213 protein-coding genes and 7 tRNA genes (2 of these 220 cut by a window edge) are annotated in these 227548 nt (G+C 71.4%); 140 read left to right on the top strand and 80 right to left on the bottom strand.

The window, feature by feature from the left end; all coding sequences use genetic code 11:
• A protein-coding gene (locus tag N8K70_RS14990) for an Rv2578c family radical SAM protein (protein ID WP_317139152.1) crosses the window boundary here: on the bottom strand, positions 1 to 892 show its 5' portion. It extends 170 nt beyond the left edge of the window; 892 of the gene's 1062 nt are visible here — the first part of the coding sequence; the start codon lies at positions 890 to 892; its stop codon lies beyond the left edge, outside the window.
• A gap of 106 nt (positions 893 to 998) precedes the next feature.
• On the opposite strand from N8K70_RS14990, the gene N8K70_RS14985 reads away from it, so the two are divergent.
• Positions 999 to 1991, top strand: coding sequence for a M15 family metallopeptidase (locus N8K70_RS14985; RefSeq protein ID WP_317139151.1), 993 nt, complete (start codon positions 999 to 1001; stop codon positions 1989 to 1991).
• A 16-nt stretch (positions 1992 to 2007) separates the two neighbouring features.
• Here the strand turns inward: N8K70_RS14985 and N8K70_RS14980 are convergent, their stop codons facing one another.
• From N8K70_RS14980 to N8K70_RS14960, 5 genes are all read right to left on the bottom strand, one after another.
• Entirely contained in the window at positions 2008 to 2841 is an 834-nt protein-coding gene (locus tag N8K70_RS14980) for a siderophore-interacting protein (protein WP_317139150.1), read from the bottom strand.
• Positions 2842 to 2913: 72 nt separating this feature from the next.
• Positions 2914 to 3723, bottom strand: a complete 810-nt coding sequence (locus N8K70_RS14975) for an energy-coupling factor transporter transmembrane component T (protein WP_394357844.1) — start codon at positions 3721 to 3723, stop codon at positions 2914 to 2916.
• A 23-nt stretch (positions 3724 to 3746) separates the two neighbouring features.
• Complete coding sequence (locus N8K70_RS14970) at positions 3747 to 5513, bottom strand: ABC transporter ATP-binding protein (RefSeq protein WP_317139149.1); 1767 nt, start codon at positions 5511 to 5513, stop codon at positions 3747 to 3749.
• Between the two features lie 56 nt (positions 5514 to 5569).
• The gene (locus N8K70_RS14965; RefSeq protein ID WP_317139148.1) at positions 5570 to 6136 is read right to left on the bottom strand and encodes an ECF transporter S component; all 567 of its coding nucleotides are present in this window, start codon (positions 6134 to 6136) and stop codon (positions 5570 to 5572) included.
• 63 nt (positions 6137 to 6199) lie between these two features.
• Positions 6200 to 6538 (bottom strand): GNAT family N-acetyltransferase, encoded by a 339-nt coding sequence (locus tag N8K70_RS14960; protein ID WP_317139147.1) that lies wholly within the window; start codon positions 6536 to 6538, stop codon positions 6200 to 6202.
• Between the two features lie 106 nt (positions 6539 to 6644).
• On the opposite strand from N8K70_RS14960, the gene recQ reads away from it, so the two are divergent.
• The 6 genes from recQ to N8K70_RS14930 all read left to right on the top strand — a co-directional run bounded on the left by recQ (position 6645) and on the right by N8K70_RS14930 (position 16643).
• On the top strand, positions 6645 to 8660 hold the full coding sequence (gene recQ, locus N8K70_RS14955; RefSeq protein WP_317139146.1) for a DNA helicase RecQ: 2016 nt from the start codon (positions 6645 to 6647) through the stop codon (positions 8658 to 8660).
• A gap of 278 nt (positions 8661 to 8938) precedes the next feature.
• Positions 8939 to 11914 carry a choice-of-anchor G family protein gene (locus N8K70_RS14950; RefSeq protein WP_317139145.1) on the top strand — a complete coding sequence of 992 codons (2976 nt, stop codon included), beginning with the start codon at positions 8939 to 8941 and terminating at the stop codon, positions 11912 to 11914.
• A 135-nt stretch (positions 11915 to 12049) separates the two neighbouring features.
• The gene (locus N8K70_RS14945; RefSeq protein WP_317139144.1) at positions 12050 to 12799 is read left to right on the top strand and encodes a DUF5819 family protein; all 750 of its coding nucleotides are present in this window, start codon (positions 12050 to 12052) and stop codon (positions 12797 to 12799) included.
• A complete protein-coding gene (locus N8K70_RS14940; protein ID WP_394357784.1) occupies positions 12796 to 13998 on the top strand; it encodes an HTTM domain-containing protein in 1203 nt (400 codons plus the stop codon). Before N8K70_RS14945 ends, N8K70_RS14940 begins: the two co-directional genes overlap by 4 nt.
• 94 nt (positions 13999 to 14092) lie before the next feature.
• Positions 14093 to 16153, top strand: coding sequence for an acyl-CoA dehydrogenase family protein (locus N8K70_RS14935; RefSeq protein ID WP_317139143.1), 2061 nt, complete (start codon positions 14093 to 14095; stop codon positions 16151 to 16153).
• A 52-nt stretch (positions 16154 to 16205) separates the two neighbouring features.
• Positions 16206 to 16643, top strand: coding sequence for a pyridoxamine 5'-phosphate oxidase family protein (locus N8K70_RS14930; RefSeq protein ID WP_317139142.1), 438 nt, complete (start codon positions 16206 to 16208; stop codon positions 16641 to 16643).
• Positions 16644 to 16682: 39 nt separating this feature from the next.
• Here the strand turns inward: N8K70_RS14930 and N8K70_RS14925 are convergent, their stop codons facing one another.
• The gene (locus tag N8K70_RS14925; RefSeq protein WP_317139141.1) at positions 16683 to 17255 is read right to left on the bottom strand and encodes a MarR family winged helix-turn-helix transcriptional regulator; all 573 of its coding nucleotides are present in this window, start codon (positions 17253 to 17255) and stop codon (positions 16683 to 16685) included.
• A 73-nt stretch (positions 17256 to 17328) separates the two neighbouring features.
• Here N8K70_RS14925 and idi point away from each other — a divergent pair, with 73 nt between their 5' ends.
• From idi to N8K70_RS14870, 11 genes are all read left to right on the top strand, one after another.
• Positions 17329 to 17898 (top strand): isopentenyl-diphosphate Delta-isomerase, encoded by a 570-nt coding sequence (gene idi, locus N8K70_RS14920; protein WP_317139140.1) that lies wholly within the window; start codon positions 17329 to 17331, stop codon positions 17896 to 17898.
• The gene (locus N8K70_RS14915) at positions 17895 to 18944 is read left to right on the top strand and encodes a polyprenyl synthetase family protein (RefSeq protein WP_317139139.1); all 1050 of its coding nucleotides are present in this window, start codon (positions 17895 to 17897) and stop codon (positions 18942 to 18944) included. Before idi ends, N8K70_RS14915 begins: the two co-directional genes overlap by 4 nt.
• A complete protein-coding gene (locus tag N8K70_RS14910) occupies positions 18941 to 19816 on the top strand; it encodes a phytoene/squalene synthase family protein (protein WP_317139138.1) in 876 nt (291 codons plus the stop codon). The genes N8K70_RS14915 and N8K70_RS14910 overlap by 4 nt, the downstream gene beginning before the upstream one ends.
• Positions 19813 to 21360, top strand: coding sequence for a phytoene desaturase family protein (gene crtI / locus N8K70_RS14905; protein ID WP_317139137.1), 1548 nt, complete (start codon positions 19813 to 19815; stop codon positions 21358 to 21360). Before N8K70_RS14910 ends, crtI begins: the two co-directional genes overlap by 4 nt.
• A complete protein-coding gene (locus N8K70_RS14900; protein ID WP_317139136.1) occupies positions 21357 to 21686 on the top strand; it encodes a lycopene cyclase domain-containing protein in 330 nt (109 codons plus the stop codon). The genes crtI and N8K70_RS14900 overlap by 4 nt, the downstream gene beginning before the upstream one ends.
• A complete protein-coding gene (locus N8K70_RS14895) occupies positions 21683 to 21997 on the top strand; it encodes a lycopene cyclase domain-containing protein (RefSeq protein ID WP_317139135.1) in 315 nt (104 codons plus the stop codon). The genes N8K70_RS14900 and N8K70_RS14895 overlap by 4 nt, the downstream gene beginning before the upstream one ends.
• Positions 21987 to 22847 (top strand): prenyltransferase, encoded by an 861-nt coding sequence (locus N8K70_RS14890; protein WP_317139134.1) that lies wholly within the window; start codon positions 21987 to 21989, stop codon positions 22845 to 22847. Before N8K70_RS14895 ends, N8K70_RS14890 begins: the two co-directional genes overlap by 11 nt.
• Positions 22848 to 22885: 38 nt before the next feature.
• Positions 22886 to 24070 carry a ferrochelatase gene (locus N8K70_RS14885; RefSeq protein ID WP_317139133.1) on the top strand — a complete coding sequence of 395 codons (1185 nt, stop codon included), beginning with the start codon at positions 22886 to 22888 and terminating at the stop codon, positions 24068 to 24070.
• A gap of 203 nt (positions 24071 to 24273) precedes the next feature.
• Positions 24274 to 24792 (top strand): FHA domain-containing protein, encoded by a 519-nt coding sequence (locus N8K70_RS14880; protein ID WP_317139132.1) that lies wholly within the window; start codon positions 24274 to 24276, stop codon positions 24790 to 24792.
• Positions 24789 to 26225, top strand: a complete 1437-nt coding sequence (locus N8K70_RS14875; protein ID WP_317139131.1) for a serine/threonine-protein kinase — start codon at positions 24789 to 24791, stop codon at positions 26223 to 26225. The genes N8K70_RS14880 and N8K70_RS14875 overlap by 4 nt, the downstream gene beginning before the upstream one ends.
• Positions 26226 to 26292: 67 nt before the next feature.
• Positions 26293 to 26715, top strand: coding sequence for a recombinase family protein (locus tag N8K70_RS14870; RefSeq protein ID WP_317139130.1), 423 nt, complete (start codon positions 26293 to 26295; stop codon positions 26713 to 26715).
• Position 26716: 1 nt separating this feature from the next.
• Here the strand turns inward: N8K70_RS14870 and N8K70_RS14865 are convergent, their stop codons facing one another.
• From N8K70_RS14865 to N8K70_RS14845, 5 genes are all read right to left on the bottom strand, one after another.
• Entirely contained in the window at positions 26717 to 26980 is a 264-nt protein-coding gene (locus N8K70_RS14865) for a glutaredoxin domain-containing protein (RefSeq protein WP_317139129.1), read from the bottom strand.
• 75 nt (positions 26981 to 27055) lie between these two features.
• Positions 27056 to 28597 carry an arabinosylfuranosidase ArfA gene (arfA, locus tag N8K70_RS14860; RefSeq protein WP_317139128.1) on the bottom strand — a complete coding sequence of 514 codons (1542 nt, stop codon included), beginning with the start codon at positions 28595 to 28597 and terminating at the stop codon, positions 27056 to 27058.
• Between the two features lie 28 nt (positions 28598 to 28625).
• Positions 28626 to 29438 carry a carbohydrate ABC transporter permease gene (locus tag N8K70_RS14855; RefSeq protein WP_317139127.1) on the bottom strand — a complete coding sequence of 271 codons (813 nt, stop codon included), beginning with the start codon at positions 29436 to 29438 and terminating at the stop codon, positions 28626 to 28628.
• Positions 29439 to 29526: 88 nt separating this feature from the next.
• On the bottom strand, positions 29527 to 29727 hold the full coding sequence (locus N8K70_RS14850; protein WP_317139126.1) for a hypothetical protein: 201 nt from the start codon (positions 29725 to 29727) through the stop codon (positions 29527 to 29529).
• 530 nt (positions 29728 to 30257) lie between these two features.
• A complete protein-coding gene (locus tag N8K70_RS14845; protein ID WP_317139125.1) occupies positions 30258 to 31121 on the bottom strand; it encodes a LysR family transcriptional regulator in 864 nt (287 codons plus the stop codon).
• Positions 31122 to 31189: 68 nt separating this feature from the next.
• Here N8K70_RS14845 and N8K70_RS14840 point away from each other — a divergent pair, with 68 nt between their 5' ends.
• Positions 31190 to 32218 (top strand): EamA family transporter, encoded by a 1029-nt coding sequence (locus N8K70_RS14840; protein ID WP_317139124.1) that lies wholly within the window; start codon positions 31190 to 31192, stop codon positions 32216 to 32218.
• A 72-nt stretch (positions 32219 to 32290) separates the two neighbouring features.
• On the opposite strand, the gene N8K70_RS14835 is transcribed toward N8K70_RS14840, so the two are convergent.
• From N8K70_RS14835 to trhO, 4 genes are all read right to left on the bottom strand, one after another.
• Positions 32291 to 33316 (bottom strand): LacI family DNA-binding transcriptional regulator, encoded by a 1026-nt coding sequence (locus N8K70_RS14835; protein ID WP_317139123.1) that lies wholly within the window; start codon positions 33314 to 33316, stop codon positions 32291 to 32293.
• A gap of 111 nt (positions 33317 to 33427) precedes the next feature.
• Positions 33428 to 36091 (bottom strand): phosphoenolpyruvate carboxylase, encoded by a 2664-nt coding sequence (locus N8K70_RS14830; protein ID WP_317139122.1) that lies wholly within the window; start codon positions 36089 to 36091, stop codon positions 33428 to 33430.
• 114 nt (positions 36092 to 36205) lie between these two features.
• A complete protein-coding gene (locus N8K70_RS14825; protein WP_317139121.1) occupies positions 36206 to 37162 on the bottom strand; it encodes a hypothetical protein in 957 nt (318 codons plus the stop codon).
• A gap of 153 nt (positions 37163 to 37315) precedes the next feature.
• On the bottom strand, positions 37316 to 38215 hold the full coding sequence (gene trhO / locus N8K70_RS14820; RefSeq protein WP_317139120.1) for an oxygen-dependent tRNA uridine(34) hydroxylase TrhO: 900 nt from the start codon (positions 38213 to 38215) through the stop codon (positions 37316 to 37318).
• 93 nt (positions 38216 to 38308) lie between these two features.
• Between trhO and N8K70_RS14815 the strand changes: the two genes are divergently transcribed.
• The 3 genes from N8K70_RS14815 to N8K70_RS14805 all read left to right on the top strand — a co-directional run bounded on the left by N8K70_RS14815 (position 38309) and on the right by N8K70_RS14805 (position 41991).
• Positions 38309 to 39190, top strand: coding sequence for an RNA polymerase sigma factor (locus tag N8K70_RS14815; protein ID WP_317139119.1), 882 nt, complete (start codon positions 38309 to 38311; stop codon positions 39188 to 39190).
• On the top strand, positions 39183 to 39656 hold the full coding sequence (locus tag N8K70_RS14810) for a hypothetical protein (protein WP_317139118.1): 474 nt from the start codon (positions 39183 to 39185) through the stop codon (positions 39654 to 39656). Before N8K70_RS14815 ends, N8K70_RS14810 begins: the two co-directional genes overlap by 8 nt.
• Before the next feature lie 712 nt (positions 39657 to 40368).
• Complete coding sequence (locus N8K70_RS14805) at positions 40369 to 41991, top strand: S8 family serine peptidase (RefSeq protein ID WP_317139117.1); 1623 nt, start codon at positions 40369 to 40371, stop codon at positions 41989 to 41991.
• Between the two features lie 922 nt (positions 41992 to 42913).
• Here the strand turns inward: N8K70_RS14805 and N8K70_RS14800 are convergent.
• Positions 42914 to 43387 (bottom strand): hypothetical protein, encoded by a 474-nt coding sequence (locus N8K70_RS14800; protein WP_317139116.1) that lies wholly within the window; start codon positions 43385 to 43387, stop codon positions 42914 to 42916.
• A gap of 57 nt (positions 43388 to 43444) precedes the next feature.
• On the opposite strand from N8K70_RS14800, the gene N8K70_RS14795 reads away from it, so the two are divergent.
• A complete protein-coding gene (locus N8K70_RS14795) occupies positions 43445 to 45292 on the top strand; it encodes a CHAT domain-containing protein (RefSeq protein WP_317139115.1) in 1848 nt (615 codons plus the stop codon).
• 126 nt (positions 45293 to 45418) lie between these two features.
• On the opposite strand, the gene N8K70_RS14790 is transcribed toward N8K70_RS14795, so the two are convergent.
• From N8K70_RS14790 to N8K70_RS14725, 14 genes are all read right to left on the bottom strand, one after another.
• Positions 45419 to 45853, bottom strand: coding sequence for an aromatic ring-opening dioxygenase LigA (locus N8K70_RS14790; protein ID WP_317139114.1), 435 nt, complete (start codon positions 45851 to 45853; stop codon positions 45419 to 45421).
• Between the two features lie 158 nt (positions 45854 to 46011).
• Positions 46012 to 47208 carry an acyltransferase family protein gene (locus N8K70_RS14785; RefSeq protein ID WP_317139113.1) on the bottom strand — a complete coding sequence of 399 codons (1197 nt, stop codon included), beginning with the start codon at positions 47206 to 47208 and terminating at the stop codon, positions 46012 to 46014.
• A complete protein-coding gene (locus N8K70_RS14780; protein WP_317139112.1) occupies positions 47205 to 47654 on the bottom strand; it encodes an adenylyltransferase/cytidyltransferase family protein in 450 nt (149 codons plus the stop codon). Before N8K70_RS14780 ends, N8K70_RS14785 begins: the two co-directional genes overlap by 4 nt.
• The gene (locus tag N8K70_RS14775; RefSeq protein ID WP_317139111.1) at positions 47651 to 48220 is read right to left on the bottom strand and encodes a serine acetyltransferase; all 570 of its coding nucleotides are present in this window, start codon (positions 48218 to 48220) and stop codon (positions 47651 to 47653) included. Before N8K70_RS14775 ends, N8K70_RS14780 begins: the two co-directional genes overlap by 4 nt.
• Complete coding sequence (locus N8K70_RS14770) at positions 48217 to 49149, bottom strand: glycosyltransferase family 2 protein (RefSeq protein ID WP_317139110.1); 933 nt, start codon at positions 49147 to 49149, stop codon at positions 48217 to 48219. Before N8K70_RS14770 ends, N8K70_RS14775 begins: the two co-directional genes overlap by 4 nt.
• Position 49150: 1 nt before the next feature.
• Complete coding sequence (locus N8K70_RS14765; RefSeq protein WP_317139109.1) at positions 49151 to 50056, bottom strand: glycosyltransferase family 2 protein; 906 nt, start codon at positions 50054 to 50056, stop codon at positions 49151 to 49153.
• On the bottom strand, positions 50053 to 51429 hold the full coding sequence (locus N8K70_RS14760; RefSeq protein WP_317139108.1) for an O-antigen ligase family protein: 1377 nt from the start codon (positions 51427 to 51429) through the stop codon (positions 50053 to 50055). Before N8K70_RS14760 ends, N8K70_RS14765 begins: the two co-directional genes overlap by 4 nt.
• Positions 51419 to 53020 (bottom strand): Wzz/FepE/Etk N-terminal domain-containing protein, encoded by a 1602-nt coding sequence (locus N8K70_RS14755; RefSeq protein WP_317139107.1) that lies wholly within the window; start codon positions 53018 to 53020, stop codon positions 51419 to 51421. Before N8K70_RS14755 ends, N8K70_RS14760 begins: the two co-directional genes overlap by 11 nt.
• A gap of 24 nt (positions 53021 to 53044) precedes the next feature.
• Positions 53045 to 53848 (bottom strand): CDP-alcohol phosphatidyltransferase family protein, encoded by an 804-nt coding sequence (locus N8K70_RS14750; protein ID WP_317139106.1) that lies wholly within the window; start codon positions 53846 to 53848, stop codon positions 53045 to 53047.
• Positions 53845 to 56688, bottom strand: coding sequence for a fibrinogen-like YCDxxxxGGGW domain-containing protein (locus N8K70_RS14745; protein WP_317139105.1), 2844 nt, complete (start codon positions 56686 to 56688; stop codon positions 53845 to 53847). Before N8K70_RS14745 ends, N8K70_RS14750 begins: the two co-directional genes overlap by 4 nt.
• Positions 56689 to 56714: 26 nt before the next feature.
• Complete coding sequence (locus N8K70_RS14740; RefSeq protein ID WP_317139104.1) at positions 56715 to 57434, bottom strand: hypothetical protein; 720 nt, start codon at positions 57432 to 57434, stop codon at positions 56715 to 56717.
• Positions 57431 to 58957 carry a lipopolysaccharide biosynthesis protein gene (locus N8K70_RS14735; RefSeq protein WP_317139103.1) on the bottom strand — a complete coding sequence of 509 codons (1527 nt, stop codon included), beginning with the start codon at positions 58955 to 58957 and terminating at the stop codon, positions 57431 to 57433. Before N8K70_RS14735 ends, N8K70_RS14740 begins: the two co-directional genes overlap by 4 nt.
• The gene (locus N8K70_RS14730) at positions 58954 to 59826 is read right to left on the bottom strand and encodes a WecB/TagA/CpsF family glycosyltransferase (protein WP_317139102.1); all 873 of its coding nucleotides are present in this window, start codon (positions 59824 to 59826) and stop codon (positions 58954 to 58956) included. Before N8K70_RS14730 ends, N8K70_RS14735 begins: the two co-directional genes overlap by 4 nt.
• Positions 59826 to 61367, bottom strand: coding sequence for a sugar transferase (locus tag N8K70_RS14725; protein WP_317139101.1), 1542 nt, complete (start codon positions 61365 to 61367; stop codon positions 59826 to 59828). Before N8K70_RS14725 ends, N8K70_RS14730 begins: the two co-directional genes overlap by 1 nt.
• A gap of 273 nt (positions 61368 to 61640) precedes the next feature.
• Here N8K70_RS14725 and N8K70_RS14720 point away from each other — a divergent pair, with 273 nt between their 5' ends.
• A complete protein-coding gene (locus N8K70_RS14720) occupies positions 61641 to 61880 on the top strand; it encodes a hypothetical protein (protein ID WP_317139100.1) in 240 nt (79 codons plus the stop codon).
• Between the two features lie 3 nt (positions 61881 to 61883).
• Here N8K70_RS14720 and N8K70_RS14715 read toward each other — a convergent pair whose 3' ends face one another.
• Complete coding sequence (locus tag N8K70_RS14715) at positions 61884 to 62159, bottom strand: acylphosphatase (RefSeq protein ID WP_317139099.1); 276 nt, start codon at positions 62157 to 62159, stop codon at positions 61884 to 61886.
• Between the two features lie 171 nt (positions 62160 to 62330).
• On the opposite strand from N8K70_RS14715, the gene N8K70_RS14710 reads away from it, so the two are divergent.
• From N8K70_RS14710 to N8K70_RS14680, 7 genes are all read left to right on the top strand, one after another.
• Positions 62331 to 63512: a peptidoglycan DD-metalloendopeptidase family protein gene (locus N8K70_RS14710; protein ID WP_317139098.1), complete on the top strand. Its 1182-nt coding sequence runs from the start codon at positions 62331 to 62333 to the stop codon at positions 63510 to 63512.
• A gap of 140 nt (positions 63513 to 63652) precedes the next feature.
• On the top strand, positions 63653 to 64657 hold the full coding sequence (locus tag N8K70_RS14705; protein ID WP_317139097.1) for a hypothetical protein: 1005 nt from the start codon (positions 63653 to 63655) through the stop codon (positions 64655 to 64657).
• Between the two features lie 76 nt (positions 64658 to 64733).
• The gene (locus N8K70_RS14700) at positions 64734 to 65582 is read left to right on the top strand and encodes a formate/nitrite transporter family protein (RefSeq protein WP_317139096.1); all 849 of its coding nucleotides are present in this window, start codon (positions 64734 to 64736) and stop codon (positions 65580 to 65582) included.
• Positions 65583 to 65850: 268 nt separating this feature from the next.
• Complete coding sequence (locus N8K70_RS14695) at positions 65851 to 66429, top strand: alternate-type signal peptide domain-containing protein (protein ID WP_317139095.1); 579 nt, start codon at positions 65851 to 65853, stop codon at positions 66427 to 66429.
• Positions 66430 to 66486: 57 nt separating this feature from the next.
• Positions 66487 to 67086: a hypothetical protein gene (locus N8K70_RS14690; RefSeq protein ID WP_317139094.1), complete on the top strand. Its 600-nt coding sequence runs from the start codon at positions 66487 to 66489 to the stop codon at positions 67084 to 67086.
• Positions 67083 to 67991, top strand: coding sequence for a hypothetical protein (locus N8K70_RS14685; RefSeq protein WP_317139093.1), 909 nt, complete (start codon positions 67083 to 67085; stop codon positions 67989 to 67991). The genes N8K70_RS14690 and N8K70_RS14685 overlap by 4 nt, the downstream gene beginning before the upstream one ends.
• On the top strand, positions 67988 to 68623 hold the full coding sequence (locus N8K70_RS14680) for a signal peptidase I (protein ID WP_317139092.1): 636 nt from the start codon (positions 67988 to 67990) through the stop codon (positions 68621 to 68623). The genes N8K70_RS14685 and N8K70_RS14680 overlap by 4 nt, the downstream gene beginning before the upstream one ends.
• Positions 68624 to 68704: 81 nt before the next feature.
• Here the strand turns inward: N8K70_RS14680 and N8K70_RS14675 are convergent, their stop codons facing one another.
• The gene (locus N8K70_RS14675; protein ID WP_317139091.1) at positions 68705 to 68836 is read right to left on the bottom strand and encodes a hypothetical protein; all 132 of its coding nucleotides are present in this window, start codon (positions 68834 to 68836) and stop codon (positions 68705 to 68707) included.
• A gap of 315 nt (positions 68837 to 69151) precedes the next feature.
• On the opposite strand from N8K70_RS14675, the gene N8K70_RS14670 reads away from it, so the two are divergent.
• Entirely contained in the window at positions 69152 to 70027 is an 876-nt protein-coding gene (locus tag N8K70_RS14670; protein WP_317139090.1) for a hypothetical protein, read from the top strand.
• Positions 70028 to 70268: 241 nt separating this feature from the next.
• Here N8K70_RS14670 and N8K70_RS14665 read toward each other — a convergent pair whose 3' ends face one another.
• From N8K70_RS14665 to N8K70_RS14650, 4 genes are all read right to left on the bottom strand, one after another.
• Complete coding sequence (locus N8K70_RS14665; protein ID WP_317139089.1) at positions 70269 to 71441, bottom strand: Fic family protein; 1173 nt, start codon at positions 71439 to 71441, stop codon at positions 70269 to 70271.
• A 446-nt stretch (positions 71442 to 71887) separates the two neighbouring features.
• Positions 71888 to 71960: transfer RNA gene (locus N8K70_RS14660), tRNA-Phe, on the bottom strand.
• A 77-nt stretch (positions 71961 to 72037) separates the two neighbouring features.
• Positions 72038 to 72111: transfer RNA gene (locus N8K70_RS14655), tRNA-Asp, on the bottom strand.
• A gap of 44 nt (positions 72112 to 72155) precedes the next feature.
• Positions 72156 to 72228 (bottom strand) — tRNA-Glu (locus tag N8K70_RS14650).
• 210 nt (positions 72229 to 72438) lie between these two features.
• Between N8K70_RS14650 and N8K70_RS14645 the strand changes: the two genes are divergently transcribed.
• A complete protein-coding gene (locus N8K70_RS14645) occupies positions 72439 to 73923 on the top strand; it encodes a peptidoglycan DD-metalloendopeptidase family protein (RefSeq protein WP_317139088.1) in 1485 nt (494 codons plus the stop codon).
• A gap of 62 nt (positions 73924 to 73985) precedes the next feature.
• Here N8K70_RS14645 and N8K70_RS14640 read toward each other — a convergent pair whose 3' ends face one another.
• Positions 73986 to 74522 (bottom strand): inorganic diphosphatase, encoded by a 537-nt coding sequence (locus N8K70_RS14640; RefSeq protein ID WP_317139087.1) that lies wholly within the window; start codon positions 74520 to 74522, stop codon positions 73986 to 73988.
• Between the two features lie 99 nt (positions 74523 to 74621).
• On the opposite strand from N8K70_RS14640, the gene tilS reads away from it, so the two are divergent.
• From tilS to lysS, 15 genes are all read left to right on the top strand, one after another.
• Positions 74622 to 75611, top strand: coding sequence for a tRNA lysidine(34) synthetase TilS (gene tilS, locus N8K70_RS14635; RefSeq protein ID WP_317139086.1), 990 nt, complete (start codon positions 74622 to 74624; stop codon positions 75609 to 75611).
• A 100-nt stretch (positions 75612 to 75711) separates the two neighbouring features.
• Positions 75712 to 76734: a 3-oxoacyl-ACP synthase III gene (locus N8K70_RS14630; protein WP_317139085.1), complete on the top strand. Its 1023-nt coding sequence runs from the start codon at positions 75712 to 75714 to the stop codon at positions 76732 to 76734.
• Positions 76728 to 79403: an alpha/beta fold hydrolase gene (locus N8K70_RS14625; RefSeq protein WP_394357843.1), complete on the top strand. Its 2676-nt coding sequence runs from the start codon at positions 76728 to 76730 to the stop codon at positions 79401 to 79403. Before N8K70_RS14630 ends, N8K70_RS14625 begins: the two co-directional genes overlap by 7 nt.
• On the top strand, positions 79400 to 80380 hold the full coding sequence (locus N8K70_RS14620) for an NAD-dependent epimerase/dehydratase family protein (RefSeq protein ID WP_317139083.1): 981 nt from the start codon (positions 79400 to 79402) through the stop codon (positions 80378 to 80380). The genes N8K70_RS14625 and N8K70_RS14620 overlap by 4 nt, the downstream gene beginning before the upstream one ends.
• Positions 80381 to 80438: 58 nt before the next feature.
• The gene (gene hpt / locus N8K70_RS14615; RefSeq protein ID WP_317139082.1) at positions 80439 to 80990 is read left to right on the top strand and encodes a hypoxanthine phosphoribosyltransferase; all 552 of its coding nucleotides are present in this window, start codon (positions 80439 to 80441) and stop codon (positions 80988 to 80990) included.
• Positions 80991 to 81101: 111 nt separating this feature from the next.
• Positions 81102 to 83108 carry an ATP-dependent zinc metalloprotease FtsH gene (ftsH, locus tag N8K70_RS14610; RefSeq protein WP_317139081.1) on the top strand — a complete coding sequence of 669 codons (2007 nt, stop codon included), beginning with the start codon at positions 81102 to 81104 and terminating at the stop codon, positions 83106 to 83108.
• Positions 83109 to 83118: 10 nt separating this feature from the next.
• Positions 83119 to 83730 (top strand): GTP cyclohydrolase I, encoded by a 612-nt coding sequence (gene folE, locus N8K70_RS14605; protein ID WP_317139080.1) that lies wholly within the window; start codon positions 83119 to 83121, stop codon positions 83728 to 83730.
• The gene (gene folP, locus N8K70_RS14600; protein WP_317139079.1) at positions 83727 to 84518 is read left to right on the top strand and encodes a dihydropteroate synthase; all 792 of its coding nucleotides are present in this window, start codon (positions 83727 to 83729) and stop codon (positions 84516 to 84518) included. The genes folE and folP overlap by 4 nt, the downstream gene beginning before the upstream one ends.
• A gap of 4 nt (positions 84519 to 84522) precedes the next feature.
• Positions 84523 to 84924, top strand: a complete 402-nt coding sequence (folB, locus tag N8K70_RS14595; protein WP_317139078.1) for a dihydroneopterin aldolase — start codon at positions 84523 to 84525, stop codon at positions 84922 to 84924.
• A complete protein-coding gene (folK, locus tag N8K70_RS14590) occupies positions 84921 to 85457 on the top strand; it encodes a 2-amino-4-hydroxy-6-hydroxymethyldihydropteridine diphosphokinase (RefSeq protein ID WP_317139077.1) in 537 nt (178 codons plus the stop codon). Before folB ends, folK begins: the two co-directional genes overlap by 4 nt.
• Positions 85454 to 85939, top strand: a complete 486-nt coding sequence (locus N8K70_RS14585) for a DUF3180 domain-containing protein (RefSeq protein WP_317139076.1) — start codon at positions 85454 to 85456, stop codon at positions 85937 to 85939. Before folK ends, N8K70_RS14585 begins: the two co-directional genes overlap by 4 nt.
• A complete protein-coding gene (locus N8K70_RS14580; RefSeq protein ID WP_317139075.1) occupies positions 85893 to 86600 on the top strand; it encodes a PH domain-containing protein in 708 nt (235 codons plus the stop codon). The genes N8K70_RS14585 and N8K70_RS14580 overlap by 47 nt, the downstream gene beginning before the upstream one ends.
• On the top strand, positions 86597 to 88285 hold the full coding sequence (locus tag N8K70_RS14575; RefSeq protein ID WP_317139074.1) for a PH domain-containing protein: 1689 nt from the start codon (positions 86597 to 86599) through the stop codon (positions 88283 to 88285). The genes N8K70_RS14580 and N8K70_RS14575 overlap by 4 nt, the downstream gene beginning before the upstream one ends.
• Positions 88286 to 88526: 241 nt before the next feature.
• Positions 88527 to 89234, top strand: coding sequence for a DUF2520 domain-containing protein (locus N8K70_RS14570; protein ID WP_317139073.1), 708 nt, complete (start codon positions 88527 to 88529; stop codon positions 89232 to 89234).
• Positions 89235 to 89330: 96 nt separating this feature from the next.
• On the top strand, positions 89331 to 90851 hold the full coding sequence (gene lysS / locus N8K70_RS14565) for a lysine--tRNA ligase (protein ID WP_317139072.1): 1521 nt from the start codon (positions 89331 to 89333) through the stop codon (positions 90849 to 90851).
• A 39-nt stretch (positions 90852 to 90890) separates the two neighbouring features.
• Here lysS and N8K70_RS14560 read toward each other — a convergent pair whose 3' ends face one another.
• A complete protein-coding gene (locus N8K70_RS14560; protein ID WP_317139071.1) occupies positions 90891 to 92075 on the bottom strand; it encodes a DUF4192 family protein in 1185 nt (394 codons plus the stop codon).
• A 137-nt stretch (positions 92076 to 92212) separates the two neighbouring features.
• Between N8K70_RS14560 and N8K70_RS14555 the strand changes: the two genes are divergently transcribed.
• The 6 genes from N8K70_RS14555 (at position 92213) to cls (ending at position 97541) form a co-directional block, all read left to right on the top strand.
• The gene (locus tag N8K70_RS14555; protein ID WP_317139070.1) at positions 92213 to 92389 is read left to right on the top strand and encodes a hypothetical protein; all 177 of its coding nucleotides are present in this window, start codon (positions 92213 to 92215) and stop codon (positions 92387 to 92389) included.
• Positions 92390 to 92454: 65 nt separating this feature from the next.
• Complete coding sequence (locus tag N8K70_RS14550; protein ID WP_317139069.1) at positions 92455 to 93606, top strand: type III polyketide synthase; 1152 nt, start codon at positions 92455 to 92457, stop codon at positions 93604 to 93606.
• On the top strand, positions 93606 to 94313 hold the full coding sequence (locus N8K70_RS14545) for a methyltransferase domain-containing protein (RefSeq protein ID WP_317139068.1): 708 nt from the start codon (positions 93606 to 93608) through the stop codon (positions 94311 to 94313). Before N8K70_RS14550 ends, N8K70_RS14545 begins: the two co-directional genes overlap by 1 nt.
• Entirely contained in the window at positions 94310 to 95416 is a 1107-nt protein-coding gene (locus N8K70_RS14540) for an FAD-dependent oxidoreductase (protein WP_317139067.1), read from the top strand. The genes N8K70_RS14545 and N8K70_RS14540 overlap by 4 nt, the downstream gene beginning before the upstream one ends.
• Before the next feature lie 131 nt (positions 95417 to 95547).
• Positions 95548 to 96000, top strand: coding sequence for a DUF4383 domain-containing protein (locus N8K70_RS14535; RefSeq protein WP_317139066.1), 453 nt, complete (start codon positions 95548 to 95550; stop codon positions 95998 to 96000).
• 80 nt (positions 96001 to 96080) lie between these two features.
• Positions 96081 to 97541 (top strand): cardiolipin synthase, encoded by a 1461-nt coding sequence (cls, locus tag N8K70_RS14530; RefSeq protein ID WP_317139065.1) that lies wholly within the window; start codon positions 96081 to 96083, stop codon positions 97539 to 97541.
• 17 nt (positions 97542 to 97558) lie between these two features.
• Here the strand turns inward: cls and N8K70_RS14525 are convergent, their stop codons facing one another.
• A complete protein-coding gene (locus N8K70_RS14525; protein WP_317139064.1) occupies positions 97559 to 98557 on the bottom strand; it encodes a diacylglycerol/lipid kinase family protein in 999 nt (332 codons plus the stop codon).
• A gap of 91 nt (positions 98558 to 98648) precedes the next feature.
• On the opposite strand from N8K70_RS14525, the gene serS reads away from it, so the two are divergent.
• From serS to N8K70_RS14500, 5 genes are all read left to right on the top strand, one after another.
• On the top strand, positions 98649 to 99929 hold the full coding sequence (serS, locus tag N8K70_RS14520) for a serine--tRNA ligase (protein ID WP_317139063.1): 1281 nt from the start codon (positions 98649 to 98651) through the stop codon (positions 99927 to 99929).
• A complete protein-coding gene (locus tag N8K70_RS14515) occupies positions 99926 to 100774 on the top strand; it encodes an HAD family hydrolase (RefSeq protein WP_317139062.1) in 849 nt (282 codons plus the stop codon). Before serS ends, N8K70_RS14515 begins: the two co-directional genes overlap by 4 nt.
• A 97-nt stretch (positions 100775 to 100871) precedes the next feature.
• Positions 100872 to 100956 (top strand) — tRNA-Ser (locus N8K70_RS14510).
• A 68-nt stretch (positions 100957 to 101024) separates the two neighbouring features.
• Complete coding sequence (locus N8K70_RS14505) at positions 101025 to 102311, top strand: LCP family protein (RefSeq protein ID WP_317139061.1); 1287 nt, start codon at positions 101025 to 101027, stop codon at positions 102309 to 102311.
• A 106-nt stretch (positions 102312 to 102417) separates the two neighbouring features.
• Positions 102418 to 102509 (top strand) — tRNA-Ser (locus N8K70_RS14500).
• On the opposite strand, the gene N8K70_RS14495 is transcribed toward N8K70_RS14500, so the two are convergent.
• From N8K70_RS14495 to N8K70_RS14465, 7 genes are all read right to left on the bottom strand, one after another.
• Complete coding sequence (locus N8K70_RS14495; RefSeq protein ID WP_317139060.1) at positions 102488 to 103588, bottom strand: tyrosine-type recombinase/integrase; 1101 nt, start codon at positions 103586 to 103588, stop codon at positions 102488 to 102490. The two genes, N8K70_RS14500 and N8K70_RS14495, sit on opposite strands and share 22 nt — an antisense overlap.
• Positions 103589 to 103649: 61 nt before the next feature.
• A complete protein-coding gene (locus tag N8K70_RS14490; RefSeq protein WP_317139059.1) occupies positions 103650 to 103844 on the bottom strand; it encodes a helix-turn-helix transcriptional regulator in 195 nt (64 codons plus the stop codon).
• A 152-nt stretch (positions 103845 to 103996) separates the two neighbouring features.
• Complete coding sequence (locus N8K70_RS14485; RefSeq protein ID WP_317139058.1) at positions 103997 to 104821, bottom strand: FtsK/SpoIIIE domain-containing protein; 825 nt, start codon at positions 104819 to 104821, stop codon at positions 103997 to 103999.
• On the bottom strand, positions 104818 to 105057 hold the full coding sequence (locus N8K70_RS14480; RefSeq protein WP_317139057.1) for a hypothetical protein: 240 nt from the start codon (positions 105055 to 105057) through the stop codon (positions 104818 to 104820). The genes N8K70_RS14485 and N8K70_RS14480 overlap by 4 nt, the downstream gene beginning before the upstream one ends.
• A gap of 94 nt (positions 105058 to 105151) precedes the next feature.
• Positions 105152 to 105808 (bottom strand): hypothetical protein, encoded by a 657-nt coding sequence (locus tag N8K70_RS14475; protein ID WP_317139056.1) that lies wholly within the window; start codon positions 105806 to 105808, stop codon positions 105152 to 105154.
• Positions 105805 to 106341, bottom strand: coding sequence for a hypothetical protein (locus tag N8K70_RS14470; RefSeq protein WP_317139055.1), 537 nt, complete (start codon positions 106339 to 106341; stop codon positions 105805 to 105807). Before N8K70_RS14470 ends, N8K70_RS14475 begins: the two co-directional genes overlap by 4 nt.
• 1 nt (position 106342) lies before the next feature.
• Complete coding sequence (locus N8K70_RS14465) at positions 106343 to 106741, bottom strand: hypothetical protein (protein ID WP_317139054.1); 399 nt, start codon at positions 106739 to 106741, stop codon at positions 106343 to 106345.
• A 114-nt stretch (positions 106742 to 106855) separates the two neighbouring features.
• Between N8K70_RS14465 and N8K70_RS14460 the strand changes: the two genes are divergently transcribed.
• Positions 106856 to 107248: a hypothetical protein gene (locus tag N8K70_RS14460; protein WP_317139053.1), complete on the top strand. Its 393-nt coding sequence runs from the start codon at positions 106856 to 106858 to the stop codon at positions 107246 to 107248.
• Between the two features lie 56 nt (positions 107249 to 107304).
• On the opposite strand, the gene N8K70_RS14455 is transcribed toward N8K70_RS14460, so the two are convergent.
• The 4 genes from N8K70_RS14455 to N8K70_RS14440 all read right to left on the bottom strand — a co-directional run bounded on the left by N8K70_RS14455 (position 107305) and on the right by N8K70_RS14440 (position 110965).
• Positions 107305 to 107805: a hypothetical protein gene (locus tag N8K70_RS14455; protein ID WP_317139052.1), complete on the bottom strand. Its 501-nt coding sequence runs from the start codon at positions 107803 to 107805 to the stop codon at positions 107305 to 107307.
• An 8-nt stretch (positions 107806 to 107813) separates the two neighbouring features.
• Positions 107814 to 108806 (bottom strand): hypothetical protein, encoded by a 993-nt coding sequence (locus tag N8K70_RS14450; RefSeq protein ID WP_317139051.1) that lies wholly within the window; start codon positions 108804 to 108806, stop codon positions 107814 to 107816.
• A 79-nt stretch (positions 108807 to 108885) separates the two neighbouring features.
• Positions 108886 to 109887, bottom strand: a complete 1002-nt coding sequence (locus tag N8K70_RS14445; protein WP_317139050.1) for a protein rep — start codon at positions 109885 to 109887, stop codon at positions 108886 to 108888.
• A gap of 475 nt (positions 109888 to 110362) precedes the next feature.
• Entirely contained in the window at positions 110363 to 110965 is a 603-nt protein-coding gene (locus tag N8K70_RS14440) for a tyrosine-type recombinase/integrase (RefSeq protein WP_317139049.1), read from the bottom strand.
• A 131-nt stretch (positions 110966 to 111096) separates the two neighbouring features.
• Between N8K70_RS14440 and N8K70_RS14435 the strand changes: the two genes are divergently transcribed.
• Complete coding sequence (locus N8K70_RS14435; RefSeq protein WP_317139048.1) at positions 111097 to 111588, top strand: hypothetical protein; 492 nt, start codon at positions 111097 to 111099, stop codon at positions 111586 to 111588.
• Here N8K70_RS14435 and N8K70_RS17150 read toward each other — a convergent pair.
• Positions 111537 to 111746 (bottom strand): helix-turn-helix domain-containing protein, encoded by a 210-nt coding sequence (locus N8K70_RS17150; protein ID WP_394357783.1) that lies wholly within the window; start codon positions 111744 to 111746, stop codon positions 111537 to 111539. The genes N8K70_RS14435 and N8K70_RS17150 overlap by 52 nt on opposite strands.
• Between N8K70_RS17150 and N8K70_RS14430 the strand changes: the two genes are divergently transcribed.
• From N8K70_RS14430 to N8K70_RS14420, 3 genes are all read left to right on the top strand, one after another.
• Complete coding sequence (locus N8K70_RS14430) at positions 111745 to 112311, top strand: hypothetical protein (RefSeq protein WP_317139047.1); 567 nt, start codon at positions 111745 to 111747, stop codon at positions 112309 to 112311. The genes N8K70_RS17150 and N8K70_RS14430 overlap by 2 nt on opposite strands.
• 115 nt (positions 112312 to 112426) lie before the next feature.
• Entirely contained in the window at positions 112427 to 112603 is a 177-nt protein-coding gene (locus N8K70_RS14425; protein ID WP_317139046.1) for a hypothetical protein, read from the top strand.
• A 19-nt stretch (positions 112604 to 112622) separates the two neighbouring features.
• Complete coding sequence (locus N8K70_RS14420) at positions 112623 to 113414, top strand: GNAT family N-acetyltransferase (protein WP_317139045.1); 792 nt, start codon at positions 112623 to 112625, stop codon at positions 113412 to 113414.
• Here N8K70_RS14420 and N8K70_RS14415 read toward each other — a convergent pair.
• Complete coding sequence (locus tag N8K70_RS14415; RefSeq protein ID WP_317139044.1) at positions 113301 to 113894, bottom strand: TetR family transcriptional regulator C-terminal domain-containing protein; 594 nt, start codon at positions 113892 to 113894, stop codon at positions 113301 to 113303. The genes N8K70_RS14420 and N8K70_RS14415 overlap by 114 nt on opposite strands.
• Positions 113895 to 113899: 5 nt before the next feature.
• Positions 113900 to 114454: a hypothetical protein gene (locus tag N8K70_RS14410; protein ID WP_317139043.1), complete on the bottom strand. Its 555-nt coding sequence runs from the start codon at positions 114452 to 114454 to the stop codon at positions 113900 to 113902.
• Positions 114455 to 114704: 250 nt separating this feature from the next.
• Between N8K70_RS14410 and N8K70_RS14405 the strand changes: the two genes are divergently transcribed.
• From N8K70_RS14405 to N8K70_RS14395, 3 genes are all read left to right on the top strand, one after another.
• A complete protein-coding gene (locus N8K70_RS14405) occupies positions 114705 to 115271 on the top strand; it encodes an AAA family ATPase (protein WP_317139042.1) in 567 nt (188 codons plus the stop codon).
• Positions 115272 to 115352: 81 nt separating this feature from the next.
• Entirely contained in the window at positions 115353 to 115661 is a 309-nt protein-coding gene (locus N8K70_RS14400; RefSeq protein ID WP_317139041.1) for a helix-turn-helix transcriptional regulator, read from the top strand.
• A 413-nt stretch (positions 115662 to 116074) separates the two neighbouring features.
• Positions 116075 to 117478: a hypothetical protein gene (locus N8K70_RS14395; RefSeq protein ID WP_317139040.1), complete on the top strand. Its 1404-nt coding sequence runs from the start codon at positions 116075 to 116077 to the stop codon at positions 117476 to 117478.
• A 520-nt stretch (positions 117479 to 117998) separates the two neighbouring features.
• Here the strand turns inward: N8K70_RS14395 and N8K70_RS14390 are convergent.
• A complete protein-coding gene (locus tag N8K70_RS14390; RefSeq protein WP_317139039.1) occupies positions 117999 to 118235 on the bottom strand; it encodes a hypothetical protein in 237 nt (78 codons plus the stop codon).
• 431 nt (positions 118236 to 118666) lie between these two features.
• On the opposite strand from N8K70_RS14390, the gene N8K70_RS14385 reads away from it, so the two are divergent.
• The 13 genes from N8K70_RS14385 to N8K70_RS14325 all read left to right on the top strand — a co-directional run bounded on the left by N8K70_RS14385 (position 118667) and on the right by N8K70_RS14325 (position 131063).
• Positions 118667 to 119200, top strand: a complete 534-nt coding sequence (locus N8K70_RS14385) for a hypothetical protein (RefSeq protein WP_317139038.1) — start codon at positions 118667 to 118669, stop codon at positions 119198 to 119200.
• Positions 119197 to 119721: a type II toxin-antitoxin system RelE/ParE family toxin gene (locus tag N8K70_RS14380; RefSeq protein WP_317139037.1), complete on the top strand. Its 525-nt coding sequence runs from the start codon at positions 119197 to 119199 to the stop codon at positions 119719 to 119721. The genes N8K70_RS14385 and N8K70_RS14380 overlap by 4 nt, the downstream gene beginning before the upstream one ends.
• 84 nt (positions 119722 to 119805) lie before the next feature.
• The gene (locus N8K70_RS14375; RefSeq protein ID WP_317139036.1) at positions 119806 to 120699 is read left to right on the top strand and encodes a LysR family transcriptional regulator; all 894 of its coding nucleotides are present in this window, start codon (positions 119806 to 119808) and stop codon (positions 120697 to 120699) included.
• Between the two features lie 269 nt (positions 120700 to 120968).
• Positions 120969 to 122195, top strand: coding sequence for an ABC transporter substrate-binding protein (locus tag N8K70_RS14370; RefSeq protein ID WP_317139035.1), 1227 nt, complete (start codon positions 120969 to 120971; stop codon positions 122193 to 122195).
• Entirely contained in the window at positions 122192 to 123472 is a 1281-nt protein-coding gene (locus N8K70_RS14365) for a M24 family metallopeptidase (RefSeq protein ID WP_317139034.1), read from the top strand. Before N8K70_RS14370 ends, N8K70_RS14365 begins: the two co-directional genes overlap by 4 nt.
• Before the next feature lie 11 nt (positions 123473 to 123483).
• Positions 123484 to 124365 carry a branched-chain amino acid ABC transporter permease gene (locus N8K70_RS14360; protein ID WP_317139033.1) on the top strand — a complete coding sequence of 294 codons (882 nt, stop codon included), beginning with the start codon at positions 123484 to 123486 and terminating at the stop codon, positions 124363 to 124365.
• Positions 124362 to 125480: a branched-chain amino acid ABC transporter permease gene (locus tag N8K70_RS14355; RefSeq protein WP_317139032.1), complete on the top strand. Its 1119-nt coding sequence runs from the start codon at positions 124362 to 124364 to the stop codon at positions 125478 to 125480. Before N8K70_RS14360 ends, N8K70_RS14355 begins: the two co-directional genes overlap by 4 nt.
• Positions 125477 to 126253, top strand: a complete 777-nt coding sequence (locus N8K70_RS14350) for an ABC transporter ATP-binding protein (protein ID WP_317139031.1) — start codon at positions 125477 to 125479, stop codon at positions 126251 to 126253. The genes N8K70_RS14355 and N8K70_RS14350 overlap by 4 nt, the downstream gene beginning before the upstream one ends.
• Complete coding sequence (locus N8K70_RS14345) at positions 126253 to 126984, top strand: ABC transporter ATP-binding protein (protein WP_317139030.1); 732 nt, start codon at positions 126253 to 126255, stop codon at positions 126982 to 126984. Before N8K70_RS14350 ends, N8K70_RS14345 begins: the two co-directional genes overlap by 1 nt.
• The gene (locus tag N8K70_RS14340; protein ID WP_317139029.1) at positions 126977 to 128224 is read left to right on the top strand and encodes a CaiB/BaiF CoA transferase family protein; all 1248 of its coding nucleotides are present in this window, start codon (positions 126977 to 126979) and stop codon (positions 128222 to 128224) included. The genes N8K70_RS14345 and N8K70_RS14340 overlap by 8 nt, the downstream gene beginning before the upstream one ends.
• Entirely contained in the window at positions 128221 to 129252 is a 1032-nt protein-coding gene (locus N8K70_RS14335; RefSeq protein ID WP_317139028.1) for an acrylyl-CoA reductase family protein, read from the top strand. The genes N8K70_RS14340 and N8K70_RS14335 overlap by 4 nt, the downstream gene beginning before the upstream one ends.
• The gene (locus N8K70_RS14330) at positions 129249 to 130277 is read left to right on the top strand and encodes an ornithine cyclodeaminase (protein ID WP_317139027.1); all 1029 of its coding nucleotides are present in this window, start codon (positions 129249 to 129251) and stop codon (positions 130275 to 130277) included. The genes N8K70_RS14335 and N8K70_RS14330 overlap by 4 nt, the downstream gene beginning before the upstream one ends.
• Before the next feature lie 39 nt (positions 130278 to 130316).
• A complete protein-coding gene (locus tag N8K70_RS14325) occupies positions 130317 to 131063 on the top strand; it encodes a GntR family transcriptional regulator (RefSeq protein WP_317139026.1) in 747 nt (248 codons plus the stop codon).
• Here the strand turns inward: N8K70_RS14325 and N8K70_RS14320 are convergent.
• The 3 genes from N8K70_RS14320 to N8K70_RS14310 all read right to left on the bottom strand — a co-directional run bounded on the left by N8K70_RS14320 (position 131014) and on the right by N8K70_RS14310 (position 134203).
• Positions 131014 to 131715, bottom strand: coding sequence for a sugar isomerase domain-containing protein (locus tag N8K70_RS14320; protein ID WP_317139025.1), 702 nt, complete (start codon positions 131713 to 131715; stop codon positions 131014 to 131016). The genes N8K70_RS14325 and N8K70_RS14320 overlap by 50 nt on opposite strands.
• Entirely contained in the window at positions 131706 to 133538 is a 1833-nt protein-coding gene (locus N8K70_RS14315; RefSeq protein ID WP_317139024.1) for a PTS transporter subunit IIC, read from the bottom strand. The genes N8K70_RS14320 and N8K70_RS14315 overlap by 10 nt, the downstream gene beginning before the upstream one ends.
• Before the next feature lie 203 nt (positions 133539 to 133741).
• Positions 133742 to 134203: an aromatic ring-opening dioxygenase LigA gene (locus N8K70_RS14310; RefSeq protein WP_317139023.1), complete on the bottom strand. Its 462-nt coding sequence runs from the start codon at positions 134201 to 134203 to the stop codon at positions 133742 to 133744.
• 113 nt (positions 134204 to 134316) lie between these two features.
• Here N8K70_RS14310 and corA point away from each other — a divergent pair, with 113 nt between their 5' ends.
• Positions 134317 to 135315, top strand: a complete 999-nt coding sequence (gene corA / locus N8K70_RS14305) for a magnesium/cobalt transporter CorA (protein ID WP_317139022.1) — start codon at positions 134317 to 134319, stop codon at positions 135313 to 135315.
• Positions 135316 to 135380: 65 nt separating this feature from the next.
• Here corA and N8K70_RS14300 read toward each other — a convergent pair whose 3' ends face one another.
• Positions 135381 to 135971 carry a DoxX family protein gene (locus N8K70_RS14300; RefSeq protein ID WP_317139021.1) on the bottom strand — a complete coding sequence of 197 codons (591 nt, stop codon included), beginning with the start codon at positions 135969 to 135971 and terminating at the stop codon, positions 135381 to 135383.
• A gap of 169 nt (positions 135972 to 136140) precedes the next feature.
• On the opposite strand from N8K70_RS14300, the gene pflB reads away from it, so the two are divergent.
• Both pflB and pflA read left to right on the top strand, forming a co-directional pair.
• Positions 136141 to 138417 (top strand): formate C-acetyltransferase, encoded by a 2277-nt coding sequence (pflB, locus tag N8K70_RS14295; RefSeq protein WP_317139020.1) that lies wholly within the window; start codon positions 136141 to 136143, stop codon positions 138415 to 138417.
• A 7-nt stretch (positions 138418 to 138424) separates the two neighbouring features.
• A complete protein-coding gene (gene pflA, locus N8K70_RS14290) occupies positions 138425 to 139213 on the top strand; it encodes a pyruvate formate-lyase-activating protein (protein ID WP_317139019.1) in 789 nt (262 codons plus the stop codon).
• On the opposite strand, the gene N8K70_RS14285 is transcribed toward pflA, so the two are convergent.
• The 3 genes from N8K70_RS14285 to N8K70_RS14275 all read right to left on the bottom strand — a co-directional run bounded on the left by N8K70_RS14285 (position 139207) and on the right by N8K70_RS14275 (position 142299).
• Positions 139207 to 139857: a response regulator transcription factor gene (locus N8K70_RS14285; protein WP_317139018.1), complete on the bottom strand. Its 651-nt coding sequence runs from the start codon at positions 139855 to 139857 to the stop codon at positions 139207 to 139209. The two genes, pflA and N8K70_RS14285, sit on opposite strands and share 7 nt — an antisense overlap.
• Positions 139854 to 141557, bottom strand: coding sequence for a GAF domain-containing sensor histidine kinase (locus N8K70_RS14280; protein ID WP_317139017.1), 1704 nt, complete (start codon positions 141555 to 141557; stop codon positions 139854 to 139856). The genes N8K70_RS14285 and N8K70_RS14280 overlap by 4 nt, the downstream gene beginning before the upstream one ends.
• 94 nt (positions 141558 to 141651) lie before the next feature.
• On the bottom strand, positions 141652 to 142299 hold the full coding sequence (locus N8K70_RS14275) for a YigZ family protein (protein ID WP_317139016.1): 648 nt from the start codon (positions 142297 to 142299) through the stop codon (positions 141652 to 141654).
• A gap of 169 nt (positions 142300 to 142468) precedes the next feature.
• Here N8K70_RS14275 and N8K70_RS14270 point away from each other — a divergent pair, with 169 nt between their 5' ends.
• The 6 genes from N8K70_RS14270 to N8K70_RS14245 all read left to right on the top strand — a co-directional run bounded on the left by N8K70_RS14270 (position 142469) and on the right by N8K70_RS14245 (position 150760).
• A complete protein-coding gene (locus tag N8K70_RS14270; RefSeq protein ID WP_317139015.1) occupies positions 142469 to 143542 on the top strand; it encodes a threonine aldolase family protein in 1074 nt (357 codons plus the stop codon).
• Positions 143543 to 143678: 136 nt separating this feature from the next.
• The gene (locus N8K70_RS14265; protein WP_317139014.1) at positions 143679 to 146183 is read left to right on the top strand and encodes a DEAD/DEAH box helicase; all 2505 of its coding nucleotides are present in this window, start codon (positions 143679 to 143681) and stop codon (positions 146181 to 146183) included.
• Between the two features lie 475 nt (positions 146184 to 146658).
• Positions 146659 to 147627 carry a carbohydrate ABC transporter permease gene (locus N8K70_RS14260; protein ID WP_317139013.1) on the top strand — a complete coding sequence of 323 codons (969 nt, stop codon included), beginning with the start codon at positions 146659 to 146661 and terminating at the stop codon, positions 147625 to 147627.
• Entirely contained in the window at positions 147627 to 148460 is an 834-nt protein-coding gene (locus N8K70_RS14255) for a carbohydrate ABC transporter permease (protein WP_317139012.1), read from the top strand. Before N8K70_RS14260 ends, N8K70_RS14255 begins: the two co-directional genes overlap by 1 nt.
• A gap of 84 nt (positions 148461 to 148544) precedes the next feature.
• Entirely contained in the window at positions 148545 to 149906 is a 1362-nt protein-coding gene (locus tag N8K70_RS14250; protein ID WP_317139011.1) for an ABC transporter substrate-binding protein, read from the top strand.
• Positions 149903 to 150760 (top strand): glycerophosphodiester phosphodiesterase, encoded by an 858-nt coding sequence (locus N8K70_RS14245; RefSeq protein ID WP_317139010.1) that lies wholly within the window; start codon positions 149903 to 149905, stop codon positions 150758 to 150760. The genes N8K70_RS14250 and N8K70_RS14245 overlap by 4 nt, the downstream gene beginning before the upstream one ends.
• Before the next feature lie 62 nt (positions 150761 to 150822).
• Here the strand turns inward: N8K70_RS14245 and N8K70_RS14240 are convergent, their stop codons facing one another.
• From N8K70_RS14240 to N8K70_RS14230, 3 genes are all read right to left on the bottom strand, one after another.
• Complete coding sequence (locus N8K70_RS14240; RefSeq protein WP_317139009.1) at positions 150823 to 151659, bottom strand: glycerophosphodiester phosphodiesterase; 837 nt, start codon at positions 151657 to 151659, stop codon at positions 150823 to 150825.
• A gap of 183 nt (positions 151660 to 151842) precedes the next feature.
• Positions 151843 to 152595, bottom strand: coding sequence for a GntR family transcriptional regulator (locus N8K70_RS14235; protein WP_317139008.1), 753 nt, complete (start codon positions 152593 to 152595; stop codon positions 151843 to 151845).
• A gap of 130 nt (positions 152596 to 152725) precedes the next feature.
• Positions 152726 to 154390, bottom strand: a complete 1665-nt coding sequence (locus N8K70_RS14230; RefSeq protein WP_317139007.1) for an ATPase — start codon at positions 154388 to 154390, stop codon at positions 152726 to 152728.
• Between the two features lie 385 nt (positions 154391 to 154775).
• Here N8K70_RS14230 and N8K70_RS14225 point away from each other — a divergent pair, with 385 nt between their 5' ends.
• The gene (locus N8K70_RS14225; RefSeq protein WP_394357842.1) at positions 154776 to 156215 is read left to right on the top strand and encodes a glyceraldehyde-3-phosphate dehydrogenase; all 1440 of its coding nucleotides are present in this window, start codon (positions 154776 to 154778) and stop codon (positions 156213 to 156215) included.
• Between the two features lie 368 nt (positions 156216 to 156583).
• On the opposite strand, the gene N8K70_RS14220 is transcribed toward N8K70_RS14225, so the two are convergent.
• Together N8K70_RS14220 and N8K70_RS14215 are read right to left on the bottom strand one after the other, a co-directional pair.
• Positions 156584 to 157750 (bottom strand): Gfo/Idh/MocA family protein, encoded by a 1167-nt coding sequence (locus N8K70_RS14220; RefSeq protein ID WP_317139005.1) that lies wholly within the window; start codon positions 157748 to 157750, stop codon positions 156584 to 156586.
• A gap of 125 nt (positions 157751 to 157875) precedes the next feature.
• Entirely contained in the window at positions 157876 to 158637 is a 762-nt protein-coding gene (locus N8K70_RS14215) for a GntR family transcriptional regulator (RefSeq protein ID WP_317139004.1), read from the bottom strand.
• A 173-nt stretch (positions 158638 to 158810) separates the two neighbouring features.
• Here N8K70_RS14215 and iolC point away from each other — a divergent pair, with 173 nt between their 5' ends.
• From iolC to N8K70_RS14170, 9 genes are all read left to right on the top strand, one after another.
• Positions 158811 to 159755 (top strand): 5-dehydro-2-deoxygluconokinase, encoded by a 945-nt coding sequence (gene iolC, locus N8K70_RS14210; RefSeq protein ID WP_317139003.1) that lies wholly within the window; start codon positions 158811 to 158813, stop codon positions 159753 to 159755.
• 1 nt (position 159756) lies between these two features.
• On the top strand, positions 159757 to 160698 hold the full coding sequence (locus N8K70_RS14205) for a class I fructose-bisphosphate aldolase (RefSeq protein WP_317139002.1): 942 nt from the start codon (positions 159757 to 159759) through the stop codon (positions 160696 to 160698).
• Positions 160695 to 162218, top strand: coding sequence for a CoA-acylating methylmalonate-semialdehyde dehydrogenase (locus N8K70_RS14200; protein ID WP_317139001.1), 1524 nt, complete (start codon positions 160695 to 160697; stop codon positions 162216 to 162218). The genes N8K70_RS14205 and N8K70_RS14200 overlap by 4 nt, the downstream gene beginning before the upstream one ends.
• Positions 162219 to 162278: 60 nt before the next feature.
• Positions 162279 to 163181 carry a 5-deoxy-glucuronate isomerase gene (gene iolB / locus N8K70_RS14195; protein ID WP_317139000.1) on the top strand — a complete coding sequence of 301 codons (903 nt, stop codon included), beginning with the start codon at positions 162279 to 162281 and terminating at the stop codon, positions 163179 to 163181.
• 4 nt (positions 163182 to 163185) lie between these two features.
• Complete coding sequence (gene iolD / locus N8K70_RS14190; protein ID WP_317138999.1) at positions 163186 to 165120, top strand: 3D-(3,5/4)-trihydroxycyclohexane-1,2-dione acylhydrolase (decyclizing); 1935 nt, start codon at positions 163186 to 163188, stop codon at positions 165118 to 165120.
• A complete protein-coding gene (locus N8K70_RS14185; protein WP_317138998.1) occupies positions 165117 to 166034 on the top strand; it encodes a sugar phosphate isomerase/epimerase family protein in 918 nt (305 codons plus the stop codon). Before iolD ends, N8K70_RS14185 begins: the two co-directional genes overlap by 4 nt.
• Before the next feature lie 30 nt (positions 166035 to 166064).
• Positions 166065 to 167075 (top strand): inositol 2-dehydrogenase, encoded by a 1011-nt coding sequence (gene iolG, locus N8K70_RS14180; protein ID WP_317138997.1) that lies wholly within the window; start codon positions 166065 to 166067, stop codon positions 167073 to 167075.
• 114 nt (positions 167076 to 167189) lie between these two features.
• Positions 167190 to 168656, top strand: a complete 1467-nt coding sequence (locus tag N8K70_RS14175; RefSeq protein WP_317138996.1) for a sugar porter family MFS transporter — start codon at positions 167190 to 167192, stop codon at positions 168654 to 168656.
• A 77-nt stretch (positions 168657 to 168733) separates the two neighbouring features.
• Entirely contained in the window at positions 168734 to 169300 is a 567-nt protein-coding gene (locus tag N8K70_RS14170; RefSeq protein ID WP_317138995.1) for an asparagine synthase, read from the top strand.
• A gap of 49 nt (positions 169301 to 169349) precedes the next feature.
• Here N8K70_RS14170 and N8K70_RS14165 read toward each other — a convergent pair whose 3' ends face one another.
• Entirely contained in the window at positions 169350 to 169550 is a 201-nt protein-coding gene (locus N8K70_RS14165; RefSeq protein ID WP_317138994.1) for a hypothetical protein, read from the bottom strand.
• A 158-nt stretch (positions 169551 to 169708) separates the two neighbouring features.
• On the opposite strand from N8K70_RS14165, the gene N8K70_RS14160 reads away from it, so the two are divergent.
• Both N8K70_RS14160 and N8K70_RS14155 read left to right on the top strand, forming a co-directional pair.
• Positions 169709 to 169781: transfer RNA gene (locus tag N8K70_RS14160), tRNA-Arg, on the top strand.
• 111 nt (positions 169782 to 169892) lie between these two features.
• Complete coding sequence (locus N8K70_RS14155) at positions 169893 to 170390, top strand: YbaK/EbsC family protein (RefSeq protein WP_317138993.1); 498 nt, start codon at positions 169893 to 169895, stop codon at positions 170388 to 170390.
• 168 nt (positions 170391 to 170558) lie between these two features.
• Here the strand turns inward: N8K70_RS14155 and N8K70_RS14150 are convergent, their stop codons facing one another.
• On the bottom strand, positions 170559 to 171356 hold the full coding sequence (locus tag N8K70_RS14150; protein ID WP_317138992.1) for an SDR family NAD(P)-dependent oxidoreductase: 798 nt from the start codon (positions 171354 to 171356) through the stop codon (positions 170559 to 170561).
• 76 nt (positions 171357 to 171432) lie between these two features.
• On the opposite strand from N8K70_RS14150, the gene N8K70_RS14145 reads away from it, so the two are divergent.
• The 5 genes from N8K70_RS14145 (at position 171433) to N8K70_RS14125 (ending at position 176274) form a co-directional block, all read left to right on the top strand.
• Positions 171433 to 172005, top strand: coding sequence for a TetR/AcrR family transcriptional regulator (locus N8K70_RS14145; protein WP_317138991.1), 573 nt, complete (start codon positions 171433 to 171435; stop codon positions 172003 to 172005).
• An 83-nt stretch (positions 172006 to 172088) separates the two neighbouring features.
• A complete protein-coding gene (locus N8K70_RS14140; RefSeq protein ID WP_317138990.1) occupies positions 172089 to 173267 on the top strand; it encodes a Gfo/Idh/MocA family protein in 1179 nt (392 codons plus the stop codon).
• Positions 173264 to 173965, top strand: a complete 702-nt coding sequence (locus tag N8K70_RS14135; RefSeq protein ID WP_317138989.1) for a ThuA domain-containing protein — start codon at positions 173264 to 173266, stop codon at positions 173963 to 173965. The genes N8K70_RS14140 and N8K70_RS14135 overlap by 4 nt, the downstream gene beginning before the upstream one ends.
• Complete coding sequence (locus N8K70_RS14130) at positions 173944 to 175038, top strand: Gfo/Idh/MocA family protein (protein ID WP_317138988.1); 1095 nt, start codon at positions 173944 to 173946, stop codon at positions 175036 to 175038. Before N8K70_RS14135 ends, N8K70_RS14130 begins: the two co-directional genes overlap by 22 nt.
• Before the next feature lie 84 nt (positions 175039 to 175122).
• Positions 175123 to 176274 (top strand): AI-2E family transporter, encoded by a 1152-nt coding sequence (locus N8K70_RS14125; protein WP_317138987.1) that lies wholly within the window; start codon positions 175123 to 175125, stop codon positions 176272 to 176274.
• A 7-nt stretch (positions 176275 to 176281) separates the two neighbouring features.
• Here the strand turns inward: N8K70_RS14125 and pgm are convergent, their stop codons facing one another.
• Positions 176282 to 177925: a phosphoglucomutase (alpha-D-glucose-1,6-bisphosphate-dependent) gene (gene pgm / locus N8K70_RS14120; RefSeq protein ID WP_317138986.1), complete on the bottom strand. Its 1644-nt coding sequence runs from the start codon at positions 177923 to 177925 to the stop codon at positions 176282 to 176284.
• A gap of 79 nt (positions 177926 to 178004) precedes the next feature.
• Between pgm and pheA the strand changes: the two genes are divergently transcribed.
• Positions 178005 to 178973: a prephenate dehydratase gene (pheA, locus tag N8K70_RS14115; RefSeq protein ID WP_317138985.1), complete on the top strand. Its 969-nt coding sequence runs from the start codon at positions 178005 to 178007 to the stop codon at positions 178971 to 178973.
• Positions 178974 to 179103: 130 nt separating this feature from the next.
• Here pheA and N8K70_RS14110 read toward each other — a convergent pair whose 3' ends face one another.
• Positions 179104 to 180156 carry an LLM class flavin-dependent oxidoreductase gene (locus tag N8K70_RS14110; protein ID WP_317138984.1) on the bottom strand — a complete coding sequence of 351 codons (1053 nt, stop codon included), beginning with the start codon at positions 180154 to 180156 and terminating at the stop codon, positions 179104 to 179106.
• 76 nt (positions 180157 to 180232) lie between these two features.
• Here N8K70_RS14110 and N8K70_RS14105 point away from each other — a divergent pair, with 76 nt between their 5' ends.
• From N8K70_RS14105 to N8K70_RS14080, 6 genes are all read left to right on the top strand, one after another.
• Positions 180233 to 182023, top strand: coding sequence for a cation:proton antiporter (locus N8K70_RS14105; protein WP_317138983.1), 1791 nt, complete (start codon positions 180233 to 180235; stop codon positions 182021 to 182023).
• A 238-nt stretch (positions 182024 to 182261) separates the two neighbouring features.
• Positions 182262 to 184787 (top strand): ATP-dependent Clp protease ATP-binding subunit, encoded by a 2526-nt coding sequence (locus N8K70_RS14100; protein WP_317138982.1) that lies wholly within the window; start codon positions 182262 to 182264, stop codon positions 184785 to 184787.
• A gap of 104 nt (positions 184788 to 184891) precedes the next feature.
• Positions 184892 to 185395, top strand: a complete 504-nt coding sequence (locus N8K70_RS14095; protein WP_317138981.1) for an amino-acid N-acetyltransferase — start codon at positions 184892 to 184894, stop codon at positions 185393 to 185395.
• Between the two features lie 13 nt (positions 185396 to 185408).
• Entirely contained in the window at positions 185409 to 186086 is a 678-nt protein-coding gene (locus N8K70_RS14090) for a hypothetical protein (protein WP_317138980.1), read from the top strand.
• A 112-nt stretch (positions 186087 to 186198) separates the two neighbouring features.
• Positions 186199 to 186870 (top strand): HNH endonuclease family protein, encoded by a 672-nt coding sequence (locus N8K70_RS14085; protein WP_317138979.1) that lies wholly within the window; start codon positions 186199 to 186201, stop codon positions 186868 to 186870.
• 70 nt (positions 186871 to 186940) lie between these two features.
• Complete coding sequence (locus N8K70_RS14080) at positions 186941 to 187354, top strand: dehydrogenase (protein ID WP_317138978.1); 414 nt, start codon at positions 186941 to 186943, stop codon at positions 187352 to 187354.
• A gap of 7 nt (positions 187355 to 187361) precedes the next feature.
• On the opposite strand, the gene radA is transcribed toward N8K70_RS14080, so the two are convergent.
• Positions 187362 to 188720, bottom strand: coding sequence for a DNA repair protein RadA (radA, locus tag N8K70_RS14075; RefSeq protein WP_317138977.1), 1359 nt, complete (start codon positions 188718 to 188720; stop codon positions 187362 to 187364).
• Between the two features lie 164 nt (positions 188721 to 188884).
• On the opposite strand from radA, the gene N8K70_RS14070 reads away from it, so the two are divergent.
• The 5 genes from N8K70_RS14070 to N8K70_RS14050 all read left to right on the top strand — a co-directional run bounded on the left by N8K70_RS14070 (position 188885) and on the right by N8K70_RS14050 (position 195450).
• Positions 188885 to 190105: a glycerate kinase family protein gene (locus N8K70_RS14070; RefSeq protein ID WP_317138976.1), complete on the top strand. Its 1221-nt coding sequence runs from the start codon at positions 188885 to 188887 to the stop codon at positions 190103 to 190105.
• Entirely contained in the window at positions 190102 to 191592 is a 1491-nt protein-coding gene (locus N8K70_RS14065) for an SLC13 family permease (RefSeq protein WP_317138975.1), read from the top strand. The genes N8K70_RS14070 and N8K70_RS14065 overlap by 4 nt, the downstream gene beginning before the upstream one ends.
• A gap of 115 nt (positions 191593 to 191707) precedes the next feature.
• A complete protein-coding gene (gene nrdD / locus N8K70_RS14060; protein WP_317138974.1) occupies positions 191708 to 193927 on the top strand; it encodes an anaerobic ribonucleoside-triphosphate reductase in 2220 nt (739 codons plus the stop codon).
• A complete protein-coding gene (nrdG, locus tag N8K70_RS14055; protein ID WP_317138973.1) occupies positions 193924 to 194499 on the top strand; it encodes an anaerobic ribonucleoside-triphosphate reductase activating protein in 576 nt (191 codons plus the stop codon). Before nrdD ends, nrdG begins: the two co-directional genes overlap by 4 nt.
• Positions 194500 to 194616: 117 nt before the next feature.
• Positions 194617 to 195450, top strand: coding sequence for a siderophore-interacting protein (locus N8K70_RS14050; protein WP_317138972.1), 834 nt, complete (start codon positions 194617 to 194619; stop codon positions 195448 to 195450).
• Positions 195451 to 195466: 16 nt separating this feature from the next.
• Here the strand turns inward: N8K70_RS14050 and N8K70_RS14045 are convergent, their stop codons facing one another.
• Positions 195467 to 196420, bottom strand: coding sequence for an L-lactate dehydrogenase (locus N8K70_RS14045; RefSeq protein WP_317138971.1), 954 nt, complete (start codon positions 196418 to 196420; stop codon positions 195467 to 195469).
• A gap of 202 nt (positions 196421 to 196622) precedes the next feature.
• On the opposite strand from N8K70_RS14045, the gene N8K70_RS14040 reads away from it, so the two are divergent.
• The 19 genes from N8K70_RS14040 (at position 196623) to N8K70_RS13950 (ending at position 218354) form a co-directional block, all read left to right on the top strand.
• On the top strand, positions 196623 to 198272 hold the full coding sequence (locus N8K70_RS14040; protein ID WP_317138970.1) for a TIGR04028 family ABC transporter substrate-binding protein: 1650 nt from the start codon (positions 196623 to 196625) through the stop codon (positions 198270 to 198272).
• A gap of 90 nt (positions 198273 to 198362) precedes the next feature.
• Positions 198363 to 199325 carry an ABC transporter permease gene (locus N8K70_RS14035; protein WP_317141227.1) on the top strand — a complete coding sequence of 321 codons (963 nt, stop codon included), beginning with the start codon at positions 198363 to 198365 and terminating at the stop codon, positions 199323 to 199325.
• Positions 199322 to 200161, top strand: coding sequence for an ABC transporter permease (locus N8K70_RS14030; RefSeq protein WP_317138969.1), 840 nt, complete (start codon positions 199322 to 199324; stop codon positions 200159 to 200161). Before N8K70_RS14035 ends, N8K70_RS14030 begins: the two co-directional genes overlap by 4 nt.
• A complete protein-coding gene (locus N8K70_RS14025; protein WP_317138968.1) occupies positions 200158 to 201822 on the top strand; it encodes an ABC transporter ATP-binding protein in 1665 nt (554 codons plus the stop codon). Before N8K70_RS14030 ends, N8K70_RS14025 begins: the two co-directional genes overlap by 4 nt.
• Positions 201819 to 202880, top strand: coding sequence for a putative FMN-dependent luciferase-like monooxygenase (locus N8K70_RS14020; RefSeq protein ID WP_317138967.1), 1062 nt, complete (start codon positions 201819 to 201821; stop codon positions 202878 to 202880). Before N8K70_RS14025 ends, N8K70_RS14020 begins: the two co-directional genes overlap by 4 nt.
• Entirely contained in the window at positions 202877 to 203491 is a 615-nt protein-coding gene (locus N8K70_RS14015; RefSeq protein WP_317138966.1) for a CMD domain protein, read from the top strand. Before N8K70_RS14020 ends, N8K70_RS14015 begins: the two co-directional genes overlap by 4 nt.
• Positions 203488 to 204111 carry an alkylhydroperoxidase domain protein gene (locus N8K70_RS14010; protein WP_317138965.1) on the top strand — a complete coding sequence of 208 codons (624 nt, stop codon included), beginning with the start codon at positions 203488 to 203490 and terminating at the stop codon, positions 204109 to 204111. Before N8K70_RS14015 ends, N8K70_RS14010 begins: the two co-directional genes overlap by 4 nt.
• Positions 204108 to 204755 (top strand): VOC family protein, encoded by a 648-nt coding sequence (locus N8K70_RS14005; RefSeq protein ID WP_317138964.1) that lies wholly within the window; start codon positions 204108 to 204110, stop codon positions 204753 to 204755. The genes N8K70_RS14010 and N8K70_RS14005 overlap by 4 nt, the downstream gene beginning before the upstream one ends.
• A gap of 221 nt (positions 204756 to 204976) precedes the next feature.
• Positions 204977 to 207424 (top strand): glycoside hydrolase family 2 protein, encoded by a 2448-nt coding sequence (locus N8K70_RS14000; protein ID WP_317138963.1) that lies wholly within the window; start codon positions 204977 to 204979, stop codon positions 207422 to 207424.
• 158 nt (positions 207425 to 207582) lie between these two features.
• A complete protein-coding gene (locus tag N8K70_RS13995; protein ID WP_317138962.1) occupies positions 207583 to 209283 on the top strand; it encodes an ABC transporter substrate-binding protein in 1701 nt (566 codons plus the stop codon).
• Positions 209284 to 209326: 43 nt separating this feature from the next.
• Positions 209327 to 210316 (top strand): ABC transporter permease, encoded by a 990-nt coding sequence (locus tag N8K70_RS13990; protein WP_317138961.1) that lies wholly within the window; start codon positions 209327 to 209329, stop codon positions 210314 to 210316.
• Positions 210317 to 210321: 5 nt separating this feature from the next.
• Positions 210322 to 211335 (top strand): ABC transporter permease, encoded by a 1014-nt coding sequence (locus N8K70_RS13985; RefSeq protein ID WP_317138960.1) that lies wholly within the window; start codon positions 210322 to 210324, stop codon positions 211333 to 211335.
• Positions 211332 to 212213 carry an ABC transporter ATP-binding protein gene (locus N8K70_RS13980; protein ID WP_317138959.1) on the top strand — a complete coding sequence of 294 codons (882 nt, stop codon included), beginning with the start codon at positions 211332 to 211334 and terminating at the stop codon, positions 212211 to 212213. The genes N8K70_RS13985 and N8K70_RS13980 overlap by 4 nt, the downstream gene beginning before the upstream one ends.
• The gene (locus N8K70_RS13975; RefSeq protein WP_317138958.1) at positions 212210 to 213085 is read left to right on the top strand and encodes an ABC transporter ATP-binding protein; all 876 of its coding nucleotides are present in this window, start codon (positions 212210 to 212212) and stop codon (positions 213083 to 213085) included. Before N8K70_RS13980 ends, N8K70_RS13975 begins: the two co-directional genes overlap by 4 nt.
• An 86-nt stretch (positions 213086 to 213171) precedes the next feature.
• Complete coding sequence (locus N8K70_RS13970; RefSeq protein ID WP_317138957.1) at positions 213172 to 214341, top strand: ROK family transcriptional regulator; 1170 nt, start codon at positions 213172 to 213174, stop codon at positions 214339 to 214341.
• Between the two features lie 175 nt (positions 214342 to 214516).
• Complete coding sequence (locus N8K70_RS13965) at positions 214517 to 216631, top strand: alpha-galactosidase (RefSeq protein ID WP_317138956.1); 2115 nt, start codon at positions 214517 to 214519, stop codon at positions 216629 to 216631.
• Complete coding sequence (locus tag N8K70_RS13960) at positions 216628 to 217689, top strand: alpha-hydroxy acid oxidase (RefSeq protein WP_317138955.1); 1062 nt, start codon at positions 216628 to 216630, stop codon at positions 217687 to 217689. The genes N8K70_RS13965 and N8K70_RS13960 overlap by 4 nt, the downstream gene beginning before the upstream one ends.
• Before the next feature lie 10 nt (positions 217690 to 217699).
• A tRNA-Ser gene (locus N8K70_RS13955) sits at positions 217700 to 217790 on the top strand.
• A 393-nt stretch (positions 217791 to 218183) separates the two neighbouring features.
• Positions 218184 to 218354 carry a hypothetical protein gene (locus N8K70_RS13950; RefSeq protein ID WP_317138954.1) on the top strand — a complete coding sequence of 57 codons (171 nt, stop codon included), beginning with the start codon at positions 218184 to 218186 and terminating at the stop codon, positions 218352 to 218354.
• Between the two features lie 25 nt (positions 218355 to 218379).
• Here N8K70_RS13950 and N8K70_RS13945 read toward each other — a convergent pair whose 3' ends face one another.
• Positions 218380 to 218631: a DUF4287 domain-containing protein gene (locus N8K70_RS13945; protein ID WP_317138953.1), complete on the bottom strand. Its 252-nt coding sequence runs from the start codon at positions 218629 to 218631 to the stop codon at positions 218380 to 218382.
• Between the two features lie 82 nt (positions 218632 to 218713).
• Between N8K70_RS13945 and N8K70_RS13940 the strand changes: the two genes are divergently transcribed.
• Positions 218714 to 219175: a DUF4186 domain-containing protein gene (locus N8K70_RS13940; RefSeq protein ID WP_317138952.1), complete on the top strand. Its 462-nt coding sequence runs from the start codon at positions 218714 to 218716 to the stop codon at positions 219173 to 219175.
• Between the two features lie 9 nt (positions 219176 to 219184).
• Here N8K70_RS13940 and N8K70_RS13935 read toward each other — a convergent pair whose 3' ends face one another.
• On the bottom strand, positions 219185 to 220105 hold the full coding sequence (locus N8K70_RS13935; RefSeq protein ID WP_317138951.1) for an alpha/beta hydrolase: 921 nt from the start codon (positions 220103 to 220105) through the stop codon (positions 219185 to 219187).
• A 111-nt stretch (positions 220106 to 220216) separates the two neighbouring features.
• Positions 220217 to 221272 carry a phosphotransferase enzyme family protein gene (locus tag N8K70_RS13930; protein ID WP_317138950.1) on the bottom strand — a complete coding sequence of 352 codons (1056 nt, stop codon included), beginning with the start codon at positions 221270 to 221272 and terminating at the stop codon, positions 220217 to 220219.
• 166 nt (positions 221273 to 221438) lie between these two features.
• Here N8K70_RS13930 and N8K70_RS13925 point away from each other — a divergent pair, with 166 nt between their 5' ends.
• The gene (locus N8K70_RS13925) at positions 221439 to 222785 is read left to right on the top strand and encodes an aspartate aminotransferase family protein (protein ID WP_317138949.1); all 1347 of its coding nucleotides are present in this window, start codon (positions 221439 to 221441) and stop codon (positions 222783 to 222785) included.
• 39 nt (positions 222786 to 222824) lie between these two features.
• On the opposite strand, the gene N8K70_RS13920 is transcribed toward N8K70_RS13925, so the two are convergent.
• Positions 222825 to 222983, bottom strand: coding sequence for a hypothetical protein (locus N8K70_RS13920; protein ID WP_317138948.1), 159 nt, complete (start codon positions 222981 to 222983; stop codon positions 222825 to 222827).
• Between the two features lie 147 nt (positions 222984 to 223130).
• On the opposite strand from N8K70_RS13920, the gene N8K70_RS13915 reads away from it, so the two are divergent.
• The gene (locus tag N8K70_RS13915; protein ID WP_317138947.1) at positions 223131 to 224333 is read left to right on the top strand and encodes an MFS transporter; all 1203 of its coding nucleotides are present in this window, start codon (positions 223131 to 223133) and stop codon (positions 224331 to 224333) included.
• Positions 224334 to 224483: 150 nt separating this feature from the next.
• On the opposite strand, the gene N8K70_RS13910 is transcribed toward N8K70_RS13915, so the two are convergent.
• The 3 genes in view from N8K70_RS13910 to N8K70_RS13900 are tightly spaced (each overlapping or abutting the next) and all read right to left on the bottom strand, a layout consistent with a single transcriptional unit that may run on beyond the window.
• The gene (locus N8K70_RS13910; RefSeq protein ID WP_317138946.1) at positions 224484 to 226073 is read right to left on the bottom strand and encodes an ABC transporter ATP-binding protein; all 1590 of its coding nucleotides are present in this window, start codon (positions 226071 to 226073) and stop codon (positions 224484 to 224486) included.
• On the bottom strand, positions 226070 to 226897 hold the full coding sequence (locus tag N8K70_RS13905) for an ABC transporter permease (protein WP_317138945.1): 828 nt from the start codon (positions 226895 to 226897) through the stop codon (positions 226070 to 226072). Before N8K70_RS13905 ends, N8K70_RS13910 begins: the two co-directional genes overlap by 4 nt.
• Positions 226894 to 227548 carry the 3' portion of an ABC transporter permease gene (locus tag N8K70_RS13900; protein WP_317138944.1) on the bottom strand. It continues 317 nt past the right edge of the window, so only the last 655 of its 972 coding nucleotides appear in the window; the start codon falls outside the window, past its right edge; the stop codon is at positions 226894 to 226896. Before N8K70_RS13900 ends, N8K70_RS13905 begins: the two co-directional genes overlap by 4 nt.

The raw sequence follows: 227548 nt of genomic DNA, 5'->3' as shown, positions 1-227548 counted from the left end.
AGCCGCCCGGGGCCTCGACCGAGGCGCCGGGATAGAGCCCCCGGTACGCCGCGACGAGCTCCGGATGCTCGCGCTGCAGCCACTGCTGGAACCACGGCTTGACGCCGGGCCGCAGATGCAGCGCGCCATAGACCACGCGTGAGGCGCCGGCTGCCCGGATGCGCCCGAGCGCGTCGTCGAGCGCTTCGACGGAATCCGTGAGGCGAGGGACGATCGGCATCATGAACACCTGCACCGGGAAGCCGAGATCCGCTGCGGCCCGGACGGTGTCGAGGCGGGCGCGGGCGGTCGGGGTCCCGGGCTCGATCGCCTGCTGCAGGCCGTCGTCGAAGACGGCGATCGACATCGCGATCGAGACGTCGACCTCCGAACGCAGCTCGGCGAGCAGCGGCAGATCGCGTCGCAGCAGCGTGCCCTTCGTGAGGATCGAGAACGGCGTGCCCGATTCCGCGAGCGCGGTCGCGATCCCCGGCATGAGCGCGTAGCGCCCCTCGGCGCGCTGGTAGGGGTCGGTGTTGGTGCCGAGGGCGACGTGCTCGCGCTGCCAACTCGGCCGGGCGAGCTCGCGCCGCAGCACCTCGGCGATGTTGACCTTCACGACGATCTGCGAGTCGAAGTCGCGCCCCGCGTCCATCTCGAGGTACTCGTGCGTCCCGCGGGCGAAGCAGTAGACGCAGGCATGGCTGCAGCCCCGGTAGGGGTTGATCGTCCAGTCGAACGGCATGGAGCTGGGGCCGGGGACGCGGTTGAGCGCCGACTTGGCGGCGACCTCGTGGAACGTCATGCCGGCGAACTCCGGCGTCGTGACGGCCCGCACGAGCCCGTCGAGGCGATCGAGCCCCGGCAGGGCGTCGTCGTCGACCTCGCCGATCCGCTGCCCCTGCCATCTCATCCGTCCATAGAACAGAGATACGAATCTTGTGTCAAGTCTGATGCGTATCTATCTTCGATGCGGAGCGTCGGCCGAGCGTCGGGATCGCATCCGGGACAATGGGGGGATGACGAGCGGGCGCCATGCATCGCGCCGGGGCGCCGTCGCGAGGCACGCGGCGGGATGGCCGCGGACGGGTCGGGCGCTCGTCGTGCTCGCGGGCGTCGCCGGCGTGGCGGCCGCGTGCGTGCTGGCCGGAGCGTGGACGGTGGGCCACGATGCGCCCTCGAGTCACGCGGCTCAGCGTTCGCAGGAGACCGAGGCGCCGTCCGGGGACGCCGACCGGCCGGGCGGGATCGATGCGCTCCCCGTGCCGCGGTTCGAGGCCGTCGCCGCGGAGGACCCGTGTGCGTCCGACGAGGTCGCGTCCGCGCAGGAGGCCGGCGACCCCGCTGCCGTCATCGCCGCGTTCGGCGGCGCCGAGGGCTTCCGGCTGGCCGCGTCCCAGGGGGCGGAGTGCGTCCGGCTCGACGACCCGGGCTGGGCGTGGGTCGTGGTCAACAAGCAGCGGCCGCTGGACCCCATCGACCACGCGCCCGCCGTCGTCGTGCCCGAGCGCACGCGCAGCCTCGTCGGCGGCGGGCTCCGGCAGGACGCGGCCGCGGCGCTCGACGCGCTCGTCGCGGACGCCGCCGAGGCGGGCGCGGGCGTCGTCGCGCTGCAGAGCGGATACCGCTCGTACGCCACGCAGGTCAGCACCTTCGACGGCCAGCTCGGCGCGCTGGGCGAGGCCGGCGCGGAGGCGATCTCGGCGCGGCCGGGGTTCAGCGAGCATCAGCTCGGCCTCGCCGCGGACGTGGTCGCCTGCTCGACGGGAGGATGCGGCACGATCTACGAGACCGCCGGAACCGCGCAGGGCGACTGGCTCGTCGAGAACGCCTGGCGCCACGGCTGGATCGTCCGCTACGAGGAGGGCCGTACGCCGGTCACGGGCTACGCCCCCGAGCCCTGGCATCTGCGCTACATCGGCGTCGAGCTCGCCGAGGCATATCACGCGGGCGGCTTCCACACGCTCGAGGAGTTCTTCGGGCTGCCGGACGCCCCCGACTACGCCGGCTGAGCGCCGCGCCGCGCCGTCATCCCGTCGCGCCGAGGCGCCAGTAGCCGCAGAAGTCGACATCCGTCTTGGCGACGCCGCGCTCGTTCACGAGGAGGCGCCGGGCGCCCGTGGCCAGCTGCTGCTCGCCGGCGGCGAACGCGTGGAATCCGCCGTCCGGCAGCGCGGCGGCGTCGAGCGCCGCGAGCGCGGCGGCTCCCGGTCGTGCGCGCGCGTCGTCGCGGACGACCCATCGCACCTCGACGCCGTCCGGACGGGCGAACTCCAGGGCGTCCTCCGCGGAGGGAACCTCCACGATCGCGATCCCCGCGGCATCCGAGGGGAGCGACGCGCAGATCCCGGCCACGGCGGGGAGACCCGTCTCGTCGGAGACGAGCACGACGCGACGCGTTCCGCGCCCGGGGTCGAAGAAGAGACCCTCGTCGATGATCGCGACGTCCTCGCCGGCCTCGACCTCGAGGGCCCAGGTCGGCGCAGGCCCCATTGTCCCGTCGGGAGCGGAGTGGACGACGAAGTCGACGTCGATCTCGGCGCCGCGGGAGCCGTCGGCGGGCCGGTGGGCGCGCACGGTGTAGTTGCGCATCGCGGGGCGCATGCCCTCGGGGATGCGCAGGAACTTCAGATAGCCGAGCATCCTGTTCGCCTTGGGCGGCACGCGTTCGAGCCCGGCCTCTCCGCGGACGGGGAGGAAGAGGCGGAACCACTGGTCGAAGCCCATCGGACGGAAGCGGTCGACGTCGCCCCCGCCGAGCGTCACGCGCAGCCAGTGCGGGGAGAGCCGCTCCGTGCGCTGGACGGTGAGCCGCAGGAGGTCCTGCGTCTCGGACTTCACGCGGCGGTGTGCACCGGCCATGGTCGGGCCCTTCTCTCGGAACGGGGATGGCTCTCGGAACGGGGTTGGCTCTCGGAACGGGGTTGGCGGAGGTCACCCGAAGGGGCGGGTGGCCGTGAACAGCAGGGCGGTGACCGCCCAGAGCAGCAGGAGGAAGACGGTGTCGCGCGGGCGCCACGGGACGACGTGGCGCTCCGTGCGGGTGGGATGCGCGCCGAACGCGCGGGCGTCCATCGCGAGGGCGACGCGCTCGGCATGGCGGATGGCGCCCGCGAGCAGCGGGACGATGTAGCCGAAGCCGCGCCGGAGGGCGGAGACGGGCCCCCGGCCGCCGTGATGCCCGCGCACGCGGTGAGCGGCTCGGATGACGTCGAGCTCGTGGCGGAATCGGGGCACGAAGCGATAGGCGGCCAGTGCGCTGTAGCCGACGCGATAGGGCAGGTGCAGGGTGCGGATGGCCGAGCGCACGAGGGCGGGCCCCTCGGTCGTCGCGCCGCCGACGAGAGCCAGCGCGAGCAGCGCACCGAGCCGGAGCCCCGTCGCGAGCCCCGTCTCGAGGGCGCCTGCGTGCAGCCGCCAGCCGCCGAGCTCGAGCAGCACGGGAGTGTCGGCGACGCGGGACGCATCGGCCCACAGGGTGAAGCCCGCGCCGATGGCGACGACCGTCACGGGGAGCGCGACGCCGAGCATCGTCGCGGTGGCGCGGGTGAGGCGGGCTCCTGCGAGGACGACGGCGTACGACAGCAGCAGGAAGACGAGCGGGGTCGCGATGTCGCGGGTGAAGAGGACGAGCACCATCGCGGGAAGGGGCGCGGCGACCTTCGCGAGGGGGTTGATGCCGTGCAGGAACGCGCGGGGCGGGGCGGCCGGTGCCGCCGTGGCGCGCGCCGCCTTCTGGGGCACGGGGGACGCGCCGCCTCCCGCGCTCACGCGGCGACCTCCGTCTGCGCTGCGGCGATGGCGGCGGAGGCCGCGGGATGGGCCGCGAGGACCCGCTGCAGCGCGGGCAGCCGCAGGCCGGAGCGCTCGAGGAGGGGCGCGTCGGAGAACACCTCTCCCGCCGGAGCGAAGCGTGCGAGCGCGCCGTCGGCCATGACCGCGACGTGCGTGGCGTGACGGGCGGCGAGCGAGAGGTCGTGCGTGACGATCACGATCGTCGTGCCTTCGGCGTGCAGCTCGCGGAGCAGGGCCAGCAGCTCCTCGGCGCGGGCCCTGTCCTGCCCGAAGACGGGTTCGTCGAGCACGAGCACGCGCGGGCCCGTGATGAGGGCGGTGCCCACGGACAGCCGTCGCTTCTGCCCGCCGGAGAGCCGGAACGGATGCGTCTCGGCGTGGTGGGCGAGGCCGAACCGGTCGAGCATCGCGTCGACCCGCTCACGGACCTCCCCCTCGGGCGTGCGCCGGATGCGCAGGCCGTGCGCGAGCTCGTCGAAGACGGTGTGCGCCACGAACTGATGCTCGGGGTTCTGGAAGACGAAGCCGACGTGCGCGGCGATCTCGCGCGGAGAGGCGCGGCCGATGTCGATGCCGTCGATGACGACGCTCCCCCTCGGCGGGGCGACGACGCCCGCGACGGCCTGGACGAGCGTCGTCTTCCCCGCTCCGTTCGTGCCGACGACGGCCGTGAACGAGCCGCCGGGCAGGTCCAGGTCGATGTCGTGCACGAGCGCCCGCCGGAGCCGGCGGACGGTGAGTCCCCGCACCCGGATGCCGTGCTGCCCGGCGGGGGCCTCCCCCTCGCCGGAGCCGGAGCCGGAGCCGGATGCCGGGGGCGTGCCGGGCGACGGCGCCGCGTCGTCCGCGGCGTCGTCCGCGCCGCGGCCCGCGGCGGTCGGCTGCGCGCCGAGAGCCGAGGCGAGCTCGTCGGGGGTGAGGGGAAGGGGGTCCATCCGCCAGCCCGCCGCGCGCAGCCGCCGGGCGGCGAGCAGCGTCGACGGCAGCCAGACGCCGAGCCGTTCGAGCGTGTCCACCTCGTCGCGCAGCACCGCGCGCGCGGGGCCGTCGAACGCGAGCCGGCCGTCCCCGTCGATCACGACGACGCGCGTCGCGAGCGCGACCGCCGTGTCGAGGTTGTGCTCGACGAGCACGACGGCGCGGTCGCCTCCGGCGACGACGTCGCGCAGCGCGGCGTAGACGTCGTCGATCCCGACGGGGTCGAGGTTCGCCGTCGGCTCGTCGAGCACGAGGACGGGCGAGCCGGTCGCCAGCGCGCACGCGATCGCGAGCCGCTGGCGTCCGCCGCCGGAGAGCGCGTCCGGATCGTCGTCGCGGCGCTCCCACAGCCCCATCCGCCGCAGCGCCGCCTCGCCGCGCGACAGGACCTCGTCGACGGGCAGGAGGAGGTTCTCGAGTGCGAAGGCGACCTCGTCGAGCACGGATCCCGTGACGATCTGGGCATCCGGGTCCTGGAAGACCATGCCGACGCGCGTGCTGAGCTCTGCGGGCGTGCTCGCGCGGGTGTCGATGCCGCCGACCTCGACGGTCCCGTCGAGGTCGGCGTCGACCGCGTGCGGGATGAGGCCGTCGAGCGTGAGCGTGAGGGTCGACTTGCCCGAGCCGCTCGGGCCGAGCACGAGGACGACCTCGCCGGCGTGGACGTCGAACGAGACGTCCGCGGGTGCCGGACGGTCGGAGCCGACGTGGGTGACGCCGACGCCGCTCACGCGCAGGAGCAGCGTCTTGTCAGAGGTCATCCCTCTAACTTAGCTTCGCCTTACCCGCGTGGGATCACGGTGCGGACGAGAGGCGCTCACCGAGTGCGGGAGGGGTGTCGCCTCGGCGCGGCGACGCCGGCACGTCGCAGGCCGGCTCCCACGGCCAGTCCGACGAGGGTCCATGCGACGGGTCCGAGCAGGGAGAGGACGATGTAGCTGATCTGAGCCCACAGCGGCAGCGCGGCGATGTCGGCGGCGACCGCGACGACGAGGGCGATGAACGCGCCGATGACGACGCCGGAGATGAGGAACCGCCACCAGCTCCACGTGCGGTACCGGAAGAGGGCCGCGATGCCCTCCTGGAGACCCCCGAACAGCAGCGCCGTCCCGAGGAACTGCGGCGTGTACGGAGGGGCCACGGCGCAGCTGACGAGCGCGGCGAGCAGGTGCGCCAGGAGGGCGACCCAGGGGCGGCGCAGCAGCTCCTGCGCGATCACCCCCGGCAGCACGTGCACGCCGAGGATGAAGCCGTAGATGATGGGCGCCCCGGCGAGCACGGGGACGACGAGCCAGCCCTCGATGCCGCCCAGGATGCCGGTCGCGACCCCGATCGCGGCGCAGACGAGCAGGACGCGTGTGGGGATGGCGGGCGCGCGGGTCACAGAGGACAGCCTAAGTCGTGCGGGCGCCGTGGCTGCCGGAGCGCTGCCCGGCGCCGGCTCGCGTCAGCTGGACTGCTCTCCCGGGGTCGCCGCGTCGTGGGGCGTGCCGTGGGGCCACTGCACGATCGCGCCGGCGACCTCGTTCTGCTTGAGGTAGGAGGCGACGAACGGGCACAGCGGGACGATCACGTCGCCGCGGCGGGCGACGTCCGACAGTGCCTCCGATGTGAGCACGTCGCCGTAGCCGCGGTCGCGGAACGCGGGGTCGACGACCGTGTGCGTGAAGCGGACCCGTCCCTCTCCCTGCTCGAACTCCGCGAAGCCGGCCAGGGCGTCCGCCTCGGCGTCGTGCAGCTCGTACCGGCTCAGCTCGTCGTTCCGGGTCACCGTGAGGTTGCTCATGGGGAGCTCCTTCCGTCCCGTCCCACGGTAGGTCAGTTGACGCCGCCGTGGGCCGCCCCTCTCCACAGGACGGCGTCGTGTCGGCGCGGTTCCGTAGAATCGACGCATGCCCGCGACTCCCCGGAACGACCCCCAGGGCGATCCGTGGATCGTCGCGCGCATCCCGGACGACGACAGCTGGGGCCCCACGGACGATCCGTATGGCGACGTGCCGCCCGACGACGGAGCGGCTCCGGACGGAGGCTGGGAGCCGCCGGTCGAGCGGCCGCGCACGGCCCCCGCCCCGGTCGAGCGTCCGGTGTCCGCGCCGTCCCGTTTCCCGTCGGCGCTCGACGCGCTGCGCACCGTCTACGGCTTCGAGGCGTTCCGCGGCGATCAGGCGGCGATCGTCGATCAGGTGATCTCCGGCGGGGACGCCGTCGTGCTGATGCCCACGGGCGGCGGCAAGAGCGTCTGCTACCAGGTCCCGGCGCTCGTGCGCGAGGGGACCGGGCTCGTCGTGTCGCCGCTCATCGCGCTCATGCACGACCAGGTCGACGCGCTCGTGGCGAACGGCGTGCGTGCGGCGTACCTGAACTCCACGCAGACGGCCGCGGAGCGTGCGGGCGTCGAGCGCGCGTACCTCGCGGGCGAGCTCGACCTGCTGTACGTCGCCCCCGAGCGACTGAACGGCGAGCAGACGCTGCGCCTGCTCGAACGGGGCGCGCTCAGCGTGATCGCGATCGACGAGGCGCACTGCGTCAGCCAGTGGGGCCACGACTTCCGTCCCGACTACCTCGCGCTCGGCGGCCTCGCCGAGCGCTTCCCCGGCGTGCCGCGGCTGGCGCTCACCGCCACGGCGACCCGCGAGACGCACCGCGAGATCACCGAGCGCCTGCGGCTTCCCGAGGCGAGGCACTTCGTCGCGAGCTTCGACCGCCCGAACATCCGCTACCGCATCGAGCCGAAGGCGGAGCCGCGCAAGCAGCTGCTGCAGTTCATCCGCGCGCAGCCCGAGGGGTCGGCGGGCATCGTGTATGCGCTCAGCCGCAAGTCGGTCGAGCAGACCGCCGCGTACCTCGCGCAGCAGGGCATCGACGCGATCCCGTACCACGCGGGTCTCGAGGCCGGCGTGCGCGCGGCGCACCAGTCGCGCTTCCTCCGCGAGGACGGCGTCGTCGTCGTCGCCACCATCGCGTTCGGGATGGGCATCGACAAGCCCGACGTGCGCTTCGTCGCCCACATCGACCTGCCGAAGTCCGTCGAGGGGTACTACCAGGAGACGGGGCGCGCGGGGAGGGACGGGGCGCCCGCGGTCGCCTGGATGGCCTACGGTCTCGGCGACGTCGTGCAGCAGCGGCGCATGATCCAGCAGAGCGACGGCGATCGTGCGATCCAGCAGCGGCAGTCGCAGCACCTCGACGCCATGCTCGCGCTGTGCGAGACGGTCGCCTGCCGTCGCCAGAACCTGCTCGACTACTTCGGCCAGGAGTCGGGCCCGTGCGGCAACTGCGACACGTGCCTCGAGCCTCCGGAGACGTGGGACGGCCTCGTCGCGGCGCAGAAGCTGCTGTCGACGATCGTGCGGCTCCAGCGCGAGCGCGGGCAGTCCTTCGGCGCCGGGCATCTGATCGACATCCTGCGCGGCGCGTCGACCGACCGCATCCGCAAGCTGGGGCACGACCGGCTCTCGACGTACGGCATCGGCGAGGACCTCTCCGAGCAGGACTGGCGCAGCGTCATCCGCCAGCTCCTCGCTCGCGGCCTCCTCGCGTCGCAGGGCGAGTACGGCACGCTCGCGCTGAGCGAGGCGTCGGCGGGGGTGCTGCGCGGAGAGTCTCCCGTGCCGCTGCGGAAGGACGTCATCGGGCGCACGACCCAGGCGGCCGTGCGCAAGGTGACGGCGGCCGACACGCTCGCCCCCGATGACCGCGATCTCTTCGAGGCCCTGCGCGCATGGCGCGCGGAGCAGGCCCGCGAGCAGGGCGTCCCCGCCTACATCGTCTTCGGCGACGCGACCCTGCGCGCCCTCGCGGAGCATCGTCCCACGACGCTCCCGCAGCTCGACGGCATCACCGGCATCGGCGCGAAGAAGCGCGACGCCTACGGCGACTCGGTGCTCGCCGTCATCGCGCGTCACTGAGCGCAACACGGCGACGCGGAGCTGGGTCTCTGTTTCGAGTCGCCTGAATACTTGCTGGACAGATAGACCGATATAACGCAATACTCGCATTCAGTGCGTGCGCGGTTCGTCCGAGTTCCGTGCAGGCCGCTGTTCCACCACTCATCGATCACGGGGGTCACATGAGCAAGACAGAAGCGGCTCGCGCGCCGGGGGCGCGCCGGTCCAAGAATCGAAGGCTCGCGCCCATCGCGAGCCTTGCGGCGGCGGGACTCGTCGCCGCGGGTGCAGGAGTCGGGGTGACCGCTGCGAACGCGCTCGAGAGCGACGACTCGGAGGCGCTCGGACAGGTGATCGCGTCGGACGTGCTGGGAGCCGATCTTCTCGCGGCCGCCAGCTCGGCGAGCGGCAATCCGAGTGACCCGGGTCCGAACGCGACGCCGATCAACCTCGAGCTCCTCGGCGGCCTGACCGTCGACCTCGGCGGCGGTCTTGCGCTCCCGCTCATCACCAGCGGAGCCACACCCGGCCTCCTCGATCTCGGAGAGGTCGGCGCGCTCAGCTCGTACGCATCGTCGGAGACGGGGACGACCTCCACCGCGAGCGCGGGTGCTATCGGCGCTGACGGCGCGCTCGCGATCGATGCCGACAACACCGGCGAGTTCGGCCCGGCGACCGTGAACCTGACGGACGTCCTGGATCAGGTGGGTGTCGCCGGTCTGACGGACGAGATCGTCGACAACCTCGCTCTCGAGATCGGAGCAGTGGCGTCGACGGCGACGTCCGAGGAGGGCGTCCTGCCCGCTTCGTCGGAGTACGTCGTCGCCGGGGCGGACCTGTATCTCTCCAGTCCGCTCGTGGCGACGTTGCAGACCTCGATCACCGACGCGGTGAGCCTCGTGGGGACGACCGTCGACACGGCGGTCGGTGAGGGCGGCGTCCTCGACACGGCGCTCGGCGGACTCGAGACGACGATCAACAGCACGCTCGGAGCGCTCGGCCTCGTGACCGTCGAGGGGCCCACCCTGCAGGTCAACGACTTCGACAGCGCGTTGGACACGGCCGTCGCGACGATCATCACCGAGCCGCTCTTCGACGGCGAGACGGCGGACGACAGCATCGTCGTGATCGATCTGGAGAGCGGTCTCGTGACCGTTCAGCTCGAGAACCTCGTCGACGGCGGGCTCAACGGCCAGGATCCCAACACGGAGGTGCTCTCCAGCGAGGCCGTCTCGGCGGTCACGACGGCGGTGTCCGATGCGCTCGGGTCCGTGACCGGCAAGGTCACGGAGGCCGTCACCGAGGTGCTCGACCTCACCGGCGTGCTCATTAGCCTCGATGTCGACGTCTCGGCGGACCTCGGGATCCTCATCGGAACGATCCCCGTGGCGAGCGGAGCGGTCACGATCGACACCACGCTGGGCCAGCTGGCGGGCACGGACACCACCGATCCGGTCATCGACGCGGACCTGAGCGTCCTCGACGGGCTGTCGGACGTCCCCGGCATCGGCGCCCTGATCGACACGATCGTGAATCCGCTGATCTCCACCGTGCTGAGCGCGTTGACGGACACGGTCGTGCCGCTCGTCCTCGACACCCTCGAGCCCGTGGTGCAGACGCTCTTCGCGACCATCGGGGACGGGCTCTCCGAGGCCATCGGGGACGTCCTCGAACCGGTCATCACCGTGCTCGATCCCGTGTTCGACGCGCTCAACCTCGTCGTCGCGATCACGATCAACGAACAGCCGACCGAGCGGGATCCCGCGGAGGAGGGCTACCTCGGCGCGGAGTCCTTCACGGTGAACGCCCTGAGCCTGGAGTTCTTGCCGACGCTGGGCGCGGTCAACCTCGATCTCGGGTCGTCGACCGTCCGCTCCGCGGCCGTCGTCTACGACACCGCGATCACGCTCACCCCGAGCGAGGTCGAGGCCGGCGGCACGACGACGATCGAGGGATCGGGCTTCGCGCCGAACGAGACCGTGACGATCACGATCGGCGACGAGACCATCACCGCGGAGACGGATGAGAACGGCGACTTCTCCACGGACTACACGGTTCCGGAGGGCACCGACCCGGGCACGCTCGACGTGGTCGCGGAGGGCGAGGTCTCGCAGACGCCGGCCGAGGCCGAGCTCACCGTGATCGACGGCGACGACAACGGCAACGTGAACGCGTCGTCGTCGGCGGCGGCGTCGGCGAACGCGGACGACGACAGCAATGCGGCGGCTCAGGCGGCTGCGCAGGCTGCGGCGGACGCGGACGCGAACACGACGGCCTCGGCCGCCGCGGACGCGGATGCGACGGCTGCTGCGCAGGTCGCGGCGAACGCGGATGCGTCGAGCGACGCGTCGGCGGATGTCTCGAGCGAGGCGAACGCCTCGGCTCAGGCGGCGGCTCAGGCGGCGTCGGATGCCAACGCGGACTCGGCGTCCAACGCGGATGCGTCGGCTGCGGCCGAGGGCAACGCGTCGGCGGCCTCGGCTGCGGCGGCGAACGCCGACTCGTCCTCCGACGCCTCCTCGGGGGCGGCTGCGGACGCCTCGGCGGACGCGGACGACTCGTCGGCGGCGGATGCGTCGGCCTCCGCGGATGCGGACGACTCGTCGTCGACCGACACGGACGCCTCGGCGTCGAGCGACAGCGACAGCTCGGCCTCGACGGACTCGGATGCGTCGGCCTCGGCGGACGCGGACGACTCGTCGTCGGCGGATGCGGACAGCTCGGCTTCGGTGGACTCGGATGCGTCGGCTTCGGCGGACGCGGACGACTCGTCGGCGGCGGACGCGGACGCCTCGGCGTCGAGCGACAGCGACAGCTCGGCCTCGGCTTCTGCCGACGCGGACAGCAGTGCCTCCGCGGATTCGGACTCCGACGCGGACGGCGCCGGCATCCGGGCCGAGATCGAGCACGAGACGCGGTTCCGCGGTGAGGAGCAGCTCGCCTACGGCTACGGGTTCGAGCCCGGCGAGGAGGTCGAGGCGACCGTGTACTCGACGCCGACGAGCGCCGGCGTCGAGGTCGCGGACGCGAACGGCGAGGTCACGTTCGTGTGGACCGTCGCCCAGGAGGAGGAGATCGGCCAGCACCACGTCGAGCTCGTGGGCGAGACCTCCGGAACGGCCGACGCGGTATACTTCCGCGTCCTCGAGCGCCAGTCCGACCTCGCTCCGACCGGCGGGGACCCCGGTCTCCCGATCGCGGGACTGGCGGCTCTCATGGTGCTCGGCGGAGCGGGGGTGTGGGTGATCTCCCGCCGTCGCGGAGCCAGCGCCTGAGAGGGATACTGATCCCGGGTGCTCCGGGCGCACATCCCGTCCGGAGCACCCGATGATCCACGAATGAACCGCTGTGCCCCGGTGACCAGCTCACCGGGGCACAGCGGATTCGCCGGTCGGCTGAGGAGAGGTGCCGTGTCCGAGATTCCCGTCACGCGTCGTCGGGTGCTCACCCGCGTCGTCATGTACGTGGCCGTCGCCGTCACGGCATGGCACGTCTTCGCGTCGTTCCTCTGGATCGCGCCCACGTCGCCGTTGCGCGAGGTGGTGCCGCAGAAGCTGCTCTCCGGCTACATGCTGCCGATGTTCGGGCAGTCGTGGAGCGTCTTCGCCCCGGAGCCGATCAACGGCGACTACCGGTTCGACGTCCGGGCGCTCGTCGACGGTGAGGAGACCGAGTGGGTCAGCGCCAGCGACGTCGAGATCTCGATGATCCGGTACAACCTCTTCCCCCCGCGCGGCGGCATCCAGGCCGTGGACGTCTCGAGCCAGTTCAAGGGCGCGTGGGACGAGCTCGACGCCGACCAGCAGGCCGTCGCCGAGCTGAACTACTTCAAGGACGACGGCGAGGGCCGGATGACCGAGGCGATGGCCTCCTACGGCGGCGAGGCCGCCGTGCAGGGGTACGTCGAGCAGGAGCATCGCGCCACCGCGTACGCGACCCAGGTCGCCTACGCCATCTGGGGCGACGACGTGGAGCGCGTGCAGTTCCAGGCGACGCGCCAGAACGTGGTCCCGTTCGCCGATCGCCATGACCCCGACGCCGAACGACCCGGCGTCCAGTACTCCCCGACGGGGTGGCGTGCGCCGGTCGTCGAGGACGGGCAGTCGCAGGAGAGCTTCGCCGCGGTGTTCCGCAGCGCCTACGAGCGGATGTCGCGGTGAGCGGCGAGCAGAGCGCCGTCGCGCGCCGCGCGGGCTCGCTCGCCGCCGTCCCCCGCGCCGTCGCGACGCTCGTCGCCCGCGTGGCCCGCACGTTCCTCGGCTTCCTGCGGAGGGCGAACCTCGCCGGGGAGGCGTGGCTCCTGGACTCGAAGAAGTCGCTCTACGGTCTCGCCGTCACGCGCATCCTCTTCGGGCTCACGGGCGTCGGTCTCCTCCTGTCCAACTTCTCCAGCCGTCTCTACACGTTCGGCTCGGGCTCGGCCTGGAACGGCGAGGCCGCGGAGCCCGTCAGCGCGTTCACCCGGATCTGGCTCTTCAGCCTGTTCGACAGCGTCCGTCTCGACGACACCGCCTTCACCGTCCTGTACCTGCTTCTCCTCGCGCTCGCGGTGGCGTTCACGATCGGATGGCGCTTCAAGGTCGTCCTGCCGGTCTATCTCGTGCTGTGGATCAGCTTCATCGAGATGAACGACGCCGTCGGCGACCAGGGCGACAACATGTACCGCATCGCGCTGCTGCTCATGCTCTTCGCCGATCCCGCGGCACGATGGTCTCTCGACGCACGTCGTCGCCGGCTCGGCGGCGACCGCACCCTTCTCCCGCGCGAGATCGGCAGCCTCCTCCACAACCTCGCGCTCGTGGCCCTCACCGCCCAGGTGTCGTTCGTCTACGTCTCCGGAGCGCTGTACAAGGCCGGGGGAGCACCGTGGTCGGAGGGCTATGCCGTCTACAACCCCCTCATGACGGAGCGCTTCGGGACCTGGCCCGTCCTGAGCGAGCTCGTCACGGCATGGGGGCCGGCCGTCACCCTGCTGTCCTGGGGGTCGATCATCATCCAGCTCGCCTTCCCCTTCATGCTCCTCACGCGGCCGACGCGGATCGTCGCGCTCATGGGGATCATGTCCTTCCACATCGGCATCGCCGTGCTCATGGGCCTGCCGTGGTTCTCCCTCGCGATGATCGGCATCGACTTCATCTTCGTGCGGGACCGCACGTGGCGCGCCGTCGCCGACGCGGTCGCGGACGCCCTCGCGTCCGCCCGTCGCGCCGGGCCCGGGCCGGCTCCCCGCGCGGCGCCCGCGTCCGCCGGGGAGCGGGCGCCCGCGCCTGCCGCGGAGGAGAAGCCGGTCGGCCACGCGGAGGACGAACTGTCGGCGAGGGACAAGGAGGAGACGCCCCGGAGCCCGGCCGTGCTGTGAGCGGCCGACAAACTCTGACGCTCGGCGTTGTCGGCGACCTAACGTGGAGCGTCATACCGCAGGACCTTCACCACCCCGCAGGAGAGGTGTGCTCATGGCCGACACCGTCGTTCGCCCCGTCCCGTCCGTCTCGGACGCATCCGCCGTCGCAGAGGACATCCGCATCGACATCCCCGCCGTCACCCGGCTGCTGCTCGGCACCTGGGGCGACGTGCGCCTCGAGGCGCGGGACATGATCAAGGATCCCGCGTTCTGGCGCATCGACGGCCTGAGCCACCATGCGCACCGCGAGCGCGTGCTCGATCAGACCCGCCTGCTCGCCGAGGCCGGTGCGGGAGGGCGTGGGTACCCGGTGGAATACGGCGGCAAGGGCACCAGCGGCGGCAACCTGGCCGGCTTCGAGGAGCTCGTGCTCGCCGATCCGAGCCTGCAGATCAAGTCGGGCGTCCAGTGGGGGCTGTTCGGCAGCGCCGTGCTGCAGCTGGGCACGAAGACGCATCACGACCGGTGGCTGCGCGACATCATGGACATGAGGATCCCCGGCGCGTTCGCGATGACGGAGACCGGTCACGGGTCGGACGTCCAGGCGATCGGCACGACGGCGACGTACGACGCCGAGACGGAGGAGTTCGTCATCCACACGCCGTTCCGCGGCGCCTGGAAGGACTACCTCGGCAACGCAGCCGTGCACGCGACGGCCGCGACGGTGTTCGCGCAGCTCGTCTCGAACGGCGTGAACTACGGCGTGCACTGCTTCTTCGTGCCGGTCCGAGACGAGAACGGCCTGTTCCTGCCGGGGGTGGGCGGAGAGGACGACGGCATCAAGGGCGGCCTCAACGGCGTCGACAACGGCCGTCTGCACTTCGACCATGTGCGGGTCCCGCGCGAGAACCTCCTCAACCGCTACGGCGACATCGCCCCCGACGGCGCCTACACGAGCCCGATCGCGAGCCCCGGCCGCCGCTTCTTCACGATGCTGGGGGCCCTCGTGCAGGGCCGTGTCTCGCTCGACGGCGCGGCCACCTGGGCATCCGGCCTCGCGCTGAAGATCGCCGTCACCTACGGCAATCAGCGCCGGCAGTTCGGAGGAGCCGGCGCCGGCGAGACCGTCCTGCTCGACTACGGCAAGCACAGGCGCCGCCTGCTGCCCCTGCTGGCCACGACGTACGCGCAGGCATTCGCCCACGACGAGCTGCTCGTGAAGTTCGACGGCGTCTTCGGCGGCACCGCCGACACCGACGAGAGCCGGCAGGATCTCGAGACGCTCGCCGCGGCCCTGAAGCCGCTGTCCACCTGGCACGCGCTCCGGACCGTCCAGGAGAGCCGGGAGGCGTGCGGCGGGGCGGGCTACCTCGCAGAGAACCGTCTCGTCACGCTGCACCAGGATCTCGACGTGTACGTCACCTTCGAGGGCGACAACAACGTCCTCCTGCAGCTGGTCGGCAAGCGCCTCCTCGGCGACTACGCCGCGCAGTTCAAGGGCAAGGACGCCCGTGCGCTCGCGGCCTTCGCCGTGGGCGAGACGGCGGGCAAGCTCTTCCACGGAGCGGGCCTGCGCCGTCTCGGGCAGACGGTCGCCGACCTCGGCTCCACGGCGCGCTCGGTCGAGCACGGTCTGCGCGCCGACGACCAGCACCAGCTGCTGACCGATCGCGTGCAGCGGATGGTCGCCGACGTCGCCGCACGTCTGCGGCCCGCGGCGAAGCTCTCGCCCGAGGAGGCCGACGGGCTCTTCAACGAGAACCAGGTCGAGCTGCTCGAGGCCGCGCGCGCCCACGGCGAGCTGCTGCAGTGGGAGGCGTTCACGGATGCGCTCGCGCGCGTGGACGACGCCGGCACGAGGCGGGTGCTCACGTGGCTGCGCGACCTGTTCGGCCTCGGCCTCGTCGAGGAGCACCTCGCGTGGTACCTGCTGAACGGGCGTCTCTCCACGCAGCGAGCCGCCGCCGTCTCACGCTACATCGATCGCCTCTGCGTGCGGCTGCGTCCGCATGCGCAGGACCTCGTCGACGCCTTCGGCTTCGCGCCCGAGCACGTGCGCGCGCCCGTGGCCTCCGGCGACGAGCAGGAGCGGCAGGACGAGGCGGCTGCATACCACGCGGCCCTCGCGGCCAGCGGCCGGGCTCCGAAGAGGGAGCCTCGGCCGCGTCGCTGACCCGGATCGTCGCCCCCTGTCGGCGGGGCGGGCATTCCGACAGGATGGGAGGATGGGAGAGGTGGACGATCAGGTGGTCGATCTGAGCGACCGGGAGTGCTTCCGCCGGCTGGGCGGGCAGGAGCTCGGCCGGATCGTGACGCGTGTGCGGGACACCGTCGACGTCTTCCCCGTGAACTACGTCCTCGACGGGGACGAGATCGTGTTCCGGACGGCGGAGGGCAGCAAGCTCGTCGAGCTCACCGTCGACGACGAGGTGCTGTTCGAGGTCGACGACCACACCGGTGTCGACGCGTGGAGCGTGGTCGTCCGCGGCCGTGCGCGGGCGCTCTCGAGCTCCGCCGAGATCGAGGCGGCGGACGCCTTGCCGCTGCGGCCGTGGATCCCGACGATGAAGCGCACCTACGTGAGGATCGAGCCGACGACGGTGTCGGGACGCTCCTTCCTTCGCGGCCCGGAGCCCGACCGCCACGGCGTGCAGCAGTACTGACGGGAGCCGGCCACGCGGATGTCGACGACCCGGTGCCGGTCAGAGGGCCGACGGCTCCTCATCGAGCGGCCGGGGAGCCGTGGCGACGAGGGTCTCGAAGAACCGGATGACGGTCTCGCGCTCCACGGCGCTCAGACCTGCGGCGACGTCGAATCGGCGGGCGTGGGTCCGGCCCACGCTCGCGCGAGCCGAGACGCGCGTCTCCTCCGTGACCTCGATCGCGAGGCTGCGCCGATCCGTCGGGTGCGGGAGCCGGCGGATGTGGCGACCCGCCGCGAGACGGTCGAGCAGCTTCGTCGTGGAGGCCGTCGAGATGCCGAGGTGCGCCGCGATCGAGCTGGGGGTGACGATCGCGCCATGGCTTCGCGCCGCGATGAGGTATCGCAGGGCGCGCATGTCCGTGTCGCCGAGCTTCATGTACCGCCGCGACGCCTCGCTCATGGTGCGCTCCGTCTCGCGCCAGCGGCGCATCGACTCCAGCACCTGCACCACCTGCGCGAGCTCGTCGTCGGACAGGTGGGCGCGCCGGACGAGGTCCCCGTCGGGGTCGAGGATCCGAGGGTCGAGCATCGAGAACTGCTCCTCCGCAAGCACCGGTTTCTCCTGTCCCACAGCGTGAGCATACTCTCTCACTGGAAATCAACTATGTTGGTAGCTAGTTTAGTTAACTATTCGGGGGGAAGAGATGGACCGGACTGCGGAGCGCGTCGTGCTCCTCGACGAGCGGGGCGCGCCGACGGGCGCCGCTCCCAAGGCGGATGTGCACCACGCGGCGACGCCGCTCCACCTCGCGTTCTCCTGTCATGTGCTCGATGACCGGGGCCGCGTCCTCCTCACCCGTCGTGCGCTCTCGAAGCGCGCGTGGCCGGGAACCTGGACGAACGCCTTCTGCGGCCATCCCCAGCCGTTCGAGCCCGTCCCCGACGCCGTGCGGCGCCGCGCCGTCCAGGAGCTCGGCCTCTCCCTTCGCGATCTGCGGCTCGTCCTCCCCGACTTCCGCTATCGCGAGGTCGACGCCTCGGGAGTCGTCGAGAACGAGATCTGCCCCGTCTACGTCGCGGTCGCCGAGCGCGAGCCGGTGCTCGATCCGGACGAGGCGATGGACGCGCGGTGGCTGGAGCCCGCGGAGCTCGCGGCGGCGCTGACGGCCGCGCCGTGGGCGTTCAGCCCCTGGCTCGTGCTGCAGGCGCGGGAGCTCTCCCGGGCCGAGGACGGCGGCATCTCGGCGGCGGCATGGCGGGCGGCGGCGACATGACGATGAACGAGACGACGGCGCCCGGGGCCGTCGACGACGTGATCGACGCGTTCTTCGCCGAGCGGATCGCGCGTGCGGACCGGCTCGCCCCGTCGTACGCGGCGCTCTGGCGGCGGGCCGCGGAGGCATCCCTCGGCGGGAAGCGGCTCCGTCCGAGGCTTCTGCTCGCCGCACACGACGCGCTCGGCGGCGGAGATCGCGTCTCGGCGCTGACGGCGGCGGCGGCCTTCGAGCTGCTGCACACGGCTCTGCTCCTCCACGACGACGTGCTCGACGGCGACCTCGTCCGGCGCGGCCGGCCGAACCTCGCGGGAGGGTTCGCCGCCGATGCGCTCGACGACGGGCTGGGAGGCGCTGCGGCGAGCGCATGGGGCGAGGCCTCGGGCCTTCTCGCCGGCGACGTCCTCATCAGCGCCGTCCACGCGCTCGTCGCGCGACTGGAGACGCCGGCGCGCCGCGCGGTCCACGAGATCGTCGACGACAGCCTCTTCGTCACGGCGGCCGGCGAGCACGCCGACGTGGGCTTCGGGCTCGGCGCGATCCCCGCATCCGCGGCCGACATCGTGCGCATGATGGAGCAGAAGACGGCGAGCTACTCCTTCGCCGCGCCGTTGCGCGCAGCCGCGGCGATCGCGGAGGCGGGGCCGGACGTCGACGGGGCCCTGCACCGCGTCGGGACGCAGCTCGGCTTCCTCTACCAGCTGCGCGACGACGTCCTGGGCGTCTTCGGCGCGGAGGAGCGCACCGGGAAGAGCGTCCTCGGCGACCTGCGCGAGGGCAAGCGGACGCTTCTCATCGCCTTCGCGGAGGAGCAGCCGGCCTGGAGGCGCGTACGGCACCTCTTCGGGCGCCGCTCGCTCGAGGCCGACGACGCCGCCCGGCTGCGTGACGCGCTCCTCGCGTGCGGAGCGGCCGAGGAGATCGAGCGTCTCATCGACGAGCACCGCGGGCAGGCCTGCCGCGACATCGAGGACGCGTCGCTTCCCGCTCCCCTCCGACGAGAGCTCGTCGCGCTCGCCCATCGCATCGCGGAGCGCGACGGATGACCTCCGGTCTCGATCTCTACACGCGCACGGCGAGGCTCGCGTCGGCTCGCGTCATCCGCGCCTACTCGACATCCTTCGGGCTCGCCAGCCGCCTCCTGCCCCGCCGTGTGCGCGGGCACATCGCCGACGTCTACGCCCTCGTCCGCGTCGCGGACGAGATCGTCGACGGGCCGGCCGCGGAGGCCGGCGTCGCCGGCGCCGAGAGGCGCTCCCTCCTCGACGCGCTGGAGGCCGAGACGCTGGCCGCGATGGCACGCGGCTTCAGCGCGAACCTCGTCGTCCACGCGTTCGCGGCGACGTCGAGGCAGACGGGCATCGCGGCGGACCTCCTGCGGCCGTTCTTCTCGTCCATGCGGATGGACGCCGACGGCTTCGTCGCGCTCGACGAGGCCGCGTACCGCGCCTACGTCCACGGGTCGGCGGAGGTCGTCGGGTCGATGTGCCTCCGCGCCTTCGCGCAGGAGGGCCGGGGCATGGCGATCGACGACGGCTTGGAGGAGGGCGCCCGCCGGCTGGGCGCGGCGTTCCAGAAGGTCAACTTCCTCCGCGACCTCGCGGACGACCACCGGCGTCTCGGCCGCTCGTACTTCCCCGGCATCGATCCGCTGGCGTTCTCGGAGGACGACAAGCTCGGGATCGTCGCGGAGGTCGACGACGATCTCGCCGTCGCGCGTTCGGCCCTCACGAGGCTGCCACCCGCCTCGCGGCGGGCGACCGCGGCCGCCGCGGGCCTGTTCGGGCGGCTGAACGAGGAACTGCGCGTGACGCCGGCGGCGGAGCTGACGAGGCGCCGCGTCTCGGTTCCGCGTGCGGTCAAGCTCCGGGTGCTCGCGGCCGCCGTGGCGGGGCGGCCGGCGGCGGGGCGCGCATGACCGGCGGGCGGCGCGTCGTCGTGGTCGGCGGGGGCATCTCGGGGCTCGCGACCGCCGCGCTCCTGGCGGGCGACGGCGCCGACGTCACGCTCTTCGAGGCGCGCGACGAGCTCGGAGGACGTGCGGGACGCTGGCGGAAGGACGGTTTCGTCTTCGACACGGGCCCGTCGTGGTACCTGATGCCCGAGGTCTTCGACCACTTCTTCCGGCTGCTCGGGACGTCGGCGGCGGAGCAGCTGGACCTCGTGCGCCTCGACCCGGCCTACCGCGTGTACTTCGAGGGCGGCGAGGCGCCGTTCGACCTCCCCGACGAGAACGCCCGGGACGCGCTCGTCACGCTCGACCCCGCGTCCGCTCCGCGGCTCGACGCGTATCTCGCCTCGGCCGAGGAGACGTACGGCCTCGCGACCGACAGGTTCCTCTACAGCACCTTCGCGTCGTTCCGCCCTCTGCTCGGCGCCGACACCCTGCGCCGGCTGCCCCGGCTCGCACGACTGCTGGGCGAGCCGCTCGACCGCTTCATCCGCAGGCACTCCGACGACCCCCGCCTGCAGCAGATCCTCGGCTACCCGGCCGTGTTCCTCGGAACGTCGCCCGCCGCGGCGCCCAGCATGTACCACCTCATGAGCCACCTCGACGTGGGTCAGGGCGTCCTCTACCCGCGCGGGGGATTCGGCGCCGTGATCGACGCGATCGCCGCGCTCGCGGAGCGCCGCGGCGCCCGGCTGCGGACGGGGCGCCGCGTTCGTCGGATCACCGTGGCGGACGGAGCGGCGACGGGCGTGGACGTGGAGATCCCCGGCGGCGGCACGGAGCACGTCGAGGCGGACGTCGTCGTGTCGAGCGCAGACCTGGACGTCACGGAGAACCGCCTGCTCGCGTCGGCGCACCGCAGTCACGGCGCGACGTGGTGGGACAGGCGCGACCCGGGGCCCGGCGCCGTGCTCGCTCTGCTCGGCGTGCGCGGCGAGCTGCCCGAGCTCGCGCACCACACGCTCTTCTTCGCGCGCGACTGGGAGCGCGGCTTCGACGCGATCTACGGCGCCGACAAGCGCATCCCCGATCCCGCCTCCCTGTACGTCTGCCGGCCGAGCGCGACCGACGACGTCGCCCCCGAGGGTCACGAGAACCTCTTCGTGCTGGTGCCCGTCCCGGCGGATCCCGGCATCGGGGCCGGAGGCGTCGACGGTGCGGGGGATCCGGCCGTGGAGAGCACGGTGGACGCCGCGATCCACCAGATCGCGGGGTGGGCGGGGATCCCCGATCTCCGCGAGCGCGTCGTCGTGCGCCGCAGCATCGGGCCGGCCGACTTCGAGCGGGACTACGGCGCGTGGCGCGGCGGCGCGCTGGGGCCTGCGCACACGCTGAGGCAGAGCGCCTTCCTGCGCGGCTCCAACGCCTCCTCGCGTGTGAGGGGGCTGCTGTACGCGGGAGCGACGACCGTCCCCGGGATCGGCCTGCCGATGTGTCTCATCAGCGCCGAGCTCGTCGTCAAGCGACTGCGCGGCGACGTGTCGGCCGGGCCCCTCGCGGAGCCGCTGTGAGCGTCGTCTACCTCGCCGCGCTCGTCGTGTCGCTCGGCTGCGTGCTGCTCGTCGACCGCCGGTACCGTCTCTTCCTGTGGCACGCGCCCAAGGACGCCGCCGTCGTGCTCGCCGTGGGACTCGCGTTCCTCCTCGCGTGGGATCTCGCCGGCATCGGCCTCGGCATCTTCTTCCGTGCCGAGACGGAGCTGATGACCGGCGTCCTGCTCGCGCCGGAGCTCCCGCTCGAGGAGCCGGTGTTCCTGCTCTTCCTGTGCGAGCTCGCGATGGTCCTCGTCTGCGGCGCGAGCCGGCTCCTCGACCGGCGGAAGGACGGGGGCGCATGACCTACGCGCTGCTGTGCGCGCTCTTCCTGGGGCTCGCCGTCGTCGCGGCGCTCGCGCTGTCGGCGTCGCGTCCCGGCGGCGCGCGCCGCCCGGCCCCCGTCCCGCTCGCGCTCGCCGCGGGAGCCCTCGTCCTCCTCACGGCGGCGTTCGACAACCTCATGATCGCGGCGGGGCTCTTCGCCTACGCGGACGAGCACGTCTCGGGTCTGCGGATCGGGCTGGCGCCCGTGGAGGACTTCGCCTACCCGCTCGCCGTCGTCGTCCTGCTGCCGGCGCTGTGGTCGTTCCTCGGGAGGCGCCGTGATCGCTGACCTGCTCGCGGCCTCGCGCCCGCTCAGCTGGGTCAACACGGCCTATCCGTTCGCGGCGGCCTATCTGCTCGTCGCGCGCGAGGTCGACGCCGCCCTCCTCGTCGGCGCGCTGTTCTTCCTCGTCCCGTACAACCTCGCGATGTACGGCGTCAACGACGTCTTCGACTACGCCTCCGATCTCGCCAACCCGCGGAAGGGCGGCGTGGAGGGCGCGCTCCTCGACCCCCGCAGCCATCGCGCCGTGCTCATCGCGGCCGCGGCCGCGTGCCTGCCCTTCGTCGTCGTCCTCGTCCTCCTCGGGAGGCCGGCGTCCTGGGCCGTGCTCGCCGCGAGCCTGTTCGCGGTCGTCGCGTACTCCGCCCCGCCCTTCCGGTTCAAGGAGGTGCCGGTGCTCGACTCGCTCACGTCGAGCACGCACTTCGTGAGCCCCGCCGTCTACGGCATCGTGCTCGCCGGCGGCGTCCCGGATGCCGGCGCGATCGCGGTGCTCGCCGCCTTCTTCCTCTGGGGCGCGGCGAGCCACGCCTTCGGCGCGGTCCAGGACGTCGTGCCCGACCGGGAGGCGGGCATCGCGTCGATCGCGACCGTGCTGGGCGCGGCGCGGACGGTGCGCCTCGCGCTCGCCGCCTGGATCGCGGCGGGACTCCTCATGCTCGCCACGGGGCTCCCCGGGGCATGGGCGGCGCTTCTCGCGCTGCCGTACCTCGCCGCGGCGCTGCCGTATGCGCGCGTGTCCGACGCGGAGTCGGCGCGCGCGAACCGCGGCTGGCGCCGCTTCCTCTGGATCAACTACGTCTCGGGCTTCGTCGTCACGATGATCCTCATCGTCTTCGCGGCCGGGACCGCGTGATCCGCCATCCACCCTCCAGAGACACAGGAGCAGACCTCATGACCGCCTCGACCGCACCCGCCGTGCCCTTCGCCTCGCCCGCCTCCCGCGACGGGGCCCCGTTCGCCCGCGAGGCGCAGCGCTACGACGCCCTCCTCCTCGCCGGGTTCGGCGGACCGGAGGGGCAGGACGACGTCATCCCGTTCCTGCGGAACGTGACGCGCGGCCGCGGGATCCCCGACGAGCGGCTCGAGGAGGTCGCGCACCACTACCGCCACTTCGGCGGGGTGAGCCCCATCAACGCGCAGAACCGTGCGCTGAAGGCGGCGCTCGAGGCCGAGATCGCCCGTCGCGGCATCGATCTCCCCGTGTACTGGGGCAACCGCAACTGGGCGCCGTACCTGTCCGACGCCGTGACGGACGCGGCGCGGAACGGCCATGCGCGTCTCCTCGCCTTCGCGACGAGCGCCTACAGCTCGTTCTCCAGCTGCCGCCAGTATCGCGAGGACTTCGCGCGCGTGCTCGACGAGACGGCGCTCGGCGACGTCGTGACGATCGACAAGATCCGGCAGTTCTTCGACCACCCCGGCTTCGTCGACGCGTTCGTCGACGGCGTCGTCCAGGCCCTTCGCGGCTTCTTCGACGAGGGGACGTCCGTCGAGGGCATCCGTGTCCTCTTCACGACGCACAGCATCCCCACCGAGGACGCGCGCCGTTCCGGGCCGAGGGACGTCGACTTCGGCGACGAGGGGGCCTACGGCGCCCAGCACCGGGCCGTGGCGTCCGCCGTCATGGACAGGGTGCGGGCGGACGAGCCCCGTGCCGCCGAGGTCGCGTGGGAGCTCGTGTTCCAGTCGCGCTCGGGCCCCGCGTCGCAGCCGTGGCTCGAGCCCGACATCTGCGATCGCATCGCCGAGCTGCCGGCTGAGGGCGTCCGGGCCGTCGCGATCGTGCCGGTCGGCTTCGTGAGCGACCACATGGAGGTCATGTGGGACCTCGACAACGAGGCGCTCGAGGCGGCGTCCGAGGCGGGCTTGAGCGCCGTGCGGACGCCGACCCCCGGGATCGACCCCGCGTTCGTCTCCGGCATCGTCGACCTCGTGGAGGAGCGGATGGCGGCGACCCCGCCGGAGGAGCGCGCGAGCGCTGTGGGCCTCGGACCCTGGTACGACGTGTGCCGCCCCGGCTGCTGCGAGAACGTGCGAGCGGGGTTCAAGCCCGCCGCGGCGGGCCTCGCCCCGTGATCGCGACGGGGTCGAGACCCTGAGGCGACCGTCGAGAGGATCGGGGATCCCGTCGCCCGGGGGTGCACGGGTACCCTGGAGATCCACGACCGCGCGCCGAGGAGTCCACGCAGCCGCGCGGGGAGGCAGGCATCGGGAGGCGGATCGCGAATGAGGATCCCGTCGCGGGTGCGCGTCCGTCCCATACGATCCGGAGACCGGCGATGACGGCGCACGGCGAGCAGCCGGATCCCCTCGTCGGCGACACCCTCGTCCCCTTCGACGAGGCCTCCGGCGACGGCGTCGTCACGCCCTCCGCCCCCGCGCGCGGCGTCGTCGGACGGGCGGGCGCCCCGGTCGCCGCGCCGCGACCCGGGCGGCTCGTCCCGTTCGGGACGCGTGCCGTCTTCGGGCGCATCCGGCTCTCCGGGGGAGACGTCGTCGAGCTCGACCGGCCGGTCGTGGTGGGCCGTCGCCCTCGCGGCGTGCGCGCGACGGACGAGGCGCCGCGCCTCGTGACGGTCGAGAGCCCGTCGTCGGACATCTCCCGCAGCCACGTCGAGGTCCGCCCCGACGCCGACGGGGTCGTCGTGGTCGACCTGCACTCGACGAACGGCACGACCCTCCTGCGCGGCGGCGCGGCGCCCGTGCAGCTGTACCCCGGGGAGCACACGCTCGTCGTCTCGGGCGACGTCGTCGACCTGGGCGACGGCGTGACGATCGCGTTCGAGGACCTGCCGTGAGCCCGAGTCGTCCCGCGGCCCCGCCGCCGCGCATCCCCGGGTTCCGCCACGTCGACCTGCTCGGGTCCGGCGGCTTCGCCGACGTCTACCGCTACGAGCAGGAGCTGCCGCGCAGGCAGGTCGCGATCAAGGTGCTGCCGGCCGATCGCGAAGGGGCCTCGACGGCGCGGTTCACGGCGGAGGCCAACGTCATGGCGATGCTGTCGACCCATCCGGCGATCGTCACGATCCTGCAGGCGGGCGTCTCCGACGACGGGCGGCCCTACCTCGTGATGGAGTACTGCCCCGGGTCGAACCTGCAGGCGCGCTGCCGCCGCGAGCCGTTCTCCGTCGCCGAGGCGCTGCGCGTGGGGATCCCCATCGCATCGGCCGTCGAGACGGCGCACCGGGCGGGCGTGCTGCACCGCGACATCAAGCCCGCGAACATCCTCGTCACGGAGTACCGGCGTCCCGCCCTGACCGACTTCGGCATCGCGGCCACATCGCTGGGCTCGCCGGAGACGACGTGCGTGTCGATCCCGTGGTCGCCGCCGGAGTCGTTCGGCGACGTCGCGCGCAGCGGCCCGCGCTCCGACGTGTATCAGCTCGGGGCGACCCTGTACACGCTCCTCGCGGGGCGTTCGCCGTTCGAGCTCGCCGGCGGCGGGAACACGACCGGAGAGCTCATCGAGCGGATCGAGCGGATGGAGCTGCCCCGGATCGACCGGCCGGACGTGCCGCCGTCGCTGCAGGCCGTGCTCGCCACGGCGACGGCGAAGGACCCCGCCGATCGCCACAGGAGCGCGCTCGCGTTCGCCCGTGCGCTGCAGAAGGTCCAGATCGAGCTCGCGCACGCGGTGACCCCCATCGACATCGTGGAGGATGTGTCGTCGGTCGAGCCCGCGGAGGACGAGGAGGCGGGGCTCACCCGCGTGCGCGTCGTCGCGGGCGCCGCGCCCGCGGGCACGGATGCCGAGCCTGCTCGTCCGGCGCGCCGCGCGCCGGCGCCCCGCGTCGCCGAGAGGGTCTGGCGGGGGCGCGGCGGGGTGCGCGGCCGCCGGTCGCGGGCCGTCGCAGGAGGCGTCGTCGCGGCCGTCGTGCTCGGGGTCGTCGGATCCCTCCTGCCCGCGCTCGTCGACCGCAGCTCGGCGCGGGCGCTGGACGCGAGCACCGTCAGCGCGCGGACGGCCGTCCCCGCCGTGCCCGGGGTGGAGGATCTCGCGGGCTGGCGGCAGGGGGACGAGGCCGTCTTCACCTGGACGAACCCCGAGCCGCTCGACGGCGACAGCTACCTGTGGGCGGTCGCGAGCGTCGGCTCCGAGCCCGGTTTCGACCGCACGGCGGAGCCCACGGTGACCGTTCCGGCCGTCGAGGGGGAGACCTGCGTCGAGGTGATCCTGCGTCGCGACGACGGATGGAGCTCCGAGGCGGTCGTCGGGTGCGTGGACGGCTGAATCGCGTGTGGCGAAAGGGGGGAATCCTCCGCTCCGACACGGCAGAATGGAGGTGGAGGCCGACCACATGACGCACGCAGAGACGACCGGTACGGAGACGCATCAGGCAGCGGAGTGCCCGACGTGCTTCGTCGAGCTCCAGCGGGACCGGGGCTGGTGGCAGGCACGGCCGGCGGGCTCGCGGCTCGTCGGGCTCGTCGTGCAGCGCGACGACATGCCCTCGATCATCCAGCAGCGCGACGACCTCACCCGGTTCGGCGTGCCGATCGAGGGGTTCCGCCATCCCGCTCCCGACATCCTCGAGTCGTGGGAGCAGCGTCTGCAGCGTCTCTTCTCGCGGCTGAAGACCGGCGACGTGCTCGTCGTCGCGAGCGTGCACGCGCTCGGGCGCGACGCCGCCGAGGAGGTGCGCACGATCGCCGAGCTCTCACGCCGCGGCGTGGTCGTGAAGGTGCTCGATCACGGGCAGAAGCACCTTCACGACGCCTGACTCAGATGAGGCTGAGGTCTTTCAGCTTCGACTCGACGTCGGCGTTCGACGGCTCGACGTGGAACGACGCGTCGGGGTAGACGACGACGGGGATGTTCGTCCGGCCCGAGATGTCCTTCGCGACGTCGGCCGCGGCGGGTTCCGCCTCGAGGTCGACGTACGTGTAGGCGACGCCCAGCCCGTCGAGCTGCGCCTTGGTGCGGCGGCAGTCGCGGCACCACTCGGCGCCGAACATCGTGATCTCGTTGCTCGCAGGAGTCGTCATGCCTTCCAGGGTACGCGCGCCGGGACGGTGTGGCGCGGGCGGGGCGTGCGTCGGGCACGGCGTCGGCCGCGCCGCTCAGGCGCGGCGGACGTCGAGCACGACGGCCGCCCACGACAGCGGCGGCAGCGTCGCGCGGAGCGTGCCGTCGTCGAGGCCCACGTCGCGCAACGGCACGAGGCCGACGCGCTCCTGATCGGTCTCGACGTTTGCCGACAGGCGGTCGCCGTCGCCCGGCACCGTGAGGACCTCCGCCGACCGGACGCCCGTGGCCGCGAGCCCGCGCAGGTCCACGGCGACGTCTCCTGCCTCCGCGAGCGAGCGGTTCGCGAGGAAGAGCGAGATCGTGCCCGCCTCCTCGTCCCACGTCGCGGCCGCATCCACCGCGTCGACGTCGCCGAACCGCGCCGTCGGCACCTGCGACGACTCGACCGCGAGGCGGAGGATCCGGCCCTGTGCGAGCTTCGCGATGCGCGCGAAGGGCCAGAAGATCGACTGGCGCCACGCCGGCCCGCCCTCCTCGGAGCGGATGGGCGCGATGACGTTGACGAGCTGCGCCTGGTTCGCGATCCGCACGCGGTCGCCGTGACGGAGCAGGCTGTGCAGGAACGTCCCCACGACCACGGCGTCCGTGACGTTGTAGGCGTCCTCGATGAGACGCGGATGCTCGCGCCATTGCTTCGAGGCCGAGACGATGTGCGGCTGGTCGTCCGTGTCGAGCCCGCGCTGGTACCAGACGTTCCACTCGTCGAACGAGATGTCGACCTGCTTCCGGTGCTTGCCCGCGGCCTTCACCGCGTCGATGGTCGCGACGACGCCGTCGATGAAGGCGTCCATGTCGACGGCCTCGGCGAGGAACGACGCCGCATCCCCGTCGTGCTCCTGGTAGTAGGCGTGCATCGAGATGTAGTCGACCTCGTCGTAGGCGTGCGTGAGGACGGTGTGCTCCCACGTGCCGAAGGTCGGCATCTGCCGGTTCGACGACCCCACGGCGACGAGCTCGATCGACGGGTCGACCAGGCGCATGGCCTTGGCCGTCTCCTGCGCAAGGCGCCCGTACTCGTGCGCCGTCTTGTGCCCGATCTGCCACGGGCCGTCGAGCTCGTTGCCGAGGCACCACAGCGTGATGCCGAACGGGTCTGCGGCGCCGTTGCGGCGGCGCAGGTCCGACCAGGCCGTGCCGCCCGGATGGTTCGCGTACTCCACGAGCGCGCGCGCCTCCTCGACGCCGCGCGTGCCGAGGTTCACGGCCTCCATGACCTCGACGCCCGCCTCACCCGCCCAGTCGACGAACTCGTGCAGGCCGAAGGCGTTCGTCTCGATCGTGTGCCAGGCGCCGTCGAGCCTCCGCGGCCGCTCGCCGACCGGGCCGACGCCGTCCTCCCAGCGATACCCCGAGACGAAGTTGCCGCCGGGATAGCGCACGACCGTCGGGCCGAGCTCGCGCACGAGCTCCAGGACGTCCGTGCGGAATCCCCGCTCGTCGGCCTGCGGGTGCCCCGGCTCGTAGATGCCGGTGTAGACGCAACGGCCCATGTGCTCGACGAACGAGCCGAAGAGCCTCCGCGGCACGTCGGCGATCGTGAAGTCGCGGTCGATGGCGATGCGGGCGTGGGTCATGGTTCTCCTGTTCGTGGGTGGCGGACGCTCACTGACCGCCGAAGCCGGTGGTCGCGACGCCCTTGACGATCTGCTTCTGGAAGACGAGGAACACGACGATGAGCGGCAGCGCGGCGAGCACGGCCTGCGCCATCACCTGCGCGTACTGCACGCCGTCGGCGCTGATGACGGTCTGGAGGCCCATGGGGAGCGTCATGAGCTGCGTGTCGCCTATGACGAGGAACGGCCAGAGGAAGTTGTTCCACGCGCCGATGAACACGAAGATCGCCACCGCCCCGAGGATGGGGCGCGACAGCGGCAGCACGATCGACCAGAGCACGCGCAGCCGGGTCGCCCCGTCCATCCGTACGGCCTCCTCCAGCTCGATGGGCACCTGATCGAAGAACCGCTTGAGCACGAACACCATCGTCGGCGCGACGACCTGCGGCAGGATGAGCCCCCCGTGCGTGTCGACCAGGTCGAACGCCAGCATCTCGGAGAACAGCGGGATGATGAGCACCTGCGGCGGCACGACGATCGAGGCGACGACGAGCACGAAGAGCCACCGGCGCCCGCTGAAGTCGAGGCGCGAGAAGGCGTAGGCCGCGAGCGCCGAGATGGCGAGCGTGATGGCCGTGATCGCCGTCGACGTCCAGAGGCTGTTGAGCGCCCAGACGGAGACGTTGCCCTGCGAGAGGATGGCCGTGAACGCCTCGGCCGTCGGGCCGCTCCGGCCGATCCACGTCGTCGTCGAGGCGGCGTCCGTCTCGGACGTGAACGCCGTCGCGACCGCCCAGAGGAACGGCAGCAGCCATCCGGCAGCGGGAGCCGCGAGCACGAGGAACGCGAGCACGCTCAGCACGCCGAACGGCGCGCGCCGGGTGCGCGGTGGGGTCGTCGGGGTCTGCGGATCGCGCTCCCGGGCGCGACGATCGTGCGGGTGGCCGTGGTCATGGCCTGTCCTTCCTGCGTCGGGTGACGGCCGCCTGCGTGAACCCGACGACGACGATGAGCGCGAAGAACACGTACGAGACGGCGGCGGAGTGGCCGAAGCGGTAGTCGACGATTCCGGCCTCGTAGATGTACTGGACGATCGACCGGGTCGTGTCGCTCGAGACGCCCTCGAGCATCGGAGGCCGCCGGGCGCCCATCCGTTGACGCGCGTGGCGTGCATGATCGCGACGTCGGGCGCGCGTCCGCCGGCGCCGGCCATCGCGAGCTTCGTGTAGTACGGCTCACGCCACGCGAGCACCGTGGGGCGGGCGCGATAGGCCGACTGCGCGGCGTTGGCCGCGTCGAGCAGGCCCGACATCGTCACACCGTCGCCGCCGCTCAGCAGGTGCCAGAACTGCAGCTCCTGAGCGGAGGGGGAGCCGCCCGCGGGTGCGCACCCCGCGAGGTGGGCGGCGCCCGCGAACAGCTGACGCCGTGTGAGGGAGACAGGGGGTGCCATCGTCACTCCTTCGTGACCGTCCGACGGAGACGCACACATAATTACATCGATGTAATGATGTGTGCAAGGGGTCCCTCGCTCGGTCTGTCCCATCCGCCCCGTCCAGCCCGACGCCTGCTGCTTCGAATGACGAATTCGACCCGGTTTGCGCCCTCGAGTGGGACGTTTTCGTCATTCGAACCGCGTCGGTCGATCAGGGCTGCCCGCTCATCCGCGCCCTGCGGGCCGTCAAGCAGGGGCGCGGTAGAGCGCGGTGAGGGCGGTGACGAGGCCGGAGAGGCCCGGAGGCGGGTCGTCCCTCCGCCATGCGAGGCGCACCGAGATGGCCGGCCCGTCGCTGACGGGGCGGTACGCCACGCCGGGGCGGGGATTGTGCGCCGCCGTCGCCTCGGACGTCGTTCCGATGCCGGCGCCCGCGGCGATCGCGTCGAGCCATTCCTCCACGTCGGACGTCCGCGACAGGACGGTCGGACGGGCGCCCTCCGGCCAGAGCTCCGGGACGGTCGTGCCCGTGCGGGTGTCGACGAGGACGGGTCGCGCGGCGATCTCCGCCATCCGGATGGTCCGGCGCCGCGCCCAGTCCGCGTCGTCGGCGGCGAATGCGACCATCCGGCGTTCCAGGCCGACGGAGACCGCCTCGAAGCGGCGCTCGTCCAGCGGGGTGCGGACGATGGCCGCGTCGCAGAGACCCTCGTCCAGCCCGGCCGTGACCGTGTTGTGGCGGACGAGCCGCAGCGTGACCGCAGGATGATCCCGCGCCCATCCGCGCAGGAGCGGCGTCGTGTGGCGCCCGGCTGCCGCCCAGGCGTAGCCGAGGCGCAGCGTGGACTCCTCGCTGCGGATCATCTCGTCGAAGCGTGCCGCCTCGGCGAGGACGCGGCGAGCCTGCGGAAGCACGCGTCGCCCCAGCGCGGTGGGCTCGCAGCCGCGACGCGTCCGCAGCATCAGGCGTGCCCCGACGCTCTCCTCCAGGCCCGCGATGGTGCGGGAGACGGCGGCCTGGGAGACGCCCAGCTCGATAGCCGCATCCGTGAAGGTGCCCGTCTCGGCTGCCGCGACGAGATGCCGCAGCGCCCGCAGATCCCATTCCATGAACAAATCGTATGACACATCCGTCAGATGCATTTTGGGAATACCTCGATCTCTGGTGATCTCGTCTCATGGACACCGCCCTCAGCCGTCAGGCTCCCGCGCCCGGCACGCCGCTGTCGCCCGACACCGCCACGCCTCGTCAGCGGACGGGCGGTGTCGCGGTCATGCTCGCGTCCGGTGCGAGCAACCAGTTCGGGGCCGCCGCCGGTGCCCTGGCGTTCCCCGCGATCGGCGCGTTCGGCGTCGTCGCGATACGCCAGATCGTGGCGGCCGTCGCCCTCAGCGCGCTTGCCCGCCCGCGGTTCCGTGCGCTCGACAGGGCGGCCTGGGCTCTCGTCGCCGGGCTCGCCGTCACGTTCGGCGCCATGAACATCACGCTGTACTCCGCCGTGGACCGTCTCGGCCTCGGGACGGCCGTCACGCTGGAGTTCCTCGGGCCGCTCGCCGTCGCCGTCGTGACATCGCGCCGCGCCAGGGATGTCGCCGGTGCGGCCGTCGCGGCTCTCGGCGTGCTCGTGCTGACCCAGCCGCAGCCCACGAGCGACATCGCCGGGCTGGGCCTCGGGCTGGCGTCGGCCTTCGCGTGGGCGGCGTACATCCTCCTCAACCGCGCGCTCGGGAGCAGGCTCTCGGGACTCCGGGCCGCCTCCGCCGCCAGCGTCCTCTCCGCGATCGCGTGGGCCGTTCCCGCCGTCGTGTGGTTCAGCGTGCACCCGCCGAGCCTGCGGGCGGTGGGCCTCGCCGTCGTGTGCGGGCTCCTCTCGTCGGCCGTGCCCTACGCGGCCGACCTCGTCACGCTGCGCCGCGTGCCGACGTCGTTGTTCGGCACGTTCATGAGCATCAATCCGGTCTGGGCGGCGACGGCAGGCTGGCTCGTGCTCGGGCAGGCGCTCGCCGTGAACGAGTGGATCGGGATGGGGCTCGTCGTGATCGCGAACGTCGTCGTCACCGCGGCAGGGCTCGGGCGCCCTGGGGCGCCCCCGCGTGCGACGGCGGCGCCTCCGTCGGATGCCGGTCCGGCGTCCGACGAACACAACGCAGGAGAATCGCGGCGGTCTGGCAGAGGCCGCCGCGGAATGACGGGGCTTCTTCCGTGACGGGAGCCCGGGATTCCTGCGTTGTGCACGATACGGCGGACGCACGGAGCCGGCCGCTGCACCGAACCCGGCTCAGACTCCTCCCGTGCTCGCCCGCACGACGACCTCGTACGGCACGGTCACGGCGCGGGGCGGAGTGGTGCGCGCGTCGATGCGCGACTCCAGCAGCGTGAGGGCCTCGCTCGCGAACGCACGGCGGTCGAAGCGGACGGTCGTGAGAGCAGGGGTCGCGAACCGGGCGATCTCGACGTCGTCGAAGCCCGTGACGAGCACGTCCTCGGGAACGCGGACGCCCTGCGCGTGGAGGGCGTGCAGCGCGCCGACGGCGATGGAGTCGGTGAAGGCGACGACCGCGTCGAAGGGCGTCGCTCGCGCGATCAGCTCGTCGACGGCGGACGCGCCGGCGGCCGCGCTCCACGGGAAGTGGTTCACCTCGAGCGCGGGGACGACGTCCAGCCCGGCCTCGCGAAGGGCGTCGCGGTAGCCCGCGAGCCTCAGCCTGCTCGTCGCGGTCGCGATATCGGCGCGGCCGTCTCCGCCCACCGCGGCGACCCGGCGGGCGCCGCGTTCGATGACGTGCCGTGTGATCGAGGCCGCAGCGGCGCGGCTGTCGACGAGGACGCGGTCGGTGACGTGCTGCTCGACCTCGCCGATGAGCACGACGGGCGGAAGGCGGTCGGCGTGCTCCACGGCGCTGTCCTCGAGCCGGATGGGATTGAGGATGACGCCGTCGACGAGGTGCGCACGGGCGCGCGACAGCAGCTCGTACTCGCGTCCGGGCTCGGCCCCCGTCTCCTCGATCTGCACCGCGAACCCCCGTTCGTGCGCGACCTCGACGATGCTGTGCAGCAGGTCGGCCGAGAACGCCGTCGCGAGATCGGGGAGGGCGACCGCGATCGTCCCGGAGCGCCCGTTGCGCAGGCCTCGCGCGCTGAGGTTCGGCACGAAGTCGAGCTCGCGCATGGCGGCCTCGACGCGCTCGACCGTCTCCGGCCGCACGAAGGTCGTGCCCGTCACGACGTTCGACACGGTCTTCGCCGAGACGCCCGCCAGCGCGGCCACGTCCTTCATCGTGGCCCGTGTTCCCCTCCCCGCCATCCGCCCAGGATAGGGCCCGCACGACCGGTGCGCCCGCTCAGAGGACGATCCGGCACCCGTCTGCGCGCGGCGAGAGGGGGCCGGATCGTCATCCGGGCGATGCGAGGGGAGTCAGCCGGTGTTCTGCAGGCCGGCCGCGACGCCCGACACCGACAGGAGCAGCAGGTGCTGCTGCTCGGGATCGGCCGGCGCATCGACGGGGGCGTCGCGCAGCGCGCGGAGGGCGCGCAGCTGCAGCAGCGACAGCGCGTCGACGTAGGGGCTGCGCAGCTTCACGGCGCGCTGCAGCACGGGCTTGTTCGCGAGCAGCTCCCCGCCGCCGGAGATGCGCACGACCCCGTCGCGCGTGAGCGCCATCTCGTCCATGACGAGCGCGGCGAGGTCGTCCCGGTCGCCGAGCGCGAGGTACTGCCGCGCGATGCGGTCGTCGGCCTTCGCGAGGCTCATCGCGACGTTGTCGATCATCGTGCGGAAGAGGGGCCACTCGGCGTAGGCCTCCACCAGCTGCGCCTCGTCGCCGACCGCCTCGAGCGCCGTGCCCAGGCCGAACCATCCGGCGAGGTTGATGCGCGCCTGCGTCCATGCGAACACCCACGGGATCGCGCGGAGGTCCTCCAGCGACTCGACCGACAGGCCGCGTCGTGCGGGCCGTGACCCGAGCGCGAGGAGGCCGACCTCCTCCATGGGCGTCACGGTGGCGAACCACGGTGCGAAGCCGGGGGCCTTCACGAGCTCGAAGAACCGCGCGCGCGACGTCGTCTCCAGAGCCTGCGCGATGCCGGCGTACCGCTCGGCGGCGGCGCGGTTGCGCTCCTCGTTCGAGGGGGCGGACGCGGTGAGGATGGCCGCGGCGACCTGGTCGATGTGCCGCATCGCGATGTCGGCGTCGCCGTAGCGGGCGAAGATGACCTCGCCCTGCTCCGTGAGCTTGAAGCGTCCGTCCACCGAGTGCGGCGGCTGCGCGAGGATGGCGCTGTTCGCCGGCCCGCCGCCGCGGCCGAGGGCGCCGCCCCGGCCGTGGAAGAGCGTCAGCTCGATGCGCTGCTCCTGCGCCCACGCGGCGATCGCGGCCTGCGCCTCGTAGAGGGCGAGGTTCGCGGCGACGGGGCCGACGTCCTTGGAGGAGTCGGAGTAGCCGAGCATCACCTCGAGGCGCCGGCCTGTGGCATCCAGGCGCGCGGAGAACTCGGGATGGTCGACGATCTCCGCGAGGATGCGCGGGGCGGCCTGCAGGTCGGCGAACGTCTCGAACAGGGGGATGACGTCGAGCACGGGGACGGTCCCGGTGTCGCCCACCGCGTACCGCGCGAGGCGGTGCACGTTCGCGAGGTCCTCGGCCGACCGTGTGAACGAGACGATGTAGCGGCCGGCCGCCCGCGGGCCGAAGCGCTCCTGGATGTAGGAGATCGCGCGGAAGACCTCGAGGACCTCCTCGGTCTGCGCGCTGCGGGCCCCTCCGGCGTCGAGCTCGGCGAGCACGGTGGCGTGCACCGCGGAGTGCTGGCGCACCTCGAGCTCGGCGAGATGGAAGCCGTACGTCTCGACCTGCCAGATGAGCTCCTGCAGCTGCCCGTAGGCCTGGCGCGCCGCGCCCGCCTGCGCGAGGGAGCCCTGGACGACGCGGAGGTCGGCGATGAGGTGCTCGGGGTCGCGGTAGGCGAGGTCGGCGTCGCGCGTGCGCGTCGCGACGATCTTGCGCGACAGGAGAAGGAGGGTCCGGCGGTGCGGCTCGTCGGGCGAGCGCTTGGCGATCTCGGCGGCGGCCTCCTCGTCGGCGCTGCGCAGGCGATCCCAGAGCGCGAGCAGGTCGTCGCTCGGCGGGGTCGTCGTCGCGTCGAGCGTGAGCCCGCGGCCGACGCGCTGCGCGGCGCGCTCGAGGCCGAGGAGCACGTGCTCGCTCGCGATCGCGGCGGCCTTCCTGCTGACCTTGGCGGTGACGAAGGGGTTGCCGTCGCGGTCGCCGCCGACCCAGCTGCCCACGCGCACGAAGGGCTCGACGATCGGCGGGCGGTCGCCGGACGCCTGGAGGGTGTCGTCGACGCGGCGGTAGATCTCGGGCACCGTGGTGAAGAGCGTGTCGTCGAACACCGCCATGACCGCGCGCACCTCGTCCTGCGGCGAGGGCTTCTCGGCGCGGATGGGCGCGGTGCGCCAGAGCGTGTCGATCTCCTCGAGCATGAGGCGCTCGACGCGCCGCTCGGCCGAGCCGCCCTGCGGAGTCGCTCCGAGCTCGTCGACGAGCGACGAGAGCCGGCGGATGCTCGTGGACACCGCGCGACGCCGCGCCTCGGTCGGGTGCGCGGTGAAGACGGGATGGAAGCGGAGGGACCGGAGGCGCTCCCGCGCCGCATCGGCGCCGATCTCGGCCGCCAGCTCCGCGAAGGCTCCCGCGATCGTGCCGCGCGGGTCGCGTTCGGGCTGCCCCTCTCGCTCGCGCAGGACGCGCACGCGCTGGTGCTCCTCGGCGAGGTTCACGAGGTGGAAGTAGGCGGTGAAGGCGCGTGCCACCTCGTCCGCCCGCTCGACAGAGAACGCGTCGGCGATCCGCACGGCGCGGTCGAACGCCTCGGAGCCGGGGTCGGTGTACGCGTGGATCGTCGCGATGCGCAGCCGCTCGACGTCCTCGTACAGGCCGGTGGAGCCGCTCTCGCGCAGCACCCGGCCGAGCAGGGAGCCGAGCAGCCGGACATCCGCACGCATCTGCTCCGGGATCTCCTGCTCCGCCTCCAGCCGTCCGACGGCGTCGAGGGCTTCCGTGGGAGTGGGATCGTGCATGCGTACAACGGTATCGCCCGCATGAGCGCCTCCCGTCCATGCGCGGCGGGGTCGTCCGCCCCACGCCGTGCCCTCCCTCCCCCCACAAACGGCACGAGGGGCGTGAGGACGGGGTCATAGGGAAGCGCGACGCTCCCGCAATGCGTCGCGCAGCCGCCGGATGATCGGCGCGAAGCCCTGACGACGATGGACGTTGGTGACGCGGATGACCCGCCATCCTGCTGCCACGGCTGCGTCCAGCGCGTCGATGTCCTTCTGCTGCTGCGCGGGATCGGTGAAGTGATGCGGCCCGTCGTACTCGACGAGGATGCGCTCGCGACGGTAGACGAGGTCGCCCAGCCGTATCCGGCGACCTCGACCGTCGAGGACCCAGACGTTGACCTCGGGCTCGGGAAGCGCCGCGTCGTGGATCGCCAGGCGGAGCTCGGTCTCGGCGGGCGAGTCGGTGCGCGGCCGGATGAGCGCGAGGGCGACGCGGAGGGCCTTGGCGCCGTGGCGTCCGCGGTGGCGGCGGACGGCTTCGGCGAGCTCGTCCATCGTGGCGAGCGGGCGCTTGCGCCGCACGAGCGCATCCCCCATCGCGACGATCTCCGGCACCCGCAGGACCCCGGCGAGCGCACACCAGGTGTCGACGGCCGTCGTGACGGGCAGGCCGCCGACGATGTGGACCCGCTGACGGCCCGGCGGGACGAGATGGAACGCGACGCCCGCGCGGCGTCGTCGCTCGGCCTGGGTGCGAACCGAGACGTGGACGGCGAGGTCGTCCATGTGCCGTCGAGGCAGGGGGAGATCGTGGGCGTGGGCTGCCGTGTGATGGCTGTAGACGGCACCGTCGGGGAGCACGGTCGAGAACGCCTCCGCCCGGGCGAGCGCGATCTCGCGCAGACGCCGCCAGGGATCGTCGTCGATGTCGGATGGACCGAGCGCGGCGTCGGCGCGGATCGGCACCCGTACGCCCGCGAACGGCGCGGCGAGATCGGACCTCCTCAGGCGTCCACGTGCGATCGCGGCGTCTCGCACGGCGAACGCGCGTCCCGCGAGGCGGCGGGGGAGGAGGCGGGGTGAGCGCATAGGCGCCATGGTGCCGGGTTCGGCGGAGGGGCGTCGTTCACTTTCCACAGGCCGACGTTCGTGGGCGGAAAACGCCGCTTTCCCGCGTCGGTAAACGGCGTTTTCCACCCACAAACGTGCGCGTGGCGCGTGGCGTGTGGGCCGCGCCGGGTGCTAGGCGGTCACGGCCGCGTGGCGGGCGCAGGGCGCCTCGTCGCCGCAGCCGGCGCAGAGCACGACGCGCACCTGGCAGGCGTCGTCGGTGCAGTCGACCATCCGGTCGGTCGGCGTCCCGCAACGCGCGCACTGCGAGACGACGGCCGAATCCGAGCCGAACGTCATCGACTCGCGGCCGTCGAAGACGTACAGCGACCCCTCCCAGAGGCCCGTGTTGCCGAACGTCTCGCCGTAGCGGACGATGCCGCCGTCGAGCTGATACACCTCGCCGAAGCCGCGCGACGCCATGAGGCTCGACAGCACCTCGCATCGGATTCCGCCCGTGCAGTAGGTGACGACGGGGCGTCCCTTGAGGTCGTCGTAGCGGCCGGAGTCGAGCTCGGCGATGAAGTCCCGCGTGGTGGCGACATCCGGCACCACCGCGCCCGTGAACCGCCCGATCTCCGCCTCGAAGGCGTTTCGGCCGTCGAAGAAGACCACCTCGTCGCCGCGCTCCGCGACGAGCTTGTGCAGCGCTCCGGGGGAGAGGTGCGTGCCCCCGCCCACGACGCCGTTCTCGTCGACGCGCAGCTCGCCGGGGGCGCCGAACGACACGATCTCGTCGCGGACCTTCACGGACATCCGCGGGAAGTCGAGGCTGAGCCCGTTCTCGTCGAGCCCCGATCCGGACGACCACTTGAACTCGATTCGTGCGAACGGCGTGTAGTCCTTCGTCTTGCGGATGTAGCGCTTGAGGGCCGACATGTCGCCGCCGACGGTGCCGTTGATGCCGTCCTTCGACAGCAGGATGCGCCCGCGGAGCCCCAGCAGCTCGCACAGGTCACGCTGCCAGAGGCGGATCGCCTCGGGTTCGGCGATCGGCGTGAAGAGGTAGTACAGCAGGATCTTCGCGGGCACCCATCCAGGGTAGGCGTGCGTTCCTCGGCGCCCGGCGTGAGCGCCGCCCGGGGTGAGCACGTGCGGGCCGCGCGAGTGTGTGCGCCGCCCGGCGTGAGCACGACGCTGCTCCAGCGAGAATCCATACACGCCGCGAGAATGCGGCTGCCGACCGAATTGTCGCCGGTGGGATGGATTGTCGCTGATGGGATGGGCGGGCCCAGCCGGCGAACCCTGCATGATATCGATATCACAAAGATGTACGACGAGGGTTGTGGTATCCGGGGTGTCCGGGCAAGCTATGAGCTTGACATGGACGACGACTCCCTGTCGGCGCCTCCCGCTTACCCGAACGAGGGGCTGTCTCCGCAGTCGCCCGAAACCGCGGAAGATCCTGCCGTCGACGCAATGGGTGATGCTCGTGCGCGCTGGGAGCAGGCGGCGGCGCTGTTCCTGCGCTGGCGCGACGGCGATTCGCGGGCGATCGACGAGCTCGTGCGGATCATGACCCCCGTGCTCTGGCACGTCGTGCGTGCGTACGGCCTGCGCGCCTCGGTCGCCGAGGACGTCGTGCAGACGACGTGGCTCACGCTCGTCCGCAAGCACGACACGATCGAGAACCCGCAGGCGGTGTCGGGATGGCTCACCATCACGGCGCGCAGGGAGGCGTGGCGTGCGTCCCGCGCCGATCGTCGCGCCGACCCCACGGAAGACGAGCAGCTCGAGGCGCGCCTTCCACCCCAGACCGCGACCGAGGAGGACGTCGTCCGTGCCGACGCGTCGCGCCTGCTGTGGAGCGCGGTGAGAACGCTGAACGAACGGTGCCAGCGCCTCCTGCGCGTGGTGGCCTTCGACGACCGCCCCGATTACGCACGCATCGCGAGCGATCTCCACATGGCCGTGGGTAGTATCGGCCCCACACGGCAGCGTTGTCTGGCGAAGCTGCGTTCTGTGCTCGATGAGATAGGTCTGGACCCGAAGGGGCGGCATGAGTGACACCGAGGGCGTCGAATCGGGTGACGCCGAGCTCTTCGCCGCTCTGCGCGACATGTGGCGGCACGAGGACCCGGTGCCCGCGAGCCTCACCGAGCGGATGATCGCCGCTGTCGCCGTGGAAGACCTCTCGCGTGACTTCGAGCTCCTCGCCCTCGTGGCGGAGGCGGACCCGTCATCCGTCCGCGCGGACCCGGAGCACCAGACGCTGCAGTTCTCCAACGACGTCGCGCACGTGCTCCTGCACATCGCGGCGACGAAGTCGGGTACGCGGCGGGTGGACGGATGGTCGGATCCGCCCGTGCTCGCAGCTCGCTGTGCGCAGGAGGCACGCGAGTGGTCGGCCGAGACGGCGGGCGACGGCCGCTTCACCTTCGACGACGTGAAGCCGGGGCCGTCGCAGGTGCGGATGGTCGTGCGCCGGGACGACGGTGCGCGAGAGTTCGCGACTCCGTGGTTCGAGGTGTGATGCGGATGGGCCTCAGAGCGGGCGGGACGCGCGCGGCTGGTTGCGGGGCGGCGGGACGACGGGCCGTGCGAGTTCGCGACACTGTCGTTCGAGACGACGGCCGGATGGTTCTCAGGCCGGACGGGGCGTGTGCGGACGGTCGTGCGGCGGGACGACGGGCCGTGCGAGTTCGCGACACTGTCGTTCGAGACGACGGCCGAACGGGTCTCGGGGCGGGCGGGACGCGCGTGGACGGTCGGGGGCGTCGGGATGGGCCCGCGACGGCCTGGTTCGAGACGGTGGCCGGATGGGCTTCGGCGTCGAGCCCGTCGCGCGGGCGGTCTCGCTGCGGTGCGACGGCGCTGCGTGCAGGACTCGCGGGCGTGCACGGGCCTCGGGCGCGGCGGCCGGGCACTGCTCGGTTCACGGACGGATGGCCGATCGCCGGGCGGAGGGGCAGCGCGAGTTCTCGACGCCCTGCGTCGAGGTGTGACGCGTGCGTGCCTCCGGGCGGATACGACGCGTTCGGCGCCGGGCTCGAGGTCGTTCGAGTGGTCGTCGTGCGTGAAAGCGGCCGCGAGTACGTCGCTTGCGGGCAGGCGCACCACGCGGGGAGGCCGGGCCGCGCGAGTGCGCGCGGGTCCGGTTCGAGCGGTGACATGAGCGAACGCGCGGCGCACGCCGTGCGGGGATGACGGACGCCGGCCCGACGGCGAGGAAAGAGGACGAGACGATGGCGATTGCACCTCAGCCCGACGGATGGTCGTGGCGCGACAGGGCGGTGGGGTCGATCCCGGTGGGGAAGATCCTCGATCCCGCCGTCGATCCGATCGATGGCGTGCAGGCCTTCCCCACGGCGTACGTGCCCGACCGGCTGCTCGTGACGCATCGGACGGGCGCAGGAGAACTGCCGCACCTGGCGCTGATCCGCGAGGCGGCCGGGGCGTTCGGATGGGACGTCACGGTCGAGACGCTGCGCGGCGAGGCGCTGGGCGAGACGGAGGCCCCCGACCCCCTGCTGCCGCCGTCGCCGGAGACGCCGGGCGTCCCGGGCGTCGCGCGCGTGCGGATCACGACGTCGCTCGATCCGGAGGCCGACCTGTCGCCCGTGGCGCCGGACGCCTGGCGCGTGCTGCAGCGTGCACGGCGCCTCGCCCGTACGCGCGGCGCGGAGGGCGAGCAGTGGACGCTGCCCGACGTGGGCCTGGAGCACGTCGTGTCGATCGACCCGGTGGGACTGAATCCGTTCTCTCGGACGAACCCGTTCTCTCGGACGAACCCGTTTTCTCGGACGAACCCGTGCGGAGCGGACGACTATCTCGAGGCTGGCCGAGGTGCTCGTCAGTCGATCTCGATCCTGGGCGCGATCCCGGTACGCGGTCAGAACCCGAAACGCGGCCATCGCCGCCCGGTCGTCGCGATCCTCGACACGGGATGCGGCGTGCACGGCTGGCTGCCGGACGACGTCGTCACGCGGCGGGTCGAGCTCGACGGCGTGCCGCTCGGGCTCACCGACGACGCCGATCCCGAGCGCTATCCCGACCTCTACGGTCAGCTCGACGGCGAGATCGACCCCGTCGCCGGTCACGGGACGTTCATCGCGGGCGTCGTTCGCCAGCTCGCCCCCGACGCCGACATCGTGTCGGTGCGCACCGCCGACGCTCTGGGCGTCGTCGACGAGGGCGCGCTCATCGAGATCCTCGCGGGCGTCGTCACGCTGCTGCAGCGCTATCGGGCGGGCGAGGGCGGCCTCCCGATCGACGTGCTGAACCTCTCGCTGGGCTATTACCACGAGACGCCGGAGGACGGCCTGTTCTCCACGACGCTCTACGACCTGCTGAAGGCCGCGCGGAGCCTCGGCTGCGCCGTCGTGTCGTCGGCGGGCAACGACGCCATCGACCGGCCGACCTTCCCCGCTTCGCTGTGGGCATGGCACGGCTCCGGCAACGGCATCGTGCCCGACCTCGACGCGGAGCACGTGTCGGTGGGGGCGCTCAACCCCAGCGGCTCCTCGGTCGCGCTCTTCTCCAACGTCGGCCCCTGGGTGCGCGCCTACGCCCCAGGAGCCTCCGTCGTGAGCACGACACCCGCGTTCGAGGGCGGGCGTCAGGCCTCCACGCGGGACGACCGTTACGAGCGGCGGCGCGAGACGATCGGCCCCGACGACTACCGGGGGACGTTCTCGGCGTGGAGCGGCACCTCGTTCGCGGCTCCGTACGCCGCCGCGGTCATCGCCGCTGAGCTCGGCCCCGTGCCGGAGCAGGAGAAGAGGTCTGCGGCCGCGATCAAACGCTCACGCCGTGCGACGGCCGCCGCGCTGAAGGTGCTGGAGACCGACGACCACTCCCGCGAGTGAGCGCGTCGTGCGAGCGTGCCGGGGAGAAGCGCTCATCGAAGCGGGCAGCAGTGCAGATGGGGGTGATACGCGGACTCGTGACCGTGCGGAGGAGAGGCAGGAATGCCGGGTGCAGGCGGGCCGGCGCATGCGGGACTGTGCGGACCGTCGCTCGACCCGAACGGATCGGGCGCAAGCGCCGCAGACCCGCGGGTCGCGATGACCCTCAAAATCCGGGCGCGATCGACGAGCGTGTCTGCGACGACCCGATGGCGAACCGGCGAGGAATCACCGTCTGGATATCTGGGGAGTTCGGGTGGGCGGCATCGCTGTGGGCCTATCCTCTGCCTTCGACCATCGCAGCTGTGAGTACGGGCAGTCTCAGAGGCATCCACCGCCGAGCGTGGGACAGCGATCGGGCACGGTACGAATCCGCGGACTCTACCCTCCCCGTCAGCCGGACGAGCTCACACGGGCGGAGCGTGCGCCCTTCTCGTCCCTCTGCCGGTATGGGCGGGCCGCGGCATCGCCGCGCGCCCGCCCGCGCGGGTCAGTCCTCGTCGTCGTCGAGATCGACCGGCTCGACGACGGGCGCGAGCGCGGTGAACTCCGCGACGAGGTCGGCGGGGAGGGAGTTGGTCTTGGAGTACGGCATGGTGCCTTCTTTCTTCGGGGGACGCCGTGGGCGAAGGCCCCGGCAGAGAAGAGCCTTCCAGAGCGGGGGCGCGAGAGGAAGACGCACGACATCCTGTGACATTCGGCCCGTGAGCGTCTGCTCGCCATGAAGCTCAGCGCGGAGGAGCTGTACCGGCGAGGCGTGGAGGACGGCAACCGTAAACGACTAGTGAGTGCGCGTCAAAACCTGATTCGAGCTGCGAGCCGTACGGGAGAAGCTGACTTACGCGCTCGGGTCCACGGCACTTTGGCATATGTTACGGACCAGCTAGGCGAGAGAGACGAAGCAGAGAGGATTTGCCGAGATGCAATAGCTTTTGACGGTATTGCCGAGACAACGAGAGCTATCGTCTACGGTCAGCTGGGTACTCTTCTTATGCATGCCGCTCGTATTGAGGAAGCTATCCCTGCGTTGAGTCTCGCGATCGATGGCGTATCTGCGGATCCGATCGCCGAGGCGAATCTCCTCATGAATCGTGCCATGGCACATATGCAGGAAGCTTCGCTCAACAAGAGCGCCGCCGATCTGCGTCGTGCCGCCGAGGTTTTCGGAGTCGCGGGAGATCGCCTGGGGGCAGCGCAAGCACGTCACAATCTCGGATATGTGAACCTGCTTTCCGGTGAACTTGTTATCGCTCTCAACGAGATGACTGCGGTACGCGATGAGATAGCGCGAGAGGCCCCGGCCGCCGCTGCGATCTGCGACGTCGACCGTGCCGAGGCTCTCCGCGAGGCGGGCCACGTCTACGAGGCGGAGAACGCGCTCGCGAGCGCGGCCCGTGTCTTCGGCGCGCAGCACATGCCCCAGGCCCGGGCGGAGGCGGAGTTCCAGCTCGCCCGGTCGCTGCTCGCCCACGACGGGCCGCGTTCGGCGACCGTCGCGGGGGCGGCGGCGCGTCGGTTCCGCACGGTCGGCAGCGAGGCGTGGGCGGTGCGCGCGGAGGCCATCCGCCTTCGTGCCCTGCTCGCCCACGCCAAGCCCGGGGTCCGCCTCAGCCGGACGATCGACGAGGTCGAGGCGGTCGTGACCGAGCTGAGCCGGCGCGGATTCCGCAGCGATGTGCGCGCCCTGCGCTTCGCCCGCGACGCCGCGCGCTCCCGCTCGGCCGATCCGCCCGCGCGGATCGCTCGCGTGCGGCAGGACGATTCGCTCGAGGTGCGCGTGCTCGCCTCCGAGGCGCGTGCGGCACGGTCATCCGCGCTCGGCCGCGACGCCGACGCCCAGCGCCATGCGGCGGCAGGATTGGCCGAGCTGTCGACGTGGCAGAGCTCCTTCGGGTCGCTCGAGATGCTCGCCTCCGTCGCGATGCACGGCGCGGGCGTCATCCACGAGGGGGTGTCGGCCGCCGTGCGGACGCGTCGCCCCGACGCGGTGTTCCGCTGGTCGGAGCATGCGCGCCACTTCGCCCAGCAGGTCTCGCCGGTCCGCCCGCCGCACGACCCGGAGCTCGCCGAAGACCTCGCACAGCTGCGGATGCTGCGCACCGAGCTGCAGACGTCCGACTGGGCATCCGACGCCCGTGTCGCATCCCTCCGCCGGCGCGTCAGCGAGCGCCAGTGGGTCGGCACCGCGGGAGCCGAGGGGCCGCCGCACGCCAGCCTCGACGAGCTCCGCGCCGTGCTCGACGGCGAGACGGCGCTCGTGACGTTCCTGTACTCCCGCGAGACGCTCACGTGCCTCGTCGTGCCGCCGCCCTCATCTGGCCCTCCGGCCATCCTCGACCTGCCGTGGCGCGAGATCCGCCCGCGCATCGACGGCCTGCGCGCCGACCTGGAGGCATCGGCGACGACCCGCGCGGGCGCCGGCGTGCGCTTCCTCGGCACGACGAAGCGTTCGGGTCTGGCCGCGCGCCTCGTGCAGCAGGCCCTCGACGCCCGGCTCGCCGAGCTGTCGCGCCTGCTCGTGGAACGCGCGATGGCGGTGGCGGGCGATCCGCGCCGCGTCGTCATCACCGCGCCGGGAGCCCTCCGCGGCATGCCGTGGACGATGCTTCCGGCGCTGCGCGGCCGGGCCGTCACGCTCGCGCGGTCCGCCTCGCGCTGGGTGAGCCAGCGCGACGACGAGGTCTCGCTGCGGAACGCGGGCTTCGTCGTGGGACCCGGCATCGCGCGGGGGATCGAGGAGGCGCAGACCGCCGCCTCCGCATGGGAGCTCGAGGCGGAGCGCCTCTCGCCGGGCACCGGGGCATCCGTGGCGTGCGTGCTCGACGGCGATCGGGCGAAGGTCGACGGCGTCACGGCGCTCGCGGAGGAGGTCGACGTGCTGCACGTGATCGCCCACGGACGCCACGCCGCCGAGGCGCCCATGCTGTCGGGCTTCGAGCTCGCCGACGGGCCGCTGTTCGGATACGACATCGACCTCATCCAGCGCCCGCCGACCGTCGTCGTGCTCTCGGCGTGCGAGCTCGGGCGCTCGTCGGTCCGCTGGGGCGAGGAGGCCGTGGGGATGACCCGCGCCTGGCTCCACGCCGGCACGCGCTGCGTCATCGCCGCGCCCGTGACGGTGGCCGACGACGTCGCCTGCGAGCTGCTCGGAGCCATGCACGAGGGCCTCGCCGCCCGGCTCCCTCCCGCCGAGGCGCTGGCCCTCGCCGTGCAGGACACGGGCGTGGTCGCCCCGTTCCTCGCCCACGGCGCCGGGTTCTGAGCGACGGCGTCAGGCCCGACCGCGCCGCCGCGCGTTTGTGGGTGGAAAAGGCCGCTTTCCCATCCCGGAAAGCGGCCTTTTCCACCCACAGACGGCAGAGCGGCGAGAGAGAACGCCGCGACGACCTCAGCGGTCGGTGCGGCGCAGGGCCCATCCGAACGCGCCCGTGACGACTCCGACGCCGATCGCGAACGCCGCGACGCCGTAGGAGACCACCGAGGTGAACAGCGATGCGCGCAGGAACGACGCGCTCATGACGGTGCTGCGCACCGGGTCGTCCTGCGGCAGCTCGGCGAAGGTCTTCCCGTCGCTGGCCGCGAGGGCGTGCTTGCGGATGATCTCCGCCTGCGCATAGGCGCTGACCGGTCCTGCGACCGGCTTTCCCGGCAGCAGGTCGGAATCGCCCGCGACGGTGATCTTCTCGGCGCGGAGCTCGCGGGTGATGACGGCCCAGACGGCGGCGCCGACGGCGACGAGCGTGGCGCCTGCGGCGACTCCCAGACCGCCGACCCGGCGGATGCCGCCGGTGCGGGGCGCGTTCGAGGCGATGCGGATTCCCATGGATGGCTCCTTCTGAGACGACGACAAGTGCCCCTCCACGGTACGCGCCGCCGTCCGGATCTGACGCCGGGAGGAGGAGAAAGCGCTGCACGGAGGACGCCTGCGCCCGATCCCTCCTCTCGGGGGCGTCGTCGGACGGCCGCCGCCGACGCCGTTCGTCACCGTCTCGTCTCGTCGGGCCCGGTCGGCCGGGAGACCGCCGCCCCCGCACGAGACGGCGGACGCTCGCGCCGGGCCGCCATGCCCTCCGAGAGCCGTCGGCCCACCCGCTGCAGCGGCGCCTCGAACACCGTGCGGCTGACGCTCGCCACAATCACCGCGAGCACGGTCGTGAGGACGAACAGCGGGATGCCGAACCGCTCCCCGAGCGCGGGGCGCAGCGCGTTCGCGCAGAGCATGTGCATGAGGTACATCCCGTAGCTGACGGCCCCGACGTGCGCGATCGGCGGCCACCGCAGCAGGGGATGCAGCAGGGTCGACTCCGAGACGCCGACGCTCGCGACGAGGAGGACCATGAGCACCTGCGTCAGCTGCGTCGGCGTCTGCCAGGCCAACGACGCGAGCACGCCCGCCGCGGCGACGGGAGCGAACCAGCGCGCAGAGACCCACGGCGCGACGGCCTCGAAGCCCGGACGATGGTCCAGCAGCACGGCCATCGCGGCTCCGAGCAGGATCGGCAGCGCGAGGCTCGACAGGATGACGATCGGAAGATCGCGGGAGCCCTGCGCGATCGCGAGCTGGCCGACCGCGACGAGGGCGCCGAGCGCGGCGAGCGGCGCGACCGCTGCGCGGCGACCGCCGCTCCCTATGCCGCCGGAGCCTCCCGCTCGGCTCCGCGCGGCCCGGAAGAGCAGCAGCGCCAGCAGCGGGGGCCAGAAGAGGTAGAACTGCTCCTCCGTGGCGAGCGACCACGCGAAGTAGAAGGGCACGGATGGCCCCGCGTCCAGATCGACGAACCAGTTGGAGGTGTACGTGAGGAAGGCGGGGAGGTTGGCGAGGAAGCCGTCGCCCTCCGGCGTGCCGCGGCGTGTGGCCAGGACGAGCACGACGTACACGACGAGGACGGCGTAGTAGACGGGCATGATGCGGAAGACCCGGCGGACGGCGAAGGACCTCAGCGCGATGCGTCCGTTGCGGCGCCGCTCCCGCAGCAGCAGCGTGGTGATGAGGAACCCGCTGATGGCGAAGAAGAGATCGACCCCGAAGCCGCCCTGCGAGAGGAGCTCCGGCCCGGGGTTGCCCGACGTGTGCTGCCAGATGACGGCGACGACCGCGAACGCGCGGAGGCCGTCGAGCCCGCTGAAGAACCCCGTCGCCTGGAACTCCTCGTACGCGACGCCTCGCCTCCCGTTCACGGCGTCCCCGCGGCCGCCGTCGCCCCGGAGGGGGCGAGCGCCTCCAGCGCGCGTCGCAGCGCCGTGCTCGACGTGTGGGCGGTGTACGGGAAGTACACGACCTCCACGCCCACGGCGGCGAGCTCGCCTTCCAGACGCAGCCCCTTCGGCGTGCCGCGCCAGTCGTCGCCCTTGAAGAAGTGCGTGAAGCGCACCTCCCGCCACACGTCGAGCTTGTCGGGCACCGTCTCGACGTGCACGTCGTCGACGAAGCGGATGCTGCGCACGATCTCGGCGCGCTCCGCGGTGGGGATCACCGAGCGGACGCCCTTGACCTCGCGCAGCATCTCGTCGCTCACGACTCCGGCGACGAGGACGTCGCACCTCTCCCTGGCCTGGCGCAGCAGGTTGAGGTGCCCGACGTGGAACAGGTCGAAGGCGCCTGCCGCGTAGCCGATGCGGGTCATGCGGCTCCTCCGATCGCCTCTCGCGCCCTCGTGTCCCCCGGGGCGCCGGGACGGGACGTCGGCATGACGACCTCGGCCCGCGGCGAGCGGACGACCGCGCCGGGCGGCACGTCCTTCACGACGACCGCATACGGCCCGATGCGTGCGCCGCGGCCCACCGTCACGGCCCCGATGACGACGGCGCCGACCCCGATCTCGACGTCGTCCTCGATCGTGGGGCAGTCGTCCGCCGTGCGCCGGTTGCCGAGGGTGACGCCGTGCCGCAGCATGACGCCGCGGCCGATGGTGGTGCCCGGGTTCACGACGACGCCGACGCCGTGGCGGAGCCGGAGGCCCGGGCCCACCCGCGTCGACGGGGGCAGCTCGATGCCCAGGACCCACTCGGTCGCGATCTTGTATCCGCCCGCCGTGAGCACGTACGCGGCCCGTCCCACGCGGCCCGGCGTCTCGCGCCACCGCTGACAGACGCGCAGCCACCGCAGCACGAACCGGCTCTTGGGGTATCGGAGGTTCGCGGCGCGGTCGGCCCGCCAGGCGTCCCGCATCCGGTCCCGCGCGGCGCTCATCGCGCGTCCCGGGCGAGGGCTTCGGACGACGCCGCGACACCGTCCGCGTGCTGCCGCAGCCACTGCGCGCGCTGCCGCAGCCTTCGCAGGAGCACGCGGCGGTCCGCGAGCCCCAGCGGGGCGACGGCGGCGCGGAACAGCCGCTCGAACTCCGCGAGGCGCGCGAGGCGCGCGGCGCGCGAGAGCGGGGCGGCGGCCAGGGAGGAGATCCGCTGCCGGGGCTCTCCGAGCAGCTGCGCGGAGAGGACGGCGAACGCGTTCTGCGTCTTCTCGTCGTGCCATGACGCGAGGCGCCATCCGCTCGCCGCCGTCACCTGCCCGTCGTGCACCCGGTACAGCACGCCCGGCAGCGCCAGCCGTCGCATCCGGGCGCCGCGCGCGGCGAGACGCAGCCACAGGTCGTAGTCCTCGCTCGGCACGGTGCGGTAGTCGCCTGCGGCATCGAGCGCCGAACGCCGCGCGGCCAGGGTCGAGTGCGCGACGGGGTTCGTCAGGAGCAGATGGAACGGGAAGGCGGCCGGCGCGATGCCCCTCGGCCAGGAGGGACGCGGCGCGGACGGCCGGGGCGCGCCGTCGCGCGCCGTCACGACGGCGGTGAAGACGGCGTCGGCGTCGCCCAGCGCGCGCAGCTGCCGGGCGAAGCGGCCAGGGAGGACGACGTCGTCGGCGTCCATCCGGGCCACGAAGGAGCTGTCGGTGATCCCCCGCAGCCGGTTCAGGGTGCGTGCGACGCCGCGGTTCGGGCCCGTGACGACGCGCAGCCGCCGGTCGGCGATGCGATCGAGCACGGCGAGGGTGTCGTCCGTCGACCCGTCGTCGGCGACGACGAGCTCGGCGTCCGCGGGCAGATCGGCGAGCGTCGAGCGCACGGCGCGCTCGATCGTCCGGGCCGCGTCGAACGCGGGCATGAGCACGGCCAGGCGCGGCATGTCACATCCCCCTTCCGCGGGCGTTGAGGGCGGCGACGACGCGCTCGCCCGAGACGAGACGCAGGCCGACGCACAGCGCGAGGTACGCGCGGGGCTGGCGCAGGTCGTCGCGCAGCGATCTCCCGGCCCAGTGCCTGGCGCTCCGGAAAGCCCCCAGCGCCCCGTGCGCGAAGGCGATCTGCCCCTCGATGCGCGCGCGGCCCCGCGTCGAGCGCGCGAACTCCGGATGCTTGTCGAGCAGGTAGCCGAGGCCGTCCACGATGCCGCGCCAGCGCTCGCTGAAGTACGAGGTCCGGTCCCAGTGCACGATCGTGAGCGGCTCCGCGACCGCCGCGACCCTGCCGAGCCCGGCCGCCCGCAGCAGCAGGTCGTAGTCCTCGCCGTAGGACGCCGGGAGGTCCTCGTCGACGAGGCCCAGCCGCCCGCGGAGGTCGGCCGTGCGGAGCAGGAACGACGAGGGGTGCAGCTCGGTGATGCGCGAGCGCAGCAGGTCGCCGAGCCCCACGCTCGCGGGCGGCAGGCGGTCGTGCTCGCCTCCCGAGGAGCGGATGCGGATGCCGGTCGCGGCGAGGACGACGCCGGGGTCGTCGAGCAGCGGGAGCTGGGCGGCGAGCTTGCCGGGGAGCCACTCGTCGTCGTCGTCGCAGAACGCGACGAGCGGCGCGCTCGCGGCGAGCACGCCCGTGTTGCGGGCGCCGGCGAGCCCGGGGGCGCGGGTGTTCGCCATCGGGCGGACGGCATGGCGTCCCGGGCCGAGGTCGGCGAGCGGGTCGACGGGCGAGCCGTCGAACACGAGCACGATCTCGATGCGGCCGGCGACGTCCTGCGCAAGGATCGACCGCACGGCGCGGCGCAGCAGCTGAGGCCGGTCGCGCGTGGCGACGACGACGGTGACGAGCGGGGTCATGAGAGCCTCCGGGGGGACGAGGGGGTGCCGGACGGGTGGACCGCGTGGACGGAGTCGTGCGGCAGGATCGCTGCGGCGGGGAGCAGGGCGAGCATGAGCCCGTGGGGCAGCACGCCGTAGTAGAAGACCTCGACGAGCAGGACGACCTGGATGACGTGGACGGCGATCGTGCCCGGCGTGCGCGCGCGGCCCGTCGCCCACACGAGCCAGAGGAGCGCGCCGAGGAAGAGGGCCAGGGCGGGAAGGCCGTGCGAGAACATGACGGTCCAGACATGGCCCTGCGTCCCGGCGGACGGCGCTCCCTCCGTCCACGACGGGCGCGGAGCGCCGTAGCCGAAGAGCGGCGACCGCAGCGTGCGCGTGAGCGTCTCCTCGTAGAGGTTCGCGCGATCCTCCGTCGACGAGCTCGACTCGACCCGTCCGAGGAGCCGGTCCCAGACGCCGAGCGCCGAGGCGGCGCCGAGCGCGGCGACGGATGCCGCCGCGAGCCCGGCGACCGCGCGCGCGCGGCCGGAGGCGAGCAGGAGCGTCCCCCCGTAGAGGGCGGCGATCCCGAGGCCGATGAACATGCCCCGGTTGAGCGTGAGGAAGGCGGGGACGAACGACACGGGCACGGCGGCGAGCAGGGCGAGGAAGCGCCCGTCGCGGGGCATCCGGGCGAGGCGGGTGAGCACGAGGGGCAGCAGCATCGAGTAGGCGCCTCCCCATCCGTTGGTATAGAGGAAGGGAGCGGCGGGGCGCGGATCGAGCGCGATCCAGGAGTCGGGGTTCCACTGCGTCGCACGGCGCACGACCATCTCGCCCACGACCTCGTTCGCCTGCAGCGCCTGCGGCAGCAGATACCCGAGCGGCGTGCGGAAGGAGAACTCCGGCGCGACGACGCCCAGCCATCCGCCCGCCACGACGTACAGCCAGAACAGCGTCAGCAGTCCCAGCAGCCAGTCGACCGTGACCGTGCGGCGAGCGTTGTACACGTAGAGGAAAGCGATCGTCACCGCGAGGTACTGCAGCCCGCGGTAGGCGAAGCCGATGAGCCGGCCGCTCGTGTCGACGCCGACGACCGATGCGCCCACGAGCACGAGGAACAGCAGCCAGACGCCGAAGCCGCGCGGGGCCCGCATGCCGCCGCGGCGCACCATGAGCACCGCCATGGCCCCCGCGAGCGGGATCCACGCCATCTCGGCCAGTCCGAGAGCCCACCACAGCGGGAACGCCGCGAACATCGCCGTGAGCGGCCAGCGCGGCAGCTCGGTGCGGGACGGCCGCCCGGCGCCCGCGCCGGGGAGCAGGATGCCGCCGGACGGACGGAAGGACGTGCGGAGCGGTCGGCCCGCGCGCACGCCCGGGCGGGCCGGCGTCGTGTCAGACGACATCGACGAGGGCCGTCTCTCTCGTCGCGCCGTCGGCACCGCCGGGCGTGCTGTGCGCCGTGGGCCGACGGCCCTCCGTCTCGGGCGCGGAGGCGGGCGCGTCGCGTCGACCGGCCGGCAGGCGCTCGCGCAGACGACGTCGCGCACGCCGCGGGACCATCACGGCGCCCAGGAGGGGCGTCGCCGCGGACAGGGTCTCGGCGAGCAGCCAGCCGGCGGTCGTCGTGGTGCTCGCGTCCTCGCGGAGGACGACGACCACGGCGTCCGCGAGGCGGATGCCCGCGAGCAGCTCGGCCTCGCCGCACGACGACGGCAGCGCGAGGATCGTGCGCGTGCCCGGGGGAGCGGACTCGATCGCCTCCCGGACCTCGACGTCGCGCGTGAGCGCGTCGGCGTCGGGACGGCAGGCGTGCACCGTCAGACCCGCTGCGGCGAACGAGCCGCGCGGCGCCCGCTCCTCGTCCGGGTTCGCGTCCGTCCCGGGCCGCAGCGGCACGATGCGTCGCGCGGGAGGGTGGGGGAGCACGAGCTGCACGGTCGAGCCGGCCTGCGCCGTGGCGACGGCGAGCCCCGCGGCCGCCTCGGACCCGTGCTCGCCGTCCGTGTCCGAGTCGTCCACGACGAGCAGGGTCGTGTCCGAGCCCGGCAGCTCCGCGAGCAGCCGCTCGCGGGCGACGCGGAGCGCCTCGGCGTCGTCGCCGACGAACGGCGCACGCGGCCGGGAGGAGCGCAGGCGCGTGAGCGTCCGCCGTCCCAGGATCCGCTCGGCCTCCGCGGCGGAGCGCAGCCGGCGGTCGAACGGGTGGCGTGCGAACGCGGCGACGACGCCGAGGACGAGCCCCGCGGCCAGGCCCGTCGCGACCGCGAGGCGCCGTGACGGCTCGACGCCCACGGCGCTGTCGGAGGCGCCGGTGAGCACGCTGCCCCCCGTCGTGTCGACGCTCTGCAGGGCGTTGCGCTGCGACAGCAGGCCCTCGAGCTCGACGAGGATCTGCTCCCGGTCGCTCGTGGCCTGCACCTCCTGGGTGCCGCCCGGCGAGCCGGCGAGCACCGCGTTGGCGTCGGCGAGCTGCGCGTTGAGGTCGTCGATGCGCGTGCCGAGACCCGAGACCATCACATCCAGGCGCTGCTCGGCCTGCTCGGAACGGTAGGCGAGGTAGGCGGATGCGACGGCGTCGGCGTGGTCCACGGCCCCGTCCCGGGAGCCGGCGGTCGCCGAGACGTGCGCGACCGTCCCGCCCTCCGAGATCGTCACCTCGACGGCGTCGTGCAACGCGGCGGCCTCCGTGCGGTCGTCGAGCAGCGCGGTCGCCCGCTCGGCGACGACGTACGAACGGGCGATGGCCGACTCGGTGGCGTCGTCCAGCAGCCCCGACGCCGCGCGCTGCGGATTGAACGGATCGGTCGTGATGACCGACAGGTTCACCTGTGTCGTCGCGGTGTACTGGCTCGGCGTCACGAGCAGGAAGGCGCCGGCGGCGAGGGCGCCGACGGCGACCCCCGCGGCGATGAGGCGCCAGTGCCGGACGAGCACTCGGCCGTAGTGGCCGAGCCCCAGCGTCGTCGCGGTCTGGGCGTGCGGTGCGTCGTTCATGATGTGCGTGTCCCCGGATGTGTGTCAGGTCGTCGGAATGGATGCGGTCGATGGGGCGGCTCCGCTCAGGCGGCGGTGCTTGCGGCGCATCGAGACCGCCGTGTGCAGCAGGTTGGCGGCGAAGAGCGCGGTGTAGGCGACCCCGAAGACCGCAGGCGCTCCCCAGAGCGCGAAGGTCCAGCACAGGACCCCGGGATCGGTCGGAAGGAGCGTGAGCGACTTGAGCGCGCCGCTCGGCTCCGAGACGGCGCGTCCGTGGCGCGCCGACAGCTGCTCGGCGAGGATCTGGCTCATGAACTGCCCGCCCGACAGCACGGCGTAGGCGAGCGCGACCCCCATGAGCCCCGGACCTCCGATGGGTCCCGCGACCTCCGGCCGTCCGCCGTCCCCCGCCCCGTGCACGAACACGGCCACGGCGACGCCGACGTGGACGAGCGGGGTGCGGACGGCGTCGACGACGTGATCGAGCCATTCGCCGGCGGGGCCGGAGCGCCGGGTGAGCCGGGCCACCTGCCCGTCGGCGGAGTCGAACACGTAGCCGGCCGCGAGCAGCGCGGCCGCGACGATGCCCGTGACCGCCGACACCGGCGCGACGACGAGCGCCACGAGCCCGGCGACCGAGAGGGCGGCGCTCGCGAGGGTCACCGCGTTCGGCCCGACGCCCCGCGCAGCGGCGGCGGCCGCGACCCCGCGGGCGAGGCGGCGGTTCACCCATCGGGTGTACGCGGGCACGCCCGCTCCGCTCTTCTGCGCGCGTGCGAGCTCGGCGAGGAGCGCGCGGAACGACGGCCGGACGGCGTGGGCGGGTCCCGTGAGGCCGGTCGTCATGGCAGCGTCACCGTCATCTCGAAGCTGTGGCTCGCCGCCGTGCGGTAGTTGGAGTGCACCTCGACCGCGATCGTGTTCGTGCCGGCGACGAAGGCCGAGGCCGGGACGTCGGCCACGACGGGCTCGGCGATGGCCCTGGCCGCGGGAACGGCGGTGTTCGCGAAGGTCGTGGGGGTCACCGGACCGGCGTCGAGGTTCTGCCGCAGGACCTCCGTGCCGTTGACGTAGACGACGACGCCGTCGTCGGCGCGCACCGTGAGGCGGAGCGCCGCCGGGAGCGGATCCGTCAGCTCGACGTCGTGCCGGTGGTAGCTCGTGACGGGACGCGGCGAGAGGCTCGTGTCGAGCGTCGTCGCGATGTCGCCCGTGCCCCAGCCGAGCGGTGCGGCGCCCGTCGCCCAGGCGGCGTCGTCGAATGCGGGCGCGTTCCATCCGGCGGGCGTCGCCTGCGTCGTCCACAGGTACGACCAGGTCGAGCCGGCGTCGATGAGCGTCGGCGCCGCGGGCTCGGGCTCGGCGGCCGTGGTCGCGGGGGTGCTGGCCGAACGGTTGTCGGCGGCGTCGACGGCGCGCACGGCGTAGCGCGTGCCCTCCGGGGCGGCGGGCAGCGTGAGGGTCGTCCCCGTCACGGACGCCACGACCCGATCGGCGCGCAGCACCTCGTATGCGGTGACGCCCCGGTCGTCCGTCGACGCGGACCACGTGAGCGTCACGTCGTCTGCGCCGGCCGTCGCCGTGAGGCCGCCCGGCGTGGACGGGCTCGTCGTGTCGGAGGCGGCGTGGCGGACGAAGCCTCCCGACCACTGGCGCGCGAAACCGGCGCGGGTGGAGTAGCTGAAGTCGCCGCCCTGCCACAGGGTGCCGCGCGAGTCCACGAAGAGCGCCCACGCGCCCGCTCCGGCGCGCGTGTTGAAGACGCCGTTGAACGACGGCAGGTACTCGCCGGTCGTCGCGCTCCACGCACCGCTGCCGTAGACGGCGTCCACGCCCGTCCATCCCGTGCCCACCGTCGGCCAGGCCGTGGCGCCCTCATAGTTCGAGCCGAAGCAGTGGCAGCCCGCGTAGACGGCCTCGCCGTCCGATGCGATCGCCTGGAAGTCGCCGCCCGCGAGGGTGATGTTCGAGCTCGCGACCGACATGGTGTCGCGTCGGTAGCTCACGAGCGAGTGCTCGGAGCCCCCCAGCCAGACGCGGTCGCCCACCTCGAGGACCGCCTGCTGGTATCCCTGACGGTTGTCCGACCGGTTGGAGAAGAGGACCGCCCAGGGGACGAGCGTCTCGTCCGACGTCGACAGCGCCGCCGCCTTGTCGGCGGCGCGTCCCCGGGACTGGCTGAAGTAGCCGGCGGCGTACGCGCGGTCGCCCTGCGCCGACGCGTCGATGCTCATGACGGTCCCGTTGAACTCGGGGTTCCAGGCGTCCGGCACGCCCGTCGTGATCGAGAGCCGCGTCGCGGCGCGCGCGTAGACCTGGGTCCCGCCGCCGGCCGCGTGCGTGAACGATCCGCCCACGTAGAGCCAGTCGTCCTGCACGTCGAGCGACCGCACGACGGGCACGCCGCCGGAGAGGAAGTTGAGCAGGGCTCCCGTGAACGACGCGTCGACCTCGCCCGTCGTCGCGTCGAGCACGACGAGCCCCGGATGGCTCTCGCCGTTGACGGTCGAGAAGTATCCGCCGACGGCGATCCGTCCGTCCGGGAGCGCCGCGAGGGCCTTCACCTGGTTGTCGAACACCGGGCGGAACGCGGGGTCCCAGGTGCCCGTGTCGCGGTCGAACGCGGCGAGGTACGACTGCGTCTCCGCCCCCGTGCCCCCGGCGGAGCGCTGCACCGTGGTGAAGTTGCCCCCGACGAGCACCCGGCCGCCGCTCTCGGCGAACGCCGAGACCTCGTTGCTGCCCTCGAGCGTGGACGGTCCCGCACCGAGGCCCGCGACGCCCCAGGTCTGCTGCTCCGCGAACGCCTGCGCGACGGCGGGCCCCGTCGTGGCCGGCGTGCCCTCGTCGGGGATCGCGGAGAAGACGTCGGCGCTCATCAGCTTCGGGCGCAGGAACACCTGCGTGAAGGGGCGCGCGTAGCCGGTCGTGGTGTTCTTCGACCACAGGAAGCTCGTCGCGGCGGTCGAGCCCCGGATCTCGGAGCCGTAGCCGAACCCCATCGCCCAGCCCTCGGTCGACCCGGTGACGGTCCGCACGCGAGAGAGCCCGTTGCCCGATCCGAAGCTGCTCGTCGTGCCGCCCGTGCGCTGCACGCCGTCGATCCGGTACGACGCGACGCGCTGCTCGTTGTCGAACTGCCATGTCCACTCGTCGCGCGGGCTCGACAGCTGGAAGGTCGTGTCCTGCCAGGCGGTCCCCGCCGCGTTCGTCGCGCGCACGAGGCGGATGCCGTCGGCGAGCTCGCCGATCGGACGGTCGTCGTTCAGCTGGTCGATCAGCTCGCCGGAGAGCTGGCGCGGGGCGAAGGCCGCGGTCCCGGTGACCGTGTCGCGCACCTGCGCGGGCGTTCCGGCGCCGAGGATCGACTCCGACCATCCCTCGCGGCCCCGGCCGACGAGCACCCAGCCGCCGCCGTCCGTCTCCTGGTCGCAGAAGAAGCGCTCCGCCGCGCCCATGGCGGGCGTGGCGATCCAGTAGACGCCGCTGGGCGCGTCGGGGGCGAGCTGCGCGATCTCCCAGCACGAGGCGGCGGCCGTGGCCTCCGTGAGTCCGTCGGGCGACGGGAGGGCGGGGTCCTCCGCCGCGGCCGGACCGGCGGGGATCAGCAGCGCGACGAGCACGGCCAGGGAGGTCAGCGCGGCGGCGCGCGGCCGCAGGCGGCGCGGGGCGGTGTCGGAGAGCATGTGCGAGGTCTTTCGGAGGGGGCCGGTCAGCAGGCGGGGTCGTCGGGGAACGACCGCGACGTCACGCGCCACGTGTCGTCGTCGCGGACGAGGGCGAACAGGTGCGCCGCGCGGGGGACGACGTCGTCCTGCGAGCCGATCCGCTGCCCCTCCGCGTCGAGGAGGACCACCTCGCTGGAGTCGATGCAGGCGGTGACCTCGGCGGTCGCCGGATCGCTCCGCTCGTCGAGCGCGACGATCTCGAGATCCGCGACCCGGGGCTCCCCGGAGTACGACCATCCGTTCGCCGAGAGCTCGAGCCACTGCGCCTCGAGCTCCGCGCGGTACGACCCGGCGGCGAGGTCGGTCAGGAGCGCCTCGAGGTCCTCGGCGTCGGGCGCCGTGCCGGCGTCGGGCGGAGTGAGCGACTCCGCGACGAGGTCGGTCGCGTCCTCCGGCTCGAGGTCGCCCGTGACCGGCGCGAACTCGCCGGGTGCGGACGTCTCGGACGCCGAGGGGAGGTGCCCCGGCGACGCGCTGGGGGGCGCCGCCGGGGCGGTGGGGGAGGGCATGACGCTCTCCGCCGGTTCGGCCGTGACGGCCGAGGGTGCCGGTGCGGACGTCGCCGGGGGGTGTTCGACGTCGGCACCGGGGTCGGTGGCCGCGGGGCTCGCGGTCAGGGCCGCCGCGATCGCCCCCGCGGCGGCGAGGCAGGCGGCGGCGCCGACGGCCGCGCGCAGCAGGGCGGGACGGGAGAGGATGCTCATGGGCGGTCTCCGGAAGGGATGCGGCGGAGTCGTGCGAGCTCCGCGAAGGCGTCGAGATGGAGGCGTGCCGAGGCGCCGCGCGCCCAGGCGAGGAGGGCGGCCCCGCCCACGACGGCCGCGGCGGCGAGGCCGAGCCATGTCGCCCCGAGCAGCAGGCGTGCACCGACCGCGGCGCCCCCGACGGTGACGAGCGCGATCGCGAGCGGGTGGAGGCCCGCCGTCACGGGGACGGGGAGGCGCAGGACGCGGTGCACCTGGACGGTCGCGAGGGCGGCGTCCACGAGGCAGGCGACGGCCCAGGCCACGGCCGCCCCCGCGATGCCCCAGGCCGGGACGAGCAGGAACAGCAGTGCGACGTCGACCGCGACCGCGGCCGCCTTGTTGACGGCGGCGAGGCCGCTGCGCCCGCCCATGAGCAGGACCGAGTGGACGTTCCCCGCGAGGAACGTCACGATCGCGCCGGCGCAGAGCGCGGCGAGCGCGACCTCGCCGTGCACGAAGGAGGGGCCGAGGACCGACAGCACGACGGGGGCGAAGACCGCGAGCAGCAGATAGACCGGCGTGCTGAAGAGCACGAGCCAGATCGTCGCCGCGCGGAAGACGTCGGCCACTCCGGCACGGTCGCCGCGGTGCAGCAGGCGGCTGAACGCGGGGGAGACGACCACGCGGATGGCCGAGTCGACGAGCGTCCCGGCCGAGGCGATCCGCGCGGCGCCGCCGTACACGCCCGCGGCGGCGGGGCCGGCGATGGCGCCCACGATCACGATGTCGAGCCAGGCGAGGATCTGGGAGAGCGACTCGGAGACGACGCGGGGCGCCGCGTAGCGCCCGATCCGGCCGGGGACGCCCGACGCGCGGTAGGCGGGCCACGGCGTCCCGTGCGCCGAGCGGCGGCGCAGCTGCGCGGCGAGCACGAGCACGGCGGCCGCGAGCACGAGCACCACGGGCGCCGCCCAGGCGAGGGCGATCGCGGCGAGGCCGCCGCCCGTCCCGGCCGCGAGCGCGACGGCGACGGGTCGCAGCGCGGGCAGGGCCACGCCGCCGACGAGCGTATAGGGGAGCACGCCGCCGAGGCCGCGGGTGGAGGCGAGCGCGGTGGCGAGCATCGCGGCCGGGGGAAGGAACCAGCAGACGCCGGCCAGCGCGCGCGCCACCTCGTCGGACGGGTCGCTCGCGGCGAGCCACGCGGCTCCTGCGCCGACGACGAGCGCGCTCGCCGTCCCGGCGATCCCCGAGGCGGCGACGAGCAGCGTCGTGGTGGGCCGCAACGCGCCGGGAGCGTCGTCGGCCAGCCGGGGCAGGATCCAGAGCGCCGCGGAGTCCATCCCGAGCCGCGCGACGCCCAGCGCGATCGTGAAGATCGCGATCGTCTGCAGCACGACGCCCGCACCGGCGTCCCCCAGCAGCCGGCCGAGGACGACGACGAGCAGGAGACCCAGCGCCGCGTTCGCCGCGGAGCCGGCGAAGCTCAGCGCGCTGCCGCGGGCCAGATCGGCGCGGGGCGAGACGGAGGCGACGCTCATGCGGTCCTCTGCCACGCGGGCGCGACGCGGGCGGCGCGACGGGCCGCGCGGTGCTGGCGGAGCACCGCACGCACGAACGCCGGGTTGCCGACGAGATAGCGGTGGGCGAGGCGTCGCGGCTCGATGAGCAGCCGCCACAGCCACTCCAGCCCCGCCCGGATCATCCACCGCGGGGCCCGGCGGTGCGATCCGCTCAGCCAGTCGAAGAGGCCGCCGCACGTGAGGACGACGGGGGGAAGGGCGTCGCGATGGCGCTCGATCCAGCTCTCCTGCAGCGGGTCGCCGAGCCCGACGAGGAGGATGCGCGTGCCGTGCGCGCGGATGTCCTCCAGCACGGATGCGGTGTCCTCGACGTAGCCGTGCGTCGTGCGGATGGCGATGCCGGGCGTGCGCTCCGCGATCCGGTCGGCGGCATCCTGCGCGACGCCCGGGCGCCCGCCGAAGAAGTAGACCGGCAGGCCGTCGCGCGCGGCGGCGTCGAGCAGGGGCGCGGCGAGGTCGGTGGTCGCGACCCGCTCGGGGAGCTCCCCGCCGAGGAGCCCCGCGGCCCAGACGACGGACTGCCCGTCGGCGTAGTTGAGCGTCGTCGTCGCGAGGAACCGGCGCAGCGCCTCGTCGCGTCTGGCCAGGTTGACGACATGCGCGTTGACTCCGACGAGCACGTCGACCGCGGAGGTGCCGGTCATCCCCATGACGAGGTCGACGAGGCCGGCCAGCGTCACGGGGCGCACGGGGACGTCGTCGACGACGCACACCGGCCCCGGCCGCAGGACGGTCTCGTCGACGGGATCGGTCCGGCGGCTCGCGGGGGCCGTCCAGGCGAAGGGGGAGGCGGGAACCGCGGCCCGGCCCGGGAGGAGGACGGACATCAGTACGCTCCTTTCGCGCGGACCATCACCATGACGGTGCGCCAGATGAGGACGAGGTCGCTCAGGATCGACCAGTTCTCGACGTAGTGGAGATCGAGGCGCATGCTCTGCTCCCAGCTGAGGTCGCTGCGCCCGCCGACCTGCCAGGGGCCCGTGATGCCGGGCTTGACGTAGAGACGGCGCACGGCGGAGCGGTCGTAGGCGAGCACTTCCCGCGGCAGCGGCGGCCGCGGCCCCACGACGCTCATGTCGCCGACGAGCACGTTCCAGAACTGCGGCAGCTCGTCCAGCGAGGTGCGCCGGAGGATGCGGCCCACGCGGGTGACGCGGGGGTCGTCGCGCAGCTTGAACAGCGGACCCGACGCCTCGTTCCTCGGGGAGAGGAGGGCGAGCTCGTCCTCGGCGCCCGCCGCCATCGAGCGGAACTTGATCATCCGGAACCGTCGGCCGTCGCGTCCCACGCGCTCCTGACGGAACAGCACGGGGCCCGGCGAGTCGACGACGATCGCGAGCGCGATGACCGGGGCCAGCAGCGCGACGGGGACGAGCGCGAGCACGGCGACGACGATGTCGAGGGCGCGCTTGGCGAGATGCGCGCCGCCGTCGTAGGCGGGCACGCGCATCCGCACGAGCGGAAGCCCTGCCGCCTGATGGAGGGAGAGTCGCGGGCCCGGAGAGTCGGCCATCCCGCTCGCCAGCGCGATCTCCGTCGCGGCGCCCGCCAGCTGACGTCGGAGGCGCTGGACGAACCCCGCGTCGGCCGTGTGGGCGCTCGCGATGACCACGGCGTCCGCGCCGAGCCGGGCCATCGCGTCGGCGATCCGGCCCATCGCCGCGTCGGCGCCCTTCTCGAGCGGGAGGGTCCCCACGACGAGATAGCCGCTGCGGCCGTGATCGTTCAGCGCGGACGAGACGCGGTCGACGTCGTCCGGCAGCCCGATGACGAGTGCCCGGGGGGCCGCCGCGCCCGTGCGCCGCTCGGAGACGAGACGCCGGTGCCAGAGCGCGCGTCCCGCGAGGACGGCCGCGAGCCCGGCGGGAGCGGCGACGAGCTGCGCCTGGAGGAGGGCGGTGTCGAACGGGGCGAGGAGGATCGCGAGGACGCCGAACGCGGCCGCCGTGGCGACCGTCGCCCGGCCGTACGGCGCCGCTCCTCGATGCGGCGCGCCGCCGCCCGCCAGGGCGAGGCCCACCCACCAGAGGCTCGCCGCCGTGAGGGCGACCACGGCCGCGGCCGGCTCCGGAAGCGGGCCGGAGAGCGCGGCTGCCGCCGATGCGGCGGCGACGAGCGCCGCGTCGGTGAGCGTCACGCGGAGCGCGGCGCGTCGTTCGAGGCGACGCCGTCGCAGAACCGGTGCCGCCGAGCGCGGCGACAGGACGGCCGTGAGGGCGGGCGGGGCGTCGGGTCCGGGCGCTTCCCCGTCGGTCGACGCCCCGGCGGGCGGGAGGCGCTCGGCCGCGTCGTCCGCGGGGGCGTGCGCCGGAGGGGCGATGACGGCGAGCAGGCGTGCGGGCGACAGCGCGCCGCCGACCGTCGTCACCGCAGGCTCCTGCGCGAAGGCGGTTCCGGCCTCGCGGTGAGCGCATCCGCGCGACTTCTCGTGTGCATTGCAGCTCCCCAGCGCATCGACCGCACGGCGTCGCCGTGCGGATCGGGGCCCGGGCCGGACGAGCCCGAAGACCCCCGATACAGAGGAAGAGCGGGGAAGGGGCTCCCTGATACATCGAGCTCGAAACTTTCTCGAGACGCATCCCTCGCGATCGGCGCGCGTCAACCCCTGTCGCTGCGCCGCCCGCTCGCCTAGCGTGCCCCTATGGCTCTTGACACAATGCTCGCGGCAGAGATCGAGCAGCTCCTGAAGTCCTCGGACGAGGTCACCCGCGCCGAGCTGGTGGACGACCTCGTCGGCGTCGTCTTCAACTACGTGACGTACGACGGCGTCGGAGGCGAGTCCGCGGAGGACCACGAGACGTCCGAGCAGCGCAGCCTCGGCGCGGTCGCGGAGGCGGCCCGCTCACACCTCGCGGCGGCTCGGAGCGGCTTCGGCGACTGAGGGTCAGAGCGACGCGACGACCTCGAACGCCCGCGACCCCTCGGGGCTGAGCTCCTCGACCCGCAGGTCGTCGACGTGCGCGCCGACGGGGCCGTGCCGCATCCACGCCGCCACGGCGTCGACCGCGTCGGCCGGCCCCTCCAGCTCGGCCTCGACGCGATCGGCGCCGACGTTGCGGACCCATCCCGTCACGCCCCGGCGTTCGGCCTGCCGAGCGGTGCTCCATCGGAACCCGACGCCCTGCACGACGCCCTCGACGACCACTCTCATGCGTCTCATGCGCGCCATCATCGCACCGGTTCGGCCCGGGGCGAAGGGGCTCGGGACCATTCGGAGCGAGACGCCGCCGAGGCGTCGAAGCGGGCTCGGACTCGCGTGCGGGAGACCGCGAGGACACGCCGGGGCTTCCTTCTCGACCCCTGAGCCGTCAGTATGGTACGAGGGGGATCCATGCAGCCGGACACAGCACATCACGAGACGGGCGACGCATCCGCGGAGAAGCGGGGCTCGACACGCGTCGCTCACGCCTCCGTCGCGATGGCGGCGCTGGTCGCCGTCACGGTCGGTGCGGTCGCGCTGACCGCCGCGGCCCCGCCGCCCGAGAGCCAGCCCGTCGCGGCGGTCTCGATCGCGGTGGATCCCGAGAGCTCGGACGACATCGAGGCGCCGGAGTCGCCCACCGCCGGGTTCTCGGACGCCGCCGCCCGGTTCGCCGAAGACGCCGCCATCGAGCTCCCGGCCGGCGCCTACGAGGCGACGACGGCCGACGAGGTGCTGAAGATCCGCCGCGAGGCGCGCGAGGCGCTGATCCGCGCCGCCATCGCGGCCGGCATCGACGTCGACCTGTCGCGCCTGGGCGGCGACGACCGGCTCGCCTCGCTGGACGGCTTCGTCTGGCCCATCGCGAACCCGGTGCTCACCGACCCGTTCGGCGCGCGCGGCGGCGCGCACATGGGGATGGACATCGCCGCACCCGGCGGCACGCCCATCGCGGCGGCGTCGCCCGGGATCGTGGTGCTCTCGAGCGAGAGCCACTACGGCTACGGCGTCGCGGTCATCATCCAGCACGTCAACGGCGTGCAGACGCTGTACGGGCACATGACGAACGGCAGCCGCGCGGTCGAGGTCGGCGACTGGGTCGAGGCGGGAGACCCCATCGGCCTCGTCGGCAACACCGGCCGCAGCTTCGGCAACCACCTCCACTTCGAGGTGCGCGTGAACGGCGTGCCGGTCGATCCGCGCCGGTACCTGTCGGGCGCCGGCAAGCCGGCCGACATCGCGGCCTGGACCCCCACCCCGGGCAACCCCGCGCCCTCGCAGCCCGCGGCCTCGTCGGAGCCTGCGCCCGCCGAGCCGAAGCCCAGTGCGGAGCCGAAGCCCGGCACGCCGTCGCCCACGCAGACGCCGACGCCCAGCACGCCGTCGCCCACGCAGATGCCGAAGCCCACGGCTTCCCCGAGCCCGACCGAACCGGCTCCGGCGCCGAGCACGCCGCCGCCGTCGGAGCCGTCTCCCGCTCCGTCGACGCCGGCACCGGGGCCCTCGACACCCGCTCCCGAGCCGCAGCCGACCACGGTGCCCGATCCCGCGCCGACGGAGCCCTCGCCGACCGCGTCCGCGGAGACGTCATAGTTGTCGAGCCCGGCGACGGCGCTCGCGCAGCGATCCCCCGGCGGGAGGCGCGCGCGGACGACCCCGATCCGCGCGGCACGCCGCGCAGATCGGGGGCTCTCGACACGTCGCCGCTCACCGCCCGGCTGAGAGGCCGCGAGGTGCGTGCCTTCTGGCGCGACTTCCGCAGCGTGCCCGGTGTCCGTCAGCCGGCACGCGGCGCACGGGTCGCCGTCGTCGTGTTCGGCGCCGCGGTCGTGCCGATCGGACTGCTCGCGATGTCGACCGGCATCGCGCAGGAGATCGAGGCGGCCGCCCCCGACATGGCCGGACAGCTCGTCGGGATGAGCGTGTTCGTCCTCCTGCTCCTCCTCGCGGGCGTCGTGCTCACCTGGTCGTCGCTCCGGATGGCCGCGCGCCGACGCAGCAGGCGGGAGTTCCTCCGGCTGGCCGGGTTCGCGGAGGCGAACGGGCTCGCCTACCTCCCCGGCGTCCACGACGGCGGTCACCTCGGGCCTTGGCGCGAACGGGGCCGCGCGGCGGTCATCGACGTGATGCGCACCCGCGCCGGCCGGCCGGTCGAGTTCGGCAACCACGAGATCACGTCCTCCGCCGGAAACCGACGGGAGACGACGTACGGCGGGTACGCCGCGACGCGCGTGCGCACCGCGCTGCCGAACATCCGACTGGATTCCCTCACGGTGCGGCGGATGGCCTCGGGGAGCGCGGTCCACCGGGACCAGCGGCTGCGCCTGGAGGGCGACTTCGACCGGCACTTCGCGCTCTCCTGTCCCCGCGGATACGAGGCGGACGCTCTCTACCTCTTCACCCCGGATGTCATGGCGCTGCTCATCGACGCCGCGTCGGACTTCGACATCGAGCTCGTCGACGACTGGGTGTTCCTCACCTCGCCCGCCGACGTCGTGACACTGAAGCCTCAGCGCTGGCAGGACGTCGCGGCGGCTCTCGACGCGGTCGTCGCGAAGATCGGCCAGTGGGAGCGCTGGCGCGACGACCGGGTCCCGCACAATCGTCTGTCGGCTCGCGGCGTCGTGGCGAAGGCGGGACGCCGCCTCCGCATCGGCCCCGGCGCGGGCAGCGTGCTCGCGGCGCTCCTCGCCGCCGTGGCCGTGTCGCTCGTGGTCATCGCGAACGCTCTGCCGTGAGACGGTGCGGCCCGGCTGGCCGGGCACGGACGTTCGTCCTGGGAAACGGGCACGTGCGCGTGTCAGTATTGTCGGCGTGACCACTCCGGCTGGCGGGACGCCCGCACTCTTCCCCGGCCGTCAGTTCATCAGCACGATCCTGGATCTTCTCGAGACGAAGACGGCGATGTCGGGCATCATCGCCCGGCGGTACCTGCAGCGTGCGGCCATGGCGGGCGTCATCATCGGGCTGATGTACATCGTGTACTACAGCGTGATCGCCGCCTTCACCTCGATCGGGCTCGCGCCCCTCGGCCGCATCGCCGGGGCCGCGGTCTTCGGATGGGCGCTCGTGTTCATCTACTACTCGCGCTCCGAACTGCTCACCTCGAACATGATGATCGTGACGGTGGGCGCCTACTACCGCCGCACGGGATGGCTGCGCGCGCTGCGCCTGCTGGGTCTCTGCTACGTCGGGAACGCCCTGGGCGGCGTGTTCGTGGCCGTGCTCGTCCGCTTCTCGACGCTCACCGAAGGCCTTCCGTCCGACGAGATGCTCGCCTCGGTCGAGCACAAGCTCATGTACGTGACGGAGGGGGCGACCGGATGGACGGACCTCTTCATCCGAGCCGTCCTGTGCAACCTCTGCATCAACCTCGCGATGCTGCTCGTCTACAACGGGTTCATCAAGGACGACCTCACGAAGTCGCTCGTCATGATCGTCTCGGTGTTCGTGTTCGCCTTCCTCGGCCTCGAGCACTCCGTCGCGAACACGGCGCTGTTCGCGATCGTCGGCCTCGCCGACGGCATCCACGTGGGATACGCGGCGGCGAACCTCGGGATCGTCCTCGTCGGGAACTACGTCGGCGGCGGGCTGCTCATCGGCCTGTACTACGCGTACGCCAACGACGAGACCCGGAAGCGTCGCGACCACATCGAGGAGTGAGGGCGGTGCGGCCGCCGGCTCGGGGAAGAAGTGCGGCGAAACTGTCCTGACGTTGCGCCCTTCTTGAGGTGGGTGTGGTCCTCCCCGCTCGGGCGCTGTGGCGATCTTGCACGGGTCTTGCGGCGCTCCTGGCCGTAATCCCGGTCGGCTCTTGCGGGAGCCCTTCCACACTGGAGATGTGCCCCGAACGGGCATCCCGAGGCTCGAAGCCTGACGCTCGGTCCTCGAACCTTCACCCCTGCGGCCATCGCCGCGAAAGGACATCACCATGAAGAAGATCGTCAAGGCCTCGATCGCCGCCGCTGCGGGCGTCACCCTTCTCCTCGGCGGCGCCGGCACGTTCGCCACCTGGAACACCTCGGCCACCGCCCAGGGCGCGACCGTCGTCTCCGGCAACCTCGTCGTCGAAGACGCCGGCACGGAGGGCGTCTGGACCGCGAACGGCTCCCAGACCCCCATCTCCATCGACGACTACACGCTCGTCCCGGGCGACACCCTCACCTACACCAAGACCATGTCGATCACCGCCGAGGGCGACAGCCTCCAGGCGACGCTCGGCCTCAGCCCCGCGTCGATCACGGCCGCCGACCCGACCAGCGCGACCGACCAGGCGCTCGCGAGCTATCTCACCGCGAACGCCACGCTCGGCGCGACCGGCGAGGGCATCAGCGGGACCGGCTCCACCTTCACCGTCACGCCGGGCGCAGGCACGGTCGACGAGGACGTGACCGTCTCGGTCACCCTCGCCTTCCCGTACGAGGACGCCGACGGCGGCCACAACGCGGCCATGCTCGGCGCGGTGAGCCTCAGCGACCTCACGGTCACGCTGACACAGGCGACCGCGTAGTCCGCTGGCCCGCCTCATCCGAGGCGGGCCCCACCGACCGAGCCCCGAGGATTCGAGATGTCCCTTCCCACGCGTCGCCTCTCGCAGCGAGAGAGGCAGCCCCGCCGCCGCTCGGTGCCGGCGCGGCTGCTCCTCGGGGCACTGGGCACGGCCGGCGCCGTCGTCCTCGGCATCCTGGCCGGCGGGGGCACGTTCGCGGTCTGGACCGCGGCCGCCTCCACGGGCTCGGCGGCCACGCTGCAGGCGGGCTCCGCAGCGCTCTCGGTCACCCCTCTGGAGCTCTCGGCCGCCGGCCTCTACCCGGGTCACACGGTCTACGGCGCCAGCAGCATCGGCAACACCGGCACCACCCCGCTCGCCCTGAGCCTCGACGCCGTGTCGGGACCCGAGTCGCCGACGGCGTTCACGGAGGCCCTCGTCGTCTCCCTGGGAACCGCCGACTCCGCCGCCGCGTGCGCGAGCGGCGAGGTCACCCCGGTGGCCACGGTGGCGGTCGGTGGCGCGACTCCCGCGGAGCTGGGCACGACGTTGGCTCCGGGCGCGAGCACCGTCCTCTGCGTCGGCCTCGGACTGCCCGCCGGCGCCCCGGCCGCTGCGGCGGGCAACGCCGCATCCCCTCTCACCCTCTCGATCTCCGGAACGCAGGTCCGCTCATGATCCGCCGTCGCGCTCTCGCCGTCGTCGCCGCCCTGGCCACGCTCGCGGTGCTCGCCGGTTCCGGGACGGCGGCGGCGGCGTGGAACGCGTCGGCCGCGCTCTCCGCCACCGCGTCCTCCGCGACGATCGGCACGGCGCTCGTCCAGGACGGTCAGCTCAACACCACGTACCGCTACACCGGAAGCGTCTCGACCGCGGCGACCGGCTCGCTCACGATCACGAACAGCGGCGGTGCGCCGCTCTCGTACGAGCTCGCCAACCAGCTCACCGGCAGCGCGGCCCTGGCGGAGAAGACGGCCCTGATCCTCTGGGTCGGCACGTGCGGCGCCACGATCCCGTCGACCGGGACCGTCACGACGACACTCGCCGACCGCGCTCCTGCGCTGCCCGAGGAGGCTCGCGCTCTCGACCCGGGGGCGAGCGTCACCGTCTGCGTGGCGACCCGGATCTCCGGCACCAATGCGGCCCTGCAGGGGGAGAGCATCACGGCGGCGTTCAGCGTGACCGGCGCGGTCGGCACGAGCTGGACGACGACGGCGAGCACCGATGCCATCACGCAGAGCGTGTATCGCATCGCCGCCGCGACCGACGTGGCATGCGCTGCGTCGGGCAGCCGCGCGGTCACTCTGAGGTGGACGGCTCCGAGCAACAGGCCGGCCGGCGCGGCGGTGAGGTATCGCGTCTACGACACCGCCACCGGTGGCGACGTCGTGTCGCTCGACAGCTCCTCGGCGACGGTGTCCGTCACGATCGACAGCTCCACCATCAGTCGCGACGGCTCGTACACCCTCGCGGTCGAGGCGAAGGACACCGCCTCCGGCACGACCGCCCCCGCCAGCGCGACGATCTCGGTCGTCCGCTCGAGCATCCTCTTCGGATGGATCGGCAGCGTGAAATGCTCATGACCCAGGCAACCCTTTCCACCGCATCCTTCCCCGTCGGCATCGCGGCCTCCGGCGCCGCCGACTCCCGTCGCCGTCGTCGTGACGAGGCCCGCCGGGTCAGGGCGAGCGAGAGCCTCCTGCACTACCTCGCGGTCTCGCTCAGCGCCTCGGTCCTCGTGCTGATCCTCGGCGTCGCGGCAGCCGTCATCGGCGTGCCCGCCCTCGTCGGCGGCAGCGCCATGACGGTTCTCACCCAGTCGATGGAGCCGGGACTGCCGCCGGGCACCCTCGTCGTCATCCGCCCCACGCCCGTCGACGAGATCGCGGTCGGCGATGTCGTGACCTACCAGATCCGTTCCGGTGAACCCGCCGTGGTGAGCCACCGGGTGATCTCGAAGTCCTACGCGGACGGCGAGCTGAGCTTCGTCACGCAGGGGGACAACAACGCCGCGCCCGACCCCGACCCGGTGCAGGCCGTGCAGATCCGCGGCACGCTCTGGTACAGCGTCCCTCTGCTGGGATGGGTGAACAACGTGCTCAACGGATCCAACCGCACGATCGTCGTCTCCGTGGTCGCCGGAGCGCTGTTCCTCTATGCCGCGGGAACGGTGATCGGGGCCGTTCGGGATCGTCGCAAGGCGACGACCGACTGAGGCCCCGGGGCGGCGCCACATCGTCCGGGTCGAGACGAGCGCGGTCGCGGAAGACCTCCGAGCTCCGGCGGGCCATCCTCCTCAGGTCGCGTCGTTGGTGATCGCGTAGCCGGCGATGAGGACGACGCGGGAGCCCGCTGCGTGCACGTGGCCCGAGTTCCACAGGGCCGACTGGATGCTCGACCCCAGCGGGCAGGTGCATACATGTTCCACGAGAGGAACATTGATACACGTCTGATCTCACGACGAACGAGACTGCCGAGCGGCTCGGCCTGACGCGGCGGCGGGTTCTCGCGATGCTCCGCAGCGGCGAGTCGCGGGGACTGGGTATCGGCGATGTCTGGCTCGTCGAGCGCCAGTCCGTCTTCTCTCGTGAGCGTTTGGGGGGCAAGAGGGTGCCCGCTTGCGCCGAGCGCGTCGCGGGCAATCATCGACGCGCTCTCCGAGGGCACGCACCTCACGGGGCGGCACGCCGAGCTGGTGCGTTCGCGGGGTCCGGTGGCATTGGCGTCGTGGCTCGCTCGTGGCGTGGTCGTCGCCCGGTTCGCGTCGCGTGACGTGGAGGGCGCTGCTGCCCTGCTCAGCCCGACGGGGGAGAACGCGCTGGATCGAATCGTCGACGACTCCAGCGGCCGGCTCGCCGGGGCTCACCGTGAAGTCCACGGCGACGTGAAAGGTCTCACGCTCGACGAGCTGATGGACGAAGCGCTGTTGGTGCCGGCTGCCGAGGGAGTGGTCCATGTCTATCGGTTCCGTGATGTCGAGTTCCGCTGGGAAGGGACGCCGCGCGCTGGTCGCCGTCGATGCCGCGCGCAGCGCGCAGGCTCGTGTGCGAGCCGCTGGTCTCGACGCCCTGGATCGGATGAGGAGCGCATGGCTGGCCGCGCACACGTCATAGCCGTCCCCGGAGACGTCCAGCCGTGGCCTCCGATGTTCGAGATCGCTGAAGCGACACCGCCGGGGAGCTGGACCCTCGTTGGTGGGCTCATGGTCCACGTCCATGCGATCCGTGCTCGCGTCGAAGCGACGCGCCCGACCCGCGATGTCGACGTGCTGCGGAACATCGAGACGGCGGCGGTGTCTGCTGTCGCGGGTGCGCTTAGGGGCCTTGGCTTCGAAGCGCTCGGACCTTCGTGCGGGAATCCCGTGCACCGCTTCACGCGGGGTGACGATGTGGTCGACGTCGTGGTCGCACGGAACGTTCGTGCGCGTACGCGATGGCAGCTGCGCCCGCTGCTGCGATCTCCCGGGGCTGCGCAGGCGCTTCAGCGGCGTGACGCCGACACGATCGCGGCTGGTGCGCGTTCGACGTCGATGTGCCGGACTCGCTCGGCGCGACGGCAGCGGCGTATGCCGTCGATTCGCGGAACCCGGAACGGCACCTCAAGGGTGTCGCTGTCCTGAGTGCCGCTGCGGGGAACCCGCGATCGCTCGTCGTATCGTCGGGATGAAGACCCCCGGCGAACCGGGGGTTTCAGGTGGCGGCTCCGACGGGCATCGATCCCGTGACCTCCCGATTCTCAGTTGGACGCGGCGGGGTGGCGGGTGCCTGTCGGTCGCCGTTTGCCGCGCGATTCTGCGGAAATCGTCATGGTTGGTCGAGGGTGGTTTCCGTGGAGCTACCGGCACAGAACCGGCACGACGATCACTCTCCGGTGTATCTCATGGGCAGTTCGATGACCTCGAAGATCGCGGGGGAGTACCAGCGCTCGCGACCACCGCGGCCGTGGGTTCCGAGCGATCGAAGCCAGCCGCGCGTCTCGGCGTTCTTGATCAGGTTTCGCGCTCCCTGATTCGTTAGCTCAAGCACATCCTGCACGGACTTCACAGTCACGAAAGGGTTGCGCACGATGATGTCGACAAGTCGGGGCAGGCTCGAGCGCTCCTTGATTGCCTCCGAGTGGTAGCTCTCACGGATGGAGATGAGGCGTCGAGAGCGGGCGACGGCGTCGTCTGCCTGGGCGTGGACCGCATCGAGGAAGAACAGGAGCCAGCCCTCGACGTCGGCGTCCTCGCGCACCGCCTGCAGTCGCTCGTAGTATTCGTCGCGGTGTGTCTCGAAATAGTTCGAGAGGTAGAGCAGCGGCAGGGGGAGGCGTTTACGTTCCATGAGCAGGAGGTTGATGAGCAGCCGGCCGATCCTCCCGTTGCCGTCGAGGAACGGGTGGATCGTTTCGAACTGGTAGTGCATCAGCGCTGCCTGGATGAGCGCGGGGAGGCTGCGGCCGTCGTCGTTCACGAATCGCTCCCAGTCTGCGAGGAGGTCGCCGAGGTGCTGGGGCAAGGGCGGCACGAACGTCGCCTTGTCGGGGGTGGCTCCGGCGCGGCCGACCCACACGGGGGATCGCCGGAACTCGCCGGGTGACTTCTCCTCGCCGCGCACGCCGGTCAATAGCGTCTCGTGGACCTGGAGAATGAGGCGCTGAGTGATCGGGAGCGTTCCGGCAAGTTCGTACGCTTGCCAAGTCGCCTCGAGGTAGCGCTGCACTTCGGCGGTATCGTCGTTCCGCGCGTCGGCGTCCACTTCCGCTTGAAAGACATCGGAGAGCGACGCCTGCGTACCTTCGATGCGTGAACTGGCAAGCGCCTCGCGGCGAAGGTACGGGCCGATGAGGAGACTGGGGTCAGTGATGAGCATGCCGAGGCCCTGCAGGTGACCGAGGGCAGCATCCGCCTCCGATAGCGAGGCCACCACGGTGCTCGACAGCTCAAGCTGACGGGGGATGGGCTTGGGGAGATAGTAGACGAACGCGTCCTTCTTGCCTGGCTCGCGCGTGGCGCTGCCAAACGCGGAATCTACGAATCGAGTTGCATCCACCCCTTTAAACTACAACAGATGCATGCCTTCAGTTGGAGCGTGCGAGAGGTTGGGCAACTGCAGTTGGAGGGTGCAGCTAACGCTCCAGCAGGCTCTCGCAACAGTTGGAAGGTCAGCTTGGTTAGTCGTTTCGACGCGGCGCGCTCTCGCCTCTACGTCAAGCAGCGACACCTCGACTTCGGTAACTGCGGAGCCCTGGAGCTCGTGGGTCGAGTTTCCCTGCCTGATGTGGAACCCGCGGCCCACGGGACGGGGCTTCCCGTGGACCGCGGGTTCAGTCACTCCCACACGGTGATGACGATGTCTGCCGAGGAATCGTCGGATCTCGAGACCTGGATGGCGTCGAAGCCTCAGTGGACAACCGTAGGCACGTCACCGGCGAAAACCACCGCTGACCAGGAGAATCAAAGAAACCCCCGTGCGTAGAAGCCGCACGAGGGTCCCAGTGGCTCCGACGGGCGTCGATCCCGTGACCTCACGATTTTCAGTCGTGCGCTCTACCAACTGAGCTACAGAGCCGAGCGACGGCTGTCCGTCGCCTCCGACACGAAAGGCCTTCTCGACAGTGTGTGTCCGAGAAGGCCCGTCGCTTGGAGCGACCCTGACGGGACTTGAACCCGCGACCTCCGCCGTGACAGGGCGGCACGCTAACCAACTGCGCTACAGGGCCATACTTGTGCTTGCGCACACGATCTTCAATTGTATCAGCTCGTGTGACCCCAACGGGATTCGAACCCGTGCTACCGCCGTGAAAGGGCGGCGTCCTAGGCCGCTAAACGATGGGGCCGGGGTGAACCGCGGGCTCACGCTTGCCGACGATCCAGCATACGCAGACCACCGCGGAAAAACCAAACTCCTCCCGCGCGCCGGGCGTGCCGGAGCGGGGGTCCGGGGGAGGATGAGCCCCGTCCCCTCTGCTCTCGCGCAGAAATCAGACGTGGCGATTGAGGCGGATGTTGTTAGTGTTGCGTGTGTGACTCGCGTGGAGAAGGGTGTGATGGACGCCGTAGACGATTCCGCGGAGGCGTGCGACTGCGCCCCCACCGCCGCTGAGCGACGCGTCCTCTGGAACCCGATGTCGCGCCGCAGAGCGTTGGCCATCGGAGCCGTGCTCGGTGTCGCCGCGATCGGCGCGGTGACCGTGGCCAGCCCGTTCGGGTCGGCCGCCGTCGCGGCGACGTACAACCCCGACGACTACCCGTCATGGGCGGACGTCGAGAAGGCACGGAACGACGAGTCCGCCAAGGCCTCCGAAGTGACCCGCATCGAGAACCTCATCGCCGGTCTCAAGCAGCGCGTCGCCGAGACGCAGGCCGCCGCGGAGGCCGCGGCGGACGCCTACTACGAGGCGCAGCAGGCCTACTACCAGGCCGCCTACCGCGCGGACGAGCTCCAGAAGCAGGCCGACGAGCAGTCGGCGAAGGCCGACGAGGCCGCGCTCACCGCCTCGCGCCTCGCCGCTCAGCTCGCGCGTTCGGGCGGCGACGACACGTCCCTCGAGATCCTCTTCGCCGGCTCCTCCGAGAACGCGGACCAGCTGCTCACCCAGCTGGGGCAGATGGACAAGCTCATCGAGCGGAACGAGTCCGTCTACGCCCAGGCCGCCGCCGCGCGCGACTCCGCCCAGTCGCTCACCGACCAGGCGGAGGTCGCCCGTACCGAGCGCGACCGTCTTCAGAAGATCGCCGAGGAGAAGATGGCGGCCGCCCTGGAGGCGCAGCAGGCGGCCGAGGCCGCCCTCGCCGACCAGGAGGAGAACCTCATCACCCTCGAGGCGCAGCTCGCCGCCCTTAAGGACACGACCAGCAAGACGACGGCCGAGTACGAAGAGGGCGTCGAGGCGAAGCGCCAGTACGAGGAGCAGCTGCGCCGCGAGGCCGAGCAGCGCGCACGCGAGGAGGCGGAGCGTCAGCGCCTCCTCCTGCAGCAGCAGCAACAGCAGCAGCTCGAACAGCAGCAACAGCAACAGCAGCAGCAGCAGCAAGAGCAGAACAACAGCGGGGGCGGCGGTGGCGGCAACGAGGCCCCGGCCGACAACGGCGGCGGCACCACGCAGAACGGCTCCGGCGGATGGGTCCGGCCGAACAACGGCGTGCAGACCTCCGGCTACGGCTATCGCAGCCAGCAGTGCGGATCGAGCTACTGCTCCACGTCGTTCCACGCGGGCGTCGACCTCGCTCAGGGCTGCGGCTCGGCGATCTACGCCGCGCACTCCGGCACGGTCGTCTACTCCGGCTACAACGGCGGCTACGGCAACTACATCAGGATCGACAACGGCGACGGCACGGCCACCGGCTACGCCCACATCGTCGACGGCGGGCTGCTCGTGGGCAACGGCCAGTGGGTCGAGGCGGGGCAGCTCATCGCCCTCGAAGGGAACACGGGCAACTCGTTCGGATGCCACCTCCACTTCGAGGTGTACGTGAACGGCGCCACCGTGAACCCCATCGACTTCATGGCCGCGCGAGGCATCTGGGTCTGACCCCGAGCCGGGACGGAAGAGGGCCCGCCGGACGGCGGGCCCTCTTCGCGTGAGCGGATGTCTCAGGAGCGCGTGTCGGGCAGCTCGCCCTCGCCCTGCGTCTGGGTCCTGCCCTCTTCCTCCTCGAAGCGCGCATACGCCTCCGCGATGAGGCGCTCGGCCTCGGCGGCGCCGGCCCACTCGTCGACCTTCACCCACTTGTTCGGCTCGAGGTCCTTGTAGTGCTCGAAGAAGTGCGCGATCTCATTGCGGGTGTGCTCCGGGATGTCGTCGACGTCCTGGATGTGGTCCCACCGCGGGTCCTTCGCGAGCACGGCGACGACCTTGTCGTCGCCGCCGGCCTCGTCGCTCATCTTGAGCACGGCGACGGGGCGCACGGTGGCGCCGACCCCGGGGTAGACCGGGTAGTCGAGCAGCACGAGCACGTCGAGCGGGTCGCCGTCCTCGCCGAGGGTGTTGTCGAAGAAGCCGTAGTCGGTGGGGTAGCCGAACGTCGTGTACAGCACGCGGTCGAGGAACACGCGGCCCGTGCCGTGGTCGACCTCGTACTTCACGCGGCTGCCGCGCGGGATCTCGATGACTGCGTCGTACGCGCCCATGCGATTGTGTCCTCCGTGGTTGTGAATCTGACAGGTAAAACCCTAGCCGTGGGCCGGATGGGCGTGAGTCCTTCCGCCGCCCGGCGATAGCGTTGACGGGTGCTCTCCCCCGATGTCGCCGCCGTCCGGCTCGCCGTGCGCACGGCCCTCGCCCCGCTCGAGGGCTCCGATGCGACCGTCCTCGTGGCCCTCTCCGGCGGCCCCGACTCGCTCGCCCTCGCCGCGGCGACGGCGTTCGAGGCGCCGAGGCTCGGGCTCGGCGTCGCGAGCGCGACGATCGACCACGGCCTGCAGGCCGGCTCCGCGGATGTCGCCGCGCGTGCGGCGGCCCAGGCCCGGGATACCGGGATCGCGGAGGCGCGCACCGTCCGCGTCGAGGTGGCGGTCGGCGCCGGCCCCGAGGCCGCCGCCCGCGACGCGCGCCACGCCGCCCTGCGCGCGGTCGCCGCGGAGACGGGGGCCGCGGCCGTGCTGCTCGGCCACACCCTCGACGACCAGGCCGAGACCGTCCTGCTCGGCCTCGCCCGAGGCGCCGGCGCGGGGAGCCTCGCCGGGATGTCGCCGCACCGCCTCGACGAGCGCGGCCTCGCGTGGATCCGTCCCCTCCTGGCCATCCGCCGCGCCCAGACGGAGGCGTTCTGCGCCGCCTCCGGCCTGGAGGCCTGGAGCGACCCCCACAACCACGAGGAGCGGTTCTCGCGCGTGCGGGTCCGGCGCACCGTGCTCCCCCTGCTCGAGTCGGAGCTCGGCCCGGGCGTCGCGGACGCGCTCGCCCGCACCGCCGAGCAGCTGCGCGAGGACAACGAGGCGTTCGCCGACATGATCGACGAGACGATCGAGGACATCGTCGAGCACGTCGACGCGGGCATCGCGATCTCGGTCTCCGCGCTCGCGGCGAACCCGCCCGCCCTGCGGCACCGGATCATCCGGCACGTCGCGCGGAGCGAGTTCGGCGCGAGCCTGACGCGCACGCAGACCCTCGAGGTCGCCCGCCTCGTCTCCGGCTGGCGGGGCCAGGGGCCGATCGACCTGCCCGGCTTCACCGCCGCGCGCGAGGCGGGGCTCATCCGGCTCGTCGCCCGCTCCTGAACGCGCGACACGACTCATATGGACCTCGGCGCATACTCGAGCGCATAAGATCGTCGTTTCAGACGGGCACGGAAGTCGGCTCGTTCCGTACGGAGGTCACGTGCCCGGAAATGCGACCACACGCTTCCACAACGTCGCGCTGCTGTCGGTCACGAGCGAGCTGCCCAGCCGCGTGACCACATCCGACGAGATCGAGGGCCGCCTCGCGTCCGCCTTGAAAAGGGTGCGCCTGCAGACGGGCCTCCTGCGCCGGGTCGCGGGCGTCCTCGAACGCCGCAACTGGGCCGAGGGCGAGTCCTCCGACGACGCGACGATCGAGGCGGGCAGGCGCGCGCTTGCGGAGGCGGGCGTCGACGCGTCCGAGGTCGGGCTGCTCGTGAACACCTCGGTGACCCGCAAGCACCTCGAGCCCTCGGTCGCCGTGCGGCTGCACCACGGGCTCGGGATGCCCACCTCGGCCGTCAACTTCGACGTCGCGAACGCCTGCCTGGGCTTCCTCAACGGGATGAGCCTGGCGGCGAGCATGATCGAGTCGGGGCAGATCCGCTACGCCGTCGTCGTGAACGGCGAGGACGCCGACGACATCCAGGTGAACACCGTCAACCGGCTCCTCCGCTCCGACATCGACCGCGAGAGCTTCATGAGCGAGTTCGCCTCCCTCACGCTCGGCTCCGGCGCCGCCGCCGCCGTCCTCGGCCGCGCGGACGAGCATCCGGACGGGCACCGCATCCTCGGCGGCGTCACACGCGCCGCCACGCAGTTCCACGAGCTGTGCGTCGGCAGCGTCGACGGCATGTTCACCGACGCGCGGGCGCTGCTCAAGGGCGGCCTGGAGCTCGTCGTCTCCGCGTGGAGGGAGGCGTCGTCGGAGTGGAGCTGGACGTCCATGGACCGCTACATCACGCATCAGGTGTCGTCCGCGCACACGAACGCGATCGTCGAGGCGGCGTCGCTCGACCGCTCCCGGGTCCCCGTCACGTACTCGCGCTACGGCAACGTCGGGCCCGCCTCGATCCCCATCACGCTCGTCGAGGAGAGCAGCACGCTCGCGAAGGGCGACCGCGTGCTGCTCATGGGCGTGGGCTCGGGGCTCAACACGGCCATGATGGAGATCGCCTGGTGACGGAGCCCGCATCGCACCTGCCGTCCGGCCTCCCCGGGCTGGATCCTCGCTTCAGCCGCCTCGTGACGGTGGAGGGGCGCGCAGCGGACGAGGGCGCGCACCGCACCTGGCACTACCTCGACACGGCCGACGAGCTCGCCCGGATCGGCGTGCCCGCCGTGGGCACGATCCTCGCCGTCCACGGCAACCCCACGTGGTCGTACCTGTGGCGCGAGGCCCTGGCCGCGTCGGTGCGGCTGGCCGAGGAGGGCGGCCCCGCGTGGCGCTTCGTCGCGGTCGATCAGCTGGAGATGGGATGGTCCGAGAGGACCGCGGTGCACCGTCCGCTTCCGCAGCGCACCTCGGACCTGGCCGCGTTCGCCGACGCCCTCGGGATCGACGGGCCCGTCGTGACGCTCGGCCACGACTGGGGAGGCGCCGTCTCGCTCTCCTGGGCGGCCGACAACCCCGACCGCCTGGCGGGGGTCGTCCTGCTGAACACGGCGGTGCACCACCCGGAGGGCGTGCCCATCCCCGCGCCGCTCCGGCTCGCGGGGGCGCGCGCCGTGCTCGCCACGGCGACCACGCGCACCGCGGCGTTCCTCGAGACCACCCTGGCGCTCGCCTCGCCGCCGCTCGAGCCGTCCGTCAAGGACGCGTACCGCGCGCCGTACCGCACCGCCGCGCGCCGGCGCGGCATCGGTGGGTTCGTCGCGGACATCCCCGCCCATGCCGGTCACGAGAGCCACGCCGAACTGCAGCGGATCGCCACGGGGGTCGCGGGGCTCGCCGTCCCCGCGCTGATCCTCTGGGGTCCGAAGGATCCCGTGTTCTCCGACCGCTACCTCGACGATCTCGTCCGGCGCCTTCCGCATGCCGACGTCCACCGTTTCGAGGGCGCGGGGCACCTCGTCGCCGAGGATCGTCCGTACGCCGACGCGATGGCCGCCTGGCTGGTCCGGCACCGGGAGCGCCTGGCGGCTCCGCACGCACGGGAGCACGCCGGCGTGCCCGATCCCGCCGAGGCCGCCGTCGCTCCGGAGGGCTATGCCCCGCTGTGGGCCGCGCTCGAGGCGCGACGCGACGACGACACGACGGCGGTCGTCGACATGGCGCGGCGTTCCGGCGGCGTGCCGCGCCGGGTGAGCTGGCGGCTGCTGGACGACCGGGTCCGCAGCATCGCCGCGGGGCTCCACCGCATCGGCGTGCGCCGGGGCGACCGCGTGTCGCTGCTCGTCCCTCCGGGGGCGACGCTCACGGCGGCGATCTACGCCTGCCTGCGCATCGGCGCCGTGGTGGTCGTCGCCGACGCCGGGCTCGGCGTGCGGGGGCTCACGCGCGCGGTCCGCGGCGCGTGGCCGGCGTACATCATCGGCGAGCGCGCCGGGCTCGCCGCGGCGCGCGTCCTGGGATGGCCGGGTGTGAGGATCTCCGCGCCGGCGCTCACGGGAGCCGCGCGACGCGCGCTCGGCGTGTCGCACACGCTCGCGGAGCTGGCCGAGCTCGGCGCGGGCGCCGTCCTGCCCGCAGCGCCCGCTCCGGACGAGCGGGCCGCCGTCCTGTTCACCTCCGGCTCGACGGGGCCCGCCAAGGGCGTCGTCTACACGCACGGCCAGCTGTCGGCGCTGCGCGACACCCTCGCGGCGCACTTCCAGGTGACGCGCGAGAGCGGCCTCGTGACGGGCTTCGCGCCGTTCGCCCTCCTCGGCCCCGCCTTCGGGACCCTGTCTGTGACCCCCGACATGGACGTCTCGGCGCCGCGCACGCTCACCGCCCGAGCGGTGGCCGCGGCGGCTCGAGAGTCGGATGCGGAGATCGTCTTCCTCTCGCCCGCCGCGATCCTCAACGTCGTCGCCACGGCGGGGGAGCTCACGGCGCCGGACCGGGAGGCGCTCGCCCGGGTCCGGACCTTCCTGTCCACGGGAGCGCCCGTCGGCCGGGCGCTCCTGGAGTCGACGAACGGCATCATGCCGCACGCGGTCGCACACACCCCGTACGGCATGACCGAGTGCCTGCTCGTCACCGACATCACGCTCGACGGCATCCGCGCCGCCGAGACGGCTCCCGACCGCGGCGTCTGCGTGGGAACCCCCATCGGCGAGAACCGCGTGCTCGTCAGCGCCCTCGACGCGGACGGCGCCGCGACGGGGTCGCCGTCCGGGGAGCCGGGCGTCCTCGGGGAGGTCGTCGTCTCGGCGCCGCATCTCAAGCACGGCTACGACCGGCTGTGGCTCACCGACCGGGAGGCCGCCCGCGACCTGCCGCAGGACGGAGGCCGCTGGCACCGCACGGGAGACATCGGGCACCTCGACGCGCAGGGGCGCCTGTGGGTCGAGGGGCGGCTGCCGCACGTCATCGTCACCGCCGACGGGCCCGTCGCCCCCGTCGGGCCCGAGCAGGAGGCCGAACGGCTCGGCGCCGTGCGCCGTGCGGCCGTCGTCGGCATCGGGCCGCACGGACTGCGCCAGGCGGTCGCCGTCGTGGAGACGCTCCCGTCCACGACGCGGCCCGGCCTCGCCTCGCCGGATCTCGCGGCGGACGTCCGGCGCGCCGTGAGCCTGCCGCTGGTCGCCGTCCTCGCCGTCCCGCAGCTCCCGACCGACATCCGTCACAACTCGAAGATCGACCGCACCCGTCTCTCCGGCTGGGCCGAGGGCGTCCTCGGGGGCGGAAGGCCCGTGGCGCCGTGATCGTCGTCGTGACCGGGGCATCCGGCTTCCTCGGGCGCGCCGTCGCGGGGGAGCTCATCGCGGCCGGCCATGAGGTGCGCACGCTCCAGCGGCGGCCGTCGGGCGTCGAGGGGGCGCAGGACGTCCTCGGCTCCGTGACGGACCCGGCACACGTCGGCCGGGCGGTCGCGGGCGCGGAGGGCGTCGTCCACCTCGCCGCCAAGGTCTCGCTCGCGGGCGACAGGTCGGACTTCCGTGCCGTCAACGTCGAGGGCACGCGCGTGCTCCTCGACGCCGCGGCACAGGCCGGCGTCCGCCGCTTCGTGCAGGTCTCGTCGCCGTCCGTGGCGCACGCCGGGTCCGCCCTCGCGGGGGTCGGCGCCGAGCCGGCGTCGCCGGAGCGGGCACGGGGCGACTACGCGCGGACGAAGGCCGAGGCCGAGCTCCTCGCGCTCTCGCGCGACACCGCGTCGACGAGGGTCGTCGCGGTGCGGCCCCACCTCGTGTGGGGCCCGGGCGACACCCAGCTCGTCGGGCGGATCGTCGAGCGCGCCCGGCGCGGGCGCCTTCCGCTCCTCGACGGCGGCACGGCGCTCATCGACTCCACCTACGTCGACAACGCCGCCTCGGGGATCGTCGCGGCCCTCGACCGGACGGAGCAGGCCCACGGCCGCGCCTACCTGCTGACCAACGGCGAGCCGAGACCCGTCGGCGAGCTGCTCGCCGGCATCTGCCTCGCCGCGGGAGTCCGTCCGCCCGCGTGGAGCGTCCCCGCGGGGCTGGCGCGCGCGGCGGGATCGGTCGTGGAGCGCGTCTGGGCCGTCCGCCCGGGCGCCGACGAGCCGCCCATGACGCGCTTCCTCGCCGAGCAGCTGTCCACGGCGCACTGGTTCGACCTGCGCGACACCCGCCGCGACCTCGCCTGGTCGCCGTCGGTCTCGATCGACGAGGGCCTCTCGCGTCTCGCGGCGCACCACCGATCGCGCCTCGGCGCCTGACGGGGGCCGGACGCGCGGGCGGGAAGAGCGCACGGCCGCGGAACGTAGGATGGCATCCATGCGTGCTGCGGACATCGCCGGTGACATCGATCGCGTCCTCGTCACCGAGGAGGAGATCCAGGCCAAGCTCCGTGAGCTCGCCGCCCTCGTCGAGCGGGACTACGAGGGCAAGAAGCTCCTCCTCGTCGGCGTGCTCAAGGGCGCCGTGATGGTCATGGCCGACTTCATGCGATGCCTCACGCGCGACGTCGTCATGGACTGGATGGCCGTGTCGAGCTACGGGTCGAGCACGAAGTCGAGCGGCGTCGTGCAGATCCGCAAGGATCTCGACACCCCGCTCGAGGGCCATCACGTCCTCATCGTCGAGGACATCATCGACTCCGGCCTCACCCTCAGCTGGCTCCTGAGCAACTTCGCCTCCCGCGGCGCCGAGTCGATCGAGGTGCTCGCCCTGCTGCGCAAGCCCGACGCCGCGAAGGTCGAGATCGACTGCCGCTACCTCGGCTTCGACATCCCCAACGAGTTCGTGGTCGGATACGGCCTCGACTACGACGAGCACTACCGCAACCTCCGCGACGTCGCCGTGCTCGCGCCGCACGTCTACGCCTGAGCGGCCGCCCCGTACGCCGTGGGCGAATCCCAGAGGGCGCATAGTCGCACCGGGGTAGCCTGAGACGATCAAACGCGCTTGTCGCGTCGACGGGAGGAAGACACCTCAGGTATGGACGTCAAGAAGCTCACTCGCAACCCGCTGATCTACATCCTGCTGGTCGGCGTGCTGCTCATCGTCGGTTTCACGCTCATCTCCAACCTGGGTGCGCCCAAGCAGATCTCCACGCAGGACGGCCTGGAGCTGCTGAACGGCGACACCGTCTCCGAGGTGCTCATCACGGACGGCGACCAGCGCGTCGACATGCACCTGAGCGAGGCGTACGAGGGCGCGACCGACGTGCAGTTCTACTACGTCTCCGCGCGCGCCGACGAGGTCGTGGAGGCCGTCGACGCCGCGGCGCCTGCCGACGGGTACGACGACGCCGTGCCGCGTGCGACGATCTGGGACAGCCTGCTGTCGCTGGCGATCCCGATCCTCCTCCTGGGCCTGCTCTTCTGGTTCCTCATGTCGAGCGCGCAGGGCGGCGGCCGCGGCGTCATGCAGTTCGGCAAGTCGCGCGCGAAGCTCACGAACAAGGAGCATCCCGACGTGACGTTCGCGGATGTCGCGGGCTCGGAGGAGTCCGTCGAGGAGCTGCAGGAGATCAAGGAGTTCCTGAAGGATCCCGCGCGCTTCCAGGCGGTCGGCGCCCGCATCCCGAAGGGCGTGCTGCTGTACGGCCCTCCCGGGACGGGCAAGACGCTGCTCGCCCGCGCGGTGGCCGGCGAGGCCGGCGTGCCGTTCTACTCGATCTCGGGATCCGACTTCGTGGAGATGTTCGTCGGCGTCGGAGCGAGCCGCGTGCGCGACCTGTTCAACCAGGCCAAGGAGAGCTCCCCCGCCATCATCTTCATCGACGAGATCGACGCCGTCGGCCGTCACCGCGGCGCCGGGATGGGCGGCGGGCACGACGAGCGCGAGCAGACGCTCAACCAGATGCTCGTCGAGATGGACGGCTTCGACCCGAAGGTCAACGTGATCGTCATCGCGGCGACGAACCGCCCCGACATCCTCGACCCCGCTCTGCTGCGTCCCGGCCGCTTCGACCGCCAGATCGGCGTGGACGCCCCCGACCTCAAGGGGCGCGTGCAGATCCTCAAGGTCCACAGCCGGGGCAAGCCGCTCGCCGACAACGTCGATCTCGAGGTCGTCGCGCGCAAGACGCCGGGCTTCACGGGCGCGGATCTCGCGAACGTGCTCAACGAGGCCGCGCTCCTCACGGCGCGCTCGAACGCGCAGCTCATCGACGACCGGGCGATGGACGAGGCGATCGACCGCGTCATCGCCGGTCCCCAGCGCCGCACGCGCGTCATGAAGGACAAGGAGAAGCTCATCACGGCCTACCACGAGGGCGGCCACGCCCTCGCCGCGGCGGCGATGCGCTACTCCGACCCCGTCACGAAGATCACCATCCTCCCCCGCGGCAAGGCGCTCGGCTACACGATGGTGCTGCCGCTCGAGGACAAGTACTCCGTCACCCGCAACGAGCTGCAGGACCAGCTCGCGTACGCCATGGGCGGCCGCGTCGCGGAGGAGATCGTGTTCCACGACCCCACCACGGGTGCGTCCAACGACATCGAGAAGGCCACGAGCATCGCCCGCAAGATGGTCACCGAGTACGGCATGACCACCGCCGTCGGCCCCGTCAAGCTCGGCGGATCGAGCGGCGAGGTCTTCATGGGCAAGGACATGGGCCACGGGCGCGACTTCTCGGAGCGCGTCGCGGAGCATGTCGACGGCGAGGTGCGCGCGCTCATCGAGCAGGCGCACAACGAGGCCTACGAGGTCATCAACGCGAACCGCGACATCCTCGACAAGCTCGCCCTCGCGCTCCTCGAACACGAGACGCTCGACCACGTCCAGATCGAGCAGATCTTCCAGGACATCGAGAAGCTGCCCGAGCGCCCGCAGTGGCTGTCGTCGAGCGACCGGCCGGTGTCGGCGCTTCCGCCCATCGACGTGCCGAGCAAGCGACCGCTCGACGGCATCGCGGCGAGCGCCGCGGCCGAGCAGCCGTCCTCCTCGCAGGCGACGACGCGACCGGCGACCGGCCGCGCCCGGCCAGCGACGGCGTGACGGACGGCGCGTGACCGTCGACCGGGAGCGCGTCGCGCACCTCACGCGCGAGCTGCTCGTCGCGATCGGAGAGGACCCCGATCGCGCAGGGCTGCGGCAGACGCCGCATCGCGTGGCCGACGCCTACGCCGAGTTCTACGCGGGGCTCGGGCAGGATCCGGCCGAGCCGCTCTCGCACACGATCAGCGTCAGCCGCGGCCCCGCTCCCGACACGCTCCCGTCGGGGGCGGTGCTGCTGCGCGGCATCCGGTTCCGCTCGATGTGCGAGCACCATCTCCTGCCCTTCGCCGGGCACGCGCACATCGCGTACCTCCCGGGGGAGGAGGTCGTCGGGCTCGGCGCGCTGCCGAAGGTCGTCGACGTCCTCGCCGCGCGCCCGCAGGTGCAGGAGCGGCTCGGCGAGCAGATCGCCGACGCGATCGACGGCGCCATCGACACACGCGGCGTCCTCGTCGTCCTCGACGCCGTGCACCAGTGCGTCACGATGCGCGGCGGGCGGCAGAGCGACAGCTCCACGGTGACGATCGCCGCGCGGGGGGAGCTCGCCGAGCCCGCGGCGCGCGGCGAGATCGTCTCGCTCATCGCCCTCGGCGGAGGCGTCTCGCCGGAGGAGGCCGGATGACCTCGATCTGGGGCATCGTCAACGTCACCCCCGACTCGTTCTCGGACGGCGGGGATCACTTCACGGCGACGGAGGCGATCGCGCACGGCCGGGGCCTGCTGCGGGACGGCGCGACGGTCGTCGACGTCGGGGGCGAGTCGACGCGGCCCGGCGCCGAGCCCGTCGGCGCGAGCGAGGAGATCCGCCGCGTGATCCCCGTCGTCCGGGCGCTCGCCGAGGACGGCGCGGTCGTGAGCGTCGACACCTACCGGGCGGAGACGGCCGCGCTGGCGGTCGCCTCCGGCGCCGCGATCGTCAACGACGTGTCGGGGGGCCTGGCCGACCCGGACATCCTCCGTGTCGCGGCGGACGCCGGGGTGGACATCGCCCTCGGCCACTGGCGCGGGCCGTCCGCCGACATGTACGCGCAGGCGTCGTACGAGCGCGTCGGGCGCGAGGTCGCGTCCGAGCTCGCCGCCCGCGCCGACGCGGCGATCGCGGCAGGCGTCGCGCCCGATCGGATCATCCTCGACCCCGGCGTCGGGTTCGCCAAGCGCGGCGCGCAGAACTGGGCGCTGCTGCGCGAGCTCGACGACGTCCTGGCGCTCGGCCACCGCGTGCTCGTCGGCACGTCGCGCAAGCGCTTCCTCGGCTCGGCGCTCGGCGAGGGCGCATCCCTTCCGCGTCGCGACCTCGCGACGGCCGTCACGAGCGTGCTCGCCGCGCAGGCGGGGGCATGGGGCGTGCGCGTGCACGACGCGGCGGCGACGCGGGATGCGCTCGCCGTCGCGCGGGACTGGCAGGGTTGAGGCCATGCATCCTCTCGACCTCATCGAGCTGACGGGGCTCACCGCCTTCGGACGCCACGGCGTCTTCGCGCACGAGCGCGAGGAGGGGCAGGAGTTCACGGTCGACCTGCGGCTCTCGCTCGCGACGGCGCGCGCCGCCGAGACGGACGACGTCGCCGACACCGTGCACTACGGCGAGCTGGCCGAGAAGGTCGTCGCGATCGTCTCGGGGGAGCCCGTCAACCTCATCGAGACCCTCGCGCACCGCATCGCCGACGCCGTGCTCGAGGACGAGAGGGTGATCTTCGCGGCCGTGACGGTGCACAAGCCGCACGCTCCCATCCGGGCGCCGTTCGCGGATGTCTCGGTGACCGTGCACGGGAGCGTCCGCGAGCGCGTCGAGGCCTTCAACCGGAGCCTCGAATGAGCCGCGACCTGGCGAAGCCGCTGGGCGATCCGCCCGTCCGCGATCGCCGCCATCCCGTGACGGCCGTCGTCGCCCTCGGCGCGAACCTCGGCGACCGCTCCGGCACGCTCGACGCGGCCGTCCGCGAGCTGGAGCGGCTGCCCCTGACGGAGCGCGTCGTGTGCTCGGCGCCCGTCGAGACGATCGCGGTCAAGCCCGAGGGCCCGGACGAGACCGCGCCGGCGTATCTCAACGCGGTCGCGCTCGTGACGACGCGGCTCGCGCCGACCGTGCTGCTCGGCTTCCTGCAGGCGATCGAGGAGCGTCATGGCCGCGTGCGCCGCGAGCGGTGGGGGGACCGGACCCTCGACCTCGACCTCATCGCCTACGGAGACGTCGTCTCCGACGACCCGGCGCTGACGCTCCCGCATCCGCGCGCGGGGGAGCGCGCCTTCGTGCTCGCGCCCTGGCTCGACGTCGACCCCGAGGCGGTGCTCCCGGGGCGCGGACGCGCGGACGCCCTGCTCGCCGCGCTGGGAGAGGAACCACGATGACGCGCACGAGCCCGCTCACCCTCCTCGTCGCGGCCGTGATCGGCGGCGGCGCGGGCTACCTCCTCGACCACGTCCTCACCTCGGCGGGCCGGCCGACGTTCGCCCCCGCCCTCATGCTGCCCGTCCTGCTCGTGCTGCTGGGCGGCCTCTGCCTCGCCCTCGCGTGGCCCGTCCGCCGCTCCCTCCAGGACCCGGAGGCCCCGCGCGTCGATCCGTTCCGCGCGCTGCGCATAGCGATGCTCGCGAAGTCGTCGAGCATCCTCGGCGCCGTGGTCGGAGGAGCCGCGCTCGGTCTCCTCCTCTACGTCTTCACCAGACCGGTCGCCCCCGCGCTAGGGTCGGTGGGGACGATCATCGCGACGGCGGTCGCGGGAGCACTCCTCACAGTCGCGGCGCTGATCGCCGAGCATTTCTGCACGCTGCCGAAGGATCCTGATGAGCGACAGCCCGATGACCCCGCAGCCGGGCTCGAACCCCGCTGACCCGCCGCTGACCCGCGCCGCGGCACGCGCAGGCCTCCCGCCCGTGCCGGAGCGGCCCGTGCCGCCGCAGGGGTCGGCGCCGACGACATCCGGGGAGCCCGCCGCCTCCGCGGCGGAGGTGCCGCAGCCGTCCGCTCTCGACGAGGGCACGTACACGGCCATCCGCGAGCCGCGACGGAGCGGCGGCCTCGCGCTCGACGGGACCTGGCACCAGATCTCGCCGAAGTACGTCGTCTCGCAGTTCGTGCAGAACGCGATCTTCCTCGTCGTCGTCGTCGCGGCGGCTGCGGCCGTCTGGGCCTTCACGGACGGGCAGCTCTGGATCTGGATCGTTGCCGGCGCGATCGTGCTCGTCACGGTCGCGTCCCTGGTCGTCCTCCCTCGCCAGGCCCGCGCGCTCGGCTACATGCTGCGCGCCGACGACATCGTCTTCCGCAAGGGCATCCTGTGGCAGCGGATGGTGGCCGTCCCGTATGGCCGCATGCAGCTCGTCGACATCACGCACGGCCCCATGGACCGGGCGTTCGGCATCTCCAAGCTCAAGATGGTGACCGCGGCGGCGACCACCGGTGTCGAGATCCCCGGCATCGGCCAGCAGGCGGCGGAGGCGCTGCGCGACACCCTCATCGACGTCGCCGAGACGCGCAGGACCGGTCTGTGACCGCGCAGCCGCCCGTTCCGCCGGAGGCGCCCGTGCTCCCCGGCGGCGGATCGTCGTCGCTCGCGGACGGCGCGTGGCACCGGCTGCATCCGCTGACGCCGCTCTTCAAGGGCGGGCTCGCGCTCATCATCGTCGCCGGCGTGGTCCTCAGCAGCATGCGGGACCGCCTGATCTTCTGGGCGGTGGCCCTCTTCACGCCGGACGAGGCGCACGTCGAGGACTACGGCGGGGGAGACCCGCTCGACTGGGTCCTCGCGAACAACCTCGCCCTCGCCGCGCTGCTCTGGACGCTCGGCGTCGTCGTCGTGCTGGTCCTCCTGTTCTGGTTCGTCTGGCGGTTCCAGCAGTTCCGCATCACGGACGAGCACGTCGAGGTGCGCAAGGGCATCGTCTTCCGCTCTCACCGGCGCGCGCCGCTCGACCGCGTGCAGGGCGTGAACCTCACCCGTCCCTTCCCCGCACGCCTCATCGGGATGGCCAAGCTCGAGGTCGTCGGAGCGGGCGCCGACGCCAACGTGGCGCTGGAGTATCTCGCCACGAGCCGCGCAGAGTCGGTGCGCGGAGACATCCTGCGTCTCGCCTCCGGAGCCCGCGCGGCGCGCGAGGCGGCGCGCAGCGGCGTCGCGGCGCCGGCGCCGGGGGTGCGCGAGCAGTTCGTCGGCAACCTCAACGAGGGGGTCAGCGGCCTCATCGACGGCGTCGACCTGACGGACGTCGCGCCCGAGAGCGTCGTGAAGATCCCCGCCGGTCGCCTCATCGGGTCGCAGGTCATCAGCGGCGTGCTGTGGCTGGCGTTCTTCGGCGTGATCCTCGCCGTCTTCGTCGTGGCGATGCTGCCGCTGGCGCTCTCCAACGAGGACGGCGACGGCTTCCTCGTGCTGCTGGGCGCGGGGTTCGGCGTGGGCATCCCCCTGGTGCTCGCCGCCGTCGCGATCACCTGGGCGCAGATCTCGAAGTCGCTGAGGTACGCCATCGCCCCCACCCCCGACGGCGTGCGCATCACGTACGGACTGCTCACGACCGTGACCGAGACGCTGCCGCCGGGGCGCATCTTCGCCGTGGAGGTGTCGCAGTCGCTGCTCTGGCGTCCGTTCGGATGGTGGACGGTCAAGATCAACCGGATGTCGGGGAAGAGCGCCGCGGCGCAGCAGTCCAGCGGCGCGCAGCAGTTCAACGTCGTGCTGCCCGTCGGCAAGCGCGAGGACGTCGAGCGCGTGCTCGCCCTCATCCTGCCGGACGCGCCCGTCGCCGACGTGCCCCTCGTGTGGGAGCACGGGATCCTCGGGCCGACCGACTCGGACCCGTATCGCACCATCCCCGCCCGCGCGTGGTGGCGTCGGCCCGTGTCGTGGCGACGCCACGGCTATGCGATCACCGAGTTCGGGCTGCTGCTGCGCCGGGGACGGATCTGGCGCAAGCTCGCGATCTTCCCGCTCGCGCGGCTGCAGGGCGTCTCGATCGCTCAGGGCCCGGTCGACCGGCTGCAGCGCGTCGCCTGGGGTCAGGCGCACACCGTGGCCGGGCCGATCTCGGGGCAGATCGTGGGGCTGGAACGCGAGGACGCCGTCGCGCTGCTCGAGCAGACGAGCCGAGGAGCCGTGGAGGCCGCCTCCCGCGACCACACCCACCGCTGGGGCCAGTACGCGCCGCAGCCGGTCGCTCCCTCCGCCGTGCCGCAGGCCTGACGGCGTCGTCCGACCGCTGTCGCGGCGTTCGTCGGTGCCGAAGTCCGTTCTCACGCCCGAATAACGGCACGTCCGCACCAACGAGCGGGATGGGCGGGGGAGGATCGGTGCGGAAGGGCGGGTATGAGTCCTCATAGCGGCACTTCGGCACCAATGAGCGGGACGGGCGGGGGAGCCGTCGTCGGCTCGGCCGCGTGCGCGGGATGACCATGCGGGGATCGATTCGCGTAGGGTCGAGCGCGTGCGACGCGACGGACGACTCGGAGTGGGGATCATCGGCGCGGGCCGGGTGGGCCCCGTGATCGGCGCGGCGCTGGCCGGCGCCGGCCACGCGATCACGGGCATCACGAGCAGCTCGGACGACGAGCGCGCCTCGGCCGTGCTGCCGGATGCGCCCGTTCTGGACGCGCCGGAGGTCATCCGCCGCAGCGAGCTCGTGATCCTGGCCGTGCCGCGGTCGGAGCTGCCGGGTCTCGTCGCCGGGCTGGCCGAGGTGGGGGCCTGGCAGCTGGGACAGCTCCTGCTGCACACCGACGCCTCCTACGGCATCGACGTGCTGCGGCCGGCCGCGGAGAAGGGCGCGATCCCGCTGGCGGTGCATCCCGCGATCACGTTCACCGGGACGACCATGGACCTGCGCCAGCTCGCGGCCGCCTACGCGGCGGTCACCGCGCCCGCGCCCGTGCTGCCGATCGCGCAGGCGCTCGCGGTGGAGCTCGGCTGCGAGCCCGTCGTCGTGGACGAGGCGGATCGCGCCGCCTACGCGGAGGCGATCGAGACGGCGTCGGAGTTCTCCCGGCAGATCGTGCGCCAGGCGACCGGCCTCCTGCGCGGCATCGGCGTGGAGAACCCCGGCGGCTACCTCTCCGCGCTCGTCCGCTCCACGGTCGACGAGGCGCTCACCGAGGCGACCCCGGCGATTCCCGACCTGCCGCCCGACCCCGACTGACCGCCGTCCGGCGGCGGGACGGCGGGGACGGGCACGGCGGGGACGCCGGGATGCGCTGACTAGACTTGTCGGCAGACTTTCCTGAGGAGCCCCCGCATGCCTGAAACGCCCGTCGAGAACGCCGTCGAGACGCCCGAAGAGGACATCTTCGAGCAGAAGGCGGTGCGTCTCGCGAAGCGCGAGCGGCTGATCGCCGAGCGGGACACCGCGGCGGGCGGCGCGTATCCCGTGAGCGTGCCCGTCACGACGACCATCCCCGCCCTGCGCGCGGAGTACGGCGACCTCGAGGCCGGCGCCGAGACGGGCGTGACCGCGGGCGTCGCCGGCCGCGTCGTCTTCAGCCGCAACACGGGCAAGCTCTGCTTCGCGAGCCTGCAGGCCGGGGACGGCTCGCGCATCCAGGCGATGGTGTCGCTCGCGAACGTGGGCGAGGAGTCGCTCGCGCAGTGGAAGGAGCTCGTCGACCTCGGCGATCATGTGTTCGTCTCCGGTGAGGTCATCTCGAGCCGCCGCGGCGAGCTGTCGATCATGGTGAGCGGATGGCGGGTCGCGGCCAAGGCCGTGCTGCCGCTGCCGAACCTCTACACCGAGCTGAGCGAGGAGGGGCGCGTGCGCAGCCGCTTCCTCGACCTCATCGTGCGCGACCAGGCGCGCCAGACGGTGCGCGCCCGGGCGAGGGTCAACGCGAGCCTGCGCGCGACGTTCGACGCCCACGACTTCGTCGAGGTGGAGACGCCCATGCTCCAGGTGCAGCCGGGAGGCGCGACGGCCCGCCCGTTCATCACACGCTCGAACGCCTTCGACACCGAGCTGTATCTGCGCATCGCGCCCGAGCTCTACCTCAAGCGCGCCGTGGTCGGAGGCATCGACCGGGTCTTCGAGATCAACCGGAACTTCCGCAACGAGGGTGCGGACTCCACGCACAGCCCCGAGTTCGCGATGCTCGAGGCCTACCAGGCCTACAGCGACTACAACGGCATCGCCGACCTCACGCAGGAGCTCGTCCAGTACGCCGCCGTCGCGGTCGCGGGAGACACCCGGGTGACGTGGGCGGACGGCACGGAGTACGACCTCGGCGGCGACTGGGACCGTGTCTCGATGTACCCGTCGCTGTCGGAGGCCGCGGGCGTCGAGGTGACCCCAGAGACGCCGTTCGACGCGCTCCTGAAGCTCGCGGAGGCGAGCGGCGTCGACGTCCCCCCGCACGCGACGCACGGCAAGCTCGTCGAGGAGCTGTGGGAGCACTTCGTGAAGCAGCACCTCACGCGCCCGACCTTCGTCATGGACTTCCCGCTCGACACGAGCCCGCTCGTGCGCGAGCACCGCACCGACCCGGGCGTCGTGGAGAAGTGGGACCTGTATGTGCGCGGCTTCGAGCTCGCGACCGGCTACTCCGAGCTCGTCGACCCCGTCATCCAGCGGGAGCGCTTCGTCGAGCAGGCGAAGCTCGCCGATCGAGGCGACGACGAGGCCATGCGCATCGACGAGGAGTTCCTCCGTGCGCTCGAGCACGGCATGCCTCCCACGGGCGGGATGGGCATGGGGATCGACCGTCTGCTCATGGCGATCACGGGTCTCGGCATCCGCGAGACGATCCTCTTCCCGCTCGTGAAGTAGTCGTCGGCGTCCGACGGCGCCGGGTGCCCGCCCCGACGTTCATGCGGCGGGCCGCTCGAAGGCCCACGGCGGCAGATAGCCGGCCTCCAGCATCGACCCGATGATCCCCGCGAGGCCGTGCTCCGGGTCGATCTCGGCGGCGCGTGCGACGTACTGCGCGGCATGCGTCGCCCGTCCGAGCGCCCAGCTCAGCCAGCCCGCGGCCGCGAGCGGGCCGACGCGCGCATCGCGGGGCGCGGCGGCGGCGAGACGCCGGACGAGCGCGAGCGCGCGTTCGAGGCGTTCCGCGTCGGGGCGCGGCCCCTCTCCCATGAGGCGCACGGGGCCCTCGGGCTCTGCGCGGTCGCCGGCCGCCCATCGCTCGTTGAAGGCGAGCGTCGCGTGACCCTCGTCGAGGTCGAGACTCCACTGCGAGAGCGCGACGTCGCGGAAGTGCGGTCGCCCCAGCGCCCACACGAGAGCGGCCGCGAGGGAGGGGTCGAGATCCTCGGGGTCCTCCTCGAGGCTCTCCTCGAACACGGCCGGCAGGCGCCCGAGCAGGCATGCCGTCGCGAGGGCACGGGCGGGGATGCCGGCGATGCCGTCGAGGCCGCGCCGTTCCGCGTCGGGGACGCGGCTCGCGACCTCGCCCGACCCGCCCGCCCGGCTGTCTTCCGCGATGGCCTCGCAGGCGCGCTCGAGATCGCGGAGGGCGCGCCCCACGCGCTCCTTCTCGGCGAGGTCGACGACCGGCAGATCGGTCCCCTCGCCCTGGTCGGCGGCCACGGGCGAAGGCGCGACGCCGGGAGGCAGCGCACCCTCGAACGCGATCTCGTCGAGCGGACGGCCGTGCTCGGGGAGGACGCCGGCGAGATACGACCCCCAGCCGTCGGCGGCGACGCACAGCGCGTCGACGATCTCGAGACCGCAGTGGCCGGCACGCTCGCGGAGGTAGTCGATGAAGCCCCCGAGCGCGACGCCGTCCTCGTCGCGGAGGGGCTCGTCGGTGTAGACGACGGCCGTGAACCGGGTGACGTCGCGCAGGCGGCACACGATGCCGAGCGCGGTGGCCGCGACCTCGGCCCACGCCGCTTTGTCGCGGGGCAGATCGAGCCGGGCCACGCCGGCGGTGAGGCCGTCGGAGACGGGGACCACGACGAGGCTGCGCCGCGGGACGTAGCCGCACACGTGCGGCAGGACGGACAGGAACTTCTGCGCGGTGCGCGCGGCGATGGTGACGGTCATGGTTCGAGACTGCGGCGCGGAGCGGGCCCGTGCCGGGCTGGGGATAACCGGGCGGCGCACACGCCGTCGAGCGGGGGCTGTGCACAGAGCGTTTCGTCTCGGGGAGCCCTCCCGAGTGCGCCTCGTAGGATGGACACGTGGACAATTACTGGCTGGCGGTGCTCTGGGACCTCGCACCGACCGTGGTGGTCGCGACGGTGTTCTGGATCATCCTGCGGAACATCCTGCGCTTCGACCGCACGGAGCGCCGCACCTACGCGGCCATCGAGGACGAGGAGCGCGCCAAGCGCGGCCTGCCCCCGCGCGAGGACTGATCCGCAGGAAGCGCCGCGACGCAAGCCCCTGTCCCGAGACGGCCGGACGCCGGTACGGTCTCGCCATGACAGTCACACTGACGGGACTCGCGACCATCGTGCCGCCGACCGTGCTCCATCAGGACGAGGTCCGCGACGTCTTCGCCGCACAGGAGGGGCTCACCCGACTCGGGCAGCGGCTCGTCCGGACGTCCTTCGGCGTCTCGGGCATCGAGCGCCGTCACACCGTGCTGACCGAGCTCGGAGACCGATCGAGCGACTCCGGCGACGAGCGCGTCTTCTACGATCCGCAGACCGGGGAGCTCAAGTCCCCCGGCACCAAGGTGCGCAACGAGATCTACGCGGAGGAGGCCGGCCGTCTCTACGTCGAGCTCGGCCGGGCCGCGCTCGCGCGGCAGGAGGAGTTCGCCGCCGCGGACGTCACCCATGTCATCACGGTGTCGTGCACGGGGTTCTACGCGCCCGGCCCCGACTTCGTCGTCGCACGGGATCTCGGCCTCCCCGCGGGCGTGCAGCGCTTCCACCTCGGGTTCATGGGGTGCTACGCGTCCCTCCCCGCGCTGCGGCTCGCCGAGCAGCTCTGCCGGGCCGACCCCGAGGCCGTCGTCCTTGTCATCAGCGTCGAGCTGTGCACGCTGCACCTGCGCACGTCGAACGACCCCGACACGATCATCGCGACCTCCCTCTTCGCGGACGGCGGGGGCGCGGCGCTCGTGAGCGCGCGGCCCGTCGGCGCCGACGAGCCGGGCTTCGAGCTCGACCGCTTCGCCTCGCGCGTCGCGCCCGACGGCGAGGACGACATGGCCTGGCGCATCGGAGACCACGGCTTCGAGATGGTGCTGTCGAATGCCGTCCCCGCCATCCTCGGCCGGCACGTGACCGACGCCGTCCGGCCGCTCCTCGCCCCGGACCCGGAGCTCGCACGTGCCCTCGACGAGCGCACGGCGGGCGCGGTCGTCCCGCACTGGGCCGTCCATCCCGGCGGGCGCAGCATCCTCGACAAGGTGGAGACGGCGCTCGAGCTCAGCGAGGCTCAGCTGCTGCCCGCCCGCGCGACGCTGCGCGACTTCGGCAACATGTCGAGCGCGACCGTGCTGTTCGTGCTCCGGCACATCCTCGACTCGCCGGCCGCGGCGTCGGGGGACCGCGTCATCGCGATGGCGTTCGGACCGGGCATCACGGTGGAGTCGGCGCTGCTCACCATCCGGGGGACGTGATGCCGCGGGCGTTCGCCGTGCGCGACGCCGACGCGGTCGAGCGGATGGACGACCCGGGCTGCGATCCCGTCCGGCTCGCGCGCACCTACGCCCGTTTCGGCCTCGTCAACGCCGTCGTCGCCGCGCCCCGCGCCACCTACCGGCGGTGGATCGCGCCGCGTCTCCGCTCGGGAGACGTACGCCTGCTCGACATCGGCACGGGCGGCGGCGACTTCCCGCGTGCGGTGCTCCGATGGGCGCGTGGATCCGCCGGCCGCGTCGACGCGCTCGCCGTCGACCCCGACCCGCGGGCCTTCGCCTTCGCGTCCCGGGGGGCCCGAGCGAGAGGCCTCCGCATCCGGCAGATGGACACGGCGGCCGTCCTCGCAACGGGCGAGCGGTTCGACGTCGTCGTGTCGAACCACGTGCTGCACCATCTCTCCGACGGAGAGGCGGTGCAGCTCCTCGACGAGTCCGCGCGGCTCCTGCGCCCGGGCGGGGTCGCCGTCCATCGCGACATCGCGCGCTCCCGGGCCGCCCACGCGGCCTTCGCCGTCGGCACCCTGCCGTTCCAGCCCTTCCTGCTGCGCGACACGTTCATCCGCGAGGACGGGCTCGCCTCGATCCGGCGCAGCCGCACGGCGGCGGAGCTCTCGGCGATCGTGCCGGACGGATGGCGGGTGCGCCGCGGATGGCCCGCGCGCGTCGAGGCGGTGCTCGGGGGATGACCGCTCGGCACGACGTCGTCATCGTGGGCGCCGGCCCCGTCGGCCTGCTCCTCGGCTGCCTGCTGGCTCGGCGCGGGACGGACGTCGTCGTGCTCGAGCGCGACGCGACGCCGTCGGCGCGCACCCGAGCCGTGGGGATCCATCCGCCGGGCCTGGCCGCCCTCGCCGCGGCGGGCGTCGGCGACGAGATCGTCGAGGAGGCGGTGCCGATCCGCGGCGGGACGGCGCTCTGCCGGGGGCGGTGGATCGGGGCGCTCGCGTTCGCCCGTCCCGTCCTCTCGCTCGCTCAGAACCGCACGGAGGCCCTTCTCGAGGCGCGCCTGAGCGCTCTCGCCCCGACGGCGTTGCGGCGCGGCGCGGCGGTCGTCGGGATCCGGGCCGTCGCGGACGGCGTGGAGATCGCGACCGAGGGGGAGCGGATGGTCGCGCGGACGCTCGTGGGGGCGGACGGCACGAGGAGCCTCGTGCGCGGGCAGGCGGGCATCGAGTGGGAGCGGTTCGACGACGACGTGGGCTTCGTCATGGCGGACGCCGACGACGAGACGGGGAGCCCCGCCACGGCGCTGCTCCATCTCGAGCCCGAGGGGGTCGTCGAGTCCTTCCCGTTGCCGGGCGCGCGGCGGCGATGGGTCGTGCGGACGGACAGCCGCGTCTCCGTCGACCGGGAGGGCTTCGCCGCCCTCGTGCGGGAGCGGGCGGGGACGGATCTCGACCCCGCGTCCCTCGGGGAGCCCAGCTCGTTCGCGGCGCGCCAGCGGATCGCGGGGACCTTCGCGCGGGGCCGCATCGCGCTCGTCGGCGACGCCGCCCACGAGGTCAGCCCGATCGGCGGGCAGGGCATGAACCTCGGCTGGCTCGATGCGCGGGCGTTCGCGGCGGCGGTCGCGGGGACCGATCCCGACGTCGCGGACCCGTGGGCGGCCTACGCGCAGGCGCGCAGGCGCGTCGCCGTCCGCGCGATGCGCCGCGCACGCTTCAACATGGCGATGGGCGCGCCCCTGTCGGGAGCGGCCCTCCGCGGGAGGAACCTGGCCGTGCGCATCCTCTCCTCCGCGCCGTTCCGCCGGACGATGACGGGAGCGTTCACGATGCGCGGACTCTGACGAGCCCCCGCCCTGTCAAGCCCCTGCCGCGATCGGGGAGCATGCCCTTTCCTGAGAGCAGGCAGAGGGGAAGCCTGAGAGCAGGGAAGAGGGGAAGCCTGAGAGCAGGGAAGAGGGGAAGGGGAAGGGAAATGAGCAGCACAGCAGAGAGACGGACCGGCTACGGCGCATCGGCGGTGCAGAAGGTGTCGATCCTGTTCGGCGTCGTGTTCCTCCTCGTGGGGATCGCGGGATTCATCCCGGGGCTCACGAGCGACATCGGCGCGATCGAGTTCGCGAGCCACACGTCGGGGGCCATGCTCCTGGGCATCTTCCAGGTGTCGATCCTGCACAACATCGTGCACCTCCTGTTCGGGATCGCGGGCCTCGCGCTCGCGGGCTCCGTGTCGGGGGCGCGCGGCTACCTCGTCGTCGGCGGGATCATCTACGCGGTGCTCTGGGTCTACGGGCTCGTCGTCCCGCACGACCACGCGGCGAACTTCGTGCCGCTCAATGGAGCGGACAACTGGCTGCACCTCGGGCTCGCGGTCGCCATGCTCGCCCTCGGTCTCGCACTGACGCGGGGCGTACGCCAGCGGGCGTGAGCCGGCAGCCGATCGCGCCGCGCCCCGGACGGTCGCCCCGCGCATTTCGCTAGGCTGTGGGGAACGACGAGAGGGACCGCGTGGACTGGCTGCTCAACTCGGGATTCTGGCTCGGCGCGTACACGGTCGTCGACACGATCATCCGCGTCGTCGCGCTCATCACCATCCCGCGCAATCGCAAGCCGACGTCGGCGATGGCGTGGCTGCTCGCGATCTTCCTCATGCCGATCCCCGGTCTGCTGCTGTTCCTCCTCATCGGCAACCCGCGCCTGCCGCGCAAGCGCCGCCGGATCCAGTCCGAGATCAACGAGGTGCTGCGCGAGGCGAACGAGCGTCTCGAGCGCGGCACGCTGCGCCCGAACGAGCCGGCGTGGTTCGCCTCGCTCGTCCGGATGAACCGCGAGCTCGGGGCACTGCCGATCTCCGGCGACAACGGCGTGCGCCTCATCACGGGATACCAGGAGAGCATCGAGGAGATGGCCGAGGCGATCCGCGGGGCGCATCGCTACGTCCACGTCGAGTTCTACATCCTGAAGTCCGACGCCTCCACGGAGAGCTTCTTCGTGGCGATGGAGGACGCGTGCGCTCGCGGAGTCGAGGTCCGCGTGCTCATGGACCACTGGGCGAACCTCGTCAAGCCGTTCCACCGCAGGACGCGCGATCGACTCACGCGCATGGGCGCCGACTGGCACTATCTGCTTCCGCTCCGCCCGCTCAGCTGGCGCTGGCAGCGGCCGGACCTGCGCAACCACCGCAAGCTGCTCGTCGTCGACGGCGAGGTCGCGTATCTCGGCTCGCAGAACGTCACCGACGCGAGCTACAACCTCAAGAAGAACATCAAGCGCGGCCTCCAGTGGGTCGACCTCATGGTGCGCCTGGACGGCCCCGTCGTCTCCAGCGTGGACGCCGTCTTCCTCAGCGACTACTACAGCGAGACCGCCCAGACGCCGAGCGGCGTCGACCTGATGGACATGGGGCCGGGCTCGGGGGATCTCGACTGCCAGGTCGTGCCGTCCGGTCCCGGCTTCGAGGTCGAGAACAACCTGCGCCTGTTCCTCGGGCTGATGTACGCCGCGCAACGGCGGATCATCATGATCAGCCCGTACTTCGTCCCCGACGAGGCGCTCATGCTCGCGGTCAGCGCGGCGGTCTCTCGCGGCGTGCGGGTGGAGCTGTTCGTCTCCGAGATCAGCGACCAGGCGATGGTCTTCCACGCCCAGCGCAGCTACTACGAGATGCTGCTCGAGGCCGGCGTGAAGATCTACCTCTTCCCCGAGCCCTACATCCTGCACACGAAGACGCTGTCGGTCGACGACGAGGTCGCGGTCATCGGATCGAGCAACATGGACCTGCGCTCCTTCGGCCTGAACTTCGAGGTGTCGCTGCTTGTGCGCGGCGAGGAGTTCGTGCAGCAGCTTCGCCGGGTCGAGGACGACTACCGGGCGCGGAGCAAGCGGCTGGATCTCGAGGAGTGGGTGCGCCGGCCGTTCCGGACGCAGGTGCTCGACAACCTCGCGAGGCTGACCTCCGCCCTGCAGTAGGCCGCGCGGCGGGGCGTTCAGAGCTGTGCGGCGGGATGGCCCTTCGGGACCGACAGCAGGAGACCGCCCTTCTCGATGCGGCAGTAGAGCCGGGTCGCGGTCCCGAACTCGTCGCCGTCGAGCTCGATGGGCTGCGGTTCCGGCGAGGCCGTCTCGATCGCCTCGCCCCGCAGGAAGCGCACCGACGTGTCCTTCCGGCGCTCGATCACGCGTCGGCCGAGACGCGAGCGGCGCAGCACGGAGTTGTCCCACCACACCTTGCGGAAGACGCCCAGCCACCCGAACGGGCCCGACGGCTGGATCACGGCCACATCCAGGAGCCCGTCGGTGAGGGAGGCGTCGGGGATCAGGTCGATGCCGGCCGGCAGCGCCCCGCAGTTCGCGAAGAGCACGCTCTGCACGGTCGCGGAGTGCAGCCGGCCGGCGTCGAGCTGGTAGACGATCCGGAACGGCCGGGCCCCCGGGAGGGAGCGCGCGGCGCCGTCGACGTAGGCGACCCATCCGACCTGCCGTTTGAGCCGTGCGTTGGTGTTGGCGATCATCGCGGCGTCGAGGCCCATTCCCGCCATCACGACGAAGGCGTGCTTCTCGACGTCCCCGTTCGCGCGGCGGAACCTGGCGATCCCGATGTCGGTGGCGACGGTGTCGCCGTGGAACGCGGCTCGCACCATCTCGTCCGGGTTCGCGAGGGGGATGCGCAGATTGCGTGCGAGCAGGTTGCCCGTCCCGCTCGGCACGATCGCGAGCGCGACGCCCGTGCCGTTCATCGCCTCGGAGACGGCGCGCACGGTGCCGTCTCCGCCGGCGACGAGCACGACCGAGACGCCCTCGTCGAGCGCTCGCCGCGTCGCGGCCTGGCCGGGATCCGCGATCGAGGTCTCGATCAGGAGCGGGGCGCTCCATCCGGCCTCGCCGGATCGGACCGTCACCGAGGTGCGCAGCGCCGCCGCATCCGCGACCTTCGCCGGGTTGTAGACGAGCGCGGCCCGCTTCTCCGGAGCGACGGACGCGGTCATCCTCACACTCTATGGCTGCGGTCGCGCTCCCGGGTCGTTCCTCTGCGGCGGCCTCGGAGGGGGCTCGCCGCGACACGCCTAGACTCGTAGGGTGATCGACCCCGTACTCCTCCGCGAAGACCCCGAGCTCATCAGGCGTTCTCAGGTCGCGCGCGGCAACTCGCCCGACACGGTCGACGACGCGGTCGCCGCCGACGCGGCCCGTCGCGCGGCGATCACCGCCTTCGAGGAGCTGCGCGCCGAGCAGAACGCGTTCGGCAAGACGGTGGCGAAGGCGCCCAAGGAGGACAAGCCCGCCCTCGTCGCGCAGGTCAAGGAGCTCTCCGAGCGCGTCAAGGCCGCACAGCAGGCCGCGAACGACGCCGAGGCGGCCTACCGCACCGCGATCGACGCCATCCAGAACGTCGTGATCGACGGCGTGCCCGCAGGCGGCGAGGACGACTTCGTCGAGCTGCGTCGCGTGGGCGAGGTGCCGACGTTCGACCCGGCGTCGTTCCCGGACGGGCCGCTCGACCACCTCGCGCTCGGCGAGAGGCTCGGCGCGATCGACATGGAGCGCGGCGCGAAGGTCTCGGGCGCGCGGTTCTACTTCCTCAAGGGCGTCGGCGCCCGCCTCGAGCTCGCGCTCATGAACTACGCCCTGAACACGGCGCTCGAGCACGGCTTCACGCCCATGATCACGCCGACGCTCGTGCGCCCCGACATCATGGCCGGGACGGGCTTCCTCGGCGCGCACGCCGACGAGATCTACCGGCTCGAGGAGGACGACCTCTACCTCGTCGGCACGAGCGAGGTCGCGCTCGCCGGCTACCACAAGGACGAGATCGTCGACCTGAAGGACGGCCCGCTGCGCTACGCCGGATGGTCGACCTGCTACCGCCGCGAGGCCGGGTCGCACGGCAAGGACACCCGCGGCATCATCCGCGTGCACCAGTTCAACAAGCTCGAGATGTTCGTGTACACCGCGCCGGAGGACGCGGAGGCCGAGCACGAGCGCCTCCTCGCGATCGAGGAGCAAATGCTGCAGTCGCTCGGGCTCGCGTACCGCGTGATCGACGTCGCCGCGGGCGATCTCGGATCGAGTGCCGCGCGCAAGTACGACACCGAGGCGTGGGTGCCGACGCAGAACGCGTACCGGGAGCTGACGTCGACGTCGAACTGCACCACCTACCAGGCGCGCCGTCTCGATATCCGTCACCGTCCGGACGACGGGAGGACGCAGCCCGTCGCGACGCTCAACGGCACGCTCGCGACGACCCGGTGGATCGTCGCGCTCCTCGAGACGCACCAGCGCGCGGACGGGTCGGTCGTCGTCCCCGAGGCCCTGCGGCCGTATCTCGGCGGGCTCGAGACGCTGGAGCCGATCGCGTGACGCTCCCCGTCTCCGAGGCCGAACGCCTGCTCATCGCGCTCGACATCGACGGCACCGTGCTGCTCGAGGACAACTCGTTCAGCCCCGGCGTCGAAGAGGCCGTCTCCGAGGCCGTCGCCCGCGGGCACATCGTGACGCTCTCGACGGGCCGGAGCTGGGAGTCCACGCATCCCGTCCTGAGCCGGCTGGGGCTCCTGCCTCCGTACGTCGTGTGCGCGAACGGCGCGACGATCATGTCGCGCGACGAGGACGAGCCGAGCGGCTACGCCCGCCACACGACCGAGACCTTCGACGCCACGGAGGTCCTGAGCTTCGTCCGCGAGCATCTCCCCGGCGCGAGCTACATGGTCGAGCTCGCCGACGGCACGCGGCTCTTCACGCACTACATGGACGACTGGGACCTCAACCGTCCCGGCGCCCGGCACGTCGCCTTCGACGAGATGCTCGGCATCCAGGTCACCCGCGTCGTGGTCGTCTCGCCCGAGCACGACGGCGACGAGTTCAACGCCTTCGTCGAGCGGATGGGGCTGCAGCAGGTCACCTACGCGGTCGGATGGTCGGCGTGGCTCGACATCGCCCCTCAGGGCGTCAACAAGGCGACGGCGCTCGAGAAGGTGCGCGCCTGGCTGGAGCTCGATCCTGCGCGCATCGTCGTCATGGGCGACGGGCGGAACGACGTGCAGATGCTGGAGTGGGCGCGAGAGGGCGGCGGTGAGGCCGTCGTGATGGGCCAGGCTCCGCTGGAGGTCCAGCAGTACGCGACGCAGCTCACGCTCTCGGTCGAGGGAGGGGGCGTCGCGGCGGCGCTCTCGAAGCTCGGGGTCGCGACGTCGACGATCGTCTGAGGCAGGCGCTGACAGGGCTCGTCCAGGCTCCGTGCGGACAATAGCGGGTGGATCGGTCGACTAGACTCGTCGCCAGTCCGCGGGCAGCCGCGGGCACGGAGGGTTGTCCGAGCGGCCGAAGGATCCGGTCTTGAAAACCGGTGGGCAGAAATGCCCCGTGGGTTCGAATCCCACACCCTCCGCGGATGGGGCGCGTGCGTCGCATCCTCAGGAGGCGGTCTGAAGAAGTCCCGGCCCGAGAGGACCCGAGTTGAGCGACACCCCGAAGCGCGCCGCGCGCCGCACGATCGCCCGGCACGGCCGGCTGTCGTCCCCCGGCCCCGTCCGCCAGCTCCTGCGTGTGCTCGGCGTCGCGGTCTCCGTCGTCCTCGTGAGCGCGCTCGGCGTGACGGCGTACGCGGCGTACGACTTCGGATCGACGTTCTCGGCGGACGCCGTCGTGCTCGAAGGGCAGGAGGCCGCTCCGCCCGACATCGGCGCGCTCGACAACGAGGGCGTGAACATCCTCTTCGCGGGCCTCGACGCGTGCGAGGAGGAGTACCGGCAGTACTTCGGAGGGCGGTGCCCCGAGGGGTCGGATGTCCAGGAGGACTCCCGCGTGGGGGTGCTCAACGACGTCAACATGCTCGTGCACATCTCGCCCGAGCCGCGTCGTGTCACGGTGGTGAGCTTTCCGCGCGACCTCATGTCGTCGGCTCCCGAGTGCACCGATCCGGAGGGCAACGTCACGTCGGCGTCGTCGTACAGCCAGCTCAACCAGGCGTACTACCGAGGAGACCTGGGCTGCATCGTGAAGACCGTCGAGGAGCTCAGCGGTCAGACGATCGACTACGGCGCGACGATCACCTGGGGTGGCGTGATCGAGATCACGAACGCCATCGGCGGCGTCGACGTGTGCGTCGGCGGCGACGGCATCTACGACGACCACACGGGCCTGGCGCTCGACCCGGGGGAGCACACCCTCGTCGGAGTCGACGCGCTGCAGTTCCTGCGCACGCGCTACGGGGTTGGCGGCAGCGACCTCAATCGCATCAGCAACCAGCAGGTCTACATGTCCTCCCTCGCGCGCAAGCTGACGAGCGAAGAGGTGCTCACGAACCCCGGCACTCTGCTCACGCTCGCGCGCACGACGCTCGAGAACGTCGACCCGACGTCGAGCCTGACGAACCCCGTCACCCTGGTGCAGATGGCGATGGCCGCCTCCGACGTGCCGCTCGAGGAGTTCACGTTCGTGCAGTATCCCGTCGTGGACGACCCGTACGACTCGAACCGCGTCGCGCCGGACTACGCCTCGGCCGAGGCGCTGTGGGCCGCGCTCGAGCAGAACGTCCCGCTCGAGCTGACCGGCGACACGGGCGACGGCGCGATCCTCGCCGAGGGCGAGGAGACCCCGGCGCCGGAGGATACGGAGGCTCCCGTCGACGAGTCGGCCACCGAGACGCCGACCCCGACCGAGACCGACACGAGTGGCGAGCTCGGCTCGAACATCCATGGCACGAACGCGGACCAGGTGACCTGCTCGAACGGCGCCGGCTGACCCGTTCGAGTGGCCTGTGCCGCACGCGACGTGCCCGGCGCCTCGGGATTCGTCGGACCGCGCGCGACCCGTTATCATCGGAGGAAGCGCCTGCGTGCAGGAGCTTGGAGACGTCGCATAGTCAGGCCTAGTGCACCACCCTGCTAAGGTGGAGTCCCCTCACGGGGACCGAGGGTTCAAATCCCTCCGTCTCCGCCAGTTTTTCCCTGGTCAGAACCCATTTTCCGGGTTCTTCCGACCTTCCCTCCTTCCCCTGACTCGGTTTCCGGCGCGGTATCAGGGGAGTGAGAGGGGAGTGAAGCGTTCAGGCGGCGCAGAGCCTCCATGTCCTGAGCTTCCCCGAGAACGTGTGCGTACACGCGCAGAACGGTGCGCGGGTCATCCCCGAGCCAGGCCGCAACCTGGTTGATCGGGATGCCCTGGCGCAGCCATGTCGATGCTGCGTAGTGCCGCAGATCGTGAATGGTGTGATCGGGGGACGTCGTTGTCCACGCGACCGCACGGCGAAAGTAGGTGCCCCTCAGTTGCAGGCCGGTGGCGCTCGACGCGAGGTAATCCCCTGGCCCCTTACCCGCCGCCCACGCCTTCGCAATCTCGTGAGCACGAGACACGAGCGGCACAGTACGGCGACCCCTGGCAGTCTTGGGCGACTTCTCCGCATAGCCGTCGCTGGCTGCCCGGAGCACACGCACGGCAGGAAACGGCACGTCTTGCAGATCACCGACGCGCAGCGCCCGCAACTCAGACCAGCGCAGGCCTGTGAGGCTCAGCCACTCGGTGATGAGCGCACCATGCGGCGAACGACTCCGCTGCGCATCGAGAACCGCAGCGAGGATCAAGGGCGTCAGCGGCGCACCTTCATGAGCCTGCACGGCACCAGAAGGCATCCGCACACCACGAACCGCATTCGTCGGCGTGAACCTCTCCCGCACCGCCCACGACCACAATGCCGAGAGCGTGGTGCGAATCCGCGCAACCGTCGAATGAGCGCGAGAGCCGAGCAGATCGGTGAGCAGCGCCAACACGTCCGCTTCGGTCACCGAGCCGATAGGGCGCGCAAGGAACTTGCCAGGCAGTGCCGCCAGGTTGTCCCGATCCGTGCGAAGTGTGTGCGGAGCGACCTGACCGGATCGAGCGTCGAGGAAGGCAGTAACGACCTCAGACACCGGTGTTCGCTGCTGCTGAGGCGAGACGAAGCCGCCACCATGCAACGCCTCCTTCTGCTGGCGTTCGAATGCCTCAGCGGCACGCCGGGTCGTGAACGTCTTATCGGCCACGACCCGGCCACCCGCATGAAGCCGAACCCGCCAGCGAACGCCGGAGGCTGTCTCTCGACGCTCAATGCTCAATGCTCAGCCCCGCGAGCCGGTGCACATCCGCAACGGCGTAGACCCGTCGCGCGCCGACCACGAGCGGAGTGATCGGGAACGTTCCTGCCCTCACCTTCCGCGAGATCGTGGACGGGTGCACACGCATGAGCTCCGCGAGCTCGGCCTCGGTGTACCAGAGCGGCGTATCCATCGTCTTACTCATCGTCGCTTCCCTTCTCGTCGTGCAGACCCCGACGCTCGGCGTAGAGGGCGCCCAACTGCGTGTCATGCTCAGCCGTCCACCGCCCCGTCATGGCCAGGCCGATTGCCCGCTTCTCGAACGCCGCTATCTCGTCATCCAGCCGCTGCAACCGCTCACGCCGCCCCATCGCTGACCACCTCCCGCCTGGGATCGCCCGCACGAGCAGCCAGCACCGCAGCGCGATAGTCGGCGTACTCGAGATAGTCAGCGCGGAAGTAGCGCAGCGGCTCGCCCGCCTCATGGATCACACCCTGGCCCAGACGCAGACCCATGATCCGGTCGACGTCCTCGGGAGTCGCCAGCTCCATGAGCAGTTCGACGCTCGCCCTGTTGTCAACTCTCATTGACACGCGACGGGCGTACTGCGCACGCTCTGGGAGGTTCGCGACCTCGGCCCGCTGGATGAGGACCGGCGATACGCGCATCCCGGCTTTCGCGGACTCCCTGAGCAGCCGCCCCATCGCCAGACGCATACGCGGCGCGAACTTCTCGCCAGGCTTACGCCCCTGATCCTCACCGTCGAGCCACGACAGGATCGCGGGCAGTTCCTCGAACACGATTAAGAACAGAGGAAACGCGCGACGATGAACATACTTCGGCACCGAGTCCAACCCGCGTTCAAGCAGAATGCGGATGCGCTTGTCCATCATCCGGACCAAGCGCTCGACCACCTGGCAGGCCGCCTCCGGGTCAGCCGTTCCGAGGTGGATCAGCGCGTCATCGTCGCCCCGTCGATGCGGAGCCAGGAGCAACCCGGACGGGTCTACGCCCACGACCCGGATGCGAGGGTCACGAGCGGCATCGGCCAGAACCGCATACGCCAGAACTGACTTGCCCGAGCGCGTTGCTCCCTGAATCACTGAGTGCATCGCGGCGAAGTGATCCCACACGACATCGCGACCGCTCTCGTCGACGCCGAACGTCCCCGGGCGGCTCATGATTCGCTTCCAAGAGGATCAGTCGAAGGCAACGGGATCATCATCCGAAGCACCAACACACCGTCCGGTGCCTCTTCCACGGTCAGAAGCCCGTCGTCGTCAACCTCAATGCCCAGATCGGCCAATCGGCGCAGAGGGGTCTCAGCATGCACCGACACCAGGCCCTCAGCGGTTACCTTGATGTTCGCGAACGTCCAACCGTCGCCCTGTTCCAAGAACTCACCCGCACCAGTCATCAGAATGCCTCCGGAAGAGTCGCGTTCGGGTCGATCCACTCGCACCCGTCGATAGCCGCCCACGGGATGTCGTCGCCCTCGAAGTCATCGAGCATCAGACGGCCTCCGTCTCGTCGTCATCCGTCCAGTCGTCCGGATTCACCGCCGCAGCAGGCGCAGGCGACGCCGTAGCGACGCGGCGCATGCCGTCAAGAGGCGAGCGCGTGATGATCCCAACACGCACGACGGCAGGGCCGATCTTCTCCACCGAGACATCCGTACCCGTCGCCGCGCCGATTCGCTCGGCGTTCGCGTCCGAAGGCACCCGGCCACGAGGGAGCACCAGATCAACAGCCGGCCCCGTAGCGAGCAGGGAACGCCCCACGACCGCCGGCAGATAGGTGATCGTGTCGCCCTTCCGGTTCGACTTCTCGACCGAGAGGCCCACGTCCTCCGCCCACGCCTTCACACGCTCAATCGAACGCAGTGCGCGCTTCTCGTCCGCCGACAGCGCGGCGCGATCTTCCTTGCTCAACTTCGGGCCGCCACCGCGACCGAACCGAGCGAGCAGCCAGCCACGAAACGCCGGAACGAACACCGCCACCACAACGACGGCGAGCAGCAGCACGAGCAGGACGACCACCAGGCCGCGAACGACCGACACGAGGCCGTACAGCGGATGCGACGGCGCAACACCCGTCACGGCCAGCCCGAGCAGCACGGCGACCATCAAGCCGACCACTGCCAGGGGCACAATGCGATGCAGCTTCATCGTGACACCCCCGGAATCTCGAACGTCACACGCTGCACGTTGTAGGTCGAGGGCGACGTGCGCGTCGAGACCAAGAATGTGTGCGAGCCAGACGCCAGACCGTCCACACGAACATGCGCGCCGGACGTGCTGGACGCTTGAACCCACGAACACGCGCCGTCGTTCAGCCCCGAGAGCTTCCCGGCAGTGTCGAGCCTGCACAGGGTCGTGCCCACGCCGCCATCAGTGACATCCGAAATCGTGACGGAATCGCCCAGCGGCGGGAGGTAGACGACGGCAGAACCATCAGACGTGCCCGCACGAGGGCGCACCGCCTGCGATACCGTCACCGTCTCTTTGTCTTCCTCCGCGTAGACGTACACCGGATCGGTGCGGCCAGGCACATACTCCTCGGTGTACTCCGTTGTGTCGGCAGCCGTCGCCGCAGGAGCCTCAGCGACCACCCACGCCGCAGCCACCAGCAGCGTGAGCGCGAACACCGCGAACACCGCGACAGCGCCAGTAACGTTGCGCTCGATCCTTTGCGTGTTCACGTCACGCCTCCGACTTCTTCGGCGCGGGAGCCGTCACTGGAACGAGGCTTTCGACCGTGATCGACAGCAGCACCCGCCCGTTGCTCTCGTACGGCTGCACCCAGATCAGACCATCGGCGCGCACCTGCTCGCCCGCCTCGATCACGTCATCCGGCACTGCATTGATGACGTGCAGAGAATGACCCTTCTGCGGGCGGAGGCGTCCCTCCTTGTCGAGCAGCTGCGGGATGCAGCCCGAGGCGAGGGTGGGGCGTCCATCGGGTGACAGCGCGTTGCTCTGAGCGCTGCCGCGATCCCCCTTCATGCGGAACCGCATCGGCTCACCGAGACCGAGAGCGGTCAACGGCCATGCATCAGAGTTGGTCAGGATCGGAAGGCTTGCCGCCTGGGTGGTTGTCATGGTCTGTGTCTCCTTGTACGTGTTCGCTCGTATTTCGAGCGGAATGCACACACAGTACCACTCTCGCTCGATATTCGAGCGAATCGATATCCGAGCGAGTGCTACCCTGGGCGCATGAGTCCACGACGGCAACCGGAACCGAGCTACATCGACGGCAAGACCTACCCCGCTAGGGATGCGGAGAGCTTCGCTGCCCTTGCTCCCTACTTCAGAGAGGCTTCTCGCAACCTACGTCTGCTTGCCAACGCGCTTGAGAACGGAGAGGGAGACGAGTCGGCATCTGCTGATGAGACCGGAGCCGCGATCAACATCGCGCTCGCTCAGGCGTGGGAAGCTCGGCGCCTTTGGGTTGAGTTCGTCACTCGGCACCAGTACAAGACCCAGCGCGAGATTGCCCGCCTGCTGAACCCCGCGCTCGACTCAAGTCCAGCTGTCACCGCGACTCGCATCAACGACTGGCGCTATGACCCACTTGACACGTCCCGGCTCACTAGAACCCCCAAGTAGCGTCTAACGCTGAGGCTCCCCGGTCACATGATGATTGGGGAGCCTCGCTGTGTGTGCTACTTGTTCTCCTCCGGTGGAGCGAGCTTTTTCTTCGAGAATGGATCGGACGTCCGCTTCGTTTCACTCGGCTCGTTCCAAGCGAATGCGCTGTTGATCAGGAGAGCTGTCGCCACCAGCGTCAAGAGCATCAACGGAATCGTGAACCCGAGCACGAAGCGAGTCCACATCTGATCAACCCAAACGACCGCGACCGCACACAGGAGCGACGCGGCGACGAGGATCGTGAAACCCCCGAATAGCACGAAGCGGATGACGCTGCCGTACCTTCCGATGACTCTTGAGGTGTAGCGTCCGCTCAGCGCCAACACTGCGGTGCCGCTGAGCGACAGACCGCTCACGATTCCGCCGATAGTTGAGACGTTCGTCAAACCTTCTTGAAGCTGACGGTCTGGTACATCGATCAGCGCCCACGTGAGCAACGCTCCAAGTGCGACTATCGACACACCTGCCAGGCTCAGGACGACCACGAGCTGACGCCGTGCCTCGCGATCAACCATGAGCCACCTCAATCCGTGTTGAACCGGAGCTTGAGCAGTTCTGCTCTATCCGTGTCGAACGCATCGACGATAGCTCCGACCGCCGACATCGCGGTGAACGCTCGTGTTGTGCCGAGCGCAAGGGGTACGCGCACCTTGCGCGTGAGCCGGTGATGCAGGAGATCCACCTCGGAGGCGGGGGTGTCGTCGGATGCAGGAAGGGCGACTTGGGCCTTGCTGACGTCCCCCTCCAGAGAGCCAAACGTCGAGTTGAACCAATCGAGGAGCACTTGCTCATCGTCATGCGGCGCGCTCTTGCCTCGCACGAGACTCGCCTTGATCTCGATGCGCAGAGCAGTCGGCTGCTTCCTATTAGGGCCGATGAACACAGCCTTCGCGCCTGTTGCTTCGTTGACGGCACCGCCCACCTCGCCCGCATACACGAATGATCGGAGGCCGTTGGCCTTCTTGATCAAGTTCGCACGAGCCTTATCGATTACCGGACGCGCGGCCCAGGAGAACTCGGGGTCGTTCTCATAGAGCGACCGAGTCGCGCGCGTTAGCCAGTCTGCGTACTTTGCGGCCTTCGAGGATGAGGTGGACTCTGCGAGCACACCGATCATGTTCCCGAAGGGGAGATGCCAGACGAAGAGATTGTCCACGGGTGACCAGTTGTCGCCGTCAAGACCCATTGGCTTCTGCGACCCTGACGCTACGTTCTCTTGATTAGGAACGTAGTCTTTCCCGGCAGCCACAACGACGCCATGCGTTAGTTCTTCGTTCTCTCTGGGGACGCCATCGGGCACGTCATCGACAGCAAGCGCGTCCGCCCAGGCGTCGGCGATTTTGAGGGGGACGACAGTCCCAGCATGCTCGCGACCATCGATCACGAACGTGTGCCGGTGGCCGTACAAGTGTCGCATCACGGCATCCCAGTTGACCTCTTCAACGAGTGCGCCGTCGCGCGCATCGACAAGGCGCCAGAACTGCACTGTACGTGGGACGTCGCTCTTCTTCGCCATTGATGCGCTTCCTATGAATAGCTGGGCCTGTGTGCCCACGATATCGAGGGCAAGGCGCATTCTGGCCAAGGCGCGGCCGTCACGAGGCGGAGAACCTGACGCTTTGATTCATCGGCGGTGAGGGATCGGGCGGGAATGTCACGTACCAGGCGAGCCGGTCGAGGTCGCCGGACTCCGCGATTTCGAGCGCTTCCGCTAGCCGATCAGCGTTGTTCCGGAACGCGCGGTCGTACGTGCGAGCTTCGATCACAGCGACCAGCTCGAAGGCCTCCGCTTCTTCGATCAGCTCGTCGTCGGTCTTCTCTTCCTCGCCGGGGAGCAGCCGGTCACGCAGCCCCTTCGTCCAGGAGAACGCGCGACGGCCCCGAGTGGCGGTCACGAACTCGACCCACAGCCCTCGTGCTTGCTCCGTCCCTGGTCCCTCGGCGTCGAGCAGTTCGAACGGCGCCAGACTGTCGCCGCGACCCCGCTTCAGATCGCCGCGCGCAATCTCCGTACCAACCGACGCCCGACGCTCGCCGGTATGCTCCTGCATCTTCGACAAGTAGTTGGCGAGCACCGCACCGTCACCATCGACCGCTTGCACCTTGACGCCGTGCTCTCGTGACGGGAGCCGTCCGCCCTTCTTCTCAACAGCACGCACCCAGAGCGCGTGCACCTCAGCCTCGAACGACGCGAGTTCCGCCGCCGATAGTGGGCGCTCGAACACGACCAGGAAGTGCGAGTGCGGGTGCCAGCCGTTGCCCCCGTAGGTGACCTCTGTTGAGCGGATCGCGCCGACGTAGCCGAGTCGCGCGGCCAGCCGCTTCCATGCCCGCCAGGACTGCACGGCACGCCACGCGCCCAGCAACACGTCAATCGACGGTGCCAGACCGTCCTCGGACTTGTGGCGCAGCGTCAGCGTCATGAACGCGAGGCCCATGCCCGCGTCCTGAGCGTGCAGCGCCGCCCGCTCAATCTCATCCGCTCTCGTCGCGCGAATCACGCCCGCGCACACCGGGCACGCCCACACCGACGCGCAGCGCTCCAACCCCGAGTAGTGCGCCGGATGCTCGCCGGTTCCATCGGCATGAACCGTCACCGCAGCGGCAGCCCGCCAACGGCACCGAGCCGGACGCAGAGGCCGCACCCACTCGCCGGACTCGTCCGCCCGAGCATCCCGAGATAGCCCCGCCTGCTCGCGAGCTTGACCGATCAGCCACCCGCTCGACCGCTGCCGACGCCGGAACCGAACCCGCCGCCAGTCCGAAGCGGCAACGTTATTCGCGATGTACCAAGGCGCGTCGCTTCGCTCCGCGTGCGGAGCACCTTTCGACCCTCCGCGGGCTTCGCCCGCTCCGGGCGCGAAAGGCGCTCCCTCGGGGGCGTGGTGGCGTTGGTCATCGGAGAAGTGGCCGGGCATTCATGCCGGTCGGCCCAGGGGAGCGACAGGGGAGCCGCACTGCCGAACGCGCCGAGAATCGGCGTGCATCCGGTGCGCACGGGCGCAGAAAATCGCGGCCTATGCGGCTCTCAAGGCACTGCTAAGGTGGAGTCCCCTCACGGGGACCGAGGGTTCAAATCCCTCCGTCTCCGCCGTTTTTCGACTGGTCAGAGCCGATATTCTTCCGAAGTTCACGGTCGCTTTTGTGATCGTTCGCGTTCTCAGGAATGTCGCGAGGGTCCTGTGAGGGTCCCGACGCCAGCTTGTTGAGGCGGCGCAGGCCCTCGATGGTCTGCTGCTCGCCGAGCACGTGGGCGTAGACCTTGCGCACGGTGCGCGGGTCGTCGCCGAGCCATTCGGCGACCTGATTGATCGGGATGCCGGCGCGAAGCCACTGTGACGCGCAGCAGTGACGCAGCATGTGCGGGCGCTTGTGCGGGGCGGTTGTTGCCCACTTGGTGAAGCGTCGGTAGAGGTTCATCCGCAGTTGCCGCCCCTTGGGGCTCGTGAACAGATACGCCTCGGGGCGCTTCCCGGCTGCTGCCTCCCGCGCGAGCTGCCGTGCCCGCTCTGTGAGCGGGACTGCGCGCTCGCCGTTGGTCGTCTTGGGTGCTTCTCGTCGTAGCCCTCGGACTGTGCCCTCCGCACCCCGGCCGCCGGGAATGGGACGTCCTGGAGGTCGGCTACTCGCAGCGCCCGCGTCTCGGACCAGCGCAGACCGGTCAGGGAGGCCCACTCGGTGATCGTCGCATAGTGCGCCGAAGCTGCGTGCTGGGCCGCGAGCGTCGCAGCGAGGCTTTCCGCCGTGAACCACTCGTCGGCGGGCTTCTGGCTCGCGCCAGGCGGTAACTGAATGCCGCGAACGGGATGCGCGGCAACGTACTTCTCGCGCATCGCATAGGTGAACAGGGCGCTGAGCGTGGTGCGCATCCGGGCGACGGTGAAGCGCTGCTTGATCTTGAGCTGATCGATGAGGAAGCCGAGCACGTCGGCCTCGCTGACCGAGCCGATCGGTCGTGCCTTGAGCTTCGCGGGGAGGGCAGAGAGGTTGTCGCGGTCGGTGCGGTGCGAGTGCGCCGAGACCTGCGAGGTGCGCGCCGCGAGGAACGAGGCGACAACCTCGCCCAGCGGAGTCTTGGCCTTATGGGGCGGAAGAAAGGTCCCGAGCTGGATCGCCCGCATCTGCTCGCGCTCCCACGTCTCGGCATCGCCCTTGAGCCGGAACGTCTGCTGCGCGACGACCGCCCCGCCGTTCTTGATCCGCGCCTTCCAGCGCACCGAGCCGTCCTTGAGAACGCGCTTCTCGATCATCTGCTGGTCCTCGGGTGTGCCAGCGCCTCGATCGCCGAGACCGGATAGAGACGGCGGCTACCCGTCATGACGGGCTCGACGGGGGAGCGGCCCCCTTTCGCCAGTCGTCCGAGAGTGGAGGGATGGACGCGCAGCGCGGCGGCGGCTTCCGCCTCTGTGTAGAACAGTCGTTCCTGCTCGACGGAATCCGCTGTGTGATCGCTCATGATCGCCGGCGATGCGGCTCCTGCTCACAATCGCGAGCCCGACGACGCCGAGCAGAACGAGACGACGGATGGCCGGTGGTGCTACATCGAGCACGCCGAGAGTCACACGCGGGTGTTCATCCGCTTGCAGCGCCAGACCTTCGCGGTGCCGGAGGAGGTGCGCATCACCGGCGTCGTCTACCTTCCGTGGCGCCCGGGCGACCCGATCACGAGCCGGCTGCTACGCGAGCTGCCGACTGCTCAGATCGAGGCCGCGATCAACAAGCGCCTGTTCGCCATGAAGCGCGAGCAGACGATCACCGGCGGCAAGATCGTGTTGCCCAGCGGGCGGAAGATCGCCGAGCGCGACCTTCTCAAGCCGCTCGGCGGCACCGCCAAGCAGGACCCGGACTTCTACCAGCGCGTCGCCCTCCAGCATGGCCGGCTCACTCAGCAGGGCGACAAGAATCCAAGCGCCACGATGGCAGAGATCAACGGTGTCGCTCTCACTACGGCACAGGGCTGGGTCGCGAAGGCTCGGGCTCGTGGATTGCTCCCTCCGGGGCGCCGCGGCCGGGCGGGGTAGCGCCGTCGCAATATGCGGGCGGGAATCGAACTGCCCGGATGTTGTCATGAGCGACTAGCAGATACGCGTAGTCAGCGGTGACGTCCCGAACAAGGTCGTGCCGGTGAATCGCTATGTGTCCACGCTCGCTTGGCATGCCGTCGACAGCTACTCCGCCGCAACGCTGGTCGATGAGGATCACGCGCTCGTCGAAGCGCGGGTTTCAGGTGCGCGCACGACGATGCCCAATGCAGAAGTCGCTGCCAATCAGGGCGCGCTGTTGGGGCTGCTGGCTCAGATCGGCGGCGCTTGAACTTACCGGGCCGGGTGCTGTGATCGTCATCGACAACGTCGTGCGGGACGGGGCTGTGGCTGACGTAAACAGCGATGATCCCCGTGTGCGGGGCGTGCGAGCCGTGGTGGATGTGATCGCCAAGAGTCCCGAGCTTGACGCGACAGCGTTGCAGACAGTCGGTGAGAAAGGGTGGGACGGGCTGATCGTCGTACGGTCCATGCCGATCGGCGGTTCACTGAGTATCCGCGCTCGCGATGAGCGGGACGTGAGAAAGATCGTGGGATGGGTGCCGGATGCGGCAGCCCTATACCTGTTCTCCGGCCCGCGAATGACATGGCCTCTCACGGTTCAGCAGATGCAGGACATGGTGGCGATCCGGGGTTCAACCCCATACGCGGTCGTCACCGTATCCGACGATCTCGTTGGGCACTTCGACCTCACGATCGACGGAACTATTGCCCGGTTGGGAAGAGTGATCGTCAGCCCGGCACTCAGAGGGCAGGGGCTTCCCGCTGACGTCGTAGATCTCGCGTTCGCACAGGCGCGGCGGCTTGGGGCCGATGCCGTTCACCTCAACGTCATTGCTGCGAACGTGCCAGCGCTCCGGACATACTGGCGAGCGGGTTTCGCGACGACCGAGGGCGACACCGACCGAGCAGACGTTATCGCGATGGAACGTCGGTTGAGCCTCCCGTGCCCTTGTCCACAGCACGACTTACGATTCAGCGTGAGCGAGTTCATCAAGATGGCGTGCGAGTGTGCTGAGCATCCGACCTGCTCCTTGCGGGTCGCCGCTCCAAAGGCCCTGCATTGCGATTCCGTCGAGTAGCGCTCGCAACCTCTGCGCTTCGTAGTCCGGGTCGCGTCCGCTGTCGAGCTGGCCTGCTGAGGCAAGAATCTCGACCGCGATTCGACACGCTCTGCTCACCGCTGTGTTGAGTCTGACAGCGGCTGGGCGAAGATTGCTGTCGGTGAGGGAGCGTACGCCGAGCTGCACTTGCGCGACTAACTCCGAGCGCCGCACTTCGTCCAGCGGCAGCAGTTGCGCGAGCAACGCGTCGGCCAGGGCGCGGCCTGTGAGGTCGAGCGAAGTGATCCTGGCGGTTGCTCGCTCTTCGATGAGTTCGAGGCAGTACTCTCGAAGGGCGTGCTGAGTAGGGAATGCTCGCCGCAACGACGCGGCAGCGATGCCCGCCTCTGCTGCGACACCTCGCACGGACAAGCCGGTGAGTCCGTCGCGTTCGAGGACGCGGAGCGCCGCCGCCGCGATCTCGGCGGTGCGTGCCTGTTCATCGATTCTCCGTGGCATGGCACTCAGCGGGACGAGGCGCCCTGCGTCGCGTCGACGGGGCGCTTGGGCCAGAAGGTGTAGCTGAGCGCCCAGACGACGTCGATCGCGAAGATGATCCCGAGGATGCCGAAGTACCCCGAGAGCGCCGAGGTACGCTCCGCATCGTTCACGAGAAGGATGATCGCCCCGAGGATCGCAGCGGCAATGACGACCGCGAGGCCGGTGAGGAGCACGTCGCGCCAGCACTTCGCGGTGTAGCGAGCTCCCGTGAGCCGCTCAGGCGCAGGGCCTCTCGCGAATCGATGGGCGAAGCGAACGTCTGCCCACGCGACCATCCGCTTGCCGTACGCGACGGAGATACCGATGTAGATCGCGGCGAGGCCGTGCTGCCAGGAGGCTGTTCCCCCGCCGAGTAGATCGATAGCGACCAGTGCAAGCAGTACGAGGTCGATCACTGGGGCAAGGATCAAGAGCGCGGCACCGAGATGGGGACGTCGCAGGAGATACCTCGCCGCGAGTCCTCCGAGAATCGCCACCCAAAAGGCGACCTCGCACACCACTATCGCGGCCAGAATCATGCCCGCTCCTCACCGCTCCCTGACACTCCGCGCCTTGTGAGCACAAGTGTACTCACAAAATCACCCCGTTCGATTGCCCCTCATCTCCCCCTCGTTCTTCTGAATGGACGCACGGATGCGCGCCGCTGTCTGGAGTCGGATCGTTCGCGAGCACGGTTTCCGCTGGAACGCCGATGGCGTGTAGAGCCGACTCGCGCCAGGCGACACCGACCCGGAGAACGCCAGCACTTACACCGGCCCATCCGATGCCGTGCAGCTCGCCCGCGGCGAGCGGATCGCGGTCGATGAGGCCGGGATGCTCGACCAAGACACCGCCCTCGCCCTGCTCACCGTCACGAACGAGCACGGCGCAACCCTCGCGCTCGTGGTCGACCGGGCGCAGCTCGCCGCCGTCGGTCGGGGCGGCGTGCTCGACATAGCCACGCAGCTCGCGCCACGCACCTTCGATATGACGACGGTGCATCGTTTCGCCGACCCGGAGTACGCGGACCTCACGGTGCAGATGCGTCGTGGTGAGCATCCCGCGCTGCTGTTCGACCGGCTGCACGCCCTCGGACTCGTGGTGTTGCACGAAAGCACAGAGGCCGCACGGGAGGCAATCGCCCGCGGTGCGCGCGGGGGAGATTCGGTCACGACCGCGACCAACGACGAAGCGCGCGAACTCAACGAGCGCATCCGCGACGAGCGGGTGCGCGCCGGCCTGGTCGAGGACCGTCGCACGAGCACGAGCACGGGCAGCGACGGCCTGAGCATCGGCGCGGGTGACGTGATCCAGGCCCGGCACAACGACAGCGACGTGCAGGTGGCGAACCGGTAGACCTGGACCATCCAGAGCGTCGGGAGCGACGGGGCTCTGTGGGCGAAGGAGAACGGCACCGGTCGCAAGCGACAGCGCACCGTGCGCCTACCGGCCGAGTATGTCGCCGAGCAGGCGCACCTCGCCTATGCCTCCACCGCCTACGGGGTGCAGGGCGCGACCGTGCCCGCCTCGCACACGATCCTGTCCGATGCGCTGGACGCCCCCGGTGTGCGTCGCTACCGTGAAGCACGCTCCCTGGGTCAGGAAGCCTTCGCGGACGTCCTCGGCGTGCGCCGGACCTACATGGGTGGTGTCGAACGAAGCGAGCGAAACCAGACCCTCAGGTCTGTCGAGCGGATGGCCGCCAAGCTGGAGGTTGATCCGGTGGAGCTGCTGTCGAGTCAGTAGAGGTCATCGACTCAAAGCTCATCTGTTCGCCAACGTCGTCGATTCTTGTTGCTGCGTCTGCATCACTCTGCTCCACACCCCACCCGGTGCGTGATGGTGCCCAAAGTGCGGCATGGAGTACTGAGAGCGACTCGTCCTGGCCGGAGGGTAGCCCTGCGCCAAGCCCGTAATATCTGCCAGCGCTTGACGCTCCGCATCTCTTGCTCCCTCGGGTGAACCTATTCAGTCCGATGGATGGGAACGCTCAGAGTTGGCCTGTCCCCCAAAAGGGGGACAGCGAGAGTTTCTACTGCGCTGATACAGTCTCATAGGAATATCACAGCAGTGACTGGTTTGACGTCTTATAGCGTGACCAGAGATTTGAGATAATCCGGTTCCTTTGCACCTCAAGAGCGATAGGCATAGAAGACGAAATGCAGCAGAAAATAGTTTGCCAGAACGCAGGTAAGCACCGTGTCTTGAGAGTCTCCGCACTTCTGAGTGCAACTGTGCTCACATGTCTTGCAGGCACCTCGACCGCGATCGCAGCAGAAGTAGGCGAAATAGGCTCAGGCTTTGAAGTGGTTGCCTCGGACGCGGGTTTCGAGGTTGTCGATCCGAATGGATCTCCCGTTGAAGTTATTTCAACTGCAGTCGAAGAGGCTCGATCAATGACCTACATTGTCAACGACGCGGGAAAAGCTGGTCGCTTAGAGACTCTTGACTGGCTGTCTCGTCCCTCTGGCACAGATTCCGAGGATCGCAGTGGTATTCAGGGTTCCGAGAAAGAGAGCCTGGATGGCGACGGAAATCTCGTTATCCAGGGCGGGGTCACAGCTGAACAAGCATACCTCCCGGATGAGGTGGAAGCAACGCCATTCGTGGCAATCCTTACCACAGAGGACGAAGTCCAGATTCAATTGGGTGAGCTGTACGGATCTGAAGCGACTGTTTCACGAGACGGTGAGGTTATCGGTTCGACCGCTGAAGGTTCATTTATTGACAGCGATGTCGTTGATTCTGCCGTCTACGAATACTCCGTAGAGAGCGTTCCTGTGGGAATGGAACAGCGATCCTCCGCCCGTCAGAAGGATATTACAGAACAGGCTTTTACTGATTCGGAGCCCGTGAATACAGATCGCACATCGGTTGTGTTCCAAGCGGTGGTTCTATCTGATTCGGATTCACTCGACGCATCCACGGCTATTGACGCCACCGCGGCGGCATTGCCTACTCAGAGCCTCAATACGTGGGTTCACATGACATATATACCGCAGGCGACCGTGCCGATTAACCTCTTCGAGGGCATGGCTTGCGATGGCGCTGAAGCGTTCAGGGGAGATAATCGCGGGGATAAGCTGCCAACAGCTAGCTCATTTCCATCACATCGGACAGCGATTCGAGTCGCTGCGAACTGGGGAAATCCTTCACCGTATCAGCTCTATTGGGAGAAAAGTACAGGTATCACGCGTAAGGTCGTCGGCGGCAAGGTCGTCGCAACCAAGCAGGCAAGCCCGAACGGTATCAAAGTTCTTGACACATGGGTGAAGAGCGGCGTGGCTCACTTCGATATCCGACACGATGTCGCAGACCCGTTCTGCAAGGTCGGAAGTGTCAAGTATCGCGAGACCGTGCAGATCTGGCGCTCTGGTGTTGTTGCTGTGAATGGACGCCATAATAGCGTGCCGAATCATGAATCGTACGCTTCTTACAACTACGACAAGTGGGGAAATCAGAAGTTTGTGAAGGTCTGGAAATTCTCGAAGGCCTCATATCCTTGCCTGGTAGGATGGATGTCGTGGTGTGACAAGTCCTACACGGCATCAAAAAATTTCTAGGGAGAGACGTGACTCGAGAGGCTGGCAATAATTCCGCTACAGTGGAGGTTCTTGCCAGCCTCTCTGGCCTGGTTGCCGCACTTTTCGCCTGGTGGGCATGGTTTCGCTATGTATTGAACGGAACGCTTCCCGTGTCTCAGCTAGTGGTGGTATGGTTGGCCCTCAGTGCTTTTGCGGCGGTTGTGATCACACTTGTGGGGCGCACTAAAGAGGGGCGACGGAGTCTGACAAGACTATGGTTCATCTTACCGTCCGTTTCCATGGTCGCACTGCTCATCGTGGGTATGGCGATTGCCGACGATAATCCGCTACTTTCTCTCGTCCCGACGTTCGTCTTGTTCGCTTTTCCTGTTGGGGCCTGGATCGTTCTTTGGCGAGTGCTTCGAGCTTTCGGATACGGCCGTCATCGGTAATCTGAAAATTGGTATGTCGCCGCCCTTGTTCGTTGCTGCGAGTGGGTGGAGTGAGGCGCTCTGCGATGCGTCAATCGTGATCGATTTCGCCTTTCGGGAGAAATTGATCAGTAATTCGCGATTCCATGCATCTCCGGGACTATCTGCCCGAGTGTGGAATGAAGACGCTGCGCGCTTTCCAGCGACAACCGGAAGTCGCGCTGCTGAACCTCTCCGATGCCGACATGGATGAATAGCTCCCGATCTCCCAGGCGTTGTTCAGCGTCGACGAGCAGCTCATCGCCGTGCAGCGCGAACTGGAACCCTTCATTGGTCTGAGTGACTGTCAGCTCGACAGCCGGCACCACCTGAACCGCGCTCTTGTGCCACGCATCATCCTCGTGTTGTTGCTCCTCGTGGTCAGCTACGCGTCAGGAGGGGCAAGCAGCAGCGTCTTGGTCGTTCATCATCGATCCGCCTCCCCGTCGCACCATACGGCGGACTGGGGATGGTAGCGCGCAACTCCCTCGCGAAGCCAGCGGCCTCACTGCCTGAGCTTCACACGATCCAACCGCCGCTTGCTCTCCGGGCCTGGGTTCGAAAGCCATAGCCTGGGCTCCGCCATTTTTCGGCTGGCCAGAACCAGTTTTCTTCCGCGGCTCGCCGAGGACGTGCGCGTAGACCGTGAGCACCGTCCGCGGGTCGTCGCCGAGCCATTCGGCAACCTGAACGATCGGGATGACAGCCCGAAGCTACTGTGACGCGCAGTAGTGCCGCAGCATGTGCGGGCGCTTGCATGGGGCTGTGGTCGACGGAGGACGCGGTACGGCGACGCTGGGGCAGCCTCGCGGCCGGAGCGGGCGGCCCGGAGGGGCGGGCCGAGACGGTCGCCGGGAACCAGGCCGACGCCGACCCGCGCGTGACCGAGACGCGGCAGGTCGCGGAGCACGCGCACCGCCGCCGGCAGCAGCTCAACGCCCGGCAGATGCGCGAGTCGATCGCGCTGAGCCAGCGTGCCCTCGGAGGCTCCACCCCGAGCCGCGTCATCGCCCACGCCGTGGAGCTCAGGAAGCAGTCCGAACGCGACCGCCGCGCCCTCGCACGGAGCGAGGCGCTGCCCGTCGCCGAGGCTGCGCAGCTCGTCCGCGAACTCGCCGCACGCGACGAGGCCGAGCGGCAAGCACTCGAGCGCGCCCAGGCCGCACGCCAGAAGCGCATTGCCCAGCTCGGTTCTCGTGTCGACGACATCCTGAACGGCCGAGCCGAGTTGAGCACCTTCGAGCAGACCTGCGGCAAGGCCCGGGCGCTCTTGGACGACCTGCGGAAGTGACCCTCCTCCTCCGCGTCCATCCGGAGGCGGAGGTGGAGTTCCTCGATGCCGTCCGCTACGACGCGACCGCTGAGGCCGGTCTCGGCGATGAGTTCGACATCGAGGTCGCCAATGCCGTCGATGACATCCAGTGGAATCCCGACGCCTGGCCTAAGTTCCCAGGCTGGGATCGTCTCCCGGTCGTCCGGAGCCGCAAGGTCGATGTGTTCCCTTACCGGCTTGTCTGCTTTGTCCGCGACGATGAACTGCTGATCCTCGGGTTCGCGCATCAGAGCCGTCGTCCCGGCTACTGGAGGCAACCCGTCGGTGGTGGCCTCGGGCCGGCGCAACTGGGACAAGCTGCGCGCCTGGGCATCGTCGATCACGCCGAGCTGGCGAAAGCGCATGACGAAGGCTTTGCAGGTGCCGAGCGCGGTCACGAGGTCATCGCGGCGCCGAGCCACGACCGTCGTCATGGCTCCCCGCGGGCGAAGGGCGGTCCTCGTCGCCTCCCGTCATCCGTACCTGATCGACGTCGCTGACACGCACCTCCTGAACCGAGCTCGCAGCGGCACGCCGCGCCGCGCGGGGCGGTCGTACAGTGGAATGTCCGCAAGGGGTGAGTGATGGAACTGAGAGACCTGGAATGCATCGTCGTCCTCGCCGACGAGCTGCACTTCGGACGCGCTGCCGCTCGGCTCGGCATCGCTCAACCCCCGCTGACCAAGCGCATCCAGAAGCTCGAAGCCGAACTGGGGCTCGAACTGTTCGACCGCAGCAGTCATCGCGTCGAACTCACGATGGCCGGCGCCGAGCTGGTCGCCCAAGCGCGCCGTGTCGTCTCTTCGGCGGAACGCACTCGAGCGGTGGCGAGGGGTCTGCGAACCGGAGTGCAGGGCGTCGTGAGGATCGCCGCCGTCGGCTCGGCGTTCTACGAGGCGGTACCACGTGTGCTCGAGCAGGCGCGCGCGGTGGTGCCGAACGTGCAGCTGCAGGTCGATGAGCTCGAGACCACCGAGCTCATCGAGGCGTTGCGTTTCGGCGATATACAGCTCGGGCTCTTGCGTCCGCCGGCGACGCACGGACTGGCGACGCAGACGGTGTGGCTTGAGCGTTTCGTCGTGGCGGTCGGGTCGAGCAGTCCGTTCGCCGCGCGCGCCGACATCTCGGTCGAAGACCTCGTCGGTGCTGACATCGTCTTCTTCGAAAGGTCGGAGGGGCCGGGCTACTGGGATCGCGTCGCGGCGCTGTTCCACGCGCACGGCGTCGAGTTCCAGCCGACCGTGCCCGCTCCGCACGTGACCACCATGGTCGGTCTCGTCGCGCTGGGCGTCGGTGTGAGCATCGTGCCGGAGTCCGCCCGGCGGCTGACCCCACCTGGAGTCACCTATCTCCGTCTTCGTGAGAACGCGACGCTTCCGTTGGCGATCGCGGCGCGCGCCGACCGTCTCACGCGCCCGGCGCAGATGGTCCTCGATGCCATGCCGACGCAGCCGCTGCGCCCACTCTGGCCGTTTTGACCACCGCGACGTTGAACTTTGTGTTTCACGCATGTTGCCTAGCGAGCCGCTGACGCTGCCATCAGGGTCGTTCTGAGCCGCCGACGCACGGCTATATCCAAACAGAATCGTGTGATCCCGTGTCGATATTGGACGGGTATCGAAGTCTGATCTACGGTCGCTTCGACGCGGAGGAACGGCGCCTCAGCTCCCCCGCCGGAAGACCCGAATCCCTCCGGCACGCGCCACCTCTCACAGCAATGCACTTGCGATTCGAAAGGAATCGATCCATGCACAAGAAGGCTGTCCTCAGCGGCATCGGCGCCCTCGGCGTCGCCGCTCTCCTGCTCACGGGCTGTTCCGGCGCCACGTCGGAGGGATCCGACGGCACGCCGGAGGTCACCCTCGGCGCGCTCCTGCCCCAGACGGGCGACCTCGCGGCGCTGGGCGCCAGCACGCTCGAGGCCGCGCAGCTCGCGGTCGACCTCGCCAACGAATCCGGTGACGTCGCCGTCACTCTCGAGGTGCAGGACTCGGGAACCGACCCGTCGATCGCGCAGACCGCGATTCAGACCCTCATCGGCGACGGGGTCCAAGGCATCGTCGGTGACGTGTCGACCACCGTGTGCCTCTCGGTCGTCGACATCGCCGCACAGTCGGAGGTCCCCATGATGGCGCCTGCGTGCACCAGCCCGCAGCTGTCGGACTACGACGACGGCGGCTACTTCTACCGCACCGCGGCCTCCTCGTCGGAGCAGGGCCGCGCGCTCGCGCAGCTGGTCTGGGACGATGGCAACACGTCTGCGGCTGTGCTCGGCATCAACGACAACTACGGGCAGCCGATCGTGTCGACCTTCGTCGAGGCCTACGAGGAACTCGGCGGGGAGATCGACGCCGAGATCGGCTACGACCCGGCCGCTCGCACCTTCGCCGCGGAGACGCAGCGTCTCGCCGCGACGGACGCCCCCGCGATCGTTCTCATCGGACTCGAAGACACCAGCGCCGCGATCGTCAACGACGCGGCGCAGCGCGGGCTGCTCGAGCGCCAGTGGTACATGGGCGATGGCTTCCGCTCCGCCGACTTCCCTTCGCTCGCGCTGGCGAGCGACCCATCTGCTCTCTACACATGGCGTGGTATCGGCACGGGCAGCCCGACAGGTGAGGCGAACGACGCGTTCGCAGCCGCGTTCGAGGAGAACCTCGGGAAGGCGCCCGGCTCGTTCGCCGCCCAGGCTTACGACGCCACGTGGATCGAGATCCTCGCCGGCATCCGCGCCGAACAGGAGGGCACCGACCTCGTCGACGAGATCGCCAACGTCACCGACCCCGAGGGCACCTCCTGCATCGCCGAGGAGTGCATCGCGCTTGCGCTCGACGGCGAGAGCCTGGCGTACGACGGGGCCACCGGCGCTGTCGAGTTCAACGAAGACGGCGACCCCGTGCGTCCCGTCTACGAGGTGTGGCAGTTCTCCGCGGAGGGCCTCACCACCATCGAGACGATCGTGGGCGGCGAGTGAGCCTTCTTCCCGTCCGCGCCGCGGTGGGGGCGAATGACCTCGTCCCCACCGCGGGCGACCGCACCGAGCAGCTGCAGCGGATCCGCGCTGCGCTGCAGTCCGCCGGGCTGCAGGCGTACGTGGCGTTCACCCCCTCGAACGTCCACTACGTCAGCGGGTACGAGAGCTACTTCCTCTCCACCTGGTGGCGCATGCACGGCAAGATCTTCGCCGCCGTGAGCGCCGACGAATCCCGTGCCCCCGCGCTTGTCCTGGGGGATGCCGAGGACGCCGCCGAGGCTGCAGCCGCAGGCACCGCCGTCTTCTCCTACCCGATGTGGGTGGAGCCCGCGTCGCTGGCTCAGATCCAGGACGCGCGGCGCACCCCCGAGGAGCGGCCGGCCCAGTGGTCGGAGGAGGCGATCGATCGGGCTCTCGCGGACGTGCTGCGCTCCTACGGAATCACCCGCGGCCGTGTCGGCTGCGACCTGCAGCACATGACGCACGACGCGTACCTCCGCCTGCGCCGCGTCGCTCCTGACGTCGAGTGGATCGACTTCACCGACGGCATGTACGAGGTCCGCGTGATCAAGTTCGACTACGAGATCGCGCGCCTCCAGGCCGCGTCGGAGCTAGCCGACGCCGGAATGCTCCATGCCGTGGCCGGCGCGTTCGACGGTGCCGGAATCGTCGACCTCCACTCGGGCTTCGTCGAGGGCGCCGCCCGCCATGCCCGCACCGACTCCAAGTACGCCGGGTTCTCCACGTTCTGGGTGCTGCCGGCCTTCGGCAAGGCCGCGAACATCAATGCCGCCCAGACCGGCGGGCTCGCCAGGGGAGACCTCATCAAGTTCGACTGCGGAACCACGGTGCTCGGCTATCGCAGCGATCACGGTCGCACCTTCGCTTACGGCGAGCCCGCGCCGCAGGCTCGTGCGCTGCACGAGACGCTCAAGGCCGCGCACGACGCTGCGTTGCTGGCCGTGCGCCCCGGCGCGCTGCCGAGCGAGGTCTTCGCCGCAGCGGAGGGCCGGGTGCGCCGCCACGGCTACCCCAACTACAACCGCGGGCACTTCGGCCACTCCGTCGGAATGGACACGTTCCACGAGGAGCCGCCGTTCCTCGGCCGCCACGAGACCCGACCGCTCCAGACGGGGATGGTGCTCGCCATCGAGACCCCGTTCTACGGCAATGACGTGGGGTCGATCATGATCGAAGATCTCGTGCTCGTCACCGAGACCGGGGCCGAGGTGCTCTCGCCGCTCGCGCGCGAGCTCGTCTCGGTGGCACCCCGATAGACGGTGGGGAAATGGTCATCGAACAGCTCTCCAACGGAATCCTCTTCGGAGTGATCATCGCCCTGCTCGCCTCGGGCGTGTCACTGATCTTCTCGGTGACGCGCACGTTCAACTTCGCCCACGGCGACATGGCGACGATCGGGGCGACCCTCGCCGTCGCCCTCACCTCGGTCGTCGCCCTGCCCCTGCCGCTGGGCGTCGCGATCGGGATCGCCGTGGTGATCCTCGTCGGCATCTGCCTCAACGGCCTGGTTCTCGCTCCGCTGGCCCGCCGCGGGTCCACCCCGACGACGATCCTCGTGGTCTCGCTCGGCTTCTCGATGATCTTCCGTTACCTGCTGCTCGGCATCGTCGGACCGTCGCCCCTGCGGCTGCCGATCCCGCCGCAGCAGGTGCAGCCCATCCTGGGGCTTCAGATCACCCCTGCGGGTGCGATCGCGGTGGCGATCGGCGTCATCGCACTCGTCGGAGCGGGGCTGTTCCTCTCCCGCACATGGCGGGGGCGGGCGATCATCGCCCTCGCGTCGAACGGGCCTCTCGCCGAGGTGTCGGGAGTGAACCGCGCCCGTACGATCCGCCTCACCTGGGGAATCGCCGCCGGTCTCGCCGGAGTCGGCGGTCTCGCCCTCGCCCTCACCCAGCTCGTCTACTGGGACATGGGCTTCCAGCTCCTGCTCTACCTGTTCGCCGGAGCGATCCTCGGCGGTCTCGGCACCTTCGTGGGAGCGGCCGTCGGTGGATTCGTCATCGGCTTCGTGAGCCAGATGGCGATGCTCATCCCCTACGTCAGCGAGCACGCCGATCTGCGCATCGCCGTCGCTCTCATCGCCATGATCGTGATCCTGCTGGTGCGCCCGCAGGGCATCTTCGGCCGGAAGGCGCGCGTCTCATGACCACTGCATCCCCCACCACCCGCGCCGAGGCGCCGGTCTCACGGCCGTCCTGGCTCCGACGGCACCTGCGCGGCGTCATCGGCGCGGCCCTCGTCGTGGCCTCTGTGCTGTGGATCGTGGCGTCGGCGGGGTTCGGAGGCAACTCGCTCGCCGCGGTCCTGCCCGTGCTCACGATGGCGGGCGTGTACTCGATCGCCGCTGCCGGTCTCAACGTCCAGTACACGCTGGGCGGCCTCATGAACTTCGGCTACGTCGGCTTCCTCGCGTGCGGGTCGTACATCACCGTCATCCTCATTCCGCATCGCATGGGCGAAGGCTCGGTCGAGTCGGGCGGATACGCGCCGCTCTGGCTCGCGATGATCATCGCGATCATCGTCACCGGTGCGCTCGGCGCACTGTTCGCCCTGCCCACCCTGCGTGTGCGAGGCGACTACTTCGCGATCATCATGATCGCCGCCGCCGAGCTCATCCGCGTCGCGCTGCGCGAAGGGTCGGAGATCACCGGCGGCGTTTACGGCGTGCTCGGGTACTCCACAGTCATCCAAGACATCCGCCCGCCGTTCATCGACGACCTCGCCGATGATCTGGACGTCACCGCCTATCAGCTGTGGCTCTTCGTGCTCATCTGGCTCGGCGTCGCTCTCGCCGTGCTGCTCACGACCTATCTGCTGCGCAGCCGATGGGCGATCCTCGCTCGCGCCGTGCGCGACGACGAGTCGGGTGTGCGCTCGCTCGGCAAGAACCCGGCCGCGGTGAAGCTGCAGAGCCTTGTGATCGGCGGAGGCATCGGCGGGCTCGCGGGCGTGTTCTTCGCGTTCCAGCTCTCCCAGGTCAACCCCGACATCTTCGTCGCCGACATCACGTTCTTCGTGTTCACCGTCATGATCATCGGCGGCGCCGGCACCGCACTCGGCCCCATCGTCGGCGGGGTCGTGTTCTGGGTGCTGTACACGCAGGCCGGCAACCTCATCAACGACCTCTTCGGGTCGAGCACAGCCGCGGCATCCGCCCGCTACGTGCTGGTGGGAGTGCTCCTCACCGCCTTGTTCGTCTTCCGCCCGCAGGGCGTGCTCGGCACGCGCGCCAAGGCGCTCGCCTCTGGAGGTGCCGTATGAGCACGCGATCCCCGATCCTCGCGGCGCGCGGCCTGCGCAAGACGTTCGGCGGCTTCACGGCCGTGGACGTCGAATCGTTTGAGGTTCCGCGCGGCGAGGTCACGGCACTGATCGGACCGAACGGCGCGGGCAAGACCACGCTCTTCGACCTCGTCTCGGGCTTCGTCTCCGGCGACACCGGCACGATCGAGTTCGACGGACGCGCGGTGCAGGCGCTGCCCGCACACAAGCGTGCCCGGCTGGGTCTCGTGCGTACGTTCCAGCTCACGCGGCTGTTCAACGACCTGGATGCTGTTGACAACCTGCTCGTCGGAACCCTCCCGGCGGGGCGCATCGGCCTCGCCGCCTCGACCCTGCGCCCCTTCCGCTCGCGCCGCGATCTCGTCGCCGACCGCGAGCGCGCGCTGGCCGAGCTCGAGCGCGTCGGGCTCACCCCCGTCGCGCACATCCCGGTCGGGAAGCTGTCGGGCGGCCAGCGCAAGCTGGTCGAGTTCGCCCGCGCCCTCATGGCGGAGCCCACCGCACTGCTGCTCGACGAGCCGTTCGCGGGCGTGAACCCGTCGATCCGCGAAGACATGATGCGCTACGTGAACGCCTTCGTCGCCGACGGCGGCACGGTTCTCCTGGTCGAGCACGACCTCCCCCGCGTCATGCAGATCGCCCAGCGCGTCGTCGTGCTCGATCGCGGGGCGGTCATCTCGACGGGCACGCCCGCCGAGGTCACCGCCGACCAGCGCGTCATCGACGCCTACATCGGAAAGAGGAGGGCGTGATGACCGACGCCGACATCGTCATCGACATCCAGGGGCTGAAAGCCGGCTACGTGCGCGGCGTCGACATCGTGCACGGCGTCGACCTGGCGGTGTCCCGCGAGGAGATCGTCTGCATTCTCGGCCCGAACGGCGCCGGCAAGTCGACCCTGCTGAAGGCCGTCTACGGTCTCGCACGCACGACCGGCGGCACCGTCTCCGTGGCCGGCCGCGACGTCACGGGTCATCGCGCCGACGACCTGTGCGCCAACGGCATCGGCTTCGTGCCGCAGAGCGACGACGTGTACGCCGACCTGAGCGTCGAGGAGAACCTGCGCATGGGCGCGTTCCGTGCCCGTAAGACGCTCGCGGAGCGCCGCGCGCAGATGTACGAGTGGTTCCCGATCCTCGGCGAGAAGCGCAAGCAGCCGGCCGGCTCGCTCTCGGGCGGTCAGCGACGCCTGGTCGGCATCGCACGGGCTCTGATGACCGCGCCGTCCGTCCTCCTGCTCGACGAGCCGTCGGCCGGGCTCTCGCCGACCAACGTCGACGAGGTCTTCGAGCGCATCGAGATCGTGCGCGAGACGGGTGTCACAGTGCTCATGGTCGAGCAGAACGCCGTCGAGGCGCTCGAGCACTCGGATCGCGGTTACATCCTCGACCTCGGACGCCTCGCACTCGAAGGCCGCTCGACCGAGCTGCTCGTCGACCCGCGCGTGAAGAACCTGTACCTCGGATTGGAAGAGCATGACTGAGCCCGTTGCCCCCGGAGCACTCGACGGCGTCACGATCCTCGACTTCACCCAGCTGCTGCAGGGGCCCGTGGCCACCCAGGTGCTCGCCGACTTCGGCGCGCGGGTGATCAAGATCGAGAACAGCGGCCTCGGCGACATCGGTCGTCGGCAGGGGATCACCCAGAACGGCATGAGCTACCACTGGGCGGCGAACAACCGCAACAAGGAGTGCGTGAGCGTCGACCTGAAGTCGCCGGACGGACTCGCGATCGTGCGTGAGCTGGTCGCCTCCGCGGATGTCGTGACATCGAACTTCCGCCCCGGCGTGATGGAGAAGCTGGCCTTGGGCCACGAGGAACTCGCCGCGATCAACCCGCGGATCATCTCGGCCTTCGCCTCCGGCTACGGGCGCACCGGACCGTACCGGCATCGACGCGGTCAGGACCTCGCTCTGCAGGCGATGGGCGGATTCCTCGCGCTGACCGGCCATGCCGAGACCGGGCCGGTGCCGGCGGGCACCTGGATCGTCGACTACATCGCCGGGATGCAGTTCGCCATCGGCATCCTCACCGCCCTCGCCGCGCGCGAGCGCACCGGACGCGGCCAGGTCGTGGACACGAGCCTGCTGAACGCCTCGGTCGCGGTGCATTTTCAGGAGGGCACCGAGTTCCTCAACACCGCCGGCGATTTCCCCCGGCCGATCAGCCCGCTCGCGCACGCGCACCAGAGCGCTCTGTACGGCGTGTACGAGACCGCGGAGGGGCGTCACGTCGCCCTCGTCGGCGAGTACTACGTCGACCGCCAGTGGTGGCGGGTCGCCTCGGCACTCGGCGAGCCCGACGAGGTGACCGGCGACCCGCGTCTCCAGACGGTCGCCGGCGTCATCGAGCATGAGCACGAAGCCGTCGCGATCCTCCGCGCAGCCTTCGCACGACACTCTCTGGACGATGCGATCGCACGGCTCGAGGAGCACGACGTGCTGGCGACGCCCGTGAACGGATACCCCGAGGTCTTCGCCGATCCGCAGGTGCTGCACAACGGGCTGATCGCCGAGACCACCCACGAGGTCGTCGGCACCCTGCGGCTGGTCGGTCCGCCGATCGCGCTCTCCGAAACCCCGGCGACCGTGCGCACTGCACCGCGCCTGCTCGGCGAGGACAACATCGCCATCCTGCGGGAACTCGGCTATGACGACGATCGCATCGCGCGGCTGCATGCAGACGGCGTGCTCGGGGGCGTCCACCGGGGAGTGACGGCATGAACGCCGCGACAGCCCGAGCCTTCCGCATCGACAGCGACGGCTCACGCGTGTGGGGAGCAGTGGAACGGATCCCTGTCGCCGCGATCGGCGGGGGAGAGCTGCTCGTGCGCACGACGTACTCGAGCGTGAACTACAAGGATGCCCTGGCGGCCACCGGTGCCGGCAAGGTGATGCGCCGTTTCCCGCTGACGGGCGGGATCGACGCCGTCGGCGTCGTCGCTGACTCGAGCGACGCCCGGTACCGGCCGGGCGACCGGGTGCTCGTGACCGGCGAAGGCATGAACGAAGACCATGACGGCGGCTACGCGGACTGGTTCCGCATCCCCGCCGACTGGGCGGTGCCGCTGCCCGCGGGGCTCACCGACTGGGAGTCGATGGCACTCGGCACCGCCGGGATCACCGCGGCGCTCGCCATCCACCGCCTGGAGCACAACGGGCTCGTCCCCGGCACCGGTCCGGTCGCCGTCTCGGGCGCGAGCGGGGGAGTGGGCGCGGTCGCCGTGGCGCTGCTCGCCGCGCGGGGCTACGAGGTGACCGCGATCTCGGGCAAGGCGGACGCGGCCGACTGGCTGCGTTCCCTGGGAGCGTCCGACGTGATCGCTCGGCCCGACACCACGCTGCACGCCCGTCCGCTCGAGTCCGGCCGCTGGGCGGGCGCGATCGACTCGGTGGGCGGCGACATCCTGTCGTGGCTCCTTCGCACGACACGCCGCGACGGCTCGGTCGCCGCCTATGGCAACGTGCTCGGGAACGCCCTGCAGACATCGGTGCTTCCGTTCATCCTGCGCGGTGTGAGCCTGCTCGGAATCAACACCGGGCGTTTCGACCACGACCTGCGCGTCGCGCTCTGGCAGCGGCTCGCCACCGACCTCAAGCCCGCACGACTGCACGAGATGGCACGCACGATCGAGCTCGACGACCTGCCCGGCGCGTTCGACGCGTTCCTCGCGGGCAGCGTGCAGGGCCGGATCGTCGTGCGGATCGGCGGCGACGCCCCGTACGCACAGAACCAGGAGCACTCCGCATGACCACCTTCGTCGGCGTCCGCCACACCGCCGAGATCGTCGCCCGGGAGGGCGTCGCCCGCATGATCTCCGGCATGATCGGCTACCTCGAGCACGATTTCTCTCGCTGGCAGGAGTTCGAGAAGCTTCCCCGCATCCCGTCGCACACGCCGTTCGGCGTGATCGAGCTCATGCCGGCATCGGATGCCGAGACGTACGCGTTCAAGTACGTCAACGGTCATCCGTGGAACCCCGCCTCGGGCTACCAGACCGTCACGGCGTTCGGCGTGCTCGCCGACGTGCACAACGGCTACCCGGTCTTCGTGTCCGAGATGACGCTGCTCACCGCGCTGCGCACCGCGGCGACGTCGTCGCTGGTGGCCCGCTATCTCGCCCGTGCCGACGCGAGCGTCGCCGCCTTCATCGGCACCGGGAGCCAGTCGGAGTTCCAGGCGATCGGTCTGAGCACCGTCCGCTCGCTCCGGCAGCTGCGTATCTGGGACGTCGACGCCGCCGCCATGGACAAGTTCGAGCGCAACATGTCACCGCTCGGCATCGAGATCGTGCGTGCGACGAGCGCGGCCGATGCCGTGCGCGGCGCGGACATCGTCACGACGTGCACCGCCGACAAGGCGATGGCGACGGTGTTGCACGCCGCACAGATCGAGCCCGGCGTGCACATCAACGCGATCGGCGGCGACTGCCCGGGCAAGACCGAGCTCGAGCCCGCGATCCTGGACTCCGGCCCGGTCTTCGTCGAGTTCACGCCGCAGACCCGAATCGAGGGCGAGATCCAGCAGATGCCGGAGGACTTCCCGGTCGTGGAGTTCTGGCAGGTCGTGCAGGGGATCCACCCGGGGCGCAGTCGCGCCGAGGAGGTGACGATCTACGACTCGGTCGGGTTCGCGATCGAGGACTTCTCGGCGTTGCGCTACCTGCGCGATGTCGCCCGTGCGCAGGGGCTGTCGGCCGACATCGACCTGGTCGCCGAGCCCGAAGACCCCAAAGACCTCTACGGACTGGTCGGCGAGTTCTCGCCGGTCGGCTGACGCACGAGGTGCGACGGCGGTGCGTGGGATGATCGGGGAGTGACTGCGCCGAAGTACCGTGAACTCGCCGACATGCTCAGGAAGCGGATCGCGCAGTCGCCGATCGGGACATCGACGCCGAGCGAGCGTCAGCTGGCCGAGGACACCGGCGTCTCCCGGATGACCGCCCGCCGGGCGATCGACGAGCTGGTGAAGGAGGGCCTGCTGACGCGCGAGGTGGGAAGAGGAACGTTCGTCGCGCGGCCCACGGTGAGCGTGCCGTTGCAGCTGACGAGCTTCACGGAGGACATGCGGGCACGGGGCCATGTCCCGTCCAGCCGTCTCCTCCACCTCGGCGACGTCCCCGCGAACGAACAGGTCGCGACGGTGTTCAGCATCGAGGTCGGCGCGCCGGTCATGCTGCTCTCGCGTCTGCGCATGGCCGACGGCGTGCCGATGGCGATCGAGCGCAGCCATCTGCGTACGGACGTGTTCCCCGGCCTCGACCGCTACGACTTCGCGGAGGAGTCGCTCTACCGTGTCCTGATCGAAGACTACGGAGTCCGGTTCGAGGCCGGGGAGCAGGTCATCCGCGCGGGGATCGTGCGCGACGCGGATGCGGAGAGCCTGCGCGTCTCGAAGGGCGCTGCGGTGCTCGAGCTCGTGCGCGTCTCGGTCTCGCGCGGGAGCGTCGTCGAGTGGACCACCTCCACCTATCCGGCGTCGCGGTTCGAGCTGTCCGCTCGGATCGCCCCGGTCACAGTTCAGGGATCCGTGCCGCGAAGCGCTCTACGAGCTCGTGATTGAACGCGTCGTTGCCCGGCACGTTCGCGCTCTTCCAGCGCGGTGCGTCGGGGGCGAGCTCGTACACCTCTCGGAGGATGAGCGTCCAGACCGTGTTCGTGGCGAGGCTCGACACGGGAGCGGTGACCGGTGCGTCCGGCGGCCAGGTCGCGTCGCCGGCGGGCACGGCGGTGTCGACGACGATGTCGGCGATGTCCACGAGACGACGCGCCGCGCGCCGAGGGGTCGCCCTGTTCGCATCACGCGAGGTCACCGCGACGACGGTCGCTCCGGCCGACGCGGCGACCTCCGCGACCTCGACGGGAAAGGGGTTCGCGCCGGAGTTGGAGAACACGACGACCGTGTCCTCGGCGTGGATGCCGGCCTCGCGCGCCGTCGCAGCCCCGAGCCCCTCCTCGCGTTCGGCGTCGGTGGCCGTGCGGGCACCGTGGAACGGAAGCACGCGCGGGTGCCAGATCGGCCGGACGAAGGCGAGCCCGCCGGCGCGGAAGAACGTCTCCAGCACGGCGGCGAGGGAGTGCCCGGCGCCCGTCGCGCGCACGAGCCCGCCGTCCTCCGCGGTGCGGGCGATGGCGCGCGCGGCCTGCGCGATGGCGTCGCGGTTGCGCGTCCCGACGAGGTCGACGTACTCGGCGAGGCTCTCCATCACAGCCATCCCTTCTCCGTCAGCGCCCGTTCGAGGCGTTCGCGGACGTGCACGACGTCGACGAAGCTCGTGATCGCGACGCGGACCGGCGCGACCTCTCCGACCTCGGACAGGTAGGTCGGCTGGCCGATCACGACGTCGACGCGCTGGCCGCGGGCGGATCCGACATCGGCGTGATCGAGCGACGCGGGCACGCCGAGCTGCTCGAGCGCGCGCTCCGCGGTGGTGCGCAGGATGAGGCTGGACCCCATGCCGGCACCGCAGACGGCGAGCACGGAGAGCGTCTCGGGGCGGCTCGTCGCGCGCGCTGCCCGGCGTGTGAGCGGCTCTGCGCCGTACGCGGGGGACGCTGCGGCGTTCCGGGCCGACGGCGAAGACGACCATGTCACGTCGAGGGGCGCCCCGGAGGGCTCGGTCTCCCGCACCGTGGCCGTCGTCGCCGCGGCGTTCCGCGTCCTCCGCCCCACGAGGACGAGCACGGCCACCGTGACGGCGACGACCGCCGCGGCGAGGATCCACAGGCCCGCCTCGCCGAACGGGGAGAGGAGCTCCCCGAGGCCGCGGAGCGACCAGCCGACGACGAACCAGTCGGAGTCGGCGAGCGTCGCGAGCTCGGGGGCGGTGCCGCCCCACACGCCCCATCCGATCCACTGGCCGAACGCGAGCACGACGCCGTTGAGGACGCCGCCGAACAGCGCGCCTCGCCATCCGGCCACGGCGTTGCCGAACACGCCGCCGGCACCGCCGCCGAAGAAGAGCATGATCATCGGCGGGACGAGCACGAACCATCCCGCTCCTGCGAAGACGCCCATGAGGACGAGGAACGTGAGAGTCGAGGCGAGGAAGCCGATCATCACGGCCGTCGGCGCCTGCGTGAAGGTCACGGGGAGGTCGAGGGCCGGCTTCGCGCCGGGCAGCGCGCGCTCGGAGAGCCCCTTGAACGCCGGCACGATCTCGGAGAGGAACATCCGCACGCCGTACAGGAGGATCGCGATGCCCGCGGCGAACCGCAGGGCCTGCAGCAGAGCCCAGACCCACGGCAGCACGGTGGAGTCCGCCATCTGCTCGGAGACCACGTCGGCGTCCGCGAAGAGGATCGCGACGAGCATGATGACGCCGATGACGAACGCGGTCGAGACGTTGATGTCCTTGAAGAACGACAGCGCGCGGGGCAGCCGGAGGCTCTCGGAGTCGTGCTTCGCCGGGTCGCCCAGGCGGAGCGCCTTCGCGCCGTATCCTGCCGCGATGGCGATCGTCGAGTCCGTGTGCGCGAGGCCGACGTCGTCGTTGCCCATGACCTTGCGCATGAGCGGCGCGGTCCACAGAGGCTGCAGGACCCAGTAGCAGCCGATGAGGAGCGATCCGACGCCGGCGAGCACCCAGCGGTTCACATCGCCGAATGCCTCGATGAGGCTCGCCGCGATGACCACGCTCATCCAGTACATGAGGTGACCGGTGAGGTAGACGAAGCGGGCCGCGGGGAAGAGCCGCACGAAGGCGAGGTGCACGACGAAGCCGCCCGCGATGATGAGGGGGACGACCGAGCCCCGTCCCGCGGTGAACTCGGCGAGGGTCGCCTGCGCCGCCGGCGGCTGCAGTCCCATGGCGCTCGCGACGATGATCTGGAAGCTGGAGAGCCCGCCGACGAAGATCTCGACGCCGATGTTGAGCACGACCACGCCGATCGTGGCGCGAAGTCCGCCGGCGATGACCTGTTCGAACGGTTTGCGCTGCAGGGCGAGCCCGACGATCGCGATGACGCCGATGAGGACGGCGACCTGGCTGAAGAGGTTGTTGGTGATGACCTCGATGAGGCCTTCGAACGATGACATGAGGACTCCTGCCGGTGTCGGGTGTGCCGCAATGGTATAGCCCACTTGTTTCCGACATGCTACATCTCGTCCTGCCGCGAGTCGGCGCGGGTTCTCATCGCGCCCGGCCGCCCGGACACGAAGCGCCCCTCCGAACCGTCGACGGTTCGGAGGGGCGCTTCGCCGCGGGCTGGGAGCCCGCGGCGGTCGTCAGTCGGCGGTCGTCAGTCGGCGAGCTGCTTCGAGGCGCGGGGCACGAGCGCGGTGAGCGCCCAGCCGAAGGCTCCGACGACGAGGCCCGTGCCGATCGCGAAAGCGGAGACGCCGAAGGAGACGACGGACGTGAACAGCGACGCGCGCAGGAACGAGGCGTTCATCATCGTCGTGCGGACCGGGTCGTCCTGCTCGAGCTCGGCGTAGGTGAGGCCGTCGCTCGCCGCGAGGGCGTGCTCCTGGATGATGTCGGCCTGCGCGAACGCCGTCAGCGGGCCGCGCACCTCGGCTCCGGCGAGGAAGGACGCGTCTTCCGACACCGTGATCTTCTCCGCGGCCAGCTGCGAGCTGACGGTGCCCCACACGACGCCGCCGCCCACGATGAGGACGATGCCGGCGACGAGGCCGAGGATGCCGATCAGGCGCACTGCGCGTGCCCTGCCGGTGCTGAGGATGGTGGCTGTGTTGCTCATGGGGGAGTTTTCCTCTCGATGGGGGTGGTGCACTCTCGGTTTTACCGCACGCGGGGGTCGCCACGGCACGCGGCGGGTGTCGGGCGACGACGCGCCTCGCCCACAATGGACGAATGCCCATCATCGACAACGCCGTGTACGTGGACGGCACCAGGATCGCAGACCCCGTGAGCCTCGACCAGACCTTCGAGTACATGCGTGCCAGGAAGGGACTGGCGTGGATCGGCCTGGTGCGGCCGACCGACGAGGAGCTGACGACCGTCGCGGCCGAGTTCGGCCTCCACGGCCTCGCCGTCGACGACGCGCGGAACGGGCATCAGCGCGCCAAGCTCGAGCGCTACGGCGACACGCTCTTCGTCGTCCTGCGTCCCGCCTGGTACGACGACGCCGCCGAGACGGTCGAGTTCGGCGAGCTGCACGTGTTCGTGGGTCACGACTTCGTCGTCACCGTCCGCCACGGGGACGCTCCGGACCTCTCCCGCGTGCGCCGGCGGATGGAAGCCGACCCCGACCTGCTGAGACGCGGCGCCGAATCCGTCCTCTACGCCATCCTCGACGAGGTCGTCGACCAGTACGACCCGGTCATCCGCGGCGTCGAGAACGACATCGACGAGATCGAGGACGCGCTGTTCGCCGACACCGGAACGCCGCTCTCGCGACGGATCTACGAGCTCTCGGGCGAGGTGATCGCCTTCCAGCGCGGCACCCAGCCGCTCACGGGGATGCTGGACGCCCTGCTGCGCGGCGGCTCGAAGTACGGGGTCGACGTCGAGCTGCAGCGTCTGCTGCGCGACGTGAACGACCACGTCCTGCGGCTGAACGACCGCATCGTGTCGTTCCGAGCCATCCTCGACAACGCGCTGACCGTCAACGCGACGATCGTGACGCAGCGGCAGACGGAGACGTCGCTCGTGCAGAACGAGCAGGTCAAGAAGATCTCCGGCTGGGCGGCCATCCTCTTCGGCCCGACGCTCGTCGGCGCGATCTACGGCATGAACTTCGACGTCATGCCCGAGCTGCACTGGGTGTGGGGATACCCCGCCGCGCTCGGTCTCATGGCGACGACGAGCCTCGCGCTGTGGGTGGTCTTCAAGCGGAAGAAGTGGATGTAGGGCGGGCAGCCGACGGCCGGGGCCGCGGGACGTGCGTCCCGCGGCCCCGGCTTCGGGGAGGGGCATCAGACGAGCCAGCGCTGCTTCTGCACGATCGGCAGGCTCTTCCACCAGGCGCCGAGGCCCCAGGTGTCGCCCGCCGCCGTGGCCGCCAGGACGATCAGGGCGAGCGCGTAGATGATGTGGTAGTCCACGACGGGGTTGGTCGACGCGGCGTTCGCGATGAAGGGCCATTCCGCGAGGTACATCAGGAGCATCATGGCGCTGCCGGCGACGGCGGCGACGCGCATCCCGATGCCGAGCATCACGGCGAGGCCGATGCCGAGCATGCCGAGCATGAACAGCACGTCGGTGAGGGGCGTCGCGAGCGAGGCGAAGAAGCCCTTGAGCGGGCCCGTGACCGCGTCGCCCTTCAGGAAGCCCTGTGCCGGCGTGCCGCCGTTGAGCCAGGCGCGCTCGACGGGAGTCGAGAATCCGAGCCCGAAGGTCTTGTCGAGGAACGCCCAGAGGAAGATGAAGCCCGTCGCGAGCCGGAGCACGGCGAGGGTGCGACGCGACGTCGTCGTGCCGGCGACGGCGCTCTGCGCGACGGCCTCGCGTGACCGCGCTGGGCGGTCGCCTGCGAAGACGCGAGGGTGGGACGCGGTGATGGCCATGATCGGATTCCTTCCAGAGGGCGTGAGCCCCGGTCACTTTCGGTTGTGTGTTGATCCGATGCTCCCCCTGCCGGGGAATCCGCCATAGGGTCGAAGGTCCCGAGACCCGCCCACCCCGCGGGCCCAAGGTCCCTGCCCGCGTGCGCGTCGCCGGCGTAGCGTCGCGGACATGACCATCACCGACCCCGGAACCCGTTCGCTCGCCGACGAGGGGACCGGCCAGCCCGCATGGCGTGGCTTCGACACCGGAACCTGGACGGCGGGCATCGACGTACGCGACTTCATCCAGCGCAACTACACGCCGTACACCGGCGACGACACGTTCCTGCACGGCCCGACCGCCCGCACGATCGGGCTGTGGCGGAAGCTCATGCACATGTTCCCCGAGGAGCGCGAGCGCGGCGTCTACGACGTCGACGCCACGACGCCGTCGACCATCACGTCGCACGCGCCGGGGTACATCGACGAGCCCGAAGAGCTCATCGTCGGCCTCCAGACCGATGCGCCGCTGAAGCGCGCGATCATGCCCTTCGGCGGATGGCGCCTCGTGGCGACCGCGCTGAAGACCTACGGATACGAGGTCCCCGAGGACCTCGAGCGCACCTTCACGACCTACCGCAAGACGCACAACGACGGCGTCTTCGACGTCTACCCGCCCGCCGTGAAGCGAGCGCGTCACAGCCACCTCATCACCGGTCTCCCCGACGCCTACGGCCGCGGCCGCATCATCGGCGACTACCGTCGCGTGGCGCTCTACGGGGTCGACGCGCTCATCGCCGCGAAGCGCGGCGAGCGGGCGGAGCTCGACGCGACCTTCGCGACGGAGGACGTCATCCGCGCCCGCGAGGAGAACGCCGAGCAGATCCGCGCGCTGCAGGAGCTCGTGCGGATGGCCGCCACGTACGGCTACGACATCTCGGGCCCGGCGCGCACCGCCCGGGAGGCCGTGCAGTGGCTGTACTTCGCCTACCTCGGCGCGGTCAAGGAGCAGAACGGCGCGGCGATGTCGATCGGGCGCAACTCCGCCTTCCTCGACATCTACTTCGAGCGCGACATCGCGGAGGGGACGCTCACCGAGCGCGACGCCCAGGAGCTCGTCGACGACCTCGTCATCAAGCTGAGGCTCGTGCGGTTCCTCCGCACCCCCGAGTACGACTCGCTCTTCTCCGGCGACCCCACCTGGGTCACCGAGACGCTCGGCGGCACGGGCGAGGACGGACGGACGCTCGTCACGAAGACGGCGTTCCGGCTCCTCCAGACGCTCATCAACCTCGGCCCGTCGCCCGAGCCCAACCTCACCGTGCTCTGGTCGCCCGACCTCCCCGAGGGCTTCAAGCGGTTCTGCGCCGGCATCTCGATCGAGACCTCGGCCATCCAGTACGAGTCCGACCGCCTCATCCGCGGCTCCTCGGGCGACGACGCCGCGATCGCCTGCTGCGTCTCGCCCATGCGCGTCGGCAAGCAGATGCAGTTCTTCGGAGCCCGCGTGAACCTCGCCAAGGCGCTGCTCTACGCGATCAACGGCGGGCGCGACGAGCTCACCGGGGAGCAGATCGCGCCCGTCTCCGCTCCGCTCGGCGAGGAGGTGCTCGACTACGACACCGTGTGGGAGGCGTACATGAGCCTCCTCGAGTGGCTCGCCGCGCAGTACGTCGAGGCGCTCAACTGCATCCACGCGATGCACGACAAGTACGCGTACGAGCGGCTGGAGATGGCCCTCCACGACGGCGACGTGCTGCGCACCCTCGCCTGCGGCATCGCGGGGCTCAGCGTCGCGGCCGACTCGCTGTCCGCCATCCGGTACGCGCGGGTGACCCCGATCCGCGACGAGAGCGGTCTCGTGACGGACTACCGGATCGAGGGCGAGTACCCGGCGTTCGGCAACGACGACGACCGCGTCGACGCCATCGCGGTCGAGATCGTGGAACGCTTCATGGAGATGCTGAGGAAGCACCCCGCCTACCGCGGTGCGACCCACACGCAGTCGGTGCTCACGATCACCTCGAACGTCGTGTACGGGGCGCACACCGGCAACACCCCGGACGGACGCCGTGCGGGCGAGCCCTTCGCCCCCGGCGCCAACCCGATGAACGGCCGCGACCGGCACGGGATGCTGACGGCCGGGCTGAGCGTCGCCAAGCTCCCCTACACGGACGCGCAGGACGGCATCTCGCTGACCTCGACGGTCATCCCCTCGGGGCTCGGCCGCACCCGCGACGAGCAGACGGACAACCTCGTCGGGCTCCTCGACGCCTACACCGCATCGGACGGGTACCACCTCAACGTCAACGTCCTCAACCGCGAGACGCTGCTGGACGCGATGGAGCACCCCGAGGAGTACCCGCAGCTCACCATCCGCGTGTCGGGGTACGCGGTGAACTTCATCCGGCTGACGCCCGAGCAACAGCGCGACGTCATCAGCCGGACCTTCCACGGGGCGGTGTGAAACGGCCATGAGCGCCGCCCTCCTCTCCCCGCCCGCCCGAAGGGACGCGCTCGCCGCGCGCCGTTCGGGCGAGCGGGGGACGGTGCACTCCTGGGAGCTCGTGACAGCCGTCGACGGCCCCGGAACACGGATGACGCTGTTCCTCAGCGGCTGCCCGCTCCGCTGCCAGTACTGCCAGAACCCCGACACGTGGGTGATGCGCGACGGCACGGAGACCGCCGCGAGCGAGATCGTCGACCGCGTCCTGCGCTACCGCGACGTGTTCGCCCGGACCGGAGGCGGGCTCACGATCTCCGGCGGGGAGCCGCTGCTGCAGTCGGCCTTCGTCGAGCGGGTCTTCACCGCCTGCCACGACGCGGGCGTCTCCACGGCGCTGGACACCTCCGGGTTCCTCGGCGTACGCGCCACCGACCGGCTGCTCGACGCCACGGACCTCGTCCTGCTCGACGTGAAGTCGGGGACCGAGGACGTCTACCGGCGGGTCACCGGGCGCGAGCTCGAGCCGACCGTGGCGTTCGGCGACCGGCTGAGCGCGCGCGGAAACCGCATCTGGGTGCGGTTCGTGCTCGTCCCGGGGCTGACCGACGCCATCGACAACGTCGGCGCCGTCGCCGACATCGTCGCGCGCTGGAGGACCGTGGAGCGCGTGGAGGTGCTTCCGTTCCACCAGCTCGGCGCGTCGAAGTGGGCGGAGCGTGGCCTGCGCTACGCCCTCGAGGACGTCCGGTCGCCCGACGAGGCGACCGTCGAGCGGGTGCGGTCGCAGTTCCGCGCCCGCGGCCTGACGGTCTACTGACCCGGAGCCGTCCCCCCACCGGGCCGGCGGTGCGCCATGCCGTACACCGCGGCCTGGGTGCGGCGCTCGAGGCCGAGCTTGTCGAGCAGGCCCGTGACGTAGTTCTTCACGGTCTTCTCGGCGATCCCGAGTCGCTCGCCGATCTGCCGGTTGGTGAGCCCCTCGGTGATGAGGCCCAGGATCTGCCGCTCCCGGAGGGTGAGGTCGGCGGCGTCGTCCTCGCGCTGCTGCACGAGACGCTCGTGCGCCCTGCGCCGCACGGCGTCGCCGATCAGCCGCCGCCCCGCCGCGACGTCGCGCACGGCCTCGACGAGCCCCGTACCCCGGATGTCCTTCAGCAGCCATCCGCTCGCCCCCGCGAGCACGGCGGCGTCGAGCGCCGCCTCGTCGTCGAAGGCGGTGAGGATGATGCACGGCAGAGCCGGCCGGCGAGACCGCACCTCCCGGCACACGCCCACGCCGGTGCCGTCCGGAAGGCGGTAGTCGAGCACGGCGACGTCGACCTCCAGCGCGTCGATGCGCGCGACGGCGGCGCGCGCCGTCCCCGCCTCGCCGACCACGGTCATGTCGGGCTCGCGTTCGAGGATCTCCGCGATGCCCCGGCGGACGAGCTCGTGGTCGTCGGCGAGGAAGATCCTGATCATGCGTCGTCCTTGTCTCTCGGCGGTGCGGGGATGCGCCAGTCCAGCACGGCCCCGCCCCCCTCGCGGGGGAGCAGGGAGCTGGTGCCGCTCCATGCGGCCGCGCGGGCGGAGAGGTTCGCCAGCCCGCTCGACCTCTTCGGCGCGGCGACCCCCGTGCCGTCGTCGGCCACGCTCACGCGGATGCCCTCGTCGTCGGCGACGACCGTGACGGCCACCTCGGACGCGGCGGCGTGGCGTGCGGCGTTGGAGAGCCCCTCGCGCACGACGGCCTCGATGTCGGGCAGGACGGCGACGGGGATCGCCTCGTCGACGTCGCCCTCGAAGAGCACCCTGGCCGGCGTCGGGAACGCCGCGGCGACGTCGCCCGCCACGTCGAGGAGCCGCTGCCGGAGCGAGGGACGCTCCGCCGGCACCTCGCGGAGGGCGAACACCGAGGCGCGGATCTCCGCGATCGCCTCGTCCAGCAGCCTCGTCACGGTGTCGATCTTGCCGGACACCTCGGGCGGCACGCTTCCCGGATCCAGCGCGTTCAGCGTCATCCCCGCCCCGAACAGGCGCTGGATGACGTTGTCGTGCAGATCCCGGGCGATGCGCTCGCGGTCCTCCAGGAGCGTCAGGCGTTCGCGCACCCGCCGTGCGTCGTGCAGCTGCAGGGCGACGCCCGCGTGCGACGCGAACTCCATCGCCATGTCGAGGTCGACGTCCGTGAACTGCCTCCCCCCTGCACTGCGCGCGACCGCGAGCGCGGCCCGTCCGCCGCCCGGGAGCGAGATCGGGACGGTCAGGAACGGCCCGAGCCCCGTGCCGGGGCCCAGGGAGGCGACCGGCCCGGATCCCGACACCCGGGCGTCTCCCGCGGCGATGACCTCTTCGGCGACCGTCGTGCCGGCGGCGAGCAGCCGGCCCTCCAGCGTCGCGGCCGCCTCGCCCCACGCCGAGTCCACCCGCACCCCGCCGACGGGTGCGGCGGTCAGGAGGGCGACGACCGCGGCGTCGGCGAGGTGCAGGAGGGTCTCGGTCACGACGGTGAGCGGATCGGCGGTGTCGGCGTCGAGCACGGCCGCGGCGGTCTCGGCGGACGCGACGGCCCACCGCCGGCGCCGCTCGGCCTGCCCGAAGAGGCGCGCGTTGTCGATCGCGGCGGCCGCCGACGCGGCGAGCGCCGTGAGGAGCTCCTCGTCCTCGACGGAGAACGGGCCGTCTTCCCGGTCGGCGAGGTAGAGGCTCCCGTACACCTCGCCGCGGATCGCGATCGGGACGCCGAGGAAGCCCTCCATGGGCGGATGGTGCGCGGGGAAGCCGTATGCGCGGGGGTCGTCGCCGATCCGGTCGAGACGCACCGGCTCGGCCCCCTCGACGACGGCGCCGAGGATCCCTCGACCGCGCGGGGGCTCCCCGATGCGCGCGGCCGTCTCGTCGTCGATGCCGACGTGGAAGAACTCCTCGAGAGCGCCGTCCGGCCCGATGACGCCGAGCGCGCCGTATCGCGCGCCCACCAGATCGGTGGCGGCCTCGACGATCCGGTTCAGCACGACGGGCAGGTCGAGACCCTCGCCCACCGACCGCGTCGCGGCCAGCAGCCGGCGGAGACGCCCCTGCGTGTGCAGCACGCGCTGGGCCTTGTCGAGCAGGTCCTCGATCGCGTGCTCGAGCTCTGAGCGGGGCACGTCGGGGAACTCGATGTCCGGGCCGGTCGTCACGGGTCACCTCGGCTGCGGGGGCGGGCAGGGTCGGATCCCTGTTCGGCCTCAACGATACGGCGGATGCCCGCGCCGGGGCCAATCGGGACATGCCTCACGCGCGGACGTCGACGATGCGCTCCTCGCCCACGACGGGGACGAGCGCGCCCGACGAGGCGGAGGCGAGGTCGTCGCGGAGCCGAGAAACGAGCGTCTCCGGCACCCAGAGGTCGAAGGTCGCCGCGGCGCTGTATCCCGTCTCGCCGAGCGTCGCGCCGTGCGTCGTCACCCACTCGCGCAGCAGGTTGTCGATGCGGCCGGCGTCGGTGTGCGGCACCTCGACGGTCATCCGCGTGAGCGCCGCCCGACGCACGATCGCGGCGTGGTCGAGCGCCTCCGACACGGCCGTCGAGTAGGCGCGGACGAGGCCGCCCGTGCCGAGCTTGACTCCGCCGAAATAGCGCGTCACGACCGCGACGACGTCGGTCAGCTCGCGGCGCCGCAGCACCTCGAGCATCGGGATGCCGGCCGTCCCCGACGGCTCGCCGTCGTCGGACGATCGCGCCTGGTCGCCGAGCACTCCCGTGACCATCGCGACGCAGTGGTGCCGTGCGTCCCAGGAGCTCTTGCGGACCGCGGCGATGACGGCGTCGGCCTCCTCCGGCGACGAGACGGGGGAGAGGCGCGCGATGAAGCGCGACTTCCTGACCACGAGCTCGCGGTCCACCGGCGCGGCGATCGTTGCGGGATACCGGCGGCTCATCCGTCGAGGATACCGACGGGTCTCCGCGGAGGCAGGCCGTGGCGCCGTGCACAACGCAGGAGATCTTCCCGCGACCGTCGTGTGGGGCCGCGGGCTCACGCAGGTCGCTGGGTCACCGTGGGGCTTTCGTCCTGCGTCGTGTCGGGCGGCCCCGGCCTAGGCTGAGACGGTGACCCCTCTGCATGACACGGCCCCGCGTGGATTCGCCTCAGACAACTACGCGGGCGTCCACCCCGATGTGCTCGCCGCGATCGCGGCGGCGAACGACGGGCACCAGGTCGCCTACGGCGAGGACTCGTACACCGCCCGCCTCCAGGAGGTGCTCGCCGGGCACCTCGGCGAGCCCGTCGAGGCGTTCCCCGTCTTCAACGGCACGGGCGCCAACGTGACGGCGCTGCAGTCGATGCTGCCGCGCTGGGGCGGGGTCGTCGCCGCGTCGACGGCGCACATCCACGTCGACGAGCAGGGGGCCCCGGAGCGCATCGGCGGCATCAAGCTGCTGACCGTCCCGACGCCGGACGGCAAGCTCACGCCCGAGCTCGTCGACAGGGAGGCGTGGGGATGGGGCGACGTGCATCGCGCGCAGCCGCTGGCGGTGTCGATCACGCAGTCGACCGAGCTCGGCACGGTGTACACGCCGGAGGAGATCCGCGCGATCGCCGATCACGCGCACGAGCTCGGGATGCACGTGCACGTCGACGGCGCGCGCATCGCGAACGCCGCAGCGGCCCTCGACCTGCCGCTGCGGGCGTTCACGCGCGACGCGGGCGTCGACGTGCTGAGCCTCGGCGGCACGAAGAACGGCGCGATGCTCGCCGAGGCGATCGTCGTCCTGAACCCGGAGGCGTCGACCGGGCTCGCCTATCTCCGCAAGCTCAACATGCAGCTGGCGTCGAAGATGCGGTTCGTGTCGGCGCAGCTGCTCGCGCTGTTCGACGGCGACCTCTGGCTGCGCAACGCCCGTCACGCGAACGCGATGGCGCAGCGGCTGCGGGCGGGCGTCGAGGCGGGTCTCGCGGACGGATCGATCCGCGGCGTGCGCCTCACGCGCGAGACGCAGGCGAACGGCGTGTTCGCCATCCTGCCCGGCGGCGTGGCGGACCGGCTCCGCGAGGGCTTCCGCTTCTACGACTGGGACGAGGCGACGGGCGAGGTGCGCTGGATGTGCGCCTTCGACACGACCGAGGCGGACGTCGACGCCTTCGTCGCGGCGATCGCCCGGGAGACAGCGGCGGTCGTATGAGCGACGCCGAGGCCGCGGACGAGGGGCGAGAGGCCGAGCCGCCTCCGAGCACCGAGGCGGTCGTCGTCCTCGGATACGACTGATCGCCCGGGAGACGTCGGCGGCGTGGCGGCCTCGATGGGGCAGACTCGAGGGGATGGCCTCCTCCCTGCTCGACCGCATCCGAACGACCGACGGCGATGCGGACGCGCTCTACGACGCGTTCGTCGAGTGGACGACCGGGCGCGGCCTCGTGCTGTACGCCGCGCAGGACGAGGCGGTCATCGAGCTCGTCTCGGGCAGCAACGTCGTCCTCGCCACGCCGACGGGCACGGGGAAGTCGCTCGTCGCGGTCGCCGCGCACGCCGCCGCCTTCGCCCGCGGCGGGCGCACCTACTACACGGCGCCCATCAAGGCTCTCGTGAGCGAGAAGTTCTTCGCGCTCGTCGACGTCTTCGGCGCCGAGAACGTCGGGATGGTCACGGGCGACTCCTCGGTCAACCCGGATGCGCCCATCGTCTGCTGCACAGCGGAGATCCTCGCCAACCTCGCACTCCGTCAGGGGGCGGACGCCGACGTCGACCAGGTCGTGATGGACGAGTTCCACTACTACGGCGACGCCGACCGCGGATGGGCGTGGCAGGTGCCGCTGCTGCTCCTGCCACGCGCCCAGTTCCTCCTCATGTCGGCGACGCTCGGCGACACGTCGGCCATCCAGGCCGACCTGTCCCGGCGGACGGGGCGCCAGACGACGCTCGTCTCGGGGGCGGAGCGTCCCGTGCCGCTGCACTTCGAGTACTCCACGCATCCCGTGCACGAGACGGTCGAGAAGCTCCTCGAGGAGCGAGAGACGCCGGTCTACATCGTGCACTTCTCGCAGGCCGCCGCGATGGAACGGGCGCAGGCGCTCGCGAGCGTCAAGGTCACCACGCGCGCGCAGCGCGACGAGATCGCCGAGGCCATCGGCGGGTTCCGCTTCACGACGGCGTTCGGCAAGACGCTCTCGCGCCTCGTCCGCTCCGGCATCGGCGTGCATCACGCCGGGATGCTCCCGCGGTACCGGCGGCTCGTCGAGACGCTCGCCCAGCGCGGCCTCCTCCGCGTCATCTGCGGGACGGACACGCTCGGGGTCGGCATCAACGTGCCCATCCGCACCGTCATGATCACCGCCCTGTCGAAGTACGACGGCACGCGGATGCGGCGGCTCTCGGCCCGCGAGTTCCACCAGATCGCGGGACGGGCGGGCCGGGCGGGCTTCGACCCCTACGGCAACGTGCTCGTCCTCGCCCCCGATCACGAGATCGAGAACGCCCAGGCGCTGCGGAAGGCCGGCGACGATCCCGTCAAGCGCAAGAGGGTGCAGCGGAAGAAGGCGCCGCAGGGCTTCGTCTCGTGGAGCGAGCAGACGTTCGAGAAGCTCGTCGGCGCCGAGCCGGAGCCGCTGCAGCCGCAGCTGCAGATCACGAGCGCCATGCTCATCAACGTCATCGGACGCGGCGGCGACGTCTTCGAGAACGTCCGCTCGCTCGTGTTCGACAACCACGAGCCGCGCGCACGGCAGTACGCGCTCGCGCGCCGGGCCCTGGCGATCTTCCGCACGCTGCGCGATGCCGGCATCGTCGAGGTCGACGCGCACGGCGCCATCCGCCTCGTCGTCGAGCTGCAGCCGAACTTCGCCCTCAACCAGCCGCTGTCGCCCTTCGCGCTCGCCGCGATCGAGCTCCTCGACCCGGACGGGGGAGCGGACGGCGTCGGCACGGGATCGTACGCGCTCGACGTCGTGAGCGTCATCGAGGCGACGCTCGACGACCCGCGCGCCGTCCTCTCCCAGCAGGAGTACAAGGCGCGCGGCGAGGCCGTCGCGGCGATGAAGCGCGAGGGCGTCGAGTACGAGGAGCGGATGAACGCCCTCGAGGACGTCACGTACGCCAAGCCGCTCGCCGACCTGCTCCAGCAGTCGTTCGAGGTGTTCGCGTCGAGCCAGCCCTGGGTGCGCGACTTCGAGCTGCGTCCGAAGTCGGTCGTGCGCGACATGTTCGAGCAGGCGATGTCGTTCGCGGAGTTCGTGAACTGGTACCAGCTCGGCCGCAGCGAGGGGCTCGTGCTGCGGTATCTCAGCGACGCGTACCGGGCCATCCGGCAGACCGTCCCCGCCGAGGCTCGGACGGAGGAGCTGCGCGACATCATCGAGTGGCTCGGCGAGCTCGTCCGGCAGGTCGACTCGAGCCTCGTCGACGAGTGGGAGGCGCTCGCATCGGGCGCCGACGGCGACGACGCGACCTCCGTCGTGCCGCCGGCGCCGCCGTCCGTCGTCGTCAACCGGCGCGCGTTCACGGTCCTCGTGCGCAACGAGATGTTCCGGCGCGTGCAGCTCGCGGCGCTCGAGAAGGACGCCGAGCTCGCGGCACTCGACCCCGACGTCGACTGGCCGGCGGTGCTCGACCGGTACTACGTCGAGCACGACGCGATCGGGACGGGCGGGGCGTCTCGATCGCCCGCGCTCTGCCGCATCGAGGAGGAGCCCGCGCTCTGGCGCGTCGAGCAGACGATCGACGACCCCGCGGGCGACCACGACTGGCGCATCCGCGCCGAGGTCGACCTCGGCGCGTCGGCGGAGGAGGGCGCCGCCGTCGTCCGCGTCACCGAGGTCGTGCGGCTGTAGCGTCGAGCGTTCCGCTCATTATTGGCGCCGATGTGACGTTCTGGGCGCTGAGAACCCCACATCGGCACCAATCGCCGTAGGGCGGGCTCGGTCATCGGTGCGGATGTGGGGTCTTGACGCGTGAGAAGCGCACGTCGGCGCCAGCGGGCGCCGGGGCGCTGAAGGGCTGAGGCGAACCGGAGGCGACGCACAGGGGTCGCGTCGGTGAACACGCCTGACGGCGATGCCGTGGGGTGAGCGCCGTTCGGTCGCGGTGAACCGATACGGCCCCCTCTGGTCGGCCCGACGACGCCTCCCGGTGGCCGGGCGACGCGCAGGGAAAGCCCGGGCGAACACTGCGGCAATCGTCTGCGAAACGGCGGGGAGCACGCCCGCGCAGCTCATAGCCTCGGGAGAGTCGCCCGGATGCGGGCGATTCCCCCTTCTTCTCGTCCCGACGCCTTCGCCCCGAGGCCAAGAAAGCCGTGCCCTGACGATGACTCCTCTCCTCACCGAGCCCCTGCGCGTGCCGCCTGCGCCGGCGCGCCCCGCCCCGCGACCCGCTCCTCGCCCGTCGAGGCCCCCTCGCACCCGGAGGCGTCGACGAGACCTCGCCTGGTTCGCGCTGCTCGCGGGGCCGAACATCGCCCTGCTCCTCGTCTTCGTGTACGCCCCGATGCTGCAGAGCGTCTACTACTCGACGCTGCAATGGAATCTCGGCTCTCCCGTGGCGAGGCAGATCGGCCTCGGCAACTACATCGAGTGGTTCACCGCGTCCAGCACGCCGCGTGTGGTGACGACGACGGTCGTCTTCGGGGTCGTGACGGTCGGCGGGGCGATGGCGCTCGGGCTGGGCACGGCTCTCCTCCTCAACCAGGGTCTTCGCGGCAGCGCCGTCGCCCGCACGATCGTCTTCGCGCCCTACGTCCTCTCCGGGTTCGCCGTCGGCGTGCTGTGGCTGTTCATCTTCGACCCCCGCTACGGGGCGATGAACGCGCTGCTGAGGAGCATCGGCGTCGACGGCCCGCAGTGGTACACGGAGCCGCCCTGGCCGATGGTGATGATCGTCGTCGTCTACCTCTGGCGGAATCTCGGCTATGTGGCGCTCATCTATCTCGCAGGACTCCAGGCGATCCCGCAGGACGTCAAGGACGCCGCCGCGCTCGACGGGGCCGGAACGCTCCGCACGCTCCGGTCGGTGATCCTGCCGCTCCTCGGTCCGACGACCTTCTTCCTGTTCATCACGCTGCTGCTGAGCTCGCTGCAGGCCTTCGATGTCATCCAGGCGATGACCCAGGGCGGCCCCCTCTCGTCGACGACCACGGTGATGTACCAGGTGTATCTGGAGAGCTTCGTCAACGGACGAGCCGGCTACGCGTCGGCGATCGCGACGGTGCTCTTCGTCGTGCTCATCGCCATCACCGCGGTCCAGATGCGTTTCGTCGAGAAGAAGGTGCACTACTGATGGCCGGGCGGACCCGGACGGCGACCCGCGTGTCGGGCGGCGCCCTCATGCTGCTCCTCACGGTCGTCATGGCGCTTCCGCTCGTCTGGCTCCTCATCGCGAGCCTCAAGTCGCCGCAGGAGATGTACGCGCTGCCGATCCAGTGGCTCCCGGAGCGGATGACGCTCGACAACTACGCGGCGGCCGCGGACACGATCCCGCTCGGGCGCCTCTTCCTGAACAGCGTCGTCATCACGACGCTGGGAGCGGGGCTCAAGGTCGTGCTCGGCATCTGCTGCGCCTATGCGCTCGTCTTCCTCGACATCCCGTTCCGGGGGTTCTTCTTCGCGCTCGTGATCGGCACGCTGATGATCCCCGCGCAGATCACGATCATCCCGAACTACGCCCTCGTGGCGCAGCTCGGCTGGCTGAACACGTACGCCGGCATCATCCTGCCGGGTCTGGCGAGCGCCTTCGGGACGTTCCTGTTCCGGCAGAGCTTCCGAGGCCTCCCCGTCTCCGTCCTCGAAGCCGCCGAGCTGGACGGCGCGGGGCACTGGCGCAAGCTTTGGCGCTTCGTCGTCCCGCTGTCGTGGCCCACCGTCGCGGCCGTCGCGCTGGTGTCGGTCGTGGCCGAGTGGAACGACTACCTCTGGCCGTTCCTCGTCACCGAGCGCGCGGACATGATGACGCTCCCCGTCGGGCTCACGCTGCTGAAGAACATCGACGGTCTGAGCAACTGGGGAGTCCTCCTGTCGGCGACCGTCGTGGTCATGCTGCCCGTTCTCATCGTGTTCCTGTTCCTCCAGCGGCGACTGGCGCAGGGCCTCGTGGCCGGCGCCGTCACCGGCTGACGGCGACGGGGCATCCGATCTCGGCGGGCCAGGTCGCCCGCCGTCGGCCCTGCGGGGCCATCCTCACCAATCGAAGGAGTAACCGTGTATCAGCGTCTGTCCCCCCGCGGCACGATCGGACGTCGCACCGCGTTCGCCGCCGGAGCCGTCGTCGCCGCGCTCGGCCTGGCGGCCTGCGCGGGACCGAGCACCGCCGGAGCGCCCGCCGCCGAAGCGGACGAGGTGATCGACTGGTCGACGATCGAACCCGCGACCGAGATCACCTTCTGGAGCAACCATCCCGGGATGTCGCAGCAGGTCGAGGAGGAGCTCATCGCGCAGTTCACCGAGGAGACGGGCATCGCCGTCGATCTGGTGACCGCGGGAGCCGACTACGACGAGGTCGCGCAGAAGTTCCAGTCGACGAGCCAGTCGCCGGACGCCCTGCCGGACGTCGTCATCGCATCGGACGTCTGGTGGTTCCGCTACCAGCTCAACGACCAGATCATGCCGCTCGACGACGTCCTCGACGCGATCGACGCCGACGCCGCTGACTTCCAGCAGAGCCTCTACTCGGACTACGAGTTCGACGACCGGCACTGGGCGGTCCCGTATGCCCGTTCGACGCCGCTGTTCTATTACAACAAGGACCTCTGGAGCGCGGCCGGTCTGCCCGATCGCGGACCCGAGACCTGGCAGGAGCTCGAGGAGTGGAACGCCGACCTCGCCGCCGTCCTGCCCGAGGACGGGTCGACGCTCGGTCTGTCGGTGGGTCCGTCGTGGGGCGCGTGGTGGTTCGAGAACATGATCTGGGGCCACGGCGGGGCGTACTCCGACGGCTTCACGCCGACGCTCGACACCCCGGAGGCGATCGAGGCGGGCGACTGGCTGGGCGGGATCTTCGCGGAGGACGGGATGGCCACCGTCTCGCAGGACTCGCAGGCGGACTTCTCCGCGGGCATCGTCGCGTCGACCATCGGCTCGACCGGCAGCCTCACGGGAACCCTCGACGCGGCGGCGTTCGAGGTCGGCACGGCCTTCCTGCCCGACGGAGAGGTGGAGGCGGGAACCCCGACGGGCGGCACCGGCCTGGCCATCCCCTCCTCGCGCTCGCCGGAGCAGCAGCTCGCTGCGGCGATGTTCCTGGAGTTCCTCACGAACACCGACAACACCGCGTACTTCTCCCAGAACACGGGCTACATGCCGGTGCGGACGTCCGCGGTCGAATCCGACACGATGAAGCAGGTCTACGACGAGGTCCCGCAGATGCGCACGGCGGTCGACCAGCTCGCCGAGCGTGCGCGGGTGCAGGACGACGTGCGCGTGTTCGTGCCGGGTGCGGACGCGATCCTCAGCGGCGCGATCGAGGAGATCGTGTTGAGCGGGACGGATGCGCAGACGGCCTTCGAGAAGATCACGCCCCAGCTGGAGACCGCGTACGCCGAGAACGTCGAGCCCTACCTGTGACCCACGCCGCAGCCGGCACACCGGCTCCGGATCGTCCCCTCTCGTTCGCGCATCGCGGAAGCTCTGCGCGCGCTCCGCAGAACACGATGGCGGCGTTCGAGCGGGCGGCCCGCAGCGGCGCCTCGGGCGTCGAGATCGACGTGCATCTCACGCGAGACGGCGTCGTCGTGCTGATGCACGACGACACCGTCGATGCGACGACCGACGGCACGGGCGCGATCGCCCGGCTCACGGTCGCGGAGCTGCGCGCCCTGGACGCGGGATCGTGGTTCGGCCCCGGCTTCGCCGGGGAGCGCGTCCCGACATGGGAGGAGTTCCTCCGCTTCGCCGATCGCGAACCGCACCTCGAGATCCTCCTGGAGATCAAGGGCGAGTGGGGGATCGACGCGGTCGAGATCCTGCTCGCCCCGCTCGCCCCGGGCGGCGCGTTCGCTCACCTCGCGCCGCGCGTGATCGCGCAGAGCTTCTGGCCGTCGTCGGTCGCCGCATGCCGTGACGCTCTGCCGTCGCTGCGCCGGGGGCTTCTCGTGCTCGACCTCTCGGCGTGGGATCCGTCGAGCGCTCCCGAGGTGACCGAGGAGGAGGCGGAGACGTACCGGCGAGGGCCGCTGCGGTTCGCCGCCGTGGACGAGGCGATCCGGACGGCGGCGGACCTGGAGGCGGAGATGCTCAACCCGATGGGGTCCTTCCTCGCCTCCGACCCGACGCTCGTCGACCGCATCCACGCGGCGGGGCTGCGGGCGATGGTGTGGACGCTCAACGCGCCGGACGCCTGGGCGCTCGCCGCGCGGTCCGGGGCGGATGGCGTCATCACCGACGACCCCGAGGGGTATGCCGCCTGGTCGCCGTCGTAGCCGCACGGCGGAACGCCCCGGACGCCCGTCGGGCGTCCGGGGCGTTCCCGTCCGGAGGGGGCTCAGCGCGTGCCGTCGGACGCGAGCCATCCGGCGAGGCGGTCCGGTCGATTCGTGACGATCCCATCCACCCCCGCATCGGCGAGGCCGGCCCAGTCCTGGGCGTCGTCGACGGTCCACACATAGGTCAGCAGCCCCGCGTCGTGGATCTCGTCGACGATCTCGCGACGTCCGAGCACGTCCTCGCCGCGCGGATTCACCCCGATGGCGTCGAACTCCTCGGCGGAGGCGACCGGATCGTCGATCTCGTCGACGAGCACCATCCGGGCCAGACCCGGCGCGGCGTCGCGGAGACTTGCGAGCGTCGTGGTGTCGAAGCTCTGCGCGATCACCCGGTCCTCGGCCCCGTGGCTCTCGATCAGGGCCAGCGCCTCGCCGATGCGCCTCTCGCTCCACGACGACTTGAACTCGAGGAGCAGGGTGGCATCGCTCGCGGTGACGAAGTCGAGGACATCGTCGAGCGTCGGAATCGGCGTCCCCGCGTAGAGAGGGGAGAACCATCCGCCCGCATCGAGTGCGCGGACGTCGCTCGACGTGAGCTCGCGGACGTTGCCGGTGCCGTCCGTCGTCCGGTCCACGGAGTCGTCGTGGAGGACGACGATCTCGCCGTCACGGGTGTAGTCGACGTCGATCTCGAGAAGGTCGGCGCCGCTCCGGGCCGCGCTGTCGAGGGCGGGCAGCGTGTTCTCGGGGGCTAGGGAGGAGTTGCCGCGGTGTGCGATGACGAGCGGCTGGCCGGCGACCTCGCGGGGGCTCGCGGCGGCGTCTGCGGCTGCGTTCGTCACGACGAGCGCGCCGCTCGCGACGATCGCGGCGGAGACGACCGTTCCCAGGGTCACGCGGGTGGCGCGTCGGAGGTGTCGTGGGGGCATCGGGAGGAGGGCCTTTCCTGAGAGCGGCGGCGGCTGCCGACCGGCCTCGAGTCAAGACATCCCCGACGACGAGCGGATGAGCGCCGGCCGGCCCCGACGGGTCGCGCGGGTGACGCTCCCGTGACTCCCGGTGACGAGACGCCGCAACGGTCACGTCGCGGTGCGGTCCCAGGCCGCCGGGACGGATCCGGGTGCGCTCGTGACGAGCGCGAAGCTCACGCTGTCCGGCAGGTAGCGGTCGTCGCTGTACTCGAACACCGTGCCGTCGGCGGCCCGTGCCGTCCGGACGATCCGGAGGAGCGGCTCGCCGCGTGTCCTTCGCAGGAGGCGCGCGTCCTCGGCGTTCGCGGTGAGCGCGCCGATGAGCTGCTCGGCATGCCGGAGGCGGACGCCGTGGTCGCGTGAGAGCGCCGCCATGATCGAGGGGACATCGGCGGGGAGCGGCTCGACGAGCGCGGCGAAGCGTTCGGGGAACGTCGTCCGCGCGACCATGACCGGTCGGTCGCGCAGGCTGCGCACGCGGGTGATGCGGAGCACGCCGTCGCGGGGACGGAGCCTCAGCGCGTGCGCCTCGTCGGGGGTGGCCCGGCCCATCCCCCGGCGGACGATCTCGCCCGCCGGCTCGACGCCGATCGCTCGCGCCCACTCGCCGAACGAGCCGAGGACGTCCAGGCTCCGTACGAGGGGGCGCTCGCGGGCGATCCACCCGTTCCCGCGCTTGACGACGAGTCCGTGCGTGCTCTCGATGCGCTCGAGCGCGCGGCGCAGCGTCCCCCGGGCGACGTCGAGCTCCGCGGCCAGCGCGGTCTCGGTGGGGAGGGGCTCGCCGGTGACGAACGTGCCGTCGCGGAGCCGCGCGAGGAGATGCTGCGCGATCTCCTCGTAGCGGGGGCGCGCGGGCATCTCCGCAGTCTGCGCGCTCCACGGAAACGACGCACTCCCCGCACGTGAACGGCGGGTGGCCGGAAGGTGCACCCCGCCCCGGCGCGCGGGGCCCGTGCGAGGGGTGCGTCGTCTCCGCCGGCGCCCACGCCTATGCCGATGCGCCGCCCAGGCCGCGGGCGGCGGCGGCGGCGGCCGAGAGCCATGCGCGCTGCGTGGCGGGACGCAGCGCGCCGTAGTGGAGGAGGCCGCCGATCATGGCGGGGTCGTACGGGATGCTCACGACGTCGCGGGCGAGGGCGCGGTAGCCGTCGACGACCTTGCGGTGCTCGTTCGAGGGGGCGTTCGGATCCGCCTGGCTCACGACCGCCACGGCGTTCTGCGCGAGGGCCGCGGAGCGCGCGTCGCGCGTCGCGAGCGCCTCGAGCAGCAGGGCGCCGGCCTCGGCGTGCTCCGCGCGCGACGTCGTCGCGACGACGATCTGGTCGGTGTGATCGATCATCCGCAGCCACATCGGGTCCGACTCGTCGTTGCCCGAGTCCATGACGATCAGCCGGTAGTACTTCGCGGCGACGGCGTGGATGCGGTCGACGTCGTCGGAGTGGATGCGCTGCTGCTCGGCGAGCACCATGGGCTTCGAGCGCAGCACGTCGAACCGGTCGCGCGTCTGGTGGTGCACGAAGCGCGCGAGGTCGGCCGCCTGCGCGGAGGACGACAGGAGGTGTCCGGTCTCGGGCAGCAGCTCGTGCAGCGTGGCGTCGTGCGGCCCCTGCTCCGTCCGCCAGCCGAGGGTGCCTCGCGTCTGGTTGTTGTCCCACGCGAGCACTCCTGCGCCGCCGAAGCGGGCGAAGACGGCGGCGGTGAGGATGGTCGTGGGCGTCTTGCCCGCTCCGCCCTTGCCGTTGACGACGGCGATGGTGCGGGGCCCGAACCAGTGCTGTGCGACGGCGGCCTGGTCGTCGCGCTCCGCGCGCTCGGCCGCACCCGGCGGGATGCGTGCCCCCGCGCGGACGAGCGCGCCGCGCCAGCCGCGGGTGGCGAGCTCCTCGGCGCTCTGCTCGGACGTGAGGAACGACCGGCGCCCCTGCTCCTCGGGGGCAGCGGCGGAGTCGGGCACAGCGGCGGAGTCGGGGGCGACGTCGGACGGCGCGGACGTGCGTCGGCGAGGGGGCGCGTCGGCACCGGGCCGGGGACCTGCTCCGTCGGAGGCCGCTGCGGGAACGGGGCCCGCCGTCGCCGGGGCCGCTGCGACGGGAGCGTTGCCGGACCGGACCGGACCGGGGACGGCGGGCGCCGCGGCGTCGGGAGCGTTGCCGGCGCGGACGGGGCCGGGGGCGGTTGCGGATCCTGCGGGAACGATGCCCTCGGCGGCGGGCGCCGACGCGGGCACGGCGGTCGTCCCGGGTGCGGACGGCTCGGGCGCCGTCGTCGCCGTGGCGTCCGCGGAGGCAGGGCGCTCCGCGCTCGGCTCGGCCGGCTCCGGGCCCTCCTCGACGGGTGCGTCGGCCGGCGTCTCCGGTGCGGCCGGCGCCTCGACCGTCCCGGGGGCGGCGCTGCTGCGCGAGCCCTCGTCGGAGTCGACGCGGCCGTCGGGGTGGACGAGAAGCGGCCAGTCGCCGTCGGGCTCGTGGACGGTCACGTGCACCGGACCGTCGAGCAGCTCCGCGATCTCGGCGGCACGGCGGACGATCTCGCGGCGAGCGTCTTCCACGAGGGTCGTCGGGATCTGCTGCGGCGTCTCGTCGACGATGAGCTCCGCGGACCCGTCCGGGCGGATGACCGCCGAGAGCCCGGTCTGCGTCGAGTCGTCCTGCATCTGGTGGATCTCCTCTGGAAGGGGAAGGCCGACGTGCTCGGCGAACCGTCCTCCATAGCCTAGTCAGTCGGCTCTCCGCATCCTTCCGGGCAGATGTGCCCATGTGACGGGCGGCGGGCGCGTGAGACGCGCGGTGGCCGCCGGTCCGCGTCGTGCCGTCCCGGACCGGGCCGCGCGCACGCTCTGCTTGCATATTCGGCAAGAAGCGGTGATTTTACTTCGCAGAACTCCCGAAAGGATCGTCGATGCCGCGTTTAGCTGGAGGCGTCACACACCGCGCGCGGACGCAGGCGCCCGCCGACCAGAGGGAGACGCGACGAGCGTGAGCGAGCAGTTCGAAGTCCGGCGTGCCGAGTGGATCGCCCGTGAGGAGCTGGCCGAGCGGATGATCCCGCTCATCGGACGCCTCTATCGCGAGCGCGGCGTCGTGACCTCCATCCACGGTCGCCGTCTCCTCAACATCTCGCCCGTCGAGATCCTCCGGACCCACCGCTCCACGCGCGAGGTCGGCGATCGGGAGCTGCCTCCCGAGAAGACGTTCGCGGTGCTCGAGGCCCTCGAGGCGCTGCGGCCCGGTCCGGCCTCGATCGACGTCGCGCGTCTCGTCGCGCGCTTCGACGCCCGGGGCGGCCGGTACGGGCAGGACGAGCTGGTCGGCTTCCTCCGCGAGGAGCTCGTCGCCGTGCTCGACGCCCGGGAGTCGGCGCCGACCGACGTCGTGCTCTACGGGTTCGGCCGGATCGGCCGCCTGCTCGCGCGCGTCCTCATCGCGCACCAGGGGGACGGGGCGGGGCTGCGTCTGCGCGCGATCGTCGTCCGGCGGGGCTCCTCCGCCGACCTCGAGAAGCGCGCGAGCCTGCTGCGCCGCGACTCCGTGCACGGCCCGTTCGCCGGCACGATCGAGGTCGACGAGGAGAACGACACCATCCTCGCGAACGGCACGCTCATCCAGGTGATCTACTCGGACGATCCGGCGTCCGTCGACTACACGCGGCACGGCATCCGCGACGCGATCGTCGTGGACAACACCGGGCGGTGGCGCGACGAGGAGGGGCTCGGGCAGCACCTCCTCGCGAGGGGCGTCTCGCGCGTGCTGCTGACGGCGCCGGGCAAGGGCGCGATCAGGAACATCGTCGCGGGCATCAACAGCGACGACATCACGGCCGACGACGCGATCCTCTCGGCGGCGTCGTGCACGACCAACGCCATCACGCCCGTGCTCGCCGCCGTCGACGCCGCGTTCGGCATCCGGCACGGCCACGTCGAGACGGTCCACTCGTACACGAACGACCAGAACCTCATCGACAACTTCCACAGGGGCGACCGCCGCGGGCGCTCCGCCGCGCTCAACATGGTGATCGCCGAGACGGGCGCCGCCAGGGCCGTCGCGAAGGCCCTTCCGCAGCTGACGGGGAAGCTCTCCGGCAGCGCCATCCGCGTGCCGACGCCCGACGTCTCGCTGGCGATCCTGAACCTGCAGTTGGAGCGCCCGACGACGAAGGACGAGATCAACGCGTACCTGCGCCAGACCTCGCTCACGTCGCCGCTGCGCCAGCAGATCGACTACATCGAGTCGCCCGAGGTCGTCTCCACCGACTTCGTCGGCAACAACCGCGCGGGCATCGTCGACGGCCTCGCGACGATCGCGGGCGAGCAGAGCGTCGTGCTCTACGTCTGGTACGACAACGAGTACGGCTACTCGCGTCAGGTCGTGCGCGTGCTCGAGAAGATGTCGAACACGCATCCGACCATCCTGCCGGTGCGCGATCCCGTGGTCATCGGCGCCCCCTCGATCGCCGACGACGCGGTCCCCACCCCGGTATGACGCCCGAGCGTCTGCCGCCCTCCATCCGGAACCGTGCTCTCGGCGGGAACCGGGCTCCGAGCGGGAACGGGCCTCTCTCCCGCGAGTATCCATCCGGCCGGCGAGAGTCCGCACGACGCCGGCGTTCTCGCGGGGCAGTCGGATTGTCGCTGCGCGTCGAGGGCGACTCCGAGGGGGCGGTGCGGCGCCGGACGGTGCGGTGAGGCGGCGTCCGTCGCGGTCCGGGGGAGGGCGCAGACGGATGCCGCCTCCGACATCGCGCAGCGTCTCTCCCGCGAGAACCCATCCGGCCGGCGAGAACGCGTGCGCCGGATGACTTCTCGCCGACGGACCGGATTCTCGCCGGCGATGGATGGCGGGTGCCGGGCTCAGGCGTCGGGCTCGAGGGCCCGGATGTCGATCCATCGTCCGGAAGCGGCGCTCTCGAGCGCGGCGTCGACGACGGATGCGGCGCTCCACGCGTCGGCGGCGGACGGCGCGAGCTGGCGGCCCTCGGCGACGGACGCGAGGAACTGCGCCGCCTCGATCGTCTTGAGGTCGTCGAAGCCCATGCTCGTCCCCGCGCCCGGCTGGAAGCGTTCGAAGTGGCCGAAGCCGGGGCCGGCCATGATCGTCCGATATCCGGAGGCGTCGTCGGCGAGCCGAAGCTCGTTCATCCGCTGGAAGTCCCATCGGAGAGACCCCTTCGTGCCGTACACCTCGAGCCCGTACTCGGCACGCGGGCCGATCGCCACGCGGCTCGACTCCAGCACGGCGGCGACGCCGTCGTCGAGGCGGGCGAGGACGGCTGCGTAGTCCTCGTTCTCGACGGTGCCGGCGGGACCTCCCTCGTTCCCCCTCGAGAAGTGGCTCGCGGCTCCGGCGGCGGGCAGGGGCCTCTCGCGGATGAAGGTCTCGGTGAGCGCGGAGACTCGCGCGATGCGCCCCACGACGTGCTGCACGAGGTCGACGCCGTGCGAGAGCAGATCGCCGAGCACCCCGGAGACCGCCCTGTCTCGTCGGAACCGCCAGGTGAGTGCGCCGGCCGGGTCGGACGAATAGTCCGCGAGGAGTGAGACCCGCACGTTCGTGATCCGTCCGAGCGCTCCGGCGTGCACGAGCTCGCGCGCCTTCGCCACGGCGGGCGCATGACGGTAGTTGAAGCCCACGGCGTTGACGATGCCGCGCTCGGCCGCGGCCCGGGCGATCTCGCCGGACTCCGTCGCGCCGCGTCCCATCGGCTTCTCGATCCAGAACGGCTTCCCCGCCGCGATGGCGGCGAGCGCGATCTCGCGGTGCAGGAAGTTCGGCGAGCAGATCGAGACGACGTCGACGTCGTCTCGTCCGATGAGATCGCGGTGGTCGGCGACGGCCTCCCCGTATCCGAGCACGTCGGTGGCGTAGGCACGCCCACCCGCGTCCGGATCGGCCGCGACGACCAGCTCGGGCCGGAGCGGCAGCTCGGGGAAATGGTGCCGAGCCGCGAGGTAGGCGCGCGAGTGCAGGCGCCCCATCCACCCGACCGAGACGAGCCCGACGCCCACGCGATCAGCCATGACTTCTCCTTCGAAGCGGGCGTGCGGCGGCGCACGCCGAAAGATCTAATGTCCTGTCAAACATAGGATGCGTGCACGCCTTCGTCAACGCGGCGCAGATGGACTCTCGCTGACCTGGGGAGACCCTACTTCGCGACGAGCGTCGTCTCGAAGCTGTACATGTCGGGGCGGTAGCAGTGCCGGCCGAACTCGACGGCGTGGCCGGAGGCGTCGTAGGCGACGCGTTCCATCGTGAGCAGGGGTCCGCCCCGCTCGATGTCGAGAAGCTCGGCCTCGTCGCCGTGCTCGCGCCGTGCTCCGATGCGCTGCTTCGCGACGCGGATGGCCACTCCCCGCGATCGCAGGATCTGGTACAGGCCCTGCTGCTCGAGCTGTTCGCGGGGGATGTCCGAGAAATCCGCGGGGAGCCAGTTCTCCAGCAGTGCGACGGGCACTCCGTCGCTGCTGCGCTGGCGCCTCAGGTACAGCACGTCGCTCCCCGTCGAGACGCCCAGCTGGTCGGCGACGTCGGCGGGGACGGTGCGCGTCTCGTGTGTGAGCACGCGCGTCGCAGGGTCGTGCTGTGCGTTCTGGAGGTCTTCGTAGAGGCTCGTCAGCTCCACCTGGCGTGTCACCTGGCCCTGCACGACCTGGGTGCCGATCCCGCGCCGTCGGACGAGCAGGCCCTTGTCGACGACCTCCTGGATGGCGCGGCGCACGGTCGGGCGCGAGAGGCCGAGGCGGTGGCCTATCGCGATCTCGTTCTCCAGTCGGGCGCCGGGCGGAATGTCGCCCGAGCGGATGGCGGCTTCGAGCCGGCTCGAGACCTGGAAGTAGAGGGGCACCGGTCCTGTCCGGTCCAGGTCGGCGAACAGGTCGTCGGGCCACACCGCCTGATCGGCTGCCATCGCTGCACTCCTTCGAGGGGCCGAGGGGCTCGACCTAATGTCGCGACAACATTACCCGTGCGAGGCATTGTCGGCGGATGGCGCGCTCTTGCAGGACATCGAGCTTGTGATATTGTCAGGACATACCAAGGCGCCCGGGCGGTGCCGCCCCATCAGGACAACGGAGTACGACGATGAGCCACTCACCCGACGTTCTCGCCATCGGCCGCCTCGGCGTCGACATCTATCCCCTCCAGGACGGTGTCGGCCTCGAGAAGGTCGAGACGTTCGGCAAGTACCTCGGCGGAACGGCTGCCAACGTGACGGTCGCCGTGGCCCGCTACGGCCACGACCCGGCGCTCGTCTCCCGCGTGGGCGACGACCCGTTCGGACGCTACCTCCTCGGCGAGCTCGCCCGCCTCGGCGTCGACGACCGGCACGTCGCGACGGATCCGGTGCTCAACACTCCCGTGACGTTCTGCGAGATCTTCCCGCCGGACGACTTCCCGCTCTACTTCTACCGCGAGCCGAAGGCTCCCGACATGAACGTCGACGTCGCGCAGCTCGACCTCGACGCCGTGCGGGCGGCACGGATCCTCTGGCTCACGACGACGGGCCTGAGCGAGGAGCCGAGCCGCGAGGCACACCACGTCGCCCTCGCCGCGCGCGGTCGCGCGCGGCACACGATCCTCGATCTCGACTACCGGCCGATGTTCTGGGCGGAGCCGTCCGAGGCCACCGAGCAGATCTCCCGCGTGCTGGATCACGTCACCGTCGCCGTCGGCAACCGCGAGGAGTGCCTCGTGGCGGTGGGGGAGGGCGAGCCGCAGCGCGCCGCCGACGCGCTCCTCGAACGCGGCGTCGAGCTCGCCATCGTCAAGCAGGGTCCGCGCGGCGTGCTCGCGAAGACACGGGACGAGGTCGTCGAGGTGCCGGTGCACGCCGTCGACGTCGTCAACGGGCTCGGCGCCGGCGATGCGTTCGGCGGCGCGCTGTGCCACGGCCTCCTCGAGGGCTGGGGCCTCGAGCGCACCCTCCGCTTCGCGAACGTGGCGGGCGCCGTCGTCGCCTCACGCCGCGAGTGCTCGACGGCGATGCCCACGGCCGACGAGGTCGAGAACATCCTTCAGGGGGCATGACATGACCGAACTGACGTCTGCGGACTTCGAACGGCTCCGTGACATCCGGGCGCATCGACCCGACGCGATCGGCACGGCGCTCGCCACGAGGCGTCGCCGCGACGTGCTGCAGGGCGACGGCCGCCTCTTCATCATCGCCGCCGACCACCCGGCCCGCGGCGCGCTCGCCGTCGGCTCCGATCCCACAGCGATGGCCGACCGCTATCTGCTCCTCGAACGCCTCGCCGTCGCCTTGGGCCATCCCGGCGTCGACGGGGTGCTGGGGACCCCCGACATCGTCGACGACCTCGCGGCGCTCGGCCTGCTCGACGGCAAGGTCGTCGTCGGCTCGATGAACCGCGGCGGGCTGCGCGGGGCGGCGTTCGAGATGGACGACCGCTACACGGGCTACGACGTGCCGACGCTGGCGGCGAAGGGCCTCGACTTCGCCAAGACGCTCGTGCGGGTGAACCTCGCGGACCCGGCGACCGTCTCGACGCTCGAGGCGACGGCCAGGGCCGTCGACCAGGCCGCGGCGGCACGGCTTCCCATCATGCTCGAGCCGTTCATGAGCGAGTGGCGCGACGGCCGCATCGTCAACGACCTCTCGACGGACGCCGTCATCCTGTCGACCGCCATCGCCTCCGGGCTCGGGGCCGACAGCGCCTACACGTGGATGAAGCTCCCCGTCGTGGCCGACATGGAGCGCGTTCTGGCCGCCACCACCCTGCCGACGCTCCTGCTGGGCGGCGACTCGGGTGCGGACCCGGACGAGACGTTCGCCGCCTGGGAGGACGCGCTCGCGCTTCCGGGCGTCCGCGGTCTCACCGTCGGCCGCACACTCCTCTACCCGCCCGACGGCGACGTCGCCGCGGCCGTCGACACGGCCGCGCGGCTCGTGCATCGCGAGCTCCCTGCCGCCGTCCGGCGCATCCCCACCATCACCGAAGGGCGAATTTCATGAGCACCATCACGGAGACCACGGTCATCGGGCACTGGATCGACGGAGCGCACCGCGCCTCGACGAGCGGCCGGACGGCACCCGTCCACAACCCCGCCACGGGCGAGGTGACGGCCCACGTCGCGCTCGCCGACCAGGCCGAGATCGACGAGGCGATCGCCTCCGCCCAGCGCGGCTTCGAGGTGTGGAGCCGCTACTCGATCGCGAAGCGCCAGGCGGTGCTGTTCACGTTCCGCGAGCTGCTGAACGCCCGCAAGCGCGAGCTCGCCGAGATCATCACGGCCGAGCACGGCAAGGTCCTCTCCGACGCGGTCGGCGAGATCCTTCGCGGACAGGAGGTCGTCGAGCTGGCGACGGGCTTCCCGCACCTCGTCAAGGGAGCGTACAGCGAGAACGTCTCCACGGGCATCGACGTCTACTCCATCAAGCAGCCCCTGGGCGTGGTGGGCATCGTCAGCCCGTTCAACTTCCCCGCGATGGTGCCGCTGTGGTTCTTCCCCGTCGCGATCGCCGCGGGCAACAGCGTCGTGCTGAAGCCGAGCGAGAAGGACCCGTCGGCGGCGCTCTGGCTCGCGCGGCTGTGGCGGGAGGCCGGGCTCCCCGACGGCGTGTTCACGGTGCTCCAGGGCGACAAGCTCGCGGTCGACGGTCTGCTGACCGACCCCGTCGTGCAGTCGGTGTCGTTCGTCGGCTCGACGCCGATCGCGCAGTACATCTACGAGACGGCGTCGAAGAACGGCAAGCGCGTGCAGGCGCTGGGCGGGGCGAAGAACCACATGCTCGTGCTGCCGGACGCCGATCTCGACCTCGTCGCAGACCAGGCGGTCAACGCCGGATACGGCGCGGCGGGCGAGCGCTGCATGGCGATCTCCGTCGTCCTGGCGGTCGAGCCCGTCGCCGACGAGCTGATCGCGAAGATCACCGAGCGCATCGGGAGGCTGCGCATCGGCGACGGCGCCGGCGCCGACGGCGTGGAGCCCGACATGGGGCCGCTCATCACGGCGCAGCACAGGGAGAAGGTGTCGGGCTACGTGGACATCGCCGAGGCGGACGGGGCGACGATCGTCGTCGACGGCCGCGCCTTCTCGGTCGAGGGGCGGGAGGACGGGTTCTTCTTCGGCCCCACGCTCATCGACAACGTGCCGACGACGTCGCGGGCGTACCGGGAGGAGATCTTCGGTCCCGTCCTCGAGATCGTGCGGGTGAAGACGTTCCAGGAGGGCGTCGACCTCATCAACTCCGGCGCCTTCGGCAACGGCACGGCGATCTTCACGAACGACGGCGGCGCCGCCCGGCGGTTCCAGCACGAGATCCAGGTCGGGATGATCGGCATCAACGTGCCGATCCCGGTGCCGGTCGCGTACCACTCGTTCGGCGGATGGAAGGCGTCGCTGTTCGGCGACGCGAAGGCCTACGGCGTGCACGGCTTCGACTTCTTCACGCGGGAGAAGGCCGTCACGAGCCGGTGGCTCGACCCGGCGACGCACGGCGGCATCGACCTCGGCTTCCCGCAGAACGACTGAGCGCCCCGCCGGCCGCCGTGAGAGAGCGGCGGCCGCCGGGAGGTTCGAAGGAGAACGGACATGACGGATCAGCGATGGTTCCATCCCCGGGGCGCACTCGCCCGCGACGGATGGGAGACCGTCGTCGACGGGACGATCGACGGCTGGGAGCACACGGGCCTGCGCGTCGCGCGGATCGAGGCCGGCCAGGAGCTCGCGCTCGAGAGCGGGACGGAGAAGCTCGTCGTCCCGCTCGCCGGCTCGTTCGCGGTGCGGGTGAGCGAGGGCGGGGCGGACGACGAGGTCGAGCTCGCGGGGCGGCCCTCGGTGTTCGACGGGCCGACGGACGTCCTCTACCTCTCGGCCGCGGCCACGGGCGTGCTGACGGGCTCGGGGCGCGTGGCGGTGGCGAGCTCGCCCACGGACGAGGTCTTCCCGACGCGGAGGATCCCGGCGTCCGACATCCCCGTCGAGCTCCGGGGAGCCGGCGCGTCCAGCCGTCAGGTGCACAACTTCGGCACCCCGCAGGCGCTCGACGCGGCACGGTTCATCGTGTGCGAGGTCATCACGCCGGCCGAGAACTGGTCGTCGTATCCGCCGCACAAGCACGACGAGCAGGAGCCGGGACGCGAGTCGCGCCTCGAGGAGATCTACTACTTCGAGACGGCTCCCTCGCGCGTCGGCGGCGAGAGCGGCACCTCCGAGGCGTCGTTCGGGCTGTTCAGCACGTACTCCTCGCCCGCCGGGAGCATCGACATCGACGCGCGGGTGCGGACCGGCGACGTCGCCCTCGTGCCCTACGGCTATCACGGCCCCGCCGTGGCCCCGCCCGGGTACGACCTCTACTACCTCAACGTCATGGCGGGGCCCGACGCGGAGCGCGTGTGGCTCATCAGCGACGACCCCGGCCATGCCTGGGTGCGCGAGACCTGGGAGGGGCAGGAGCTCGACACCCGCCTCCCGTACGAGAACAAGGAAGGCTGATCCCATGGGCGGCACCCAGCGGATGACCGTGGGCCAGGCGCTCGTCGAGTTCCTGGCGAGGCAGTGGACCGTGGACGGCGATGTCCGCGAGCGGACGATCCCCGGAGTGTTCGGGATCTTCGGGCACGGCAACGTCGCGGGTCTCGGGCAGGCGCTGCGGCAGCTGAACGAGGCCGACCCCGACCTGCTTCCCTACTATCAGGCGCGCAACGAGCAGGCCATGGTCCACCAGTCCGTGGGCTACGCGCGCATCCACCGTCGCCGTGGCACGTTCGCCTCGACGGCCTCGGTCGGCCCGGGAGCCGCGAACATGCTCACGGGAGCCGCGGTCGCGACGTCGAACCGCCTCCCCGCACTGCTGCTCCCGAGCGACACCTTCGCCACACGCGTCGCCGACCCCGTGCTGCAGCAGCTCGAGCATCCGCACGACACCGGCATCCAGGTGACCGACGCGTTCCGCCCCGTCTCGCGCTTCTTCGACCGCGTAGAGCGCCCCGAGCAGCTGTACTCGATCGCGCTCGCCGCGCTGCGCGTGCTCACCGACCCCGCCGAGACGGGAGCCGTGACGATCGCCCTGCCGGAGGACGTGCAGGCCGAGGCGCTCGACGTCCCGCGGGAGTTCCTGCAGCAGCGCGAATGGCGCATCCGCCGTCCGCGTCCCGACCGCGATGCGCTCGCTCGCGCCGTGCAGGCGATCCGCGGGGCGAGGCGACCGCTCGTCGTGGCGGGCGGCGGCGTCGTCTACTCCGGCGCCGAGGAGGAGCTCCGCGCCTTCGTCGAGGCGACGGGCATCCCCGTCGGCACCTCGCAGGCGGGTGGCGGCGCGCTCGTCTGGGACCACCCGCAGTACCTCGGCGGGGTGGGCGCGACCGGCTCTCTCGCGGCCAACCGGCTCGCGGCCGAGGCCGACGTCGTGATCGGCATCGGAACCCGGTACAGCGACTTCACCACGGCGTCCCGCACGGCGTTCCAAGACCCCGACGTGACGTTCGTCAACGTCAACGTCGCCGCGTTCGACGCCTACAAGCACGGCACGCAGCTGCCCGTCGTCGCGGATGCGCGCGAGACCCTCGTCGAGCTCTCCGCGGCGCTGGAGGGCCTCCGCGTGGACCCGTCCTACGCCGCGCGGATCGCGCGGGAGAAGGCGGAATGGGACGCGACGGTCGACGCTGCGCTCGCCCCGTCCGGCCGCGACCTCCCCGGCCAGCCCGAGATCATCGGCGCCGTGCAGCAGGCGAGCGCGCCGGAGGACGTCATCGTCCAGGCTGCCGGGTCGCTCCCCGGCGACCTGCACAAGCTGTGGCGGGTGCGTGATCCGCTCGGCTATCACGTCGAGTACGCCTTCTCCTGCATGGGCTACGAGATCGCGGGCGGCATCGGCGTCAAACGCGGCGCCGTGGCGGACGGCTCCGACCGCGACGTCATCGTCATGGTGGGCGACGGCTCCTACCTCATGCTCAACACCGAGCTCGTGACCGCCGTCGCCGAGGGCATCAAGATCATCGTCGTGCTCGTCCAGAACCACGGCTACGCCTCGATCGGCCATCTCTCCGAGACGGTCGGATCGCAGCGCTTCGGCACGAAGTACCGGCGTTACGATCCGCTCGCCCGCAACTTCCAGGGCGAGGAGGTGCTGCCCGTCGACCTCGCGCTGAACGCCCGCAGCTACGGGATCGACACCATCGAGATCGCGCCCGGCGCATCGGCCGTGGACGACCTGAGGGCGGCGATCGCACGGGCGAAGGCATCCGATCGTGCCACGTTCATCCACATCGACAGCGATCCGCACGTCTACGCGCCCGACGGCGGCGGATGGTGGGACGTGCCCGTCGCGCAGACGTCGACCCTCGCGTCGACGCAGGCCGCGCGCGTCGAGTACGAGGAGCAGGTCCGGGCGCGGCGACCGCTCCTCGGGGGCAGCGGGGAGGTGCGGTCGTGAGCGTCACGGTCGCGGGCGCGCCCGTCAGCTTCGGAGTGTTCGAGCTCACCCCGGAGGGCGCCGAGACCGTCGCCGCGGACGCGCTCGGCGAGGTGCTCCAGGAGACGGGGTACGCGGGCGTCGACCTCGGCCCGGTCGGATACCTCGGGCGGGGAGCGGAGCTGCGGCGCCGGCTCGAGCGCTTCGGGCTCGCTCTGTCCGGCGGATGGATCCAGCTGCCGTTCTCGGACGACGAGGCGTTCGCCGCATCGCTTCCGGAGCTGCGCGAGGCTCTCGCGGTCTTCGCCGAGGGGGCGGAGACCGGCCCCGCCAGGCTTCCGCTGCCGACGCTCGCCGACGACGGATCCGTGGCGCGGAGGGCGTCTCCCGGGCGAGGCGCCGAGGCGGACCCGCTCACGGCCGACGCCGCGCAGCGCCTGTACGCGAACGTCGACAGGGCGGCCCGCATCGTGCGTGACGCGGGCTTCGAGCCGACCTTCCACCATCACGCCGGCACGTTCGTGGAGTCGCCGGACGAGGTCGACGCCTTCATCGCGCACACCGACGTCGGGCTCACGCTCGACACCGGCCATCTCCTCATCGCGGGCGGGGACCCCGTGGACGCCGTGCGCCGCTGGGGCGGGCGCATCAACCACCTGCACCTGAAGGACGTCGATCTCGCGCGGCTGCGCGAGATCCTCGCGGTCGGCGGCGGGATGCCCGAGGTGTGGTCGGGAGGGTCGTTCGTCGCCTTCGGACGGGGCGACGTCGACCTCGCCGGGGTGATGGACCTCGTCCACGGCGGCGGCTACGACGGCTGGGTCGTCGTGGAGCAGGACGTGCTGAACGGTCCCGACATCGCGATCGGCGCCTTCCGGGCGGAGCGCGCGGACGACCAGCGCGTCAACCGCGAGGCGCTGCGCGCCTGGGCCTGAATCCCTCCCCTTCGAGAAAGAGCACACGCAATGACCCAGAACCCCGTTCGCCTCGGCCTCATCGGCACGGGCCGCATCGGCCAGGTGCACGCCGCGAACATCGCCTCCGACCCCGAGACGACGCTGTCGTGGATCGCGGACCCGTTCGTGAGCGGCGCGGAGTCCGTCGCATCCCGCCACGGCGGACGCGTGACCGACGACCCGGAGGAGCTCCTCTCCTCGGGAGAGATCGACGCGGTCCTCGTCGCATCGCCGACGCCCACGCACGTCGATCTCATCGCGCGTTCGGTGGAGCTCGGTCTTCCCGTCCTCTGCGAGAAGCCGATCGACCTCGACATCGACCGCGTGGACGCGCTCCGGCCCCGGATCGCGGCCGCGGGCGTGCCCGTCGCGCTCGGCTTCAACCGCCGGTTCGACCCGGCCTTCGCGAGCGTGCGCGAACGCGTCGCCGCCGGTGAGATCGGCCCTCTGGAGCAGCTCACGATCGTCAGCCGCGACCCCGCCGCGCCGCCTGCGGCCTACGTCGCGGTGTCGGGCGGCATCTTCCGCGACATGACCATCCACGACTTCGACATGGCGCGGTTCTTCCTGCCCGACATCGTGGAGGTCCACGCCACGGGCTCGACGACGTTCGACCCGGGTGCGCGAGAGCACGGCGACTTCGACACGGCCGTGACGACGCTGCGTGCGGCGTCCGGCGCCGTCGTGACGATCGTCAACTCCCGGCACAGCGCCGTCGGATACGACCAGCGGCTGGAGGCGTTCGGCGCCCGCGGCTCGCTCCAGGTGGCGAATGCGCCGACGAGCCTCGTGAGCCTTTCGACGGCGGAAGCCGTGGAGGCGAAGCCGCCGTACCAGGACTTCTTCCTCGAGCGGTACGCCCACGCCTACGCGGCCGAGCTCCGCGCGTTCGTGTCGCTCGTGCACGGGCGCGCCTCCTCCAGCCCGTCGTTCGACGACGGACGCGCCGCGCTGGTGCTGGCGGACGCCGCGACCCGGTCGGCGCGGGAAGGCGTCGCCGTCGCGATCGACCTCTCCTGAGCCGTCGAGACTCTGCTCGAAATGTGACATATGTCTGGTTGACCAGACATATGTCCGGTGACAGAATGTCAGGACATAAGACGCGTCGAAGCGTCGGGAGACGAAGGAGTCATGATGACCAGCACATCCTCGGAGGGATCGAGTACCACCCTGCCGCCGCTCGTCCCGGGGCCGCATCGCAAGCGCCTCGGGACGGTCGCCCTCATCGCGACCTTCGGCGGCCTGCTCTTCGGCTATGACACCGGGGTGATCAACGGCGCCCTCCTGCCCATGACGGAGGAGCTCGGTCTCACGAGCTTCACGGAGGGCGTCGTCACCAGCTCGCTGCTCTTCGGCGCGGCCGCGGGGGCGATGCTCGGAGGCCGCATCTCCGACGGGTGGGGGCGCAGGAAGACGATCATCGCCCTCGCGGTGCTCTTCTTCGTCGGCACGCTCACGTGCGTGTTCGCTCCGTCGTTCGGCGTCATCGTCGTCGGCCGCGTGCTGCTCGGCCTGGCCGTGGGAGGAGCCTCGACCGTCGTCCCGGTCTTCCTCGCGGAGCTCGCCCCGTACGAGATCCGCGGCTCGCTCTCCGGGCGCAACGAGCTCATGATCGTCATCGGCCAGCTCGCCGCCTTCGTCGTCAACGCCGTCATCGGCAACGTCCTCGGCCACCTCGACGGCGTCTGGCGCATCATGCTCGCGATCTGCGCCCTGCCGGCCATCGCCCTCTTCGTCGGGATGCTGCGCGTGCCGGAGTCTCCGCGCTGGCTCGCCTCCCAGGGGCGCAACGAGGAGGCGCTCGCCGTGCTCCGCACAATCCGCTCGGACGAGCGCGCGGAGGCCGAGCTCACCGACATCCGGCTCACGGCCGAGGCGGAGCGCAGCCAGGAGCGCATCGGGTGGCGCTCCATCTTCTCCAGCAAGTGGCTCATCCGCATCGTGCTCGTCGGCGTCGGCATCGGGGTGTTCCAGCAGCTCACCGGCATCAACTCGATCATGTACTACGGCCAGACGGTGCTCATCGAGTCGGGCTTCGAGGCCCAGGCCGCCCTCATCGCCAACATCGCGCCCGGCGTCATCGCCGTCGTCGGCGGCGTCATCGCGCTGTGGATGATGGAGAAGATCAACCGGCGCACGACGCTGCTCATCGGTTACTCGCTCACGACGATCTGTCACTTCCTCATCGGCATCGCATCCGTCGCGCTGCCCGCGGGAAACCCCGCGCGGCCGTACGTGATCCTCTTCCTCGTCGTCGCCTTCGTCGGGTCGATGCAGACCTTCCTCAACATCGCGACGTGGGTGCTCCTGAGCGAGATCTTCCCCATGCACATGCGCGCGCTCGGAATGGGCATCGCGGTGTTCATGCTGTGGATCGCGAACGCGTTCCTCAGCCTGTACTTCCCGTCGGTCGTCGACGCCGTCGGCATCACGGGGACGTTCTTCGGGTTCGGGGTGATCGGCATCTTCGCCGTGCTCTTCGTCTACACCCAGGTTCCCGAGAGCCGGGGGCGCACTCTCGAGGAGGTAGAGGAGGGCGTGACGACCGGCAGCATCTACACCATCTCCAAGCGCCGGGCGCGGCTGGCGCGCACGGAGTAGCGGCTCGTCGGGTCGCGGGGCCTTCGCGCCCCGCGACCTTGTCGGCATCCCCGGCTAATGTGGTGGCGGGAGGTGCGGTGGGACGAAACGCCGATGCGATCGCCGAAGGCCTCGCGATCGCTCATGCCGCCGCGAGACTGGCGGTGAAGAACCGGATCCTCGTGAGCACGATCTCGCTCGACGAGGCGTTCGACGCATCCCATTTCCTGCCCGCGGCGCGGCAGGCCGTCACGTCACTGGCCGACGAGTCGGAGCAGGCCGCGCTCGGCATCGTCAAGGCGCGCAAGGCGGCGTGGGGGCGGCACTCCCAGCCGCACGGGACGCACGACTACCGCGACCGCGACGTGCGCAACCTCCGGCGGCGGGCCAAGCAGTACGCCGGCGTGGCGAAGGCGCTGCGCACGGAGCTCGAGGACGAGTCGACGCTGCTCGCGATCATCGAGCAGTCGCGGGAGGCGGCGTGGGGCGACGTCGCGTCGACCCTCGACAGCCGCCTGCGCGTGGAGGCCATGCGCCCCGACCAGGATCCCGACTACGTCTCGATGCGGGAGGCGCGCATGCAGGCGCTGCGGCTCGTCGACCTGCAGAGGCTCTCGGTCGAGACGAAGGATCGTCGATCAGAGAACAGGGTGTCCGCGGACTGACGCGCAAGAGCGGGCCCCTCCGAGGAGGGACCCGCTCTTCGCTGCGGCGTCAGTTCTCGTCGCGGAGGCTTTCCTTGGCCTCGTTGCGCGTCTTCACCGAGTCGCGCTCGGCCTCGGCCTTCTTCACGTCGGCCTCCGCCTTGGCCTCGTCGGCGCGATCGCCGATCTTGTCCTTGGCGTCGTCCCACGCGTCCTTGGCCTTGCGGGCCGCGGTCTCCGCGGTCTCCTTGGCGTCGTCGAGGATTCCCATGTCGACTCCCTTCGTGTGGTCTAGAAGCTTCACGATAGACCGGGAGCGCGGATCGGTGAAGGGGGTTGAGTTCTCTGCGACACCCCGCTAGGAATGCCGGTTTTGCGAGGGTCTCGCTCCCGTTGTATGCTCGTGGGGTTGCTTCGGCAGCGAAAGATGCGCCCCTAGCTCAATGGATAGAGCATCTGACTACGGATCAGAAGGTTGGGGGTTCGAGTCCCTCGGGGCGCACACTGTGTTGAGACAGTAGCGAGACGGCCTCCGCTGCGGCGGGGGCCGTCTCTGCGTCCACGGCGCGGTCTCGCCGGACCCGCCCCGCCGGTCGGCTCTAGAGTGGAGGCCATGAGCGTCTCCGCCGTCCGTGCGCATCTGTCGGAGTTCGGGCGGGCGGACGACGTCATCGAGCTCCCCGGCTCCAGCGCCACGGTGGAGCTGGCCGCCGCGGGGCTCGGCGTGGAGCCGGCCCGGATCGCCAAGACGCTGTCGCTGTACGCGTCCGACCAGCGGTCGGCCATCCTCGTCGTGGCGGCGGGAGACGCGCGCCTCGTGAGCGGCGCCTTCAAGCGCCGCTTCGGGCACAAGGCCCGGTTCCTCGCCCCAGACGACGTGGAGCCCTTGACGGGCCACCCCATCGGCGGCGTCTGTCCCTTCGGCAACCCCGACGGCGCGGAGGTCTGGCTGGACGAGTCCCTGCGTCGCTTCGACCGGGTCTATCCTGCGGCCGGTGCCGCCCACACCGCGATCGGCGTCGAGGTGGACGAGCTCGAGACCCTCACCGGCGCGGTCGGCTGGGTCGAGGTGACCCGGCTCGGCGAGCCGGCGCAGGGCGGCGCCGCGTAGGGGCTCAGGCGTCTATGCGTCCCGGCGCCGGTTCCGCCCTGGTCCGCCCGGCCGCGGCGACCGAGCCGGCGCGAGCGGGCGCGCGATCGGCGAGCCCGAGTCCCGCCGACACGAAGCGCCCCGGCCGTCCGCTCGGACGGCCGGGGCGCTCGGGGCGTGCGCGCCGGGCTATGCCGCCGACCAGCCGCCGTCCGACGGGAGGATGACGCCGTTGAGGTTCGTGGCGTCGTCGCTGAGCAGATAGCCGATCGACGAGGCGAGCTGCTTCGCCTGGGCGACGCTCGGGATGAGAGCCATGCCCCGCTGGAGACGAGGCGCGGCGAGCTCGGAGGCGAACGACGACTCGATGTTGGTCGCCGTGGCTCCCGGGGCGACGGCGTTCACGCGCAGGCCCGTGTTCGCGTAGAGGAACGCGCTGCTCTTGGTCAGCCCGACGACGGCGTGCTTCGAGGCCGTGTACGCCGCACCGGCGGCCGACCCGCGCAGGCCCGCCTCCGACGTGATGTTCACGATGGCGCCGGAGCCGCGCTCGAGCATGCCGGGGATCACGGCCTTCATGAGCTTGAACGTTCCGGTGAGGTTCACCGCGATCACGCGGTCCCAGACGTCCTGGTCGACCTCGTGAGCCGGCTGCATGCGGTCCATGATGCCCGCGACGTTCGCCAGCCCGTCCGCCGGCCCGCCCGCCGCCTCGACGATCGCGGCGACCCCGGCATCGTCGGTGATGTCCGCGACGATCGTGACGATCGCCGCCTGGGGCAGCTCTGCGGCGAACTCGTCGAGACGCTCCTGGCTCACGTCGACCGCGACGATCCTGCCGCCCTCGCGGGCGATGCGCGAGGCCGTCGCGCGTCCGATGCCGGAGCCGGCGCCGGTCACGATGACGGTCTTGCCGGCGAATCTGCCGTCGGTGATCTTCTCGTCCCACTCCTGAATCTGCGGGCCGGATGCTGCTGCATCGCTCATGGCGACTTCCTTTCGTGAGAGGGCGGGCGTTCGAGCCGCCCACCGGACAACCCTGTCCGGTTATACGATACGCCTTATGGCGGAGAGCAGCGAGGGGGTGTCCCGAAGGAATCGCGGTCCCGCCGCGGCCGCGGAGAACCGCCGCGCGCTCATCGACGCCGCGCGCGAGATCTTCTCCGAGCAGGGGCTCGCCGCGCCGTTCAGCGCGATCGCCCGGCGCGCCGGAGTCGGGCAGGGCAGCCTCTACCGGCACTTCCCCACGAAGATCGAGCTGGCGGTGGCCGTCTTCGAGGACAACATCGACGACCTCGAGCACGTCGCCCGTGCGGCGGACGCGACCCTCGACGACCTGTTCGACAGCGTCGTCGCTCAGGCGAAGGTCTCTGCGGCGTTCGTCGACGCCGTCGCCGCCGCTCGCGACGTCCCGGCCGTGCAGCGCATCGGCGCACGGATGATCTCCCTCATCGGGGCTCTCGTGGACCGGGGCCGCGCCACGGGCGCTCTCGCCGACGACATCGGACGCGACGACGTCATGCTCGTCGTGGCGATGCTCGCGCGAACGGTCGCGGACGCGCCGGCCGGCGAACGGGAGGCTGTGGCGCGGCGGGCCCGGTCGGTGTTCTCCCTCGGGCTCATGCCGCGCGGCTGATCGAGATCGCCGGCGGTGCCGACGCCGTATTTGTTGACGCTCCATCGATATGGCACGATGTGAGCGACACAGGAGGAGACGCCATGACCTCGACGCTGCGGGTGGCACTGGTCGGACACGCCTTCATGGGGCGTGCGCATGCGCACGCCTGGCGCACCGCCCCGCGCTTCTTCGACCTTCCCCTCGACCCCGAGCTGACGGTCGTCGTGGGCAGGTCGCCCGACCGCGCGGCGGCGGCCGCCGCCGAGCTCGGCGCGGCGGAGTGGTCGGACGACTGGCGCGCCGTCGTGGCGCGGCCCGACATCGACCTCGTGGACGTGTGCGCGCCGGGCGACATCCACGCCGACGTGGCGATCGCGGCGCTCCGCGCGGGCAAGCACGTGCTGTGCGAGAAGCCGCTGGCGCGCACCGTCGCGGAGGCCGAGCGGATGGCGCAGGCCGCGCGCGCCGCGCCCGTCGGCACGCGCGCGATGTGCGGCTTCAGCTACCGCCGCACGCCGGCGCTCGCGTACGCGAGGCGCCTCGTCGAGGACGGCAGGATCGGCACCGTGCGCCATGTGCGCGCGCAGTACCTTCAGGACTGGCTGAGCGATCCGGACGCGCCGCTCACCTGGCGGCTCGACAAGGAGATCGCCGGGTCGGGCGCGCTCGGCGACATCGGAGCGCACAGCGTCGACACCGCGCAGTGGCTCGTCGGCGAGCCCATCGAGGCCGTGTCCGCCCAGCTGCGCACGTTCGTCGGCTCCCGGCCCGTGCTCGCGGAGCAGCGCGGCCTCGGCGGACGTGCCGACACCGGCGCAGAGCGCGGCCCCGTGACGGTCGACGACGCCGTGGCCTTCACCGCCTCCTTCGGCAGCGGGGCGCTCGGCGTCTTCGAGGCGACGCGCTTCGCGCTCGGGCGCCGCAACGCCAACCGCATCGAGGTCAACGGCGACCGGGGCTCGATCGCGTTCGACTTCGAGCGGATGAACGAGCTGGAGCTCTACGACGCGTCCGACGCGGACGGCGTCCAGGGCTTCCGGCGGATCCAGGTCACCGAGCCGGTCCATCCCTACACGGGCAACTGGTGGCCGGCCGGGCACGGCCTCGGCTACGAGCACGTCTTCACCCACCAGGTCGTCGATCTGGTCACGGCCATCGCCGAGGGGCGCCAGCCGTCGCCCGGATTCGACGAGGCGCTCGGCGTGCAGCGCGTCCTCGACGCCGTCGAGCGCAGCGCGGCATCCGAATCGATCCTCACACCCGTGGATGGAGCATCATGACCGAGGCCAAGGCGCTCGTCGTCCGCGGCGGCTGGGACGGGCATCGCCCCGTCGAGGCGACGGAGCTGTTCATCCCCTTCCTCGAGGAGCACGGCTACCGCGTGCGCGTCGAGGAGTCGACCGAGGTGTACGCCGACGCGGACGAGCTCGCGTCGACCGACCTCATCCTGCAGAGCGTGACGATGTCGACGATCGAGCCCGAGGAGCTGCGCGGGCTCATCGCCGCGGTGCGCGCGGGGACGGGGCTCGCCGGATGGCACGGCGGCATCGCCGACTCGTTCCGCAACAGCTCCGACTACCTGCAGCTCGTGGGAGGGCAGTTCGCGACGCATCCGAGCACGCACCCCGACCTCGTCGTGGGGGACCCGAGCGACAACTATCTCGAATACACGGTCGAGATCACCGAGGCCGGGCGCACGCATCCCATCACGGCGGGCATCGGCGACTTCACCCTCACGACGGAGCAGTACTGGGTCCTGCACGACGATCTCATCGACGTGCTCGCGACGACGACCCATCCCGTCCGTCCGTGGCATCCGTGGCACCGGCCCGTCACCTCGCCCGCGGTGTGGACGCGGGAGTGGGGCGAGGGCCGCGTGTTCGTCGCGACCCCCGGACACAGCCCCGAGGTGCTGCAGGACGACGACGTCCGCCGGATCGTCGAGAGGGGGCTGCTGTGGGCCGGCCGCACGGCATAGGGATCGTCGGGCTCGGGAACATCTCGCGCCAGTACCTCGACGCCCTCGGCGATCATCCCGCGGTGCGCATCGCGGCCGTCTCCGACCTGTCGGACGATCGAGCCCGTGCGGTCGCGGACGAGACCGGTGCGCGGGCGGTGACGGTCGACGAGCTCGTCCGCCACCCCGACGTGCAGACCGTGCTCAACCTCACGATCCCGGCTGCGCACGCCGAGATCGCGCTCGCCGCGATCCGCGCCGGTCGCGCGGTGTACGGGGAGAAGCCGCTGGCCCTGTCGGTGGAGTCGGGGCGCGAGATCGTGGACGCGGCCGCTCGTGCGGGCGTCTCCGTGGGATCCGCCCCCGACACCGTGCTCGGCACCGGCGTGCAGACCGCGCGCCGCGCCGTGGACGACGGCCTCATCGGGCGCCCGCTGGCGGCGTCGGCCACGATGGTCACCGCCGGGCACGAGCGCTGGCATCCGAGCCCCGACTTCTACTACCTGCCCGGCGGCGGCCCCCTGCTCGACATGGGGCCCTACTACGTGTCCGCGCTCGTCACGCTCCTCGGCCCCGTCGTGGCCGTGAGCGGAGCGGCGTCGCGGCTGCGTCCGGAGCGGGTGATCGGCTCCGGTCCTCGCGCGGGCGAGACGATCCGCGTCGAGGTCGACACCCACGTGTCGGGCATCCTCGAGCACGCGAACGGGGCGCTCTCGACGATCGTGACGAGCTTCGACGGCACGGCGACCACGGCCTCGCCCCTCGAGGTGCACGGCGCGGACGGCACGCTCCTCGTGCCGGACCCCAACCGCTTCGACGGGGACGTGGTCCTGCGCGGGGCTGACGGGACGGAGCGCGTGCTCCCCGTCTCCGGCGGCTACGAGGACGGCGCGCGCGGAGTCGGCCTCCTCGACTTCATCCGCACGACGCCGGGAGCCGAGCCGCGGGCGGGCGGAGCGATGGCGCTGCACGTGCTCGACATCATGACGGGAGTCCTGCGCGCCGCGGAGGAGGGGCGCAGGGTCGTGCTCACGACGTCGACGGACCGGCCCGAGGCGGTCCCGTTCGCCGGTCGGGAGCGCTGGCGCAGCTGAGACGTCGCGGTCAGGCTGCGGGAAGTTCGGGGCTCATCGGGCAGGATGGGCTCAAGGCACGGTCACGACGACAGGGGGCGGACGATGTTCGGACGAGGCAGACGAGCGGCTGAGCGCAGCGCGGCGATCCACACGGCATCGGTCACGACGCCGCGGACGCTGTGGAGCGACGGATTCGGCACGCTGGCGACGCGGTCGATCCAGATCATCGCCGTCGCCGTCCTCGCCGCGGGTCTCGTGATCGCGTATCAGTCCCTCTCGGTCGTCGTCGTCCCCGTCCTCCTCGCGCTCATCCTCGCGTGCGCCTTCGAGCCGATCATGAGGTGGCTGCGCGCACGGATCAACGCCACTCTCGCGACCGTCATCGTCCTGCTGGGTATCGTCGTCGTCCTCGGCGGCATCGTGTGGGCGATGGTCGCCGCCGTGCGCAGCCAGTGGGAGGACCTCTACGACAGCGCGACGGAGGGCTTCCAGCAGGTGCTGGCCTGGGTGAACACCCTGCCCTTCGCCCCCTCGCAGGATCAGCTCGACGAGTGGTTCGCGTCGATCACCGACTTCGTCACGAGCTCGCAGTTCGGCAACGCCCTCGGCTCGGGCGCCGTCGCAGGGGTCGGGGCCGTGGCGACCTTCGTCACGGGCCTCGTGCTCCTGGTCGTCGTGCTGTTCTTCTTCCTCAAGGACGGCCCGCAGCTGTGGGCGTTCCTCAGCCGGCCCTTCGAGGGCGAGTGGTACGCGCGCGTGCAGCGTGCCGGGGTGAAGACCGTCGAGACGTTCGGCGCGTACATCCGCGGCACGGCGGCCGTCGCGGCCGTCGACGCGATCGGCATCGGGGCCGGTCTCTTCATCCTCGGCGTGCCGCTCGCGCTGCCGCTGACGGTGCTCGTCTTCCTGCTGGCGTTCATCCCCATCGTCGGCGCCACGGTGGCGGGCGTCCTCGCCGCTCTCGTCGCGCTCGTCGCGAACGGACCGGTCGCGGCCGTCATCGCCGTCGCCATCGTCATCGTCGTCAACCAGCTCGAGGGCAACCTGCTGCAGCCGGTCCTCATGGGCCGCGCGCTCAAGCTCCACTCGCTCGTCATCCTCATCGCGCTGACGATCGGCACCGTCCTGGGCGGCATCCTGGGCGCCATCCTCGCCGCGCCCCTCGCCGCCGTCGTGTGGGGCATCGTGCAGGTCTGGGACGGTCCGAACACGCCGGCGAGATGGGCGCGCAAGAAGGAGCGCCCGGCCGTCTGAGTGGGGCTCAGCCGCCGAGTGCCGCAGTGACGACGCCCCGTGCCTCTTCCTGGACCTGGCGGAGGTGCTCCTCGCCCCTCAGCGACTCGGCGTAGAGCTTGTAGACGTCCTCCGTGCCGGACGGCCGCGCGGCGAACCAGGCGTGCTCGGTCTGCACCTTGAGGCCGCCGATCGCGGCTCCGTTGCCCGGCGCCTCCGAGAGCTTCGCCGTGATGGCCTCGCCCGCGAGCTCGGTCGCGGTCACGTCGTCGGGGGAGAGCGCCTTCAGCGCGGCCTTCTGCTCGGGGGACGCCGGGGCGTCCACGCGCTGGTACGCGGAGGCGCCGTACTCGGCCTCCAGCTCCGCGTAGCGCTGCGACGGCGTCTTGCCGGTGACGGCGAGGATCTCCGCGGCGAGCAGGCACAGCAGGATGCCGTCCTTGTCGGTCGTCCAGACCGATCCGTCGGCGCGGAGGAAGGACGCCCCGGCCGACTCCTCCCCGCCGAAGGCGACGGAGCCGTCGAGCAGGCCGGGGACGAACCACTTGAAGCCGACGGGCACCTCGAGGAGCGGCCGGCCGAGCGCGGACGTGACCTTGTCGATGATCATCGACGAGACGAGCGTCTTGCCCACGGCCGCGTCCGCAGGCCAGCCGGGCCGGTGCGAGAAGAGGTAGTCGATCGCCACGGCGAGGTAGTGGTTGGGGTTCAGCAGCCCCGCGTCCGGCGTCACGATGCCGTGACGGTCGGCGTCGGCGTCGTTCCCCGTGAGGATGTCGAACTCGTCCCGGCGCGCGACGAGCGCGGCCATGGCGGACGGCGACGACGGATCCATCCGGATCTTCTCGTCCCAGTCGAGGGTCATGAACCGCCACGTCGGATCGACGTCGGGGTTGACGACCGTGAGGTCGATGCCGTGGCGCTCGGCGATGAGCGCCCAGTACTCCACCGAGGCGCCGCCGAGCGGGTCGGCGCCGATGCGCACCCCCGCCTTCCGGATGGCGTCGAAGTCGATGATCGCGCTCAGATCGCGCACGTATGCGTCTCGGAAGTCGTGCTGGCCGAGCGTGTCGGCGTCGAGGTCGGCGAAGCGCACGCGCCTCACGCCCTCGAGCGCTTCGGCGATGAGCGCGTTGGCGCGGTCGGCGATCCAGCTCGTCGCGTCGGTGTCCGCCGGTCCGCCGTGCGGCGGGTTGTACTTGAAGCCGCCGTCGGCCGGAGGATTGTGGCTCGGGGTCACGACGATGCCGTCGGCCCGGCCCGGATCCGAGGCCTCGCGGCCGCGGTTCCAGGCGAGGATGGCGTGGCTCAGCGCCGGGGTGGGCACCCACGAGTCGCGCGCGTCGACGCGGACGTCCACGCCGTTCGCCACGAGCACCTCGATCGCGCTGCGCTCGGCGGGAAGCGAGAGCCCGTGCGTGTCGCGGCCGAGGAACAGCGGTCCGGCGATGCCCTGGTCGTGGCGGTAGTCGACGATGGCCTGCGTCGTGGCGAGGATGTGGTTCTCGTTGAAGCTCGTGGTCAGGCTCGATCCGCGGTGGCCGCTCGTGCCGAAGGCGACCTGCTGCGCCGGGACGGAGGGGTCGGGGGAGCGGTCGTAGTACGCGGCGATCAGCTCGTCGACGTCGATGAGGTCGGATGCTTCGGCGGGGAGTCCGGCGCGGCTCGTCATGCACCCAGTCTGCCTGCTGAGGGTCGATCGTGCACAGTCGCCGACGTCGCGCGCCCGGTCGCCGTCTAGGCTGATCCTCATGTCCACCGATGCCCCGGAACGCCGCACGTACAGCTATCTGGGGCCGGCGGGAACCTTCACGGAGGCCGCGCTCGCGCAGGTCCCCGAGGCACGCGGCCAGATCTGGCGGCCCGTCAGCAACGTCGGCCAGGCGCTCGACGACGTGGTCGGAAACCGTGCGCACGCCGCGATGATCGCGATCGAGAACTCCGTCGAGGGCGGCGTGTCGAGCGCGCAGGACGCGCTCGCGACCATCCCGGGGCTGCGCATCGTCGGCGAGTACATCGTGCCCGTGCGGTTCTCGCTCGTCGCGCCGCCCGGAACGACCCTCGACGAGATCGTCGCGCGCGACCTCGTCACGGTGGCCGGCCATCCGGTCGCGTACGCCCAGTGCCTCGCGTGGCTCGGGCAGCGCATCCCCCATCACGAGCACATCGTCGCCGCGAGCAACGTCGCCAGCGCCGTCGGCATGCTCGACGGCTCGCTCCCGGCCCAGGTCGCGATCGCGGCGCCGGGCGTCGCCGACCACTACGACGTGGAGGTGCTCGCGGAGAACGTCGGCGACAACGCCAGCGCCGTCACGCGCTTCGTCCTCGTCACGGGGACGGTCGCTCCGCCTGCGCCGACGGGCGCCGACAAGACGTCCCTCGTCGCCGAGCTGCCGAAGGACGAGCCCGGCGCCCTGCTCGAGCTGCTCGAGCAGTTCTCGACGCGCGGCATCAACCTGAGCCTGCTCGAGTCACGGCCGATCGGCGACGCGCTCGGGCGCTATCGCTTCGTCATCGACGCGGACGGGCACGTGTCGGACGAGCGGATGGCCGACGCCCTCATGGGACTGCGCCGGTTCAGCCCGAGCGTCGTGTTCCTCGGCTCGTACCCGCGCGCCGACCGCCGGGTCGTCCACCATCCCGACCGCTACGGCGACGACGCCTTCGTCGAGGCGCGGGACTGGCTGCGCGGGCTCATCGCGGGCGAGCCCGGGTCGTAGGAGCGGCGCCCGCGCCCGCGCCCCGTTCGCCCGCGCCCGCATCACGTTCGTGGGCGGAAAACGCCGCTTTCCCGGTCGGGTAAACGGCGTTTTCCACCCACGAACGGGTAGGGCGGGATGAGGTCGGGCGTCAGGCGAGTGCGGCGGCGAGCAGCTCGACGGTCTCGAGACGGCCGGGCGCGGCGTCCTTCGGGTCGGCGTCGTACGACCCGGCCGACGGCGAGACCATCACCTCGTCCACACCGTGCGTCGCCGCGAACGCGCGGAGCTCATCCGCCACCGCATCGGCCGTGCCGACGAACCAGCGGGAGCGGCCCTGCTGCACGAGGGTCTCCTCCATCGGATCGGAGGGGTTCGCGAGGACCTCGTCGATCGTCTCGAGCGGTCGCATCGGCTTGTTCGTGCGCAGCCGCGCGAACTGTCGCAGCTGGGGGAGCGCTCGCCGCTCCGCCTCCTCCTCGGTCTGCGCGACGACGACGTTCGCCGTGATGAACGACCTCGGCGCGTCGAGCCAGGCGCTCGGCGTGAACTGACTGCGGTACAGCGCCATCGCGCGTTCGAGGCCGTCGCCGGCGAAGTGGTTCGCGAACACGTAGGGCAGCCCGAACCGCGCGGCGAGCTGCGCCGAGAAGTCGCTCGATCCGAGCAGCCACACCTCCGGCACGCCCGCGGCGGCCGGTGTCGCGCGCACCCCGTACTCGCCGCCGGACGTGAAGCGCACGGTGGCGCCGTCCGGGCTCATGATCGCGAGGATGTCGGTGACGTTGTCGGGGAAGCGGTCGGCCTCGCTCGTCGTGCCCGACTGGCGGAGCAGCTGCGTGATGACGGGGTCGCTGCCGGGCGCACGCCCGAGACCGAGGTCGATGCGGCCGGGGTTCAGCGCCTCCAGCGCCGCGAACTGCTCGGCGACGATGAGCGGCGAGTGGTTGGGCAGCATGACGCCGCCCGAGCCGACGCGGATGCGCGTCGTGCGCGCCGCGGCGGCGGCGATCAGCACGGGTGGCGCGGTCGAGGCGACGGCGGGCATGTTGTGGTGCTCGGCGAACCAGTACCGCCGATAGCCCAGCTCGTCCGCCCGCTGCGCGAGCGCCAGGGAGGCGGCGATCGCCTCGGAGCTGGTCTGGCCGGTTCGGACGGAGACGAGATCGAGCACGGACAGGGCGGGAGCAGGTGCGGAGGACATCGAGACGGTCAACGCGGACGGCGTCCGCGGTATTCCGCGCGCCGGCGCGGCGGGGCCGTCGGGATACCCTGCCGGTATGGGCGTCGAGGTGTTCGTGGTTCTCGTCGGATCCGTCGCGGTCGCGGCGTTCGCGCGGTGGAGAGGGCTGCCCGCGCCCCTCGTCGTCACGGGCGTGGCCCTGGCCGTGTCGCTGCTCCCGTTCGTGCCGCAGATCGAGATCGACGGCGATCTCCTGCTCAACCTGACGTTGCCCCCGCTGCTGTACTCGGCGTCGCTGGAGGTCTCGTTCGTGAGCTTCAAGCGCTCGCTGCCGCACATCCGCCGTCTCGGGGTCGGGCTCGTGCTCGTCACGGCGGCCGCCGTGGGGCTCGTCGCGTGGTGGATCATGCCGGAGCTCACCCTCGCCGGAGCGCTGCTCCTCGGCGCGATCGTCGGGCCGCCCGACGCCGTCTCCGCGGCGGCCGTGGCGCGCAAGCTCGGGCTGCCCCGCCGCGTGATGACCGTCATGTCGGGCGAGAGCCTCATCAACGACGCCACGTCCCTCACCCTCGTGCGCGTGTTCGCCGCGATCGTCGCCGGGGCGACCGTGACCGTGTGGGACGGCATCGTGGAGTTCGTCCTGGCGGTCGTCGTCGGAGTCGTGGTCGGCCTCGTCTTCGGCATCGCGCTGCATCAGCTGCGCCTGCGCGTCAGCGACCCCGTCGTGACGGGGACGTTCGGGCTGCTCGTGCCGTTCGGCGCCTACGCGATCGCCGAGCATCTGAACGGGTCGGGAGTGCTCGCGGTCGTCGCGATGGGCCTCTACGTCGGCTTCAACGCGCCGCGGACGAGCTACACCACGCGTCAGCAGGACGGCCCCCTCTGGTCGTCGATGGACTTCCTGCTCGAGAGCTTCGTGTTCGCCTACATCGGGCTGCAGTTTCCGGACGTCGTCCGCGAACTGGGCGAGCGGTCGGGCATGCACACCCTCCTGCTCGCGCTCGCCGTGTTCGTCGTCGTGCTCGTCGTCCGCCCCGTCTTCGTCTACAGCAGCTACGCGTGGGGACAGCTGTGGCAGCGGAGGCGGCTCATGCGCTGGAAGCACGCGGCGGAGGCCTTCCGGAAGGACCCGGACAGCGGGCGCGGTCGGGCCGTCCGACGCCGACAAGAGCGGCTCGGGAAGCGCGTCCGTGTCACAGACGGGAAGGCCCTCCGCCAGCGGCTCGTCGAGCCGACCCTGTCCGTCCAGGAGCGCGCCGTCGTCTCGTGGGCGGGCATGCGCGGCGTGGTCACCCTCGCGATGGCGGCCGCGCTGCCCGACCTCACCGGCGACGGCATGTCGGAGGGGAACGTCGAGGTGCTCATCGTCTGCGCGTTCGTCGTCACGGTCGGCACCCTCCTGCTGCAGGGGCTGACGCTCGCCCCGCTCATCCGGGCTCTGGGCGTGAACTCCGACGCCGAGCGGGCCGACGAGGAGCGACAGCTCGACGCCGTCCGTAGGCGCAGCGCCGAGGCGGGGAAGGAGTACCTCCGGGACAAGCAGCGGGAGTGGGCCGAGACCTACGGCGAGGAGTCGGTGGACCGGTTCAACCGCATCGCCCGCTCGCTGCTCCGCGTCGAGAGGAACGCAGGCAAGGCGGAACGGGAGATGGAGGACGCGGAGGCCGCCGACGAGGCGTCCCGACAGCGACGACCGAGCTACGAGAGCGTGCGCGACCTGTCGAAGGGATGGCTCGAGGTGCGCCGCCAGGTGCTGCTGGAGGAGCGCGACAGGGGCAACCTCAACGAGGAGGTCATGCGCGAGCTCATCACCGCGATGGACGCCGAGGAGCTCGCGCTCGACACCCGCGGCAGCCTGCGGCCCCCGTCGCCGCCCGCGCGCGGCTGAGCCCGATCCAGCTCGCACCCGGTCGGCGACCGCCCGCCCGGCGGGAATCCCTCTGCGCCTCGACACGGCATCCGCCGCCCGGACTCTCGCGGCGCAGTGGGATTCTCGCGGTTCGACCCCGCGCTATGCCCAGGGCGAACACGGCCGCCCTCCGGGGGATCGGTCGTTACGGTGGAACCACGGCGCGCCGCACGTCCCTGGTCGGCGCGTCCCTTGGCCGCTGGCCCAGAGGAGTGACATGTTCGAGAGATTCACCGACCGTGCCCGTCGTGTGGTCGTCCTCGCCCAAGAAGAGGCGAAGATGCTCAACCACAACTACATCGGCACCGAGCACATCCTGCTCGGTCTCATCCACGAGGGCGAGGGCGTCGCCGCCAAGGCGCTCGAGTCGCTCGGCATCTCGCTGGACGCCGTGCGCGAGCAGGTGCAGGACATCATCGGGCAGGGTCAGCAGCAGCCGACCGGCCACATCCCCTTCACGCCGCGCGCCAAGAAGGTGCTCGAGCTGTCCCTGCGCGAGGCCCTGCAGCTCGGCCACAACTACATCGGCACCGAGCACATCCTGCTCGGCCTCATCCGCGAGGGCGAGGGCGTCGCCGCCCAGGTGCTCGTCAAGCTCGGCGCCGACCTCAACAAGGTGCGCCAGCAGGTCATCCAGCTGCTCTCGGGCTACCAGGGCAAGGAGCCCGTGGGCGTCGCCCCGAGCGGTCAGGAGTCGCAGCAGCAGGCCCAGGGCGGCTCGCAGGTGCTCGACCAGTTCGGACGCAACCTCACGCAGGCCGCGCGCGAGAACAAGCTCGACCCCGTCATCGGGCGCGAGAAGGAGATCGAGCGCGTGATGCAGATCCTCTCGCGCCGCTCGAAGAACAACCCCGTCCTCATCGGCGAGCCCGGCGTCGGCAAGACCGCCGTCGTGGAGGGACTCGCCCAGGCGATCGTCAAGGGCGATGTGCCCGAGACGCTCAAGGACAAGCAGCTCTACTCGCTCGACCTCGGCTCGCTCATCGCCGGCTCCCGCTACCGCGGAGACTTCGAGGAGCGCCTGAAGAAGGTCACCAAGGAGATCCGCACGCGCGGCGACATCATCGTCTTCATCGACGAGATCCACACCCTCGTGGGCGCGGGCGCCGCGGAGGGCGCGATCGACGCCGCCTCGATCCTCAAGCCGCTCCTCGCCCGCGGCGAGCTGCAGACGATCGGCGCGACGACCCTCGACGAGTACCGCAAGCACTTCGAGAAGGACGCCGCCCTCGAGCGCCGCTTCCAGCCCATCCAGGTCGCCGAGCCGTCGCTGCCCCACGCGATCAACATCCTCAAGGGGCTGCGCGACCGTTACGAGGCGCATCACAAGGTGCAGATCACGGACGGCGCGATCGTCGCGGCGGCGAACCTCGCCGACCGCTACGTCAGCGACCGGTTCCTGCCGGACAAGGCCATCGACCTGATCGACGAGGCCGGCGCACGCCTGCGCCTGTCGATCCTGTCGTCGCCGCCGGAGCTGCGCGAGTTCGACGAGCGGATCGCCAAGGTCCGCGAGTCGAAGGAGTCCGCGTCGGAGGAGCAGGACTTCGAGAAGGCCGCGGCCCTGCGCGACGAGGAGAAGGCCCTCCTCGGCGAGCGTCTGCGCCTCGAGAAGCAGTGGCGCTCGGGCGACGTCGCGTCGCACGCGGTTGTCGACGAGGGACTGATCGCCGAGGTCCTGGCGCAGGCCACGGGCATCCCGGTGTTCAAGCTCACCGAGGAGGAGACCAGCCGTCTCGTCTTCATGGAGAAGGCCCTGCACCAGCGCGTCATCGGTCAGGAGGAGGCCATCGCGGCGCTCTCCAAGACCATCCGCCGCCAGCGTGCCGGACTCAAGGACCCGAAGCGTCCCTCGGGCTCGTTCATCTTCGCCGGCCCCACGGGCGTCGGCAAGACCGAGCTCGCCAAGGCGCTCGCGGAGTTCCTCTTCGACGACGAGGGCGCGCTGATCTCCCTCGACATGTCGGAGTTCGGCGAGAAGCACACCGTCTCGCGGCTGTTCGGCGCCCCTCCCGGGTTCGTCGGCTTCGAGGAGGGCGGCCAGCTCACCGAGAAGGTGCGCCGCAAGCCGTTCTCGGTCGTGCTCTTCGACGAGATCGAGAAGGCCCACCCCGACATCTTCAACTCGCTCCTCCAGATCCTGGAGGAGGGACGTCTGACGGACGGCCAGGGACGCATCGTCGACTTCAAGAACACGGTCATCATCATGACGACGAACCTCGGCTCGTCGGCCATCGCGGGCGGCCCGGTCGGCTTCCAGGTCGAGGGCAACGCGCAGACGACGTACGACCGGATGAAGGGCAAGGTCGACGAGGAGCTGAAGCGTCACTTCAAGCCCGAGTTCCTCAACCGCGTCGACGACATCATCGTGTTCCCGCAGCTGTCGAAGGCCGAGCTCGTGCAGATCGTGGACCTGTTCACGAAGCGCCTGGCCGACCGCCTGCTCGACCGGGACATGACGATCGAGCTGTCGCAGGCCGCCAAGGAGCGCCTCATCGAGGTCGGGTTCGACCCGGCGCTCGGCGCCCGTCCGCTGCGTCGCGCCATGCAGCGCGAGGTGGAGGACCGCCTGTCGGAGCAGCTGCTCAACGGCCAGCTCGAGCCGGGCCACCACATCAAGGTGGACCTCGTCGACGGGGCCTTCACGTTCGACAGCGCACCCCGCGGCGAGAAGGTGGCCGTGGGCGTGAACACGGGCGGCGAGATCTCGGCGACGCCGGATCTCGCGGCGCTCGGCGACTGACGCGCGTCACGAGAGGGGCGGGGCCTTCGGGCCCCGCCCCTCTCGTGTGCCGGGATGCGGCGGTGCTCAGCGGGAGCCGGGGCGGGCGGTCCTATGGTGGGAGGATGACCGAGTTCACGGTGCGGCCGGCCCGCGCGGCCGACATGGCGCAGATCCACCGGATGCTCCAGCCGCTCGTGTCGCGACGCATCCTGCTCGGCAAGGATCTCGTCGTGCTGTACGAGGCGACGCAGGAGTTCCTCGTCGCCGAGGACGCCGGGGGCCGGGTCATCGGATGCGGCGCGCTGCACGTGATCTGGGCCGACCTCGGCGAGGTGCGCACGCTGCTCGTCGCGGACGAATGGCTGCACCGCGGCGTCGGCCGTGGGATCGTCGCTGGCCTCGAGGACAGGGCGCGCGATCTGGGCCTCTCGAGGCTGTTCTGCCTGACCTTCGAGGTCGATTTCTTCCGCCGCCGGGGCTTCGAGCCCATCGGCGAGCAGGTCGTCTCGCCCGACGTCTACTCACAGCTCGTACGAAGCCCCGACGAGGGCGTCGCCGAGTTCCTCGACCTCGCCCACGTGAAGCCCAACACGCTGGGCAACACCCGGATGCTCAAGCACCTCTGAGGAGTCGCGAATCGTGAGCACGCCTCGACGCCGTCGCCGTCAGTCCGCAGCCGTCTACCGGAGGCGCAGGCTCGTGGTGCTGCTGCTCGCGATCGCGGTGATCGGCGGCATCGTCTGGCTGGCCGTCGCCCAGCCGTGGCAGGGCCTCTTCGGCGGCGACGCCGAGCCCGCCGCCGAGACGACCGCCCCCACCTCCGCGCCGACCACCGAGCCCGAGGAGCCGGTGGCCACCGCCGATCCGACCGAGACGCCCGACCCCGAGCCGTCCGCCTCGGCGACCCCGGCGGCGTGCGACCCCGGGGTGCTCGAGGTCGTCGGCATCGCCGACCAGGGCGAGTACGCCGCCGATCAGCAGCCGAGCTTCTCGATCCAGCTCACGAACACCGGCTCCGTCGACTGCGTGCTGAACGTCGGGACGTCGACGCAGAGCTTCGTCGTGACCAGCGGCGACGACACCTGGTGGCAGTCGACGGACTGCCAGACCGAGCCGAGCGACATGGAGGTGACGCTCACCGCCGGGCAGAGCGTCACGAGCGCGGAGCCCGTCGTCTGGGATCGCACCCGGTCGACGGTCGACTCGTGCGACAGCGACAGCCGGCCCGCCGCTCCCGCCGGGGGAGCGTCGTACCATCTGCAGGTCGCGATCGCGGGTGTCGAGGCCGCCGAGACGACGCAGTTCCTGTTGTACTGACGGCCGTCTCGTAGCAGCGCCGCTGCACCGTCGGCCCTGCGAACGTCCCGCAGAGCCGCGCCGGGGTGTCGCGGCGTCGGTCGATGCCCTCGGACGCCGCTATCATTCGTCTGTGACGTCGCCTCGAGCCCCCTTCGTGCGTGTGGCACTGACGGCTGTCCTCGTCCCCGCGCTCCTCGTGGGGGCGCATCCCGACGCCGCTTCGGCGGCGTCCACGGTCAACGCCAGCACGTTGCTGAACACACTCCCGGTGAAGGCGGAGAACACGTCGAAGTATGACCGGAGCCTGTTCAACTACGGCATCGACGCCGACAAGGACGGGTGCAACACCCGCGCCGAGGTGCTCATGGCCGAGTCGAAGAAGAACGTCACTCACGCCAAGTCGTCGTGCACCGTGAAGACCGGGAGATGGCACAGCCAGTACGACGGCAGGACGTACACGGACGCGAGCAAGCTCGAGATCGACCACCTCGTCGCTCTGTCTGAGGCGTGGGACTCCGGGGCGCAGAAGTGGAGCGCGTCGCGCCGCCAGAAGTTCGCGAACGACCTCGGCTACGCATGGACGCTCAACGCCGTGAGCACGGCCTCGAACCAGGCGAAGGTCGACAAGGATCCCGCGCAGTGGCTGCCTGCGAAGAACAGGTGCCAGTACGTCGCCGAGTGGGTTGCGGTGAAGTATCGGTGGTCGCTGGCCATCGACGCGGCCGAGAAGACCGCCATCCAGAAGGCGATGAAGGGCTGCACCGCGGCATCGCTGACCGTGACCGCGCCGAAGAAGGCCTGAGCGCGAGGAAACTGGTGAACAGGGGCCTCGGGGCAGGTTCGCGCTCCGGACGTTCCGTAGTCTGGAGGGCATGGCCGCCCCCCAGCGCAAGAAGTCCGTCGCCGCCGATCCTGCGGCCTTCCGTTCGGAGGCGCTCGCCCTGGCGCTCGAGAAGCAGGACATGGCGGCCGTCGCCCTCGCCCTGCGGAACGGCAACACGGTCGTGCCGCTGATCGCGCCGGGGCCCCGGGACAACCCGCTCGACGGCGGCGAGGTGTGGACCTACCGCGATGCGGGCACCGGCGACGTCGCGCTGCTGCTCTTCAGCGACGCCCGCCACAAGCCGGCGAATCTGCCGCCCGGGGTGGGCGTCTACTCGCCCGCATGGCTGCGCGCGTTCCTCACCGAGCATCGGGCGACGGTCACGACGGTGTTCCTCGACATCGCCGGGCCCCATCCCATGCAGGCGTCGCCGGCCGATCTGCTCGACGCCCTCGACGCCTGAGCGGGTCTCAGAACTCGGGGAAGCCCGCGTCGCGCGACACGAGGTGCAGCGCGCGGATGTCGTTCAGAGCGCTCGTCAGCTTGCCCGACCGATCGTCCACGACGCGCGTGTAGCCGAGGCGGGCGGCCTCGGCGCGGCGCTGCGCCCCCTGGGTGACGGGGCGCACCTCGCCCGCGAGGCTCAGCTCGCCGACGGCGGCGACGTTGCGGGCGATCGCGTGATTCCGCACCGAGCCCGCGACGGCGATCGCGATGGCCAGGTCGGCCGCCGGCTCCGTGAAGCGCACGCCGCCCACGGTCGACACGTAGACGTCCAGCTCGCTCGTCCTGATGCCCGCCCTCCGCTCGAGCACGGCGAGCACCATCGCGACCCGGGAGGCATCCATGCCGTTGACGACGCGGCGCGGATTCGTCGCACTCGTCGGGATCGTCAGGGCCTGCACCTCGACGGGCAGCGCACGCCGGCCCTCGAGCGCGATCGCGACGCAGGTGCCGGGCTCGGGCTCGCCGTGCGAGAGGAAGAGCGCACTCGGGTCGGGGACGCCGACGATGCCGTCACCTGCCATCTGGAAGCAGCCCACCTCATCGGCGGCTCCGAAGCGGTTCTTCAGGGCGCGGAGGAAGCGCAGGCTCGTCTGCCGGTCGCCCTCGAAGTGGCAGACGACGTCGACGAGGTGCTCGAGCACGCGGGGGCCCGCGACCTGGCCGTCCTTCGTGACGTGGCCGACGAGGATCACGGGGAGGTCGCGTTCCTTGGCGACCCGGATGAGGGTCGAGGCGACCTCGCGCACCTGTCCGGGCATGCCGGCGGCGCCGTCGGAGAGCGAGGACGAGACCGTCTGCACCGAGTCGACGATGACGAGGGCGGGGGAGATCTCGTCGATGTGGCCGAGCACCCTCGCCAGATCGGTCTCGCTCGCGAGGTAGAGCTCGTCGTGCAGGGCGCTCGTGCGCTCGGCGCGCAGCCGGACCTGCGCGGGCGACTCCTCCGCGCTGACGTAGAGCACCCGCCGGCCTTCGCGCGCCGACTGCGCCGCGACCTCGAGGAGCAGTGTCGACTTGCCGACGCCCGGCTCCCCGGAGAGCAGGATGGCCGCGCCCGGCACGATGCCCCCGCCGAGCACGCGGTCGAACTCCCCCACGCCGCTCGCCCGTCGCGGCGTCTCGCTCGTGTCGATGCTCGTGATGGGGCGCGCCGACGACGTCGGGACCAGCGGGGCGACCCGGCGTGAGCCGCCCGCAGGCGCCGACGCCTCGACGACGGTGTTCCACTGCTGGCACTCGCCACAACGGCCCACCCACTTCGCGGTGGTCCACCCGCACTCGCTGCAGACGTATGCGGCTGTCGCCGAGCGCTTGGTGGCCATGTCTCCAGCGTAGGAGGCGCCGCCGACATCCGGAGCGTCGCCCCCGTGCGCCCGCCGCATGAGATCTTCCTCATGAACGGCTCATGAACGTCTTGTGGCCGGTGGGCAGCCTGTTGACTCATGCCCCGGCGAAGGACGTCGCGGGCACGAGGAGGTCGGCAGCGATGACCAAGGTTCCCGGGCGCGTCCTGATCGCCCCCAGCGGTTTCAAGGAGAGCCTCTCCGCCGAGCAGGTCGCCGACGCGATCGCGTCGGGCGTCCGGAGGACCCTCCCCGGAGCGGTGATCGACCGCGTCCCCGTCGTCGACGGCGGCGAGGGGTCGGCGCGCACGCTCGCGGCGGCGACGGGAGGCCGTCTCGTCGAGCGTCGGGTCACGGGTCCCGTGGGTCGTCCTGTGACGGCGGTCCTGGCGCTGCTCGGAGGCGGCGCCCAGGGGACCGCGGTCGTCGAGATGGCCGAGGCGGCGGGGCTCCGGCTCGTCCCGGCGGATCTGCGCGATCCGGGGGCGACGACGACGTACGGCGTCGGCGAGCTCATCCGCGCCGCACTCGACGAGGGAGCCCGTCGCATCCTCGTCGGCTGCGGAGACTCCGGCACGTGCGACGGCGGAGCGGGGGCGCTGCAGGCTCTCGGTGCCCGCGTCACCGACTCCGCCGGCGACGAGATCGGCCGGGGCGGCAACGCCCTGGCCGACGTCGCGGGGGTCGACCTCTCCGGGGTCGACCCCCGGCTCTCCGACGTCGATGTGCTCGTCGCCTGCAACCCGCACAACGTCCTCACCGGTCCTCGTGGCGTCGCCCGCGTGTTCGGCCCGCAGAAGGGGGCGACGCCCGAGCAGGTCGACGCCCTCGACGCGTCGCTCGAGCGGTGGGCGGAGGTGCTGACCCGCGACGGCGTGCAGCCGAGGTCGTACGATCTCGCCACGGGGAGCTGCACCGGCGCCTCCGGCGGGCTGGGCGCGGGGCTCGCGGGCGGGCTCGGCGCGCGTCTGATGCCGAGGTTCGACGTCATGCTCGACCACGTCGACCTCGACGGCCTCATCGCCGGAGCCGATCTCGTGATCACGGCCGAGGGCTCCGTGGACGAGCAGACCCCGCACGGCAAGGTGCCCGCCGAGGTCGCTCGGCGCGCGAAGGCCCAGGGCAAGCCGGTGTTCGCCCTGGCGGGCACCATCGGCCGGCGTGCACGCGACGTCCACGACATCGGCATCGACGCCGTCGTCTCGATCGTGCCGCTGCCGCTCACGCTGAAGGAGTCGATCGAGCGCTCGCCGCAGCTCCTCACCGACGCCGCCGAGCGCTCCATGCGTCTCGTGCTGATCGGCTGCCAGCTCGGGCAGACGGAGAGCCAGGGCCCCCGCCCCCTGCTGCGGAGCGTCTCATGACCACGCGCACCGGCTGCGAGGAGGGGGACGCGTCGTCCTCGGTCCCCGAGCCGGCTCGGGCGAGGTCGTGGCGCGAGCGTGCGCTCGCGGTGCCCGTCCGCATGCGCTGGGCGGCCGGGCTCATCGTGACGATCGGCGCGCTGGTGTCGCTGCCCGGCGACCTGCCGGTCGACGCTCGACTCGTGCTGTTCGCCTTCGGCGCGGCGACGGTGCTGTGGACGCTGACCGACCTCGAACCGGGGTACGTCGCCCTGGGAGCCGGGCTGACCGCCTGCATCCCCGTCGGGCGGCAGGAGGAGTTCTTCGCCTCGCTGGGGAACGACGTCGTCTGGCTCATCGTCGGCGCCTTCGTCATCGGCGGGGCGATGGCGGGCTCCGGCCTGGCCGCCCGCCTGACGGGAGCGATCATCGGCAGGGCGCGATCCGTGCGAGGGCTCATGTGGACGGTCACGGCGGCCGTCGTGCCGCTGTCGTTCCTCGTGCCGTCGACGTCCGGTCGCGCCGCCGTGCTGCTGCCGGTCTACCGCTCCCTCGCGACGCGTCTCGGCGACGCGCGCATCGCCAGGGCGCTCGCACTGCTGATGCCGACCGTCGTCCTGGTGTCGACGACGTCCACGCTCGTCGGCGCGACATCGCACCTCGTCGCCGTCGACCTGTTGCGGCAGACGACGGGCGAGACGATCTCCTATCTGCAATGGGCCCTGTGGGGCGCTCCGTTCGGGATCGCGGCGAGCGTCGTCGTGTGCGTCGCGGTGCAGGCGATGTTCCTCCGGCGCGAGGAGCGGAGGCGTCCCCTCGAGACCGAGGCGGCATCGGGGGCGGCCCCGAGGCACGCGCCGCTCACCCGCGCCGAGCGCGTGGTGGCCGTCGTCGTCGGGGCGGCGCTCGTCGGATGGCTGACCGAGCCGCTGCACGGCGTCGAGATCGCCGCCGTGACGATCGTCGCCGCCGTGCTGCTCTGCGCGCCCGGCCTCGGCGTCATGACGTGGAAGGAGGGGCTGGCCTCGGTGTCGTGGTCGCTCGTCCTGTTCGTCGCCGGGGCGCTGGCGCTCGGCGGCGCCCTCGTCGAATCGGGGGCGGGCGAGTGGATCGTCTCCGGTCTGTTCGCGCTGAGCGGGATCGACGGGCTGACGTCCTCGCTCGCGCTCGTCGTCGTCGTCGCCCTGCTCTCGGCGACCGCCCACCTCTACGTCACATCGCACACGGTGCGGGCCATCGCGATCGTCCCTCCCTTCCTCGCGCTCGCCGCGACGGCCGACCTCTCGCCCGTCGCCGTGGTGTTCCTCGTCAGCATCGGCCTCGACTACTGCCTCACGCTGCCGGTGAGCTCGAAGGCCCTCCTCGTCTTCATCGACGCCGACGACCGCGGCGAGGGGTTCGTCCCCCGCGATCTCCTCCGGCTCTCCCTCGTGATGCTCCCCGCCTACGTCGGCCTGATGGTCGTCTCATACGAGGTCTGGTGGAGGCACACGGGCCTGGCGCTGTGAGCGCCGGATCCGTGGGACCTTGGTCCGAGAATCGGCTCATATGGCTATATATGGTGCCTAAGAGGGGTGGGTGGCACTAGATCTGGTGCTGATCGTGCAGAGGAGAGAGCAGAGGATGACAGTGGTCGCGACGGCGGAGAAGAGACGGACCGATGCCGGGGCGCCCCCTGCGCCGACGGTGTGCAAGCGCGACGGGCGGATCCTGCCCTTCGACGCCGGCCGCATCCGCGCCGCGGTGACGAAGGCCTTCGCCGAGGTGCACGGGACGGTCGACGGGCTGCAGGAGCTGACGATCGACGACATCGTGGACCGCGCCGTGGACGAGCTCGTCACGCGCTTCACCGGTCGCGTGCGGATCTATGAGATCCAGAACGTCGTCGAGCACATGCTCCTCGAGTCGCATCAGTACGACGTCGCGAAGGCGTACATCGACTATCGCGTCCGGCGCGACCTGGATCGCGCGCAGGCGCTCGACGTGAACCACTCCATCGGCAAGCTCCTCGGCAAGGACTCCTCGGTCGTCCACGAGAACGCCAACAAGGACGCGGGCGTCTTCAACACCCAGCGCGATCTCACGGCGGGAGCGGTGGGGAAGGCGATCGGGATGCGGATGCTGCCGCCCCACGTGGCGAACGCCCACGCGAGGGGCGACCTCCACTACCACGACCTCGACTACCACCCGTATGCCCCGATGACGAACTGCTGTCTCATCGACTTCGCGACCATGATGGCCGGCGGCTTCCGGATCGGGAACGCCGAGGTCGACCCGCCGCGCTCCATCCAGACCGCGACGGCGCAGATCTCCCAGATCATCGCGAACGTGTCGTCCAGCCAGTACGGCGGCTGCTCCGTGAACCGGATCGACGAGCTCCTGGCCCCGTACGCCGAGCAGAACCTCGAGAAGCACCTCGCCGAGGCGCAGCGCTGGATCGACGACGAGACGCAGCACAGGCCCTATGCGGAGGAGCGGACCCGCAAGGACATCTACGACGCGATGCAGAGCCTCGAGTACGAGATCAACACGCTGTTCACCTCCAACGGCCAGACGCCGTTCACGTCGGTCGGGTTCGGCCTCGGGAGGGGATGGCTGGAGCGCGAGATCCAGCGCGCGATCCTGCGCATCCGCATCGAGGGGCTCGGCAGCGAGAGGCGCACCGCGATCTTCCCCAAGCTCATCTTCACGCTGCGCCGCGGCGTGAACCTCGACCCGGCTGACCCGAACTACGACATCAAGCAGCTCGCCGTCGAGTGCGCGACCAGGCGGATGTACCCCGACATCGTCAGCTACGACAAGATCGTCGAGATCACCGGCTCGTTCAAGGTCCCGATGGGGTGCCGTTCGTTCCTTCCGGCGTGGACCGACGACGAGGGGCGCGATGTCGTCGAAGGGCGGATGAACCTCGGCGTGGTGACGCTCAACGTTCCGCGCGTCGCGCTGGAGACGCGCGGCGACGAGGACGCCTTCTGGGCGCTGCTCGGACAGCGCCTCGAGATCGTCCACGACGCCTTGCTCTACCGGGTCGAGCGCTGCAAGGAGGCCGTTCCGGCGAATGCGCCCATCCTCTACATGCACGGCGCCTTCGGGCAGCGGCTCGCCGTCGAGGACGACGTCGACGCCCTGTTCCGCGGCGGGCGTGCGACCGTCTCCCTCGGATACATCGGCCTCTATGAGGCGGCCACGGCGTTCTACGGCCCCGAGTGGGAGGGGAACCCCGAGGCGAAGGAGTTCACTCTGCGCATCCTGCGCACGCTGCACGAGCACGCGGAGGAGTGGACCGATCGGCACGGATACGCGTTCAGCGTCTACTCCACGCCGAGCGAGTCCCTGACCGACCGGTTCTGCCGGCTCGACGCGCAGAGGTTCGGCGCCGTCGCCGACATCACCGACAAGGAGTACTACACGAACTCCTTCCACTACGACGTCCGCAAGAGCCCCACGCCGTTCGAGAAGCTGGACTTCGAGAAGGACTACGCCCCGTTCACCTCGGGTGGCTTCATCCACTACTGCGAGTACCCCGTGCTGCAGCAGAACCCCCGAGCCCTCGAGGCCGTGTGGGACTACGCCTATGACCGCGTCGGCTACCTCGGCACGAACACGCCGATCGACCACTGCTTCGCCTGCGGCTTCGAGGGGGACTTCGACCCGACCGGACGGGGGTTCGCGTGCCCGTCCTGCGGCAACGACGACCCGCGCATGTGCGATGTCGTCAAGCGCACGTGCGGCTACCTCGGCAATCCGCAGCAGCGGCCGATGGTGCGCGGCCGCCACGTCGAGATCTCGTCCCGCGCCAAGCACATGCCCGCCGGAGCGGGCGGGCCGGACGCCGTCCGATGAGGAGCCCGGCCCCCGGGCAGTGGCGGGCGTCGAGCCTCGGCCGGGGGCGCGTCGCCGACTACAAGCCCTTCGTGATGGTGGACGGCGAGGGCGTGCGGTGCGCGCTCTACGTCAGCGGATGCCCGTTCGCGTGCGAGGGGTGCTTCAACGAGGCCGCGTGGTCGTTCCGCTACGGCGCGCCCTTCGACGACGACCTCGCCGACCGGATCGCCGAGGACCTCGCGCACGAGGCCGTACAGGGTCTGTCGCTGCTCGGCGGGGAGCCCTTCCTCAACACCGACGTCTGCCTGCGCGTCGTGCGTCGTCTGCGCTCCGAGCACGGGAGGCGCAAGGACGTGTGGTGCTGGTCCGGCTACACGTTCGACGAGCTGCTCGCCGAGGTCGACGCCGGGCAGCACGACAAGGAGGAGCTGCTGTCGCAGCTCGACGTCCTCGTCGACGGGCGGTTCGAGCTCGCCGAACGCGATCTCACGCTCGCGTTCCGGGGCAGCCGCAACCAGAGGGTCCTCGACGTGCCGGCGTCGCTCGCGGCGGGTGGTGCCGTGCTGCGGGGAGAGCGCGTCGTCGCCTGAGGTGCGATGCCACTGCGTCCTCGCGGTCGTTAGCCTGGATCCGAGGGGCGCGGCCGTGCATCCGGCCCGGCCGCGAGGGGCGGCGTGACCGCCCCTGATCCACCCGGAAGGAATCCGATGACCGTTCCAGACGCCCGCACGCGACGACCCCAGCGACCTCAGATCGTCCTGGAGGTGCTCGAACGCATCCAGCTGACGCCGCACCTCGTCCGTATCGTCGCGGGGGGTCCCGGCATCTCGGCCGTCGAGGACAAGGGCTTCACCGACGCCTACACGAAGATGCTCTTCGCCCATCCCGAGACGGACCTCGCCCCGCCCTACGACCTCGCCGCTCTCCGCGAGCGGCTCCCCGTCGAGCTGCTTCCCTCGGTGCGCACGTACACCATCCGCCGTTTCGATCTCGCGAACGGCCGTATCTGGATCGACTTCGTCGTGCACGGCTCCGAGGGCGTCGCAGGTCCCTGGGCGGATGCCGCGGGTCCCGGCCAGCCCGTCGTCCTGCGCGGGATCGGAGGAGGTTATGCGCCCGATCCCGAGGCCGACTGGCATCTCCTCGCGGGCGACGACTCGGCGCTCCCGGCGATCGCCGCCGCGCTCGAGGCCGCCCCGTCGGATGCCGAGGGCGTCGTCCTGCTCGAGGTGGACGGCGACGCCGATCACGTCGAGCTCGCCGCCCCGGATGGCATCCGGGTCGAGTGGCTGCACCGGGACGGCCGGGAGGCGGGCACCACCACGCTGCTGGCCGACGCCGTGCGCGCGCTCGAATGGCGGGGCGGACGCGTGCACGTCTTCGCTCACGGCGAGCGGGGCGCCATGAAGTCGCTCCGCCCCTACCTCACCGACGAGCGCGCGCTCGACCGCTCGCAGCTCTCGCTCTCCGCGTACTGGGCGCACGGCCGCAGGGAGGACACGTTCCAGGCGGAGAAGCGCGAGCCCGTCGGGCAGATCTGAGCCCGGCGGGCGCCGCTCAGCCGCGGACCTGAGCGGCGATGTCCTGAAGCGCCTCGGCGGACGTGTGCAGCAGGGAGAGCTCGCTCTCGTCGAAGGGGGTCTCGCTGATCGGGCGCGCTCCCGACGACGACACGATGGACGGCACGGAGAGCGCCACGCCGTCGAGTCCGTGGAAGTCGTCGAGGACCGTCGACACGGGGAGCACGGCGTGCTCGTCCTGGAGGACCGCTTCGACGATGCGCGCCGCGGAGAGCCCGATGGCGTAGTTCGTCGCGCCCTTGCCCTGGATGACCGTGTAGGCGGCGTGGCGAACGTCGTGCGCGATCCCGTCGAGCTCCTCCTGGCGGAGGGGAGGATGTCCTTCCGCCTTCCAGTCGAGAAGCGGCACCGGGCCGATGGTCGCGCTCGACCAGAGGGGGAACTCCGTGTCGCCGTGCTCGCCGATGATGTGCGCGTGCACCGAGCTCGGCGCGACGCCGGCCCGCTGCGACAGCCGCCACCGCAGACGCGACGTGTCGAGCACCGTGCCCGACGCGAAGAGCCGCTGCGGAGGCAGCCCCGTCTGCTCGACCGCGAGCGTCGTCAGCACGTCGCAGGGGTTGGAGACGATGACGTAGACGGCGTCGGGGGCGACGGAGAGCAACTGCGGCAGCATCGTCTCGAAGATGCGGGCGTTGGTCCCGATGAGCTCCAGGCGCGTCTGCCCCGGCCGCTGCGCGGCCCCCGCCGTGATGACGACGACGTGCGCGCCCTCGACGGCCGAGAGGTCGCTTCCGCCCGTGATGTTGCTCGAACCCGTGAACATCGCGCCGTGGGCGAGATCGAGGACCTCCGCCTCGACCCGGGCCGTGTTGATGTCGTACAGCGCCACCTGACGGGCGGAGTTGCGGATGAGCAGGGCGTACGCCGTGCTGGCCCCCACGGCCCCGGCTCCGACGACGGCGACTTTCGCGTTCTCGATCACGGCCATGGGCGTATGCCTCGTCTCTGCTCGTCTGCGTCCCCCGCGTCCCATCCTGCCAGCGCGGGCACGCGCGGCGAAACGCGCCGCTCCGAAGCGGCACCGGCTCTTTACGCTCCGTGAAGCCGGCGAGCCGGGGCGGGCCCCGTCTGTGATGGACTGGTCCTCGGCGCCCATAGCGCTGCCCCTGCATCGCACCCGAGGAGATGTCATGCCCCGATTCCCCCGTGCCGCTTTGGCGGTCGCATCCGTCGTCACGGCCGCCGCGCTCCTCGCGGGCTGCTCCGGCGGCCAGGCGACGAGCGACTCCGCCGCGTCCGGCGAGCCGCAGACGGGAGGCACGCTCACGTATCTCGAGCCGCAGACCTGGGTCACCCTGTACCCGCCGTCGGCCGGCTTCTACCCCAACGGCGGCATCGTGAACAACATCACGGACCGGCTGCTCTACCAGAACCCCGAGACGCTCGAGCTCGAGCCGTGGATCGCCACGGACTACACCGTCAACGAGGACGCGACGGAGTACACCTTCACGCTCCGCGACGACGCGACCTACTCCGACGGCACGCCGATCGACGCGGAGAACGTCGTGAAGAACTTCGACCTGTTCGGCGCGGGGGACACCGATCGCGCGCTGCCGGTGTCGGAGGCCATCAACAACTACGACAGGGGAGAGGTCGTCGACGAGCACACGGCGACGTTCTTCTTCACCGCGCCGTCGCCGGGCTTCGCGCAGGCCGTGTCGACCATCAACTCGGGCCTGCTCTCGAACGACACCCTCGACCGCACGAGCGAGGAGTTCGGCCCCGGCAACGCGACCGACATCGTCGCGAGCGGCCCGTTCGTGATCTCGGACGAGGAGATCGGCACGAAGCTCACGCTCGAGGCCCGGGAGGACTACGACTGGGCGCCGCCGTCGCTGGAGCACCAGGGCCGTCCGTACCTCGACGCCGTCGACGTCGTCGTCGCGTCGGAGGACAGCGTCCGCGTCGGCACCGTCGTCTCGCAGCAGGCGCAGATCGCCCGCCAGATCGAGGCGCCCGACGAGGCGCAGTTCGACGCCGACGGCCTCTCGCTCTACGCCGCCGCGACGAACGGCGTCAACAACGGCCTGAGCTTCCGCTTCCGCGACCCGCTTCTGGAGGACATCCGGGTCCGCCAGGCGATCATCGCGGGCATCGACCGCCAGGAGATCGTCGACACGCTCTTCACCGACAGCTATCCGCTCGCCACGGGCGCGCTCGCCACGACGGCCCTCGGGTACACCGACACGTCGTCGTCCTACGGGCACGACCCCGAGAAGGCGGCCGAGCTGCTGGACGAGGCGGGCTGGGAGCCCGGTTCCGACGGCATCCGCGAGAAGGACGGCCAGCGCCTGTCGCTCACCTTCAACGAGGCGCTGCCGCAGCCGCGCTCCGCGGAGGTCGTGACCCTCATCCAGGAGCAGCTCGGCGAGATCGGCGTGGAGGTCGACCTGCTCCCCGGCGACCAGGCCGCACAGGACGCCGCGCGCACGGAGGTCGGCACGCTGCAGGTGTACCACTCCATGGTCGGGCGCGCCGACTACGACGTCCTGAAGTCGCAGTACTTCTCCGGCAACCGCAACACGCTGCTCAACGGCTACCCGGACGGCTCGGTCGGCGACCCGGAGCTCGACGACCTGCTGCAGCAGATCGCCTCGTCGCCGACGGAGGAGGGACGCGCCGAGGCATCGGCCGCCGCGCAGCAGCACCTCGCCGATCAGGCGTACATCCTCCCTCTCTTCGAGGAGCCCCAGGTGTTCGGCTACGTCGACGCCGTCCAGGGCTTCGAGACGGAGTCCGTCGGCCGCCCGTCGTTCTACGAGACCTGGCTGGCGCAGTGAGCCGCCGGCGGTCGCCCCGCGCGATCGCCGGATGAGACGGAGAGGTCGGGGGCGGGCGGACCCGTTCCCGACCTCGTACGGAAGGTGACCATGGTCTACGTGCTGCGACGTGCGGGGCAGGCGGTGCTCGTGCTCGTGCTCGCCTACACGGTGGCGTACGTGCTGCTCGCCGCGCTGCCGGGGGACGCGGTGCTCGCGCGCTACGGCAGTCCCGATCTGGGCCTCACGCCGGAGCAGCTCGCCGAGATCCGCGCGGCGTACGGGGCCGACCGGCCGCTCGCGGTGCGCTACCTCGAGTCGGCGTGGGGCTTCCTGCGGGGAGACTTCGGCTACTCCGTGCAGAGCGGGGCGGCCGTCTCCGACCTCATCGGGGCGAGCCTGCCGTCGACCCTCACCCTCGCCGTCCTGGGCCTCGTGGCGGCGATCTTCCTCGCCGTGACCATCGCGTTCACGGCGACCTACGGCAGGGGAGCGTGGCTGCGCCGCACCTTCCGCAACATCCCGCCCTTCTTCGTGTCGCTGCCCGTCTTCTGGATCGGGATCATCCTCATCCAGGTGTTCTCGTTCCAGCTCGGCCTCATCCCCGTGATCGGCGCCGGACCCATGCAGGCGCTCATCCTGCCTGTGGCGACCCTGGCCATCCCGATCGCGGCGCCGCTCGCGCAGGTGCTCATGCGCAGCATCGACGAGGTGCGCGACCAGCCGTTCGTCGCGGTCGTGCGGGCGCGCGGTGCGAGCACGTCATGGCTCCTGTGGCGCAACGTCGCGCGCAACGCCCTCGTGCCGACGCTCACGATGGCGGGCCTCCTCTTCGGCGAGCTCGTCGGCGGCGCGGTCGTGACCGAGACCGTGTTCTCCCGCAACGGCATCGGCCAGCTCACGGCACAGGCCGTCGCCAACCGCGACACGCCCGTGCTCCTCGCCGTGGTCGTGATCACGACCGTCACCTTCGTCGTCATCAACCTCGTCGTCGACCTGCTCTACCCCGTCCTCGACCCGCGCCTGCGCAGGCCCGCGTCGCAGGGCCGCTCGCGGAAGGGAGCCGTCCGATGACCGTCGTCGCACCGGCCCGCTCGCGCCAGGCCTGGTGGCGCCCGATCGTGCGCCCCGGCGTGCTCCTCCCGTCCGTCGTCATCCTCGTCGCCGTCGCCTGGGCGGTCGCCCCGGGGCTCTTCACCCCGGTCAGCCCGACCGAGACCGTCGCCGCGTCGCTGCAGGCGCCGAGCGCCGCGCACTGGTTCGGCACGGACGCCACGGGCCGGGACGTCCTCTCCCGCGTCGTTCACGGCGCCTCGCAGTCGATCAGCGGCGCGCTCATCGCCGTCCTGGTCGGGCTCGTCGTGGGCACCGCGATCGGCATCACGGCCGGTGCGACGGGCGGCGCCGTCGACGAGGCGCTCATGCGCGTCGTGGACGTGCTCCTGGCCATCCCGGCCCTCCTGCTGTCGCTGAGCGTCGTCATCCTCCTCGGATTCGGCACGGCGAACGCGGCCATCGCCGTGGGCGTGACGTCGATCGCGACGTTCGCGCGTCTCGCGCGGTCACAGGTGGTGAGCGTACGCGTGAGCGAGTTCGTCGAGGCCGCCTACGGTTCCGGCGGCAGCTTCTTCGGCGTGCTGTGGCGGCACATCCTCCCGAACTCGCTCACGCCCGTCATCGCGCTCGCCGCGCTGCAGCTCGGCTCGGCCATCCTGCAGATCTCCACGCTCGGCTTCCTCGGCTACGGCGCACCGCCGCCCACGCCGGAGTGGGGCCTCCTCATCGCCGAGGGGCGCAACTACGTCGCCACGGCCTGGTGGCTCACGGTGCTGCCCGGCGCGGTCGTCGTGGTCGTGGTCCTCGCGACCAACCGGCTCAGCCAGGCCATCCGCGGAGGGGAGTCGGCATGACGGGCGAGGCGCTTCTGTCCATCCGCGATCTGGCGGTGGAATACCGCACGACGGGCGGCCTCGTGAACGCCGTGAACGGCGTCTCGTTCGACGTCGAGGCCGGCAAGGTCACAGCCCTCGTCGGCGAATCCGGCTCGGGCAAGTCCACCGTCGCGCAGTCCGCGATCGGCCTGCTCGCCTCGAACGGCCGCATCGCGGGCGGCAGCATCCGGCTGAACGAGCGCACGGAGGGGCTCACCGAGCTCGTCGGCCTCCCCGAGCGCCGGTGGCGGACCCTCCGCGGACGCTGCATCGGGCTCATCCCGCAGGATCCCGGCAGCTCGCTCAACCCCGTCACGACGATCGGGTCGAGCGTGGGGGAGGCGCTGCGCATCCACGGCTGGCGCGACGGCGCGAAGATCCGCGCGCGCGTGATCGACCTGCTCGACCGTGTCGGGATCGACGACCCCGAGACGCGTGCCCGCCAGTACCCGCACGAGCTGTCGGGCGGCATGCGGCAGCGCGTGCTCATCGCCGCCGCGATCGCGCTCGAGCCGGAGCTCGTCATCGCCGACGAGCCGACGAGCGCCCTCGACGTCACGGTGCAGCGGACCGTCCTCGACCTGCTCGACCGGCTCCGGGAGGAGTCGGGAACGGGCGTCCTGTTCATCACCCACGACCTCGCCGTCGCGGCGGACCGCTCGGATGCGATCGTCGTCATGCGCGGGGGAGAGGTGCAGGAGGCGGGGCCCTCGTCGGAGGTCCTGACGGCGCCCGCGGCCGGCTACACGCGCACGCTGCTCGCGGATGCGCCGTCGCTCGCGCAGGTCGTCGAGCGCACGCCGCCCGTCGTGGTGGCGGGCGCACGGCCGCTCGTTGCGGTGACGGGGCTGCGGCAGGAGTTCGGTCGCGGCGCCGGGCGCACGCCGCTCGTCGCGGTCGACGACGTGTCGTTCTCGGTGCCGCGGGGGACGACGCATGCGCTCGTCGGCGAGTCGGGCTCGGGGAAGACCACGACGGGACGCAGCATCGCGGGCTTCAACCGGCCCACGGGCGGCACGATCCGGGTGGGCGACACGGATGTCACGGCATTACGGTCGGCCCGCGACTTCCGGCGGACGACGCAGCTCGTCTACCAGAACCCGTACGGCTCGCTCGATCCGCGCCAGACGATCGCGGGCATCCTCGCCGAGCCGCTGGCGAACTTCCGGATCGGCGATCGCGCGGAGCGTGCCGACCGCGTCGCGCATCATCTCGAGCTCGTCTCCCTCGCGCCGGAGATCGGCGCGCGGAAGCCGCGAGAGCTCTCGGGCGGACAGCGCCAGCGCGTCGCGATCGCGCGTGCGCTCATCCTCGAGCCCGAGCTCGTCGTGCTCGACGAGGCCGTCTCGGCGCTCGACGTCACCGTGCAGGCGCAGATCCTGCGGCTGCTGGCGCGCCTGCAGGGCGAGCTCGGACTGACGTACGTCTTCATCTCGCACGACCTCGCGGTCGTCCGGCAGATCGCGGACACCGTCTCCGTCCTCCAGCGCGGGCGGCAGGTCGAGCTCGGCACGGCTGCGCAGGTCTTCGACGACCCGCAGCACGCGTACACGCAGCAGCTTCTCGCCGCCATCCCCGGCACGGTCTTCCGCGGCGCGGAGGATGCGGCGGGCACCGGATCGGAGGGAGCGGGAGGATGACGGGACCCCGGCTGGGATTCTTCACACGGCTTCTCGAGGACGCACCGGCGCACGAGCGCTACCGTTTCGCGCTCGAGCAGATCGCCGGCGCCGAGACCGCCGGGTTCGCCTCCGCGTGGATCGCGCAGCATCACTTCAGCGCGGACGAGGGCGGTCTGCCGTCGCCGTTCGTGCTGCTCGCCGCGGCGTCGGAGAGGACCTCCCGCATCGGCCTCGGGACGGCGGTCGTCACGCTGCCCCTCGACGAACCGCTCCGGGCGGCGGAGGACGCGGCCGTCGTCGACCGTCTCAGCGGCGGACGCGTGCAGCTGGGCATCTCGTCGGGAGGAACGCCGTCGTCGTTCGCCGCGTTCGGGCGCGACCACGAGCGCCGGCGCGAGACGTTCGCGGAGCACTTCGCCGTGTTCGTCGACGCGCTCGCGGGCTGGGGCGTGCGCGGCACGGAATCGCGCGTGTACCCCGAGCCCGGCGACCTGGAACGCCGTGTCTGGCAGGCGACGTTCTCGGTCGACGGCGGTGTCCGCGCGGGTGCGCGGGGCGACGGACTTCTGCTCTCGCGGACGCAGCCGCGGGATGCGCCGGATGCGCCCCTCCACGAGGTGCAGCTCCCCCTCATCGAGGCGTACCGGGCGGCGCTGCCCGCCGGCGCGCCCTTCCGCGTGCTGGCCTCGCGCACGGCCTTCGTGGTCGATCCCGAGGACCGCACGCGGGCTCTCGAGCTCGCGGAGGACGGCCTGCGCCGGATCGCGGGGACCCTGCACGGCGTCGATGCGGACGGGCTCGGCATCGACGAGCTCGTCCGCGTCACCGACACCCACGTGGGCACGGTCGACGAGGTCGTCGCGTCGCTCTCGGCGGACGCCGCCATCCCCGCATCGACCGATGTGTCGTTCCAGGTCCACTCGATCGCCGCGACGCATGAGCTGACGCTCCGTTCGCTCGAGCTGCTCGCCTCCGAGGTCGCCCCGCGGCTCGGATACCGGACGGGCGAGAGCGCCGCCGCGTCGTTGCGCGACGCGCACCGTCCGATCGTCCACGAAACCGAAGGAGTCTCATGAGCCGGCAGAACGCCGACATCATCGACCTGCTCGCCGGCATCGCGCCGGGCAGTGCCTCAGCGAGGGTGCGAGACCAGCGTGCGCAGGCGAGGGAGAACGCGCAGCTGAGCTTCGAGGCGCTGCTCGAGCCCGTCGACGAGGGCACGTTCCCGCTGAGCGAGCGCTATGCGGTGGCCGCCTTCACGGCTCGTCTGCACGGCTTCGACGAGGCGGTGAGGTTCTATGCCGACCTGCTCTCCGACGAGGCGCCGGAGCTCGCGGACGTCGTCGACGCCGCAGCCGCGAGCGGCGCCACGACCGGGCCCTACGGCGCGTACCGCGAACCGGCCCTGGGGTCGGAGAGCGTCGCGGGGCTCGTGTGGACCGCGGACGCACAGGCGCTCGGCGTGCGTCTCGCGGCGGCGTTGACGCATACGCATCTCCTCGTGTTCCGTCCCCGCGAATCCGGACCGGAGGCCGTCCGCGCGCTCGTCGACGCCGGCTGGAGCGCGGATGACATCGTCAAGCTCTCGCAGCTCGTGGCGTTCCTCGCCTTCCAGCTGCGCACTGCGTGGGGACTCCGCGTGCTGGCCCAGAACCCGTCCGCCACGACCGAGGGAGCCGTGAGATGACCGAGCTCGTCACCGAATACCCCGACCTTGCACGCCCGGAGGGATTCACACAGCAGGGCCTCGGCTGGGTGCCGTGGCTCGCTCCCGTGGACGAGCAGGACCTCACCGAGGAGCAGCGGGATGCGCTCATCGAGCCGTCGCGGGCGAAGATGCCGTACTTCCGGCTCCTCGCGCGCGAGCCCGAGGCGCTGAAGGCGCGCACCCTCACCGACCTCGACATCTTCTTCAACACCTCCGGCGGCGTCGGCCGCGCCGAGCGCGAGCTCGCGGCGACGGCGACCTCGCGGCACAACGGCTGTGTCTTCTGCGCGTCGGTGCACTCCGCGGCGGCGACGCGCGAGTCGGGCCGCGAGGCGGACGTGCAGCGGCTCCTGGACGAGGGCGTCGACGCCGACCTCGGCGATGAGCGCTGGAACGCGGTCGTGGCGTCGTCGGTCGCACTGGCCGAGACGCCGCTGTCGTTCGGCGCGGCCGACGTCGACCGGCTCCGCGCGGCGGGCTTCGACGACGCGGAGATCGTCGACGTGATCAACGGCGCGGCGTTCTTCAACTGGGCCAACCGCCTCATGCTGTCACTGGGCGAGCCCGAGGTCCCCGCGCGCCGGAGGGCCGGGGCGTGAGCATCCCCCGTCTCCTCGACCACGTCGTCATCGCCGGCCCCGACCTCGACGCGCTCGTCGCCTGGTTCGCCGAGCGCACAGGGGTGACGGCGGCTCCGGGCGGCGCGCACCCGACGGGAACCGCGAACGCGCTCGTCGCGCTCACGATCGACGGCGCTCGCGGGCCGCAGTACGTCGAGCTCATCGGCCCCGACCCCGACCGTGCCGACGAGGCGCTGCCGTCGACGTTCGGCATCGACGGCCTCACCGCCCCGGCCGTCCGGACGTACGCCGTGCACCCGGACGACATCGATGCGACGGTCGTCGGCGCGCGCCGGCGCGGCTACGACCCGGGCGACGTGCACGACCTCTCGCGCCGCAAGCCCGACGGCGAGCTCCTCGAATGGCGTCTCACGCGTGGCGAGAACCGTCGCCTCGACGTCCCCTTCCTCATCGACTGGGGGACGACGACGCAGCCGGGGCTCAGCGGCATCCCGGCGATCGAGCTCGTGTCCTTCGAGCGCGTCGAGCCCGATCCGGCGCCCCTCCGCGCGACCCTCGACGCGCTCGGCCTGGGCGACGGAGCGGCACGCGTCGTCGAGGGCGGATCCGCCGGCTTCCGCCTCACGCTGCGGCCCGCTCTCGGAGAGGTCGTCGTGCTCTGACGCCGACGCGCATCCGGCCTCGAGAATCCAGGTGCGCGGTGAGAATGCGCTCGCCGCACGGATTCTCGCGGCGCAGGCGGATTCTCGCCGAGGAGAAGACGGATGCTCGACGACGGGAGGGCGGATGGGGCCGTCCGGCCTGGCGTCGCGCCCCGCAGTTTGTAAGACTGTGGAATTAAGTACGGCGCCCGGCAGGCGGGCGTCCGAGGCGAAGGAGCCGCATGACCGCCATCCAGCTGTCCGAGAACTGGACCGTCTCCGCGACCGGAGGCCCGGTGCCCGACGACATCGCCGGCCGGGGGATCCCCGCGGAGGTGCCGGGCAGCGTGCACCTCGACCTGCTGCGCGCGGGGCTTGTCGCGGAGCCCTTCGACGGGGCGAACGAGGCCGAGCAGCAGTGGATCGGGGACGCGGACTGGCGCTTCGAGACGACGTTCCGCTGGCATGACGACGGCAGTGAGCGCCGCGAGCTCGTGGCGGAGGGGCTCGACACCCTCGCGACGGTCACGCTCAACGGCGTCGAGGTCGGCCGCACCGAGAACCAGCACCGCTCCTATCGCTTCGACATCGGCGCGGCGCTCGTCGAGGGGGAGAACGCGCTGCGCGTCGACTTCGCCGCGCCCGTCCCCGCAGCCGCGGCCCGCTCCGAGGAGCACGGGCCGCGTCCGCACGTGAACCACCATCCCTACAACGCCCTCCGCAAGATGGCGAGCGGCTTCGGATGGGACTGGGGCATCGACGTCGCGGCGAGCGGCATCTGGCGTCCGATCCGGATCGAGACCTGGTCGACGGCGCGCATCGCGTCGGTCCGTCCGCTCGTGGGCGTCGACGGCGGCGCCGGCGTGCTCGACGCCCACATCGCGATCGACCGTGCCGATGCGCTGACGGCCGTGCCGTTGCGCGTCGAGGTCGAGGTCGCCGGCATCGTCCGCGCGGCTGAGGTCGCTGCGGGGGCGACCGGCGCGCACGTGCGCATCGAGGTGCCCGACGCCGAGCTGTGGTGGCCGCGCGGGCACGGGGCGCAGGCCCTCTACGACGTGGCGGTCAGGCTGGACGGCGATCTGGACGCCTGGCGCGGCCGCGTCGGATTCCGCACGGTGCGCGTCGACGTCGCGCCCGACGAGCACGGCAGCCCGTTCGCCGTGCACGTGAACGACAGGCTCATCCAGGTGCGGGGGGCGAACTGGATCCCCGACCACGCCTTCGTCACCGAGGTCGATCGCGACCGCTGCGAGCGCCGGATCGGCGACGCGACCGAGGCGAACATGAACCTCCTCCGCGTCTGGGGCGGCGGCCTCTACGAGAGCGACGACTTCTACGACCTGTGCGACGAGCAGGGCGTCCTCGTCTGGCAGGACTTCCTCTTCGCGTGCGCGGCGTACGCCGAGGAGGACTGGCTGGCCCGCGAGGTCGAGGCCGAGGCGCGCGAGGCCATCACGCGCCTGTCGCCGCATCCGTCGCTCGTCGTCTGGAACGGCAACAACGAGAACATCATCGGCTATGCGGAGTGGGGATGGCGCGCGCGTCTCGGCGGAAGGACCTGGGGCGAGGGATACTACCGACGGCTCCTGCCCGGCCTGCTCGCGGAGCTCGACCCGACGCGGTTCTACGCGCCGGGCAGCCCGTACTCGTTCTCGTCGTACATCAGCCCCAACGTCGACACGCACGGCACGGTGCACGTCTGGGACGTGTGGAACGCGAAGGACTACGCCGCGTACCGCGAGTGGACGCCGCGGTTCGTCGCCGAGTTCGGCTTCCAGGGGCCGCCCGCCTGGACGACGCTCGTCGACGCCGTGCACGACGATCCTCTCGACCCCTACGGCGAGCAGATGCTCGTGCATCAGAAGGCGCAGGAGGGCAATCTCAAGCTCGAGCGGGGGTACGGCCCCCATCTGCCCGCTCCCCGGACGATCGACGACTGGCATTGGGCGACGCAGCTCAACCAGGCCGCCGCGGTGCGCTTCGGCATCGCGCACTTCCGCTCGCTCGCGCCGTACAACACCGGCACGATCGTGTGGCAGCTGAACGACGGCTGGCCCGTCATCTCCTGGGCCGCCGTCGACGCCGCCGAGCGGCGCAAGCCGCTCTGGCACGCGCTCAAGGCCGTCTACGAGCCGCGCCTGGTCACCGTGCAGCCTCGCGACGGCGTGCTCGCGGCCATCCTGCTGAACGACGCGGACGAGCCGTGGTCGGGGGTCGTCGTGGCGCGTCGGCTCGCCTTCGACGGCGCCGTTCTCGCGGAGGCGCGCGTCGCGGCGGATGTCGGTGCGCGCGGGACGGCGACCGTCGCGCTGCCCGCGGGCGCCGTCCTCGCCGACGATCCGGCCGGCGAGGTCCTCGTCGTGGAGGCCGCAGGGCTCGGGCGGACGATCCACGACTTCGCCGAGGTCGTCGACCAGGCGCTCGACCGCGATGCCCTCGACGTCGTCGCGGCACGGGAGGGCTCGGACGGCGCGGTGCGGGTGCGCGTCACGGCACGCTCCTACGCACGGGACGTCTTCCTGCTGGCCGACCGCGGCCATCCGACCGCCGTCGTCGACAGCGGGCTCGTGAGCCTCCTGCCGGGGGAGGCCCATGAGTTCGTCGTCTCGGGTGCTCCCGCCGCCGTCGCCCCCGAGGCCTTCGCCTCCCCGCTCGTCCTGCGGCACGCGGGAGACCTCGCGGGCTGACGGGCCGCGACTTTGTTGCGGTTTGGAGCGAACTCCTTGACGGAGTTCGTTTCGGTGCGTAACAATGGCGTCCTCGGGAGATCGTTCCTCCCGATCCCCTGCGTCATACAGGGTTCGTCAACGCCGACGGCCTCCGCTCCGGCGTGAGGAAAGGACCAATGATGTCTCTTCGCACCACGCGCAGGCGGCGCGTCTCGCTCGCCGCGGGCATCGCCGCCGTCGGTCTCGCTCTGGCGGGCTGCGGCTCCTCCGGCGGCACGGGCGACGGGGGCGCCGGAGCCTCCGGCGCCGACACCCTCGTCGCCTACACGGGCCAGTCCGGCGACTACCAGATCAACTTCAACCCGTACTCGCCGACGAAGGTCGGCGGCCTCGGCACGATCTACGAGTCGCTCTTCTTCGTCACGAACGTCAACACAGACGACTACGTCCCGCTGCTCGGCACCGAGTACGCGTGGAACGACGACGGCACGCAGCTCGACGTCACGCTGCGCGACGACGTGACGTGGAGCGACGGCGAGGCCTTCGACGCCGACGACGTCGTCTTCACCTTCCAGCTCATCCTCGACAACCCCGCGCTGAACACGGGCGGCTTCGACGGCGAGGTCACCGCGGTCGACGCCACGCACGTCTCGATCTCCTTCCCCGAGCCGGCGTTCGTGACGGGCCCCGAGGTCCTCGGCAAGACGTTCATCGTGCCCGAGCACATCTGGAACGGCATCGACCCGACGGCCGACGTGGTCGCTGAGCCGGTCGGCACAGGGCCGTACGTGCTCAGCGACTTCAAGCCGCAGGCGTTCACCCTCTCGGCGAACGAGGACTACTGGGACGGCGCGCCCGCGGTGAGGCACATCCGCTTCCTCTCGCTCTCGGGCAACACCGCGGGCGCCGACGCCCTCGCGGCCGGGACGATCGACTGGCAGACCGGCCCCGTGCCCGACATCCAGAACGTCTCGGAGAACTATCCGGGATACGAGGCCATCACCATCCCGCAGAACCAGATGGCGCTCCTCACCTGCTCGAACGCCGAGCTCGGCTGCGAGGGCCCGCAGACCGACCCCGCCGTCCGAGAGGCGATCTACTACGCGCTCGACCGCGATCAGCTGAACGCGCTCGCGTTCCAGGGCACCGCGAGCGAGATGTCGCCCACCTTCGCGCTGCTGCCCACGCAGGAGCAATACATCTCGGCGGACGTCGACGAGACGACCGTGCCCGCGAAGCCCGACACCGCGAAGGTCGACGACATCCTCACGGCGGCCGGCTACGAGAAGGGCGCCGACGGCATCTACGCGAAGGAGGGCGTGCCGCTGAGCCTCACGGTCGAGGTCGTGACCGGCTGGACCGACTACATCACCGCCATCGACACCATGGGGCAGCAGCTCAAGGCGGTCGGCATCGGCCTCACGGCGTCGCAGTCGTCGTGGAACGAGTGGACGGACAAGAAGGGCAAGGGGAACTACCAGCTCGCGATCGACTCCCTCGGGCAGGGCGCCGCGAGCGATCCGTACTACCTCTACAACAACTTCTTCTCCTCGGCGAACACGGCGCCCGTGGGCGAGGTCGCCCCCGTCAACGTCGCCCGCTTCAGCGACCCCGCCGTCGACGACGCCCTGGCGGTCCTGAAGAGCACGGATCCCGCGGACACCGCGGCGCGTCAGGCGCAGTTCGACGTCATCCAGGCCGCCGTCGTCGACGACATGCCCTACATCCCCGTCCTCACGGGCGGCACGACGAGCGAGTACAACGCCGCGAAGTTCACCGGATGGCCCACGCTCGACGATCTGTACGCCTTCCCCGCGATCTGGGCGTCGCCGGACAACGCGCAGATCTTCAAGGCGCTGCAGCCGACGGGCGAGTGATCGTGGCCGAGGAGGGGGTCGTCCCCGCGGGAGGCGCGCCCGCATGAGCTACTACCTGCGCAAGCTGGGCTTCTATCTCGTCGCCCTCTGGGCGGCGCTCACGCTCAACTTCCTCATCCCGAGGCTGCTGCCGGGGAACCCCGTCGACATCCTCCTCGCCAAGCTCCAGCAGCGCGGCGGGACGGTGACGGCGGAGACCCGGGCCGCCTACGAGCTCCTCCTCGGCGGCAACACGACCGATCCGCTCATCGTGCAGTACGGCAGCTATCTCGTGAACGTGCTGCGCGGCGACCTCGGGGTGTCCGTGACGTACTTCCCCGCGCCCGTGACGGAGGTCATCGGGCAGTCCCTGCCGTGGACGATCGCGCTCATCGGCATCGCGACCGTGCTGTCGTTCCTCCTCGGCGTGGGCCTCGGAGCCCTCGTCGGCTGGCGGCCCGGGACCTGGCTCGACTCCCTCGTGCCGGCGACGACGCTCCTCGCCGCGGTGCCGTACTTCTGGCTCGCGCTCATCCTCGTCTATCTCCTCTCGACGGGACTGGGGCTCTTCCCCTCGCAGGGCGGCTACGACGTCGTCCTCAACCCGGGATGGAACGCCGAGTTCATCGGATCGGCCCTGTACTACGGGTTCCTCCCGGCCCTCACGATCGTCATCGCCTCGCTCGGCGGATGGCTGCTGGGCATGCGCAACATGATGGTGTCGACGCTGTCGGAGGACTACATCCTGACCGCGCAGGCGAAGGGGCTGTCGGACGGGCGCATCCTGCGGGGGTATGCCGCGCGCAACGCCGTGCTGCCCTCGATCGCGGGCTTCGCGATCTCGCTGGGCTTCGTCGTGTCGGGCTCGGTCGTCACGGAGCAGGTGTTCTCGTACCCCGGCATCGGGTCGAAGCTGCTGTCGGCCGTCACGAACAACGACTACGCCCTCATGCAGGGGCTGTTCCTCTTCATCACCCTCGCGGTGCTGGGGGCGAACCTCGTCGTCGACCTCTTCTACGGGCTCATCGATCCCCGAACGCGCGCACGGAGCTGACCGCCATGACGAACATCACCCCCACGACGGAGCCGTCGGTCGCCGACGCGACCGAGACGATCGTCACGCGCACCGCACGGGAGCTGCGCGCCGCCCGCGGCCGGCGATCCCGCTCGGCGCTGCGCCAGATGCTGCCGACCCTGACGCCGTGGCTCGCGCTCGGACTCGTCCTCATCGTCGGCATCGCCCTGTTCGGCCTCGTCGGACCGCTCTTCGCCGGCGACCCCACGGCCATCCGCGACATCGGTCTCACGGGGCCGTCGGCCGAGCACCTCCTCGGCACGACGCAGACGGGGCAGGACGTCCTCGCCCAGCTCGCGATCGCCACACGCGGCTCGCTCGAGATCGGCCTCATCGTCGGTGTGCTCGCCACCGTGCTGTCGGCGTTCTTCGGCATCCTCGGCGCGTACGTCGGCGGCTTCGCCGACGAGGCGTTCTCGCTCTTCTCGAACGTCTTCCTCGTCATCCCCGGCCTGCCGCTCGTCATCGTCATCTCGGGATTCGTCCCCGCCGAGGCGCGGGGCCTGTGGACGATCGCCGTCGTCCTCGCGATCACGAGCTGGGCGGGGTCGGCGCGCGTCCTGCGCGCGCAGACGCTCTCCATCCGCAGCCGCGACTACGTCGCCGCGTCGAGGGTGGCGGGGGAGAGGGCATGGCGCGTCATCGCCGTCGAGATCCTGCCGAACCTCCTGCCCGTCCTCGCCTCGCAGTTCGTGTTCGCCGTGATCGCCGCCATCCTCGGCGAGGCGGGGCTGTCGTTCCTCGGCCTCGGCGCCTCGAACTCCTCGACGCTCGGCACGATGCTCTTCTACGCGCAGAACGGCTTCGCCCTCTCGCTCGGAGCCTGGTGGTGGTTCGTGCCGCCCGGTCTCGTCATCGCGCTGTTCGGGATGGGGCTGTCGCTCGTGAACTTCTCGATCGACGAGATCATCAACCCCAAGCTCAAGAACGTGCGACTGCACGCGCGTCGCGCTCGCCTCGCTCGGCGTGCCGCCCGCAGGACGGAGGGCGCACGATGAGCGGCGCGACGACTCCGGAGCGGGACGGCCGTCCCGTGCTCACGGTCGACGACCTCTCGGTCGTCTACGAGGTCGAGGAGCCCGTGACCGCCGTGCGCGGCGCGAGCTTCGAGCTCGCCGCGGGGGAGATCCTCGGGCTCGCGGGCGAGTCCGGCTGCGGCAAGACGACGCTCGCCTACGCCATAGCCCGGCTGCACAAGCCGCCGGCGCGCATCTCCGGCGGCGGCGTGGTCTTCCACGACCGCGACGGAGCGGACGTCGATCTGCTCGCGCTCGGCGACGAGCGGCTGCGGGCGTTCCGCTGGTCTCAGCTGTCGATGGTGTTCCAGGGGGCGATGAACGCCCTCAACCCCGTCACCACGGTCCGCACGCAGCTGGAGGACGTGCTCCGGGCGCACCGACCGAGGATGCCGAAGGCCGAGCGGCGCGCCCGGGCGGCGGAGGTCCTGCGGCGGGTGGGCGTCGATCCCTCGCGGCTCACGTCGTATCCCCACGAGCTCTCGGGAGGCATGCGGCAGCGGGTCATGATCGCGATGGCGATGATCCTGGAGCCCCAGGTCATGATCATGGACGAGCCGACCACCGCGCTCGACGTCGTCGTGCAGCGCGACATCCTGCGCGAGATCGTCCGCCTGCGCGACGAGCTCGGGTTCGCCGTCGTCTTCATCACGCACGACCTGCCGCTGCTGCTCGAGATCAGCGACCGCATCGCGGTCATGCTCCGCGGCGAGATCGTCGAGCTGCGCGCGGCCGAGGACATGTACCGAGACCCGCACCACGACTACACCCGCACGCTGCTGGGCTCGTTCCCGAGCCTCAGCGGGACGCGCGGCGCGTTCATCCGGACGGGCGTCGAGGACGAGGAGGCGCGCGCATGACCCGCGTGGAGGTCACGGATCTCGTGAAGGAGTTCAGCGTCCGCGACGGGCTGCGCCGCCGCCGCTTCCGCGCGGTCGACGGCGTCTCGTTCGCGCTCGAGCCGGGCCGGACGGTCGCCCTCGTGGGCGAGTCCGGCTCGGGCAAGTCGACGATCGCCCGGATCCTGTCGAGGCTCGAGAGGCCGACGTCGGGCGTCGTCGAGGTGCGGCGCGACGACGGCGCCCCGGTGCCGGCCGCGCGCTACCGCCGGCACGTGCAGATGGTGTTCCAGGACCCGTTCGCCTCGCTCAACCCCTTCCACTCGATCGAGCACCACATCGCCCGGCCGTTGCGCATCCACCGGCGCACGCGCGGGACGGACGAGACGCACGAGAGGGTCGTCGAGATGCTCGAACGCGTCAACCTCGACGCCTCGTTCGCGTCGCGTCGCCCCCACGAGCTCTCCGGCGGTCAACGTCAGCGCGTGGCGATCGCCCGCGCTCTCGCCCCCGGTGCGCAGGTCGTCCTCGCCGACGAGCCCGTGTCGATGCTCGACGTGTCCATCCGCCTGGGGGTGCTCAACCTGCTGGGACGCCTGCAGCGGGAGGACGATCTCGCCGTCCTCTACATCACGCACGATCTGGCGACCGCCCGGCACTTCTCCGACGAGATCCTCGTGCTCTACCGGGGCCGCGTCGTGGAGCGCGGCCCCGCCGACGCCGTCATCCTCGACCCGCACCACGACTACACGCGTCTGCTGGCCCTGGCGGCGCCCGACCCCGAGCGCATCGGCAAGGTCGTGAGCGGGGAGGCCGCGCCCGACCGGGCGACGCTCGACAGCGCGGTGTGCTTCAACCACTTCACGGGCGAGTGGGAGCGGGCGGCCGCGTAGCCCCCGCCTCCCGCGTGCAGCGGATGCGCAGGTGAGCCTTCGGGCGAGCGGGCGTGCGAGGCACTAAATTCAGGGATGTGACAAAGATGGGCGATGGGGGAGCCGTCGACGACCCGGCCGACGTCCCCGGACGCGTCGAGATCGGCGAGATGTCGCCCGCCATGCGCTCCGCCCTCCTCGAGGTGCTCATCCACGGCGAGCTGCCGCGCGCGGAGATCGCGCGACGACTGCACCTGTCGCGGGCGAGCCTCACGCGCATCACGCGTGCGCTCGTCGACGCGGGCCTGCTCGCGGAGGGCGAGACGCGTCTCATGGCGCAGACGGGGCGCCCCTCCGAGCTGCTCAGCCTGCGGGCCGATGCGCGGCACTTCCTCGGCGTCAAGCTGACCGGAGACACGCTGTACGCCGTCGTCACGGATCTCGCCGCGACGATCGTCGCCTCGACGGAGCGGCCACTGCGATCGCGCGAGGTGGCCGATGTCGTGGCCGAGATCGCCGAAACCTCGCGGGCGTTCGCGACGGAGTTCCCTGGGCTCACCTCCATCGGCATCGCGATCGCCGGACGCGTGAGCCGAGCACGGGACGCCGCCGTCGTGGAGCGGTCGGCGTTCCTCGACTGGACGGACGTGCCGCTGGGCGCGCTCGTCCGCGAGGAGACGGGACTGCCGTGCGTCGTGGAGAACGACGTGCAGGCGCTCACCGCGACCGAGCACTGGTTCGGCGCGGGGGCGGGCATCGACGACATGGCGCTCGTCACGGTCGGCGTCGGCATCGGATGCGGCCTGGTCGTGAACGGCCGGCCCGTCGAGGGCGCCCACAGCAGGGCGGGCCAGCTCAGCCATCTCATCGTCGACGAGGGCGGCCCGCCCTGCGGGCTCGGCCACAGGGGATGCGTGTCGAGCCTGCTCGTGAACGGGTCCATCGTCGCGGCGTACGGCCGACCGGACGTCGACTACGCGGGTGTCGTGGCCGCGGCGCGGGGCGGGGACGTGCGCGCGTCGCGCGTCTTCGCGGACGCCGGCCGTGCGCTGGGCGTCATGATCGCGACGGTGGCGAACCTCGTCGACCCGCGCAAGATCGTCCTCACGGGCGACGGCATCGCCGTCGTCGAGCTCGCCGGCGATGCGCTGCGGAGCGCCGTCGACGAACGCCTCGACGAGGACGCGGCGCCCGTCGACCTCGACGTGCGCACGTGGGACTTCTCCGAGTGGGCGCGCGCGGGGGCGGGGCTCGCCATCCGCGCCCTGCTCGCCTGAGCAGGTTTGTTTCACAATTTGACAAAGTGGGCTCGACGCGAGAGTCTTCCTGGGGACGACGACGAGGCGGTCGAGAGGGAGGCCCGATGTTCCGCTGCCAGCCGGAGCGCCCTGCCGGAGGATGCCGCGCGGCGGCCCGTCCGCCGCGGCGCGGCACGAGGAGGCTCGCTCTCTCATGACCGTCTCGATCTTCCGAGCCGGGGGAGCCGCGCTCATCGTCGCCTTCCGCGAGGACGGTCTGCCGGAGGTGCTGCACTGGGGGGCCGACCCCGGCGAGGTCGCCGAGGAGGGGCTGCGCGCGCTCGCCGGCGCGTCGGCGCGACAGGCGTCGTCGAGCGCGCTCGATCTCCCCTGGCCGCTGACCATCCTGCCGACCGAGCGCGACGGCTGGGCAGGGCGCCCCGGGCTCTCCGGGACCGCGGACGGGGCACCGCTGCTGCCCGGATGGCGCGTGACGGACCTCGGGTCCGACGAACGAGGGTTCACGCTCACGGCGGAGGCCGACGGTCTCGTGCTCGAGAGCGGGCTGCGCCTCGACGACGCGGGGGTGGTCCGCGTCGACCACAGGCTCGTCAACGCGAGTGCCGCACCGGTCGCGCTCGCGGCGCTGGAGGCGACCCTGCCGCTCGCCGAGCGCGCGAGCGAGCTGCTCGACTTCGGCGGCCGCTGGACGCGCGAGCGCGCGCCGCAGCGCCGTCCCCTCGCGATGGGCAGCCACGCGCGCGAGTCGCGTCGTGGCCGCACGGGGCACGACGCCCCGCTCCTCGCCGTGGCGGGGACGCCCGGCTTCGGCGACCGCTCCGGCGAGGTCTGGGCCGTGCATCTCGCGTGGAGCGGGGATGCCGTCTATCGCACGGACCGCCTGCCCGAGGGGCGCAGCGTGCTCGGCGCGGGCGAGCTGCTGCGGCCCGGCGAGATCGAGCTCGGCCCCGGCGAGTCCTTCTCCGCGCCGACGACGTGGTTCGTCTGGAGCGATGCCGGACTCGACGGGGTGTCCGCTCGGCTGCACCGCTCGCTGCGCGCCCGCGACGGCCATCCGCGGACTGCCCGCCCCGTCGTCCTCAACACGTGGGAGGCGGTCTACTTCGCTCATGACCTCGGACCGCTGACCGCACTGGCCGATGCGGCGGCGGAGGTCGGCGTCGAGCGGTTCGTGCTCGACGACGGGTGGTTCCTCGGACGCCGCAGCGATCGCTCGGGGCTCGGGGACTGGGAGGTCGACCCCGAGGTCTGGCCCGACGGACTGCATGCGCTCATCGACCACGTGCGCCGCACGGGCATGGGCTTCGGCCTGTGGGTCGAGCCGGAGATGGTCAATCCCGACTCCGAGCTCGCCCGGGCCCATCCGGAGTGGCTGCTCGCGCCTCCCGGCCGTGCCGCGCGCTCGTGGCGGCATCAGCACGCGCTCGACGTCGCGCGCCCCGAGGTCGCCGCGTGGCTTCTCGGACGACTCGACGCGCTGCTCGTCGAGTATCCGATCGAGTACCTCAAATGGGATCACAATCGCGATCTGCTGGAGGCCGTCCATGCGGGTCGCGCCGGCGTCGACGCCCAGACGCGCGCCGTCTACGCCCTGCTCGACGAGCTGCGTCGTCGTCATCCCTCGGTCGAGATCGAGTCGTGCTCGTCGGGCGGCGCACGCGTCGACCTCGGCATCCTCGCGCGCACGGACCGGGTGTGGGCATCCGACACCAACGATCCCGTGGAGCGGTCGCGCATCCAGCGCTGGACCGAGCTGCTGCTGCCGCCGGAGCTCATCGGCAGTCATGTCGGGCCCGCGCACGCGCACACGACCGACCGCGTGACCGACCTGCGGTTCCGGATGGCCATGACGCTCTTCGCCTCGGCGGGGATCGAGGCCGACGTCACCCGCTTCTCGGAGGCGGAGCGGTCGCAGCTGGCGGAGTGGATCGCGGAGTACAAGAGGCTGCGCCCGCTCGTGCACACCGGCGAGCTCGTGCACGGCGAGACGTCCGACGAGGGCGCTGCGCTCACGGGAGTCGTCGCGTCGGATGGATCGCACGCGGTGTATCGACTCGCACGGGAGACGACGGGGGAGTGGGCCGTGCCCCCGGCGTTGCGCCTGCCCGGCCTCGCGCCCGACGCGACGTATCGTGTGAGGGTGATCCCCGCCCTGACCGCAGCGCGCTTCCTCGATGCCGAGTCCGTCCCCTGGATCGCCGACGGCGAGGTCGTGCTGCCGGGTGCGCTGCTCGGCGCCGTCGGCGTGCGCACGCCGCTGCTCGCGCCCGCGTCGGCGCTCGTCGTGGAGGCGGTGGCGGTCGGATGAGCCGTGCCGGGATCGACGCGCTGCGCGAGCGCGCACGTCTCGGGCTGCCCGCCCATGTGGCCGACTACGTCGACGCGACAGCCGACGGCGTGGCCGAGGCGGAGGCCGACCGGTGGGACGCCGTGCGCTTCCGCCCCGTCGCGCTGCGCGGCGAGACGGAGACGAGTCTGGCGACCACGGTCCTCGGGACGCCCGTCGACCATCCGATCCTCATCGCGCCCATGGCGCAGCAGGTCGCCGCCCACCCCGACGGCGAGGCGGAGACGGCGCGGGCCGCGGCGGCGTCGGGCACGCTCGTCGGCGTCTCGACGAACACGGCCGTCCCGTTCTCGCGGATCGCCGAGCAGGGCGCCCCGTGGTGGTTCCAGGCGTATCTGCTCGCCGACTCCGACCTCACGGACGCGCTGGCGGCGCGGGCCGCGGCGGCGGGGGCGAGCGCGATCATGCTCACGGTGGAGCTCACGGCGCTGCGTGTGGACCCGCGGATCGAGCCGACGAACTGGCCGGACGGCCCCGGGCGGGCGCGCCTCGCCAACCTCACGGACGACGAGCGCTCGCGTCTCGGCGATCGCCCCGGACGCCTTCCCGGTCTCGAGCAGATCGCCCGGCTGCGCGAGATCGCGGGGCTGCCCGTCGTCGTCAAGGGAGTGCTGCGCGGAGACGATGCGCGTCGCGCCGTCGATGCCGGAGCGGCCGGCGTCCTCGTCTCGACGCACGGCAACCGGCGCCTGGCCGGATCGATCGCCGCGGTCGACGCGCTGGCGGAGGTGGCGGATGCCGTGGCGGGCGACGCCGAGGTGTATGCCGACAGCGGCATCCGCGACGGCCGGCACGTCCTCGCGGCGCTCGCGCTGGGCGCCCGCGCCGTGTTCGTGGGCCGTCCGGCCTGGTGGGCGCTCGCGGACGACGGTGCGGCCGGCGTGGAGGGGCTGCTCGCGGGGCTCGCCGACGAGCTCACGGCATCGCTTCGCCAAGCGGGAGTCGGCACGCCCGCGGAGGCGCGTGCCGCCCGGATCGCCGTCGCCCCAGGATTCGCATCGGACCGCGGTTTGGCTTAAGCTTGTCGGCGGTGACGTGTCCGAGCGGCCGAAGGTGCAACTCTCGAAAAGTTGTGTAGGGTAACCCCCTACCGTGGGTTCAAATCCCACCGTCACCGCCATTGTGATGTCTCGGGACATCGTGAACGGTTGGCCCCCCGGTTTCGGGGGTCCAACCGTTTTTCGTTGGTAGCCGTGGGTGGGGTCGAGGGTGAGGTCGGCGAGGACTTCGCCGGTGTCGCGGGTGCTGATGGTGGCGTTGCGCCCCCGGTTTGTCAGAGGCTCGTGGTAACCCGCTCGGCTTATAAGCAACCTGCGCTGAGTGCGGACGGGGACGCAGCTTGTTGCGTCCCGGGGGTGGTGGGGCTCCTGACGCCGACGTTGAAGAGGGATCCGCCGGACGCTCTTGCCGACACTTACCTCCATAAGTGTTGGCAAGGTGGAAGCGTGTCCACGCCTATCTCATCCGATCCGCCGGATGTCGGCGCACCGTTTCGCTGTACGAGAACGCGGGGATGACTCTGCCTCGAGAGCTGACCGCGCGAGAACGCGATGTGCTCCTCGCGATGAACGACGACGCACCGCGATGTGAGAGCGCGTCGGACGGAGCCGACGAGGAAGAGCGCCGGGCGTGGCGCGAGAAGGTTGTCGAGGAGCTCCCGCCCGCGCCCGAGATCGTGTTCTGACCGTTACCGCCGTCGGGCGCTTTCCTCACTCGGCGAGCTTCGCGCGCACGTACGCGACGATCGCGTTCGCGTGGCCGTGCCCGAGACCGTGATCGCTCTTGAGCAGGCCGACGACCTCCCCGTGCGGCCGGCCCGCGTCGAGCCCCTCGGCGGCGATGTCGAGCCAGTGCTGGACCGGCTGCCCGTAGGTCTTCTCGATGCTCGGGAAGTAGGAGGCCGGTCCCTTCGGCTTCTCGCCCGGAGCGATCGTGGGCGCCTCGACGCGCTTCTTCGTCATTCCCGCATCATCGCAGCGCATCCGCACATCCGGAAGAGAGGCTCCCCCGCCGGGCGTCCGTGCCCGGCAGTAGCCTGGGCCCGTGGACACGAGCAGCGCGCACGTCGACGAGGTGCTGGCGCGCGTCGGGCAGTACCCGTTCCGGGCGAAGTTCCACCTGCGCGACGGGGAGCGCAGGCAGGCCCTCCAACACGAGATGTCGGTGATCCGGCACCACGCCGCCGACATCGTCGGCAAGCGGCTCGCTCCGGCGCATCCCGCGAAGGACGGGAAGCAGACCCCGTGGGGCGGGCATCCGGTGTTCCGTGCCCAGCATGCCACCGGCACGTGCTGCCGCGGATGTCTGAAGCGCCTGCACGGCATCCGCGACGGCCGCGAGCTGACGGGGCCCGAGCGCGACTACGTCGTGGCGATCATCTCCCGCTGGATCGAGAAGGAGTGCGCTCGGCCTCATCCGGCCGAGGTCGCGCCGCAACGGGCAGTCGCGACCCGTCCGGATGGCCGGCGTCGCTCGGACGGACCGGAACAGCCCACGCTGTTCTGAACGGAGAGGTCAGCGGCCGGAGCCCAGGCGAGAGCCGAGCCATGTCCGGGCGCGCTTGAGGAGCTCCGTGGCCGGCTCGCTGTCGGCCGCCCATCCCTCGAACCCGTGCGGAGCGCCCGACACGACGTCGAGCGTGACATCCACCCCCGCGTCGCGCAGGCGCGAGGCGTATGCGGTGTCCTCTGCGAAGAAGAGCTCGATGTCGGACGTGTAGATCCACGTCGGCGGAAGCCCCGACAGATCCTCCCGCCGCGCGGCGGCGGCGTAGCGGGGCAGCTCGGCGGCGCCCACGCGGTCGCCGAGGTAGGACGACCATCCGACGAGGTTCGACCGGTTGTTCCAGACGAGATGCCCCTCGGCGTCGTGCGCGCGATCGGCCGCGGTCCGGTCGTCGAGCATCGGGCAGAAGAGCCACTGCGCGGCGACCTGCGCGCCCTCGTCGTGGAGACGCTGCACGAGGTTCGCCGCGAGGCCCCCGCCCGCGCTCTGCCCGCCCACGGCGATGCGGCCGGCGTCGACCCCGAGGGCGGCGGCGTTGCGGACCAGCCATTCCCAGGCGTCATGACCGTCGTCGAGTGCTGCCGGGAACGGATGGCGCGGCGCGAGCCGGTAGTCGACGGAGACGACCGCGATGCCGAGCTGCCGAGCCGTCTCCCCGCAGAGCACGTCGTCCATGGCCGCGGCGCCGAGCACGAGACCGCCGCCATGGATCCAGAGCAGGGCGGCGCCCGTCGGCGTCTCCGGCGTGTACACGCGCACCCTGCTCGCGCCGATCCGCTCGACGCGTCGTTCCACGCCGTCGACCGCCGTGCCGCGCATGAGACGCGACAGGTTCCCCGCCAGGAACCGGACGACGGGGTTCTCGAGATCGAGGGAGGGCGTCCGCCGGGTCGCCTCGCGCAGGCGGGGGTCGACTCTCGTGAGGTCCACGCGTCTCCTTCGGGGGACTCGCTGGCCGTCGCAGGCGAACGCGATGCCGTGGGCCGCGGGCCGGCCCACGGAGACTCTACCGGGCCGACCGCGTGAACTCGGGATCGACGGTCAGCCGCGCACGATCCGCAGCGGGTCCGAGAGGTAGCGGCGTCCCACCTCGACCGTGCCGGGGAGGTTCTCGTCCCACAAGTCGGACGGCAGCGCGTCGGCGCGATGGGTCGTCGCCCATCCGAGCATGGTGAGGCGGCGCAGGAGGGACAGTGCCGCGGCGGCGGCGAGGTCGTGGGTCGACAGCGGCCGGATCTGCGTGTAGCCGTCGATCCACCGGCCGGCCATCTCGAGCGCCTCGGGACGATGCTCGTAGAAGGTCAGAGCGGCCGCGAAGTCGTACAGGTAGAAGCCGTGCCCGCAGTCGTCGAAGTCGATGACGACGAGCGGATTCGCCGCGTCCGTCGTCGTCATGACGTTCGACGGACGGAGGTCGGCGTGGATGAGGCCGGCGTGCGCGGGCGACCGGTCGACACCGGCCGCGTCGAGGGAGGCGCGGGCCGCGACCTCCGCGCGTTCGAGCATCTCCCGCTCGGCGTCCGAGAGCGCCGCCGCGCGCCAGTCGCCCCAGCGGGCGTCCGCCCCGACCATGTCGCGCACCCGCCATTCGAAGCGGACGAAGTCCTCCGGCGGGTCCCATGACCGCGCGTGCTCGTGCAGCTGAGCGGTGAGGCGGCCGATGCTCGCGAAGTGCCGCGCGATGTCCGGCTGCTCCTCGAGGATCGTGCCGACGACGAACTCGAACGCGACAGCGGTCCACGTCCGCCCCGACTCGTCCGGGAGGCGCTGGACGAGCGCCCCGTCGGCGCCGCGGACGGGAGAGGGAGTCGGCGCGTCGATGTCCGCGCGCAGGGCCTCGACCCACAGCAGCTCGGCGCGGAGGTGATCGACCCCGCCGGCATAGCCCGGGCGCCCGAGGCGCACGACGAGCGTCGGCACATCGCCGACGTCGACACGGAACGTGATGTTCTCCGACAGCACGATGAGGGTCGCCGCGGCGTCGGCTGGCAGGCCCCACCCGCGCAGGATGCCGTCGCGCACCCACGCGGGCGCGGGCGCACCCCGGCGGAGACGATCGAAGGCGGCCAGCCCGGCGGCGGGATCCACGCGTGTCATGCAGGGACCATACGCGCGGCGGCGTCGGCCCCTCCGCCTGATCGCACGAGCTGTTACACGCCATTTATCGGGGGCGCGCAGATGTTACGGCCCGGAAACAGAAGTCCTTCGCGAACGCCCTCGCGCCGCCGGAGGATGGGAGCACCACGACACGGACGGACGGCGCATGACGACAGGCAACGCGAGCATCCTCGACGGCAACAGCTTCAAGGCCGCCGACGCGGCCGCGCTCGACGACCGGCGCCGCGCGCTCGTCGAGCGCAGGCAGCACCGCCTGGGCGCCGCGTACCGGCTCTTCTACCGCGACCCCGTCGAGCTCGTCCGAGGCCGCGGCGCGCACGCGTGGGATGCGGACGGCAACGAGTACCTCGACCTCTACAACAACGTCCCGTCCGTCGGCCACGCGCACCCCGCGGTCGTGGACGCGGTGCACCGGCAGATGTCCCTGCTCAACACGCACACGCGCTACCTGCACGGCGCCGTGCTCGACTACGCCGACGACCTCGTCTCGACCATGCCCGCAGCGCTGGAGCAGGTGATGTTCGTCTGCACCGGGTCGGAGGCGAACGATCTCGCGCTGCGCGTGGGCCGCGAGTACACCGGCGGCCGGGCGTGGATCGCGACGAGCGAGGCCTACCACGGCAACACGGCCCTCGTCTCCGCGCATTCGCCGTCGCTGTCGGGCGCGGAGGCGATGGACCCGGCCCTGCGCGTGGTCGATCCGCCCGACACGTACCGGTACGTGTCGTCCGAGGCGGCCGGCGCAGCGTTCAGCGCAGCGGTCGCGGAGGCGATCGCCGACATCGAGCGGTCGGGCGACGGCCTCGCGGGGCTCATCGCCGACTCGTCGTTCTCGTCCGACGGCATCTACACGGGCGAGCGCGGCATGATCGCCGACGCCGTCGACCTCGTGCACGCCCACGGGGGAGTGTTCGTCGCCGACGAGGTGCAGCCCGGGTTCGCCAGGACGGGGGAGGACTTCTGGGGCTTCCAGCGCCACGGTCTCGTGCCCGACATCGTCACGACGGGCAAGCCCATGGGCAACGGCTTCCCGATCGCCGCGATGATCGCCCGCCGCGAGGTGCTCGAGCCGTTCAGCACGGCGCGCCCCTACTTCAACACCTTCGGCGGCAATCCCGTCGCGATCGCCGCTGCGCAGGCCGTGCTCGACACCATCCGCGGCGAGGGCCTGCAGGCGCACGCGCTCGAGATGGGCGAGGCCATGCGCACGGCTCTCCGCGACCTCGCCGACGCCCATCCGCGCATCGGCGACGTGCGCGGCGCCGGGCTCTACACGGGGCTCGAGCTCGTCGAGGACCGCGAGACGAAGGCGCCGGACACGGCTCTCGCTCTCGCCGTGCTCGAGGAGCTGCGCGAGCGCAGGGTGCTCACGAGCGTGTGCGGGCCGTCGAACAGCGTGCTGAAGCTTCGGCCGCCCCTGGCGATCTCCGCGGCCGACGTCCCCCGTCTCGTCGACGCGCTGGACGATTCCCTCACCGCGCTCGGAGCGTGAACCGGAGCCGCCCGGGGCGTCGCGCGTTCGTGGCCCGCCTCAGCCCTCTTCGCCCTCCGCCTGCGAGGGATGCCCGCCGGGCTCCGGGTCGGGCTCGCCCAGGGGCGCATCGGGGTCTTCCCCCTCGGCCTGCGACGGATGGGCCTGCTCCGGATCGGACGGTCGCTGCGGTTCGTCGGGGAACGTCGATGTGCTCATGTCCCACCTCTCTCATCGGATGGGTCCAGCGTCTCGGGCCCGCGCTCACCGCGGGAGGGGCTTGACAGGGCGGATGCTCCGGAGCCGACGGGGCGCCTCCCCGGTGTAGCGTGAGACGACTCTGCCGTCCTCGTCGAGAGCGCCCCCGTGACCACCGCCATCCGCCTGCGCCGCAACGCGCTCTTCGCGATGTTCTTCCTGCCCGGCATCGGCATCTCGTCGTGGGTGACGCGCACGCCCGACGTGCGGGTGCTGCTGGACGCCCGGATCGACGAGATGGGGTTCGTCCTCCTCGGGCTCTCCCTGGGGTCGATGATCGGCATCCTCTCGTCGGCGCCGCTCGTCTCGCGCCTCGGGACGCGCCCCGTGATCGCCGCGGGGACGCTCACCCTCGCCCTCGGCGTGGCCGTCATCGGGCTCGGGACCGCTTTCGGCGCGAGCCCGGTCGTCGCGATGGGCCTCGGGCTGTTCGGGCTCGGGATGGGCGGCGGCGAGGTCGCGCTGAACGTCGAGGGCGCCGAGGTGGAGCAGGCGATGGGGCGGTCGGTGATGCCGCTCATGCACGGCTTCTTCAGCCTCGGCACGGTGGCCGGCGCGATCGCCGGCATGCTGCTCACCGCGGTCGCCTTCCCCGTCGTCCTGCACCTCGTGATCGTCTCCGTGATCGTCGTCGCGGGGCTCGTCGTCGCCATCCGCGGCATCCCGGCGGGCATCGGCCGGCGCCCCGTCGTGCGGGACGACTCATCCACCCGGGCGGCGACGGCGCCGCGTCCCGCCGTCTGGAGGGACCCCGGTCTGCTGCTCGTGGGCGGCATCATCCTCGCCCTCGCCATGGCGGAGGGGACGGCCAACGACTGGCTTCCGCTCGTGATGGTGGAGGGCCACGGGCTCGACGCCGCCCTCGGCTCGGCCGTGTACGTGATCTTCGCGGCGTCGATGACCGCGGGCCGCTTCGCGGGCGGATGGTTCGTCGACCGCTTCGGGCGTGCGGCGGTGCTCGGGGCGAGCGCGTTCCTGGGCGCGGTGGGCCTTGCGGTCGTGATCTTCGTCGACCATCAGGGGGCGGCGGCCGCGGCGGTCGTGCTGTGGGGACTCGGCGCGTCGCTCGGCTTCCCCGTGGCGCTCTCGGCGGCGGGCGACTCGGGCGAGGACACCGCGGCCCGCGTGTCGTTCGCCGCGACGATCGGCTACGTCGCGTTCCTCGTCGGCCCTCCCGTGCTCGGCCTGCTGGGCGAGAGGTTCGGACTGCGCCAGGCGATGATCGTCGTGCTCGTCCTCGTCGGCGCGGCGGTCTTCCTCGCGCCCGCGGCCAGGACGAAGGCCGAGCGGGAGCTCCGCGCCGTCCGCTGAGCGCCCGCTGCGCCATGGCCTGAGCCTTCGTCGGTGCGAAAGTCTCGTCATGGCGCGCGAGAGCCGCACTTCCGCACCGATCGTCCTCGAGTCGGAGTCGGAGTCGGAGTCGGAGTCGGAGTCGGAGTCAGAGCCGGGGCGTGGCCGGCGTCACGCCTCCGGGGCGAACGCCGTGCCCCAGGCGGGGATCGCGGCGATGAGCTCCTGCGTGTAGGCGCTCCGCGGGTCCGCGAACACCGATTCCGTCGTGCCCCGTTCGACGACGCGTCCGTCGCGCATCACGAGCACCGACTCGCACACGAGTCGCAGCACGGCGAGGTCGTGCGTGATGAAGAGGTACGACAGCGACGTCTCGCGCTGCAGCTGCGCGAGGAACTCGAGGATCTGCGCCTGGATCGTCACGTCCAGCGAGCTCACGGCCTCGTCGCAGACGAGGACGTCGGGGCGCACGCTCAGCGCGCGGGCGATCGCCGCCCGCTGGAGCTGCCCGCCGGAGAGCTCGTCGGGCCGGCGGGAGGCGATGGACGACGGCAGTCGCACCTGGTCGAGGGTCTCCTCGAGGCGCCGACGCTGCGCACGAGGGCCGAGGGAGGTGAGGGCGCGGACGGGCTCGAGGACGGACCAGGCGATCGAGTGGGACGGGTCCAGGGAGGAGTACGGGTCCTGGAAGACGGGCTGCACGCGCGAGCGGAAGGACCTCGACCGTGTGCGCCCTCGTTCCTCGCCGTCGTCGAGGCGGATGGTCCCCGCGTCGGCCTCGTCGAGCCCCAGGAGCACGCGGGCGAGCGTCGTCTTGCCCGATCCCGACTCGCCGACGACTCCCAGCGTCTGCCCGCGGCGCAGCACGAGATCGACGTCGTCGAGCGCGACGGCCTCGCCGAAGGAGCGACGGAGTCCTTCTGCGGAGAGCACGGCCGGCGCGTCGGCGGCGGCGGGCGAGACGAGCGGATGCGGACTCCGCTGCGGCAGCGAGGCGATGAGCGAACGCGTGTAGGCGTGCTGCGGCCGGGCGGCGACGACGCGCGCCGGGGCGTCCTCGACGATGGCCCCCCGGTCGAGCGCGGCGATCCGGTCCGCCCGCTCCGCCGCGACCGCGAGGTCGTGCGTGATGAGCAGCAGCGACGTGCGCGAGGACGCGATGAGGTCCTGGATGCCGTCGAGGATGTACTTCTGCACCGTCACGTCGAGGGCGCTCGTCGGCTCGTCCGCGACGATGAGGGCGGGGCGGCCGACGATCGCCATCGCGATGAGGACGCGCTGGCGCTGACCGCCGGAGAGCTGATGCGGATAGCGCGCGCCGATCTGGTCGACGCGCGTGAGCCCGGCGTCCCGCAGCGCCTGGTCGGCGCGCTCTCGCGCCTTGGAGGACGCGACGCCGTGCGTCGTGAGCGCCTCGGCGACCTGCGCGCGCACGCGGCGCAGCGGGTTGAGGGAAGCCATCGGATCCTGCGGGATGAGCGCGACCTCTCGGCCGCGCACGCTGCGCCACTGCTTCGCCGTGAGATGCAGCAGGTCGCGGCCCTGGAAGCCGATGCGGCCGGCGACGCGCGTGCGTCTCCGGTGCAGGCCCAGGACGGCCCGGCCGATGCTGGTCTTGCCCGATCCCGACTCGCCGACGACGGCGACGGTCTCGCCGCGGGCGACCGAGAGGTCCACGCCGTCGACGGCGACGTGGTCTCCCCGGCGCGACCGGTACTCGATGCGCAGTCCCTCGATGTCGAGCAGTGGTTCGTCGGTCATCGCGCGCGTGTCCTCGCATTCCTGCTCAGCCGGTTCAGGGACAGCACGGTCAGCACGATGACGAGCCCCGGGAACGTCGTGAGCCACCAGGCCTCCGCGATCTGGATGCGTCCCTCGTTCACCATCGAGCCCCATTCGGGGTGCGGCGGCACCGCGCCGAACCCGAGGAAGCTCAGTGCGGCGACCGAGAGGATCGCGCCGCCGAGCTCCAGGCCCGCGAGCACGATCACCGGGCCCGTCGCATTGGGCACGATGTGCGTGACGAGCGTGAGCGGCCCGGAGGTGCCGCTCGTGCGGGCGGCGTCGAAGTACGGCAGGCTCAGGATGCGGATGGTCTCGGCCCGTGCGAGGCGCGCGAAGCCCGGGATGCCCGCGATGCCGACGGCGATCGCCACGCGCTCGACGCCGAAGCCGAGGATGGAGACGAACGCCATCGACAGCAGCAGGCCGGGGATGGCGACGAGCACGTCGACGAAGCGGGAGATCGCCGAGTCCACCCACCTGCCGACGGAGGCGGCGATCATGCCGAGCGCCGTGCCGACCACGAGCGAGATCGCGACGGCGAGCGTCCCGGCGAGAAGGGAGACGCGTGCGCCGTAGACGACGCGGCTGTACACGTCGCGCCCGAGGAGATCGGTCCCGAACCAGTGCGCGGCGCTCGGCCCCGTGAGCGAGCTCGCGGGGTCGAGGTCGTCGACCGGGTCGTGCGTCGCGAAGAGCTGGGGGAACGCCGCCCAGCCGACGAAGAGCAGGAGCGCCGTGATCGCGAGCACGGCGCCGGGCTGCCGCACCGAGCGGCTCAGGACCGCCGAGAACCGGCTCACGAGCGTGTGCCTTCCCTGCGGTCGGGCTCGACGACGCGCGGGTCGATCCAGCGGTACGCGAGGTCGACGACGAGCGTGACGAGGACGAAGACGCCGCCCGTGAGCACGACGAGCGCCTGGATGAGGGGGAAGTCGCGCGCCTGCACCGCAGACACGAAGAGGTTTCCGACACCCGGCCGCGCGAAGATCGTCTCGACGATGGTGGCGCCCGAGATGATCGTCCCGAACAGCAGGCCGACCATCGTGAACACGGGGAGGCTCGCGTTGCGCAGCACGTGGCGGAGCACGACGCCGGTGCGTCCGAGACCCTTCGCGAAGGCGACGTCGGCGTACGGCTCGGCGAGGCCCTCGGCGATCGAGCGCGCGAGCAGCTGTCCCAGGGTCCCCGCCGCCAGGAGGGCGAGGGTGAGCGAGGGGAGGACGAGCGACAGCGGCCCGTTCGCGCCGAAGGCGGGGAACCATCCGAGCCCGAACGAGAAGACCTGCAGCAGCAGGATCGCGAGCCAGAAGGACGGCATGGCGATCCCGAGCACGGTCAGGGACTGGAAGAGCGAGCGGACCCAGGCCCCCGGCAGCAGGACCGCGCCGAGGCCGAACGCGAATCCGAGCACGACCGTGAGGACGATGCTCGCGAGGCCGAGCTCGACCGTC

It is taken from the genome of Microbacterium sp. AB (genome assembly GCF_032878875.1).
GTDB lineage: Bacteria > Actinomycetota > Actinomycetes > Actinomycetales > Microbacteriaceae > Microbacterium > Microbacterium betulae.
Note: the sequence above shows the minus strand (reverse complement) of the source record. Positions and strands in the feature narration are given on the sequence as shown.

Bases quoted from the DNA above. Each gene is read 5' to 3' on its own strand.
- N8K70_RS14985 (WP_317139151.1), top strand. From the start codon at position 999: ATGACGAGCGGGCGCCATGCATCGCGCCGGGGCGCCGTCGCGAGGCAC.
- N8K70_RS14980 (WP_317139150.1), bottom strand. From the start codon at position 2,841: ATGGCCGGTGCACACCGCCGCGTGAAGTCCGAGACGCAGGACCTCCTG.
- N8K70_RS14970 (WP_317139149.1), bottom strand. From the start codon at position 5,513: ATGACCTCTGACAAGACGCTGCTCCTGCGCGTGAGCGGCGTCGGCGTC.
- N8K70_RS14960 (WP_317139147.1), bottom strand. From the start codon at position 6,538: ATGAGCAACCTCACGGTGACCCGGAACGACGAGCTGAGCCGGTACGAG.
- recQ (WP_317139146.1), top strand. From the start codon at position 6,645: ATGCCCGCGACTCCCCGGAACGACCCCCAGGGCGATCCGTGGATCGTC.
- N8K70_RS14935 (WP_317139143.1), top strand. From the start codon at position 14,093: ATGGCCGACACCGTCGTTCGCCCCGTCCCGTCCGTCTCGGACGCATCC.
- N8K70_RS14930 (WP_317139142.1), top strand. From the start codon at position 16,206: ATGGGAGAGGTGGACGATCAGGTGGTCGATCTGAGCGACCGGGAGTGC.
- idi (WP_317139140.1), top strand. From the start codon at position 17,329: ATGGACCGGACTGCGGAGCGCGTCGTGCTCCTCGACGAGCGGGGCGCG.
- N8K70_RS14915 (WP_317139139.1), top strand. From the start codon at position 17,895: ATGACGATGAACGAGACGACGGCGCCCGGGGCCGTCGACGACGTGATC.
- N8K70_RS14910 (WP_317139138.1), top strand. From the start codon at position 18,941: ATGACCTCCGGTCTCGATCTCTACACGCGCACGGCGAGGCTCGCGTCG.
- crtI (WP_317139137.1), top strand. From the start codon at position 19,813: ATGACCGGCGGGCGGCGCGTCGTCGTGGTCGGCGGGGGCATCTCGGGG.
- N8K70_RS14895 (WP_317139135.1), top strand. From the start codon at position 21,683: ATGACCTACGCGCTGCTGTGCGCGCTCTTCCTGGGGCTCGCCGTCGTC.
- N8K70_RS14885 (WP_317139133.1), top strand. From the start codon at position 22,886: ATGACCGCCTCGACCGCACCCGCCGTGCCCTTCGCCTCGCCCGCCTCC.
- N8K70_RS14880 (WP_317139132.1), top strand. From the start codon at position 24,274: ATGACGGCGCACGGCGAGCAGCCGGATCCCCTCGTCGGCGACACCCTC.
- N8K70_RS14870 (WP_317139130.1), top strand. From the start codon at position 26,293: ATGACGCACGCAGAGACGACCGGTACGGAGACGCATCAGGCAGCGGAG.
- N8K70_RS14865 (WP_317139129.1), bottom strand. From the start codon at position 26,980: ATGACGACTCCTGCGAGCAACGAGATCACGATGTTCGGCGCCGAGTGG.
- arfA (WP_317139128.1), bottom strand. From the start codon at position 28,597: ATGACCCACGCCCGCATCGCCATCGACCGCGACTTCACGATCGCCGAC.
- N8K70_RS14850 (WP_317139126.1), bottom strand. From the start codon at position 29,727: ATGGGCGCCCGGCGGCCTCCGATGCTCGAGGGCGTCTCGAGCGACACG.
- N8K70_RS14845 (WP_317139125.1), bottom strand. From the start codon at position 31,121: ATGGAATGGGATCTGCGGGCGCTGCGGCATCTCGTCGCGGCAGCCGAG.
- N8K70_RS14840 (WP_317139124.1), top strand. From the start codon at position 31,190: ATGGACACCGCCCTCAGCCGTCAGGCTCCCGCGCCCGGCACGCCGCTG.
- N8K70_RS14835 (WP_317139123.1), bottom strand. From the start codon at position 33,316: ATGGCGGGGAGGGGAACACGGGCCACGATGAAGGACGTGGCCGCGCTG.
- N8K70_RS14830 (WP_317139122.1), bottom strand. From the start codon at position 36,091: ATGCACGATCCCACTCCCACGGAAGCCCTCGACGCCGTCGGACGGCTG.
- N8K70_RS14825 (WP_317139121.1), bottom strand. From the start codon at position 37,162: ATGCGCTCACCCCGCCTCCTCCCCCGCCGCCTCGCGGGACGCGCGTTC.
- N8K70_RS14810 (WP_317139118.1), top strand. From the start codon at position 39,183: ATGAGTGACACCGAGGGCGTCGAATCGGGTGACGCCGAGCTCTTCGCC.
- N8K70_RS14805 (WP_317139117.1), top strand. From the start codon at position 40,369: ATGGCGATTGCACCTCAGCCCGACGGATGGTCGTGGCGCGACAGGGCG.
- N8K70_RS14795 (WP_317139115.1), top strand. From the start codon at position 43,445: ATGCCCCAGGCCCGGGCGGAGGCGGAGTTCCAGCTCGCCCGGTCGCTG.
- N8K70_RS14790 (WP_317139114.1), bottom strand. From the start codon at position 45,853: ATGGGAATCCGCATCGCCTCGAACGCGCCCCGCACCGGCGGCATCCGC.
- N8K70_RS14780 (WP_317139112.1), bottom strand. From the start codon at position 47,654: ATGACCCGCATCGGCTACGCGGCAGGCGCCTTCGACCTGTTCCACGTC.
- N8K70_RS14775 (WP_317139111.1), bottom strand. From the start codon at position 48,220: ATGAGCGCCGCGCGGGACCGGATGCGGGACGCCTGGCGGGCCGACCGC.
- N8K70_RS14770 (WP_317139110.1), bottom strand. From the start codon at position 49,149: ATGCCGCGCCTGGCCGTGCTCATGCCCGCGTTCGACGCGGCCCGGACG.
- N8K70_RS14765 (WP_317139109.1), bottom strand. From the start codon at position 50,056: ATGACCCCGCTCGTCACCGTCGTCGTCGCCACGCGCGACCGGCCTCAG.
- N8K70_RS14760 (WP_317139108.1), bottom strand. From the start codon at position 51,429: ATGTCGTCTGACACGACGCCGGCCCGCCCGGGCGTGCGCGCGGGCCGA.
- N8K70_RS14755 (WP_317139107.1), bottom strand. From the start codon at position 53,020: ATGAACGACGCACCGCACGCCCAGACCGCGACGACGCTGGGGCTCGGC.
- N8K70_RS14750 (WP_317139106.1), bottom strand. From the start codon at position 53,848: ATGACGACCGGCCTCACGGGACCCGCCCACGCCGTCCGGCCGTCGTTC.
- N8K70_RS14745 (WP_317139105.1), bottom strand. From the start codon at position 56,688: ATGCTCTCCGACACCGCCCCGCGCCGCCTGCGGCCGCGCGCCGCCGCG.
- N8K70_RS14740 (WP_317139104.1), bottom strand. From the start codon at position 57,434: ATGAGCATCCTCTCCCGTCCCGCCCTGCTGCGCGCGGCCGTCGGCGCC.
- N8K70_RS14735 (WP_317139103.1), bottom strand. From the start codon at position 58,957: ATGAGCGTCGCCTCCGTCTCGCCCCGCGCCGATCTGGCCCGCGGCAGC.
- N8K70_RS14730 (WP_317139102.1), bottom strand. From the start codon at position 59,826: ATGTCCGTCCTCCTCCCGGGCCGGGCCGCGGTTCCCGCCTCCCCCTTC.
- N8K70_RS14720 (WP_317139100.1), top strand. From the start codon at position 61,641: ATGGCTCTTGACACAATGCTCGCGGCAGAGATCGAGCAGCTCCTGAAG.
- N8K70_RS14715 (WP_317139099.1), bottom strand. From the start codon at position 62,159: ATGAGACGCATGAGAGTGGTCGTCGAGGGCGTCGTGCAGGGCGTCGGG.
- N8K70_RS14710 (WP_317139098.1), top strand. From the start codon at position 62,331: ATGCAGCCGGACACAGCACATCACGAGACGGGCGACGCATCCGCGGAG.
- N8K70_RS14695 (WP_317139095.1), top strand. From the start codon at position 65,851: ATGAAGAAGATCGTCAAGGCCTCGATCGCCGCCGCTGCGGGCGTCACC.
- N8K70_RS14690 (WP_317139094.1), top strand. From the start codon at position 66,487: ATGTCCCTTCCCACGCGTCGCCTCTCGCAGCGAGAGAGGCAGCCCCGC.
- N8K70_RS14685 (WP_317139093.1), top strand. From the start codon at position 67,083: ATGATCCGCCGTCGCGCTCTCGCCGTCGTCGCCGCCCTGGCCACGCTC.
- N8K70_RS14680 (WP_317139092.1), top strand. From the start codon at position 67,988: ATGACCCAGGCAACCCTTTCCACCGCATCCTTCCCCGTCGGCATCGCG.
- N8K70_RS14645 (WP_317139088.1), top strand. From the start codon at position 72,439: ATGGACGCCGTAGACGATTCCGCGGAGGCGTGCGACTGCGCCCCCACC.
- N8K70_RS14640 (WP_317139087.1), bottom strand. From the start codon at position 74,522: ATGGGCGCGTACGACGCAGTCATCGAGATCCCGCGCGGCAGCCGCGTG.
- hpt (WP_317139082.1), top strand. From the start codon at position 80,439: ATGCGTGCTGCGGACATCGCCGGTGACATCGATCGCGTCCTCGTCACC.
- ftsH (WP_317139081.1), top strand. From the start codon at position 81,102: ATGGACGTCAAGAAGCTCACTCGCAACCCGCTGATCTACATCCTGCTG.
- folP (WP_317139079.1), top strand. From the start codon at position 83,727: ATGACCTCGATCTGGGGCATCGTCAACGTCACCCCCGACTCGTTCTCG.
- folB (WP_317139078.1), top strand. From the start codon at position 84,523: ATGCATCCTCTCGACCTCATCGAGCTGACGGGGCTCACCGCCTTCGGA.
- folK (WP_317139077.1), top strand. From the start codon at position 84,921: ATGAGCCGCGACCTGGCGAAGCCGCTGGGCGATCCGCCCGTCCGCGAT.
- N8K70_RS14585 (WP_317139076.1), top strand. From the start codon at position 85,454: ATGACGCGCACGAGCCCGCTCACCCTCCTCGTCGCGGCCGTGATCGGC.
- N8K70_RS14580 (WP_317139075.1), top strand. From the start codon at position 85,893: ATGAGCGACAGCCCGATGACCCCGCAGCCGGGCTCGAACCCCGCTGAC.
- lysS (WP_317139072.1), top strand. From the start codon at position 89,331: ATGCCTGAAACGCCCGTCGAGAACGCCGTCGAGACGCCCGAAGAGGAC.
- N8K70_RS14560 (WP_317139071.1), bottom strand. From the start codon at position 92,075: ATGACCGTCACCATCGCCGCGCGCACCGCGCAGAAGTTCCTGTCCGTC.
- N8K70_RS14550 (WP_317139069.1), top strand. From the start codon at position 92,455: ATGACAGTCACACTGACGGGACTCGCGACCATCGTGCCGCCGACCGTG.
- N8K70_RS14545 (WP_317139068.1), top strand. From the start codon at position 93,606: ATGCCGCGGGCGTTCGCCGTGCGCGACGCCGACGCGGTCGAGCGGATG.
- N8K70_RS14540 (WP_317139067.1), top strand. From the start codon at position 94,310: ATGACCGCTCGGCACGACGTCGTCATCGTGGGCGCCGGCCCCGTCGGC.
- N8K70_RS14535 (WP_317139066.1), top strand. From the start codon at position 95,548: ATGAGCAGCACAGCAGAGAGACGGACCGGCTACGGCGCATCGGCGGTG.
- N8K70_RS14525 (WP_317139064.1), bottom strand. From the start codon at position 98,557: ATGACCGCGTCCGTCGCTCCGGAGAAGCGGGCCGCGCTCGTCTACAAC.
- N8K70_RS14490 (WP_317139059.1), bottom strand. From the start codon at position 103,844: ATGAGTAAGACGATGGATACGCCGCTCTGGTACACCGAGGCCGAGCTC.
- N8K70_RS14485 (WP_317139058.1), bottom strand. From the start codon at position 104,821: ATGAGCCGCCCGGGGACGTTCGGCGTCGACGAGAGCGGTCGCGATGTC.
- N8K70_RS14480 (WP_317139057.1), bottom strand. From the start codon at position 105,057: ATGACTGGTGCGGGTGAGTTCTTGGAACAGGGCGACGGTTGGACGTTC.
- N8K70_RS14475 (WP_317139056.1), bottom strand. From the start codon at position 105,808: ATGAAGCTGCATCGCATTGTGCCCCTGGCAGTGGTCGGCTTGATGGTC.
- N8K70_RS14465 (WP_317139054.1), bottom strand. From the start codon at position 106,741: ATGACAACCACCCAGGCGGCAAGCCTTCCGATCCTGACCAACTCTGAT.
- N8K70_RS14460 (WP_317139053.1), top strand. From the start codon at position 106,856: ATGAGTCCACGACGGCAACCGGAACCGAGCTACATCGACGGCAAGACC.
- N8K70_RS14455 (WP_317139052.1), bottom strand. From the start codon at position 107,805: ATGGTTGATCGCGAGGCACGGCGTCAGCTCGTGGTCGTCCTGAGCCTG.
- N8K70_RS14450 (WP_317139051.1), bottom strand. From the start codon at position 108,806: ATGGCGAAGAAGAGCGACGTCCCACGTACAGTGCAGTTCTGGCGCCTT.
- N8K70_RS14435 (WP_317139048.1), top strand. From the start codon at position 111,097: ATGCGCGGCAACGTACTTCTCGCGCATCGCATAGGTGAACAGGGCGCT.
- N8K70_RS14430 (WP_317139047.1), top strand. From the start codon at position 111,745: ATGATCGCCGGCGATGCGGCTCCTGCTCACAATCGCGAGCCCGACGAC.
- N8K70_RS17150 (WP_394357783.1), bottom strand. From the start codon at position 111,746: ATGAGCGATCACACAGCGGATTCCGTCGAGCAGGAACGACTGTTCTAC.
- N8K70_RS14415 (WP_317139044.1), bottom strand. From the start codon at position 113,894: ATGCCACGGAGAATCGATGAACAGGCACGCACCGCCGAGATCGCGGCG.
- N8K70_RS14410 (WP_317139043.1), bottom strand. From the start codon at position 114,454: ATGATTCTGGCCGCGATAGTGGTGTGCGAGGTCGCCTTTTGGGTGGCG.
- N8K70_RS14395 (WP_317139040.1), top strand. From the start codon at position 116,075: ATGCAGCAGAAAATAGTTTGCCAGAACGCAGGTAAGCACCGTGTCTTG.
- N8K70_RS14385 (WP_317139038.1), top strand. From the start codon at position 118,667: ATGGGGCTGTGGTCGACGGAGGACGCGGTACGGCGACGCTGGGGCAGC.
- N8K70_RS14375 (WP_317139036.1), top strand. From the start codon at position 119,806: ATGGAACTGAGAGACCTGGAATGCATCGTCGTCCTCGCCGACGAGCTG.
- N8K70_RS14370 (WP_317139035.1), top strand. From the start codon at position 120,969: ATGCACAAGAAGGCTGTCCTCAGCGGCATCGGCGCCCTCGGCGTCGCC.
- N8K70_RS14360 (WP_317139033.1), top strand. From the start codon at position 123,484: ATGGTCATCGAACAGCTCTCCAACGGAATCCTCTTCGGAGTGATCATC.
- N8K70_RS14355 (WP_317139032.1), top strand. From the start codon at position 124,362: ATGACCACTGCATCCCCCACCACCCGCGCCGAGGCGCCGGTCTCACGG.
- N8K70_RS14350 (WP_317139031.1), top strand. From the start codon at position 125,477: ATGAGCACGCGATCCCCGATCCTCGCGGCGCGCGGCCTGCGCAAGACG.
- N8K70_RS14345 (WP_317139030.1), top strand. From the start codon at position 126,253: ATGACCGACGCCGACATCGTCATCGACATCCAGGGGCTGAAAGCCGGC.
- N8K70_RS14340 (WP_317139029.1), top strand. From the start codon at position 126,977: ATGACTGAGCCCGTTGCCCCCGGAGCACTCGACGGCGTCACGATCCTC.
- N8K70_RS14335 (WP_317139028.1), top strand. From the start codon at position 128,221: ATGAACGCCGCGACAGCCCGAGCCTTCCGCATCGACAGCGACGGCTCA.
- N8K70_RS14330 (WP_317139027.1), top strand. From the start codon at position 129,249: ATGACCACCTTCGTCGGCGTCCGCCACACCGCCGAGATCGTCGCCCGG.
- N8K70_RS14320 (WP_317139025.1), bottom strand. From the start codon at position 131,715: ATGGCTGTGATGGAGAGCCTCGCCGAGTACGTCGACCTCGTCGGGACG.
- N8K70_RS14315 (WP_317139024.1), bottom strand. From the start codon at position 133,538: ATGTCATCGTTCGAAGGCCTCATCGAGGTCATCACCAACAACCTCTTC.
- N8K70_RS14310 (WP_317139023.1), bottom strand. From the start codon at position 134,203: ATGAGCAACACAGCCACCATCCTCAGCACCGGCAGGGCACGCGCAGTG.
- corA (WP_317139022.1), top strand. From the start codon at position 134,317: ATGCCCATCATCGACAACGCCGTGTACGTGGACGGCACCAGGATCGCA.
- N8K70_RS14300 (WP_317139021.1), bottom strand. From the start codon at position 135,971: ATGGCCATCACCGCGTCCCACCCTCGCGTCTTCGCAGGCGACCGCCCA.
- pflB (WP_317139020.1), top strand. From the start codon at position 136,141: ATGACCATCACCGACCCCGGAACCCGTTCGCTCGCCGACGAGGGGACC.
- pflA (WP_317139019.1), top strand. From the start codon at position 138,425: ATGAGCGCCGCCCTCCTCTCCCCGCCCGCCCGAAGGGACGCGCTCGCC.
- N8K70_RS14285 (WP_317139018.1), bottom strand. From the start codon at position 139,857: ATGATCAGGATCTTCCTCGCCGACGACCACGAGCTCGTCCGCCGGGGC.
- N8K70_RS14275 (WP_317139016.1), bottom strand. From the start codon at position 142,299: ATGAGCCGCCGGTATCCCGCAACGATCGCCGCGCCGGTGGACCGCGAG.
- N8K70_RS14265 (WP_317139014.1), top strand. From the start codon at position 143,679: ATGGCCTCCTCCCTGCTCGACCGCATCCGAACGACCGACGGCGATGCG.
- N8K70_RS14260 (WP_317139013.1), top strand. From the start codon at position 146,659: ATGACTCCTCTCCTCACCGAGCCCCTGCGCGTGCCGCCTGCGCCGGCG.
- N8K70_RS14255 (WP_317139012.1), top strand. From the start codon at position 147,627: ATGGCCGGGCGGACCCGGACGGCGACCCGCGTGTCGGGCGGCGCCCTC.
- N8K70_RS14235 (WP_317139008.1), bottom strand. From the start codon at position 152,595: ATGCCCGCGCGCCCCCGCTACGAGGAGATCGCGCAGCATCTCCTCGCG.
- N8K70_RS14230 (WP_317139007.1), bottom strand. From the start codon at position 154,390: ATGCAGGACGACTCGACGCAGACCGGGCTCTCGGCGGTCATCCGCCCG.
- N8K70_RS14225 (WP_394357842.1), top strand. From the start codon at position 154,776: ATGATCCCGCTCATCGGACGCCTCTATCGCGAGCGCGGCGTCGTGACC.
- N8K70_RS14220 (WP_317139005.1), bottom strand. From the start codon at position 157,750: ATGGCTGATCGCGTGGGCGTCGGGCTCGTCTCGGTCGGGTGGATGGGG.
- N8K70_RS14215 (WP_317139004.1), bottom strand. From the start codon at position 158,637: ATGGCAGCCGATCAGGCGGTGTGGCCCGACGACCTGTTCGCCGACCTG.
- iolC (WP_317139003.1), top strand. From the start codon at position 158,811: ATGAGCCACTCACCCGACGTTCTCGCCATCGGCCGCCTCGGCGTCGAC.
- N8K70_RS14205 (WP_317139002.1), top strand. From the start codon at position 159,757: ATGACCGAACTGACGTCTGCGGACTTCGAACGGCTCCGTGACATCCGG.
- N8K70_RS14200 (WP_317139001.1), top strand. From the start codon at position 160,695: ATGAGCACCATCACGGAGACCACGGTCATCGGGCACTGGATCGACGGA.
- iolB (WP_317139000.1), top strand. From the start codon at position 162,279: ATGACGGATCAGCGATGGTTCCATCCCCGGGGCGCACTCGCCCGCGAC.
- iolD (WP_317138999.1), top strand. From the start codon at position 163,186: ATGGGCGGCACCCAGCGGATGACCGTGGGCCAGGCGCTCGTCGAGTTC.
- iolG (WP_317138997.1), top strand. From the start codon at position 166,065: ATGACCCAGAACCCCGTTCGCCTCGGCCTCATCGGCACGGGCCGCATC.
- N8K70_RS14175 (WP_317138996.1), top strand. From the start codon at position 167,190: ATGACCAGCACATCCTCGGAGGGATCGAGTACCACCCTGCCGCCGCTC.
- N8K70_RS14165 (WP_317138994.1), bottom strand. From the start codon at position 169,550: ATGGGAATCCTCGACGACGCCAAGGAGACCGCGGAGACCGCGGCCCGC.
- N8K70_RS14155 (WP_317138993.1), top strand. From the start codon at position 169,893: ATGAGCGTCTCCGCCGTCCGTGCGCATCTGTCGGAGTTCGGGCGGGCG.
- N8K70_RS14150 (WP_317138992.1), bottom strand. From the start codon at position 171,356: ATGAGCGATGCAGCAGCATCCGGCCCGCAGATTCAGGAGTGGGACGAG.
- N8K70_RS14145 (WP_317138991.1), top strand. From the start codon at position 171,433: ATGGCGGAGAGCAGCGAGGGGGTGTCCCGAAGGAATCGCGGTCCCGCC.
- N8K70_RS14140 (WP_317138990.1), top strand. From the start codon at position 172,089: ATGACCTCGACGCTGCGGGTGGCACTGGTCGGACACGCCTTCATGGGG.
- N8K70_RS14135 (WP_317138989.1), top strand. From the start codon at position 173,264: ATGACCGAGGCCAAGGCGCTCGTCGTCCGCGGCGGCTGGGACGGGCAT.
- N8K70_RS14125 (WP_317138987.1), top strand. From the start codon at position 175,123: ATGTTCGGACGAGGCAGACGAGCGGCTGAGCGCAGCGCGGCGATCCAC.
- pgm (WP_317138986.1), bottom strand. From the start codon at position 177,925: ATGACGAGCCGCGCCGGACTCCCCGCCGAAGCATCCGACCTCATCGAC.
- pheA (WP_317138985.1), top strand. From the start codon at position 178,005: ATGTCCACCGATGCCCCGGAACGCCGCACGTACAGCTATCTGGGGCCG.
- N8K70_RS14110 (WP_317138984.1), bottom strand. From the start codon at position 180,156: ATGTCCTCCGCACCTGCTCCCGCCCTGTCCGTGCTCGATCTCGTCTCC.
- N8K70_RS14105 (WP_317138983.1), top strand. From the start codon at position 180,233: ATGGGCGTCGAGGTGTTCGTGGTTCTCGTCGGATCCGTCGCGGTCGCG.
- N8K70_RS14100 (WP_317138982.1), top strand. From the start codon at position 182,262: ATGTTCGAGAGATTCACCGACCGTGCCCGTCGTGTGGTCGTCCTCGCC.
- N8K70_RS14095 (WP_317138981.1), top strand. From the start codon at position 184,892: ATGACCGAGTTCACGGTGCGGCCGGCCCGCGCGGCCGACATGGCGCAG.
- N8K70_RS14080 (WP_317138978.1), top strand. From the start codon at position 186,941: ATGGCCGCCCCCCAGCGCAAGAAGTCCGTCGCCGCCGATCCTGCGGCC.
- radA (WP_317138977.1), bottom strand. From the start codon at position 188,720: ATGGCCACCAAGCGCTCGGCGACAGCCGCATACGTCTGCAGCGAGTGC.
- N8K70_RS14070 (WP_317138976.1), top strand. From the start codon at position 188,885: ATGACCAAGGTTCCCGGGCGCGTCCTGATCGCCCCCAGCGGTTTCAAG.
- N8K70_RS14065 (WP_317138975.1), top strand. From the start codon at position 190,102: ATGACCACGCGCACCGGCTGCGAGGAGGGGGACGCGTCGTCCTCGGTC.
- nrdD (WP_317138974.1), top strand. From the start codon at position 191,708: ATGACAGTGGTCGCGACGGCGGAGAAGAGACGGACCGATGCCGGGGCG.
- nrdG (WP_317138973.1), top strand. From the start codon at position 193,924: ATGAGGAGCCCGGCCCCCGGGCAGTGGCGGGCGTCGAGCCTCGGCCGG.
- N8K70_RS14050 (WP_317138972.1), top strand. From the start codon at position 194,617: ATGACCGTTCCAGACGCCCGCACGCGACGACCCCAGCGACCTCAGATC.
- N8K70_RS14045 (WP_317138971.1), bottom strand. From the start codon at position 196,420: ATGGCCGTGATCGAGAACGCGAAAGTCGCCGTCGTCGGAGCCGGGGCC.
- N8K70_RS14040 (WP_317138970.1), top strand. From the start codon at position 196,623: ATGCCCCGATTCCCCCGTGCCGCTTTGGCGGTCGCATCCGTCGTCACG.
- N8K70_RS14035 (WP_317141227.1), top strand. From the start codon at position 198,363: ATGGTCTACGTGCTGCGACGTGCGGGGCAGGCGGTGCTCGTGCTCGTG.
- N8K70_RS14030 (WP_317138969.1), top strand. From the start codon at position 199,322: ATGACCGTCGTCGCACCGGCCCGCTCGCGCCAGGCCTGGTGGCGCCCG.
- N8K70_RS14025 (WP_317138968.1), top strand. From the start codon at position 200,158: ATGACGGGCGAGGCGCTTCTGTCCATCCGCGATCTGGCGGTGGAATAC.
- N8K70_RS14020 (WP_317138967.1), top strand. From the start codon at position 201,819: ATGACGGGACCCCGGCTGGGATTCTTCACACGGCTTCTCGAGGACGCA.
- N8K70_RS14015 (WP_317138966.1), top strand. From the start codon at position 202,877: ATGAGCCGGCAGAACGCCGACATCATCGACCTGCTCGCCGGCATCGCG.
- N8K70_RS14010 (WP_317138965.1), top strand. From the start codon at position 203,488: ATGACCGAGCTCGTCACCGAATACCCCGACCTTGCACGCCCGGAGGGA.
- N8K70_RS14000 (WP_317138963.1), top strand. From the start codon at position 204,977: ATGACCGCCATCCAGCTGTCCGAGAACTGGACCGTCTCCGCGACCGGA.
- N8K70_RS13995 (WP_317138962.1), top strand. From the start codon at position 207,583: ATGATGTCTCTTCGCACCACGCGCAGGCGGCGCGTCTCGCTCGCCGCG.
- N8K70_RS13990 (WP_317138961.1), top strand. From the start codon at position 209,327: ATGAGCTACTACCTGCGCAAGCTGGGCTTCTATCTCGTCGCCCTCTGG.
- N8K70_RS13985 (WP_317138960.1), top strand. From the start codon at position 210,322: ATGACGAACATCACCCCCACGACGGAGCCGTCGGTCGCCGACGCGACC.
- N8K70_RS13980 (WP_317138959.1), top strand. From the start codon at position 211,332: ATGAGCGGCGCGACGACTCCGGAGCGGGACGGCCGTCCCGTGCTCACG.
- N8K70_RS13975 (WP_317138958.1), top strand. From the start codon at position 212,210: ATGACCCGCGTGGAGGTCACGGATCTCGTGAAGGAGTTCAGCGTCCGC.
- N8K70_RS13970 (WP_317138957.1), top strand. From the start codon at position 213,172: ATGGGCGATGGGGGAGCCGTCGACGACCCGGCCGACGTCCCCGGACGC.
- N8K70_RS13965 (WP_317138956.1), top strand. From the start codon at position 214,517: ATGACCGTCTCGATCTTCCGAGCCGGGGGAGCCGCGCTCATCGTCGCC.
- N8K70_RS13960 (WP_317138955.1), top strand. From the start codon at position 216,628: ATGAGCCGTGCCGGGATCGACGCGCTGCGCGAGCGCGCACGTCTCGGG.
- N8K70_RS13950 (WP_317138954.1), top strand. From the start codon at position 218,184: ATGACTCTGCCTCGAGAGCTGACCGCGCGAGAACGCGATGTGCTCCTC.
- N8K70_RS13945 (WP_317138953.1), bottom strand. From the start codon at position 218,631: ATGACGAAGAAGCGCGTCGAGGCGCCCACGATCGCTCCGGGCGAGAAG.
- N8K70_RS13930 (WP_317138950.1), bottom strand. From the start codon at position 221,272: ATGACACGCGTGGATCCCGCCGCCGGGCTGGCCGCCTTCGATCGTCTC.
- N8K70_RS13925 (WP_317138949.1), top strand. From the start codon at position 221,439: ATGACGACAGGCAACGCGAGCATCCTCGACGGCAACAGCTTCAAGGCC.
- N8K70_RS13920 (WP_317138948.1), bottom strand. From the start codon at position 222,983: ATGAGCACATCGACGTTCCCCGACGAACCGCAGCGACCGTCCGATCCG.
- N8K70_RS13910 (WP_317138946.1), bottom strand. From the start codon at position 226,073: ATGACCGACGAACCACTGCTCGACATCGAGGGACTGCGCATCGAGTAC.